This is a genomic window from Terrimonas sp., assembly GCF_003075435.1.
Taxonomy (GTDB): domain Bacteria; phylum Bacteroidota; class Bacteroidia; order Chitinophagales; family Chitinophagaceae; genus Agriterribacter.
In genome coordinates, this window is the sequence record NZ_QCZJ01000006.1 from 57672 (window position 1) to 253050 (window position 195379).

Below are 195379 nucleotides of genomic sequence, written 5' to 3' on the forward strand. Positions count from 1 at the left end.
CATTAACCAAACCAAACAAAGTTATGCATTTCAAGGCTCTTTGTAATGCCGGGGGCTTGCCTGTCCGGATCCCGAAACAAACGCTGTTGTCAATGAAATTAACAGTATTATTAATCGTAGCCGGCTTTTGTGCCAATGCAGAAGGCCTTGCTCAAAAAGTAACACTTTCTCTTAAAAATGCTTCATTGGAGCAGGTGTTTAACCAGGTGAAGCTGCAAACCGGGTTTTCATTTATATGGGATGAAGCCATACTAAAACGAAGCCAGCCGGTTGATATCGATGTTAAAGATGCTGTTGTGTCCGAAGTAATGGATCAGTGTCTTAAAGGGCAGCCTCTGGTATACCAGATTGTTGGGAAAATAATTGTTATTAAACAGCTTTCCGGAGCGGCTTATAATGCGCTTAACGCCATACCGCCTCCGGTTGATATTCGCGGCCGTATAGTGGGCGATAAACAAGAGCCTCTTGCCGGTGTGAGTATAGTAATAAAAGGAACACAGCGAGGCACTACTACGGATGCCGATGGTAATTACACATTAGCAGGCGTTGACAATAATGCCATCCTTGTTATTTCTATTGTAGGGTATCAAACCCGGGAGGTTTCGGTTAGCGGCAGATCCGTTATACAGGTAACAATGCAACCTCTTGAAACCGGTTTGACTGATATCGTAGTAGTTGGTTATGGGCGCAATTCAAAAAAGACATTATCAAGCGCTATCGCTTCCGTAAGGCCAGAGGATTTAAACCGTACCGTAACAGGTGATATTGGTCAGCTATTGCAGGGCAAAGTGCCGGGGCTTAATATTACTTCAAGCGGCGACCCAAATGCTTCTGCCGCTGTGGTGTTGCGCGGCACTTCTACCATCAATAGTCCGCAAGGTCCCTTTTATGTAATTGATGGTATACCCGGTGCAGATATTTCCACTATTGCTCCTGCCGATATAGCTTCTATTGATGTATTGAAAGATGCTGCCGCAACGGCTATCTATGGTAATAAAGCATCTAACGGCGTTATTATTGTTACAACCAAGAAAGGAAAAGCCGGAAGACCCCAGGCTTCTTATGACGGATATATAGGACTTGAAAATGTTTCAGGATCGCTGGAAGTGATGAACGCAGACCAGATAAAAGATTATGTAATCAAGAATGGCAATTCCATATTACCGGCTGATGACCTTGGCGCCAACACTAACTGGATGAAAGCTATACAGCGATCTCAGGCAGTATCTCAAAATCATAATCTTTCCTTTAGCGGGGGAAATGAAAAGAGCACCTACAGTGCCAGTCTTAACTATCTTGATAAAGAAGGTATTTTACTGAAAAGTAATCTTAAAAGGGTTATTGCCCGGTTAAGCCTTGAGCAGAAAGCATTGAAAGATAAAGTGAAGCTTGGGCTTAACGTTATGAACTCAAACAGCAAAGCTACCAATACTCCCCTGCGAAATGTAGTGCTGCAACAGGCTGCTAAACACATGCCTGTTTCCCCGGTATATAATAGTGATGGAACGTATTTCGAGAACTTCAATACTACCGGTTACTTCAACCCTGTTTCTTTAATTAATAACGCACAGGATGATACCAAATACAATACGCTGCTGGGAAATTTTACCATTGAAGCCACTCTGCCCTGGGGCTTTAAATACAATCTGAATGCTGCGTATCAAAAAAACACATCCCTGCATGGTGAATATTATAACAGCTATTATTCCGACAATTATAAATCAGGCTTCTATAGTAATCCTGATCCCGGGTTCACCAATAAGGGCCTGATTACTTTTGGTGAGAATGGCGCCGCTTACAGAAGCTCTTATGAAAATAATTCCACCACCATTGAGTCATATCTCACCTGGAACAGGGATATTAAAAAACATTCCATCAACGCTGTGCTGGGCTATTCATGGCAGGAAAATAATTCGGGAGATGGATTGCAGGCAAGCAACACCAATTTTGTGTCTGATTATACAGGGTATTACAATCTCGGCTTAGGCAACTACCAGGCTGTAAATGGCTATACGGTAAACTTTGGCGGCACAGTGTATCAAACCACAAGGTTTATTTCAGACTTCTTCAGGGTGAATTATAACTACGACAGCAAATACATGCTGCAGGCATCTGTAAGAAGGGACGGCAGCTCGGTATTCGGCACCAATAATCAATGGGGTTATTTTCCCGCGGTTGGTTTGGCCTGGAGAATAGACCAGGAAAACTTCATGCAGCATGCTTCCTTTATTAATGATTTGAAACTAAGAGTGAGTTACGGACAAACCGGTAATGCTTTTGGATTTGGCGCCTATACTGCCAAACAGTTATTCAGCAGTTACGGCACGTATTATAACAACGGCGTGTATGAAACAGCTATAGGCGTAACACAGGGTTCTAACCCCGATTTAAAATGGGAAGTAACTTCTACCGCCAACCTGGGACTTGATTTTGGTTTGTTTAACGGTAAGGTATCAGGCTCGCTGGATCTGTATGAAAGGATGACCACTAACATGATCTTTGCATATACCGTCAGCAGCACCATAGTACCGGGAGGATTTGTGTGGGGTAATGGCGGAAAAGTGCGGAACCGCGGGGTTGAATTGAGCTTATCTGCAACACCGGTAAAGTCTAAAAACTTTTCGTGGAATACTGCTGTAAATCTTGCAACCAATAAGAACCTGATATTAGATATGAACGGACCTGCTAAATACGGCGTGAATTCTGATTCCATCCGTTATACGCAGCCCGATGGTCCCGGACAAACAAACAGTACTTTACAAATTCTTAAAACAGGGCATTCCATCGGAGAATTTTTCACCCTTAATTACCAGGGTAAAGATGCAAGCGGCAACTCGCAGTTTTTAGCAGGCGACAAAACATTAACCACGTCTCCTGCTATTGGTACAGATTATATTTACGCGGGTAGCCCCTATCCTAAATTATTGCTGGGATGGAACAATACGATCAGCTATAAAAACTTTGATCTCAACTTCTTTTTCAGGGGTTCGTTCGGTGGTAAAATATTTAATGTAACAAGGGCAGATCTTTCCTATACGGTAAACGCTGCCGTAAATAATATCAGCGCACATGCCGCTGATGATTTAATGACGGATGCAAAAAACAATGCCTATTCTAACCGCTATATTGAAAGCGGCTCATACGTAAGGTTAGACAATGCCACTCTCAGTTACCGTGTGCCAGTCAAGAAGGATGGTTACGTTAGCGGTCTCAGGTTCTATCTTACCTCTAATAATATTTTTGTTATTACCAAATACACGGGTATTGACCCGGAAATTAACCAGGGCGGTGTTGGACTTGGCGTGGATGGGAACAACTTCTATCCCAAAACACGCACAGTAGTATTTGGCGTAAACATAGGGTTCTGATAAAAGCAAATGAATTTTTAATTACCAAAAAGAGTAAGCATGAAAAAGTTTTTTAAATATATATCACTCGTCTTATTTATTGTGACGATGGGCGCCTGCCATAAAATAGATGTAACACCAAAGTCTTTATATACAGAAGATGTTTTCCCGCAAACAGAAGAACAGTTCCAGGCGCTGATAGGACCGGTATACACCAGCCTGCGCGGGCATTTTGCACTAACCTATTTCTTTATGACGGAGTGCTCAACAGATGAGGCAATACTCCCTGCATTTGGCGGTAACTGGTATGATGGCGCCAGCTACGAAGCCTTGCACAGGCATGCCTGGACGCCAGACCATAACTGGGTAACTACAGCATGGAATGATGTTACGGGGCTGATAGGCACCTGCAATCAAACCCTGTATATTTTAAACAATGCTCCTGAAGGCGATGCTAAAAATACCAGTATGGCAGAAGTGAGAATGATAAGGGCTTATGCTTATTGGGAGCTGATGGACTTTTACGGAGGTGTGCCCTTAGATACCGTTTATCCAAGCCCAGGGCTCCAGGCGAGAGCAAGCCGTGCAGATATATTTAATTTTGTAGAATCAGAACTTAAGACGATAATTCCATACTTAAAAACTGAGGTCGATGCTTCAACGTATGGCAAGCCTACCCAATATTTTGCATATTCGCTTTTGGCCAAATTGTATCTTAACGCAGAAGTATATACCGGCAGCGCCAAAAACGATGAGTGCATCGCGGCATGTGATGTTATTATTAGTTCCGGTAAGTATTCGGTACAGTCCCGGGATAGCTATTTGAAAATGTTTTATCCCGATAATGGACCAACAACACAGTCGGAATTTATTTTCGCAATACCTTACGATCCTTCTACCTCAAGCGGGTATTTGTTTTATGGGCGCTATGATTTAAACAGGAATTTGGGAATGAAGTACAAATATTCAGGCGCAACTGTAGGAACCAATGTTGACCCTGTTGTTAATCAAACTACAGGGAACGGGCTGGTAAACAGCAAGCCCAGCGGGCCAAGAGCTACGCTGTCAACTTTTTTAAACTATTTCTTAGCTGATGAGAATGATATCAGGCTTAAACAATGGCTTTATGGTCCGCAATACTGGGATAATGGCAACCCTATTATGGTAAAAACAACCAACCTGGGTTATAACCAGTTTTATTCCGGATCAGATGGAGGCAGCAGCTATGTTTATCATTTAAACATAGATACTTCTATTAAGTTGAGACAAAATCCTGCATTGTTTGATTGCGGTAATGATGAAATAGCCTGGAACCAGGGCGCCCGGAATATTAAATTTTTCCCGGATGCAGGTTCAACCACCAGGAACCAAAACAATGATGCCCCTGTGTCGCGCTATTCGGATGTTTTATTGATGAAGGCAGAAGCCATTCTTCGTGGCGGCGCTGCTACCTCAGGACAAACAGCCTTGTCGCTTGTAAATATGGTTCGTGCAGAAAGAACAACATCTCCCGGGTGGGCTTCTGTTGACCTGGAAGATCTTTACGAAGAAAGATGCCGTGAATTTGCATGGGAATGTTTGCACAGAAACGATATGATACGATTTGGAAAATATGAAAATGTATATGGCTTTAAAACCAATACAGATACTTATCGCAGATTATTCCCCATACCAACAACTGCAATTACAGCAAATGGTAAGCTGGAGCAGAATACAGGATATTGATTACAGTAGTAATTAATTGCCGGATAACCTGGTATTATTCCCCGGGATACAATAGCCCTCCGCATTGCAGGAGGGCTATTGTATTTTATAATGCTTGCCGCAGAAGGTTTTTTTCACCTGCTTTTACCAGGGATTTACATTATTTTTCCATACACTTTATTATAAAGAAAAAAACCGGTTGCCATGCATTCTGTCAAACAGCTTCTTTTTTGCTTCATGCTTATATCTGTTAATTTATCTGCGCAGGTAAAGCCTGATTTTAATGTAGCGGCATTTGGAAAAATCCGTTATTGGAATGCTGCGAATAATACGGTTGGTATTCCTGTTACCTATGCCGTTTTCAATAATCTTGCAGACCAGGATACCTTTAACATTGGTATGATGTGGTGGGAGCCAAGAGACATACAGCGTGTGGAAATACAATATGCACAAAAACCATCGCCCAAAACTTTAGAGGCTCAATTACAGTACTGGCAGGAAACCTGGCCGCAGGAGCCGCCACACATGCCAACCATTGACGACCTGGATGATGATCCGTGGAAAGGTAAATGGATAACCGCGGCAACTGCGGTAGAGGTAAATGGCAATAAGATAGTGTATTATTTTAAGCCGATGACTGAAGATGAAAACAAAAACGCAAACTTTTTACCTGAGCCGGTTACTTACAGGCGTGCTGTTAAGCTAAGGTTGATATACCCTCAAAAGCCAACAGCAATAACTGCTATGAATGTATTCTCGATGTCGCAACTGATTAATAAATCTGTACGCATTGAAATGGGCGTTGATAAAAAACTGAAAGAAAACAGAGACATTAGTATAGAAGTATTCAATGGGCATGTGAAAAATATCAAAGGCTGGAATACCGGCAGCGGAGATAAAAAAACAGGCAGCAATAGCTTCAGGATAAATTTTAATAACAACAGCAAGGGGATTATTGCAGATATATCAGCCACAAAAGAATTGCTGCCTGGCTCTAATGATGAAACCATTGTTACTGTGAGAAGCCTGTCTGGCACATATTCTTTTTCGATAGATGACCTGGAAAAAGAGCCGGTATATATTCCATATTACAATGTATATATTTCAAAAGCAGATAATCCTGCTCATTTTTCTCCCGGAATTGTAAAAGGCAAAACCATACGGGAACGTATACCCGAAGTTCCGGAACAATCGTACGACAGGGCAAGGAATGAGATACCTCATCTTGATCCATGGAAAAACCAGTATGGCAACAAAATTTATTTACCGCTGGCTACAGATGGTAACTGGCAGAAATTCGCGGTGGAATGGGGTGGAGATATTTTTTTAAATAAAAGAGAAACAAAAGCACAGGGCAAAGAGCTGGCACGTTGCAACTGGAATGGCACAATACTCTCATGGAAATTCGGCGCAGGCAATACTCCTGACTTTGAACGTAATCAACAGGATTGCCAGATGTCTTTTTCAGATGACTATATTCCTGTTATACGATCTGTATGGAGAAAAGACGGTCTTATATACAACCAGGAGTTTGTAGCTACAATGCTCTCCGGGCCTTTATCGCCGTTTGATGCTGCAAGAGATGAACAAACACCCGCAGTGCTGCTGGTAAAATTTGTTGTTTCTAATCCAACAAATATAGCAAAGCAGGCTAATATTTGGTTAAAAGCTAATGACGCAGTAACCGGGTTAAGCAACCAGCATAATTTTTTAATGGATGATATAGGCGGACAAAAATTTGTTCGCTGTTTCATACAATCATCAAACGGAAATACCAGTATTGATGAAGCTTCCGGTAACAGAACAGTAAAACAATCATTATCGCTCGCGCCAAATTCTTCTGCTGAAGTATTTTTTTATTTTCCTTTTGTGGGCGATTTAACCGAAAAAGACCAGCCCGCTTTTGCCTCGTTTAATTATGAGAAAGAAAGGAATAAAGTAGTGGCATATTGGAGAGAGGTGGTAAATAAAAATTTACTATTCAATGTGCCTGAAAGAAAATTCAATGAAATGGCGAAGGCGGTTATTCCGCATATCCGGATGAGTGCCACTAAAGATCCGAAAAGCGGTTTGTTTATGGTACCTGCATCTTCGCTGGGTTATGGCGTATATGCCAATGAAGCCTGTTACCAAACTTTTTTACTCGACAGGATGGGCGACTTTAATACGTCCGCGGCTTATTTAAACACATTTGTGCAATTGCAGGGAACCCGCAGTTTGCCAGGTGATTTTACAGGTAGTCAGCAGGATGTATACTACGGTGTGCGGGTAGATAGTGTGTATGACCAAACATTTAACGGGTATAATATGCACCATGGCGTGACGCTATGGGCTTTATCACGCCATTACCTGAATGCGAAAAATAATGACTGGCTGAAAGCGAACGCATCGAGCATGAAACGCGCTGCCGACTGGCTGATAAAGCAACGCAGCTATAGTATGACCAGGGATGAAAACAATGAGCCTGTGCGTCACTACGGTTTATTGCCTGCCGGCGTGCTGGAAGACCCCGAAGACTGGCAGCATTGGTATACCACCAACGCTTACGGGTATATAGCCATTAAAACAATGGCAAAAGCATTTGAACAGGCAGGGTTACCCGAAGCAGCACATTATAAAAATGAAGCAGCAGCATTTTATAAAGATATCAGGCGGAGTGTGGAAATTGCAAGTGAGCATTGTCCCGTTATACGATTGCGCAATGGTACATATGTACCTTATGTGCCCATCAGGCCATACCAAAGATTCAGGTACTTTGGTGTAAAGAAAAGGGCATATTATGAGCGTTACAAAAAAAATATTTATCCTACGCTCCGTTTATCTGCTACACGGGAAGTATTATACGGGCCAATCGTATTAATTAAGAATGGTATTATTTCGGCGGATGAGCCAATGGCGGACTGGATACTGAACGATTGGGAAGATAATATCACCATGTCAACATCTCTTAATTTAAATGCGCATGGCTGGGTTGATGATGAATACTGGTTCAGCAGGGGCGGGATGGTTTTCCAGGCAAATTTGCAAAACCCGGTACCGGTATATTTAAGTAAACAGGATATTCCTGCGGCAATAAGAGGTGTGTACAACAATTTTGTGTCGTGCCTGTATCCCGAGGTAAATGTGTTTACGGAAGAATACCGGAAATGGGTAAACGCAAGCGGGCCTTTTTATAAAATCCCTGATGAATCAAGAGCCATACAGGTGATATCAGAAATGCTGGTGCTTGAAAAAGAAAAGGAACTGTTGTTAGCCGCAGGCACGCCCCGGAGATGGCTGGAGCCAGGTCAACGTATAGAGCTAATCAATGCTTTTACAGAATACGGGCAATTGCATTATACTATACAGCCGGGTAAAATAGCTGAAACTATTGAAGCTGATATTGATCTGACAAAAGTAGATTGCCCTTCAGTGCAATTGTTTATAAGAGCCCCTTTTCAAAAACCAATAAAATCCGTGGCTTTAAATGGAGAACAGTGGCAGCATTGGGATGCTGCGAAAGAAAGCATTACTGTTCCTGCTGGCAAAAGAAACCGATTGGTTATTTCATATTAATGTTATTAATAGGTGTTCACAGCAGTTAATGCTGTGGCATAATGCTCATAACAGTACTACAGTATGCGATGTCTGCTTGCCGGGCAGCTACCCTGCACTCACGAATAGATATTTTTAATATTCAGTGCTGTTCAGGTGCAGGGCACCTAAATACAAATATTTGTAGCCGGCAAAATGACATAGTGTGAGCCGCAGAGCGTCGCAAGATTAATTTGGTGCGTTTGTATTGTATTATTACGGTGCGCTGCACCTGAAAATGCCACACCTATATTGAATTACAAATATTATTGCTGCGCTGCAGCTATTAAACATCCCGCATACAGCACAGCCTGAATAAATGAAGATGTGTGTACAGGGTAGCTGTCCGGCAGGCAAGAGTCCACTGATGGTAGCTCTGCAGTTGATTCATAATTAAACATATCAGCTAAAGCAGTAACGATTATCATTTATCGCCGCCTCTGTACGTCTCAAACATTTTCTCAGTTCGCTTCTTTAATTTTCTAACCAAATTATTTGGAGCAACTACTCTTAGTCCTTCTCCAAAACCAAGCAGCTCACGTTCCATTTCAAGGTTGGGGATTACCTTTATGCTGAATAGTATTCCCTCTTTTGTTGTTTCAACTATCTGCTGGCTTTCATGCAAGGGCTTGGTTTTAATATAGGGCGCCTGGTGATGATCGGCCCAAAACATTACAGTAACCGGCGGTTGATTATTGCGCGATACACCAATGATGTCTTTAAAATAGTCAGTGCCATTAAAATCACGTTGCTCTTTATATCGTTCTACAGGCAGCGGCTCAATATTTTGTATCCTGTCAAGCGCCAGCGTAAGCAATTGCTTATCTTTTTTATGCATGCCCAATACAAACCAGCGGTTGCGGTATTCTTTTAACAGGTAAGGATAAAATACTATCTCGCCCGCCTGCCGCGCCTTAAATGATTGATAAGTAATAGCCGTAGTAGTTTTTTCAATAATACACCTGTATATAGTATCCAGCCATTCCAGCCCGGTAAGCAATTCATTTTTTTCAAAATCAATTACAGGCGACTGGTGATGCTGCTCACTATAAATCTTATCTTCCAGCTTATTGATCATTTCACTCACTTCATTAAAATGATTAAAGCCTTTAAACTGGCGGAGCAGGTGAGATACTTCCTGCAATATGCCCAGGTCTTGTGTAGTTAAAGGAATATTGGTGATGGAATAGTCTGCATCTTCATACGTATAATATTTTTTATCTACTACAATAATAGGCGCATTATAACCCAGTTGTTCACTGCGCATGGCGTTCAGATCGAGCCGTATGGTGCGCATACTTATTGGTTTGTCAATGCCTTCATATTCATATAATGCCTCTGAGCAGGCATTAATCAAATCTTCAATAGTCCATTTGCGGCGGCGGTTTTGCAGGCATTTATCAATAGTACGGTAACGTATAAGCGCATTTCGGTTAACAGGCATTTTTTATTTTGAAAGATAGAAAAGATTGGCAACAGTGCAAACGCTTTGCATTATAGGTTTGCAACCGTTTAAAGGTTGCGGGCTTTGCCCGGAAAATATTTTTATTGGGTGTTGACTGATTTCTTTCATAAAATCCGGGGACGCTGTTATCTATATTGCCTAATTGCAGCAGCATTTAACCGGTTGATTAATCTTTGAACACTCTGTTTAAATCAATTAATTTAGCTTTTCATCAATAACAGTATCAATATTCACTGTATGATAAGAAAACTGGTTCTCCCCTTTTATTTAAAGTTGCTGAGTGTATTACTAATTCTTATTTGCCTGGGATATATTGCTGTTATAGGGCAAACAGTATTGGAACCGCTATTGTTTGCACTGCTTGTTTCAACTATTTTGCTGCCACTATCAAAATTCTTTGAAAACAGGTTAAATTTTCCGCGTTCTTTAGCCTGCATTATCGCTATTCTTTTGTTTTTACTTTCTATTATTTTCCTGTTCATTATACTTGGTTCCCAGTTATCAAAGCTAAGTGAGGATTGGCCGGCTTTTCAGCAACAACTGCAGGATTCCATACACGATTTGCAAAAATGGATATCTGCCAATTATGGTATTAAGTATAAGCAGCAGGTAACGTATATCAATAAAGCAATGTCGGATTCTCTTGGAGCAGGAACAAGCGTATTGGGACAAACCATTTTATCCATCTCATCTACACTTCTGTTATTTGTATTTACTTTATTATATACTTTTTTTCTGCTCTATTACAGAACCCATATTTCTATTTTCTTTGTTCGCCTTTTTCACGAAAATTACAAGCCTGTGGTACTGGAAGTATTCAGGCAGATACAGTTTATCGTAAAAAAATATATGCTCGGTTTGTTTATACAGATTGTGCTGGTATCTGGTATGGCATTTACTGCGTATAGTTTAATCGGGATAAAATATGCTATAATGCTTGCGCTTATCACCGGCATTTTTAATATTATTCCCTATATCGGCATAGCTTCATCGGCTATACTTACCTGTCTTATTACATTTGCTACAGCTCCGGGTTCTCATGTATTGCTTGTAATAATGGCAATTATTATTATACATCTCATAGACAGCAATTTTATTATGCCTAAAGTTGTGGGTTCAAAAGTGCAGATCAATTCATTAATAGCACTTTTGGGACTGGTAATTGGGGAATTGCTTTGGGGTATTTCAGGTATGTTTTTATCCATACCTGTTATTGCCATTATTAAAATTGTATTCGACAGGGTACAGGAACTGAATGTTTGGGGCTATTTGTTAGGGGAAGAAGATGGATCAACCAAACCAAAGAAGCTAAAGATCAGGCTTGCCAATGCGAAAAAGAATAAACCTCAGCAGGACAGCAATGAAAATAGTACAATAAAATAAAGCGGATGAATCTCACCCGCTTAAAAATAAAATTATATATACGAACTACTTTTCCAAAGCTTTCCTTACAACCGGTGCAACCTTTGTTCCAAACAATTCAACAGACTTCATCATCTGTTCGTGCGTAGGTGCGCCAACATCCATATGCGCGATAAAACGGGTAATGCCAAACAACTCATGCATGTATAGTATTTTATCAGCCACTTCATTAGGGTCGCCGATAAACAATGCTCCTTCTTTTGACCTGCCGCCATTATATTGTTCTTTTGAATACGGACCCCAGCCTCTTTCCCTGCCTATACGATTCATCTGCGCGGCATAGTTAAAGTAATAACCATCCGTTACAGCGGCATCGTCACTTACAAAAGTATGGGAGTGTATACCCAGTTGCACTTGTTTGGGATCATGTCCATATCGTACCCATTCCTGTTTGTAAAAATCCATCAATTGCTGAAACTGGATCGGCATGCCTCCAATAATAGCCACCATCAGCGGCAAGCCAAGCTTTGCTGCGCGAACCACAGATTGAGGAGTGCCGCCAACCGCAATCCATATTGGTAATCTGCCATTGTTTGTTGCACGTGGATAAACCGTTTGATTAATCACCGGTGCTCTTAATGTTCCTTTCCAGTTTACTATCTCATTGTTGTTGATATTGAGCAAAAGATCAAGTTTCTCTTCAAACAATTTATCATAGTCTTTTAAATCATAACCAAATAAAGGAAAGGATTCAATAAAGCTTCCGCGCCCCACACCTATTTCCGCGCGTCCGTTTGAAATTAAATCTATGGTAGAAAAATCCTGGTATACTTTCACGGGCTCAGCCGAGCTTAGTACCGTAACTGTGCTTGTTAGCTTTATATTTTTAGTAATGCTGGCAGCGGCGGCCAATACAATTTCCGGGCTTGATATGGCATAATCAGGTCGATGATGCTCGCCCAGTCCAAACACATCCAGTCCAACTTCATCAGCCAGCTTTATTTCTTCCAGAATCTCCTGCAATTTTTTGCCTGCATTCTCCGGCCTCCTTGTCTGCGGATCAAACGCCAGGTCGCCAAACATACCTATTCCTAATTCCATACTATAATGTTTTAATAATGCAAAGTTAGCGGGCAGGTTTTTACGGGCACTTAATCTATGACAAGAATAGTAAAACAAAACTCATAAAAAATATCGCCGGCTATATAGTGTCATGTCGCCTAAAGAATGTCGGTATATTGTCGGTAAACGTGAGATGTGAGATAAGCTTTTACGCCTCACATTTTGCGTTTGACATAATACTGGTTGAGTGAATCTGTTCCCTTTGTAGTTCTTTGTGCAAATCTTCGTGCATCTTTGTGTCAATCTTGCTTAACTGCAACAAATTGAAATGATTTTAATAAAAATATGATTTGATGCAATACATTGATGTGCACACGCATATTTATAAACCCGAAGAGAATATTATAAGCATTGAAAACACCTGTAATAATTTCTCAAACATTCCGGCAGGTCATCCTGTAAGTATTGGATTACACCCCTGGTATTTAGATAATACAGATAATGACATCAATGTATTGATAGCTTTGGCGCAACAGCCTGATGTAGTGGCAATAGGAGAATGTGGATTGGATAAACTGGTAAAAACAGATTGGAATAAGCAGGTAAAATTTTTTGATCAACAATTACAGCTTGCAACAGACCTCTGTAAACCTGTGATCATACATTGCGTTAGGGCATTTGCAGAAATATTATTCCTGTTAAAAGGCATTAAAGTTCCGGTTATTTTCCATGGCATAAACAATAAACTATCTCTTGTGCAGCCGGTGATAGCGCAAGGTTATTATCTTTCTTTCGGAAAAGCATTATTAAATCCGGGCGCGTCAATTATGCATACGTTAAAAGCCGTTCCTGCTGATCAATTGTTTTTGGAAACAGATGACACCGGAGTTTCTATAAGAGAAATATATAAATCCGCGGCTGAAATCAGGAATATTACTGAAAATGAAATTGCTTTGCAGCTACAAAAAAATTACGATTCCGTTTTTAATTATGCAGAATATTAGCTGGCTTTCGCGAACAACTTTATTGATTGGAGAAGAAAAATTACTGACACTCACCCGGGCGCATGTATTAATCATTGGCTTGGGCGGGGTAGGTTCTTTTGCTGCGGAGTTTATTTGCAGGAGCGGCATTGGTACTATGACGATCGTTGATGGCGATGTGGTTGACCCATCCAACCGGAACAGGCAATTACCTGCACTTGCCACCAACCACGGGCAAAACAAGGCGGATATTATGGCGGAGCGGCTAAAAGCGATCAATCCTGAGTTGACTCTGCATATTATCAAATCTTTTGTTACGCCTGATGCGGTAGAAGCCATTCTTGATGCCGCGCAATACAATTATATTATTGACGCTATTGACAGCGTTACACCCAAAGTTACTTTTCTAACAGGTGCGCATAAACGAAATGTTCCCATAGTAAGTTCTATGGGGGCGGGAGGAAAGCTTGATCCCACTTTGCTAAAAGTAGCGGATATTTCAAAAACGATCATTTGCCCTTTTGCGCAGCAGGTACGCAAAAACCTGAAGAAGGAAGGTGTATATAAAGGTATTAAAGCAGTGTATTCTCCGGAAGCTCCTGATAAAGATTCGCTGATTTATACCGATGGAAGCAATTATAAAAAATCTGCTTATGGCACTATCTCCTACCTGCCCGCAACTTTTGGCGCGGTTTGCGCTTCGGTGGTTATAAGAGATTTGATAGAGGGATAAGCTTCTTTAGGAATTTTTACAAATAAATTTTACTGTGCAAAAAGAGTGCACAGAGTAATATCAGCTTTGTGTTGTCAAGCAATTATATCACTCCTTAGCATAAAAGGAAGTGCTGCGGCAAAAGTTAACGAAGCCGTCAAGTGACCGGACAATGCCATTCAGACCATGCGTTTGGATGGGCAGCGTTTGCAGAAGCACTGAAATTTTATATAAAAAGCAGGGAAGCGCATTTGCAACCGGTCTGTTGCAGCAATGCAAAGTATGGGTTCGAATCCCATGGGAGTGACAACAAATTGATGCCCAATGTGCTGAACGATGAACGGAGCGTCGCAAGAAAAGCTCCACAGTTATTCAGTAGCCGGCTTAAACATATTTTCCAAATGGAATAAACGACTTGCTTAACGGCAAGATGGAGATTATCATGTTAACAGCAAACCGGATGCGTGCTTTACAGGCGCCATAGTGCAGCGGTAGTAACCAGCTGTATGCTGTTGCGGTAATATGAAGTTTCCACCATAATCTGTGGGACAGGGGTTCGAGTCCTCTTCCTGTCGTTGACGGGATAGCTCAGTGGGTAGAGCAACAGAAAAGTGCGGGTTCGAGTCCCGCTCACGCTGAAAAGCGCGATGGCGAAACTGGTAGACGCTCAGGATTTAAGCTCCTGCTTGATGCAAGGAAGTACGCCGCTTCTTAAAATGGCGAACATATAAAATGCTTCCGCGCTGCCCGTGATTTTATACATCAATGTATTTATAAAATACACAACCGGATTATTACCAGCATGTGATGCATTTGAGATGAGGTAACAATACACTTTTTTAATGGCAGTATAATGATATGGTTATACTAAGGTTGACAAAACTGTATTGCTGAAACACATCAACCATTACATCCGTAATAGCAGGTGGCAGGCGGAAGGATTTTATAACTAATGAACAATTAAACAAGAAGAGATGAAAAATGTAAAAGTGAACGCTTATCAGCGTGGATTGGTTTTTAAGAATGAAGCATACCAACGTATGCTTACCGAAGGCAGCTATTGGTTTTGGGGTAATGAAGTGGTAAAACTGTATGACATTACCCAGGCTTTTAATGCCCCTGTTGAGCTGAATATACTTTTACAGGATGCAGCTCTGGCAGACGCGTTGAGTGTGCTGGAAGTAAAGGACAATGAAATTGCACTGCAATATAAAAACGGCTTGCTTGAAGCGGTGTTTACTGCCGGACGTTACGCGTTCTGGAAAGGAGCAGTTAATTATGCATTTGTAAAGGCAGATACCGGCAAGCTGGAAATAACTGAACCGATTGAACGAAATGTATTATTGCATCGCCTGGTGGCACCATTTGTGCGCAGCGCAGGTGTTGAAAGCTTTGAAAAAGCGGTATTGTTTATCGACGGAAAATTTGTGCAGGTATTGCAGCCGGGCGTATACTACTGGTGAAAGAATGCTATTGCCGTGCATGTTGGTAAAATTGACACCCGGCAGCAGCAATTGGAAATAAACGGACAGGAGATATTAACACGTGATAAAGCGGCATTGCGTATTAACGCGTGGGCGCAGTATAAAGTGGCTGATATTGAAAAGGCTTTGTTGCAAAATAAAGAATACGAAAAACAATTGTATGTGACTTTTCAACTGGTATTGCGTGAGTATATAGCAGGTTTTGGTTTTGATGAATTGCTGGAAAAGAAAGATACCCTTGTGCCTTTTGTGTTGCAGCAGGTGAAAGCAAAAGCTGACGTGTTGGGTGTGGAAGTAACAGGTTTTGGTATCCGCGATATCATACTGCCTGGAGATGTGAAAGAGATCATGAACCAGGTATTGGTAGCGGAGAAAAAAGCACAGGCAAATACCATTATGCGCCGTGAAGAAACCGCAAGCACAAGAAGCTTACTGAACACAGCCAAATTGATGGAAGAAAACGCGATGTTATGGAAGCTGAAGGAAATGGAGTATGTGGAAAAGATCGCAGATAAAATCATCAATATCAGCGTAAGCGGCAACGGTGTGTTGATTGAACAGTTGAAGGAGATATTTGTGCCGAAGAAGTAGCAATGTGGTTGCGGTATAAGTGAAATGGGTGAGATGTTAAAATATCTCACCCATTTTTTATGACTACCGGGTATCACTAAAAGAAATAATATTATATCACCACATTGATCATCCTGTTTTTTACATAAATGATTTTTTTGGGTGGTTTACCCTCCAGCCATTTTTGCACGATATCATTTGCCATTACAATTGCTTCTACCTGTTGCTGGGTAGCTTCAAGATCAATACTGATCTCCGTACGGGTTTTGCCATTTATGGCTACCGGGTAGGATTTGGAAGATTCCGTTACATGCTTTTGTTCAAATACAGGATACGGCGCGTTTAATACACTGCCGCTGTTGCCGAGCTTATGCCATAATTCTTCCGCGATATGCGGCGCATAAGGGGTAAGCAATACCAGTATATGCTCCAGCACAGCTTTTTTGCTGCATTTCAAATCGGTGAGTTCATTTACCGCAATCATAAATGCACTTACTGCTGTATTGAAAGAAAAGCGTTCGGTATCTTCTTCTATTTTTTTAATGGTGCGGTGCAGTACTTTCAGTTCTTCCGGGTTGGGTGATTCATCTGTCCATACCTGGCCTTTTTGTTCATCGTAAAACAAACGCCATAATTTTTTTAAGAAGCGGTGAACGCCTTCAATGCCTTTTGTATCCCAGGGTTTGCTTTGCTCCACCGGTCCAAGGAACATTTCATACATGCGGAAAGTGTCGGCGCCGTATTTGTCAACAAGATTATCCGGATTAACCGTATTGAATTTGGATTTGGACATTTTTTCTACTTCCGAGCCGCAGATGTATTTCAATTCCTGATTGCCAAGGCTGCAACTGAATGAAGCAGTTCCATCTTCAAAAACAAACTCAGCGTCTGCATATTCAGGCTTCCATTTCTTAAATGCTTCAATGTCTAATTCATATCCGTCCACAATATTTACATCCACATGTAATGGTTGTACATTATATCCTTCTTTTTGACCTGCGGATACAAACTGGTTGGTTGTTCCTGCAATGCGATATACAAACCTGCTGCTTCCCTGAATCATTCCCTGGTTCACCAATCTTTTGAACGGTTCATTAAAACCAACATAGCCTAAGTCGTACAGCACTTTCGTCCACATACGGCTGTATAACAAATGCCCTACGGCATGCTCTGTTCCGCCAATATATAGATCCACCTGGTTCCAGTAATCAGATACTTTGCGGTCGCAGAAAGCCTTGTCATTATGAGGGTCCATATAGCGAAGGAAATACCAGCTGCTGCCGGCATAACCGGGCATGGTGTTGGTTTCCCTCACCCCCCGCCCCCTCTCCACGAGGGTCCACTCCGGTATATTCGCCAACGGTCCCTCACCTTCAGGTCCCGGCTTATATGAATCTACATGCGGTAGTTCCAATGGTAACTCACTTTCTTTCATTGGGTAGGCAATACCATCTTTCCATATTATCGGAAACGGTTCACCCCAATAACGCTGACGGCTAAACGCAGCGTCGCGCATTTTGTAATTCACTTTTCTTTCGCCATCGCCATTGTCTTCCAGCCATTCAATTACTTTTTCAGCGGCTTCTTTTGCTTTTAAACCCGTTATGAAATCACTGTTGTATAGGGTAACATTTTTGTCGGCAATAGCTTCTTCACCGGTATACAGATCGCCGAATATATTGGTGATGGGTATATTAAAATGTTGGGCGAATTTATGGTCTCTCTCATCTCCTGCCGGAACCGCCATAATAGCGCCGGTACCATAACCTGCCAGCACATATTCACTAATCCAGATGGGCACTTCTTTCCCGGTTAAAGGATTAATGGCATAAGCGCCGGTAAAGCAACCTGATATTTTCTTTTCGGCCATGCGTTCCCGTTCGCTGCGGCTTTTTACATAGGCTACATATTCATCCACCGCGGCTTTTTGTGCTGCTGTGGTAATTTGCTCAACCAGTTCATGCTCAGGTGCAAGCACCATAAAGTCAACGCCGAAGATGGTGTCGGGGCGGGTGGTGTAAACCCTCACCCCCGGAGTCGCCTCATCCCCTAACCCCTTCTCCTCGCGGAGAAGGGGAACACCGGCGTTTGTATTACTATCTTGCTTTTGTTCTACTATAGCAGTTTTTATTCTTTCAATTACACCACTAACATTATCCATCACTTCCTCATTCTTAAACCTGATAAGCCTTAAACCAAATTCATTTAAAAATTTTGTCCTGGCATCATCATAAATTTTTTGTTGTTCTTCATTATGATATGCTCCATCTAATTCAATGATCAACCGCGCCTCCAGTAAAGCGAAATCAACGATATACCCTTTTATTGCATGTTGTCTTCTGGCTTTAATACCAAACTTGTTATTCCGGATGTTTTGCCATAATAAATTTTCCGCAGGGGTAGGATTTTTCCTGTTATGCCTGCCGTATTCTTTTAAAATATGCCAACTGTTATCCGCTGTTTTATAAAATTGCTCAGAATTCTGGAAGGCTTTTACCCCCCTCTCCCTCGGGAGAGGGGCCGGGGGTGAGGCTAATTTAAACACCACTTCAGCGCCTGAAGATTTTCCAATCCAGTTCGTCTGCATTTCCTTCATGGCGTCGCTCCACTCAAGGTTATCAAGATCACCCTGCAGGCGATCGGCATATGCTGTGATGCGCAGGTACCACTGGCGCAATTTCTTTTTCACTACAGGAAATCCGCCACGCTCGCTTACTCCGTTTATTACTTCATCATTTGCCAGTACTGTTCCCAGCGCTTCGCACCAGTTCACTTCGCCATAGCCACAATATGCCAGGCGGTATTCCATTAAAACAGATTGTTGCGTAAACTCATCAAACAACAGCCAATCGGCAGCAGTGAATATCGGAGATTTGAAACTGGAGATTTGAAATTTGGTATTGGGTACGGGGTGATTGATATTTCCCTCTTTTTCAAAAACTTCAATCAACCCTTCTATGCTTTCCGCTTTATTTGTTTTGCGGTTATACCAGCTTTTGAATAATTGCAGGAATATCCATTGTGTCCATTTGTAATATGAAGGGTCGCTGGTGCGTATCTCGCGGCTCCAGTCGTAGCAAAAGCCGATATTATCCAATTGCTTTCTGAAGGTATTGATATTGTTATCTGTTGAAACAGCAGGGTGAATGCCATGATCAATAGCGTATTGTTCAGCAGGCAGGCCAAATGCATCATAGCCCATAGGATGCAATACATTAAAACCCTTCAACCTTTTGTACCGTGCAAAAATATCGCTGGCTATATATCCTAACGGGTGCCCCACATGCAGACCTGCCCCGCTCGGATAGGGAAACATATCCAGCACATAATATTTTGGTTTGGGAGAATTGTTTTCTACCTTATACGCTTCTGTATCTTTCCATTCTTTTTGCCAATGCTTTTCTATCTCCCTGAAATTATATTCCATATTGTTAAATGTATCTTATAGTCTGAAGAAAATATCTCAACGAAAAATATTCAAACTGAAACTACCGTTAAGAGGGCAGCAAAATTACGGAAAGCACTTATAAAAGCGTTATTTTTGCGCACGCCAGATAAGAGGTGGAAGGTGAAGGGTATAGGGGTTAAGGCTCGTCTGTCTTACTGCTTACACATATCACTTGCCATTTATTGTTTCATGTTATACAGTTTTAAACGAATTAAACCGGTTTTACTACATGAATGAAGTCAGCAAAAGTTCTATGAGAAGAAGCAAGCCTTCTTATTTTTTCAGCATACTGGGCGTAGCTTCTTTATTGATATTGGTGGGTATATTGGGTTGGTTTGTAATAAACGGCAGCAAGCTGGAAAAATATTTCCGCGGCAGTGTGCAGGTGCAGGTATACCTGCGCGAAAATGCGCCTGAAAAAGATATTGACTCATTAATGACCTATCTGCAGGCAAAGCCATACGCTGACTCTGCAAGGCATATTACCAAAGAGATGGCGAAGGAAAGGTTTTTGAATGATGGCAACGAAGACTGGGATAAGGTGCTGAATTATAACCCGCTTCCCGCAAGCATTGACTTCAATCTTAAGTCGGACTATGTAAATAAAGATACACTTACCAATATAGTAGCCGACCTCTCCCAAAATATAATAGTAAGTGAAGTAAAATATCCTGATGCCGTAGTGGGCAACCTGAATACCGTTGTTCGTAAAGTGGGGCTGGTATTACTGGTGGCTGCCGCAATCCTGGGTATTATTGTATTGATTTTGATAGATAATACCATAAAGCTGGCTATGTTCAGCAACCGGTTTTTAATTAAAACCATGCAGATGGTGGGAGCTACCCGCTGGTTTATATCAAAGCCTTTTGATGTAAAAGCCGTAGTAAACGGGTTGGTAAGCGCCATGATTGCCATTATCGTATTGGTGATATTTATTATCGGGGTTGAAAAATGGCTGCCTGAAATTAAGGCGCTCCGCGATTATACCCTGCTAACATTGTTGTTTTTAGCCATTATTATCATTGGTATTGTTATCACCTTTATCAGCACACACCGCAGCGTAACCAAATACCTCAAGATGAAGCTGGATGATCTGTATTAACAGTTTTCCTTTCATATCTTCGCGACATGGATCAATTGTTACAACAGCTTGAAGCATACCGCAAGGAAATAGAAGCGTATAATGCTCCCGGTGCTGACGGCGCTGAGCAGTTTCGTATAACTTATTTAGGCACAAAGGGTTTGGTAAAAAACCTGATGGGCGAAATGAAAAACGTACCTGCTGACCGCAAGAAAGAATTCGGGCAGATACTCAACGATTTTAAGCAGTTTACCGAAGCAAAATATAACAGTCTGAAAGCATCAGCTGATGCTTTGTCCGGTTCATCAGCCACCCTGGATATAGACCTTAGCTTGCCGGCGGATGAACTTCCGCTTGGCAGCCGTCACCCCATCAGCATGATGCGCAGCCGCATTGTTTCCATCTTTCAGCGTTTGGGCTTTTCCGTGGCCGAGGGCCCGGAAATTGAAGATGACTGGCACAACTTCACAGCATTAAATCTCCCTGAGCATCACCCTGCAAGGGATATGCAGGATACATTTTATATTTCCACCGACCCTGCCTGGTTGCTGCGAACACATACCAGCAATATTCAGATAAGGGAAATGGAGAAAGGCAAGCTGCCTTTGCGTATAATTTGCCCGGGCAGGGTATATCGTAATGAAACCATCAGTGCAAGAAGTCATTGCTTTTTTCACCAGGTGGAGGGATTATATATTGATAAGAATGTTTCCTTTGCCGATCTCAAACAAACCCTATACTTTTTTGTGCAGGAAATGTATGGTGATGATGTGAAAGTGCGCTTTCGCCCCAGCTATTTCCCTTTTACAGAACCAAGCGCTGAAATGGATATAAGCTGCCAGCTTTGCAAAGGAGCAGGCTGTAATGTATGTAAGTATACCGGCTGGCTTGAAATACTGGGCTGTGGCATGGTGCATCCAAAAGTATTGCAGGCATGTAATATCGATCCTGAAGTATACACCGGTTTCGCGTTTGGTATGGGCGTTGAGCGCCCTGCTTTGCTGAAATATGGCATTAATGATATCCGCCTCTTCAGTGAAAATGATGTGAGGTTTTTGAAGCAGTTCGGGGGGGCGGTGTAGAAATTTGAAAATTGGGGAATTTCCTGCCTGTCGGCAGACAGGGAAGATTTGAAAATGTGAAAATGTGGGAATTAATGTGAAAATGTGAAAATGAGGGAACGTTTGATTGGATATATTCTATGGATGATGTGAAAGATATGATGTTTAGCATTGTTCTGCAGCACCGCCCCTCTCTGTGAGCCTGCCTGTCCGGTAGGCAGGGAGGGGAACAAGAGAGTGAGGTGCTTTTTTAATCGCAATCTTCAATATGATATTCGTAACGGGCGGCACAGGTTTATTAGGCAGTTATCTTCTACGCGATCTTGCAGCCCGTGGGCAGGAAGTATGCGCATTGTACCGCAGCAATATTCCTGATGAACCTTACGCGAAAGCCGTACACTGGATACAGGGAGATATCCTTGATATTGTTTTGCTGGAAGAGATCATGCAAAAAGTAAAGCAGGTGTACCACTGCGCTGCTGTTGTATCGTTTAATCCTGCAAAAAAATACGAGATGCTGAAGATTAATGCAGAGGGCACGGCAAATGTGGTAAATGCTGCGCTTGCAGGCGGCGTAGAAAAATTAGTGCATGTAAGCTCTGTATCGGCACTTGGCAGAAATGAAACAGGCACGCCGATAAGCGAAGAAGATAAATGGGATGAGGAAAAAAGCAAATCTGCCTATGGCAAAAGCAAATATTTTGCTGAGCTGGAAGTTTGGCGTGCTGTAAGTGAAGGGTTGAATGCCGTAATTGTTAACCCGTCTACCATACTCGGTGTAGGCAAGTGGGAAAAAGATGGTTCAGCCGCTATTTTTAAAAAAGCCTATGAAGAATTTCCCTGGTATACAGATGGCATTACAGGGTTTGTTGATGTTGCTGATGTTGCCAAAGCCATGATACAATTAATGGAAAGCGATATTAGCGGTCAGCGATTTATAGTAAGTGCGGAGAATGTTGCTTTTAAAGATGTTTTTACCAGTATGGCCGGCGCTTTTAACAGGAAGCCGCCCTATAAAAAAGCGCCTGCATTTATGATAAAACTATTATGGCGCCTGGAAAAATTGCGAAGCTTTTTTTCATCAAAAGATCCGTTGATTACAAAAGAAACAGCAGGCAGTGCTCAACGGAAAACATACTATAATAATAGCAAACTGCTCAAATCTTTACCCGGCTTTCAATACAAAGCTTTGCAAAAAACAATTAAAGAATACTGTGAAGCGTATATGCACTTGCAGCGCTAAACCCGCGTTAATATTTTATATAGTCCCATCAAAAAGTTAAAATGGCAGGCGTTTTGACATTTGCTAATGGCATGAGACAGAATTTACCAGTCATTTCAAAAAATAATTTTCATATTTACCCTTTGTAATAAAACAATATTTCATGCAGAAAGTATTTAAATTATTACCGCTGTTATTTTTACCCGCTATGTTATTTGCGCAGGGCAGTTTTAGTGTTGCCGGTAAAATTGTTGATGCTGTTACCAAACAGCCCTTGCAGGGAGCATCGGTATTTTGTCAAAATACTACTGTTGGCACAGTGAGTAACGCGGAGGGAGATTTCAGTCTTAATTTAAGCAATGGGGGATATGATCTTGTTGTTTCATTTATGGGATTGGAAACACAATCCGTACGCATAAGTAACACCATGCCTGAAATTACAAACCTTGTAATAGAATTAAAGCAGAAAGAGAAAAACCTTGAAGAAGTAGCGATTGTTGCTACCACGGAAGTAAAAAATGGCTGGGAAAAATATGGGCAGTTCATGTCTGAGAATTTTATTGGTAAAACAGGTAATGCCGGGCAATGCGTACTGGAAAACCCCGAAGTGTTGCGTTTTTTTTACAGCAAAAAGAAAAACCGTCTGAAGGTAATTACAGATTCTGTTCTTGTTATCCAGAATAAAGCATTAGGTTATATTATCAAATACCAGCTTGATTCTTTTATACATGAGTATAATGGAAGCAAAACCTTATATGCCGGTTACCCGTTTTATGAACAGATGGAGGGAACCGATGAAGAAATGGCGGTATGGAAAGTCAACAGGAAGAAAGCATATGAAGGGTCTGTATTGCAATTTATGCGTGCATATAAAGACAGTACATTAAATGGCGATGGTTATAAAATAGAAATTATTGATGATAAAACAGGTAAGGCATCCCCTGTTTTGGATCCATACGATACTACCTATTATAATATTGATTCCGGTAAGGTGGAACTTTTTTTCCCGGGAAAACTGCGTATAGTATACTCAAAAGAAAAACCTGATCCTGTTTATCTCTCCATTAATAAATTACCCGCCTCAACTCCTTTGCAGATATCTATTTTAGATATTGATGACGGAATAATTATAGAAGAGAACGGTTTTTATTACGACCAGAAAGACGTATTAACACTGGGCTATTGGGCCTGGGAAAAAATGGCTGATTTTCTGCCGTATGATTATTACCCGGATGCGGAGGAACAAACCGCTGCCAATAGTGAAGAATAGCAAAAGGCCAGCGGCATAGCATATATGCTATACCCTACTTTTTAAAGTCTCCTATCCGTATTATTTCTTTGCAAAAAGAATATTCCACTTGATCGTTGCTGCTTACTATAACCAACCGGTTTTGACAATAGTTATTAACCAGCTGGTGATATAAAGAAATGCCATCTGCATCTAAATTAGTGCAGGGCTCATCAAGCAATAAAACAGGGGTATCTGAAAAAAAAGCCTGTGCGAGCTTAACCCTTTGCTTCATGCCGCTGCTGAAATACCTGATCTGCTTATTTGTTGCGGCTTCAAGTGTAAGGATTTGTATTATATTATCAATAGTCATTGAAGGCAGTAATGGTTTGAAGCGACTGTGAAACTGTAAAAATTCCTTAAGGGTCATTTCCTCCACCAATTCAAGATACGGAGCCGCGATACTTATATACCGGTAATTCTCATCCCCAATATTGCCGGTAGCTCCCCGCTGACCGCCGGTAGCTCCCCGCTGACCGCCGGTAGCTCCCCGCTGACCGCCGATAGCCGATAGCTGATAGCTGATAGCTGATAGCTCATACCCCACTGCCCCCTCGCTCGCAGCAATAGCGCCGCTGATAACCTGCAATAAAGTTGACTTACCGGAGCCATTCGACCCTGTAATAGCATAATGCATGCCTGGAACAAACTGGAAATTAATATGGCGGAATATCCAATCCCTGTTGAAACGTTTACCAGTATTAGTCAGCGATATCTTCATCCACACTGTTTTTGGTGTAGCGTTTAATGATACCCCTTCCGCTTTCACGAATAAATGTTACGATTTCATCTCTTTCATCAGTTGCAGGAAATTCTTCTTCGAGTATTTCAACTGCCTGGGATGTATTTAATCCTTTATTATAGATGGTTCTGTAAATGTCGAGTATATGATTGATCTTATCAACAGTAAATCCTCTCCTTTTTAATCCTATGGAATTTACACCTGCATAGCTTAGTGGCTGGCGTGCTGCTTTTATATAGGGAGGAACGTCTTTGCCTACCAGCGATCCGCCGCCGATATAGGCGTGAGCGCCTATTTTTACAAACTGGTGTACGGCGCACATACCGCCGAGTATTGCCCAGTCGCCCATAATTACATGCCCTGCCATTTGAGTATTATTGGTGATGATGCAATTATCGCCAATACTGCAATCATGCGCTATATGACTGTAAGCCTGGAGTAAACAATTTTTACCTACTGTGGTTTTGCCGCGCTCATGTGTGCCGCGGTTTACGGTTACAAACTCTCGGATAGTGGTATTATCTCCTATTTCTACAAGAGATTCTTCTCCTTCAAACTTCAGATCCTGCGGGATAGCGGAAATAACCGCGCCGGGAAAAATACGGCAATTGCGGCCGATGCGTGCACCCTCCATAATGGTTACATTACTGCCTATCCAGGTGCCGTCTCCAATTTCTACATTATGGTGAATAACCGTAAACGGATCAACTTTTACATTGGTAGCCAGTTTGGCATTTGGATGAATGTAAGTATGAGGATGAATCATTGAAGTGTTACTTATCTTGTTTTAAATGCCGGACGTATTGTTTTATACAAAAACGTCAGGCATTATCTCCTGACGAACGCAAAAGTAAGGAAAAGATAATATACAATGTTCAGGTTTGGCTATCAGCTATCAGGTTTCGGCTATCAGCGGTGAAAGCTGATAGATGATGACTGACTGCTGACCGCTATCATCTCTTCACCAACTGCGCCATCAGTGTGGCTTCGGTAACTACTTTATTACCTACATATATGGTTCCTCTCATTTCACACATACCCCTGCGTATGGGAGCCTGCAGTTCCATTTTAAGTATCATGGTATCGCCGGGCACTACTTTCTGTCGGAATCTCGCATCATCCATTTTTACAAAATAGGTATCATAATCACCGGGAGGCAGGGAATTAATGGCTAAAATGCCGCCTGTTTGAGCAAGCGCCTCCATCTGCAATACCCCCGGCATAATAGGATTTCCGGGAAAATGGCCTACAAAAAAAGGCTCATTAAAGGTTACATTTTTAATACCTACTATATGCTTATCGGTTAGCTCAATAATTTTATCTACCAGCAAAAAAGGGTAGCGGTGCGGAAGTGTTTTTTCAATCTGCTGGGTAGTATAGATAGGCACCTGGTTAGGATCATATACCGGCACATTCATGGCCTGCTTATTCTTCCTGATATGTTGCTTCAGCTTTTTGGCAAAGCTCACATTGGTGGCATGCCCCGGGCGGTTGGCAATAATATGCGCTTTGATGGGTGTTCCTATCAACGCCAGATCTCCCACTATATCCAGCAGCTTATGCCTTGCAGGTTCATTGGGAAAACGGAGCTCCAGGTTATTAAGGTAACCACCGCTTTTTACCTCCATTTTTTGCCTGCCGAAAGCTTTTGCCAGGCGTTCCATTTCGCCTTCCGTAACGGGTTTATCCACCACCACTATAGCATTATTAATATCGCCGCCTTTAATCAGGTTATTATCCAGCAACATTTCCAGCTCGTGCAAAAAACAAAATGTACGGCAGGGCGCTATTTCATTTTTAAATTCGCTCATGTTTTTTAACCCCGCATGCTGGGTACCAAGCACCGGGCTGTTAAAATCAATAAGCGTAGTGATCTTATATTCTATAGCAGGCATGGCTACCATGTCCACTCTTTTTTCTTCGTCGTAAAAAGAAATATTGGTATCAAGGGTATACCAGAGCTTGGCTGCCTCTTGCTCCAGCACGCCGGCTTCTTCAATTATTTCTACAAAAGGAGCAGAGCTGCCATCAATAATAGGAATTTCAGGTCCATTGATCTCAACCAGGCAGTTATCAATGCCCATGCCTACAAGCGCTGCCAGGATATGTTCAACAGTACTTACTTTGGCGCCATTATCTTCGAGTGTTGTACCTCTTGATGTGTCTGTCACCAGGTCGCAATCTGCTTTAATGATAGGTTGTCCGGGAAGATCAATCCGCTGGAATTGTATGCCAAATCCGGCATTAGCGGGCTTCAGTTCCATATCTACCTTTATGCCGGTGTGCAGGCCTGTGCCGGAAATAGCAACAGCCGATTTAAGCGTATGTTGTTTATCCGGGTTAAATTTAGCGTCCATATCCCTTTTTTGATGAGCGGCAAAGATAGGGAATAAGCGATAGTTGGTGGAGAACGGACTTCAAATTAGCCGGGCAGGTTTAGAGAAGATGCAGTTTCACGCTGCGAACGCTAAGGAGCAAGGGCGCAACGTGAGATAAAATTCGCTACGTCTCCGCACCGCTGCGGGCGCCGCGTGAAAAAATCACGCTGCGAATGCAGGTGTAGCCGCTCAATGGTTCCGAATTTTTTTAGAGTTCCGGAACGCTGATATCTAATCATTATTAGTATTACACCTTTTCCGCCATTAACTGTTTAATCATTGCTTCCAGTTCCTTAATTCGCTTTTCCATCTCCGGCAATTTTCGGGTAATAGCCTGGCTGCGCAATGTGCTGGTATAATCATGGGCGGGCGAACCGGTTACCGCTGAGTTAGGTTGTTTGATGGATTTGCTTACGCCGCTTTGCGCATTGATCTTTGCGCCGTCTGCAATAGCAATATGCCCAACAATACCAGCCTGTCCGCCAATCATTACGTTTTTGCCAATCTTTGTGCTGCCGCTCACGCCTGCCTGTGCCGCAATAACGGTATTATTGCCTACTTCAACATTATGTGCTACCTGTATAAGGTTATCAAGTTTTGCACCGGCTCTTATAATAGTTGAACCGATAGTAGCACGGTCAATGGTAGCGTTTGCACCTATTTCCACATTGTCTTCAATTTCTACATTGCCTATCTGCGGCACTTTTGCAAAACTGCCATCCGGTTGAGGGGCAAAACCAAAACCATCACCGCCAATAACACTACCTGCATGTATAGTTACTCTTTTACCAACCCTGCATTGGTGGTATATGGTAACTGAAGGATGTATAACCGTATTGTCTCCTATACTTACATTGTTGCCAATATAGGCATTGGGGTAAATTTTTGCACCATTACCAATAACTGCATTATCGCCTATATAAGCAAATGCTCCTATAAAAACATTTTCACCAATTTTTGCCGTGGGCGCTATGTAAGATGGTTGCTGAATGCCTGTTAATTGCTGTGCCATCATTTCCTGGTATTTTGCCAGTAAAGACGCAAAGGCTGTATATGCATCAGGCACACGCAATAATGTGCCCTTTACTTTTTCTTTCAGTTCAAGCGACTCATTTATTATTATGATGGAAGCGCCGGTGGAGTAAAGATATTCCTCGTATTTGGGATTGGCCAAAAAAGCGAGTTGTCCTTCTTTGGCCTCTTCAATTTTACTAAAAGAACCTACACTGGCTTCCGCATCGCCTTCAATTTTTGCATTGATAAGCATAGCAATCTGAGCAGCTGTGAACATCATATGATATTTCTATTTAAGATAACAAATGTAGAATTTTTTAACAGGCGTGGAAAGGTTGGTTTGTATCAAAGCATTATCTACCTCCGATATATTCCTCACCGCTCCGTCTTTAAACAGGATATTGATTTTCTCATCATACGGATTATATGTCCGGTTTTCAGCCTCGCCGGTAAAGCCAAAAAAGGCAGCGTCTGCCTCACTGATACCAAGTTTTTCCATTGCGTTTTTACGGGCTGCCTGTAAATCAGCCAACGCGATGGGCTCATTCTGAATTTTTACTTTAAACAGCTTTCTGTCCATCACTCCTGTGCATAATGTTGATAATACTTTGTCTTTATGATTGCTCCATTGTTTTATAGCATAGCTCACGTCTGTATCATCTAAACTGCAAAAGGCATCAAGATTAGCGGAGATATTACCGGTATATTGATTGAGCAGGAATTTTTTCAGTACGCTGTCTTCAATATTATTTTCATCCTGTAAGCCAAGTTGCCTCGCTCTTTCCAATATTTTCACCAGTATCATTTCAGCGCCAAGCACGGTTTTATGAAGATATACCTGCCAGTACATCAGCCGGCGGGCCACTAAAAATTTTTCTATAGAATAGATCGCTTTTTCCTCTACCATCAGCTCACCATTATATACGGCAAGCATTTTTATGATACGGTCATAGCCAATAACGCCTTCGTTCACACCGGTAAAAAAACTATCGCGGGTTAGGTAGTCCATCCTGTCCACATCCAGCTGCCCGCTCACCAACTGGTGCAGAAACTTTTTGGGATAAGCATTGGTAAAAATATCAATCGCTGTTTCCAACTGACCACGAAACTGCTCATTTAGCTGCTTCATCAGCAAAAGCGACAATTCCTCGTGGTGCATATCCTTCATGATCACACTCTCCAGCGCATGCGAAAAAGGCCCATGCCCTATATCATGCAGCAGTATAGCTATTTTGGCTCCGGTTTCTTCCTCTTCGTTTATTTCAATGCCTTTACTCTTCAGTTCAGTGAGGGCATTACCCATGAGATGGTATGCACCCAATGAGTGATGCAGCCTCGTATGCACGGCGCCCGGATATACCAAATGTGCCAGCGCCATTTGCTTTATACGGCGTAAACGCTGATACCAGGGATGTGAAATAATTTCAAATATGAGAGGTTTGTCTATAGTGATAAAACCGTATACAGGATCGTTGATGATCTTTCTGAACCGCATGCACTAAAATGTTAAATAAATAAAGGATCAGCGGCAAAGGTAAAAAGCCATGAATGAATAAGTACATTTGAACTGATAAACAAAAATATAAAATTCATGGCGCTGGCTAAAATACTTTGGGTTGACGATGAAATGGAGAGCCTGCAATCGCAGAAGCTTTTTCTGGAGAATAAAGGATATGAGGTAAAAACACTTACCAACGGGTTTGATGCACTGGATTTTGTGAAAGATAATATTGTAGACGTAGTGTTGCTTGATGAAACCATGCCAGGGATAACCGGGCTGGAAACCTTATCAAAAATAAAAGAGATAAACCAGCAGTTGCCGGTAGTGCTTATCACTAAAAATGAAACTGAAAACCTGATGGATGATGCCATCGGCTCGCAGATCAGCGATTATCTTATAAAGCCTGTTAATCCTAACCAGGTATTGCTGAGTCTTAAAAAGATCATTGATAACCGCAGGCTGGTTGCAGAAAAAACTACCAGCGCCTACCAGCAGGAGTTCCGCAATCTTTTTATGGCGCTGAACAGCAATCTCAATTATAATGAGTGGATGGATCTGTATAAAAAAATTGTATACTGGGAACTGGAAATGGAGAAAAGCGATAGTCCTGAAATGCGGGAGGTTTTTCAAACGCAGAAAAACGAAGCTAACACAGAGTTTTTTAAATTCATCAGCCGCAATTATGCCTCATGGGTTAACCCCAAAAGTATGGATGCACCTATCATGAGCCATACACTTTTCAGGTATAAAGTGTTGCCGCATGTAGAAAAAGGCAAGCCGCTTTTTGTAACGCTGATTGATAACCTTCGGTTTGATCAATGGAAAAGCATTCAGCCGATTTTTGCTGAGAGTTTTCGTATACAGGAAGAAGAAACTTTTTATTCTATTTTACCTACAGCAACACAGTATTGCCGCAATGCACTTTTTGCAGGTATGATGCCGCTGGAAATTGAAAAGCATTTTCCGGCGCAGTGGAAAAATGATGATGAAGAGGGCGGAAAGAACCTGCATGAAGAAGAATTTTTGAAAGCGCAGCTGAAAAGACTATATAAAGGAGATATCAGGTATTCATATACTAAAGTGGTCAATCACCAGGATGGGCAAAGGCTGGTGGATAATATTCATAACCTGCTGCAGAACGATATCAATATTATCGTGTATAATTTTGTTGATATGCTGAGCCATGCCCGCACGGAGATGGAAGTATTGAAGGAACTGGCAAGCGATGAATCAAGCTACAGGAGCATTACCGCAAGTTGGTTTGAGCATTCTCCTTTGCACCAGGCGTTGAAAAAAATAGCGGACAAAAACCTCACGGTTATACTGGCTACCGATCATGGCAGTGTAAGGGTGAAAACGCCATATAAAGTAATAGGTGATAAGCAAACCACTACCAACCTGCGCTATAAGCATGGCAGAAATCTGAATTATGAGCCAAAGGATGTGTTAGCCTTCCGCGATCCCAAGGAAGCGGGATTACCTGTGCCGAATGTAAATTCTTCTTTCATATTTGCTAAAGAAGACGGGTATCTCTGCTATCCCAATAATTACAGTTATTATTCTAACTATTATAAAAATACTTTTCAGCACGGCGGTGTTAGTATTGAGGAGATGATAGTACCGGTGGTGAGAATGACGAATAAGTAGGAAAATGCGAATGCGCAATAGGGTAATTGCGCAATATGAAAATATATTACAGCGATATTTATGACATAGACCGCGAATAAATTTCTGAATAAGATTTTATTCAGGGTTAATTAGAAAGATGCATACAGCTAATATCAATTTCCAGGTGTTTACCACTAAAAGGCAAACCTTATGACCTTAATAACAGGTATAACCCGCAGAAACAACCTTATTACCTTCTCATGCGTAAATAATGTAATAAGGTTGAGGTTAACAATCCGGATTTATTACTAAGGTTATAAGGTTGGGATAACTCTTTTAATACCCCGTGATAAATAGTGAGCGATTTGCATATTGGCAGAAATAATTATAAGCGCTTTATAACCAATAGATGCTGATCATTTTTTAACTTTATTACCAAATAAGTATTAAAAGATAAACATAGTTCGTAATTAATATTTGCCCGGATATGATTACAACTTTAAAAAGAACGTTTTACCCAAAACCCGGATGCTTACTGATCCTGTTTCTTTTTTTCAGTGCTGTTGCAGGCGCTCAGAATCTCGACACCCTGTATGTGCAGTTTGATTTTGATAAGTCTGTCTTAACCGAAAGGGGAAAACAATCTATTGATAGTTTTTTTTCTGCAATAATGCAGGCCGGCTTTATTAAGAATATTCATCTTACAGGACATACAGACAGCGTGGGTAATTTGGGTTACAACGATACGCTTTCTGTAATGCGGGTTTTTGCTATAAAAGATTATCTGTACACGAAAGGTGCAACCGATAAATTAATAACCCAGCAAATCGGCTGGGGAAAAAGAAAACCTTTATTTGATAACAGTACCGAAGAAAACCGCTGGCTTAACCGACGGGTTGAAATTGTAATAACCAGCATTCCTAAAGTAAGGCCAACGCCTGTGGTAACTACCGCGCCGCCTGCAAAACAAGCCGACACAAAAAAAACGCCAAAAACGATTGCTCCAAAACCACCCCCCAAGCCAAAAGAATTTGCGACTATATACGATTTTGTGAAAGACACTGACACAAAAACAGGCGATAATATTGTACTTAAAAATCTAAACTTTATAGGCGGCCGCCATTTTCCTATAAACGCTTCTTTTAAAGCTTTGGAAGAATTATTGCAGGTAATGCGTGATGTGCCCACCCTGAATATAGAAATACAGGGGCATATCTGCTGCGAAGTAAATGGAGGGGATGGTATTGATGCAGATACCGGCACCCGCGACCTCTCTGTGCAAAGGGCCAAGTTTGTATATGAATATTTAAAAGGTAATGGAGTAAATGCCGAAAGAATGCATTACACCGGTTTTGGATCAAGCAAAAAATTATTTGTAGAAGAACTCAATGAAGCGCAGCAACTGGCAAACAGGAGAGTGGAGATAAAGATATTGAGTAAATAAGAATGCATTTCACAACATAGTAGTATAGAAGCATGGGTTCACAATAGAGAATTAATATAATGCTATGCTTGCCTATAATTCTACTGTGCCTATGTGGTAAAAATTCAACTATCCACAACTGTGGAAAAAGATAAAATGTTTAGCATCAGTTATCCAGTAATTTTACAACTGAATTATTTTCAATGAAATTCACACAGCCAGTATTAAATAAAATTGAAGCGATTCTTGAAGAGGCAGGATATGTTGTTCGATACGAGCGGGGCACTTTTCAAAGCGGCTATTGTATTCTGCAGCAAAAAAAGGTTGTTGTATTGAATAAATTTTTAAACCTTGAAGGCCGCATCAATACCCTGGCAGACCTGATGCCCCAGTTGGAAATTTCATTTGACGCACTCACCCATGAGTCACAAAAGTTATACGAAGAAATCATGTCGAAACCTGCACATGAATAATATTTGCAATCCGTACATTATATTTTAACGCTTTCTATTTTACGATTGCTCGTTTTATATTTTCTTTTAGCTTTGGCGCGTGAGTTATCCTGATATAAAAATTACTTTTCTCGGTACCGGCACAAGCAGCGGCGTTCCAATGATCGGGTGCGATTGTGCTGTTTGCACATCTGCTGATAAAAAAGACAAACGGCTTCGTTCAAGCATACTTGTTCAATCAGCTACTACTACCATTGCTGTAGATGCCGGTCCTGATTTCAGGTACCAGATGCTGCGCACCAATACAAAAAAGCTGGATGGTATTGTTTTTACCCATCCGCATAAAGATCATGTGGCCGGGCTTGATGATGTACGGGGTTTTAACTACTTCATGCAAAAACCCATGCAGATATATGCCAACGACATGACGCTTGAAGTGATCATACGCGAATTCCCTTATGCTTTTACTGAGAAAAAATATCCCGGGGCTCCGGATATTAATATCAATACCATCGGTAATGAGCCCTTTCAGATTGGTGATATATCTGTAATACCCGTTCCGGTTTGGCATATGCACATGCCGGTACTGGGTTTTCGGTTTGGAAAATTTACCTATATAACAGATGCAAACCGGATTGATGAAGAGAGCAGGAAATTAATCAGGGGAAGCGAAGTGCTCGTATTAAACGCACTTCGGAAAGAAAAGCATATCTCACATTTCAGCCTTGATGAAGCAATAAATATCACACACGAAATGAACATTCCGCAGGCCTATCTCACACACCTCAGCCACCAGATGGGAAAGCATGAAGATGTCAGCAAAATGCTTCCGCCTGGTATTTCGCTGGCTTGTGATAAACTGGTACTTGAAATACAGGGTTAGGTTTTGCAGATATTCGCTGTTATCATTAACTTTCATACCTCATTATTGCAGTATGAAAGCTAACCAATGGAAGGAGTATTTTATCTTCACTAAAAAGGAACGTATTGGTATTATTACCATGCTGATCATTTTAACCGGCATTTGGTTTTTGCCCGCGGCATTCTCTCCCAACGATCAAACCGATATTCAAAACCTCGAAGCATTTAAAGCACGGATAGCAGCTTTACAAGTAAAAGATACTGTAGCCGAATTGAACGCCAATGATGCTTATGTTGAAAGAGGTAACACTATCGCAGTATCATTGTTTTATTTTGATCCTAATACACTTCCTGCTTCCGGGTGGAAAAAGCTTGGACTGCAAGAGAAAACGATCGCCACAATAACAAATTACCTGGATAAAGGTGGTAAGTTCAGAAAGCCCGAAGAGCTTTCAAAAATATATGGATTAAGAAAAACAGATTATGAGAGGCTGGCGCCCTATGTAAAGATTGAAGGTATTTATCACAGAGAAGGAAAACTACCTGTTGAAATGCCGGTGCAGCACGAACAGAAGCACATTAAAGCAATTGATATTAATAAGGCCGATACAATTATGTTTATTGCTTTGCCGGGTATTGGCAGTAAGCTTGCTAACCGTATTATAAACTTCAGGCAAAAACTTGGCGGTTTTTATTCAGTTGACCAGGTAGCGGAAGTGTATGGTTTGCCTGATTCCACTTTTCAGAAAATACGCACTAAGCTGGTATGCGATTCAAAAGATATACATAGGATAAATATCAATGCCGCTACTCTTGATGAATTGAAAGTGCATCCCTATATAAAATATCAGGTAGCTAATGCCGTTATCCAGTATCGCAACCAGCATGGAAACTATACATCGGTTGAAGCTATAAAACAGGTACAGGCGGTAACAGATGAGATATTTAAAAAGATAGAACCGTATATAACCGTTCACTAACGTTTGTTAGTATGATTAAAACAACTTATTTTACATTGTTCAAACAAGATTATGGATTTTGAAATAGATGAAATCACCAGGCAGATAGGAGAAACAACCCGCGATTTTGCTTTACAGCATATTAAGCCATATGTAATGCAATGGGATGAAACACAGGAGTTTCCGGTAGATGTTTTTAAGAAGATGGGGGCGCTGGGTTTAATGGGTGTATTAGTTCCTGAAAAATATGGTGGCGCCGGGTTAGGCTACCATGAATATTCAACGATAATACAGGAGGTGGCAAAGGTTTGTGGTTCGGTGGGGTTGAGCCTTGCTGCGCATAATTCGTTATGCACTGGTCATATACTGGCATTTGGTAATGAGGAACAGAAACAAAAATATCTCCCCAAACTTACTGCTGCAGAATATATAGGCGCCTGGGGGCTAACAGAACCCGGTACGGGCAGCGATGCCGGTAATATGAAAACAACCGCAGTAAAAGATGGCAATGACTGGGTGTTGAATGGAACAAAATGCTGGATCACCCATGGCATATCAGGCAATATAGCGGTAGTAATTGCAAGAACAGGAGAACCCAGGGCAAAGAACAATGCCACAGCTTTTATAGTAGAAAGAGGAACGCCGGGATTCAGCGGTGGCAAAAAAGAAAACAAGCTCGGTATGCGAGCCAGCGAAACCGCTGAAATGATATTTGATAATTGCCGGATTCCGGACGCAAACAGGATGGGTAATGTGGGTGAAGGTTTTAAGCAATCACTGAAAGTATTGGATGGCGGAAGAATATCTATAGCGGCACTTGCATTAGGCATTGCCAAAGGCGCTTATGAAGCCGCATTAAAGTATTCAAAAGAACGTGAACAGTTTGATCAGCCTATTGCAAACTTTCAGGCCATATCATTTAAATTAGCAGATATGGCAACAGAAATTATGGCCGCAGAATTATTGATTTCACAGGCGGCAGATAAAAAAAATAAAGGATTGCCCATGACGAAAGAAGCCGCGATGGCAAAATATTATGCGAGTGAAGTAGCAGTGAAGGTATCAAACGACGCGGTTCAGATTTTTGGCGGCTATGGATACACAAAAGACTTTCCTGTAGAAAAGTTTTACAGGGATAGTAAGTTGTGTACCATTGGCGAGGGCACGAGTGAAATACAAAAGATAGTTATAGCGAGAGAAGTGCTGAATGCATAAAAATATTGCTTGCAAAACATGAGAGAACAAGAAAGGCAGTCTGAAAAGGCTGCCTTTAATTTTTACACCTGTTACTTAAAAACTATGCAAGAAAATCATCCTCATCTTTTTTATAAGAATACTTGGTAAATACTTTTTCAATAGCGCCGGAAAGCAATGGAAATTTTTCCTTTGCAAAATCTTTCATCATGGTTACTGCTTTTATAGCTTGCTCTTCGGTAAGCCCAACTTCAGAAGTTAAACGATCAATCAATTCTTTCATACTGCGTAGGTTATTTAAAATGAAGGTATAATAAATAAATATCCTTTCGCGCCAATCATGCCTTTGTTTTTGCCGGCAGGAAATGATTATATTTATTATCAATTGTAAAAATTAAGACCCTCTTTGTAAACATGAAAAAGCGAAACCTTCTGCTTGCTTTGGTTTTATTGTTTTCCCTGACCCAAAGTTCAGCTCAAAAAATTACCGGTTGCGGATTTAAAGTTCCTCCCCGTTCTTTGATCACCTCAAAATTTCAATCGGTATATGAAGCAAGAGATATTTTAAAAAATATGCTCGATACCATACAATGGAAAGAGAATTTTAATATCCGCGAACAGAATGGTATACGCAATGCTTACGCTACTATCATTAATAATGCACGCTGGATAGTATATGACAATGATTTCCTGGAAGACCTTGACGCATATACATCTACCAAATGGGCTTCTGTAAGTGTGCTGGCGCACGAAATGGGTCATCATTATTACAATCATGTTGTAAGCAGTAGTGGGAGTACTCCGCCTAAAGAAATTGAAGCGGATGCTTTTTCCGGTTATGTAATGGCAAAACTCGGCGCAACGCTTGAGCAGTCTATTGCTGCCATGAAAGCCATTGCAACAGACCAGGGCAGCTCTTCTCATCCGGGCAAAACAGACAGGGTGAACGCAATAACAAAAGGGTGGAATGCAGCTAAAGCAACGGTTACTAACACACCCGATAAATTTCCTGGAAATACAAACCCCTCCCCTGCACCGGCGCCAACACCACAGCCTAATTATCCGGCGCCTGTGCCGCCTACAAATTCAGGCAACACAAGCACTCCTCAAAATGACCCAAGCTGGATTGCGCTTACTATTCAAAGCAATAAAACAGAAACCATATTACTGAGTGATGATGGCAGAAATTTTCAACAGGTGCAGATACCTGCCGGGCAGGCATTCGTATTCAAGTTCGATATATACAACTACGGCTGGCTACGGCTTAAATACTTTAACGGATACAGAACGTTTAAACTCAAACACGGTAAAGATTATTCTGTTTTGTGGAACAGGAGAAGCAATAACTGGACGGTGGTGGAAGTGCCTGAATAAGCCTTGTTACAAACCTGCCTTATGCACATTGAAAAATTTTGGTACATCCTCATTTTTGCATTTTTTGCCGGGTGTAGCAACGGAACAGGAGACAGCGTTCATCAAAAGGACGACAGCCTTGCAAATGTTGACATTGACAGCATGGAAGCAGATACCGTAACACTTCTTAAACAAGGTGCTAACGATGATGATATTCCGGCGAATGATTTTTTGAGAGATACATTAAAACCCGTAAGGGAAAATCTCAAACGCATAAGCACCATTGCAAGCTGGAGTACTATTGATACAAAAGACATAGATGCCGGCGAAGGCGGTGAGGCAAAATTTTATTACAAAGACGGGAAGCTGGAAAAAATTGTTGTGCGCCAATTAGGCGAAACTTTTCAGCAGTTAGCGGAATATTATCTCCAGGATAATAAACTATCCTTTGTATTTGAAAAGACATTCCGGTATAACAGGCCAATATTTTACGACTCAACTGTTATGAAGGAAAACAATGATACGGAAGCGTTTGATTTTAAAAAATCAACCATAACAGAAGACAGGAGTTATTTTATCAATAATAAACTAATTCACCAGGTAAATAATGAAGATTGCGGTGCCCCTTTTGCGGGGGATCACCTGCAGGATGAACAAAAGCGGATTGAAACTGAATTTGAGAAGCTGAAGAGGCTGTCAAAAGAAAAATAAACAACCTGTCTGCCTGTTTGCAATAAATTTTACCTGTTTTCCTACCTTTAGTTCTATCAATTGCATTTTGTGTATGCATAACTTCAGCATCGCTGCCACAAGTTTTAAATTTTATAAAGCTCAATTCATAAGTTCCTCGAAAATGAAAAAGTATATCGTTTGTTTTGCAGTATTATTTTCCTGTGCCCATTTGTATGCCCAGCAGCATGATCTTAAAGAGCAGCCTGAATCTCAAACCAGGGGTAAGGTTGACCGTGAATATACGTTTGAAGCAAAAATGACCGGCTATATGTCAAATGATGGAACACGCAATCCCATAGTGAGAGCTAAAAAAGGAGAGCGGGTTCGTATCACTATTGTAAACGGGGAGTTAATGACCCATGATATTGCCATTGAGAAATTAAATATCAAAACCAAAACCATTATAGAAAAAGGAGCAAAAACAGCTATTGTTTTTACAGCAACTCAAAATGATACCTACTTCTGCTCTATCCCGGGACATAGGGTAGCCGGCATGGTTGGTAAAATTGTAATAACCAGTAATATTACCGTTGCAGCGGCAACACCCAAAGGCAGGCTTCCTGTAAAAGACGGCAAACCGCTTAACCTGAATTTTGAGAAAGGAACATTACAGGACTGGACAGCAGAAGGAGATGCGTTTACAAATGGCATTATTGCCGTAGACTCTTCGCAAATCCAGGCTAAATACCTGCCTGTAAATAAAGAAGGAAAGTATTTTGTAAGCAGTGGCGGTATGACGGGACATGCCAAAACCGGCACATTAACTTCTGTAGCTTTTAAAGTAACACAACCTTACGCGGCATTTAAAGTTTCAGGCGGCGCTTTGCAGGATACAAGAGTGGAGCTGGTACGCAAAAATGACGACAGTGTTTTCTTCCAGATACCTGGCACCGGAAGGGCAACCCTTCGCCCGGTTGTGGTTGATCTGCGTAAGCTATTGAATAAAGAAATATATATACGGCTTGTTGATAACGAAACCGGCATTTCTCCTATACCTTATATTGGAAAAGATATATGGTCGCATATCAACTTTGATGATTTTGAATTTTATACAACAAGGCCAAAATTTGATAATGAGCTCAAACCGAGTGATATCGTTGTACTACCACCGCTTGATCCAATCAAATATGCCGGATTGTCGGGCGAAAAAGCTGCAGAGGCAATAGAGCTTCCTGAAGGATTTTCTGTAACACTCGCCGCCTCAGAACCACAGGTAATAAAGCCCATTGCTTTTACCATTGACTGGAAGGGCCGCTTATGGGTGGTGGAATCTCGCACCTATCCTGTTCGTGCACCACAGGGGCAGGGAAAAGATATTATTTCGATTTTTGAAGATACCGATGGTGACGGTAAGCTGGACAGCAAGAAGATATTTTTAGATACGATGAACCTGGTGAGCGGTATTGAAGTGGGCATGGGCGGTGTGTGGGTTGGTGCCGCGCCAAATTTATTATTCATTCCTTTTGATATTGATACCGATAGACCAACTGGTCCTACTGAAATTGTGCTTGATGGCTGGGGATACGAAGACACCCATGAAACACTTAATAGTTTGCAATGGGGCCCTGATGGCTGGCTGTACGGAACGCATGGTGTGTTTACACATTCAAATGTGGGTAAGCCCGGCACGCCTGCAAATGAACGCGTAAAAGTCGATGCGTGTGTCTGGCGTTTACATCCCATCACTAAAAAATTTGAAGTATTTGCCGAAGGCACCAGCAACCCCTGGGGCGTTGACTTTAATGATTATGGACACGCATTTATTACAGCCTGCGTGGTGCCGCATTTATACCACATGATACAGGGAGGAAGATATATACGCCAGGGAGGGAAACATCCTGAATATACCTATGGTGATCTGCAAAACACCGCCGATCACGTGCACTGGGTTGGCGACAAGGGGCCACATGCGGGCAATGGCAGATCAGCAAGTAAAGGTGGCGGGCACGCGCATGCCGGTGCTATGTTTTATTTGGGTGGAGATAATTGGCCTGCTCAATACCGTAACGATATTTTCATGAACAGCATACACGGCAGCAGGGTAGATATTGATGAGATCGTAAGAAAAGGTTCCGGGTATGTTGGGCATCACGGCAAAGACTTTTTATTGACAAATGATGCCTGGTCGCAATGGTTGAATTTCAGGTACGATGCATCAGGCTCAATATATGCTATTGACTGGTATGACAAAAATCAATGTCACAGCCCTAATCCTGATGTGCATGATAAAAGCCTGGGCCGCATTTTTAAAATCAGTAACGCTAAAGACAAATTTGTAAAAGTTGATTTATCAAAAGCAACAGACCTGGAGCTTGTAGAAAATCAGCTCAACAGGAATGACTGGTATGTTCGTCAGTCAAGGCTGCTGTTAGAGCAGCGCGGTCCAAGCGAACAGGTGCATATAGCGCTGAAAAAAATATTGAGTGAGTATCCTGATGTAACGAGAAAGCTTCGCGCCTTATGGGCATTGTATGTAACCAAAGGTTTGAAAGAAGAAGATTTAATACAATTGCTTAATCATGAAAGCGAATACCTGAGAAGCTGGGCAATACAATTATTGGTTGAAGACAGTGACCCATCAGATGCAGCTTTGGCAAGATTTGCAACAATGGCAAAATTTGATACTTCAGCAATGGTAAGATTATATCTTGCTTCAGCAATGCAGCGCACGCCGCCTGAAAAGCGCTGGTCTGTTGTAGCATCGCTTTACCAGCATAGCGAAGATAAGGATGACAGTAACCTTCCGTTGATGATATGGTATGCATTTGAACCCCTAGTTCCAACAAATGCTGCCAAAGCGCTGGAGATAGCTAAACAAACTGCCCTGCCAAATACACTTAAGTTTACCGCTATGAGAATTAAAGCTATGAATACGGACGAATCAAAAGCCATTATTCAGCAGCTAATAACTGAATTGAGCAAGGACAAAGGCAAAGAAACCAATCACGATATTTTGATGGCAATAAGCGATACGCCTATGAAGCATTAAGAATAAAATAATCATTAACACACCAGGCAATAATTTCCTGGTTCAGTTTAACTGAAATAAAAAGCCATGCTGGGCAAGCATGGCTTAATTATGTTGAAATCGTATCAGGAGTATAATGTCTTTGGTTTAATAAGATACTGACGATTTCCGGTTCACAGGTTAGTGGTTATAAGGTTTGAGGTTGTGCTTTTCCCTGGTATTGGTTTAACGTGTTTTCAAGGTTTTTGCTGGTTGTTTCAGGATTGGATTAAGATTGGTGATCTGAAGGATTGGGAATCTTGCTTTTCGCCGGATCTGGATTTTCAGTTTTTCTTAGGTGTTGCAAGGTTTTCGGTAGATATGGATTGCTATGGCTGTTTTTCCCGGTTTTTTGTTTTTCAGTGGATTTGGATATTGTCATCGTCATTGACAACACAAAGATGCTAAACAGCCAGGGGTTCTGAAACTTAATTCGATAAAGAAAGAAAAGGCTTCGATTTCCGGAAGAATAATATCGATAAGCAGTGTTTCATATCTATGGTTTTCTCCTGCGCTATCCAGGTAAAATCAATTTTATGATAGCGCTATAACTTCTTCTTTGCGAGAAATTTAGCATTTCCTATTTTCGTTGATTTTTGATAATGATTACCGCAAATATTGCCGAACGTTTACAGCAGAATCCGCTTTTTGTTTTTGCGCTTCCTTCAGAAGCTGCACATGAGTTTGATGATCACAACGTATTAATATGTGGCATTGGAAAAGTGAATGCTGCATATCAGCTTTCTAAAAGTATCTTTCAACACAAACCTTCATTAATAATTAATCTTGGTTCTGCAGGAAGTAAAAAGTTTAACAAAGGAAGCGTAGTGTGCTGCACCGGCTTTATTCAACGAGATATGGATGTGAGGGGACTTGGATTTCAACTTTATGAAACCCCTCTTTCCGGGCAACTGCCTTTGCTGGAATATGGCCTGGCGCTGGAGGGTTTAAGCCAGGCTGTTTGCGGAACGGGAGACAGTTTTGAAATGGCACACGCAAACGATGATTATGATGTGGTAGATATGGAGGCATATCCGTTGGCATATATAGCAATGAAAGAAGAAATACCATTTCTGTGCCTTAAATATATTTCAGATGGTGCTGATGGAATGGCTGCCGGCGACTGGATGGTGGAAGTGCACAATGCCGCATCTGCATTTAAAAAAATTTTATCGCTATAAGGTTGCAGCAACTGATTTTAATAATGTTAAAGATACATTACAACGCATCACCTTAAAACCCGATAATGTAAGTTGCATTGCAAATGTGTGGTTGTAATTTTGCATAGACATTATAATACACAATCTGATTTTTCATCATTAAAACAATAATATGGCAAAAAAAATTTTAATGCTGGCTGGCGATTTTGTGGAAGACTATGAAGTTATGGTCCCGTTTCAGGCTTTACAGGCTGTGGGCTTTGAGGTACATGCGGTATGCCCTGATAAGAAATCAGGTGAAAATGTGGCTACTGCAATTCATGATTTTATTGGTTTTCAAACCTATGCCGAATTAAGGGGACATAACTTTACCCTGAATGCAAGTTTCGACAAGATTAATCCTGAAGATTATGATGGTTTATACATTTGCGGAGGCAGGGCGCCGGAGTACATCCGTCTTAATGCTAAAGTAATATCATATACACAGCACTTTTTTGAAAAAAATAAACCCGTTGCAGCTATTTGTCATGGTATTCAAATTTTAACGGCAGCGGATGTGGTAAAAGGCAGAACATTAACTGCATACCCGGCAGTAGGTCCTGATATTGTTCGTGCCGGCGGCACATGGAAAGATATTCCTGTTACAGATGCGATTACCGAAGGAAACCTTACCACTTCACCGGCATGGCCGGGGCACCCTGCTATTTTAAAGGAGTTCTTTAAATTACTGGGAGTAAGCATTGCCGGTATTTAAAAAGTTGGTGTTATAATTGAAAAGCGTTGCCGGATTTCCGGCAACGCTTTTTTATAAAACCACTATTATATATACAATAGCCCTTTCCGTTGTTGATTAATCTCAATTAATTAAAACTGCCCTGCTAAACACTTAATTATTGCTAAGTGTTTATACTATTTTCATAAAGTTTGGCGTTTATTTAGTCGTAAGAGTATACACCTATCATTTTGCTACTTACTATCATGCGCCAGACCTGGCTTAGGCCAGGTCTGTTTTAAAAACCTTATACCCTTTTTTATGCGTATTTCTTTTAACGGTGTATCTGCCAGTTTCCTGACCGTCATCTTTTGCCTGATTTTTTCAACAGGTTGGTCTCAAACCGTAGGTAACTGGAACTTTAATAATACACTCAGCGGTACTGCTGCCGCAAATACTACCGTTAGTGCAGCTTCGCTCAGCTCTTCTGTTCCTTCAGGAGCGTATAATGGCGGCACTGTTTATTATGGCGAAAATGGATGGCCAACAGGTGCAATAAATACAAGCATGTATCTGCAATTTACCATTACCCCTAATGCAGGATATACTTTAAACCTTACATCCGTGGAACTGAATATACGCAGGAGCACAACCGGTTCTCCTTCAGGAGCGGGCCCGCGTCAGTGGTCATTACGTTCAAGTGTGGATGGTTATGCTGCAAATTTGGGCAGCGGCTCTATTGCACTTAATTCTACTCCAACTATAAGTGTAAGCCTGGGGTTAGCATTTCAAAATCTTACGACCCCTGTAACCTTCCGCTTATATGGATATGATGTTTTTAACAACCCGGGAGGATTAAACCGTTTTGTTTATGATAACATCGCAATAAAAGGATTGATGTTGTTACCTATCCATTTTACTGCTTTAACAGGAAAATCAAATGCAGAGAATAATACTTCATTATATTGGTCGGTTGACCAATACAGCACTATAAATTATTTTGAAGTTGAACGTTCTGATAATGGTACAGGCTTTTTTACAGTAGATAAAGTTTACAGGCATGAAGCTGCTGATTATACATTCACCGATACAAGAACCACAACAGGATCTTTTGTATGGTATCGTATAAAGTCTACAGAATTGAATGGTACCATCACTTATTCTGATATACTTAAATTACAGGTACAGTATAACGGAGGATTTACTATAAATAACATAACCACAACAGGTGGGCAGGTCATTGCCCGGGTAAATACAACTTCAAATGGTAATGCAAAGATTATGTTGCTTACCATGGATGGTAAAATAATTACTCAGCAAAACAGTAACCTGGTAAAAGGTGTGCAAACCATTCAGGTTAACCGTAACAATACGCCAGGCATACAAATTTTAACGATAGTACAGAATGGTGAAATAATCAGCCGCCAATTTGCAAACTAACCCGGAGACAGGTAATCAGCCTATTAAAGGAACTTGTCTCCTTTGCTTCTTTTTATTTCGGCAACATATTCTTTTATTTCCTGCTCTTTAGTACGGCTGCAGATCAACAGTACATCACCTGTATCAATTATAATATGATTATCTATTCCCTGTAGTACAATCAATTTCTCCTGTTCTACATGGATCATATTGTTTGAAGAATCTATAAGCATTGTGTTTTTACCTGAAACTGCATTGCCTGCATTATCCTTGTCTATATTTTCATAGGCGGAATTCCATGTTCCCAGGTCGCTCCATCCAAAGCTTGAAGGAATGATGTAAACATTATCTGCCTTTTCCATAATACCATAGTCAATGGAAATACTGGAGCAAAGCGGATATATCTTCTCTATAGCCTGCTTTTCATTTGCTGTGTTCAGTTTGCTTTCTTCTGCAACAAAAAGCTCATTCATTTCAGGAAGATATTTTTCAAAGGCCTGCAAAATATTTTTCACTTTCCAAACAAATATGCCGGCATTCCATAAAAAATCTCCGCTTGCGAGGAATGTTTTAGCTATTTCAAGGTTGGGTTTTTCGGTAAACGTTTTAACCTGGTATACATTATCACTTACCTCATATTGCTCATGCTGAATATAACCATAACCTGTATTGGGATGTGTAGGCTTAATACCAAGCGTAACCAATGCGTTATTTACACGAACAAAATTCAACGCTTCAATACATACTTTTTTAAAGGCAATTTGCTCCAGCACCAGATGGTCAGCAGGTGCGCAAATCAGGCAACCTTCAGGATTTATTTTATTGAGCTTATGCGCAATATATGCTATACAGGGTGCAGTATTTTTGCGTGAAGGCTCTCCTATAATGTTATTTTCAGGTACCCCAGGCAGCTGTTTTTTTACAATTGGTATATATTCTTCTGAGGTAACTATATATATATTCTCTGCAGGAATAAAATCCGCAAAACGATCAAAGGTTTGTTGTATAAGCGTTTTGCCCGTTCCCAGTATATCTAAAAACTGTTTGGGATAAGATGTTCTGCTCATCGGCCAAAACCTGCTCCCAATCCCTCCGGCCATAATTGCCACGTAATGATTCTTATTCATAATCTGCTAACGATAATTTCTGATTTATATGATGCCCTCTCTTACAAGATCATGCAAATGTAAGACACCAATGTATACTTTATTTCTTGTAACCAATAACTGACTTACATCATTTTTCCGCATTAAATCCAGCGCTGATACCGCCAGTTGATCTTCCTCTATGCATTTAGGGTTTCCGCTCATAATATCTGCTGCTTTTACAGCGGCAAGATTTTCCCCTTTTTGCAGCATCCGTCGCAAATCTCCATCTGTAATTATTCCGCAGATAGCATTATCCTTTATTACAGCAGTTGCGCCCATGCGGAATTTGGTAATGGTTATAATAATGTCTTTCAGATCGGCGTCCATTTCTACCCGGGGTAAAACATTACGCGCAAGCAAATCGCTTACTTTAAGATAAAGCCTTTTGCCTAATGTGCCGCCGGGATGGAATTTTGCAAAGTCGTCACTCGTAAATCCATTATTTTCAATCAGGCATACTGCTAGAGCATCACCCATAGCCAGTTGGGCAGTAGTGCTGGTAGTTGGTGCAAGATTATTAGGACAGGCTTCCTGTGCTACACTTGTATTTAATATATGATCCGAATGTGTTGCAAGAAAAGATTGCAGATTGCCTGTCATTGCAATTACCGTGTTGCCAAAATTGCGGATTAACGGGAGTAATAATTTTATTTCCGGGCTTTCACCGCTTTTGCTGATCATCAATACAATATCGCCCGGCTGTACAATACCAAGGTCACCATGGATAGCTTCTGCAGCATGTAAAAAAGCGGATGGCGTGCCGGTTGAATTTAAAGTAGCCACTATTTTTTGCGCAATCAATGCGCTTTTACCGATGCCGCTTATAACTATTTTGCCCTTGCATGCAGCCATCAGTCTTACAATTTCCTCAAATTGATCATCAATATATTGAGTAAGATGCTCAACCGACTTCGCTTCAAGTAGAATAGTGCGCTTCGCTATTGTTTGAATATCAATCAGGCTCATGTAAAAAGTTCCGCAAACCTACTTGAAAAATAATGGTTCACAAAACATGAGGGTATATCCAGGATGCATTCCAAATTGCCGCATCGCTTTTCCTGCTGCGCGGAGAGGGAAGGGTGAGGGTAATTAAAATTGCAGCGACAATTTGGAATGCATCCTATATATCAGGAATGCTTATCAGATGATTTTTTTTTCATATCTTAATAGTGGAATGCTATATATCTGATTAACAGTTAATGTATTGCAATAAAGCCTTGTTAGCCTTCGCAAAAAGCATATATTATAGTAACTTCGCCTACTTTTTAAAAATGCATGAACAGTCGTGCAAAGTGCGGAAAATAGAAATGACATGTCAACAGGAACAAAAAAAACAACTCCAAAAACAAAAGCACCTGCCAAAACCAACGGAACTATAAAAGCAGATTCTGCTAAAAAAAGCAAAATTGATTTAGAAGCCGGACTACAGGAATATTTTGGGTTTAAATCTTTTAAGGGTAATCAAAAAGCCGTAATAGAAAGCCTGCTTGCAGGCAATGATACTTTTGTAATAAAACCAACAGGTGGTGGTAAAAGTTTATGTTACCAGTTGCCTGCATTGTTAAGCCCTGGTTGTGCAATAATTGTTTCTCCGCTTATTGCGCTTATGAAGAACCAGGTTGACCTGGTTCGCGGCTATAGCAGTAATGATGATGTGGCGCATTTTTTAAATTCTACGCTGAATAAAAAAGAAATAAAAGAGGTGCAGGATGATTTGCTGAGTGGAAAAACAAAACTTTTATATGTTGCGCCTGAAACATTAACCAAACAGGAGAATCTGGATTTTTTCCGCAATCTTAATATTTCCTTTTTTGCTGTTGACGAAGCACATTGCATTTCAGAATGGGGGCATGATTTTCGTCCTGAGTACCGCCGCCTGCGTGAAATGATGACGGAAATAAACCCGGATATACCTGTAATTGCACTCACGGCAACGGCTACCCCAAAAGTACAAAGCGATATTATTAAAAATCTTGACCTGCGTAATCCAAAGGTTTTTATTTCTTCTTTTAACCGCAGCAACCTTTACTACGAGATACAGCCCAAGATTAAAAAAGAGCAAACCATAAAAAGCATTGTAAAGTTTATTGTGGGAATGAAGGGCAAGAGCGGGATCATTTACACCCTTAACCGCAAAACAACAGAAGAGTTGGCCGACATCCTGGTTGCAAATGGTATTAAGGCTGTTCCTTATCATGCTGGTTTTGATGGTAAGCTGAGAGCCGAGCGACAGGACTTATTTTTGAATGAAGATGTACAGGTAATTGTAGCCACCATCGCATTTGGTATGGGTATTGATAAGCCGGATATCCGGTTTGTGATACACTTTAATATTCCTAAGTCTATTGAAAATTATTACCAGGAAACCGGCCGTGCGGGCCGCGACGGACTGGAAGGGAAATGTATTCTATACTACTCACATAAAGATGTAGCCAAGCTGGAGCACCTGATGCGTGATAAGCCATTAAGCGAAAGAGAAGTTGGCGCGCAGCTGATCAGCGAAACGGTGGCTTTTGCAGAGGCAGGTGTTTGTCGCAGAAAAGTATTGATGAGTTATTTTGGTGAAGAGTATACAGAAGAAAATTGCGGACAATGTGATAATTGTCTTCACCCTAAAGAAAAAATAGAAGCAAAAGATGATGTAGTGAAAGTAATAAAAGTGGTGAAGAAATTAGATGAGCGTTTTGCAACAGATTATGTGGTGAACATAATTACAGGAAGATTAACGCCGCAGATCAATATGTATCGCCATGGCGGCCTGCCTGAATTTGCAACAGGCAATGACCAGCCTGATCATTACTGGAATTCATTAATTCGCCAGATGCTGCTGGAAGGATTATTGGAAAAAGACATAGAAGAATACGGGGTTTTAAAAATAAGTGTAAGGGGAGAAAAGTTCTTCAAAAAGCCGGTTTCTTTCAAGATAGTATTGAACAACCAGTTTGAAGACGCGAATGAAGACGATGAGGAAGGTGCATCTGAAGCGAATGCAGGCGGCGGCACCGACGATAAATTATTTGAAATGCTGAAAGAGCTCCGCCAGAAGGAAGCTAAGAAAAAAGGGTTGCCTCCTTTTGTAATTTTCCTGGAAACTTCTTTACAGGATATGGCCATAATGTATCCAACTACAATAACTGAACTGGAAAAATGCCAGGGTGTTAGTAAGGGTAAAGCGCTGCGCTATGGTAAGCCATTTGTTGAGCTGATAGCCAGTTATGTGGAAGAAAATAATATAGAACGCCCGGATGATTTTGTAATGAAAAGCGTGGTGAATAAGAGCGGGTTAAAAGTATATATCATTCAGCAAACAGATAAAAAAATCCCGCTGGAATCAATTGCAAAAAATAAAGATCTCCGCCTCGATGCCTTGCTGGAAGAAATGGAAACCATAGCTGCAAGTGGTACAAAGCTGAACCTGGATTATGCCATTGATGAAATGGTAGATGAATACGACCAGGATGATATTCTCGATTATTTTAAAAGCTGTGAAACATCTTCATTGCAGGTAGCACAGCAGGAACTCAGCGATGGCAATTATACCTGGGAGCAGTTGAAAATTATGCGCATCAAATTTTTGAATGAGTACGGGATGTAATCTGTAACTTGTACAGGTAATTCTACTTTCTAACCATTTAAATTTAATAACGATGGCTAAAGCAAGACGTACTACACATCGCAGCTCTGCAGGCAAAAAGTTATATGCTGTAAGAGACGCAAGTGGAAGATTTAAAGACATCCAAACCTTTGAAAGAGCCCATAGGGCAGATTTAAAGAAAAAAAGCGCCACAGAAAAGACTGCTGCCAAAAAAGCGGCAGCAAAGAAAAAAGCAGCGCCAAAGAAAAAGGCTGCTAAAAAAGCTGTACCAAAAAAGAAAGCAGTTAAGAAAGCAGCGCCAAAGAAAAAAGTAGCGAAGAAAATTGCAAAAAAAACAGCACTCAAAAAGAAGAAATAGTTCTTTAAAACTTTCTCAATAAAGTTAAAACCCCTATTTTTGCTGCCCGCTTGAAAAAGTGGGCAGGATGGTGCGGTAGCTCAGTCGGTAGAGCAAAGGACTGAAAATCCTTGTGTCGGCGGTTCGATCCCGCCCCACACCACCAACACAAAAGCCTCAAATGCAGTACAAGTACACATTTGAGGCTTTTTTTATGCTTTGATTTTTAATTTTGAGAGCCGGGGTAAGAAATGATTTTTTAAGTTAAGATTTAACTGTTACCTCCCTTATTTTATTGACTGAGATTATCTTTCCGTTAATCATCTATCCTCAAAAAAGTTCCGTTTTTGTCAAATACGAGCGACAATCCATTGGATAATTTTACTTCCTGCGTGGTTTTATCAAGTTCCCATTCCTTAATATGTAATATGGGGTAATTTGTTGTTACATACGCCTGGATAGAAGATGGTATTACGCTGGATGGCAACGCGTCATTACTTTCAATATCAAAAACTTCGCCATTACGGTTAAACTCAAGTTTGGTTCCGCTGCTGAGGTAAACTTTATACGTTGTTTTCAAATCATCTACTTCTTTAACGGCCTGAAGTATTTGCTGCCCTGCAAAATGAGTATGTATATAGCTGGTGCTTGTAGCAGGAAGATCATTAGATGATACTACTTTTTCTTTGTCGCATGAAGTCAGTACCAAAACAAAAGCCGTCATTAACAGGAAGATTCTTTTCATGATTATTCTTTTTGTTCAATAAATAGATTTGCTGAAGCTATGACAATCACAAATGATTATACCCTTACTGGCATTTGTGAAAATTTGTTAAAGAATAATGACCATCACAATGTAGAAAGGATCAGAATAAATTAATTCCGGCATTCCATCCTATCCATCCGCTGAGCCTGTTATTATTGAACATATTTCTTTTGGCAGCACTATGTATAGCGGGGTTTTTATAGCCATCAACAGCTGCTGTTTGATTACTGTAGTATAATGTAAAAGCCGGACCGGCAAAAAGTGATATCTTTTTCCCTATACTTGCACTAAACTGGAGATTAAACCGGTTTAAAAGGTTGGTGTATTCCCATTCGCCAAGATATGCCAGCGAAGTGCTTAGTTCCGGGTTTACAGATAACCAGGGCAGCAATTTTATGTCAGTGCCTAGTCCATATCCTGCGGTATACAGTTTCCCGTTTTTGTTACCTGCATTTGTTCCTGCCTGCAGAATGCTATATAATTTGCTGCTGCCTGTTTTAAAAGCAATATTCATATTGGTAGTTTCATTGGTATATATGGAAAGTTTGTGATAGCCTTTAAGCACAATATTGATCAATCCTATGGTATATCCATCAGAGCTGTCTGTAATATTTATCAACCCAATCTGAACACCGTTTAACTTTCTTGTATAATTTACTATACCGCTTAACTGGATACCATCCACTTCTTTTTTGTTGAAATTGCCGACGCCTGATAACTGCATGCCTTTTAACCTGCCTTTATTATGATTGCTTACTCCGGCCAGTTGAAGACCGTTTACATCATGGCCTGTAATGTTTGATACCCCGGCTATCTGTGCTCCGGTAACATTACTTTTAACATGATTGGATACTCCGCCAACCTGTATGCCATTCATTTGCTGCAATACGGTATTGTGCACACCTGCCACCTGCACTCCTTTTGCGTTGCCACCGGTAAGGTTAAATACACCGGCTGCCTGCACAAACTGTGTATTCTTCCTGTTTATATTGAATATGCCTCCAAGCTCTGCTACTTCCACGCCGCCGGTATATCCCCCCAAAACGTTGAAAGAAAATTTGCTGATCACCTGGCTGCTCATATTTCCATTAGTGCTTAATCCCGGCACTATTGACACTTGTATCGATTTCTCCGTAAAAAAATCCCTGATATTCAGACTTTGGGCTTTTTGCTTTGCTGTTAAAAAAAGCCTGGCCAATCGTGTTTGTTCAACAGCCCGCTGCCTTTCAATATCGGGTATATTACCGGTATCCAGCCTTGGAATTTCCAGTCCGTCGCCTGTAGTTTGGTAAATGCTGGAAGTGGATTGAATGTTAGCGTTTACAACAGGTATCAGCGCTATTTCAAGCTGCATATTATATGCCGGACGGATGGTTACCGTAGTATCCTCAAAAAAATCTTTGCTTACAGATAATGAAGCAGAACGGTGCCTGCTTTTAAGTTTAATAGAAAACTTTCCCTGCGCATCGCTAAGTGAAGACACAAGGTGCAGTGGTTCATAGATGCTGGCGTTGCTTATCTTTTCTCCTGTTTCTCCGTTAACAATATAGCCGGTAATAACAATATTGTTATCTGTGCCAGGGCTTTGCTGCACAATTGATGTAAGCTTTATTGCTACAAGCCTGAGTATAATATAGTTCCCGCTTTCCTTGTATTCATAACCGCTGCCCAGCAATTGCGTCAGCGCTTCCCTGATGGTATAATACCCTGCTGTAAGATTAACAAGGCTGTCTCTTTTAATAATATTACTGCTATAGGAAAAATTAAACTCAGCGCTGTTGCTGATGATAGCTAAAGCATCATCCAGTCGCTGTTGCCTGATGTTAGCGTATATTTCCCTGTTCAATATATTTTGTGAGAAACTATTGAATGCAATGAAGCATAACATACACCATAACAGGTGTCGCCTGTTTCTTTTAATATTCATATCCCGTCTTTAAAATTATTGTAAAATAATATCGTCTCCTTTTTTTATAACCTTTAGCAGCAGGGTTTGAGAAAGCACTTCAAAAATGGTATCCAGTGATTCATTTTTGAAAGTAACATTCAGCGGCATATTTCTTAACGCCTTCCGTTCTATAATGATATTAGTGCTGTATGCTTCATTCAGTTTATCAACCAGTTTCCACAGCGGTGTATTATCGCAAACAAAAGTGTTACTTACATAGTAATTAAAAAGCTGGTCGGTGCTATTGTTTTTTTCCATTGGGGCAGCGTTTCCAGCTATGGTTGTTTGTTCTCCTTTTTTTAACGCTATTATTTCCTCGCCACGAATAACCTTTACTATACCTGAACGAACGATCACCTCCACTGTTGAATCGCCGGCTTTAATATTAAATGAAGTACCCACTACCTTAACTTTTACATTGCCGGCATCTATAATAAAAGGTTTGTTTTTGTCTGCGCGTATATCAAAAAAGGCTTCACCTTTTAACCTGACATTCCTTTGTTTTTTGTTAAAGACTGCCGGGTATGAAAGCTCCGCTTGTTTATTAAGCGTTATTACCGATTTGTCCGGCAGGGTATCTGTAATTACCTGGTTAAAAGCATTCACTACAATTTCTTCTCCACTCCTGCTTTTTGCATTATTAATTAAGTATACTATTGAAGCTCCGGCGATTATTATGATCATGGCCGCAACCAGCTTCCACCAATGGAACCTTATAATGTGGACCGGAGCAGAGGACTGAATGCTGTGCAGGAATTTATCCCATGCTGCATTTTCATTAACTGCTATGCTGTTATATCCGGCAACATTGCTTTCGTTCCATATAACAGAGAGTTGTTCAAAAGAGTTGCGGTTCTCTTCGCTGCTGTCTATCCATAAAAGCATTTCAGTAACCTCGGCAGGAGAAGCTTCTCCTGCAAGATATTTTGCCATCAGCTCATTCATTTTATCGTTTTCGGCCTGCTTCAATTTTTACGTTTGTATGGTATATAAACTAAATACTATCATGCAAATAATGATGGAAACTATCCGGTAAGCATAACTATCCCAATTGTTATTGACAGGTATTCTGCAAGCCTTGCCCGCATCAGGCGCAAAGCTTTGCCCATCTGCACCTCTATGGTTTTAACGGAAAGCCCAAGTTTATCAGCTATTTCCTGGTATTTCAGTCCTTCAAATCTGCTCATCCTGAAAACAATGCCGCACTGCTCAGGCAACGCATTCAATGCTTCATGTATGTGCGATCTTAATTCTTCGCCAAGCACTTTGGCTTCGGCATTATCTGCATGAGCAGGCAGTTGTTTTGCAATATATTTTTCGTGTACCGATCTCACCTGCTGATGCTTCAGGTAATTAAGACAGTAATTATAAATCGATTTATACAGGTATGCTTTTATGGAAATATCTATTACCAGCGTATCTCTGTTGCCCCACAGATTTAAAAACACCTGTTGCACTATTCCTTCTGCAGCCGGCTCATGTTTAATAAGTGTGCACGCATAACCAAACAATTCTTTGTAAAGAGTTTTAAAGATTGTTTCAAAAGAAGATGCTGTTACTGCAGACTTAGTATCCTTACTCCCGGTTTGTGCTTGTTTCACCGTTGCTTTCTTATATCCTGTATCAAAGATAGTCGCTTCCAGTTAATACCTTTTATTATATGACAAGCGAAGGAATAGATACCCTTATCCTGGTTTAAAAATTAATGATGAGGAAATAATTGCTAAAACTGATCTGAGCCAGCCTCCCTGCATTTCAAGTACTTGCTATTTGTTAAAACCTGTTAAAGCGCTTACCTGTTTGCCGCAGAAATTCCGTGGTTAATCGCAATTAATTTTCCTGCATAATTTTTCTTGCAATTTTTGTTGCTCAAAGCGGATGATTTTAATAGTTGCCGCATCACTATTTTTTAAATACCCTTTATATGCAATTCAAAAACATGCTATCATTAAAGTTTATTTGCGCCTGTGCAATTGCAGGCATGATGTTTACAGGTTTATACAGTTGCTCAAAAAATGATGTAACGGGCGATGATGATACAGACGGCGGCTCCGGTACCGTTACCATTGATGAAACGGCTTATACTTCCGGCACGGCTGAAGGCTCAACAGAAACCGGCGCGGATGAAGATGACCTCGTAGAGAACAGCACATTTAGCAGTACTGTATCTATTGATTTTGGAACTTCGATAACCATAACCAACCCGCTCTCTGCTTCAGGGGTTACTGTTACGCAAACAGGATCTGATGTAGTGATCACTTCTACCGTTAAAGAAGTGGAATATGTGTTGAGCGGAACTACAACCGACGGTTCAGTAAAAATCTATAGTGATAATAAATTTAAGCTTACATTGAATGGCGTTTCTATTACAAACGCAGATGGCCCTGCGATAAACATTCAATCATCAAAAAGAGCATTTATTGTGCTTGCGGACAATAGCACCAGCTCGCTTACCGATGGTGCAACATATGCTACGGCTACAGGTGAGGAGGATATGAAAGGTACACTGTTCAGCGAAGGGCAGATCATATTCAGTGGAGCGGGCAGTCTTACTGTGAAAGGAAACTACAAGCATGCCATCTGCAGTGATGATTATGTGCGTGTGCGTTCTGGTAATATTACCATCAGCGGCGCTGCAACAGATGGCATACATACGAATGACGCCTTTATTGCAGATGGCGGAACCTTATCTATTAAGGCTTCAAGCGATGGCATAGAAGCAGAAGAAGGGTTTATTATTATCAACGACGGCACATTTACATTGGATGTTGCTGATGATGGTATTGCTGCTTCTTATGAAGAAAGCGATGCGTCCATAACACCTTATGTAACGATAAATGGCGGCACTATTACAGTTACAACCAGCGAAGGAGAGGGCATTGAAAGTAAAAGCGTGTTGACCATAAATGACGGCAATATAGCTGTGCAAACGGCAGACGACGGATTAAATGCAGGCGATGCGATTTATATTAACGGAGGCACAGTGTATGCATACAGCACAGGTAATGACGCGATGGATTCCAACGGCACATTCACGGTAACAGGCGGTAAGGTAATTGCCATTGGCGCCAGGTCTCCCGAAGCCGGTATTGATTGTGATGCAAGAACAGTTAAAATTACCGGAGGCCTTGTAATTGGTACCGGAGGCGCAACCAGTGCGCCAAGCGCAAGCGTATCAACAACATATTCGGTAATAATGGGTGGTGGCAATGCCAGCCAGATCATACACATAGAAGATGCATCTGGCAAAGAAGTGCTTACGTTTTTAAGCCCTACCACATATACTACCATGCTTTTTGCAAGCACTAAGTTAAGTGCAGGCACTACATACAAGGTATATACCGGTGGAAGCGTAGCATCCGGCGAAGAAACACACGGTGTGTATACCAGCGGAACATATACGAAGGGAACATCTTCTGCAAGCTTTACTACCAACAGTGTTGTTACGCAAATTGGCGGAACGATCAGCAGAGGATAATATAGCTATATATAAGGTGTATTTGTTTGGTTGTGTCTGAATGTGCAGTCTTTATGGCTGCACATGTTTTTTTAGATCATTATTGCCGGGTCGTTGGGTATTGTTGTGCCTGTGGCCAGCTCTTTTATATTCTGTAACGTTTTAACCGCTATCTGGCTAAGCGCTTCTTCCGTAAAGAAGGCCTGGTGAGCTGTTACCAATACATTAGGGAAGCTCATCAGTCGCTGTATAATATCGTCTTCAATAATGCTTGCGCTCAGGTCCTTAAAAAACAATTTCTCTTCCTGTTCATATACATCTATACCGAGATAACCAATGTGCCTTGATTTAAGCGCATCTATCGCATCTTCTGTATTGATCAGTTTACCTCTGCTGGTATTAATGATCATAACGCCCTTTTTCATGCTGCTGATGGAAGCAGCGTTTATGAGGTGTTTGGTTTTATCATTAAGCGGGCAATGCAATGAAATAATGTCAGACTGCTGTAAAACTTCTTCCAGCGGCAAATAAGTAACACCTGCTTTAATAAGCGTTTCATCCTGCGCAATATCAAAAGCCAGCGCCTTACAACCCAGTCCCTGCATAATATTGCAAAACGCTTTACCTATATTGCCTGTGCCAACAACGCCAACTGTTTTACCGTGAAGATTAAAACCCAGCAGCCCATTCAGCGAAAAATTCTGTTCTCTTACCCTGTTATAGGCTTTATGTGTTTTCCTGTTCAGTGTAAGGATCATAGCAAGGGCATGTTCAGCTACCGCTTCGGGTGAGTATGCCGGAACACGGCAAACCCTCAGCCCATATTGTTTTGCGGCTTCCAGGTCTACATTATTAAAGCCGGCGCAGCGCAGGGCTATGATCTTAACACCCTTTTCAGCCAATACCTTTATCACTTCAGGAATCACCCTGTCGTTTACAAAAACGCACACCGCACCTGCTTTATCAACAGCATTTACAATATGCGGGCCGAGATGCGTTTCGAAAAACTCCAGCTCAAAGCCATGATCAGCATTATATTTATTGAAAAAGATCTTATCGTATGGTTGGGTGGAAAAGAATGTAATTTTCATAAAACAAAAATAGGGAAGAAAAAATGATGAGGAAAAGCAACACTCCTGCAATTTCTTGTGTCAGCGCCGTAATACATCAACTATAGTTTCGCTCTTGTATATGAAATGCACATCCCTGTTCCTTTTCTTTTTCATTATCTCCTGCGAGGTTAAAGCCCAGTATGCGACTGATGAAAAACCCTTGATCCTGAAGCTGGATATGCTTACCCTGGTCAATGATCTTACATTTCCTCTCGCCCAGCTTTCATTAGAAAAAAGATTATCAAAACACTTTTCCCTCTCTCCCGAAGCAGGCATTCAGCCTTATGCGCCAAGGCTGTCAAAGCTGGACACAAGTATGGTAAAATGGAATGGCTTCCGTGTTGGTATTGAGGGGAGATATTACGGACTGTTCAGGAATTACAGGAATTACAATAAGCCGAACAGGGCATGGGCAGAAAAATATCTTTCATTGAATATTTTTTACAGGCAAAACAGGTATAATTCTTCGGCTCAGTATTATAAACCCAACGATGCTGTTTTATATAATGATTCTTTTGCAGCATACAAAAAAGCCTGGGGCATTAATGCCATTTTTGGTATCCAGGTAACAAAGAAAAGGTTTGTGGCTAACTTTTATGGCGGCATCGGACTCTTAAGCAGAACAATTAAAAACAGGTTCCGGGAATATGATTATATCACAGATGAGTTAGAACAGCCTTCAGATATTACAATAAGCGGAATTAAACAAGGCGCATCATTTCAGGAGAATAGCGGAACAATTGGCAATATAGTTTTAGGCATCAGGCTTGGATTAAGATTGTAGTTGATAATTCGTGTAATTGAATCATCTTTATCAACTAATAGCTGCTTATGAAATATTTAATTGTTACGCTAACAATAATATGGCTTTCACCATTTGGAACTAAAGCACAAGGATTTCCAAGGGTAATGCCAGTCGGCATAGAAAATGATACTTTAATTAACAGCAGCGCAATTTTGCGTAAAGCCGGCATAAAAGAAATACAAACTGTAAATTCAAATTCGAGGATTGTTAAAACTTTTGATACTCAGAATCGTACTATAAATACCAATGGGAAAGTAAATAAAACAGTTACCTGCTTTTGGAAAGAAAACTCCACCCAGGTTGCATTTTGTGATAGTGATACGGTGATATACAATGCCGATGGTAGAATAATATTTAGGAAACATACTTTTAAAAATGCTTTTATAGTGTATAAAGGAACGCCGATGAATGAATATGAATGGGAGTACATTACGTTGAGCCAAATTGAATCTAATGCGCCTGATTCCATAATTGAACATGAAAAATATAATGAGAAAGGACAAATAATTTATTTTAAAAGCGAAAATTCTGACAGGGTGCTTTTTAATAACAGATACTATTATGATGCTGATGGTTTTTTAGATAGTATCTCGGAAGGGGATAATCAAGGGTATGTATTTAAAAAAATAATAAAAGGCAATCGGAAAATTATTGAAACAGGAAAGCCCGATGGCGATAGATATAGTTGGGAGTATAATACGCTAGGGCAATGTATACAATTCAAATATCTTGTAAAACACAAGCCCAGCATACAGTTCGTAAATAGGCATAAAAAGGATATTAAACGCATTACGCAATATTACTATAACGAGGATGGCACGATAGCGAAAATAGTTCACAGTGGTAATGATATTAAGGAATACACCATCAGTTATACTTATATAAAATAATTGCCGAAGCCCATAGCAACGGTTCGGAACCCGGCATTATATTGCTCCGGATTAATATTACGCCGCTCTGCGGCTTTCTAATATATTGTTTTTGGCTTACTGCAAATATCAAGGTGTGCTGCACCTGAATTGCGCTGAGATATAATTCAATATTAAAAAGTAGTTATTTGTGTATACAGGTAGACACCGGGCGGCTTCTTGTAAAGCAGAATAGCAGCGCTGTAGAATAATGCTAAACTATATTAATTACCACATCGGCTTTCAATAAAGTCAGGCTCACATTTCCACACTTCCACATTATTTCTCCCATTTTCAAATTTTCAAATTCCCTCATTTTCAAATTCCCCTTCCATATACTTCAGCAACGTCTTTCTTGCATTATTCTGCACAGCTCTTTTCATAAAGCCTGTCCAGCCAAATAAAGCGCCTTTCCAGCCCAGCGCCTGGCTAATCCATGTGCTTAAACGGAAAGCATCGCTGTGCTCAACGATTTTACCATCTTTCAGTTTCATGTAGGCTTTAACGTTATTAACCACTTTTCTGCCGGTTTTGGAAAAGATATAGCTTGCCTGCCATTTGCAGGTGGCATATTCTTCATCCAGCAATGCTATATCCGAAAAGGTTAAAGAAAACCCCTTCGCGTTTTTACAAAGCATCTCCCACATGCATTTTACCTGGTCACCTTTCAGCAACATAAATACAGGATCGCTGAATACAATATCATCACTATAGCAGGCATTCATGTCGGCGAAATCTTTTTGTTGAAATGCTGTATAAAACCGTTCAATTATTAGTTTGTTATCCTGCATAAAAAAGAAAAATTATAAAAACAAAAGGGGTGATATTTGTCTTCAAATCTACACATTACATGAGAAGTATTGTTGTTTACCTGCTTGTTTTGTTTTTGCCTGTTTACCTCTTTGGCCAGAAAGATGCGGATTCTGCATGGATAAGAGAAAATTACGTGAAGACCGAGCATTATATAACGATGCGTGATGGTATAAGGCTATATACTGCAGTGTATACGCCAACAGATACCACACAAACCTACCCGGTGCTTATGCAGCGCACGCCATACTCCTGCCGCCCCTATGGTAAAGACAATTACAGGAGAAGGCTTGGTCCAAATGTGTATCTCATGAAGGAGAAATATATTTTCGTGTACCAGGATGCAAGAGGCAGGTACAAGAGTGAAGGTAATTTCAGGGAGATGACACCGTACATTGAAAACAAGCAGTCAAACAAAGATGTAGATGAATCAAGCGATACCTATGATACAATAGAATGGCTGTTGAAGCATACCGGCAATAACGGGCGTGTTGGTATATATGGCATTTCATTTCCCGGGTTTTATTCTTCCGCTGCGTTGCCGGCCGCACATTCTGCATTAAAAGCGGTTTCTCCACAGGCGCCTATGTCTGATGAGTTTATCGGTGATGACTGCAATCACAACGGCGCATTTTTTTTACTGGATAATTTTGGGTTTTACTCCCGCTTTGATGGACCCAGGATCAATAATGGAGAAAGCTATAAGCCATTCTTTGAAACAGATTATAAAGATGCTTATAAATTTTTTCTTGAGCTTGGCCCGTTGAAGAACGCCAATACTTCAAAATATTTTTATGACAGCAACAGCACATGGAGACAAACAGTGAAGCATGACACTTATGACGGGTACTGGCAATCGAGAAATATACGCAGGCACCTGAAAAATATCAAGCCTGCTGTGTTGGTAGTGGGTGGGTGGTTTGATGCGGAAGATCTATTTGGTGCATTAAAAACCTATGCTGCAATTGAAAAACAATCTCCGGGAAACGATGCAAGATTGGTAATGGGCCCATGGACGCACGGCGGCTGGGCTGCTCCCTCATGGAAATCTTTTGCGGATTATCATTTTGGCTCAGACCTGAATGTGTTTTACCAGCAGCAGGTAGAAACGCCTTTTTTTAATTATTATTTAAAAGATAAAGGCAATTTTCAACAGCCGGAAGTAATGGTTTTTGAAACAGGTGCTAATGAATGGAAAACTTATAATACCTGGCCACCTAAACAAAGCAACCTTGTTGTATATTATTTCAATAGTAACAAACAAATTACAAATGATAAACCTGTAAATGGAGAAGGCGTAACATCGTATGTGAGCGATCCCAATAATCCTGTGCCATATACTGATGGTATCTGGGAAGACAGGAATAATAAATATATGGCAGAAGATCAACGCTTTGCTGCCAGGCGTGCTGATGTAGTTTATTTTGAAACAGCAGCTTTGCAGGATGATATAACATTAACCGGTGAAATTGGTGTTAACCTGTTTGTATCAACCACCGGCAGCGATGCGGATTTTATTGTAAAACTTATTGATGTATGGCCGGATGGTGCTTATTTATCAAAACCTGATTCGGCAACAGACCCTGTATCAATGAGCGGCTACCAGCAAATGGTAAGGGCTGATGTGTTCAGGGGAAAATTCAGGGAAAGTTTTGAGCGCCCCGTTCCTTTTAAAAAAGGCACAGTTGAAAAAGTTTCTTTTAACTTAAATGAAGCAGCGCATACTTTTAAGAAAGGACACCGGATTATGGTGCAGGTACAAAGCAGCTGGTTTCCGCTGGTTGACAGAAATCCGCAAACATTTGGCTATATACCAGGCATGGATAAGAAAGATTTTAAAAAAGCAACTATCAGTATTTATCACAATGCAGCATACAGCAGTAATATTGTTTTGCCGGTGATGAAAAAGTAGTGTATCCTTGATATATTTCCTGCGACGAACTCCGGTGTTCGCCGCGGCAGAGCAGGATTTGCTACACAAAGAGCCACAAAGTTACACAGAGCGTTTTATAATTCTTTGTGACCCTTTGTGTATCCTTCGTGTACCTCTGTGAAATAACCAGGTTGCTACACCGGAATTATTCGTGATAATGAGTGTGATTCGTGGCTAAAAGTGTACGCAATCATTATATCAAAGAATCCCCGCAATCGTTTTTAAACAGCTTCTTAATTTCTCGCGGCGGACGCAGCGATAAAGTCTTTTCTTTACGCTCACTGTATGAAATTTTCTTTTCAACTTGCCTCAATAGAAGATATAATGATAGTACAGGCTTTTTCAATCTCTTCATTACTGATGTTCAGTGGTGGCGCGATCCGTAAACAATTGGCAGCAAATAAAAACCAGTCTGTAAGTACACCGTTGACAATGCAGGTATCAATGATTTTCTTATTGGTTTCATAACTATCAAACTCAACAGCAATTAATAAACCGGCAGACTTTATTGATTTTATTTTAGGATGCTTTAAAAGTGATAGAAATAATTGCTCCTTTGCTTTTACCGGTGGAATAATATTTTCTTCTGCTAATACTTTCATAGCAGCTAACCCTGCTGCGCAGCAAACGGGGTGACCACCAAAGGTAGTGATGTGGCCAAGCACAGGATTACTGGTCAAACTCCACATGATGTTTTTATCTGCAGTGAAAGCGCCGAGCGGCATGCCGCCGCCTAAAGCTTTGCCAAGCAATACAATATCCGGCACAATCTCAAATTGTTCAAAACCCCACAGCGATCCGGTTCTGCCGAAGCCGGTTTGTATTTCGTCGAGGATAAGCAGCGTGCCTGTTTCGGTACATTTTTGCCGCAATGCCTGCATCCATTTTTTTCCGGGCGCTATTACACCTGCTTCAGCCTGTACGGTTTCTGCAATTACGCATGCCGTATTTTCTGTAATGAATGTAAGATCATCGAAAACATTATAATCAAGATGCAAAACATCCGGCAACAAAGGGCGATAGGCGTTACGCCAGTATTCATCACCCATGATACTTAATGCGCCCTGGGTAGAACCGTGATAGGAATTTTTAAAAGCGATAATTTGCGTACGGTTAGTATACCGCTTGGCTAACTTCATAGCACCTTCAACTGCTTCAGCACCTGAGTTAGTAAAGTATACTGAATTAAGCGATGCAGGAAGATGTTGTGTCAGATAATGCGCATATTGCACTTCTGGTGTTTCAACCAGTTCTCCATATACCAGTAAATGCAGGTATTGATCTGCCTGATGTTTTATGGCTTCCACCACTTTCGTGTGACGGTGACCAATATTGCATACGCTGATGCCTGCAATTAAATCAATGAGCTGTTTACCTTCGGCATCCCATAATATGCTCCCTTCTGCTTTTACTATTTCAAGCGCTAATGGTGCAGGAGAAGTTTGTGCTACGTGTTGAAGAAAAAGTTGTCGTTGGTTCATGCAGCGCAAATATCGGTACTAATCGAATAAGTAATGGGTCTTAACATTTACCGGTTGTTTTCCAAATTTTCGCATAGTTATGATTGCAGGCAAAGTTTTCGTACGCATTAGTCTTACTCATAGGTAATCAGGACCCCTCCTTAGGTCGGGGTGACAAGCTGTAGTACAATATTCAGCATCAGGATAAATGTTCAACAATCATACTATGGCTCAGCATAAATCCCAAAGCTTGTCACCCCGACCTAAGGAGGGGCTAAGGCATATTTTATCATACGAAAAATTGAAACTCCCTTCCACAGCGTACAACATTTCTATACCAGTATCCACAACGGCATGAGGCGAAAAGCCAGGAATTAAACGAATTTTATAATGTATTAGCCTACTAGTTAAATTTTCTCGCCAGTGTAACCGCCTGCTTAAATTTCTTCGTCTTTCCCTGCAGATTATATACTTCAACCAATACTACATAAATACCCATCCCTAACCTTTGATTTTTTTCATCCAGCCCATCCCACTTAAAAAAGCCGCTTATGCCGCATAGTCCATTGCGCACTATGTATTTAACCGCTCTTCCGGCACCATCAAACACGGTAATATTGCATATATAGCCGGGAGATGGAAATGCATAATTGATCACCAGGAAATCATTATACCCGTCACCATCCGGAGAAAAAACAGGCGGGTCAATTTTGATATCTCCTTTTACTGTTGCCGCCGGCATCAACTGTGAATTTTGGTAACCCGGTGTACCATGACCCGCACTTGCCGCGGCAGAATGCCAGTTGTTTTTATTTTGGGTTAATACTTTATTGTCTATTCTTTCCAATGCCACGCCACCATAATTACTGATGAGTGGAAAATGCCAGTCTTCTGCATATACCAGTTCATCAATGATATCTCCCTGCACATTTAACACAACAATATCACCACTGCTGTTGGGCAATGCAGGCATAGAAGCAACCTGCAACAATGCGTTTTCATCTTTTATTATATAGTTTTTCTTTACAGCTTCAATATCGCCACTCAATACTTTGTATGCTCCCGGAAAGAATATCATATCTTCTTCGCTTAGCCTTTTCAGTGCGTTAAGGTTGCCTGCGCTGTTTCTTGTAGCGATAAACAGTTCCTTTATATTAATGGCATTAGGACTGTGGTTATATAGCTCAACATATTCCGCACCGTCATCCGGCGCATTAAACAATACTTCATTAATAATAATATCATTAGTACCGGCAATTGTAGTTAACGCAAGATTTGCGGTGCCAGTTGCTGTAAGATTTTGCCTGCAATCAGTAATATTTTTTACTGTCAGGCTATATGTTTTTTGTGGAGATAGCTTGTTCAACAGTGTAAGCAACACGGTATTAAACAGCGGAGCCTGCGGTTCAGCTTTAACTATAGTATTACCATCTAACTGGTAGTTATTGATATTGGATGAAATCGTACTATCAACCGGTTCGGAAAAGCTAATGGAAACATGCAGGCTATCAGTAGTGAATACACGCAGTATAGCGGGACTGTCTGTATCGGGATTATTGCCTGCAATCGAGTTTCGTAATCCCGGCGTTCCGCCTTTACTATCGATACTCGCCTTCCAGTTGCTTTTTCCACTGCATGGGTTTTTTGCATCAATCATTTCAAGCGACCATCCTTTGTCAGCTTTAACTTCATTGCCATACCAGCTTCTCTCGTATCCCACGGCATGTATCAGTTCTGCTGAAGCAGATCGTAAAATAAGCATATCTCCATTTATACGCAGCGCTGGAAAATTGGTAACGCTTATAACGTTTGCAATAGTTGAGAGTAGGGTTTTGCCTGAGGAAGGGCTTATTACAATAAAACTATCCGGCTGCAGCATAAAATCCGTATTGATTTTTGCTGTGCTGCTGTTGTCGCTGATTGTGCAGTTACGAAGATTAAATGCCGTGGACGAAGCATTGTGGAGTTCAATATATTTTGCCTCCGGCAACCCTGGCGAAGAAGAGGGGTTAGCCATTATTTCGCTAATCACGATATCGTATCGTTGTTGTGCAAACGTTTGTATTGTGCAAATCATGCACATCAATAGTACAGCGGTGCTTTTCATAGTATTGAAGGTAATAAAATTGCTCTTATTTATCTATCTTCAACGCTTATTACCCGGGAACACTATTCGTTCTTATAATGAACCATTAAGGAATTAAGAAAATTAAGTAAAACACCTTAATATGCCTTAACTTCTTAATGGTTTTCAAAACAGACATTATTTTTTACGAACTAAATGTTGTTCCTGTTAATAACTCATTTAATGTCTTCAGGAGAACCAAAAACTAACGCGCATTTATCCAGGACACTCGGCCCGCTTATGTTATGGGGGCTTGGAGTGGGGTATGTAATATCCGGCATGTACTTTGGCTGGAACCTTGGTCTTGCAGAAGGCGGAACCTATGGTTTGGGATTAGCTACCATCTTCATTATTATTTTATACATCACCTTTACATTTTCTTATACCGAGCTGGCCTGTGCCATTCCAAAAGCGGGTGGTGTATTTGACTATGCAACAAGGGCGTTAGGAAAAGATGCCGGCTTTATCGCGGGTATGGCACAGATCATTGAATTTGTTTTTGCCCCGCCTGCCATTGCCGCTGCTATCGGGGCATATTTTCATATTTTCTTTCCGCAGGTACCGGTTACCGTTATTGCAATAGTGGCATATATTATTTTTACCAGCCTGAATATATACGGCGTAAAAGCAGCAGCCACATTCGAGTTGGTCATTACCATTCTTGCTGTTGTTGAGCTGCTCATTTTTGCAGGCGCTACGCTTCCGCATTTTGAATGGAAAAATGTAACAGAAAATGCATTTCCCAATGGTATTAAAGGCGCGTGGGCTGCCATACCATTTGCCATCTGGTTTTTTCTTGCTATTGAAGGTGTAGCTAATGTAGCGGAAGAAGCGGTGAATCCACAAAGGAATATCTTGATCGGTTTTGGTTCGGCTCTGCTGACGCTTATCATCCTTTGTATATTAACTTTTCTATCATCTGTAGGCGTTGCAGGCTGGGAAGCTATCGTGTATCCGTCACCGGGAGCTGAGCCATCAGACTCACCTCTGCCGCTTGCCTTAGCAAAAATTACCGGCAACAGCGGATGGCTGTATCATTTATTAATTACAATTGGATTAATGGGACTGGTAGCGTCCTTTCACGGCATTATACTCGCTGCAGGCAGAGCAACATTTGAATTTGGAAGAGTTGGGTATATTCCCCTGGCTATTGGCAAGGTGCACCGCAAATTCAAAACACCGGCCAATGCTTTGCTTATTAATATGGTGGTAGGCATCATTGCTTTGCTTACCGGCAAAACATCTGAAATTATAACCATTGCCTGCTTTGGTGCGCTTACATTATATATTTTTTCGATGATAACAGTATTGGTATTGCGGAAGAAAGAACCGGATATTGAGCGCCCTTTTAAAGTGCCTTTTTTCCCATACTTCCCTTACATTGCTTTGATAATTGCCATAATTTCGCTGATTGCAATGACTACCTTAAACCTTACCGTTGCAATGATCTATTTTGGTATCCTGCTTGCTGGTTATATATGGTTTCATTTTTTTGTAAAAAAATAAAATATGCCTTCGGTTACATCAACTTCAGCATTGCTTAAACAGCTTGCCGATAAAAAAATGCAGAAAGTAAAATTAGCTGTAACAGATATTGACGGCGTGCTGCGCGGTAAAGTCATCAGCTTTGAAAAATTTAAATCTATCGCGGAAAGCGGTTTTGGTTTTTGTGATGTGGTATTTGGCTGGGATGCGGGTGATGTGGCTTATGATAATGCCGCTATTACCGGCTGGCATACAGGCTACCCGGATGCTATGGCTGTGATTGATATTAAAACCTGCCGCTATATCCCCTGGGATAATGATATCGCTTTTTTTCTTGCAGATTTTGATACGAAAGAAGCTGCTTCTGAAATCTGCCCCAGGAATTTATTAAAGAAAGTTAATGCGCAGGTGAAGAAAGCTGGTTATCACGCTTATTGCTCACAGGAATTTGAATGGTTTAACCTGGTTGATAATTCCGATGAATTATATGCAGGAAAATTCCGCGACCTGAAACCAATGACCAACGGCATGTTTGGTTATTCAGTGTTAAGAGCATCCCAACGCAATGCGTTTTTTAATGACCTGTTTGATCTGCTGAAAAAATTTGACGTGCCGCTTGAAGGAATACATACAGAAACAGGACCGGGCGTGTATGAAGCTGCTATTACTTATTCGGATTCGCTGGAGGCTGCAGACAGGGCTGTATTGTTTAAAAGCAGCGTGAAGGAAATTGGTTACCGCCACGGTGTGCTGCCTACATTCATGGCAAAGTTTAATGAAAACCTGCCGGGTTGCAGCGGGCATGTGCACCAGAGCCTCTGGTCTGCTGACCTGAAACAGAACCTGTTTTACGACAAAAAGAAAAAACATAATATCAGCGCGCTAATGGAAAGTTATATAGCAGGGCAATTATATTGTCTTCCCTATATATTGCCCATGTTTGCGCCTACGGTTAACAGTTATAAAAGGCTGGTGGAAGGCGCCTGGGCGCCCACAACGCTGACCTGGGCGGTAGATAACCGCACAACAGCTTTGCGTGCACTGCCGGCTGGTGAAAAATCTGCGAGACTGGAAACAAGAGTGGTGGGTTCTGATTCTAATCCTTATCTCGCCATTGCTGCCTGTCTTGCTTCGGGATTATATGGTGTGAAGAAAAAACTGAAACTGGAAACACCTGTTACTATCGGCAATGGCTATGCGAATAAAACCAACGGTGTGTTGCCATCCAATTTATGGCAGGCTACACAGGCTATGAAAAACTCCGACCTGGCTAAAGAGCTTTTTGGTGAAACTTTTGTAGCACATTTTACAGCCACAAGAGAATGGGAATGGCGCCAGTTTTCAAAAGTAGTGACGGATTGGGAGCTGAAGCGGTATCTGGAGATTATTTAAGGTGATAGCTTTCGGCTTTCAGCTATCAGCCGTCAGCTATCAGGTGAAAGGTTTATAATTTATCGGTTCAGGCTGATAGCTGACAACTTATTTCAAATTTCAAATTCGATATATGTCATTCGAAAAAATTCATCAGTTTAATTTTCCTACCACTATACGTTTTGGTGCGAATGTAGTAAAAGAATTACCTGCCTATTTAAAAGCAAATAATTTAAAAGCACCGTTAATTGTTACCGATCCTAATGTAGCGCAACTGCCGTTTTTTAAAGAAATTGTAGCTGACCTGCGGAAGAACAATATCAGCGTAGAAGTGTTTTCAGATATCCACAAAAATCCTGTGAAATCAGATGTGTATAAAGGCGTTGATCTGTGGGATGCCACCAACCGCGACAGCGTGGTTGGTATTGGTGGCGGCGCCGGGCTGGATGTTGCCCGTGCCATACTCCTGCGCATCAACCACCGGGAAGATCTGTTTAAGTATGATGATCTTATAGGCGGAGACATATATGTTACCAATGATGTTCCGCATTTCATTACTATACCTACCACTTCCGGTACAGGCAGTGAAGTTGGCCGCAGTGCTATAATAGCTGATGATGAAACACATCAGAAAAAAATATTGTTCTCTCCCAAGTTATTGGCGCAAACTGTATTTGCGGATCCTGTGCTTACCATGAATATTCCCGCGCCTATAACCGCGGCTACAGGCATGGATGCGCTTACACATAATATGGAAGCATTTCTTGCAAAAAATTATCATCCTATATGTGATGGCATTGCTTTGCAGGGTATGAAACTGATACACGAATCGCTTGAGACCGCTACCAATAAACCTGATCTTGAATCAAGGAGTAAAATGCTGCTGGGCTCAATAATGGGAGCAATTGCGTTTCAGAAAGGATTGGGTGTAGTGCATTCTTTAGCACACCCACTTTCTTCATTACTCGATACACATCATGGTTTGGCAAACGCAGTTAATATTCCGTACGGGATGGAATTTAATATTGCAGGTTTTGAAGATAAGTTCAGAACAATTGCCAGAACGCTGGAACTGGAAAAAGACAATGGAGAGGCAGTAGTTCAGTATTTGTTCGATCTCAACAGTAAAATAAATATACCGCACCATTTGCGTGATATAGGCGTAAAAATGGAACATGTTGAAACACTCGCCGACCTGGCATTCGCGGATTTTGCACATCCTAATAATCCCAAGCCGGTATCAAGAGAAGACTTTAAACAACTTTATTTAAAAGCTTTGTAATGCGGCAAAAGATTGTAATTGGTGTTACCGACTGCAGCAAATATTTAAAATACAGCAACTGGATTTTGGGGCATAGTGAGGCTGTTGAAGTGATACAGCTAAGCCATTGGGCAAATAACTTTGAAGATATAGAAAAGTGCCAGGGTATATTACTGACCGGTGGCGAAGATGTGCACCCTAAATTTTATAACAAACCCGAATTATATAAGTATTGCTATGAAACAGATATTAATGAAGCCCGGGATGAATTTGAATTGAAAGTGCTGCAATATACGGAGGCGAATAACATACCGGTGCTGGGCATCTGCCGCGGGCTGCAGATAGCAAATGTTTTTTTTGGCGGAACACTGATCCCGGATATACCCATTTGGGGAAAATTCAATCATTCAAAGTTACCTGATGATTCAGATCGCTATCATAAAATAACAGTTGATCCCTCTTCCTGGTTGTATACTATTATTTATAAACAGGAAGGAACTGTAAATAGTAATCACCACCAGAGCGCAGATATCATTGGAGAAGGGTTGGTCGTTTCTGCCCTTTCACCAGATGGCGTAGTAGAAGCACTGGAAAGAAGATATCCCAAAGGCAAATCCTTTTTATGCCTCGTGCAATGGCACCCTGAGCGATTGAACGATCCGGAAAGTAACTTTGTAAAAAATATCAGGGCGGCTTTCGTTGAAGCAGCAGCAGGATAGTTACAAGTTGCGGGTTACAGGTTTCAGGTATTTAAACTAAAAGCCTGTAGCGAATTTTCAACCGGTAACCAACAACCTGAAACTTGTAACCTGTAACAAACTTAAGCCTTACACCTTAAACCTTTTACTTTAAAATAACTCACATGCAAATTATAAACCCGGCAACAGAAGAAGTAATACAGGAAGTAGCAGAAGACACCCCTGAAACCATACAGGAGAAGTACCAGTTTTTAAAAGAAGGCCAGAAGCAATGGGCGGCGGTGCCGCTGGTTCAACGCATCAGCGCGATTGAAAAATTTTATGCTTTGCTTGATGAGCGTAAAGATGAGCTGGCAGAAACACTGACCAAAGAGGTTGGAAAACCCGTTCAGCAATCATACAATGAAATAAATGGTGCAAGAAAACGCATTGAATATTTTATAAAAAATTCTGCCAAATGGCTGGCGGAAGAATGGATAACCGAAGAAGATGCAACGCGGGAAAAAATTGTGTATGAGCCGCTAGGTATAATCGCTAATATTTCTGCATGGAATTATCCTTATCTCGTAGGGGTAAACGTTTTTATTCCGGCATTGATCGGCGGCAATGGCGTGCTGTATAAACCTTCTGAATATTCTACATTAACAGGACTGCATATACAACGTTTATTATACCTGTCAGGCATACCCGAAAATGTATTCAGTATTGTTATAGGCAAGGGCGCTGCCGGTCAGGCATTACTCGATCTTCCGCTGGATGGATATTTCTTTACCGGAAGCTACCGCACCGGTAAATACATAGCAGAACAAACTGCCGGAAAGCTGGTGCCTGTTCAGTTAGAGCTGGGTGGTAAAGATCCTTTATATGTGATGGATGATGTAGAAGATGTGAAAGCGGTTGCTGAAGCTGCTCTTGAAGGTGCGGTATATAATACAGGGCAGAGCTGTTGCGCGGTGGAGCGTATATACGTACAGGAGAAAATATACGATGCATTTGTTGATACTTTTGTTACAGAAGCAAAAAAATTAATTACAGGCAATCCGCTTAACAGGGAAACAAGTATAGGTCCGGTAAGCCGCAAAGAGCAACTTCCGTTTTTAAAAGAGCAGGTAGAAGATGCGCGGACCAGGGGCGGAAAAATTCTTTCAGGAGGCAATTCATTGCCGGGTAAAGGCTACTTTTTTGAGCCCACGGTAGTGGTAGATGCAAATCATAGTATGAAGCTGATGACGGAAGAATCATTTGGTCCGGTAATAGGTATACAAAAAGTAAAAGATGATAATGAAGCGGTTGAATTAATGAAGGATACGCCGTACGGATTAACTGCCGCTGTATATTCAAAAAGCCTTGAACGTGCTGAGAAAGTAATGAAGCAGATGGATACGGGTACCGTATACTGGAACTGTTGCGACAGGGTGAGTGCGGCGTTGCCGTGGTCTGGTCGTAAAAACTCCGGTCTGGGTGCCACATTATCTTATCATGGCATAAGAGCATTTGTGCAGCCGAAGGCATATCATTTGAGAGGGTAGTAATATGTCGCCCGAGGCGACAGGACAATTGTACAAGGCGAAGACGCCTCGTACAACGGTGGTTCCCGGCGAACCTGCCTGACGGCAGTCAGGGATACCGCGAACAGTAGTAAATTAGTTTTTAAAGCCTATTCTTTGCCGCTCATCCCATTTTGCGTTGAGCGGCTTTTTCATCCAGCAGGTTTTCAATGCTGTTATAAATCTGGCTGAGTTGTACATCGTGTTCGCTAATGCGCTCTTGTATTAAACGTAATTGTTCCTTTATATCAGTTTGCTGTAATAATATTTTTCTGATTTCTACAAATGCCCGCATAATGGCGATATTCATTTTGATCGCTCTGTCGCTATTCAGTACACCGCTTAACATGGCACACCCTGTTCTGTAAAGGCGAAGGGTAAGGCTGTTTTTGAGCGATGTCTTTGCGAACCGGTCAATTTGTGACCGGTTGTTTATAATAGATTGTATTTCAGTGTCTTGAGAATTTGTCGAGATCTTCAGTCCATTCCATTCTGTCCGGGTGAGCTGAAACATAAAGTCTTTTGGGAAACGTTTTATATTGCGCTTCACGGCCTGATTAAAATCTTTGTTTCTACTTCATATAATCCGGCAAGGTCATAGTCAGGTATTACACGCTCACCTCTTATTTCGTAAATCCTGTTTTGAATGGATTGAATAATCTGCATATAGTGTTTTTTAGGTTTTATGATAGCTAATATATTTAAAAGAATTATAGCTCCGCATGGTATGCCTGCTTTAAGTTTTAGGGAAAAACCTATTCATTCTATTCCGTACTTTTCTCCATCAATTCCCAGCCCGCCTTCTTTCTTCCTGCCCACCCATATCAATATTTTTTGCCTGCATTTTTTTACCTGAGCTGAATTGATAGGTAAAGGAAATCCTTATTGAGCGTGTTGGTCGTTTGCGGTAAAATGCAATACTGTAGTTTTTTTCTGCTGTCCATTCTTTTTCGCGGGAAGTGTTGAATATATCAGTAAAGCCTAAACGCAGTTTTGCTTTTGCTTTCAATATTTTTTTAGAAAAACCTATGTCCATATTAAAATTGCCATAAGTATATAAGTTAGTATAAATATATGGCGACCGGTAATCAGCCATAACATCAATATCTGTAATATTTGTAAACGTGAGTGTGTGTATCGAACTGGCGTAGAAAGAAGTCAGGCGGTAAGGCTTTTCATTAAAGCTGTATACAGAACGGTAAGCAGACAGGCTGGTGTTTATAGTCCAGGATTTTACAGGAAAGATAGTGCTGCTGTATTCAATGCCATACTCCTTTGTAGTTCCGGTATTTTCGGTGTGATAGTCAATAGAATTGTTAGCCCCTGTATTGGCAGATAAGGCAATAAAATTATTGGTGTGCACAAAATATGCTTCCAGCGAATGGTTTTTGATGAACTGGTATGCAAGCGAAAAATGATTGCTGTACTGTGGTTGTAAATTTGGATTTCCCGAAACAGAGGTATAGCTGCCAAATTCTATACGGGCGGGATTTAGTTCGTTCAAAGCCGGTCTTGTAAGACGTCGGGAATATGATGCAGTGATTGTTGTTCCTTTTTCTGCATTTAGTGATTGCATTAAAAATACCGATGGAAACAAACCAAGATATTTTCGTGAGAATGTAATAGATGAGCTTATTTCATTCCCTTTGCTAAAAGTTTGTTCGGCTCTTAATCCTGCATTAACAGTTGTGTTCCTCCATTTTTGTTCTGCAGATACGTAGAGCATCAGGATATTTTCGGCATACAGAAAATGATTGTTTTGGCCAGGGGTTAATGTCCATGAAGCATTTTCAAGATCTTCTGTCACCATTTTGTTATCCCTGGATATGGATGCATATTTTATTCCTGATTTTAAAAGCGTTTTTGGAGTAAATATTTTGGTGTAATCTGATTGTAGACTGAATATTCTTGTGTTAACCGGTATCTGTGCTCTCCATTGTCTTTGTTTATACTGATCCTCATTGATCTTGTTATATTCACTGTTATCATCCCTGGTGTTGTTCGAAAAGTCTGCAATAACTTTCAGTATAGTGCCCAATGTATCCGGCCTGTATGAATAATTCAGTGTAGCGCCTGTAAAATTAAGTATGCGTTGTTTGGCGGATGTTGCTTTTCCGTAAGACAATTGATATGCTTTATATATTTCATCACTAAAAAATTGCTGCCTCCAGTTTGTTTTAGAAAATGAAGATTGTAAACTGAGTGATTGCGATTTGCTGAGATCATATACAGCAGCAAAACGGTATTGCTGTCTTTGCACTTTTTCACCACGATGTGTGAAATTAGAAAATGAAGACAGGTGCGGATAAGTTATGGTAGTTTTTTCAGTAATGCTCCGGGTATCTCTTACAAAAGTGATACTGCCGGATATATAAAGCTTGTTAAGTTGATGATTGAGCATAGCGCCTGTGGTATAATAAGGCTTATCTGCCTGCTGCCGGTATTCTGTATTGAACGATCCTGTCCAGCCATTCTTGTTCCTTTTTTTTAGAATGATATGGATAATACCACCTGAGCCACCAGCTTCAAATTCTGATGGCGGATTGGGTATGAGCTCAATCCGGCTGATTTCATCTGATTTAAGAGCGCGTAGATAATCAACAAGTTCCTCTGTGTCTAAACGCTGAACAACGTCATTCACCATTATTGTAACAGACTGGTTTCCTTTTAAGCGTATATTGCCCATATTGTCAACCCACAGGCCGGGCAAACGCTGTAATACTTCACTGGCAGAAAAGCCATTGGCAAGTTCGCTGTTTTCGATGTTGATGATAGTACGATCACTTTTTCGCATCAATAACGGCTGTTTGCCGGTAACAGTTACCTCAGCTAATATAGTTTTGCTTTCTTCTAATACCAACTGATGGAGCACACTGGTATCAGGGTATATAAATGAAACTTCTTTTGAATAATAACCGATCAGGGAAAGCCGGAGTATATATGTTTGATGATGCACTAATGAAACATAAAAACGAAACAGGCCTTCTTTATCCGTGATGGTTGTTGCAATGGTAGTGTTTTCTTTTTGCAATACAACTGAAACCAGCGGAAGCGGTTCTTTATTTATTGATCCGGATACATGACCTCCTACCGTTTGGGCAAGTGCGATATTATTGATAACGAGAAGTGGAATAAGAATTCTCAGCGATAGCATCATTTTGCAAACATAACTAAATAATTAGTTTTTAAACTAATTATTTAGTTATGCCCTTTATAAAGCCAGCGCACCGTATGTGAATGCTGCCTATCTCCGGCAACCAGAATATATAATTCTTTAGAAGACCGCTTCATATTAAAATAAATAACGAATAATGCCTGCTGTGGAAATTATATTGGAGTAAGCGTGTAAGGATAGAGGAAGGCTGATAATCTTCTTATGTAACCGGCGATGGAGTTGGGTAATTGATTAGTATATACTACTAAACCTTTCTACTTCACCAGTAATCCCCTCGAAGTGCCGATAAAAATATTGTTATCTGTTACATCCACAGTATAAATATAACCCTTGTTTTCGCTGGTATTTACCTGCTGCCATTCGTTGTTTGTAAAATGGTACAGCGATGTTGGCCCCTGGGAAGAGTTGCTGTTATTTCTCGTTTGCCAAACGATTCCTTTTTGATCCCTGCCGATAATATATCCATCATAATCAGAAGGTAGCATTTTCCAGCTACTGCCATCGTATTTAACAATCTTTGGAGAGGTGAATGCGTAGGTGCTGAACCATATATTACCGGCATCATCGGCAACCGGGTTAGTAAGATAGTTGTCAGGTGAGAGACCGGGTATGCTGGTGATGGGCACAATGCTCCGGTTGCCGTTATCAATCTTCAAAACACCCTTGCCCGCATAATCCAAAGGTGCCCATACAATATTATTGGCATCCACGGTTATGCCATGTATAATATCAGTAGGCAGACCGGCAGTTGAACTGTTATATACCTCCAAACGGCTGCCATCCCAATAGCCAATACCTGTTGTGCCCCATATCCATATATGATTATTATTGTCGAAAACAAAATCGTTGACCGTCAAATCGCCTGTTTCCACAATGAGTGAATAATCATTAACATCATTGATCTTATAAATGCCTTTATAGTCAATTCCTTTTGCGTATAAATGATTATTCCTGTCTCTAACTGGCTTCCCAACGCGGGTTTTTTCATCTACTTTATAGCTATTGCCTGTTATTTTGGTAAGTTGATAATTAAGTGGAACAGAACTTACATAGCCAGGCACAGGGCAGGTATTACACACGGTTGAAGACAATAGCCACACTTCGTTACCGGCAGCGGTAATGCTCAGTATCTGCTTTTCATCGAGGTATTCAAGATACGATCCCGGCAGCTTTACCGCGCTTTGCTTTTTGCAGGAAGTAAATATGCCAATCAACAGCAGGATAATGTATATATTGGTTTTCATTGCAAGTGTTAAATCAATGGAGAAAAGTCAGATGGTAAACATAAGGCCCGCATGTCTTGTGTTTATCATCATACAAAATTCAACACATCATTTTACTGGTAGTGAGCGGTAGTAATCATTTTTCGTTGCATGCCAGGATAATTCTTCGATTGAAAAATTTTGTAAAACGTGGAATGTGAAGCATGGGGAGTGTTTTCATGTTTAACAGTAATATACTGAACAGATTTGATAGACATAAGATTCGTTTTTCGCAGTAGAAAAATCTCATCTTTTCCCTAAATTGTGCAGTTTGAAGCTGATAGCTGAAAGCCCATAGCCCACAGCTCACAGCCTGCCGCTAAAATCATCTACATGAATAATAACGATTACACTGCCGTTTGTTTTGGAGAAGTTTTATGGGATTTTTTGCCTGATGGCAGCAAACAACCCGGTGGCGCGCCAATGAATGCGGCATACCATCTCAACCAATTGGGCATACCCACGGCAATGATTAGCCGCATTGGCAACGACGAGCTCGGTAAGGAGTTATTTGACTATTTCACTTCTAAAAAAGTTTCAGGAGACTTTATACAAAAAGATAATGAGCACGAAACCAGCCGCGTGCTGGCAAAAGTAGATGGCAACCACGTTACTTATGATATTGTAAAGCCTGTAGCATGGGACTTTATAGAATATAATATGTCGCTTGAAAAACTGGTTTCAGGCGCTGCGTATTTCATTTTTGGCAGCCTGGGTGCCAGGGCTGAAGCTTCAAGGAGAACTTTGTTTGAACTGCTGGAAATTGCTCCTTTTAAAATATTGGATATAAATCTCCGGGCGCCTCATTACGAAAGGAAAACCCTTGATTACCTGCTTCAGCATGCTGATATATTAAAATTAAATAATGATGAACTGCAGTTGTTGGGTGATTGGTATGGTTTAAAGGGAAGTGAAAAAGAATTTATTGCCGCATTACAGGATAAGTTTCATTTGAATACGATCCTTACCACCCGCGGCGATAAAGGAGCCATTGTGCTGGAGGATGGCAAATTTTATGAGCATCCGGGTTATATAGTTAAAGTTGCTGACACCATTGGCAGCGGAGACTCTTTTCTGGCGGCTTTTCTTTCAAAGTATATTGAATGCGCTTCTCCGGATAATGCTGTATCCTTTGCCGCAGGTATGGGAGCTTTTATAGCCACAAAGCCGGGTGCCTGCCCACCTTACACTGTTCCTGAAGTTTTGGCAGCGATTGGGGGATTTAAGACCAACAACTGAAAAGTTATCAACAAGTTATTAATAAGCAGTTATTGAATAAAAAAACTTGTTCAGAACGCTATATTCTTTACCTTTGCACTCCTTAAATTGGGCCTGATACAATTTGACTTTTCAATTGAATTTATAAATGACTGATTTGCAATGTGTTTTGTTTTTTGGAGAACAAGGCATGTTGGCATTTTGTCATTAAACAATAAAAGCGCTTTTAAACTATGTCTTCAACAAAGGTTGCTACAAACAGCAGGATCGACTTCGGAAAGATCAAGCACCTGGCGGAAACGCCGGATTTATTGGAAATCCAGATCCAGTCTTTCAAGGAATTTTTCCAGTTGGAAACTACTCCTGACAAAAGAAATATTGAAGGTCTCTTTAAAGTGTTTAAAGAGAATTTCCCTATTACAGATACCCGCAACATATTTGTACTTGAATTTTTGGATTATTTTATTGATCCGCCCCGCTACAGTATTGAGGAGTGTATGGAGCGTGGATTAACATACGCTGTTCCATTAAAAGCCAAGCTTCGCTTAAGCTGTAATGATGAAGAGCACGTAGATTTCCAGACTATCGTTCAGGATGTGTTTTTGGGTAATATCCCTTACATGACGCCCCGCGGTACTTTCGTTATCAACGGCGCTGAGCGTGTGGTAGTATCCCAGTTGCATCGTTCTCCGGGCGTATTCTTCGGTCAGTCGCTCCACCCCAACGGAACTAAAATATACTCTGCAAGGGTTATTCCTTTCAAGGGTGCATGGATGGAGTTTGCCACAGACATCAATAACGTGATGTATGCTTACATTGACCGTAAGAAAAAATTCCCTGTAACTACCCTGTTGCGTTCTATTGGTTATGAAACGGATAAGGACATCCTGGAGTTATTCGGAATGGCTGATGAAGTAAAGACTGATAAAAAAACGCTTGAAAAATATATTGGTAAGAGATTGGCAGCCCGTGTATTAAGAACATGGGTGGAAGATTTTGTGGATGAAGATACCGGTGAGGTTGTATCAATTGAAAGAAATGAAGTGGTGTTGGAGCGTGATACCGTTCTTGATCAGGAAGCAGTTGACCTGATCGTTGATATGGACGTAAAGGGTGTATTTATCCAGAAAGAAGAAGTGAGCGGTGACTACGCTATTATATATAATACACTTAACAAGGATAGCGCTAACTCAGAACTGGAAGCGGTTCAGCATATCTATCGCCAGTTGCGTGGTGCTGATGCTCCTGATAATGAAACAGCCCGTGGTATTATCGACAAGTTGTTCTTCTCTGATAAACGTTATGATTTAGGAGAAGTAGGTCGTTATAAAATCAACCGCAAGCTGAACCTGAACCAGCCGCTTGATCAAAAAACATTAACCAAGCAGGATATTATTGAGATCATTAAATACCTCGTTCGCCTGACAAACGCGAAAGCGGAAATTGATGATATTGATCACCTGAGCAACCGCCGTGTACGTACAGTGGGTGAGCAGTTGTTTGCACAGTTTGGTGTTGGTTTAGCGCGTATGGCGCGTACCATCCGCGAAAGAATGAACGTACGTGATAACGAGGTGTTTACGCCGGTTGATTTGATCAATGCAAGAACATTGTCTTCTGTGATCAACTCTTTCTTTGGAACATCACAGTTGTCTCAGTTCCTTGACCAGACAAATCCATTGAGTGAAATCACGCACAAGCGTCGTATTTCCGCACTCGGACCCGGTGGTTTAAGCCGTGAGCGTGCAGGTTTCGAGGTTCGTGACGTACACTATTCTCACTATGGTCGTTTGTGTACTATTGAAACACCTGAAGGTCCAAACATCGGTTTGATCTCTACATTGTGCGTTCACGCCAAGATCAACGAAATGGGCTTTATTGAAACACCTTACAGGAAAGTGGATGATGGTAAGGTGGATATGAAAAAGCTATCTTACCTGAGCGCAGAGGAAGAAGATGAAGCGAAAATTGCACAGGCAAACGCGCCACTTGATGAAAAAGGTGCATTTGTGGAAGAGCAGGTAAGGTCACGTCAAACAGGCGATTTCCCTATATTAGAAAGAACAGAAGTAGAATATATGGACGTTGCGCCAAACCAGATTGTTGGTTTGAGTGCTTCGCTTATCCCCTTTCTTGAGCATGATGATGCCAACCGGGCGCTGATGGGATCAAACATGCAACGCCAGGCAGTTCCTTTGATCGTTCCACAAGCTCCGTTTGTAGGAACCGGACTTGAAGGAAAAGCAGCCCGTGATGCAAGAATCCAGATTCATGCTGATGGAAATGGTGTGGTAGAGTTTGTGGATGCAAACGAGATACATGTTCGTTACGAAAGAGATGAAGCGCAGAAGTTGGTAAGTTTTGAAGATGACTTAAAAATATACAGGCTTACCAAGTTCATGAAAACGAACCAGGAAACCTGTATCAATCTCCGCCCTGCTGTTAAAAAAGGTCAGCGCGTTAAAAACGGTGATTTCTTAACAGAAGGATATGCTACCAAAGATGGTGAACTGGCATTGGGTCGTAACCTTAAAGTGGCGTTCATGCCATGGAAAGGGTACAACTTTGAGGATGCGATCGTGATCAGTGAGAAAGTTGCCCGCGAAGATTTGTTTACTTCTATTCATATTTCTGAATATGAACTGGAAGTAAGAGATACTAAGTTGGGTGAAGAAGAATTAACACCTGATATTCCTAACGTATCTGAAGATGCTACCAAAGATCTTGATCAGAATGGTATTATCCGTATAGGTGCGCAGGTTAAAGAAGGTGATATCATCATCGGTAAGATCACTCCAAAAGGAGAAAGTGATCCTACTCCTGAAGAAAAATTATTACGTGCCATCTTTGGTGATAAAGCGGGTGATGCAAAAGATGCTTCTTTGAAAGCACCAAGCGGAACCGAAGGTGTGGTAATTGATAAAAAACTTTTCCAGCGTGCCAAGAAAGATAAGAACGCTAAGGTTCGTGAGAAAGCAGCGATAGATAAACTGGAAAAAGTGCATGAGCAGAATGAAAAAGATCTGCTGGATGTATTGATCAGCAAACTGCAGGTATTGTTGAAAGATAAATCATCTGCTGGTGTAACCAACAACTTTGGTGAAATGCAGATTGGTAAGAGTGCAAAATTCAATGCAAAGAATCTTGCTACTTTAGATTATCAAAACATCAATCCTTTGGGTTGGACAGGTGATGACCAGATAGACAACCAGATCAACATCCTGTTGCACAACTATAATATCAAATTCAACGAAGAGCTCGGAAGATATAAGAGAGAGAAATTCAATATTTCTATTGGTGATGAATTACCTGCAGGTGTATTGAAGCTCGCCAAAGTTTACCTTGCTGTAAAACGTAAGTTGAAAGTGGGTGATAAAATGGCGGGTCGTCACGGAAATAAAGGTATTGTGGCAAGAATTGTACGTGCAGAAGACATGCCTTTCCTTGAAGATGGAACACCTGTTGATATTGTGTTGAACCCGCTGGGGGTACCAAGCCGTATGAACCTGGGACAGATTTACGAAACTGTATTAGGCTGGGCTGCTGAAAAATTGGGTGTTAAGTTCGCTACACCAATTTTTGATGGTGCATCTACTGAAGAAATAGCTGATTATATTACTAAAGCAGGGTTGCCTTCATTCGGTCACACCTATTTGCATGATGGTGAAACCGGCGAGCGCTTTGACCAGAAAGCAACAGTTGGTATCATTTATATGATTAAGCTGCACCACATGGTTGATGACAAGATGCACGCACGTTCTATCGGGCCGTACAGTTTGATCACGCAACAGCCATTGGGTGGTAAAGCACAGTTTGGTGGTCAGCGTTTTGGTGAAATGGAAGTTTGGGCGCTGGAAGCGTATGGCGCGTCAAACATTCTGCAGGAGTTGTTAACGCTTAAATCAGATGATATCATTGGTCGTGCCAAGACTTATGAATCAATTGTTAAAGGCGATAATATTCCAAGGGCCGGATTACCGGAATCATTCAACGTATTGGTGCATGAGTTAAGAGGCTTGGGATTAGAGTTGAAGTTTGAATAAAGTAGTGAATGGTGAATAGTGAATGGGCAATATTCACCATTCACTATTGCCCATTGTCTATTCACATAATATCTGTTATAATAAATTAAGAAATTAATATGGCTATCAAAAAAGACAATCGTCCAAGGTCAAATTTTTCTAAGATCACTATCAGCCTGGCTTCTCCGGATGCTATTTTGGAGAGATCTTATGGTGAAGTTTTGAAGCCTGAAACCATCAACTATCGTACATACAAACCTGAAAGAGATGGTTTGTTTTGCGAGAGGATCTTTGGTCCGGTAAAAGATTATGAATGCGCCTGCGGTAAGTACAAACGTATCCGTTATAAGGGTATTGTTTGCGACCGTTGCGGTGTGGAAGTAACAGAAAAGAAAGTGCGTCGTGAGCGCATGGGACATATAAAACTGGTGGTGCCGGTTGTGCATATCTGGTATTTCAAAAGTCTTCCTAATAAAATTGGTTACCTGCTTGGTATAAGCTCCAAGAAAATGGAGACGATTGTATACTACGAAAGATACGTGGTGATACAGGCAGGCGTACGTGAAGATCGTAACCTGAAAATGGGCGACCTGCTTACTGAAGAAGAATACCTTGAAATACTGGAAAATCTTCCGAAAGATAACCAGTACCTGCCTGATGATGATCCGCAAAAGTTCATCGCTAAGATGGGTGCTGAAGCTATACAGGCAATGTTGGCAAGAATTGATCTTGACCAGTTGAGCTACGATTTAAGAAATGCTGCGGCAACTGAAACCTCACAGCAACGTAAGGCAGACGCTTTAAAACGTTTGAGTGTGGTGGAATCTTTCCGAGATGCTAATCACAGGATCGAAAACCGTCCTGAGTGGATGGTTATGCAATATATACCTGTAATTCCACCGGAATTACGTCCGCTGGTTCCATTGGATGGCGGTCGTTTCGCGTCTTCAGATCTGAACGATCTGTATCGTCGCGTAATTATCCGCAACAACCGTTTAAAACGTTTGCTGGAAATTAAAGCGCCTGAAGTGATCTTACGTAACGAAAAACGTATGCTGCAGGAAGCGATAGATTCACTCTTTGATAACTCACGTAAATCAAATGCGGTTAAAGCAGAAGGTGGACGTGCATTGAAATCACTGAGTGATGTGTTGAAAGGTAAACAGGGACGTTTCCGTCAGAACCTGTTGGGTAAACGTGTTGACTATTCCGGTCGTTCTGTAATTGTGGTTGGACCTGAGTTGAAATTGCACGAGTGCGGATTACCGAAAGATATGGCTGCGGAATTGTTTAAACCGTTTATCATCCGCAAGCTTATTGAAAGAGGTATTGTAAAAACAGTGAAGAGTGCAAGAAAGCTGGTTGACCGTAAAGAAGCTATTGTTTGGGATATTCTTGAAAATATATTGAAAGGACATCCTGTAATGTTAAACCGTGCCCCAACGCTGCACCGTTTGTCAATCCAGGCCTTCCAGCCAAGATTGGTAGAAGGTAAAGCGATTCAGCTGCACCCGCTCGTATGTTCTGCGTTCAACGCCGACTTTGATGGTGACCAGATGGCGGTTCACGTGCCATTGAGCAGCGCAGCTATTCTTGAAGCGCAGTTGCTCATGCTTTCTTCACACAATATTCTTAACCCGCAGAATGGTACGCCGATCACCCTTCCTTCACAGGACATGGTATTGGGCCTGTACTATATTTCTAAAGGAAAGAAAACAACTGAAACAGAGAAGATCAAGGGAGAAGGCAAAGCTTTCTATAATGCAGAGGAAGTGATCATTGCTTACAATGAAGGCAAGGTTGATTTACATGCGCATATAAAAGTTAAAGCCAATGTTCGTAAGGACAATGGCGAGTTGGTGAATAAACTAATTGAAACAACTGTAGGTCGTGTAATATTCAACCAGTTTGTTCCTGAAGAAGTGGGTTTTGTAAATGCACTGCTTACTAAAAAATCATTGAGAGAGATCATTGGTGATATTATTAAAATTACCAACGTTCCGAAAACCGCTAAGTTTTTGGACGATATCAAACAATTAGGTTTCCGCACAGCGTTCAGGGGTGGCTTATCATTTAATATTAATGACCTTGTTATTCCGCAAATGAAACAGGAGTTGGTTGAATCAGCTTCTGAAGAAGTGAAAGAAGTGTGGGAAAACTATAACATGGGTTTAATCACCAATAACGAGCGTTATAACCAGATCATTGATATATGGTCACGCGTTGACACCCGTGTAACTGAAACGCTGATCCGGGAAATGGCAACAGATAAACAAGGGTTTAACTCCGTTTATATGATGCTTGATTCCGGAGCCCGTGGTAGTAAGCAGCAGGTAAAACAGCTGGCTGGTATCAGGGGATTGATGGCTAAGCCTCGTAAGAGTGGTTCTACAGGTTCAGAAATTATCGAAAACCCGATCCTTTCTAATTTTAAAGATGGATTGAACGTATTGGAATACTTCATTTCTACACACGGTGCCCGTAAGGGTCTTGCAGATACTGCGTTGAAAACAGCGGATGCAGGTTACTTAACACGTCGTTTGGTTGACGTAGCACAGGATGTGGTAATTAACGATGAGGATTGCGGAACACTACGTGGTATTGCAATCAGTGCATTGAAAGATAATGAAGATATAGTTGAGCCTTTATACGATCGTATACTCGGACGTACATCTGTACATGATGTATACCATCCGCAAACAGATAAACTGATCATCGCTGCAGGCGAATTGATCACAGAAGATATTGCAAGAGAGATAGAAGAAAGCGGTATTGAAACAGTAGAGATACGTTCAGTATTGACCTGCGAAAGTAAACGTGGTGTTTGTGTAAAATGTTACGGGCTTAACCTTGCAACCGGTTATATAGCACAGAAAGGTGATGCTGTAGGTATTATCGCTGCACAGTCAATTGGTGAGCCTGGTACACAGTTAACACTGCGTACGTTCCACGTGGGTGGTGTTGCGGGTTCTGCAACTGTTGACTCCCAGTTAACCGCTAAGTTTGATGGTACTATTCAGTTTGACGGTTTACGTTCAGTAACTGCTGAAAACAACCAGGGAGAAAAAACACAGATCGTAATTGGTCGTACAGGTGAGGTAAGAATTATTGATGTAAAGAATGATCGCCTGCTGATCACAAACAATATTCCTTATGGTGCAACATTGCTTGTAAAAGACGGGCAAACCATCAGTAAAGGTGATGTGATCTGTACATGGGATCCGTTCAACAACGTAATCGTTTCTGAGCAGGCTGGTAGCATCAAATTTGAAAGTGTTATTGAAGGTTTTACTTATCGCGAAGAAGCGGATGAGCAAACAGGTCACCGTGAGAAAGTGGTAATTGAAACAAAAGATAAGACCAAGATACCAATGTTGTTGGTAGAAGGAAAAGAAATCAAAACATATAACTTACCTGTAGGCTCTCACATTGTGGTAGATGAAGCAGAAGAAGTACGCGCAGGTCAGGTGTTGGTGAAAATTCCCCGTGTGTTGGGTAAATTAAGAGATATCACGGGTGGTCTTCCACGTGTAACTGAATTGTTTGAAGCGCGTAACCCGGGTAACCCTGCTGTTGTTTCAGAAATTGATGGTGTAGTAACCTTTGGCGCTGTAAAACGCGGTAACCGTGAGATCATCATCGAAGCAAAAGACGGTGTAGTTAAGAAATACCTCGTGCCATTGACAAGACAAATTCTTGTGCAGGATGGTGACTTTGTAAGAGCCGGAACATCATTGTCTGACGGTCAAACTGCTCCTGCTGACATCCTCAATATTAAAGGACCTTATGCGGTACAGGAATATGTGGTGAATGAAATCCAGGAAGTATATCGTTTACAGGGTGTGCGCATCAATGATAAGCACATTGAAGTAATCGTAAGGCAGATGATGAAGAAGGTTGAAATTGTTGAACCGGGTGATACCAAATTCCTTGAAGAGGATCTGGAAGACAGGTTTGAATTTATTGAAGAGAATGACTGGATCTTTGATAAGAAAGTAGTAACAGATCCGGGTGAGTCAGCTAAACTTCGTGCAGGCCAGATTGTTAGTTTGCGTGAATTGCGTGAAGAAAATTCCATTCTTCGCCGTGCTGATAAAAAACTGGCTGAATACCGCGATGCAAATCCTGCTACCTCTAAACCGGTGTTGCTGGGTATCACAAAAGCATCATTAGGTACGCATAGCTGGATATCTGCTGCATCATTCCAGGAAACTACAAAAGTGTTGAGTTCTGCGGCTATACAGGGTAAAACAGATGATATGCTCGGTTTGAAAGAGAATGTTATCACCGGTCACCCGATACCTGCAGGTACTGGTTTGCGTGAGTTTGAGAATATTGTAGTGGGTAGTAAAGAAGAATACGAATTGCTTCAAACAACCCGTGAAGCAATGAGCTTTGATGATGAAGAATAGTTTGATTATATAAGTTTGAAGGAGTAGGAGTTTTATATTCCTGCTCCTTTTTTTTAAAAGCAAATACATGAAATATCTTTCCGTTGTTCTTAGTTCAGCCGCCCTTATTCTTGCCGGCATCGCTTTGTATAAAGTGAGTACCGGAAATACTGCTGCTAAAACCCCTGTGGTAAAATCTTCATCAGCTGAAGATTCTTTAAAAAGTGCTTCTTCGCTTAAGGTGGGCTACGTGGATCTTGATTCTATTGATGCCAAATTTGATTTTTACCGGTCGAAAACAGAAGCCTTTGAAAAAAAGAAGGAAGGATTAGACAGGCAGCTTAACAGCGCATATCAGCAACTTGACAACAGAAGGATTGATTTTTTAAAGAAAGGTAATGCCATTACGCAGGCAGAAGCGGAATCTTTCAGACGTGAGTATGATCAGCAATTGCAGGAACTGGAGAACAGAAGAAGAAAGATAGAGCAGGAAGTGCAGCAGGAAGCCATGATCATGCGTGATGATATCTTCAAAAAGATCAATGATTACCTGACAGGCTACAGCAAAGAACGTGGGTATAATTATATATTTTCTTATTCACGCAACGCTAATATTTTCCTTTACCAGGATGCGGCTTTTGATGTAACCAATGAAGTAATTATTGGTTTAAATGCGGCTTACCCCAAAACTGAAACAAAGAAATAAGTTTCAAAATATTTGAGGTAAAGTTTTTCAATCAAAAATTCCTTCTTTACTTTATTGCTTTAATCAACAGGCATGAAGGATATACACGCATTATTTAAATCATTTGATGATATCAAGGTTGGTATTATTGGAGATGTAATGCTGGATTCATACATGTGGGGAAGGGTAGACAGGATATCTCCGGAAGCTCCTGTTCCTGTTGTTGCCATCAATAAAAAAGAATTACGAATTGGTGGCGCCGGAAATGTTGCACTGAATATTTGTGCGCTTGGCGCCAAAGCATCTATCATTGCTGTTGCCGGTAATGACGATGATGGCATGGCATTGAAAAAAATGTTTGATGAAAATGCCATTGACACTTCTTTCCTTTTGCAAAGCTCAAAACGTATCACTACAAATAAAATACGTGTTATAGCCCGTAACCAGCAGATGATGCGGCTTGATAATGAACTTACCACAGACCTGGGATATGAAGATGAAAACAGGCTGATATTGGCTGTTCAGCATTATATAGCGCAGGAAAAACCACAGGTTATAATACTGGAGGATTATAATAAAGGAGTACTGACTGAATTGGTAATTCAAAAAGTAATTGACCTATGCCGCCATAATAATATTATTGTTGCGGTTGATCCAAAGCGAAAGAACTTTTTTAATTACAGGAATGTAGATATTTTCAAACCAAATTTTAAAGAGGCGGTAGAGGGATTAAACCTGATATCTACAGAAATAAATGAAGGTTTGCTGAAAGAAATCCATCAACAGCTTCACGAAAAACTACAACATGATATTTCTTTCATCACGCTTTCCGAAAAAGGTGTGTTTTATCAGCAATATACAAATGCTGCTATTATCCCCTCGCATATACGCAATGTTGCTGATGTAAGTGGTGCGGGAGATACTGTTATTGCTGTTGCTTCACTGGTATATGCCGCTACAAAGGATGTAAAATTAATGGCCGAAATTGCCAATATTGCGGGAGGGCTTGTTTGTGAAGAAGTCGGAACTGCAGCTATAGATAAAGGAAAATTATTAAAGGAGTGCGGTGCGCTTCTTGTATCGTGATCCACAAAACAGTATCAATCAGTATATCAATATACCAGAGCCCTATTGTAGGGCTCTTTTAATTTTTATATATCGCTAAAATATTTGTAGGCGAAAAAATAAAGTTGATATAGAAAGATAAATGAGTAAGCCATAATAACAATATCCTAACAGCCTTACTGAATATTATTGCTTCGTAAAATTGAATTAATATGAAGCAGGCGCTAAAACTTACTGCAATTATCGCATTGATTTTTTTTTCTTTTCAAACCCTTCAGGCACAAAACTGGCAATACGGTGTAAAAGTAGATCTTAATTATGCTACAGTACAAGGCAATGGCTTAAAAAATAAATTGACGCTTGGATATGGCGGAGGAATTTGGGCTAATTATGCCATTACAAAAAAAATCAGATTTCAACCTGAATTATCGTTGGCGCAATACAATTATACAAAGAGTGGTGATTTTGATAAATATTATAAGAATGATGTAGGGAGGGTAGGAGCGAATGAAAAGATAAGACTGGCAAATATAAATATGCCGCTTTTACTACGTTATGATATAATTCCCTGGGTTAGTGTGTTAGCAGGTCCGCAAATAGGAGTTGCGGTTTTTAAAGATGAGAATTTAAGAAAAGACGGGGTAAGCGGTTTTAAAAGCACAGATATTGGAATCGTAGGCGGCGTACAGGCAAATCTTGGAAGTGTAGGGATTTTCGGCAGATTTACGCAGGGGCTTTCCGACATTAACAATGTGAGCACGAAGTATAAATGGAACTCGCAGCGTGTTGAATTTGGATTGTTATTAAGGGTTAAATAGTTGTTTGCTATTTCTTCCATTTTCTCAATTGCTGCAACAATGCTCTCATGTCTTTTGGCTGAGGGGCTTCAAGTATATATTCTTTTTTTTGTTCGTCAGTAAACTCCAGTTTTTCGGCGTGAAGCGCTAAACGATTGAAAAGAGGACGCTCTTCTTCTTCATATTTGGAGAGATTGAATTTCTTTTTGATAGATGAGAGCAGCACAGGATCAGCAGTGCCGTAAATAACATCGCATACAATTGGATGTCCGATATGTTTCATATGCACACGTATCTGGTGTGTTCTGCCGGTATGTATGCGAAATTGCAGTAAGGAATAGTTTCCAAAGGTTTCGAGTACTTTATAGTCTGTAAACGCAGGTTTGCCTTTTTTATTGGTAACCATTACTCCCTTTTTGCCGGGGTGTTCCATTATGCCTGCGTCTATTGAACCGCTCGTATGTGAAGGAATACCATGTACAAGGCCTGTATAATATTTCTTTGTTTCACGATTTTCAAAAAGCCCGGAAAGGTATTTATGTGTCTGTTCATCTTTTGCAAAAACAATTATACCACTGGTGTCTTTATCAAGCCGGTGTACGGTGAATATATCTCCGTACTTTTCTTTTAAAATAGTTTTTAAAGAAATTTCTTTTCCTTCCCTGTCGGGAATGGATAGTAATCCGGAGGGCTTATTAACTGCTACAAAGTGATCATTATCAAAAATTACTTCAGGCTTTAATTTATTCACAATCACTGGTGCTGAGATTTCTTGTTGGAAAATGAAGTGTTCAAATGTTTTAGCAATCTTATTTCTTTTTCAGTAAGAAAGCGCCACTTACCACGGTCCACATTTTTCTTGGTAAATATGCCATACATAACCCTGTCAAGATTCTTTACATCAAAGCCAAGGTGTTCAAAAATGCGTCTCACGATCCTGTTTTTACCACTATGTATTTCAATGCCAATAACACTTCTGTCTTTTGTATCTGCATAAGCTACGCTGTCGGGCTGAATAAATCCATCTTCAAGCGTTATGCCGCTGGCAATAGTATCTAACTGCTGTTTGGTAACAGGCTTGTCTAACCGAACTTCATATATCTTTTTCACTTCGTACTTAGGATGCGTTAAACGTTGCGCAACTTCGCCGTCATTTGTTAGGAGTAATACACCGGTAGTGTTTCTATCTAATCGACCAACAGGAAAAACTCTTTCTGTTGTGGCGCCTTTCACAAGGTCCATTACTGTTTTTCTTCCTTCGGGGTCATCTGTTGTGGTAATATAATCTTTAGGTTTGTTCAGCAATATATACACCAGGTTTTTTTGCAATGAAATTTTTTTGCCATTTACTTTGATAGTATCTGCCTGGCTGACCCTGAAAGGCGGTTCCGTAACTAACTTTCCATTCACGGTTACTTTTCCTGCCTTTACTATATCTGCCGCTTCTCTTCTTGCACAAACTCCGCTCCATGCGATAAATTTGTTGAGCGGCATTTCATCATTGGAGATTTTAGATTTCTGACCTTGCCTGCCGGCAGGCAGGTTTGAGATTTGAGATTTGGAAGCTGCCTCAGTTGTTGCTCTTTGATTTTTAAAAGCCGGACTTTTATCATTGGCTTTTAACTGTTTTTCCACTTGTTTTTGCTTTCCGGCTCCCGGCCGTTGATCGCTGGCTCCTGATTGATGTTTACCTTTTGCTGATGGCTGACCGCTGACCGCTGGCTGCTGATAGCTGATAGCTGACTGCTGTTTCCTCCGCTCTTTTGCCAATCTTTTCTGTGCTTCAAAATAAGCGTTCTTTTCAGCCCTTACCTGTTTTTTTTCCTGGCGGATGCGTTCTTTTTTCTTAGCGCCGCTTTCGGCTTTATTAATGAATTTATCAAATGCTTTTTTGCTCATAGATAATTTGCTGTTTTACAACAGTAGTATTAAAGTAAAAGATTTATTGAAAGTTGTCTTTATTCGCTAACTGCCCGCAGGCGGCATCAATATCTTTACCCCTGCTTCTCCTCAACCGTGCATTCACTTTATTTTTCTCCAGGTATTGCATGAAGTTTTCTGTAACAGCTTCATCTGGTTTTGAAAATGTGGCAAGGTCTATAGGGTTGTACTCAATAATATTCACGAGGTCCGCAGGAACCTGCCTGTATATTTTTACCAACTCATCAGCATCCTGCAACGAATCATTAAAGTCTTTAAAGAGAATATATTCAAATGTTATTTCGTTGCCAGTTTGCCTGTAAAAATAATTGAGTGCTTCTATCAGCGATTTAATATTGTTGGTATCGTTGATAGGCATAATCTCATGGCGTTTTTTATCATTAGCAGCATGCAGCGACAGAGCCAGTTTGAACTTCACCTGGTCATCTCCCAGTTGCCTGATCATTTTTGCTACTCCGGCAGTGGATACGGTTATTCTTCTCGGGCTCATCCCTAATCCATCAGGAGATGATATACGCTCTATTGCTTTCAATACATTTTTATAATTAAGCAATGGTTCACCCATACCCATAAAAACAATATTGCTTAATTTCTTCTGGTATATGTTTTCTGCCTGCTGATTAATGAACACCACTTCATCATATATCTCATCGTAATTGAGGTTACGTTTTCTATCCATATATCCGGTGGCGCAAAACTTGCAACTCAGGCTGCATCCAATTTGTGAAGAAACACAGGCTGTTTGACGGGATTCTGTTGGTATCAATACACCTTCCACTAAATGTCCGTCAATTGTTCTGAAGCGGCTTTTAACCGTGCCATCTGCCGAATATTGTGAAGCATCAAGAGATAGTGCAGGCAAGTCAAAATTTTCGGAGAGTTTCTGTCTGAGCTCTTTGCTAAGATTGGTCATGGCGTCAAAAGCATGTGCATGTTTTTGCCAGATCCATTCGTACACTTGTTTGGCTCTGAACCTCTTATCTCCATTTTTTTCAAAATATTCCTGCAGTTCCTCCAAACTCAAATGACGGATATTTTGCTTTTTTGCCGCTTGCATATCTGCAAAGATATGCAAAGGCTTTCCTGGTAAGAAATCTTATGTAATAAATGGAATGCTGTTTTTGGCATTTTTAAAGTCGCCAGAGGCGACACCAGATTGGTGCGTGGCGAAGACGCCACGCACAGCCTCAACGCAACATCAAACAACATTAGGTGTGGCAGCCCCTATTGTCATATCTTCCTTTCTATGCTTAACCACAAAGCACGCTGTAACAATAGCCGATACAATAAAGTAGGCGATCATTACCTGGGCAATATCCTGAAAGAGCTTGCTTGCTCCAAACCAATCCTGCTGTTTGTAAATAATGCCGATGGCATATATGTCTTTTATAAGCTCCCAAACAATTGCAGAAGCGTTTCTGTCTGCCAGATCGGTAAAGGCATATACATGCAGGAAAACAAAAAGTCCGTATAAAAACATGCCAGGGCTGCCAATGTAGGAAATATTGGCAAACAGATACGAAACAAAGAGAAGTAAAGCGATTAACTGTACCCAGTTCCAAGCCATTAACGCTTTTGAATTGGCCGGATTATATTTTGTAAAATGATACACATCTTCAATTTTATACACGGGATATTTTTCTTCCACATCGTTTGGCCGCCAGCCGGTAGGCATGAGCCATATGCGCAATTTATCTTTCCAGCTCTTTGTTCTCCATGCATCTTTGATTAATAGCCATAGGTGTTGAAAATTTATTTTAATGGGGTTCCAGGTCTGAGCGGGTCTTGTAATACCATATACGGGTTTCACCTCTTTTAGTTCTTCCTGATAAGTACCAAACCATTTATCCCACCAGATAAATATCTGGCTGTAATTTTTATCAAGGTATTCTTTATTGATGGCGTGATGTACCCGGTGATGTGATGGTGTAACAATTATTTTTTCAAGAAAGCCCATTTTGTTGATATGCTGCGTATGATACCAGAATTGCGCAAACAAATGCAAAGGCGCAACTATGGCAATTACCTTTTCGGGCACTCCGAGTATGGCTGCAGGCAATAGAAAAACGACGAATAATTTTACAAAGCCTGCTACACTTTGTCTTAAAGCACAGGCAAGATTAAACTCTTCACTGCTATGGTGAATGATATGATTGTTCCAAAAGAAGTTGTATTCATGCTGTATGCGGTGTATCCAATAGCCGGAAAAATCGAGTGCGAGGAAAGCGATCACATAAGTAAGCCATATATTGTTAACCTGTATAATGGCTACCTGTTTTACCAGCCAGCCGTAAGAAATAATAGCAAGGCTTAATCCCAATACATCTTTTGTAACGTTGGTAACACCGCTGCTCAGGCTGCTGATCATATCCATATTACGGACTGTATCTTCCCCTTTTTTCCACCCCCACCATTTTTCAAACAATACAAGCGCCAGGAAAACGGGCATGGCAACCAATAGTATTTTACCGTATGTTTCCATATTGAGGGTTGTTACATATTTCTCCTGTATTGTCCGCCGGCTTCATATAATGCATGTGTTATTTGCCCAAGGCTGCAATACTTAACGGTTTCCATCAGCTCCATAAATATATTTCCTTTATTGGCAGCAACCTCTTTAAGCCTGCTCAGTTTTTTTGCTGCAATTGCCTCGTTTCGTTTATGGAAGGCTATTATATTGTTTACCTGTTCTTCTTTTTCTTCAATAGTGCTCCTGATCACTTCCCCTGGAATAATAGTAGGGCTACCACTTTTTGCCAGGAATGTATTTACGCCAACCACAGGCAACTCACCGCTATGTTTAAGGCTTTCGTAATGCAGGCTCTCTTCCTGTATTTTATTACGCTGGTACATCCTTTCCATTGCACCTAATACTCCGCCCCTGTCATTCAATCGGTCAAATTCCATCAGTACCGCTTCTTCAACCAGGTCAGTCAATGCTTCTATGGCAAAACTTCCCTGTATAAAATTTTCTGTTTTGGCGGTGCCTAATTCGCGGTTGATGATCAATTGTATTGCCATTGCACGCCTTACACTTTCTTCGGTAGGCGTGGTAATAGCTTCATCATATGCGTTGGTATGAAGCGAATTGCAATTATCATATATGGCATACAATGCCTGTAATGTTGTTCTGATGTCATTGAAATCAATTTCCTGTGCATGCAGGCTGCGGCCGCTGGTTTGAATATGGTATTTGAGCTTTTGTGATCTTTCATTGCCCTTGTATTTATGCTTGATGGCCTTCGCCCATATTCTTCTCGCTACCCTGCCAATCACCGCGTATTCAGGGTCCATTCCATTGCTAAAAAAGAAAGAAAAATTTGGGGCAAAATCATCAATATGCATGCCGCGGCTTAAATAATATTCCACATAAGTAAAGCCATTGGCTAATGTAAACGCAAGCTGCGTAATAGGATTGGCGCCGGCCTCGGCTATATGATAGCCGCTGATACTTACACTGTAAAAATTGCGGATATTATTGTTAATAAAATATTCCTGCACATCTCCCATTAATTTTAAAGCAAACTCCGTCGAAAAAATGCAGGTGTTCTGTGCCTGGTCTTCTTTTAATATATCTGCCTGAACGGTACCTCGCACCTGCTGTAAAACATTTGCTTTAATGGTTGTATAGATGTCAGGAGGTAAAACTTCATCGCCACTTAATCCTAACAAGCGTAACCCTAATCCATTATTACCGGCAGGTAATGCCCCATTGTATATCGGTGCAGGTTGTTGTGTATATTTTTGAGCTTTTATATTGTCCACTTTTTCCCATAGCGATTGATCGTTTTCAGCTATCCATTTTTCACATTGCTGATCAATAGCTGCATTTAAGAAGAATGCGAGAATAATGGGAGCTGGGCCATTAATGGTCATGCTTACAGATGTGGCAGGATCGCAAAGATTAAAACCACAGTATAATTTTTTTGCATCATCAACAGTGGCGATACTTACGCCTGCATTACCAATCTTTCCATATATGTCCGGCCGGCGATCCGGATCCTCACCATATAATGTTACACTGTCAAACGCAGTAGAAAGTCTTTTAGCAGGTTGATCTGCAGATACATAATGAAAGCGTTTGTTGGTTCTTTCAGGGCTGCCTTCCCCCGCAAACATCCTCGTAGGGTCCTCATTTTGCCGTTTCATTTCAAATACACCGGCCGTGTACGGAAACGAGCCCGGTATATTTTCCTGTAGCTGCCATTTTACGATATCGCCCCAGTCTTTATATTGGGGTAAAAGCACTTTGGGGATTTTTGTGCCGCTTAATGAAATGCCTGTAAGTTCCTGCCTTACTGTTTTGCCTCTCACACTATATTCAAAAGATTGAGCTGCATATTTTTCCTGCAATGCTTTCCATTGCTGCAATAAATGCAGAATATCCGGATGCAACTTTTGTTGAAGTTCTAGGTATTTATCTTTTAAAGTCTCAATATTCACGTTGAATATTTATTGTTTGATTCGCTTGTTTACTATTTTCTTTACTTCGTCTTTTAATTGTTTTGGAGTTGGCAACTTTTCTTTCAATAAAGCAGGTAACGATTTAATATATTGATATTCACTTACCCCTATCGGATGGTTGATGTTTTGTAATGCATAATCAACGTCAATATTATCTTTTGCTCCGCAAAGAATTATTCCAATTGTAGGGTTGTCTGTAGATTGTCTGAATTTTTTATTAATCACATTCAGGTAGCCATTCATTTGTCCCGTATCTTCCCATTCAAATTCGTCCATCTTTAAATCAATTACAATAAAACTGTGAAGGAGGAGATGGTAAAACAGTAAATCAATCTTCCTGTTTTTTCTTCCAACTCTAAGCGCAACCTGCCTGCCAACAAAAGCAAAGCCAGCACCTAACTCAATAAGAAACTCTTCGATGTGACGAATAATTTGTAGCTCCAGTTCGAATTCGGTAATTTCCTCTCCCAATTGTAAGAAGCCAAATTTGTATGGATCTTTTAAAATTTGGTTGGCTAAGTCACTTTGGGTTTTTGGTAGCGTAAGATGAAAGTTTGTGCTTTTTTTTGCTTTTACCTGCCGCTGGTATAAATCAGTATCTATCTGGTATCGTAATACCGCCCTGCTCCAGTTGTTTTCAATGGTTTTATGTATATACCAACTGCGTTCGGTAACATCTGTAATTTTATCAAGAAGATATATATGATGACCCCATGGAATGCTGGCCAGCTCTTCATTTGAGAAGAACCATTGTATATTATTAAATTGCGCAGCAGCTTGTTGCGTAATTAGGTTTTCTGTGCTTATGGTAGAAACTGAGTTATTGTTTTTGCTTACTTTTACTTTATTTGCAACCTGCTTTTTTTCTGCCTTTTTATTACTTTGTTTTAATTGCGCAGCAAGTTGCTGCGTAATTAAAAATTCAGGATAGGCTTCAGCAAATTGCTTCATATACAACAGGTTTCTCATAGAGAAACCCAGTAAGTCAGGAAATCCTTTTTGTAAATCGATTGATAGTTGTGTAATTATTTTCGCACCCCATTTTTCTTTATCAATTTTTTGTACTATTTGCCTGCCTATATACCAATATAAAACAAGCATATTTTGGTTAACCTTTAATGAGGTTTGCAGTGTTGACTGATTGATATTCTTTTTTAATTCTACCAGCCATTGGCGATATTCTTTTGGTGTGTTTTTCATTTTTCAGGTGTTTTATTCAGAATGGTTATACTACCGTTTAGTTGATATAATTGAGTGGCAATGGTGCTTTGCTCATTCACCCAATTATTATAATTACGGATGGTTTCGCTAATCTCACTTAAATACCGGATCCTGCTATCAGGAATAATACTGCTCTTTTTAATAGCTTCTTTCTTAACGGACCCAGCAATTTTTGATGGGCATGCTATTTGCAGTTTATCATTTATTTTGTTTGATAATAAATCAAATAAATGATTAATCCCCTCATCATTAAATTTGTTGGCACATACACCCAATACCGGCAGGTCTTCATCTTTTGCTGTAAACAATTGATGATTTCTTTTGTATTGCTTTCTTACATCCATTAATGCATCTTCAGCACCGGGCTTATCAAACTTGTTTATGACTATGATATCAGCATAGTCCAGCATATTTATTTTTTCCAGTTGAGAGGCTGCACCATATTCAGGCGTCATCACATATATACTAACATCACAATGATCAACTATGCTAACATCACTTTGACCAACTCCGGCACTTTCAAGAATGATGCAATCATATCCTTCATTCTTACAAAGTGCAATAGCTTGTTGTGCCACACTGCTTAAGGCGGTATTATCTTCACGCGTGGCAAGCGAACGCATATAAGCCCGTGGATGGGAAATGGCATTCATCCGTATCCGGTCTCCCAGTAATGCACCTCCTGTTTTTTTCTTGCTCGGATCAACAGAAATAACAGCAATTGTTTTATCTGAAAATGCGGCAAGATAACGGCGTACAATTTCATCGGTAACGGACGATTTACCTGCGCCTCCTGTGCCTGTTATGCCTATAACAACAGACTTATTACCGGCAGTATTTAATGGAATGTCATCTGTAGTATTCGATTTCCCTTCTGCTGATGTTATAGCCTGCGCTAAATGTTTTATATTATGGGCTTCACCGAGCGGGTATTTTCCTTTTGCGGGTTCCTTAATCTTTCCATTGTGGGTATGTCCATTTGCGCAAAGCATTATTACATCCTCAATCATTCCTTCAAGCCCCATTTTTCTTCCATCATCAGGACTGTATATTCTTGTAATACCATATTTATGCAATTCCTCAATTTCCTTCGGTAATATGGTACCTCCACCGCCACCAAAAATTTTGATATGGCTGGCTCCGTTTTTGTCCAGCAGCTCTTTAATGTATTTGAAAAACTCAATATGCCCGCCCTGGTAACTGGTAATAGCAACGGCTGTAGCATCTTCTTCTATAGCGCATTCCACAATTTCATGTGCGGAACGGTTATGGCCGAGATGAATTACCTCCACACCTTTGCTTTGCAAAATGCGCCGCATAATATTGATTGCAGCGTCATGCCCATCAAATAAACTGGTGGCTGTAACTATGCGGATTTTCTGCGACATGCACTCAATTGTATAAGCAGAATAAAGTTAATATAAAAAACTAACAGATATTAGTTGTCTCTCCCGGCAAACCTTTACCATATGGTTAATGTTAGTGCAAACGTATTCGCAAAATAGGTTTGGCCTACAGCAAAAATGGGAGTAGTTTAGTCCACTCAAAAAGGAAAATCAACATGAAACTGATTCGATTCGGAAAAGCAGGCAAAGAAAAACCCGGCATTCAATTGGAGAATGGACAGCGTATTGATATATCTTCATTTGGTGAAGATTATACTGAAGATTTTTTTGCTACAGATGGCATAAACAGGCTTGCGGCATGGCTAAAAAATAATCAGCAATCAGCACCTGTGGTTGATGGTGCAGAAAGACTGGGTGCTCCGATCCTTCGCCCATCGAAGCTTATTTGTATAGGCCTCAATTATTCCGATCATGCCGCTGAAAGTAATATGCAGCTTCCGGTTGAGCCAATCATATTTTTTAAATCTACTACCGCCATTACCGGTCCGAATGATGATATTGTTATTCCTAAACACAGTACGAAAACAGACTGGGAAGTAGAGCTGGCCGTGGTAATAGGTAAAAAAGCATCTTATATTGAAGAAAAAGACGCAAACAATTATATAGCCGGTTATATGCTGCATAATGATTACAGCGAAAGAGCTTTTCAACTGGAAAGAAGCGGGCAATGGGTGAAAGGAAAAAGCTGTGATACATTTGCGCCTATAGGTCCATGGCTTGCAACACCGGATGAAATTAAAGATGTGAATAATCTTCGTTTATGGCTTACCGTTAATGGTAAAACTTACCAGGACGGCAATAGTAAAAATCTCATCTTTAAAATACCTTTTATCATCTCCTATTTAAGCCAGTTTATGACCCTGCTTCCAGGCGATATTATTACTACAGGAACCCCAGCTGGTGTGGGATTAGGCCAAAAACCTGCCCCCATTTATTTAAAGGCAGGAGATGTTGTGGAGTTAGGTATTGATGGATTGGGACAAGCTAAGCAAACCCTGGTAAGCTGGACTGGTAACTGATGATAACTCATTTAATGCTTTTTTAATGAAACGATTTTGCCTTGCATGCGATCTTAAAGATGACCCTGAGCTTATTGCTGAGTATAAAAAAATACATACCAATATTTGGCCGGAGATAGCCCAACGAATAAAAGATGACGGCATTACTGTAATGGATATTTTTCTTACAGGAAATCGTATGTTCATGATTATGGAAACGGCCGATGACTTTTCTTTTGATGCGAAGGGAGATTCAGATGCCAGTAACCCCCGCGTGCAGGAATGGGAAAATTTTATGTGGAAATTTCAACAGGCATTACCCTGGGCTAAGCCGGGCGAAAAGTGGGTGTTGATGGAAAAGATTTTTGAACTTAAATAAGCTTGAAATAATGAAACAGGTACTTCTATTTTTTTCTTTAGTAATTATACTTACTGTTATATCTGCTTTTTCATTCCAGCAAAAAAAGAAAGTTATTTTCTTTGGTGATTCTATTACGCAGGCAGGCGTTGGACCCACAGGCTATATCACTGTATTGCAGCAATTGCTTGCAGCCAATGGAAGAGATAAAAGTTTTGAGCTGATTGGTGCAGGTATCGGGGGAAATAAGGTATATGATCTTTACCTGCGCCTGGAAGATGATGTGTTGTCGAAAAAGCCTGACCTTGTATTTATTTATGTTGGCATAAATGATGTATGGCATAAAAGATCACATGGCACCGGCACTGATGCTGACAAGTTTGAGAAGTTCTATAATAAACTGATTGATAAAATTCAGGCAGCGGGAGCAAAAGTGGTGATTTGCACACCAACAGTTGTAGGTGAGAAAAAAGATTATGTGAATGAGTTAGATGGAGACCTGAATAAATACGCAGAAATTATAAGAGGCATTGCAAAAAACAAGAATGTTGAATTAATCGATTTGCGCAAGGCAACTGTAGCTTATATCTACACCCATAATCCTGAAGATAAAGCAAAAGATATTTTAACTACAGATGGTGTGCATATGAATGAAACAGGAAATAAGTTTTTAGCAGATCAGTTTTTACCGTTTATAAAGTGAGTTGATTTGGAGATTTGTGAATTTGGAAATTTGAAAAGGGTAAACCAGGAGGCGTTTTGATGAAAGATTAAACGTCTAGATTTACTTATCACTTACCACTTATTACTTACCACTTATGACTATCGACACTCATGTTCATTTCTGGAAATATGACCGTAAGCGTGACGGCTGGATGGATGATATGAAGATACTGCAGCAGGATTATCTTCCGGAAACAATTGCTTCTACTTTAAAAAGAAATGGTATAGATGGATGTGTGGCGGTGCAGGCAGATCCGTCGGAGGTGGAAACAAGGTTCCTGGTAGAACTGGCAAAAACACACGATATTATTAAGGGTGTGGTTGGCTGGATTGATTTCCAGGCAAATGACGTTGCCGAGCGCCTGCAGCATTTTGCTGTAAATCCCTCCATTAAAGGGTATCGCCATATTGTGCAAAGCGAACCTCATGAGTTTTTGTTAGGTAAAAAATTTCAAAGTGGTGTAGCTGCATTAAAAGAATATGGTTATACCTATGATGTGTTGATATATCATCACCAGTTAAAACCGGCAGTGGAATTTGTGTCAAAGTTTCCGGAGCAAAAACTGGTACTTGACCATTGCGGCAAACCCAGTATCAGGAATAAAGACATAAAGGAATGGAGTATATTGATTAGAGAAATGGCTCTTCATCCCAATGTATATTGCAAACTGAGCGGATTATTTACCGAAGCCAACTGGAAGGATTGGAGTGCGGCAGATTTCTACCCCTATCTTGATGTGGTGTTTGATGCGTTTGGTGTAGACAGGCTGATGTTTGGTAGTGACTGGCCGGTAATATTGGTTGCCGGAATGTATGTGCAATGGAAAAGCCTGTTGGAGAAATATATGGAAAATTATAGCGAAGAAGACCGTGAAAAAGTATTCGGGGCTAACGCCGTTCAATTTTATAATCTCTGATCATAATAAATTTTAAATTGAAAATATGGATCTGAATCTTGCGAATAAGGTATATATAGTTACAGGTGGTGCAAAGGGTATTGGGGCGGCTATCAGTAAAGGCATTGCCGCCGAAGGTGGCATTGTGGTGGTAGTGGGACGTGGTAAAGATGATAATATTAAAATAGTAGATGAAATTGTAAAGGCGAAAGGTAAAGCGAGTTATGTAACGGCTGAGTTGTCTCAGGCACAGGCTTGCAAAGAAGTAATAGATTTTACAGCAGAAAAATATGGACAGATTGACGGCTTGATAAATAATGCGGGTATTAATGACGGTATTGGATTAGAAAATGGATCGCCCGAAAAGCTTTTTGAATCGCTGCACAAAAATTTAAGCCACTATTATAACCTTGCACATTATGCTTTGCCTTATTTAAAGAAAAGCAAAGGGAATATTGTGAACATCGGTTCTAAAGTGGCAACAACCGGACAGGGGAATACTTCTGGTTATGCTGCCTCAAAAGGAGCGATTAACGCACTTACAAGAGAATGGGCAGTTGAACTGTTACCCTATTCCATTCGTGTTAATACTGTATTACCAGCTGAAGTATGGACACCACTATATGAAAACTGGATCAATAGCTTGCCAAATCCAAAAGAAAAATTAGAACAGATTGTTTCTAAAATTCCTTTTGAAAAAAGAATGACAACCGCCGAAGAGATTGCTGACATGGCGATATTCCTGCTGAGCAGTAAATCGAGCCATACTACCGGGCAGATCATCTATGTAGATGGTGGATATACGCATCTCGACAGATCACTGTAAATATTACTCAACCTCAATAACTGATTGCATGGCATTAACTCCCTCTTCAACTACAGCATCCGTAAGTTCGAAAGACTCAAACAATTATACCTTTCCCTTAATACTGGTAACCAGCTTGTTTTTATTGTGGGGGCTGGCTTATGGATTATTGGATGTGCTGAACAAGCATTTCCAGGAAGCATTGAATATTACCAAGTCAAGATCAACATTGTTACAGGCAGCATATTTTGGTGCGTACTTTTTAATAGCCTTGCCAGCCGGTTTGTTTATGAATAAGTTTGGATATAAAAAAGGAATACTGCTCGGGCTTTTGTTATATGCATTTGGTGCATTTCTTTTTTATCCATCCGCTCAAACGGCGAGTTTTAATTTTTTTCTTGTAGCGCTTTTTATATTGGCATCAGGATTAACCTGTTTGGAAACCGCCGCCAATCCTTATGTTACGGTTTTAGGCAAGCCGGAAACTTCAGAATTCAGGTTGAATTTGTCGCAATGCTTTAATGGCGTCGGTTCGTTTATAGGCCCCATTATTGCAGCGCATGTTTTTTTTGGAGAGAGCTCTGCCAACGACCCGACCAATCTTGATTCAGTAAAGATGGTGTATATAATTATTGCTATCGTGGTTTTGTTTGTGGCATTTTTATTCTGGAGAACATATTTACCTGAAATTAAAGAGGAAAAGACGGGCGATAGTCTGTTAAACAGTTTGCCGGGTGCTGCTACCGGTACTCAGAAGTCATTATTCCAGCACAGTCATTTTGTATATGGCGTAATTGCCCAATTTTTTTATGTGGCTGCCCAGGTAGGGGTAGCAGCGCTTTTTATTAATTATTGTACGGAGGCAAAAAGCGAAATTGATAATGCCAAGGCGGCATATCTCCTTTCTATAAGTCTTGCATTATTTACGGCAGGTCGTTTTGTGGGCACCGCATTAATGAGGAAGATCGCTCCCAATATATTGCTAACTATTTTCGCTTTGGTTAATATTGTACTTTGTGCTGTAGTGGTATGGGGCAGCGACTGGCTTTCTGTATATTCCCTTATGGCTGTTTTCTTTTTTGAATCCATTATGTTCCCCACCATTTTTGCATTAGGCGTTAAAGACCTTGGGCATCATACAAAAAGAGGATCTTCTTTTCAGATCATGTCGATAGTTGGTGGCGCTTTAATGCCTTTTGTAATGGGTTTATTAGCTGACAAGGGTACAGCACATTCCTATATCGTTCCTTTGCTTTGTTTTGTGGTGGTTGCCTGGTATGGATGGCGGGGGTACAGGGTAAAGTGATAAAAAAGCAAATATATTTATAGCTTAAAGTAGAAAATAAACGAAGCCCAGCATAATGGCTACAGTTTGTTTTTCCTGTAGATATGTAAAGCAAAGAAGAAGAAAATATATATTATTTGATATAAAGCCTCCGGCAAGAATATTTTATTCCATCGCGCACCTCAACTATATAGCAATGCGTTCAAAGGTTGTTGTTTATAAATAAAACACTTCAGTTACAATACTTATTGCGGGGACGCCGTTATTCAAGTCTGATACTGGATATACCGTATTAATTTTTCATAATTATTATATATCAAATTAGAATTTCTGTTTGATACCAACCTTCGCTCTAAAATATCACTGCAGTCCTGATTCATAGGATCGTCAGTTTTCTAGAGTCAGCATATATGATGATAAATGCATTGCTTTATGCCTTTAATTCCACCCTTTAAGAGCTTTGTACTTGTGTTTTTTTTAATTTTTGGCTGCAACACCTTCCTAAGTGGTCAGATGCGCCAAATATATCTCGATGATAGTAGACCGGAAAATGAGGTATACAAGATCAGCTTTTACACTCCGTCTTCGGGGTATGTCGCTTTCAAAAACTGGATTGGGTATTCAATAGATAGCGGCCACACTTTTGTAAAGAAATATATAACTGTTTCAAATGTGGATTTTAATGGCTATGGAGTAAATCTCACTTTAGGTTTTGGTATAGCTGGTGTAAAAGCCTTTAATCAAAATAATATTATTGTATGGGGAGATTACGGATATGTTCCTGCAATACTTCGGTCGACAGATGGTGGAAATAGTTTTAAGCTGGTATACCATTCTCAATATAATCCGCTACAAATATCCGGCGGAGTTACAGATATGATATTTCCCCAAAACGATAATATAGGATTTGCGATAGATGCAGATAGGATATTGAAGACAACCGATCAGGGAATAAGTTGGCAAACAGTAAAAATAACAGAAGGTGCCGGATGGCAGTTTCTTGAGGCTGTTGATAACAATAATGTATATGCGGGAAGTACTCGTTATCAAACTAATCAGCTCATTAAAACTAGTAATGGAGGTAACAGTTGGCAAAATATTGCATATCCCAAGACCGGAGTTAAAATGTCATATGCATATTTTATCAACCCGTATAAGGGCTGGCTAAACTGTAATGAAGAAAACTCCAGATTCTATACTTATATAACCGAGAATGGAGGTACAACCTGGAACCTGCTAAATGACCCTGACGCAACACCGATGTATGCTGCCAAAATAAAATTTATTGATGATAATACAGGTTATGCATTGACCGGGCAGAATAATGTGGCTAAATCTGTAGATGGCGGTAAAATATGGGAGATGTTGCCGAGGGATAATTCATTTGCTTACCTTGGTTACACACATAATGATCTTTACATTATTAACAGTAACCAGTTATGGGCAGGCGGAAGGCTTGGCTTTTTTGAACTGGGTATAAACGGTGGAGGAACTCCCCTGCCCAAGGCTTATTTAAAAACAGATACAACAAGCTTTGGTGCCACCGGTTTAGTTAGCCTGAAAAACTTTTCGAGGGCTGGCTACAGCTATACATGGATAGTTAATGGTAAACCTATTAGTAATGCTTATGAGTCAACATATACTGCAACATTCAATGAGCATATGGACACTATTCAATTAGTGGTATCAAACGGAAGCGTTATCGATACTGCTACAAAATATATTTATCTCCCTTCAAGGGCCTCTATCACTGCGTTCAATCCAACACAAGGTAAAACAGGAACTGAGATCACTATTACCGGAACAAATTTTTACAATGTTAAGTCAGTAACTATTGGCGGTGCTGCTGCATCATTCACCGTTGAATCACCTACTGTCATCAAAGCATTTGTTGGCTCTGGGGCGTCAGGTGATGTTACTGTTAGCACTACATCGGGCTCAAGTACATTACCCGGATTTATTTATTTTCCTCCACCAACTATTGTATCATTTTCGCCAGCCACAGGAACTGCCGGAACGCTCATTACTATAACCGGAACAAATTTTACAGATGTGACCAAAGTTACTTTTGGTGGTGAAACGGCTATGTTTACGGTAGTTTCTCCAACATTGATTACTGCCACAGCCCCTTCTTCCGGACCGGGAACAGTTAGTGTAACGGCTTCCGGCGGCAATACGTCATTGCAAGGATTTATTTCTATTCCAACCATTACATCATTTACTCCTTTAAAAGGAACGCAGGGTACGATTATGACTATAACAGGAACTTCATTTACAGGTACTACTGCGGTTGCTGTGGGCGGTGAGCAGGTGTTATCATTCGTTGTTGTTTCATCAACCCAGATCAAAGCTACAATTGGTGCCGGAGCTTCGGGATCAGTAAATGTATCAGCGCCGGGTGGTAGTTCAACTATGGGGCAATTTAATTGGTTCTTACCTCCTGCGATATCTTCATTTAGTCCCACAAACGGACCAACTGGCACAACTGTCACAATCAGCGGTTCCAATTTTCATATTACCCCATCAGAAAATATTGTGTATTTCGGTGCTGTGCGTGCTACCGTAATGTCAGGAACCAGCAGTTCATTGACCGTAAAAGTACCGGCTGGCGCAACCTTTGAAGCTATTAGTGTGGTTAGTAATAATCTGATTGGCTATTCAGCAAAACCGTTCCTTGTTACATTTATGAATGGAGGTAGTATTACTCCCAGTTCATTTGCCCCTCCGGTTGGCGTCTATGTAGGTCCCAATAACGGACTTTCAGATATAAAAATAGGTGACATCGATAATGACGGAAAGCCAGATATTATCGCAAAAGTGCAAGGGCTAACTGACAATAGCGGTCTGTTTGTATATAGAAATATCAGCACATTGCCATCAGTAGCTTTCGATACTCCTGTTTACATACGTTCTGATTATTTTCCAGTAAGCTTAGAATTGGGTGATCTTGACGGAGATGGGAAGCTGGATATTGTAGTTGGTGGTGAAACAACTATTTCTGCATTCAGGAACATTTCAACGCCGGGAAATATATTGATTGTGCCATCAGTTGTAACGAGTGTTCAAAGGTCGCCTGTGAGCTTAGCAATAGGCGATATAGATGGTGATGGGAAATCCGATATTGCTGCATCTTTTTATCCTGCTGAATCAGCTATCATATTACGCAATACAAGTGAACCAGGATCTTTTTCTTTTGCTGAAGCTATAGCTATACCCAGTACTCCGGGAGGTAGAAACATGCTATTAGCAGATATTGACAGAGACGCAAAACCAGACCTTATTATCCCCAATGCTACATCACATGAATTTTTAGTGCTTAATAATACATCATCTAAAGGCAATATTATATTCAAGCCACCGGTAAAGTACCCAGGCTATTCCCATTCATACATGGCGGCAGGCGATATAGATGGTGATGGAATTACCGATTTGGTATCAGGTGATTACAGAGGATCTAGAATGACGGTTTTAAGAAATAACGGATACGGAGAGTTTGAGGATCCTGTGCAGTTTGATGCGACAGGAAATCCCGGAGGTTTGTCATTGGGCGATATTGACGGGGATGGTAAAATAGATATAGCTACTTGCCTTGTGAATGTAAATCTTGGCGTCTTTAAGAATCTAAGCACCATCGGCATAATTAGTCTGGCACCAAAATCAGACTATTCGCCAATCCAGGTTACAGGCCAATATCTTACAGCAATCGCTGACTTTAATGGGGATGGCAAAAACGATGTTTTGGTTACGTCGCCATCAGATACGGCTTTAAAAATTTATATTAACAAAATAGAGCCTGAACCTTTTATACAATCATTTTCTCCTACTACAGGAGAAATGGGAACTATAGTTAATATTACCGGCGTAAATTTTAGCGGAGCTACAGCTGTTTCGTTTGGAGGAATACCTGCCCAATCCTTTACAATAAATTCTTCCACAAGCATCACTGCTGTTGTTGGTCCGGGGTCTTCCGGAGAAGTGGCTGTTACCAATGATTATGGTACGGCAACAAAAACCGGATTTTTATTAGGCACGCCCCCGGTTATAACATCTTTTGCGCCATCGTCAGCTCGGGTTGGTGCAAGTGTTGTGATTAACGGATATAATTTTAATGAGATAACTTCTGGAAATATAGTATACTTTGGGGGAGTGAGAGCAACTGTAACCTCTGCCTCCACAACATCATTGTCGGTTATAGTACCGGCTGGTGCATCGTATAGTCCAATAACTGTTTCAACCCGCGGCTTAACTGCATATTCAGCTAAACCATTCAGCATTAGCTTCCCGGGAAGTACAGGATCAATGCTTCAATCTTTCTCTGGCACAAGGCTGCAAAGATCTGCAGGACGCTTTGCTTCATTTTGTGATATAGATGGCGACGGAAAGCTTGATATGGTTACAGGTAACCAGGATATTATAATTGCACGAAACATGAGTACTCCGGGAAATATTCAGTTTGCAGAAGACCGGGGCTTTTCAACAACAATGCCTTTATTTAAACCTTTAACAGGTGATTTAGACGGTGATGGAAAACCGGATATTGTTTCTGTTAGCTATGATGGTAGTGGTATAGCTGTTTTCAGAAATACAAGCACTGTTGGCGATATTTCAATTACGCATGTCACAAATTTCTTTACTGGTGTATCTACCAGTTGGCCGTCAGATGGGCTGATCCATGATCTCGACGGAGATGGAAAACCAGATATCGTAATCGCTAATTACTCTTCGCAAACTATAACAATATTCCGAAATCTGAGTGAACCCGGAAATATTGTGTTTGACACCAGGATAGATTACAATATGTTCAGCTACTCAACCAAAATCACTGCAAGAGATATTGATGGAGATAACAAACCGGATTTACTGGCCATGTCGATTCCTAATGGCGGTTCTGTTTTTTTGAATACCAGTATTCCCGGAAAAATTAGTTTTTCCAATAAAATAGATTACGGCAGGCAGCCTCAGCCCAATAGCATTTACGCAGTTGACATGGACGGAGATGAAAAACCAGATATGCTAATGGGATCATCTAATGAAAAAGGTGTTTTAGCCTACCGGAATATTAGTATGCCAGGTGCTATTACTTTTGAACAGAAAAAAGACATTTTTACAGGGACAGGTATAAGTATTACTGATGTTGGAGATCTAGACGGAGACGGGAAACCAGATTTATTGCAACTAAGTACATTCGACATCAACAATATATCTATACAAAGGAATATGAGTGAGCCGGCCTCTATTAACCTGGATGAAAAGATTGATATAGCATTCAACGATAGAATATACAGTGCTTCAATTGCCGATATTGACGGGGATGGCATGCCCGACATTTCAGTCTTTACCTATAATACCGTAAGTTTTTTGCTTAATACAACGGGCAAAGCTACTCCTGTAAAAGTTTGCCCTAAAGGGACCACAAGCTTTACCTCTGCTGTAAAAGGCAATAGTTATCAATGGCAGCAATATAGCGGCAGCACTTTTGTCAACATTTCAGAAAACGCTTATTTCTCAGGAACACAAACTGCTACTTTACAAATTATTAATGTGCCTGCATCCTGGAATAATTACCAGTACCGGTGTATTATTAATGCCAATCAATTTAGCGAAGTTTACGGACTTTCAATTACTGATACATTAGTAACACCAGTAGTTAATATAACTTCAAACACCGATGCAATTTGCCCGGGAAACGAAGTTTTGTTTACAGCATATCCTGTTAACGGTGGAGAAATTCCATCCTTCCAATGGCAGGTGAATGGTGTGAATGCCGGCACTAACACCCATACTTTTTCGTCAGAAACGTTCGCCAATGATGCGGAGGTAAATGTAATTATGACAAGCAGTGCTTTATGCCCATTACCCCAAACAGTTAAAAGTAATACTATTAAAGTAAAGGTCAATCTGGTATTGGCGCCATCTGTAAAAATAGAGCAGGAGCCCGGCGTAATTTGTCCTAATACCCATGTTACCTTTAACGCAATACCGGTGAATGGAGGGCAATTCCCATCGTATGAGTGGAGAAAAAATGGCGTCATTACCGGAAACAATAGCCCGTCTTATACGCCTTCAGAAATACAAGCTGGCGACAGTATATATGTTATGATGACCAGTGATATAGCATGCCCTATGTATACTAATGTAAGAAGCAGTACCATACATGTAGTAATTAATCCGAAGCTTACTCCCGCAGTATCAATATCCTGCAATGCAAATTTGATACAGGGACAAGCAACATCAATAATCGCATCTCCGGAAAATGAGGGTAACATGCCTTTATATATGTGGCAGGATAGCACGCAGGCGTATAGCTGGAAAAATATCCCTTCTGCTGCATCAGAGATACTCAATTATCAACCAAAGCAAACGGGTGATAAAATTCGTTTGGTAATGACCAGTAATGCTGATTGCGGCGATCCTGCCACCGTTACCAGCAATACAATTAGCTTTTTTCTGACACCGGGTACACCAGGCTCCGGACGTATTGCACCTAACCCTGTTGTTGGAAACCTTCTTGTGCTTGACAGTTTGAATATTTCAGACAACTGGCGGACACTTGATATATTTGACATGGGCGGAAATGTAAGGCTTCACATGAATTTGGCAACTCTGCATCAGATCAAGATATCTGTCCCGGTTACAACATTACAAACAGGCTCCTATTTCATTATATTAAGAAATAATAATGGAGCCGTGAAGAGAATGTCTTTTGTGAAACTATGACCATATAAACGCTATATTTAGCGATGCAAGCGAATTATCCGTGTCTGCCTGTCAGAATCAGCTATTTGTTATTATTTCCTTTATTCTTTTCTACCTTAAAATTTGGACGGTTAGTATTACCGCTTCCACCGCGGGGATTATTATTTCTCGGTCCGCGTTGTTGTTGCGGTTGCTGAGGTTGGCTTAGTCCCTTTTGTTCGCGTTGGTCTTTGTGATGATCCCTGCTTTTATTAAATTTCTTTTTTCTGTCAGCTTTTTCGAGGCTGCGCAGGCTTATCTGCCCAACCACATCCACAAATTCAGGTTCAATTTCTTTTGGTTTGTTTGAGGTAACTTCTTCTGTTTCGAGCGTTTCAGGTTTAACGCCCTTGGCATTCATGCTTTTTATTTTCCGAACAGTATCTATGGATAGCGGGTATTGCTTGCTGCTTTCAGGCAAAGTATACCACATCAGGTTCCGGAAAATATCTTTCTTGATAAGCAGTGCATTACCTTTTGTGGTCTCAAGCATATCCGCATTTTCAGGAAAACCCTGCAAAGCATCAAGGTAGGTGTCTAACTCATAGTTGAGACAGCATTTCAGTCTGCCACATTGCCCGCTTAATTTGGTTTGATTGATACTGAGGTTTTGATAACGGGCTGCAATGGTAGTTACGCTCTTAAAGCTGGTGAGCCAGGTGCTGCAGCATAGTTCACGGCCGCAACTTCCTATACCGCCCACTTTGGCCGCTTCCTGGCGGGAGCCGATCTGCTTCATTTCCACCTTAACCTTAAATTCAGAAGCATAGGCTTTGATCAGTTCACGGAAGTCAACACGACCATCAGCTGTATAGAAAAAAGTTGCTTTTCTGCCATCCGCCTGGAATTCTACCTCGCTTAATTTCATTTCCAGTTTTAGTTGCCGGGCAATTGAGCGAGCTCTCATCAGTGCTTTAGGTTCCCGTTCTTTATTCTGGCGCATCTGCTCCAGATCGCGGTCGCCGGCGCGGCGCAGCACTTTCTTTATGTCAGGATTATTTTCTTCAACGCCTTTTTTCTTCAATTGCAACCTTACTAGCTCTCCGGTCATACTTACTTCCCCTACATCAAAACCGCTTACACCTTCAAGCGTCACCAGTTCACCTTTTTCAAAAAGATGTACAGTACTGTTACGGTAAAATTCTTTCCTGCTCCCTTTATTAAAAGAGACCTCAATAACGCGGCATATGGATTCTGCATCGGATATAGGCAAATTGGTTAACCAATCATGTACATTCATCCGGTTACATCCGCCGGTGCTGCATCCTCCATTACTCTTACAACCATTAGGTTTTCCGCCGGTATTTGTGCCACAGCTACTACAACCCATATATGAGTTTCGTTAAATAGTTAATAAACGTCCGGTAGGAAACTATGCTATTGTTACAGAAATGGCAAAGCACACTATTATCCTGTGAAGCATATCCGCCTGATGGCGGACAGTATATCTATAAAGCCGTAGGGCAAAAATGATAACGGCTGAAATCAGAATAACCTATATTGAATTAAACTAAACTGCTGTTCATTGCACACAAAATTCAACCCACAAAACCTGTAACAATATATAATAGCATCCTTTTCAGGACAATTGTTTCCAAAAATAGCGAAATATTGCCAGATTATGTGAGCGAATGATAAATTGTTGTATGGGCTATAGGGCATATCTATGCCAATACTTCCTTTAAAACCGGCAACGATCTCATGGTGCCGAAATCATTTACATGCAGGATATAAAATTGCATTAAGGCATCAAGTACCTGCCGCCTGGTAATATTATTTAATATGATATCTCCGGCTTCGTGCGGTTGCAAGGCTTTCAGTAACAGGGAAACAGCATGTGCCGTTTCTCCCGCCGAATAAAAATAATGCGCAGGAGTTTCTTGTATAAAGCGACCCTCCTGTAAATCAAGTATCGGGGTTATCGCCGTATAGTTATCCTGTATTCTTGAGCCAAGGAACTCGGTGAGGTGTAACGCGAAGAAAGCAGGATAGTTAGATGTTGTTTTAGCGTCTGCCTGGTCGAGCTGTATGTAAGCGTCTTCTATAAAATTATACAGGTCTGCATTGGTTTCCGGTTGCTTCAGCACTTTTTGCAGTAGTTCCGTCATGAATACAGCAACCGCGTTTTTATATATATTAAAGAAAACCTGCTGATACAGGTAATGCCATTTAGCTTCCTTAATACGCTGCAGGTTTTTCAGTTCATTATGATATACTTCCATATCCAGCAGCGCAGCCGGCTGAAAAAGATTGCCTTTTACGGCAGATTTTTTATTGGTACGAACGCCGTTAATAAGATACGACTGTATCCCGAAAAGCTCTGTATAGATTAGCGCAATGATGGAGGTTTCACCATATGGTACAGTGCGTAAAACAACTCCTTTACTGTGAAAAACCATCTTAGTGCTATATTAAACGAGAAACGACAGACAAGAAATATAAGAATCTGATGTCTGTCGCTTCTGCCTGCAGGCTTCTCCTTTTACGAAGAAATGCAATGAATTATTGTTAATACAACATGCTTACCTGATCCTGGTATTTACGCCACCTTCAGCATGCTCATCTTACTGTTGCTGAATTTATGCTCCGCATAATCCAGTGTAAGATGAAACTCTTTGTTTCCGGATGTAGGCATTTCGAACATAGCATCGGTAAGAATATTTTCACAAATGCTGCGCAAACCTCTTGCACCTAATTTATATTCAAGCGCTTTGGAAACAAGAAAATCTAAAACGGCATCATCAATCTTTAATTTGATACCCTCCATTTCGAAAAGGCGTATATATTGTTTGATAAGCGCATTTTTGGGTTCGGTAAGAATAGATCTCAATGTTGTTGCATCTAAGGGATTGAGATATGTGATTACCGGTAAACGGCCCAACAGTTCGGGAATCAACCCAAATGACTTCATATCCTGTGCATTCACATACTGCAACAGGTTTTTCTTCATGGCTTCCTGTTGGTCTTTATTTACATTAAAGCCAATAGCATTGGTATTAACCCTGCGGGCAATTACCTTATCAATGCCATCAAATGCCCCGCCGCATATAAATAAAATATTCTGTGTATTTACTTTTACCAGCTTTTGCTCAGGATGCTTTCTGCCCCCTTGCGGAGGAACAAGTACTTCTGTTCCTTCAAGCAATTTTAATAATCCCTGTTGCACACCTTCGCCGCTTACATCACGGGTTATAGAAGGATTATCGCCTTTACGGGCAATTTTATCAATCTCATCTATATATACTATACCTTTTTCTGCAGCGGCAACATCATAATTGCAAACCTGCAACAGACGGGTTAGTATACTTTCCACATCTTCACCCACATAACCCGATTCGGTGAATACGGTAGCATCAACAATAGCAAAAGGCACATTCAGCATGCGGGCAATGGTTTTTGCCAGCAGGGTTTTACCCGTGCCTGTTTCACCCACCATTATAATATTGCTCTTGTCTATCTCTACATCATTATCACCAATTTTCTGCTGTAAGCGTTTGTAATGATTATATACTGCAACCGCCAGCACTTTCTTCGCCTCATCCTGCCCGATCACATATTCATCAATAAACTTCTTTATTTCTATTGGTTTTTTTACAGTTAGTTTAAACTGTGGATGAGATGATTCATGCTTTAAAACCAATTCCTGTTCAATGATATCTCTTGCGTGATCAACGCAGTTTTCACAAATATGTCCTTCCTGTCCGGCAATGAGTATTTTAACCTCATCGCGGCTTCGTCCGCAAAACGAGCAATGTAATATTGATTTAGCCATTATACGTTTGTGTTCAATTAATAATCAGCTAACAGAGGATATGGAGGATGTTGGTGTTTTTATACGAATTAGAGCGGAGAACAAAAGTCCGAAACTTTTTTGTAAATATCCAGTTTATAAGGCAGACATATGTCAAATTCCGCTGCATGAAAAAAGCCGCTCATCGAAAGCGGCTTTCAATAAGCTGATTTTAAAATGCTTATATCTTTTCAATAACTTTATCTACTATACCGTAAGCCACAGATTGTTTAGCGTCCATCCAATAATCCCTGTCAAAATCCGCCATAACCTTTTCAAAGGTTTGTCCGCAGTTTTCCGCAAGTATTCTGGCGCTCATCTCTTTTACCTTTATGGTTTGAGCTGCCATTATTTCTAAATCTGCAGAAGTACCCTGTCCACCACCACTCGGCTGGTGGATCATTACTTCACCATGAGGAAATATATAACGTTTCCCCTTTTTACCACCGCTCAATAATATTGATCCCATAGATGCAGCCATTCCCATGCAAACAGTTGCCACCGGGGATTTTATCATCTGCATAGTATCATAAATAACCATGCCACTTGTTACGATGCCGCCGGGGCTGTTTATATAAAATGTTATTTCTTTGCCCGGGTCTATTGCATCAAGGTATAAAAGCCTGCTTGTAATGTCTTTTGCACTTTTGTCATCTACTCCGCCCCACAGGAAAACTTTACGCTGTTCAATAAATTTTTTGTCAAACTGCCATCCGCTCATCATCTTTTCCATTGATGGCATTTCCGGGGTTTCCGGTACATCTTCATCGTCTAAAACAAATTTCTTCTTGTTATTTATATACATGGATTGTGTGAATTAGAATTGATAAATTTATTTGTCTTTTTGTTTTTTAGGATTGATAAGAAGCACTTCATCCACCAATCCGTATTCTTTAGCTTCAGGCGCAGTCATCCAGTAATCACGATCAAAATCTTTGGCAATTTTTTCAACATCCTGGCCGCTGTGGTAAGCTACTACTTCATACAATTCCTTCTTCAGTTTCTTTACTTCATTAACGGTGATCAGTATATCGCTTGCCTGTCCGCCTGCACCTGCGCTTGGCTGGTGCATCATTATTCTTGAGTGTTTCAACGCCGTACGTTTGCCTTTAGCACCTGCACACATCAGCACAGCACCCATGCTGGCAGCCATACCTGTGCAAATGGTAGATATATCCGGGTTGATGTATTGCATGGTGTCGTATACTCCCATACCGGCATATACAGAACCACCAGGGCTGTTGATATACATTTGAATATCACGGGTACGGTCAGTACTTTCCAGGAATAACAGCTGGGCGGTCACAATATTTCCAACTTCATCAGAAATAGGATAACCCATAAAGATGATACGATCCATCATTAAACGGCTGTAAACATCCATTACAGCAATGTTCATGGGCCTTTCTTCAATAATGTTGGGTGTGAGGTTGGTTACTACATGCTTTGTGTAACTGTCTAATGTATTGCTTGAAATACCTTTATGCCTGACTGCGTATTTTTCAAATTCTTTTCCAATGTTCATGATATGATATTTGATTTCATGTGAATATTAATTATTGTTCTTAGCAACATGTAATTCCACATAAGAAAATCTTCAATTATAAATTAACAAGATGAACATTTTCTTATGCTTCATTTCATTATGTTAGAAACGGCAATTTATGGCATTTCTATACCCAAATATCATGCAAGACAAAAAAAACGACAAAATGCCATGTTGATGATCAGGGATTTATCATGTTTCAATGATTTAATCGCCAACAATGCACTTTGCCGTTATTATAATTGAACCGTCCTGTTTCTAATGGTGGTGATGCTGATGTTCCTCCTGCATCTTTCTGAATTCGTCAAGAGATACTATTTTTTCTGCAGGAGTAGTCTTGCTTTCAGTTGTTTCAAATACCTTTTGGGAAAGTATTTTCCGGTAGGTGTTTTCAACCTGTTGTTTATCTTTTAAAAGGCTATCAACATAAGTGCCGATCCACGACATATCTCCCTGCATGCCGGAGGCGCCAAAATAGTTTAATACTTCATTGGCCACACTATCCCGGATTTCGTCAGGCGCTACCTCTATATTATTGTCTATTACAATTTTGTCAGAGATCAGCGTCCATTTCAGCTGATCTTTGAATGAAGGGAATTCTTCTTCGATCTGCTCAGGGGTTTTTGCCTGCTCTCCGCCATTCTCCATCCATTTTTTAAGGAAACCTTCTGGAAACTCAACACTGGTGTTATCAATTAACGCATGGTAGATCTGGTGATGAAGGTGATTGCGTGTTTGCGCCTCAAAACCCTTGCTTATTTCATTTTTAATTTCATTACGAAAATCAGCTTCGGTAGTAATATTTTCCTTGTTGGGATAAACTTCTTTAAAGAACTCCTCATTCAATTCGCGTTTTTCTACCAGCCCTACTTTAATAATAGTGAGTTTAAAGTATTTGTCGAGAGCAGTTTCGTCTTCTTTATTCAACCCCAGATCGCTGATGAGCCATTCTCTTTCTTTATCGTCAAAAGCAGATTTTAGCTGTAATACAACGGTATCATTTTGCTTTTTGCCCAGCAGGTTTTGTTTAAAATCAGCGCTGAAATATTTAAGCAAAAGCGAGTTGTCTTTGCTTATTCCGCCTTCAATTACATTTCCGTCAGCATCCGACTCCTCAAACTTTACATTCAGTACATTTTCATCAGTAGTAATAGTCTCAGGATCTGTCATTTTACCATGTCTCAGCTTTAAACGCTCCACTTCGTCATCTATCATTTTATCATCTACCTCAATACTGTATCGTGTAAGATTTGCTTTTGAAAGATCAGCGAGTTCAAAAGATGGTTTTAATCCTACTTCAAAATTAAAGGAGTAATCTGTAGGATTATTCATATCCAGGTTACGGGCATCATTTTCGCCGGAAGGAAGGGGCTGGGCAAATATATCTAGCTTTTCCTGCTGCAGATAATCTACCAGGTTCTTTTCAATGCTTTTCAGCACTTCTTCAGTATATACTGCCGGACCGTGCATTTTCTTAATAATACCCGCAGGCACCATTCCTTTGCGGAAGCCGGGTATATTAGCTGATTTTGCATATTGTTTAAGCGCCCTTTCGAAAGGAGGAAAATAGTCGTCTTTGTTTACTGTAACTGTTATTTTATCGTTTAGTAAACCGATATTTTCTCTTGTAACCGTAGCCATAAATTTATTTTACCTGTGTTATTGTTTGAAGTAAGGCTAAATTCCGGTGAACCGCTAACAGGTTTCCCTCGCTGCTTAGCCTATGTAGTGTGCGGGTGGAGGGACTCGAACCCCCATGCCTCGCGGCGCCAGATCCTAAGTCTGGTACGTCTGCCAATTTCGCCACACCCGCAAATATCCCCTGAAATCAGCTGCTGATTTTTTGGGGACGGCAAAGGTAATAGATTTTACTTAAATTTGGATTTATATGGCAGCTGATGTTAAAACGCCGGTATATAACCTAAGCGAAGAAGAAGAAAAAAAGGAAATCGTACGGCAGTACAGGGCTTTATTAAAGCTATTAAAGCCCAAGCTTAAACAGGGAGATAAAGAATTGGTGCGCATGGCATTTGAAATGGCAGCCGATGCTCATAAAACCATGCGCCGTAAAAGCGGTGAACCATACATCCTGCACCCTATAGCTGTAGCAAGGATTTGTGTTGAAGAAATAGGGCTGGGTGTTCGCTCCACTATTTGTGCCTTACTACATGATACTGTGGAAGATACAGATCTTACCCTGGAGGATGTCGAAAGGGCTTTTGGTGCCGAAATTGCCAGGATCATTGATGGACTGACCAAGATATCCAATGTAGTTGATACCAATACTACCCAGCAGGCTGAAAATTTCAAAAAAATACTCCTTACACTCACAGATGATCCCCGGGTTATATTGATTAAACTGGCAGACCGGTTGCATAATATGCGCACGCTGGATAGCATGAAGCGTGAAAAACAGCTGAAAATTTCCAGCGAAACGGTTTATGTATATGCCCCGCTGGCACATAGAATGGGATTGTACTCCATTAAAACGGAAATGGAAGACCTTTCCATGAAATACCTGGAGCCGGATACATACAGGGAAATAGCCCGGAAACTGGCGGAAACGAGGCGTGAAAGAACACGTTATATTAATGACTTCATACGGCCAATTAAGGAAGGGTTAGAAAAATCGGGATTGAATGTAGAAGTGTATGGCCGGCCAAAATCAATCCACTCTATCTGGAATAAAATGAAGAAGAAGGGAGTGGCTTTTGAAGAAGTATATGATTTGTTTGCCATCAGGGTAATACTTGATTCTCCTCCTGAAAGTGAAAAGCAGGATTGCTGGAAAGCTTATTCGATGATAACGGATATGTATATACCATTACCTGAGCGATTAAGAGACTGGCTGAGTAATCCAAAATCAAATGGTTATGAAGCGTTGCATACAACGGTTATGGGTTCGCAGGGTAGATGGGTTGAAGTGCAGATACGTACGAAAAGAATGAATGAAATTGCAGAAAAGGGATTAGCAGCACACTGGAAGTATAAGGAAGGAAGTTCTGATGAGAGCAGGTTTGACAAGTGGTTTATGCAAATACGTGAGGCGTTGACGCATGATGTAAACTCCATTGACTTTTTACAGGATTTTAAAACATCTTTTCTTGCTGAAGAAATATATGTTTATACTCCAAAAGGGGATGTAAAGATGCTGCCGGTTGGAGCCACAGCCCTGGATTTTGCCTTTTCAGTACATAGCGCCGTGGGTTCTAAATGTATAGGGGCTAAAGTGAATCATAAATTAGTACCACTGGGCCACAAGCTCCGCAGTGGCGACCAAATTGAAATTATTACCAGTAACAAGCAAAAGCCTAATGAAGACTGGTTGGGTTTTGTGGTAACCACCAAAGCCAAAACCAAAATAAAGGATGCCCTCAAAGAGGAAAAGCGTAAAATAGCAGATGATGGCAAATATGTATTGCAGAAAAAACTGGAGGGTATAGGAGCGGCGGTAAGCCAGGCTAATATTGATGAAGTAACAGCATTTTATAAACAGCTGTCTCCGCTTGATCTATACTATCAGATTGCTATTAAAAATATTGACCTTAAGGAGTTGAAAGAGGAGTTCCAGGTTTTGGGAGACAAGCTTGTTTTGATTAAACAGGCTAAGCCGGAGCCGGAGACGAAGCATACAGAAGCCGATCATTCCAAACCAGGGCAAAAAAAGGATAATGAGCTTATCATTTTTGGAGAAAGCAGCGATAAAATTGTGTATACGCTTGCAAACTGCTGTAAACCAATTCCTGGCGATGATGTATTTGGCTTTGTAAGCACCGGAAAAGGGCTGATCATCCACCGCACTAACTGTCCCAATGCAGCCAGGCTGATGTCGAATTTCGGGCACAGGGTAGTAAAAACAAAATGGGCTAAAAACAAAGAGATATCATTTTTAACCGGTTTAAAAATATTAGGGCTTGATGATGTGGGTGTTATCCATAAAATAACTAATCTTATTTCCGGCGAAATGAAAGTGAATATAGCTGCGCTTACGGTTGAAGCCAGGGAAGGACTTTTTGAAGGAAATGTGAAGCTTTTTGTGCATGATAAAGAAGAATTAGACGAGTTAGTGAATCGCCTTAAAAAACTGCCGGGCATTGAAGCTGTTGAGCGTTATGATATGGAATTAGTGTAATTGCACTTAAGTTAAAAATTTCGCTTTGTAAAAATTTATAATGCATATTCTAACACTATTGAATAAAATTTAATGTATGCTAATTATTGTTTGAAAATTTCTCTTTTTCCCACTGAAAAGTATATCTTTGCCTTTCCCAACTACCTTGGATGAGAGGAAAACATATTTAGTCGATTCCTATAAAAATCCGGTTTAATTCCAGTATTTCTTGCCAGACTTTGTACAATTTTAGATTGTTTTCGACCAGTGTAATTGATGATTTTTCAAGAAGAGGTTGATTGAACTACACGATTGGGTTTATCAAAACAAAACATGGTAATATTTAAGTATGGATAAAATTTTAAAGGATTTGTTTCTACAACTCCGTTTTTATATACTGTTACTGTTTATTGCATTTTCAACTGCATGTGTAAATACAAAGAACGCTGCATATTTTTACGGTATTAATGATACCACTATCCGGTCGGCATATGCTAAAGTACCGGAACCTGTTATATATCAGAATGATATTTTAACTATTACAGTAAGCAGCCCTAATCCTGAGGCAGATCTAATTTTTAATGCGCCAAATTTATTGGGAACTGCTTCCGGGTCTAGCGGCGGCGGAACGATAGGGTCACAAACCAGTGGGTATCTTGTTAATCCTGAAGGAAATATACAGTTCCCGATTTTAGGTAATATTAAAGTGTCAGGATTGACAAAAAATCAATTGAAAGACCGTATAAGGGAAGAACTGATCAATAAAAAACTATTAGTAGACCCTGTAATCAGTATACGTATCATCAACTTTAGGGTAACCGTAATGGGAGAGGTAAAAAATCCAACAGTTGTAAGTGTGCCGAGTGAAAAGCTTTCTTTACTTGAAGCTTTGGGAATGGCCGGCGACCTTACTCCATTTGCCAGGAGGGAAAATATATTACTGATAAGGGAAGAAAATGATCAGAAAATTATCAGACGGATTAATTTGAATTCAATGGATCTTTTGAATTCACAGTATTATTATCTGAAATCAAATGATGTGGTATATGTTGAACCTAATGCGGCAAGGCTTGGCAGTGCTGAAAGATCAATGCAGTTGTGGCCAATGGTATTAAGCAGCATATCGGTGGTGGCCATAGTTGTAGGTTTAATTTTAAGATAATACAGTTTTTTAAAAACAAATATGCAGCAACAGATAGATTTGAGCCCGGATAAATATAGTACTGAAAAGGATGGTAACATTCTTCAGGATATCCTAAGCAAATATTTGCCATGGTGGCCGCTTTTTGTAATATTAGTTGCAATTGCATGGGCTTCTGCATGGGTATATTTGAGGTATGCCACACCCATTTACGAGTCAAAAGCAACTCTATTAATTAAAGATCAGAAAAAGGGCTTAGATGATTCCAACCTGATGGAGTCTTTAAATCTTTTTGGTTCAAAAAAGATAATTGAAAATGAAATTGAAGTAATCAAATCCAGGTCAATAGCAAAAGAGGTAGTTAAAAAGCTTTATTTGTATGCTCCTATTATACAGGAGGGGAGAGTGCGTAATAATTCAGGATATGTAGTATGTCCTGTTTGGGTTGAAGTAAAAAACCCTGATTCTTTAATTGCTGTTTCCCATGTACCATTCTCTTATAATGATGAAACAGACACCATAACGTTTAATAAAAAAGGGTATGCTCTATTTGAATGGATAGAAACCCGCTATGGAACACTGAGGTTTATACCCAACCCGGTTTTCAGGCAGGGAGATGCGAAAAAGCCATTTTATTTTTCATTAATCAGTCTCCGTTCCGCAGCTTCCCAACTGATAAACAGGTTGCAGGTTTCGGCCAGCAGTAAACAATCTACAGTTATAAACATTAAGTACAGAGATGATGAGCCAAAAAGAGCGGAGAATATTATTGACGGAGTTATTGCAGAATATAACAGGGCTTCTGTTTATGATAAAAATCAGCTTGCATCAAATACCCTGGCATTCATTGAAGAAAGGTTGAAAAATGTATTCAATGAATTAGATTCTGTAGAACATAGCCTTACACGGTTCAAAACAAAAAACCGCCTTGTAGATATAGGTGAACAAGGCAGGCAGTTTTTAACAAATGTAAGTGTGAATGATCAGAAGGTTGGAGAATTAAGTATGCAATTGGCGGTATTAAAAGAGGTTGATAAATATATTAGGAACAAAGACCGGAAAAGTGCAATAGTCCCTTCTACATTAGGAATTACAGACCCAACCCTTTCAAGTTTGCTGGACCAATTGTACCAGTTGGAAACCCAGCTCGAAAAAATGAAAAAAACCACTGCTGAGAACAATCCGTTGCTTATTTCAGTTATAGATCAGATAAACAATATCAAGCCAAAAATACTCGAAAGTATAAACAGCCAGGTTCGCAGTCTTGAAGCGGGGAGAAATGATGTAGTGAATACGAACAATCAATATGGCTCTCTTTTACGTACGCTTCCGGCCAAGGAACGTGAATTACTTGATATCAGCAGGCAGCAATCTATAAAAAACAGTATATATACTTTTCTCTTACAAAAGAAAGAGGAAACAGCGTTGTCATACTTTTCTACTGTTGCTGATAGCAGGGTAATTGATGTTGCTGAAACAAGTTATTCCCCTGTAAGTCCGAAAGTACTTTATGTATTTGGAATGGCTATAGCTGTTGCGCTGGCCCTGGGCATAGCGTTTGTTGAGATAAGAGAGATCCTTAACAGAAATATAATGTTCCGTTCCGAAATTGAAAAATATACAAAAGTGCCGATTTTAGGCGAGGTAGCTCACGATCAATCAGAAAAAGCATTGGTTATTGCGGAGGGAAAAAGAAGTTTTATTGCAGAGCAATTCAGGCAGTTACGTACTTCACTTGGATATTTAGGAATTAATAATCGTAAGAAAAAAATTATGATTACTTCCTCTATTTCGGGAGAAGGCAAAAGTTTTATTACTGCTAATCTTGGAGTAAGCCTGGCGTTAATTGGAAAAAAAGTTGTGATAATTGAGTTGGACCTCAGGAAGCCAAAATTAAGTGATGCTTTTAGTGTAAGCAGAACGCGGGGAATTTCAAATTATTTTATAGGAGATGCAGAGGCCGAAGAGATAATAAAAAAGACAGATACAAATAACTTATTTGTAATTCCATCGGGGCCAATACCTCCCAATCCTTCTGAATTGATCCTGAATGGCAGAATGCAGGAATTGCTTGCATACCTGGAATTACATTTTGATTATATAATAGTAGATACAGCTCCTGTTAATCCTGTAACAGATGCTTTTATTATGTCACCTATGTGTGATGCCACACTTTTTGTTATACGTCATGGCTATACCCCACGTATATATATACAAAAGCTTGACGAACAAAACAGGATTCGTGAACTTAAGAATATGGCAATTGTGTTTAATGGCGTTAAAAACAGGGCATACGGAAATTACGGGTATGGTTACGGGTACGGTTATGGGTATACAGAAGATAAAGAACCTAAAAGGAAGAAGCTGAAACTTAAATAAAGCTGTAAGATCTGTTATTGTTTAATAATGGGTTGGCTAAACAGGTAAAATATCATTATTCAGATCCAATGAAAGCTTACAAATCCAGGTAATCGGTGTTATTGGGAATAGCGAAGCTCTGCCTTGAAAAGATAAATATTCGATTAAACTTGTAAATCTGGACATCTGATGAACAATGAATTAAAAACACTTTGGTATGTTTTATATACCAAGCCAAGATGGGAAAAAAAGGTTGCGGAATCGTTAACAAAAAAAGGATTTGAACAATATTGCCCCCTTAATAAAGTTCAAAAGCAATGGCATGATCGGAAAAAGATTGTTCTTGAGCCTTTATTTAGTTCATATGTATTTGTTAAAACCAATCCTCAATCATTGAGTTATATAAAGTCAATTTCCGGAGTGGTGAATTTTGTTCACTGGCTTGGTAAACCGGCTATTGTAAGGAATGAGGAAATTGAAGCAATAGAATCATTTCTCGGGAAATATGAAAATGTGCATCTGGAGAAAACGGTAGTTAATGTTAATGACGCTGTTAAGATTACACAAGGCCCCCTTATTCACCGGGAAGGAAGAATTGTACAGGTAAATAATAATTCTGTAAAAATAGAATTGCCTTCTATAGGGTATGCTTTGGTGGCCCAAATAAGTAAATTTCATATTGAGATTACTTCGTCTTCAATCAGCAATGGCAGGTTTGCAGATTATTCAAAAACAGTATTCAGGTCATAGATGGAGTGAGCGGTTTAATTTCTTTGAGGTGAAAGAAGTTGTGATTCGCTTCCCTCACCTCACGAGAGTACCTTTCATAAATAATAGAATAATTAGTGATGCAATTAAATGACAAAATTTATATAGCAGGCCATCGGGGAATGGTGGGTGGAGCTATCAAACGAAAGTTAGAAAAAGATGGATTTTCCAATCTCATTTACCATAATTCCTCATCGCTTGATTTACGCAATCAGCAACAGGTAGATAGTTTTTTTGAAGAAGAAAGACCTGCCTATGTATTTTTAGCTGCCGCTAAAGTGGGTGGTATCGTTGCAAACAATACATTCAGAGCAGATTTTATTTATGAGAATCTAATGATAGAGGCGAATATTATTCATGCTGCATATAAGCATAATGTAAGCAAGTTAATGTTTTTAGGCAGTAGCTGTATTTATCCTAAAATGGCGCCGCAACCCTTAAAGGAAGAATATTTATTAACAGGCACGCTTGAATATACAAATGAACCATATGCCATAGCTAAAATTGCAGGTATAAAGCTTTGCGAAGCATATCGCGATCAATATGGCTGTAATTTTATTAGTGTAATGCCTACCAATCTTTATGGTATTGGCGATAATTATCATCCGCAAAATTCACATGTTTTACCGGCACTTATCCGCAGAATTCATGAGGCTAAGGAGAATAATATCCCGGAAGTTACTATATGGGGCACCGGAACTCCGCGCAGGGAGTTTCTCTATTCTGAAGACCTGGCTGATGCCTGTGTTTTTTTGATGCAGACATATAATGAAAAAGCACTTATTAACGTTGGTGTAGGTGAAGATGTAAGTATTAAAGAACTGGCACATATGGTGAAAGCTGTTGTGGGTTATAACGGGGGGTTTGTATTTGATTCATCCAAACCCGATGGAACTCCAAGAAAATTGATGGATGTTAATAAGTTAAGCTCCCTGGGATGGAAGCATGTAACTTCTTTAAACAGAGGGATTGAGCTGGCATACGAGGACTTTTTAAAAAAAGAATTGATTCGGCAGTAAAATATAACCTCACTATAAAATCTTTTAGTAAAAGCCATTCGTGGCAGTAAAAAAAAATTATGAAAACAGCTTTGATTACAGGCATTACCGGGCAGGACGGATCCTATTTGGCTGAATTGTTATTGGAAAAAGGATATAATGTACACGGTATAAAGAGAAGATCATCTTCATTTAATACCCAACGAATTGATCATTTGTATGTTGATCAGCATGAAGCACATGTTAACTTTAAATTACATTATGGAGATTTGACTGATTCTACTAACCTGATCAGGATTATACAAGAAATACAACCAGATGAAATATACAACCTGGGAGCTATGTCTCATGTAAAAGTTTCATTTGATTCTCCTGAATATGTGGCTAACGTAGACGGTATCGGCACATTAAGAATATTGGAAGCAGTAAGAATACTCGGGCTAAATGATAAGACCCGAATATACCAGGCATCAACTTCCGAGCTTTATGGAGGCATGGAAGAGAATAAGAATGCGAAAGGGTTTTATGATGAAAACTCACCTTTTTACCCGCGCTCACCTTACGGAGTAGCAAAAATTTATGGCTTCTGGATCACAAAAAATTACCGCGAGGCTTATGGAATGTTTGCATGCAACGGAATTTTGTTTAATCATGAATCTCCAAGAAGAGGAGAGACTTTTGTTACAAGAAAGATAACAATGGCCACTGCTGCCATTGCATTAGGAAGGCAGGAATGTTTGTATCTGGGCAACCTCAACTCACAGAGAGACTGGGGCCATGCCAAGGATTACGTGGAAGCCATGTGGAGGATATTGCAACAAAACGAGCCGGAAGATTATGTTATAGCAACCGGCATAACAACCCGTATACGGGATTTTGTAAAAATGTGTTTTGAGGAATTAGGTATAGAGCTATTATTTGAGGGTGAAGGAGAAAATGAAATAGCACGGGTGATAGCATGCCATAACCCGGAATACCAAATTGAGATTGGTAAAATTATTTTGCGAATAGACCCTAAATATTATCGTCCAACTGAAGTAGACTTATTAATAGGAGACCCTACCAAATCCAAAACCAAATTGGGATGGGAACCTAAGTACGATTTGAAAGGTCTGGTTAAAGATATGATTACTTCCGATGTAGAATTAGTCAAGCATCATTTCAATTCGCAATGGGAGCATTTGGTTGGCTAAATCTTTCTATACAGGGTTGGTAATATTTATTGTTTAAATTTTTCCATACTTGTATACTCTCTCTACAATTAGGTATAAAATAAATTTAATGTATTTTATAACGTACTATTTTAAGAACTCCTGCAGCTGTAAAAATACTGGGCTGGATATAAGCATTCTGATCTAAATCTAACTATGAGTACGGCTAAAAGAGTGATTAAAAATACCGGATTCCTGTATGCGAAAATGGGAATCACCATGTTCATCTCGCTATATACTACACGGTTGGTATTAAATGCCCTGGGCGCCTCCGATTTTGGTATTTTTAATATAGTAGGAGGTGCCATTGCCATGTTGGGTTTTTTAAATGCTTCAATGGCTTCTGCCACGCAGCGTTTTATGAGCTATTCAGAGGGCGAAGGAAATAAAGAAAAACAAAAAAAAATATTCAACATCAGCATTGTATTGCATTTTTTAATAGGCTGTGTATTGGGTTTGGTATTATTGGTAATAGGTTATTTTTTTTTTAACGGTATTCTGAATATTGAGAGTAGTCGTATGTATGCTGCTAAAGTGGTTTATAGCAGCCTGATTCTCAGTACTATTTTCACGGTAATGACTGTGCCATATGACGCAGTGATCAATGCCCGTGAAAATATGTTTTATTATGCTATTGTAGGTATTATAGAGTCAATGTTAAAGTTGTCGGCAGCCTTAGCTATAGTTTATTTTGGAGGTGATAAATTGATATTGTACGGTATATTGATGGCATGTATTCCGTTAATTATAATGACCATTATGCGGGTGTATTGCCATAGAAAATATGAAGAGTGTGTACTGTCCCCCCGTAAATATTGGGATAAAGGATTAATGAAAGAGATGACAAGTTTTGCCGGATGGGGATTTTTAACGTCCAGCAGTGGTATTGTGGCAAACTATGGACAAGGCTTAATCGTAAATATGTTTTTCGGCTCAATAGTAAACGCCGCAATGGGTGTAGCGAATCAGATTAATGGACAACTAAGTGTATTTTCCGCGAATTTGATCAAAGCTATAAATCCTGTTATTTACAAAAGCGAAGGGGCTGGTAATAGGGAAGGCTTACTTAGAGTATCCATTATCGGAAGCAAACTTTCTTTTTTTTTACTGGCATTATTGGCTATCCCTTTTATAATTGAAATGCCTGCTGTATTAAAATTCTGGTTAAAAAACGTACCGGATTATGCTGTTGTTTTTTGTCAATGTCAATTATTATTAAGTTTATTATTACAGCTGTTTTTTTTATTAAGCACTACATTGGCAGCTCAGGGCAAAATTGCAAAAGCAAGTATGATAAAATCTATTATTATTATTTCCCCGATTCCATTAATATATTTATTTTTTAAAATGAACGCTGCTCCTTATTGGATGTATTTAATAGTTGCCATTGTTCAAATATTAAGAGAAATGGTAAATTTGTACTTTGTAAATAAATACTGCGGGCTTAGTTACAAAACTTTTATTTTCTCAGTTTTGGTGAGATGTATGCTCGTTTTTATTTTGGTTTTTGGTTTCACTTTTTTTATTCATCTTTTTATTGAAGACAGTTTAGCCCGCTTTATAATTGTTGCATTATCCAGCACTATCTTATTGTTTTTTTCAATTTATTTTATAGGGTTGAACCCGGAAGAGCGTTATTTATTTCGGAATATTATTAATAAGAAATTATTAAAAAGGAACTGAATGAAAAAGATTGGTATAATAACTATCCTGCCAAGGAATAATAATTACGGAGGTATTTTACAGGGCTTAGCATTACAAACTTTTTTGAAGGATAATGGGTATAATGCTTTTTTGATACAAAGGGTGGCAAACAGACCATCTATTTTATTTAAAGTGAGGCAAGCCGTACAAAAATTATTGGGAAATAAACCCTCCAGTTACAATGATAGGGAGAGAGTTAGCCTTCACCTGGATGCATTTGTAGATAAATTTTTTAATCCGGTTACCAATATCATTGACAACCCGAATCAGATGAAAAAAATTGCAGCACAGTATGGATTGGATGCTGTTGTGGTAGGCAGTGACCAGGTTTGGAGAAAATTATATAACGATGATCGCAAGTCTAATTTTTTTCTTGACTTTGTTCCGGATAATACAATAAAATTATCTTATGCCGCATCATTTGGAGTTGATACCTGGGATTATACTATTCAGGAAACGCAGGAATATAAAAATTTGTTGAAAAGGTTTAAGGCTGTTTCCGTAAGAGAGGAAAGTGGTGTAGAGTTATGTAAAAAACATTTAGATACAGATGCTATTGCAGTAATTGATCCAACTTTATTAATGAGCCGTAAGTTCTATGAAGATATTATTGATAAAGAGAAAGCAAAGCGCCATAACGGCAATTTGTTAATATATATGATCAGCAAATCGGAAAGTGCAGGCTCTGTTCGGAATAAAATTGTTCAGGATCTTAATTGTATTCCCTTTAATGTAGGCCGAACAGAAGTTAACCAGGTATTTCCACCTGTAGGTGAATGGTTAAGAGGATTTAAAGATGCGGAATATATATTTACAGATTCTTTTCACGGTTGTGCATTTTCAATAATTTTTAATAAACCGTTTTTGATTTGGGGAAATAAAAAGACGGGTGTTACCAGGTACCAATCACTGCTTAATAAGCTTGGGTTAATTGATCGGTTGATATTAGACGAAAAGGATTACAATCCTGATATATGGAGCAGGCCTATTGATTGGGAACACGTAAATAATATTATTGGTCTGGAGAAAGAGAAATCAATTAAATTTTTTCAAGCTAATATTAGCTGACGGCAAAAGTTTTCAAAAACGGCATTTAAATGTTTTCAGTTGTTATACCATTATATAATAAAGCGCATACTATTGTATGTACATTACAAGCGGTATTAAATCAAACTTATACAGAATTTGAGGTCGTTATTATTGATGACGGCTCTTCAGATAATGGTGTAGAATTGATACAAAAATTTACAAAAGACAGGCGGGTTCGTATTATTAATCAGCAAAATCAAGGTGTAAGTGCAGCCAGGAACCGGGGGATTACAGAATCTAAAAACGAATGGATAGCTTTTTTGGATGCGGATGATGAATGGGATAAGAAATATTTGGAGAGTACAAAAGATGCAATAGAGCAATTTTCAGAAGCCGGTATGATTATTAACGGCAGGTGTTCTAAAAATTTTCAAACTAAAATTATCAACAACCAGGTGCCTAAGAGATATGTTGAGTATGTTGGATTTATTGACTTCTTTCATAACCCTCATGTATTTGCACATATTAGTGCAACTGTTGTAAAAAAGAGCCTGGTTTTGCTAAATTTTAAAACCTGGGGAAGTTTTATTGCAGGGCAAAAGTCGAATGAAGATTTTGTGTTTTTATTTAGAACAGCCCTGCATACAAAAGTTGTATACAACGGGTTTCCTCTCGCTTTTTATAATGGAGCTGTAGAAGGTCAGGCAACCAGCTCCTTAAGCAAAAGTGTTAAGCTGAATGATTCGATTTTTTTTCATAATAAAGTAATGGAGGAGTGGTTAAATACAGGAAAAGAAAATAAGTCGTTTAAAATTTTTATGAAATATGAAATCAGGCATATCTGGAGTATTCAAATAAAAAATAAGGATTATGATTCATTAAACAAGTTTATAACAAATTTACATACTGGGTATGATCAACTTTTTAGTGTGATAGAAAAAAAGGCTATGAGGATACGGAAGTTAAATACCTTAATGAAAGGATATATATTGATTACTAAATTAAGATGGATCATCAGAGGCTATCCCAGGGTTTCTTAGGGTAATGTATGAATACTATAGATAAAATAAAAGGGAAATTGCGGCATCGTCTTGTAAGAATAATGAGATATACATTTTTATATCCTTACATTTATCGTTCATACTGGCATTCATTGTTTTTTAAAGGTGACAGTACTTCAGATAACCAATATTTTTATTTTTCAGCAAAGCCAAATATTGGAGCAGGCATCGGGCATCAATTGGCAAACTGGATTGCAGGTTATTGGTTTGCGCGTCAGTTCGGTTTAAAATTTGCCCATCTTCCGTTTTCTTCTGATAAATGGGAGGCTTTTTTGGGATTTGGAGAAAATGAAACAGATGCCGCTACCTTGTTTCAAAGTGGGTATCAAAGCGTACGACTTCCTTTGTTTCATGAGTTTAATGAGAAGGAAGTAGGCGGCATTAAAAAAATTATACAATCTTACAGTAATAAAAAAGTAGTATTTGTTGCCGAACAGGATCAATTTTATAAAGCGCAGTTTGGTGTTATAAAAGAAATACAAAATAAATTTTATTCAGCAACCGCGAGGCAGCATGATAAACTAAGCTTTAAGCCTGGAGATTATAATATAGCTATTCATGTAAGACGGGGAGATATTGTTACAGAAAGCATTAACAGAATTCCTAATAAATCATTGCGTTTTCAGGGGAATGATTATTTCGTAAAAGTCCTGGAAAACACAATTCAAAATATCAAAACCTCTAAACCTATTTCGGTTTATTTGTTTTCGCAGGGTACTGTCAAAGACTTTTCAGATTTCAACCAGTTCTCTAATATCCGGTTCTGTTTGGAAATGAATGCAATAGACTCCTTTAATCATATGGTGCATGCAGATGCACTGATTACAAGTAAAAGTTCATTTTCATATAAAGCTGCTTTACTGAACAGGGGATTGAAAATATGCCCGGAAAATTTTTGGCATGGATACCCGCAAAGCGAAGAGTGGATTTTAACAGATGACGATGGAAATATTTTAAGCATATAAACGAGTTTAAATGTTGTAATGACTATGGCAAAAGACAGACTTGATTTTATCGACCGAATGAAGGGCATAGCTATCTTGTTGGTGATAGTAGGACACATCTTACAGTTCAACAAAATAGATGGAGGTACAAACAATAAATTGTTTGGAATAATTTACTCTTTCCATATGCCATTGTTTTTTATACTAAGCGGGTATGTTGCTACGTTTGGACGGGACAGAATTACCGGGTTGTCGTCCTTTTTTAAATCAATTTGGCGGAAAGCATACACGCTTTTGCTTCCTCTTTTTGCATGGTCATTGATAGCGAGGAAATATTTTTTTGCATCCGATTTTCAGATAATTGGTGTATCGGATATCTTTAATACAATCCTCAACCCGGATTTGTGGTTTTTGAAAGTACTTTTTGAGATTCATGTGCTTTTTGCTATTTTTTGTTTATTAAACTATTACCTGAGCAGAAAAGGGAATATTTATATAGATCTCTTAACTTTTTTCGTTATTCTGTTGCTCCCAATCGCCGGTTATTTTTGGATTGATACAATATTTTTTCAGTCTTTGCTTTTATATATTTTATTTTTCTTTTTCGGCAGTTTTCTTTCGAGGTATCAATTCCTGGAAAATTTTTTACTGAATAATTATGTATATGCGCTTTCTCTGTTTGTGTTTTTGGTCTTTTCTGCTCATTGGAAGTTTGCCGGAAATTTGTTTGATGATGTGTTGAAAGTTGTACTCTCAATAGCAGCCTTTACTGTTTTACTGGGTATTACGCAAAAGTCAAATTTACCTGAATGGGCAGATGCTCAAATGCAACAGATGGGCAGGGAATCATTATCTATCTATGTCATGCAATTCTATTTGACCAACCGGATAAGTTTTTTCTCATGGAGCACTGGATTGAATCAGTATATTCTTTTTGTTTTGGTTTTAACCCTTTCGGTCCTGATTGCTTATATCTGCATATTTGTGCATAAGATATTTGAAAAGTCAGCAATTCTGAATTTATTATTTTACGGCAAACGATTATGAATACATTCTCATTTTATACATTAAAAGGCTCCCGAAAGGCGTATGAAAAAATTTTTGGAAAGAGAATACTGCCTAAGCCTGATTGCGAACAGAACCCGGATATGTGTGCAGAAATAATTTTCAATACACTTACAAGTGATACTCCTGCAATGATAGCGAGACTTGGAAGTACCGAAATGATTTGCATATCTAATTATTTGGGAGTACATAATAAAAAAAACCTTTTAGGTTATATTAAAGGAACCGCGCAACCCTGGTGGTGGGAGGAAGGAAGAATTGAACAAATGCAGAACTGGAGTGGTTTTTTCCCACCGACAAAAGAAAAGATTGAAAAATTTTGTGAGCTGATGCTGAATGACATTACCTGCGTTGATGTTTTAGGCTCCTGGCTTCCGGAAGAACGGCTACTTGAACAGGAATTACAGAATGCAGAAAAAATCCGGTTTATTTATCTGGATCCATTTTGGTCGAAGCTTCCATGGACGAGGGCTTTAAAAGATAAGAAAGTGTTGGTTGTTCATCCTTTTGCAGAAACAATTCAAGCTCAGTTTAAAAAGAGAACATTAATTTTTAAAGATGATTTATTGCCTTCTTTTGAGCTTAAAACTATAAAAGCAGTACAGAGCATTGCTGGCAATAGAACCGGCTTTTCAGACTGGTTTGAAGCGCTGGATTATATGAAAGGAGAAATAGATAAGCAGGATTATGATATATGTTTGATAGGCGCAGGCGCATATGGATTACCATTGGCTGCACATGTCAAGCGTATGGGTAAAAAAGGGTTTCATATAGGTGGAAGCTTGCAGTTATTGTTTGGGATAAAAGGCAAACGCTGGGAAAAGCCGGAATATGCATCAGGTGCAAAGCTCAATTATCCAGGCTTATTTAATGAGCACTGGACGCGGGCAAATGAAAAAGAAAAGCCACAAAACTCTGAAAAAGTGGAAGATAATTGCTATTGGTGATTTTTAAAAGGTATAAACATTCGGTATTAAAATAAGATGAGATACATAAACCTAAAATGGGCAAAAAGTGAAGATGATGGGAAATTTAATTTTGGCGATGATTTAGGCCCATATATCATTAATAAATTATCCGGAAAAGAGGTTAGATATTTTCACTTTGCTAATAGCAGAATGAATATTATCAAACAATTTTTGCATGGCGTATTTAATGGCAGGTTAAGCAAAAAATATGCAGGTGATTTTCTTAGGTGTTTTTTTGCGAAGGATTACTTGATCTCAATAGGAAGTATTCTGCAGTGGTATGGCTCATCAAGGTGTATTGTATGGGGATCCGGAATTATTAACCAGCAGGATAACATACAAAATTCTAGTTTTCTTGCTGTGAGGGGAAAATATACACAGGCAAGAATAAAAGAATTAGGCTATACAGCGCCAGAGGTTATTGGCGACCCGGCATTAATAATGCCATTGATATATAACCCTGACGTAAAAAAGAAATATAAACTTGGCATTATTCCTCATATTACGCATTATGAAATAATCGGGAGTAAAATTTCATCGCCCGAAATAAATATTATAAAACTTGATGATCACGATTTAGAAAAAGTGATAGATGAAATAGTATCGTGTGATTATACGATTTCCACTTCCCTTCATGGCGTTATTGTTTCACATGCATATAATGTAAGATCACTTTGGTTTTCTTATAATAGCAAGCCTATTCCGGGTAATAATGTAAAATTCCTTGATTATTTTTCATCAGTAGGCATTCCGGAGTATAAGCCTTTTACATTTGAGTTAGAAAAGACTATCAATTTGCATGAAATAGAAGATCTGATCCTGGCTAATAATGATATTAATCATGCAAAGGTCGATATAAGAAAAATTCAGGAACAATTAATAAGCGTAGCTCCGTTCCCGGTTTTGGAAAAGTTTCAGGTGCAGCGGCGGTAATATGTTAGTAAGTTGGTTTAATATCTAAGTGAACATGAAGAAAATATTATGGTTAAGTAATTGCCACTTAAGCAATACCGGGATGTCGTCAACCGGCACATGGCTGTTTGCCATGATGGAAGCTTTGTTGAAAACGGGGCAGGTAAAACTATATAATGTTACACAGGGTGGAGTAAAAGAATTTACAAAACAAGACTGGGGCGATGTGGGGCAATGGGTAATTCCACGCCAGAAAATTAATAATAAAGGATTGCCTGCGTCGGAGACAATCAACTTTTTTAAGAAAATTGAAGAGGATGTTAATCCTGACCTCATTCATATCTGGGGAACAGAAAGCCTCTGGGGAATGCTGGGCGCCAAAAAAGTCTTTAACGCTCCTGTTTTGCTGGATATGCAGGGCATTTTATATGCATATGCAAAAGTTTTTTTTGGCGGGTTAACAACAAAGGAATTATTACAAACAACAGGATTAAAAGAATTGTTATTACCTGTAAGACATTTGTATTTCCGGAAAAAAGAATTTGAAAGAAGAGGCATTCATGAAAAATTTGTGATACATAACACCTCCTTTATTTCTGTGCAATCAGCGTGGGTAGAAGCACATATTCTTTCTGAAAACCCAGGTTGCCGGCTTTTTCATACAGGAATAATTTTAAGAAAAGAATTTTACAATGCCAGTCCATGGCAGCATACAGAAACAAAAAATCCTGTGATCTTTACCTCAAGTTCCGGTTCCACATCGTATAAAGGGCTTCATGTTTTATTCAGGGCTTTGGCTGTAATAAAGCAGAAATTCCCTTCGGTAAAGCTTAAAATAGCAGGAACCATTATCCAGCAAAAAAAAATACAGGATGGGTACACGCTCTGGCTTATAAGGCTCGCAAAGAAGCTTGGAGTTTATGAGTCTGTGGAATGGCTGGGCCCGCTAAATGCTGCCCAGATAGTGCAGCAGTTTCAACAGGCGTCGGTAGTAGTAATACCTTCGGTAGTAGAAACATATTGTCTTGCATTGGCAGAAGCAATGATTGTAGGAGTGCCATCTGTTGTATCCTATTCCGGCGCAATGCCGGAGCTGGCTGATCACAACAAATCTGCCTTATATTTTCCGACAGGTGATTTTATGAGTTGCGCATGGCAGGTAGAAAAAATTTTAACCGACAAAACACTGTGCGAAAAGCTTTCTGTTGCGGCACGGGCTACAGGAATAAAAAGAAATGACCCTGATGATATAGTAAATAACCAACTTCGCATATATAATGAAATAATTGGAAAATAAAATATGCAGAAATCAGTTTCATTGTTTTTTAAAGGGCTTCGCAGGATATTCCTGGCCATTACCAGTTGGTTTGACTGGCTATATTGCCGGTTCTTGTTTTATACACAAAACGTGCAATGCAAAAGTTTTGTAACCAAAGGCATACCTTACGTAAGTGTTGCATTAGGAGGAAGATGTGTTATAGGTAGCAGGCTGGCTATGAATAATGGATTAAAAGGTAATCCGATAGGAAGACCACAGCCATGCATTTTTTTTGTTGACAGCCATGCAGAGATCGTAATAGGGAACAATGTTGGAATGAGTTCTACTGCAATTGTTGCACATACCTCAATAACTATTGGGAATAATGTAAAGATTGGGGGAGGCGTTTGTATTTATGATACAGACTTTCATGCGTTGGATGCTGAAAAAAGGGCAATGAGGGGTACAGATAAAGCACAGGCAAATAAGCAGCCGGTGGTTATTGAAGATAATGTTTTTATAGGCGCTCATTCAACAATTTTGAAAGGAGTAATAATAGGTAAGAACGCTATTATCGGAGCTTGTTCCGTTGTTACACGCAGTGTGCCGCCCAATGAGATTTGGGGAGGGAATCCCGCTAAATTTATAAAAGCATTGCCATGAATAGCAGGCAAAACCGGTTAGCGGCTACGTCTTTCCTGACAATATTAATATCGGATATACTTGATTATATAGCCGGCGGCGGTTTTTTACCTTTTAATCCAGCCACTTTCACGGCAATATTAAGATTTGTATCTGTATTTTGTTTGATTATTTATGTAAGAAATACGAATTGGAAAGGGCAGGTTCCAAAATATGCTGCCAGGCTGCTTACCTTTTTGATTGCCTGGAATATTATAACGATTATCCGCGGAGCTTTTAATGCGAAAATATATTATGACTGGAGATTTCTTTTTCTGTCATCTCTGTTTTTCTTTTTAATTCCGCTGGCTGTAATAATTGGGATTACCATAGTTTTTAACGGACCATTTTTAAAAATGATAATTAAGAAAGTCTACCTGTATGCATTATTCCTGTTTCCCTTGGGTGTTCTCCTGCTATTTGCATATGCCCGTGCTGTAATTTCCGTATGGTTTTTTGTGATGCTTAGTATTTATTTTAAAAATAAGTGGCGGATATTAATTTTTATTACTGCTTTTTTAAGTATGATTACAGCCTTTGAAATTCGGGCAAATTTTTTGAGGGTAGCTATAGGCGTTGTGCTGTTTGGAGTGTATCTGTTTAAAGGTGTAATAAAGCAGGGATGGTTAAAGATCGTGAGCTTCCTGCTTTTTCTGGCCCCATTTATATTGCTGTATCTGGGCATAGCAGGCACTTTTAACGTATTTCAGCCGTTTGATGAAGAAGATGTATTTGTTGTAGATCAAGGCGGAAAAGAAAGCAGCAATTTAATGGCAGACACAAGAACCGGGTTATATGTGGAAGTATTAAACTCAGTTGTGGCTGATAATATTTTACTATTTGGAGGAGGTGCAACTGCAAAATATAAATCTGATACCTTTGTTTTAGCAGATAATATGACTGAGCGATATGGTGCTGAAGTGGGTTTCTTAAATACTTTATTATATTCCGGGTTGACAGGAGTGTTTTTGTATTTTTTTGTGCTTGCTTATGCGGCTTACCTGGGGCTGAATAAATCGAATAATTTTTTCTGTAAGACAATAGCAGTATTTCTTGCGTTCAGGTGGATACTTTTTTTTATTGAGGATATTACAAAATATGATATGAATTTTTATTTTTTATGGGTAGCAGTAGGCGTATGTTTTTCAAACCAGTTCCGCAACCTGAGTGATGAACAAATCAAGATTTGGACAGCTAAATATATTTTTGCATAATACCTGATAACAAGTGACAGATAACACTCCACATATTGCCGTTATAATGACATGCTTCAACCGCAGGGATAAAACAGTTCAGTGTCTTAAAAACCTGTTTTGCCAGGAGGAAATGAATACAGGGTATGCTGTTAAGGTTTTCCTGGTTGATGATGCTTCTACTGACGGTACCCCGGAGGCTGTTTCTGAACTTTTTCCTGGTGTGCAGATAATTAAAGGTAATGGACATTTATATTGGAACAGAGGTATGCATACGGCATGGGAGGCGGCTAAAAATGAGTGTGATTTTGATTACTACCTGTGGCTGAATGATGATACGGATATTAAAATCAATGCCATCATCGAAATGCTGGAGTGCGCTGCTGCAACTAAAAACAATGCCATAATATGTGGAGCAATTTGTTCCAGGTTAAATCAAACATTTACCTACGGAGGCAGAAAAGCTAATGGCGAAGAAATTCATCCTGATGGAGCGTTGCAGGAGTGCTATACTATTAACGGTAATTGCGTATTAGTAAGCAAATTAATTTGCGACAACACGGGAATATTAGATCCGCTTTATCCTCATGCAATAGGCGATTATGAATACGGGCTCAGGGCAATAAAAAAAGGATTTAGAATTGTAACTACCCGTCAATATATAGGATATTGCGAGAGAAATGCTAAACTACCTGCATGGTGTTATAGCAATGTCCCGCTTAAAGAAAGATTTGAAGCATTATACTCTCCTTTAGGCAACAGTCACCCTTACTACTTTTTTATTTTTGAAAGGAAGTATTATGGGTGGTTAACAGCCATCAAGCATTATTTTACGATACATTTACGCGTTTTAATACCAGCATTATGGAAATAAAACCACCTTTTGTTTTTCAGGCTGATGCTGAAATTGTAAATGATGTTTACGAAAATCATCCAAATTATCTTATTGAATATAATGAAAATGCTGTAAAGGAATATTGTATTGTATATTTTGCCAGTAATGATCTTTATTATCCTAATAATGAAATAGCTTTTTCTGAAAGTGTGATAAAAAAAAACAGGTTTGAATGGTATGGCAACAGAATTAACTACGGGTATAAACACATTTTTCTACGTGATATAAAGAAGCAATGGTACCTCACCGGAATTAATGCAACGCTCAACTGCCCTGCGGCACTTTTTGATTTTCTAAGGGAAGAAACTATGGGCTATAAAACTATTTTCCTGGGGAGTTCGGCAGGAGGTTTTATTTCTGTCATACTTGGCCAGTTAATAAATGCTGAAAGGATTTATACTTTTAACGGACAATTTGAAATACTTTCTTTATTGAATGAAAGTAATGCAGAAATGATAGATCCAATACTTTTTCGGAACAAGAATAATGAGATACTGTTGCCATACTATAACGCTGCAAACTTTATTACCAATCCATCAACTGTATATTATTTTCATTCAAATAAAAGTACCTGGGATATTGAGCAAAACGAATTAGTTAAACAAATTCCTGTTAACAGGATCAGTTTTATTACAAACAATCATGGCGTACCATTTTTGAAATCGAATCTTCCTGTAGTATTAAACCTTTCTTTGGGTCAGTTAAAAGAGTTGTCGGGAAAAACAATACATCCTTTGTTTTTTTCGCTGAAGATGGTTGGGCTTTTAAAAACACTTGAAGGTCTGAAGTCAATAGTTCAATTCGCTTTAAATAAAGTTTATATAAAGACTATACAGAAGTGGAAGAAAAAGAATCAATAGATAAAATGAGAAGGCTTTTACTATCTGCTTTTGCTTGTGATCCTACCAAAGGGTCGGAGCCGGGAAATGGTTGGAACTGGGCAATTGGGTTAGCTAATAAAGGTTTTGAGGTGCATTGCATAACCAGGGAAGTTTCACGTAAAGGCATTGAATCAAAACAGAAACCTGTAAATCTTCACTTTCATTACCTACAATTGCCAATAGGGCTGGAGAAACTGTATTCTGCATCACAACCTACCATGTATCTCTATTACATTATATGGCAATGGTATGCTTACAAGATGGCGCTTCGTTTGCATAAGCAGATTAAGTTTGAGATAGCGCATCATGTTACCTGGGGTAGTTTACAAATGGGCTCTTTTATGTACAAATTGAATGTGCCGTTTATTTTTGGACCTGCAGGTGGCGGGCAGGTGGCGCCTGCAGCATTTAAAAAATATTTTAGAGAACATTGGAATGCAGAAGAGAAAAGAGAAACTGTTACCAGGTTTATGCTTAAATATAACCCTGCCTGCAAAAAAATGCTCCAAAAGGCTTCAGTTGTACTGGTTTCCAATAGGGATACGCTTGAAATGGCCGAAGAAAATGGGGCGCGGAATGTTAGGTTCACATTAGATGCCGCGTTACCAACATCTTTTTTCCCTGAACAACAAACTATAAAACGAACTGAAAATGAACAACTTAAATTACTATGGGTGGGACGCTTCATGCCCCGGAAAGGGATTTTACTCTTGTTGGACGTAATGAAAGAATTGGAAAGCTATGCCGGCATTACACTTACCGTAATTGGTGATGGGGAGATGAAAGAAGTTTTTCTTGACAAATTAAAGGAATACAAGCTTGAAAGCAAGGTTTTCTGGAAAGGTAAAGTGCCTTTTGAAGGGGTAAGGCAATATTATGCTGACCATGATGTTTTTTTCTATACATCGCTAAGGGATTCATGTCCTGCTCAATTAATTGAGGCAATGGCATTTGGTATGCCGGTTGTTACACTTAACCTGCATGGCCAAGCGTTAATAGTTGACGATAGCCGTGGGTTCAGGGTTTTATGCGAAACTCCGGAGGCAGCAATTAGAAACCTGAAAGAAGCCATCCTGACATTATATACATATCCTGCATTATTAAGGTCGATGAGCATTGCTGCCTATAATTTTGCGGGGCAACAAAAATGGGAAAAGAAAATAAATAATATAGTTGAACAATACTATCCGATAAAATGAATATAGCTCCAATACTTTTGTTTACATATAAAAGGTTAGATACGCTTAAACAAACAGTTGCCGCGCTGCAAAAAAATTCGCTTTCTGCGCAAAGTGATTTGTATGTGTTCTCTGACGCGGCTAAAAAAGAGCCGGATCAGCAGGCTGTAAGTGATGTACGGGATTTTTTAAAAACCATCAATGGGTTTAAATCAATCAGAATAATAGCACGTGAACAAAACTTCGGGTTAGCAAAATCCATAATTTCGGGCACATCAATGGTGCTGGAAACTCATGATAGTGTAATAGTTATGGAAGATGACCTCCTTACCACAAGTAATTTCCTCGCTTTTATGAACGAGGCTTTAATACGGTATAAGGACGATAAAAAAGTTTTCAGTATTTCCGGTTATTCATTTGATCTTAGGGCAGACTGTAGTAATTATTCATTGGATGCTTATTTTTTGAATAGAGGATGGTCGTGGGGTTGGGCGACATGGAGAGACAGATGGATTAATGTGGATTGGAATGTTAGCACGTATGCTGAATTCACTGCGGATAAAAAGGCTCAACAGGCTTTTGCCCGGGGAGGGTCTGATCTGAACAAAATGTTGCGGGAGCAAATGGAGGGACGGCTTGATTCGTGGGCTATCCGTTGGTTTTATCATCAATTCAAAACAGGTGGCGTAACACTTTATCCTGTTTATTCAAAAGTATATAATTCCGGATTTGACGAATTTGCAACACATACAACAGGTTCAGAAAAAAGATATGTACCTGCATTAGATAAAGATGGGAAAACTTCTTTTGTGTTTCCTGATGCTATTGAAGCAACACACTATTTTCAAAAGATGTTTTTACAGAAAATGGGCATAACAGCCCGGGTACGCTCCAAATTACATACAATCTTTTTAAATATGTTTAAAAGAACAACGTGATTAGGATCTTAAAAAATATCAGGGATATCTATCTCGTTAAAATAAAGTGGCGGAAGTATGATATAGGTGAAGGGTTTCATGCCGGAGCCAGGGTGAGATTATGGGCAAAAAATAAAATTAAAATCGGTAAAGATTTTTATATCGGAAGAGATTCGCAGATTGAATCGGACTGTGTTATAGGTGATTACGTAATATTTGGCAATAAAGTAGCAATAGTAGGTAAATATGATCATAATTTTCAGCAGGTAGGTGTTCCGGTAAGGCATGCCATGCAAATAAGGGATAAATCCTATAACTGGAAAGGGGCAGAAACCAAACCTGCAATAATAGGTAATGATGTTTGGGTTGGGTATGGTGTAATAATTATGAGCGGTGTTAGAATTGGTGACGGAGCGATTATAGCAGCAGGTTCGATAGTCGTTAAGGACGTGGAACCTTACACTATATATGGAGGCATACCTGCAAAAAAAATCAGGGATCGCTTTGAAGATACGGCAGCATTGGATAACCATATACAGTTACTAAAACAATATACTCGTACTTAAAGTAGTGCTTAAGTTTAATTACAAATTGACTGATCATTATGCTTACTAAAAATAATTATACGCCTTTATATGTAGGAGTATTATTATTTGTACCTTTTCTTTCCGTTTACATTTTTACCACAGGCCTTACAAATGGGCTTGACCCCATTTTTTCAATTGACGAGCCCACTCATCATTATCCTACTATCCTTGCATTCGCAAAGCAAATGCCCTTTCTTTATTTAAAAGATTATAGCTCTGCAACCACTCCCCTTTTTCATATTTTGGTTGCAGCCATAAGCAAAGTAATTGGAACGGATATTGAAACCTTAAGGCTTGTCAATTTTTTCATAACCTATGCTTCTGTTGTCTTGCTTTTTAATATACTTATTCGGCGCTTTAGATTATCCGTTCAAAGCTCATTTCTGTTTGCCCTGCTTTTCGCATTGTCTCCGTATTATTTCAGAGAAGCTTTTGTGCTGCTTACTGATAATTTACCTGTTTTATGGTTATTGTGTTTCTTTAATTTTTACCTGAGATACAAACAGGAGGGCAAAGAAAGGCTGTTTTTAATTTCGCTGCTGTTTGTTATGCTGATGGGGCTTACAAGGCAAACATACCTGTTTGTATGTCTGCCCATTTTAGCAGACATATTAAAGGAAGATGTACCAGTTAAGCAGAAAGCACTACATTGTTTTTTTCTTTTTTTAGCGGCTGCTCCAACCTTGTATTTCTTTGTATTATGGCAAGGGTTAACACCTCCCTCTTTTACTGAATGGCATACACGTAAAACATCACTAAGTCCTAAGGCAATATTATACGGATTAAGTACGGTAGGGTTCTATAGCATTTTTATTCCGGGCATAAACATTTTTGCTTCCCTTTGCCGGAAAGAGAATGCTTTAATTATTTTTAGCGGGCTTTTACTGGTGTGGGGCGTTACTTTTTTCTTTCCCCTGATAAAAGGCCCTAAGGATTTTGGATTCCTGTGGTACATGGCAGAACCTTTTTCAAAAGTTGCCGACTCTGCAATATTATTTTATATACTTGGAGGATTAGGAATAATTTACTTGCTGGGTATCGGGCAAAAAAAAGGTTCCCGATTTTACATCTTGTTTCTCCTTGGATTGTTTCTTTCAGAAATCCCTAACGATGCTATTTTTCAGCGGTATTATGATAATAGTATATTACTTGCGCTTATATTTTTGAGTGCTGAATATTATGTATCTGATAAAATAGATACTTGCCGGCGCATAGCCTTAATTGCTTTTTTTGTTATGTATTTTATTGTTTACACAGTTGCATAATATATGTGAGACAATATCAAATTGATTTATCTTCTTTAATAATAAGAAATCAGTCACGAAATGGAAGTTCTAGGATTATCTGTAACAACAGGAAGATATAGGGATTTTATTGACGAAATAAAACATTTAGCACTTTCAAATAAATCTTCTTATGTATGTGTTGCTAATGTACATATGCTTGTAGAGGCACATAATAACAAATCTTTTGCTGATATAGTAAATAGTGCAGATATAGTTACACCAGATGGGACGCCGTTGGTTTGGGCATTGCGCTTATTACACAAACATACCCAGGATAGGGTTGCCGGAATGGATCTGCTGCCCGACCTTTTAAAGCAATCAGAGCAGGATAACATTCCGGTATATTTTTTTGGAGGTACAGAAGAAATGATTAAAAAAACAGTGCAGTTTTTGAAAGTAAAATATCCTCAGTTAACTGTTGCCGGATATTATAGCCCACCTTTCAGACCTCTGACTGATACCGAAAAAACAGAAATAGAAAGAAATATTAACAGAAGTAACGCAAAAATTGTTTTTGCTGTTCTGGGGTGCCCCAAACAGGAAAAATGGATGGCTTCTATGAAGGGTAAGATCAATGCATGTATGGTGGGGATAGGAGGAGCGTTACCTGTACTTATCGGGGAACAAAAAAGAGCCCCGAAATGGATGCAAAAATGTGGATTGGAATGGTTATATAGATTTATGCAGGAACCTCGTCGTTTGGCAAAAAGATATTTTGTGACCAACAGTATTTTTATCTGGTTGTTATTAAAAGCCATGCTTAAACAGTGGGTTGCCCCCAGGACAAATCGCTGCTAACTGTAAATAATATTAAAATAATATTAATAATCTTTTATGAACCAGCATCTTTCAAACCTTATTCGTATAGGTTTTTTATTACTGGACTTACTGGCTCTTAATACAGTTTATTATGGGTGCAGATTTTTCTTTTCGAATTATATACCTGCAGAACTGAATAATCAATATTCATATTTATGGATATGGTGCAACTTTGCATGGATAATAGTAAGTTGGGGAAACAACACCTACCGTAACAGCGATATTTTTTCGTTCGAAAAATTTTCGCGTAATACCATGCATGCTTATGGATATTTTCTCGCATTGGTAACGCTCTACCTCTTTCTGAATAAGCAGAGTGATGTGTCAAGATTGTTTTTCCTCAGTATGCTCATTTCGTTTGCATTCGGGCTTATAGTAGACAGGATCATTCATTTGGGACTCTACCATTATTTCAGGAACAAGGCATATATAACCAGGAAAGTGGTTATAATAGGATATAATACACGGGCAAAGAAACTGGCGGAATACCTGGAACAGCAGCCGATATATACCGAAATTCTTGGGTTTTGTGAAGATGAAACCAACATTCATGAGCTTACACATTATCCGATTATTTCTGACAGGCGAAATATTATTAACTATTCCCTGAAAGAACAGGTTACGGAAATATTCTCTACCATTTCCCCGGAAGAAGATAAATACATATACACCCTTATGAACCAGGCAGACCACGCTTGTATTAAATTCAGGATATTGCCTGATCTTGATCATTTTATCAGAAGGCCGGTACATATTGAATATATAGATGATATGCCTGTATTATCTCCAAGACATGAACCTTTGGATGATGTAGGGAACAGAATTAAAAAGCGGTTTTTTGATATAGTGGTGAGCAGTATAGCTATAATATTTATTTTATCGTGGCTTGTTCCTATCCTTGCGATACTTATCAAGCTTGAATCCAGGGGTCCTGTATTTTTTGTTCAAAAGCGAAATGGTAAAGACGGCAGGCCATTTAATTGCCTGAAGTTTAGAAGTATGACGGTTAATAGGGACTCAGACAGCAGGCAGGCCACAAAAAATGACAGCAGGATTACAAAAATGGGAGCCTTTATGCGAAAAACGAGCCTTGATGAATTGCCCCAGTTTTTTAATGTATTAATGAGTGATATGAGCGTAGTAGGGCCGCGCCCCCATATGCTAAAGCACACAGAAGAATATTCAAGATTGATTAACCAGTTTATGATCCGCCATTTTTTAAAACCAGGGATAACCGGGTGGGCACAGGTAAACGGCTTGAGAGGAGAAACAAAAACTACAGAAGATATGGCAAACCGGGTAAAATATGATATCTGGTATCTTGAAAACTGGAGCCTTTGGCTTGATACCCGTATTGTATTTATGACCGTTTTTAATGTGATGAAGGGGGAGAAAAATGCTTATTAGTAAAAATTTGCATACTTCCGGAGAGTTAATTTATTTTCCTTTTTAAAAATCATTTTTTGAAGTTTGTTAATTCTGTTTTATTTTTTTGTTATTTTTAAATATCGGATATCATTGACTAAACCACAAATTGGAGATTCATGACCACGCAGGGAGTAGAAAATGCACTTGAAGTATATTTCATGGATGTATTTAAACGCCATGAATACAGGCTATATACATTAGTATTACATCTTACCAAATCTGATGAATATGCAAAGGATGTAATTCATGAGGTGTTTATGAAGCTCTGGCTACAACGTTCAGGCATTTATTCAATTGTAAATGTTGAGTCATGGCTGTATAAATTAACAGAAAGTAAAGTAATAGATTTTTTGCATAAAACTTCTGCTGAAAGAAAATTAAGGGATGCGTTGTGGATTAGTATGCGCAATATGACGATAGAAGCCATTGAAGAAAAAATTTCTGAAAAAGAGTATACAAGTATTATTGATAAAGCAATTGACCAACTTCCTCCACAAAGAAAGCGCATATACAGGCTTTCAAATGCTGATAGCTTAAATTACCAGGAATTTATTCAATATCTTAAAATTTCAAAAGGCACTTTAAAAAATCAATTTACTAAGGTTATATATTCCATTAGAAATATATTTCAATAAATTTCTTTTTGAAATATTACTGTGTTAACTACTGCTATTAAAAATTGACAGCATAGCGTGTTTGCCAATGGAAGAGAGAATAGAATATCTGCTTCGACAATATGAAAAAAATAATTGTTCCAGGGAGGAATTAGAAGAGTTGTTTTCATATATTAATGGATTAAGGGCAGGAGACCAATCTCTGAAACAAGCCGTAAGGAACATTTATGATGATATAAAAAAAAATCACCCATCCTTTACTTATGTTGATGAAAATGGAAAGCTGGTACTGACCGGGCCTGACGATCAATCTGCTTTCTCCGACAAAACATTGGTTTCAGGGAAGCCCAAATGGAAATTACTGGTTGTAGTAACAGTCTCCTGTATAATAGGATTTTGTACGCTTATCTGGATTGTAAGAAAAAATTTTTCTGTTGTAAATTATATTCAAAAACCGACTACCAGCAACCCTTCAAAAAAAATCAGCACAAAGGTGCAGCAGGGAAGGTTATCTCTTTCAGACAGCACAGAGGTTTGGTTAAATGCTAACAGTGTAATAGAAATTCCTGATAAATTCTCTGACGACAAGCGCGAAATAACCTTGAATGGTGAAGCCTTCTTCAGCTCAAGATCGTCTTCATCTGCCCCACTTGTTATACATTGCGGTAGAATAACAATAACAGCGCATTCCAGTGCTTTTAACATAAAAGCTTATCCTAAAGACAAACAATTGTCTGTAAGCTCTGTTTCCGGAAAAATTAGGGTGACCCAGGGATCAGACTTATTGGGTGTGTTAGCCGGAGGACAATCACTTAAGGTGAACAAAGATGACGATAATATTAGCCGCAAAGCAGTTTCTTCAGAAAATGTAGCTTCCTGGCGTGAGGGAAATATGAAATATGAAGAGGAGTTTCTGATCGATATAATTGCAGATATAGAAAGAGTATATGGTATAAATGTGACGCTGTCTGATGCTGCATTTGAACGCATGAGGGTGTCTTTTTCTTTTACTAAAGACACTCCTGTTGCCCGGGTTTTGGAAAACCTGTGTGCCATAACCAACACACAACTGGATGGAGAAAATGATGAGTTTATAATACTATAAATAGCCCTTTCTCAACTATTTTTTAAGGACTTGCCACAAGCAAGTCCTTTTTTATTATAAATTTTATCTCTTCTTAGGGGTAAAGACTGTGTGCTATTGTCTTAATACTATCCAAACGACGGCTTGCTTATGACAGTTGACAGAATATGGTATATATTAGGCAAAAAACTTAATGGCGAAGCCAGCCATGACGAGCTTAAAGAACTTTCTCAAATTTTAGCCCAGCATCCGGAGTTATATTACCCCATTCAGAACATTACCGATATATGGAAGCTTGACAAACCATATGATAAGCAGGAAGCATTTGATGCATTACAGCATCATTTAATGCGTCTTGCAGATAACAGGGGCGAGATCATTATGGAAGAAAGCTCTGCGCAGGATCGGTCTGCTCAATCCCTGTCGTCCCAAAAACGTAAGTACATTTTTTATGCTTTTACTGCGGCTTCTGTTATAGCTATATTTTCTTACTTACTTTTTTTTAATTCACCAGCCAGCTCTAAAACCAAAAGCATAACCGCGAAAGTACAGGAGCATACAATCAATGAAATTTCAACAAAAACAGGTGCGCATTCAAAAATTATTTTGCCAGACGGGTCGCTGGTATGGCTAAACGGTGGCAGCAGGCTAACCTATGATAAAGCATTTAATAAGGGAGAAACACGTGAAGTTGAATTAAAGGGCGAAGCTTATTTTGATGTTGCTAAAAATGCCTTGAAGCCGTTTATTATCCATACGCATCAAATGGACATTAAAGTGCTGGGCACGACCTTTAATGTAAAGTCTTATCCCGAAGATAAAAGTTCTGAAACCAGCCTGATACATGGATCAATTGAAGTGACTGTGCGCCAGGGAACCGGTGAAAAAATTATTTTGAAGCCGAAAGATAAGCTGATTGTAACAGGATATACAGCCAGGCTGGCTGAACCTGAAAAAACCGGCAATACAGCGGCAACTTCAACCAGCAGTAAAATAAGCAGTATAAGTTATTTACCCTCTGACAGTACAATAATAGAAACTTCTTGGATGGATGACAGGCTTATTTTCCGGGATAAATCATTTGTAGAGCTGAGCGCAGATATGGAAAGAAAATATGGTATTGCTTTCAGCTTTCAAAATGAGAAAGTCAAACAGCTGATGTTTAGTGCCAATTTTAAGAACGAGAATATAGAGCAGGCGCTTAAAGCACTGCAACTAGCCAATAGATTTTCATATACACTTATGAAAGACACTGTAATAATTTCTCACTAACCCAATTCTGCTATGGCAATGCTTAATACATCATGAGAAAACATTGAACATAAAAACGGGAAATGTTCCAGCATTTCCCGCCAGGTGTAAAACTTGCCTGAAACGTAATATTAAATGCAAGTTTTGTTTAATTAACCCTTAATGATAAATATATGAAAAAAAAACGGCTATGGTATTATCACCATTTACCGACTGCTTATTTTAAAGTATTAACAGTTATGAAGCTTACTGTTTTATTGCTGGTGCTTAGCGTTTGCCAGGTAATGGCAAAAGCAAAGGCCCAGGAAAAAATTACCCTGAACCTTAGCAAGGCATCCATCAGCCAGGTGCTGAGCGCTATTGAAAAGCAAGGCTATTACCGTTTTGTATACAATAGCAGTTTGATTGATCTGAAACAAAAAACATCCATTGATGCGAAAGATGCCAGCATTGATGAGGTACTTAAAAATCTCTTTACACGTACTGTTCTTTCTTACAACAGGCTTGATGATAACCTGATAGTGGTTATGGAAAATGAAGCTTTAAGAAAAGATATTACCATTACAGGTAAGGTAAATGATGCATCAGGCAATCCTTTAGCCGGGGCTTCAGTAACCATAAAAGGAACTTCAAAAGGTGTAACTACAGATGCCAATGGTGATTACACTATTTCTGCTCCGGAAAACGGAACATTGGTTATCTCTTCCGTTGGTTATAAAACACAGGAGATTGCCATAAACGATCAAACAAAAATTGACGTATACCTTGAGCCATCAGTTTCACAACAACTCAATGAAGTAGTGGTAATTGGGTATGGTACAGCAAAGAAAGGCGATTTAACCAGTTCGATTGCGACAATTAAGCCGGAGGATCTGAAGAAAACCCCGAGCGGCGCATTGCTTAATGCTGTACAGGGCAACGTAACCGGTGTCCAAATCAGTAGCCTGGGCGGCCCTGGTGATGCACCCGAAATTAATATCCGCGGGATCAAATCCTTATACGGGGGAAGTGTTTTATATGTAGTGGATGGAGTATTTGTTGACAATATTGATTTCTTAACACCCAATGATATCCAGGATTTCCAGGTGTTAAAAGATGCTTCGTCTGCTGCTATCTATGGTTATAAGGCTTCTAACGGGGTAGTATTAATTACCACCAGGGGTGGCAAATATAACAAAGATGCTACCGTTACTTATTCCGGTTATTATGGCACACAAAGAGCTGCTAATGTAGTAAAAATGGCTAATGCAGAGCAATTTGTAAACTTTGCCAACGAATCAGGTTCCAGCGTTGAAATAGCGAGTGTGCAGGCAGCTATTGCCAGGTATGGAAGGAGCCGGGTTAACCCGAACCTGCCTAATGCAAATACCGATTGGTATAAGGAGGCCCTGCGCAACGCCCCCATTATGAATCATGATATTTCTGTTGATGGAGGTTCTCAAAAAATATCCTATTCTGTAGGAGCTAGTTATTTTACCCAGGATGGGATATTAGATATAAAAAGCAGTAGTTATCAACGGTACAATTTAAGGGCAAAATTAGAAGCAAAAGCCAAAGATTGGTTAACTGTCGGAGCCGGTATGGTGTACAGTAAAAGTGAGCAATACGGCTACGGCAATATTAACCCATGGGCAGAGATATATTATGCTGTACCTATATTACCTGTGCTGGATGCCAACTATGCCGGACAAACGGTATATTCCCAGCCATATTCTTCAGCAAAGGATGTAGGATACAGGGATCATCAGAACCCATTCCCCAATATGAATAATGTAGATAACCTGGGAGAAAGAAGAAGGATCACTGCCAATGTGTTTGGCGATTTTCATATTCTACCAAAAACCTTAAACTTCAGAACGAGCCTTTCTTATAATAACAGAAATGATAATAACAGGCTGATGAATTTGCCTTATTATATAGCCGATGCTTATCAAAGAAGTTTAGTACAATCATCCATTACAAGGTCTAATGCACTGGAGGAAAATTACACTTTTGATAATACGTTAACTTATACTAAGGCATTTGGAGATCACGATATTACCGCAATGGGGGGATTTTCTTTCAGGGACGAGAGGTATACCTTCTTTTCAACTACAGGAAATTTTTATGAAGGACCTTTTTCAAGAGATGTAAAGCAATCCTGGTATATTGAAAACACCTCTGCAAGCTCAAGGGTGTCATCAGATGATGGAACCAGGGTATATAGCCGTTCCTATTTCGGGCGGTTGCAATACAAATACAAAAACAAGTACATAGCCTATGCTACAGTGAGAAATGAAGCTGCTAACAAGTACAACCAGGAAAAGAGTATTACTTTGCCTTCCGTAGGGTTGGCGTGGATCGTATCCAGTGAAGATTTCATGGAAAATCTGTCTTCCATTAATTATTTGAAACTCAGGGCAGGTTGGGGCCGTTTGGCCAATGGCAATGTGCCAACTGCAAGGGCGCAAAGCGCCAATGCTGTGTGGAGTGTATTTAACGATACAAAAGTAGACGGCTTTAATTTTTCAACTTACCAGGATAACTTAAGCTGGGAATTTAACGAAGAACTGAACGTGGGTGCAGACCTGGAATTATTGGACAGAAGGTTAAGCATTACCGCAGATTACTTTGTAAAAAATACCAAAAACCTTGCTATCCCTGTATTGCCCCAGGTAGGTAACGAAACGAGTTATCAAAACGTGGGAGCTATGCGTAATAAGGGTATAGAAATTTCGGCCACCTGGAGAGGAAAGATTGCTAAAGATTGGGGGTATACGATAGGCGCTAATTTTAGTACCATTAAAAATGAAGTTACCAACCTGTTTGGCCAGGCTTTTATAACCAGGGGACCACTGGCTGAGTTTCCGCAGAGATTAACAGTAGGGCAGCCCTTTGATGTATTTTATGGATACGAGATCACAGGCGTTTATCAAACCCAGGCTGAAGTAGATGCAGATCCGGTAGCTGCTGCTGCAAATGCAGCCGGTGCAGGAACGGTAAAACCGGGGTATTTTAAATTCAGGGATGTAAACGGAGATAAAGTATTAGATGCCAACGACAGGGTATATTTAGGCTCCCCGGCCCCTACTTATTATTATGGTGGTAACATTGGGGTAGACTATAAAAACTTTGATTTATCGGTACGCATTTACGGGCAGGGCGGCAATATAATTTTTAACAGTAGCCGTGCAGAAGTTTTCAGGAACCAGGGAAGAAATATAGACGCCCAGTTAGCTGATAACCGCTGGCATGGAGAAGGAACATCCAACAGCTACCCCTCATCTGAAGGGTACAGAACGGCATGGAACCAAAAGGCTTCAAGGTTTTGGTTAGAAGACGGGAAGTTCTTCAGGATTCAAAATATCCAGTTAGGATACTCCATAGAGAAGCGTAACAAGGTACCTGAAATGCGTTTTACCCTTACTGCTGACAGGCCTTACGTGTGGTCTAAAAGTAAATCAACCAATGTGGAAGTGGGTTTTGATGGCATTGATTCGGGTACTTATCCTACCCCTTCCGTGTTTACCGTTGGTTGGAGCGTTAAATTTTAATATCAGCATTTTAAAATGAATAAAATGAAAAGTAAAAAATATTTATGGGCGTCTTTATTAATTGTTACAACGTTTTTATTAACGGATTGTAATAAGCAATTAGATGAGCCAAGAGAATTGGAAACCCAGGCTGGAAGCGTGGATTATACCAATGCCAGTGCAGCAAAAGCAGCGTTGGTAGGGGCGTATCAATCATTCTATGATTTTTGGTGGGAGCATGTTCCCTGCCTGTCAGTTCGCGGAGACGATGTAAATTCCGGGGGCGGCAGGAATGGCGTATTCGATCAACCTCCTTTTCACGATGAGGATATGTTTGTGTATGATGCTAATTTTTGGATGATAAATAATGCCTGGGATGGATTGTTTCAACATGTGCTGCAAATCACAGCACAAATTGAACAATTGGAAAAATTCAGGAAAGCTGGCGTAAATGCTGCATTGATAGATCAATACATTGCCGAATGCCAGGTATTAAGAGGCTGGCTTACATTAACGTTGTCAAGAACATTTGGTGGAGTGTTTAAAGTAACCACTACAGACCCGACAGTGCTTTCAATGCAGACCAAGGACGAGATCATGAGCTGGATTAAAGAAGAAATGCAGGATGCGTCAACGAAGTTATTGGATATGCATCCTAATCAAAGAACTGATTTAAGAGGAGGGGTCACAAAATATACTGCTTTGGCAGTAAAGGCAATGGCCGAGCAGGAATTAAAAGATTACAATGCGGTTGCAACAACTACTGGTGAGATTATTTCTTCCGGGAAGTTTAGCCTGTATGGGGATTTTAATAAAGAATTTAAAACCGCAGGTAAATTATCAAGTGAGAATATTCTGGAAGTCCAATATTCGGATTTTAATTCAGGCTCGGGAGATAGCCGGAATTATTTAAATGATTTTTTTGGTCCTACAAACTGGACGCCTGCAGTTAGTGGCGCCGGGGGCGGCTGGGGATTTTTTGAGCCAAGTGAGAAATACATTAAGTTTATGTTGAACAGAGGTGAGAAGACCCGCCTCCAGACAAGTGTAATTTTTACACCCGATGGTATTGATAAAATTAAATCAGACCCTGCATTCTCAACGTTGCCGGCATGGGTTTCTAACACCACCCCTGAAGGTGATGTTTTCCTGAATTCCCCCAGGGTTTATTTCTATAGCGGCAAGCATTACCTTCCTACAACAGAATTAATTCCGGGAAGGACAGGTTATGCCAGTAATAAAAACATGAATATTATCAGGTATGCGGAAATATTATTAATGTATGCGGAAGCTGTAACCCGTGGCGGTAATGCATCTGCCGGAAGCGCAGATGCTGCTGTAAACCTGGTAAGGGCCAGGGCAGGTCTGGCGCCTTTATCCGGTGTAACCAGCCAGCAGGTAATAGATGAGAAATATGCAGAACTGGCTATGGAATGGGGTAACAGGTTTTATGATATGATACGTTTGGAAAATACTGCCGAATTGAGTTATGACGGCAGGACATTTACCATGGACAAAAAATACCTCCCTTATCCTTTGCCGCAATTGGATAAGAGTGCTATTTTAAAAGAATATGCAGATACGCATCCTGATCATTAATTTATTAAGTATTAATATTATGAAAAGTATTTTGAAATGTATTATTACAGGGATAGTGTTATCATTATCCTTTGCAGCCTGTAAGAAAGGCTACATAGACCCGATTTCAAAAGTAGACCCGGGGCCTGATGAACTGGCGCCAATAGTAGAGATAATCAGCCCGTCATCTGATATCCAGATTCCACCTACTACTGATGTTACAAATTTTGATTTTAAATTTAAGGTTACAGATGATATTGAGCTAAGCAAAGTTGATATTTCCTTAAATGGTACTTTATTAAAGTCATATGCCAGTACTGATCTTATAGATTACAGGGGAATATCAGGTACTTATACTTATGCTGATTTGGGTTTAGGTGCTCATACTTTTGAAGTTGTTGCAACTGACCTGTCCGGAAAAAGCACTACTAAATCATTTGCGTTTAACATCAGTAATAAGTATATTCCACTTTTATCAAGCGAAGTTTTATATGTTCCTTTTGATGCAGATTTTAAGGATTTGATAAATACTGTTTCACCGGTTGTTACGGGTACTCCCGCTATTGCTACAGGAGGGCATAATAGTGCAGCTTACCAGGGAGCAACTGATGCATATCTGACGTTTCCAATTGCAGGCTTGTATAGTTCGGAAGGGATCAGTTTTTCTTTTTGGTACAAGCTGAATGCTTCCCCTGATCGTTCAGGAATTATTACTATTAATGATAATGACAATAATTCGGATGAAAATAGAAGCCAGGGGTTGAGATTATTTAGAGAGGTAGCTGCAGGTTCCCAAACAATGAAAATTAATGTAGGAACGGGTTCCGGAGAATCATGGAATGATGGCGGGGCAATTCCTGGTTCAGGTGCTTGGGTGCATGTTGCAGTTACTGTTTCCCCAACAGAATCTAAAATTTATTTCAATGGTGTTCTTCAAAGAACAGCGACATATACTACTGCGTTCGACTTTTCAACAAGTACGACTATGACGATTGGTTCAGGCGCACCATCATTTACTTATTGGAGCCATTTATCTGATTTAAGTTTATATGATGAGTTCAGGGTATTCAATAAAGTATTAACACCTGAAGATATTGAACTTTTAATGCAGTAATAGCTTGAATTAAATCAGCAGGTTAAAAACGCCTTACGGTACGGCAAAACCGTAAGGCGTTTTTAATATAAGATTAAGAGCCCGGAAGTATAGTGCTGACACATATTGTTAACGCCTTTACTTTTTTAAAACATGCAGGCCTGAGAAATGAGAAAAATATTATTTTCAGTTTTGTTATTTCATGCTGTTTTTATCAGCGCATGTAAGAAAGGAAGTGACCCTGCACCACCATCCCCGGCTCCTGATTTTTCTATCAACAGTTGGGAGGTAGACGGAGTTACTAATCAGAATGACAATAAAGGAACAGCCGTAAACCCGGATATCCGGCTTTATTTTCCGGTAGCAATTGACAAGGCTTCGGTTGCTTCGGCTATTGAGCTGCCCACAGCTAATTATAATGTAAATTATCAGAATGGCGACAGCATATTAGTAATACAGCCAAAATCTACCTTATCATATCTTTCAAACTATAAGCTTACTGTTAATAATACCCTGAAATCAAAGGGTGGGGGGAAGTTGATTTTTCCTGTTGAAATAAAGTTGCAGACCAGGTATGACACTTTATATAAATTTCCCCTAATAAGTGACAGCGCCCTGCTTGATAAAGTACAGCAACAAACATTTAAATACTTCTGGGACTTTGGACACCCGGTAAGCGGCCTGGCAAGAGAAAGAAGCAACGGCAATAATGATGTGGTTACTTCCGGCGGTTCAGGATTTGGTATAATGGCTATACCGGTGGCGGTTAGCCGGAATTTTATTACCAGGGCTGATGGGCTTGCCCGTATGCAAAAGATAGTTGGCTTTTTAAAGCATACTGCGGTTAAAGTAAAAGGCGCATTTCCGCACTGGTTAAATGGGTCTACCGGTGCTATCATTCCTTTTAGCACCAATGATGATGGCGCAGACCTGGTGGAAACATCTTATTTAATGGCGGGGTTGCTTACTGCCAGGCAATATTTTAATGGAACAGATGCTGATGAAACTGCTTTAAGGAACGATATCAATGTGCTGTGGAATGGAGTGGAATGGGATTGGTTCAGAAATGGCGGACAGAACGTTTTGTACTGGCACTACAGCGATGCAAAACAATGGATCATGAACCTCCCGGTACAGGGCTGGAATGAATGTCTCATCACTTATATACTGGCGGCATCTTCTGCTACTCATGGTATTCCTCAATCGGTTTATGCAAATGGCTGGGCCTCCGGTTCATCATTTTTAAATGGCAATGCTTATTACAGCTACCAGTTGCCGTTAGGTCCGTCGCTGGGAGGTCCGCTGTTCTTTTCACACTACTCATTTTTAGGGGTGAATCCTAATGGGCTGAGTGACGCTTACGCAAACTACAGCACACAAACCACTAATCATTCACTCATTAATTATGAATATTGTAAAGCAAACCCCAGGAGATGGTATGGCTATAGCGATAGCTGCTGGGGGCTAACGGCAAGCGATATACAAAATGGTTATACAGCCAGCTCACCCACAAATGATATTGGAGTGATTGCACCAACAGCTGCTATATCTTCTTTGCCGTATACTCCTGTTGAGTCAATGAAAGCTTTAAAATTTTTTTACTATACACTTGGTGATAAAATATGGAAGGATTATGGTTTTGTTGACGCGTTTTCACTGCATGATCTCTGGTTTGCCAACTCTTTTTTAGCAATAGACCAGGGCACGCAAATTATAATGATTGAAAATTACCGGAGCGGGTTATTATGGAACCTATTTATGAGTTGCCCGGAAATAAAAGCAGGGTTGCAATCATTGGGGTTTAATGCGCCGGGGTTATAGGTATTAACCATTCTTTAAGCGATATCTTGATAATATGAAACATATATTTCTATTTACTTTTCTCTTTTTCAGCCTGTGTGCTGATGCACAGCAGAAGAAACCCATTCAACCGGTATTTGATGCTGCCAAACGGCCTAAAAATCTTTCTGATTCAGCATTGCTTGACCTTGTTCAAAAACAAACTTTTCGCTACTTCTGGGATTTTGCACACCCAGTAAGCGGAATGGCGAGAGAAAGAAGCAATACAGCATACTATGGGCATGAAGTGGTAACAACCGGGGGAACGGGCTTTGGTATTATGTCGATAATTGTTGCAACGGAAAGGGGTTGGATATCCAGGGACACTGCCGCGGGATTTATGCGTAAAATGGTCAATTTTTTATTGAAAGCAAATTCCTATCATGGCGTATTTCCACACTGGCTTGATGGCGCTACCGGTAAAACCATTCCTTTCAGCAGGAAGGATGATGGAGCAGATCTTGTAGAGACATCATTTTTGTTCCAGGGCTTGCTTTGTGCGCGGCAGTATTTTAACCAGGATAATCCGGTAGAAAACGAATTCAGGAATAAACTCAACTGGCTATGGACAGGTATTGAATGGAACTGGTTTACACGCGATGGGCAGGATGTTTTATACTGGCACTGGAGTCCCAACAATGGATGGGCAATGAATTTTCCGGTGAGGGGGTTTAATGAATGCCTGATCATGTATATACTTGCTGCAAGTGATGAGAAACATTATCCTGTCAGCGCTTCCGTATACCACCGGGGTTGGGTGGAAAGCAATTTTTTTAAAAATGGCAAACAATTTTACGGTCATACTTTACCCTTAGGGTTTGACTATGGCGGGCCATTATTTTTTTCACATTATTCCTTTCTGGGATTAAACCCTAAGGGACTGAAAGACCGCTATGCAGACTACTGGCAGCAAAATGTAAATCATACTTTAATCAATCACGACTACTGTGTAGAGAATCCTAAAAAATTTAAAGGCTATAATGATAGCTGCTGGGGACTGACTGCGAGTGATACCTATAATGGTTATGATGCGCATTCTCCCACTAATGATCATGGAACTATTACGCCAACAGCAGCGCTGTCTTCTTTTCCATATACGCCCGAATTATCTATGAAAGCACTCAAACATTTTTACTATAACCTTGGAGATAAGATATGGGGTGAATATGGATTTACAGATGCATTCAATGAAACGCAAAACTGGTATTCAAAAAATTACCTGGCAATAGATCAGGGACCTATTATTGTGATGATAGAAAATTACAGAAGCGGGTTATTATGGAACTTATTTATGAGCTGCCCGGAGATTAAATATGGATTGAAGAAGCTGGGGTTTGAAAGTAAGGGCAAGTAAGTTAGTCGCCAGAGGTGACAGGGGAGCTGTGCGTGGCGAACCTGCCTGACGGCAGTCAGGGACGCCACGCACAGCTCCCAATGGCCGCCAGAGATGCCATGTGCAGCACCATATAGCAGTAGTTGATGGTTTTAAATCATATACAATGAAAAGAATATTTTCTCCTGATTCCTGTATGATGCAAGAAGGATTAACCTTTATCAGGATCATCATTGGATTGTTAATGGTCTACCATGGTTGGGAGGTATTTGACAAAGCAAAGATGGTGGAGTACGCTAAATGGGAACGTTTTAATAGCTATGCTGCTCCTGCCGTAATGGTATATATAGGCAAAGGTGCAGAATTAATTTCGGGGGTATTGCTTGCGTTTGGGTTATTTACCCGTATTGCTGCGGTTATATTAATAATTACCATGCTGTACATATGTTTTAAAGTAGGAAACGGCAGGTTTTGGTATGAAGACCAACACCCGTTTTTATTTGCACTGCTGGGGTTGATATATTTCTTTGCTGGCGGAGGAAAGTATAGTATTGATAATATATTGTTTAAAAAGAAATAATGATATAAGTGTTGTGTGAGGTTTGTGAACGCTGCGTGAGGCGTCCTCGCCTCACACATATCTCTTGTCGCCTCTGGCGACTAAAACATATAAATATGAGACAATTATTTTTTACAATGCTGTTACTGCTTGTTATACAAGCTCCATTTGCCCAGCAACGCACCTATTGCAACCCCGTCAATATCGATTATGGCTATACACCCATTCCCAACTTTAGCGAATGGGGCAGGCACAGGGCAACGGCTGACCCGGTAATTGTAAATTATAAAGGCGATTACTTTTTGTTCAGCACCAACCAATGGGGCTACTGGTGGAGCAGTGATATGCTCAACTGGAAGTTCATCAGCAAGAAGTTTTTGCGTCCATGGAATGGAGGGGTATACGATGAGCTTTGTGCGCCTGCTGTAGGCATTATCGGGGATACAATGCTGGTTTTCGGGTCAACTTATACTTCAACTTTTACCATCTGGATGAGCACCAATCCCAAAGCCAATGAATGGAAACCATTGATAGATTCATTTTCGTTGGGCGGCTGGGACCCATCTTTCTTTACAGATGATGATGGCAGGCTTTATATGTACAATGGCAGCAGCAACAAATTCCCGATGTATGGCATAGAGTTGAATAGAAAAACGATGTCGCCTATAGGATACAGAAAGGAAATGTATCTCTTAGAGCCATGGCGCTACGGCTGGCAACGGTTTGGTGAGGATATGGACAACACCTTTCTTGATCCGTTTATTGAAGGCTCACATATGACGAAACATGACGGTAAATACTATCTTCAATATGGTGCGCCCGGCACAGAGTTCAGTGGTTATGCGGATGGTGTAATTGTAGGTGAACATCCACTGGGCCCTTTCGCGCCGCAATCTGATCCCTTAAGTTTTAAGCTGGGTGGTTTTGTAAGAGGCGCAGGGCATGGCGCTACTTTTGAGGACAATGATAAAAAATTCTGGCATGTAAGTACGGTTGTACTATCTGTAAAAAATAATTTTGAAAGAAGGCTGGGCATTTGGCCGACAGGCTTTGATAAAGATGGAGTGATGTGGTGTAATACCGCATTCGGCGATTACCCCACCTATTTACCGGGAACAGCTAATGCTGGTGGTTTTACCGGGTGGATGTTGCTGAATTACAAAACACCTGTACAGGTTTCGTCTACTCTTGGTGGTTACCATGCTAACAACGCGGTAGATGAAGTGATGAAAACATACTGGAGCGCGGCTACAGGCAATAAGGGTGAGTGGATACAAGCGGATCTGGAAAATATATCCACAGTAAATGCAATACAGATCAACTATGCTGACCAGGATGTGGATGATGATCGTTTAGGAAAAAGAACCGACCAGTTTCACCAGTATAAAGTATATTATTCTGCAGATGGTAAAAAGTGGAGTGTATTAACGGATAAGAGTAATAATAAAACAGATGTGCCTCACGACTATATAGAACTAAACCAACCGGTAAAAGCCCGGTATATCAAACTGGAAAATATACACATGCCCACCGGTAAATTTGCAATAAGTGGATTAAGAGTATTTGGCAATGGCGGCGGAGCAAAACCGGATAAAGTAAAACAGTTTATTGTTTTGCGAACTGAAAAGGATAAACGAAGCGCATATATGAAATGGAGCCCGGTTAATAATGCATATGCCTATAACATTTACTATGGCACCGATCCGGAAAAATTATACAACTGTATAATGGTACATGATGTAAACGAGTATTGGTTTAAAGGAATGGATAGCCAAAAAACTTACTATTACACTATTGAAGCTATTAACGAAAACGGTATATCTGAAAAGCTACCGGTGATGAAAGTAGAATAATCATTAAAACAAATATCGAAGATGAAAAAATTATCTCTTATCGTTTTTTTTCTTGTATGTTCAGTTAGCCTGTTTGCACAAAATCCTCCATTCTATAACGATATCCGGAAATTTAAACAACAGGATAGCCTGAATTTTCCGGCCAGGAAAGCTGTTTTATTTATCGGCAGCTCCTCATTTACAAAATGGACGGATGTGCAGGATTATTTTCCCGGGTATAAGATCATTAACCGCGGATTTGGCGGCTCCACATTACCCGATCTTATCCGTTATGTAAATGATATTGTAGTGCCGTACAAACCCAGGCAAATTGTGATATACTGCGGGGAGAATGATATTGCTTCGTCTGATACGACAACTGCGGAAACAGTTGCGCAAAGATTTGTTACATTGTTTGAAGCTATCAGGAAAGTATACCCGAAAGTAACAATAGACTTTATATCCATGAAACCAAGCCCAAGCAGGGAGCGGTTTCTGCCAAAACTGCAAGCTGCCAATCAGCAGGTCAAAGATTATATAGCTACTCAAAAAAATGCTGCATATATCGACATCTATCCCTATATGATGCACGAAAACGGAAGCCCAAGAAAGGCTTTATTTATTGAGGATATGCTGCACATGAATAAGCATGGGTATGCTATATGGCAATATGCCATCTTACCTTACCTTAAAAAATAGATGTATATAACACTAACACCTGCAATATGAAAAGGATATTAACCATACTGTTGCTCCTGTATATAACTGTTCCTCTTACTGCGCAAAAGGCATCTGACGCCAGAATGAATGCTTTTATCAGCAGCTTAATGCAGAAAATGACTATTGATGAAAAAATAGGACAGTTGAATTTGCTTACCGGCGGAGAAGCAACAACAGGCTCTGTGGTAAGTTCAGGCGTAGAGAACAAAATTAAGAAGGGACAGGTTGGGGGCATTTTCAGTATGTCTTCACCTGCACGTATCCGTAAAGCACAGGAGATTGCGGTTACACAAACCCGTTTGAAGATTCCCATAATTTTTGGAATGGATGTAATACATGGTTACAAAACGATGTTTCCTATACCACTTGGTTTATCATGCACCTGGGATATGAATTTAGTTGAACGCAGTGCAAGGATCGCTGCTACCGAAGCTAGTGCAGACGGATTAAACTGGACATTTTCGCCAATGGTTGATATAGCCCGGGATCCACGCTGGGGACGTATATCCGAAGGTAATGGGGAGGATCCTTACCTGGGTTCACAAATTGCAAAAGCAATGGTAAAAGGTTACCAGGGAGATGATCTTTGGAAGAACAATACCATTATGGCCTGTGTGAAACATTTTGCATTATACGGTGCAGGTGAGGCCGGCCGAGATTATAATACGGTTGACATGAGCCGCGTGAGAATGTATAATGAATTCCTGCCTCCTTACAAGGCTGCGGTAGATGCAGGTGTCGGCACGGTAATGACTTCTTTCAACGAAATTGACGGCATTCCCGCAACCGCCAATAAATGGCTGTTTACTGATCTGCTTCGCAGGCAATGGGGATTTAAAGGAATGATAGTTACAGATTATACTGCGGTGAATGAGATGATAGATCACGGCATGGGTGACCTGCAGCAGGTATCTGCACTGGCACTAAAAGCAGGAGTGGATATGGATATGGTAGGCGAAGGATTTCTTACCACATTAAAAAAATCGCTGCAGCAGGGAAAAGTTACACAAAAACAAATTGATGATGCATGTAGAAGGGTTTTAGAGACAAAGTATAAACTTGGTTTGTTTGATGATCCTTACCGTTATTGTAATGAAGAACGTGCAGCAAAAGAAATATATAGTGAAGCCAACCGTAAGGAAGCAAGAGCAATTTCAGCGGAGAGTTTTGTATTGCTTAAGAATGCAGATTATACATTGCCGGTAAAAAAATCCGGCACTATTGCATTGATTGGCCCACTGGCGGATAACCGCTCAAATATGCCCGGAATATGGAGTGTATCTACTGATTTTACAAAACCTGTATCTGTGCTGGAAGGACTAAAAGAAGTAGCAGGCAGTAATGCAAAAATTCTTTATGCCAAAGGTTCTAACCTTACAGAAGATAGCCTGCTGGAGCAAAGGGCTACTATGTTTGGTAAAACATTGGGAAGGGATAACCGCAGTGATGAAGCATTACTGAAAGAAGCATTGGATATAGCAGTGCAATCAGACGTAATAGTAGCTGCATTAGGCGAAGCCGCAGAGATGACAGGTGAAAGTGCCAGCAGAACGGATATTGGAATACCGGACGTGCAGCGAAAATTACTTGAGGCCTTACTGAAAACCGGCAAACCTGTAGTATTGGTTTTATTTGCCGGAAGGCCGATGACACTGGTTTGGGAACAGCAAAATGTTCCTGCCATATTAAATGTTTGGTTTCCTGGTTCTGAGGCCGGAACAGCTATAGCAGATGTGTTGTTTGGTGATGTAAATCCTTCAGGTAAATTGTCTGCTACTTTTCCTCAGAACGTAGGACAAATACCATTATACTATAATCATAAGAATACCGGTCGCCCTTTACCCGATGGGCAATGGTTTCAGAAATTCCGTTCTAATTATTTAGATGTATCCAATGATCCGTTGTATCCCTTTGGTTTTGGATTGAGCTATACAACTTTCAGTTATAGTGATATTACATTAAGCAGCAATACTTTTAAGCCCAACGAAAAAATCACCGCGACGGTAACGGTAACGAATTCCGGCAATATAACAGGTAAAGAAGTTGTTCAATTATACATTCGTGATATGGCAGGGAGCATTACCCGGCCGGTGAAGGAATTAAAAGGGTTTCAAAAAATTGAACTAAAAGCAGGAGAATCGAAAACTGTTTCATTTACTATTTCGGCAGAAGATCTGAAGTTTTATAACAGTGATTTGAAATTTGTAGCTGAACCCGGCGACTTTAAATTATTTATCGGTACAAACAGCAGAGATGTTAAGGAGGTGGATTTTAAATTATTATAGAGGGGATGTTACGTGAGGCGGCAGTGGGAGCTGGGTTAAATCTCTCTGCATTACAGGTAAAACCATCATCACAGCAAGGGAAAGTATAAAAAGATAATCATGCCATTAGCGAAAATTGTTATAACCATATTGTTCAGCAGCCTGATTTGTCCGGCAATTAATGCGCAAAATAATTTTGATATTATTCCCAAACCAGTGAGCGTTAGCACAGGATCTGGCAATTTTACTTTTCAGCCAGATATTGATATAATAACAACAGTAGCTTTTAAAGATGCTGCAGTTTTATTAAACGAACATCCTGCCATAAAAAATGCAAGGATAAAGACTGTGAAGAAAAATGATGCGGCCAATAAACATGCGATCTATATGCTTAACGCAACTGAAGCGGATAAGCTACCTGAAAATGCTTATTCCCTTGCTGTTAATGAAGAAAACATCATTATTAAGGCGTGGGATAAACCGCAAATGATTAATGCTGTTTATACGCTGGTACAGTTAGGGTATTTGCAGCAGGATCCGAAAACGTTAACCACGGCAGTTATCATTGATGAACCAAGATTTTCATACCGGGGATTGCATTTAGATGTATCGCGCCATTTCATGCCCTTATCTTTTGTAAAAAAATATATTGATGTAATGGCCATCTATAAATTCAACAACCTGCACTGGCATTTAACCGATGGCGCCGGGTGGCGTTTGGAAATAAAAAAATATCCCCAATTAACCCGGCTTGCCGCCTGGCGTACGCATGCAGGCTGGAAGGAATGGTGGAACAATGGCAGGCGCTATATTGAAAAAGGCGCACCTAATGCAAGCGGTGGTTTTTATACGCAACAGCAGGCAAAAGAATTAGTGGACTATGCGGCTAAAAAAGGCATTAATGTTATTCCTGAAATTGAAATGCCGGGCCACTCTGAAGAAGTGCTGGCAGTGTTTCCGGAACTATCCTGCACCGGTAAGCCATATACGCAAAGTGAATTTTGTATTGGTAATCCTGAAACTTTTACGTTTTTAAAGAATGTGTTGGATGAAGTACTAACCATTTTTCCATCCCGGTATATTCACATAGGCGGGGATGAAGCCGATAAAAAACATTGGGAAACCTGCCCTAAGGACCAGGCATTGATGCAAAAAGAAGGGTTACGCTCGGTAGATGAATTGCAGAGTTATGCAATTAAGCAAATGGATATTTACTTGCAATCCAAAGGACGGCGAATAATTGGTTGGGATGAAATTTTAGAAGGAGGTTTAAGTGGTGGTGCTACGGTAATGAGTTGGCGCGGAGAAGCAGGAGGGATTAGATCAGCCAATGCAGGGCATGATGTAATAATGACGCCCGGCTCTCATTTGTATTTTGATTCATATCAAACGGATCCCAGAACACAACCCGAAGCAATAGGTGGTTTTCTTACTTTAGAAAAAGTATATTCCTATGATCCTGTTCCTGCAGCAATTGCCCCTGATAAGGTAAATCATATTTTAGGTGCGCAGGCCAATTTGTGGACGGAATACATACCTACAACTGAGCAGGCGGAATATATGGTGTTTCCAAGAGCCCTGGCACTGGCAGAGCTGGACTGGACCGCAAAGGAAAAGAAAAACTGGAAGGATTTTCAACAACGCCTGCAATCGCATTACAAACTATTACAGGATTTGAATGTGAACTATTATCGCCCGTCTTATAATGTTGGGCATGAATCGATATATAATCCCGATAAAAAATCAAATTTAATTACATTGACTACTGAACAGCTGAATGCAAAGAATATTCATTACACAGTCAACGGAACGGCGCCTCAAATTAGCTCGACATATTACGTGGCTCCTTTTGAACTAAATCATTCCGCAGTAGTTAATGCCGCATATTTTCAGGATTCTATACAAATAGGACCAACATTAACCTTTATTACCGATATACATAAGGCAATAGGCAAACCGGTAATGTACAATAGCAAATGGGATGGGTATCCTGCGCAAAATGAAGCTACCATGACCAATGGCATTATGGGCGGGCTAACTTATCACGATGGCCAGTGGCAGGGTTTTACAAGACCTGTTGATTTGATTGTTGATATGCAGGAAACAACTATCATTAACAGTGTTGCCATGAATTTTATGCAGCTTATTGGCCCGGGCGTTTATATGCCGGGCGAAATGCAGGTCTTACTTTCCGGTGACGGAAAAAATTTTCAACTGGCAGGTGTAGCATATAATGATATTTCCGATAAAGACAGCAGGCTGCTCTTTAAAAGGTTTGATGTGAAATTAGAAAAGCCACAGCAGGCAAGATATGTGCAGGTGAAGGCCACTAATCCTAAGAGGGGGTATTTATTTACTGATGAAATTATTGTATACTAAGCCGTTGACGATAGATTAAAAATCAAATAGAATAAAAAGTCACGGGAATACGTCTGTTCCGTTATATTGTACTGTTGTTATTCCCTGCTGGCTATGCTTTTTTTGCGTAGTATAATAGAATAGCTTTGTTGCCTCCGGCGACTTAACAAATTCCTGCTTATTTTTGCGCTATGCAACATATAGATAATATCATTTTTGATCTTGGTGGTGTAATTCTTACTTTAGATATGCCCGCAGCAGAACAAAAATTTACTGCCTTAGGCGTAAAAAATTACAATGAACTTTTTCGCAGCGGCAATGTTTCTTCTTTCTTTAAGGATTATGAAATAGGTGCTATTGATAATATTACTTTTCTGAATGCTTTAAGGGATTTGGCTGGACTGCCACTCACCGATGATCAGTTGACGGATGCGTGGAATGCTATGCTGGGTGTTTTTCCCAAAGAAAGAATTGACTTGCTTCATAATTTAAAATCAAAATACAGGTTGTTTTTGTTCAGCAATACCAATGCTATTCACCTTGATAAATTCCGTAAAATATACTCGGATACTTTTACCAATACTAATTTTGATGATCATTTTGAAAAAGCATATTACTCACAGGTATTGGGAATGCGCAAGCCTGATATTAACTCCTATAAATATATTATTGAAGAACAGGGGCTAAATGCCTCACGTACACTTTTTGTTGATGATTCGGCTATGAATATCGAGGGTGCTGTTTCGGCCGGTTTGCAAGGAGTGCATATTAAACCAGGCACTACTATATTGGATATTGGTTGGTGAGTAAATATCGTTATGATTTAACAATTAAAAGAAAACCACTCCCTCGCTTCCACCCACAGGCAACGAATGATCAAACCTTCCCCTCGTAATCTTGGCGGAAGGTAAGGTTGCTTCAAAAACTCCCGAAAGCTGGTTACTTATGCCTGCTGCATTGCCGGGCATTAATATTGCCCTCAGAAAATAGATACTACCGGTTCCTTTTTCTAAGCGATTGCTGTTCACCATAAAATAACCGTTAGTGCCATCCACCGATAAACGGGTATTATTAAAAGCATTAAAATCACTATAAGAAAACCCTTTTTTTACCCCTAATACCAAACTTACAGAATAGGGATTGGAAGAAGAATATATATCGCTTTGCCAGTTAATAATAAGGGTATCACTGTCTGTTGCAGTGTCATCCTTAAATAATTCAATTTCAGGAGAAAGAACACTGCCGCTAAATCTTCCATAAGACATTCTGTTTCTTGTGCGAAAAGGATATCCATTAATATAGCACGACATTACATTATTACCCATATCTGAAAACACAGATAAATCTTCCGCATCATCGTCTTCATAAAATACCGTATAGTTTTTATCACACGAAACAAATGCTATTGAAATGAAAGCAAATATTATCCATTGTAAAGACTGCATTGTTTTCATTTGTTTCTATTTTTAAATTCAACTACATAACCAATATTTATAGACAATGGCACGGGTAACTTATAACTGTAATTATTAACACTATCTACCAATGGAGAAGACAATACCTCCACCTGGAGAAAAACAGCCCCAGTTCCCAGGTTTCGTTTATACTGAATACCTCCTCCTATACATAAACCAATTTTTTTCAGATCCCGGTGAGGGTTCAGCACAGTATATTGCTCCATATTATAGTTATCGTAAGCCGTATTTATTTTTTGATATGCAATGCCCGCATTAACAAAGGGAGAGATGGAGTTTTTATACCATGCTATCAGTTTGAATCTGTTGCCAATTATAAATGCGGCAGAATACCATTTAGCCTTATATGCTGCTGTAATGTTTAACGGTAACAAAGGATTGGAGGTATATGCTGCATCAATCCCCGAATGGTTACTTAACGGAAGTGCGCCCTGGACCCTGATCAGCATCTGGTATACCCGGTGATTGATAACAGGATACTGCAACCCGATATTTGCCTGGCCAAAAGACGGTTTGTTAACCAGATCAATACTGTAACCCACATAGGATTCTATAGTATTTTGCGCATATGATAACACAGGAAGAACAAACAATAAAGCAAGGAGTCTGGGCTTAAGTGTATTCATTTGGTTTGTTAACATTTATACTGTGACAACAAAAATAGTTAAAACGTTGTCTTGATCTTCTTTCTGATATAAAACCTGTATTACCTTTTATTGTGTATGCGGGTATTGAGCATTGTTTCTTAGCTAATATTTCTTCAACTTAAAGCGGCAAACCGGCTTTCGATCGAGGTTAACCACTTTTCGCGCTTTTTATCTGACACAAATTTTACGAGGCATAAGTTTATCCATTTTCTTTTAGGAAACCCAATTTTCCAGAATGTACCACGCAATAAGGCATATTTAACAGCATTTCCAAAAACAAGGCGATACAATAATGCCGGTGTGTTTTGGGTTGTTATTATTGTTGTACGCTTTAGCTTTTTTAATCTGCTGATCATTTTTAAGCCACTTTTCGCATAATCGTAACTAATACCCGGAAAAATTACTTTGTCAATAAATCCTTTTGTCATAGCGGGCATAAGTTCCCACCATATAGGAAAAATGAAAATAAGATGTTCCGCTTGTTCTAAACGTTCTTTATAATTCAGTACCAGCGGATCAATATTCTCATATATATTTTCTCCATCCGCTTTTGCGCAGGCAAAGGCGTATAAGTCTTTTGCGCGCATAACAGGATCAAACTCATCCCGGTCAAGGTGCATAAGATCTACTTCGTGCCCGGCCTTTTGAAGCCCGTTGATTACAGCAATCAAAATAGCATTACAGTAACTCTTTTCATAGGGGTGATTAAATACAATTGCTACTCTCATAATTAAAACTGTTTTGTTTATACAAAGTTGAGGTAGCCATAAGGCTTGAAACGATAACAATTGTTAAGAAACAGATCTGCGCCTGTTTCTTATCCTGCTTAACGAAACGGGTGTAATGCCGAGGTAGGAAGCGATATAATGTTGTGGTACACGCTGCAATATTTCAGGACGTTGCTGCAATAGTTCCTGATACCGTTTCTGCGGACTGTCTTTAATACGGGAAAGAAAGAGCCGTTGATAAAAAATTAAACGCTGAAAGGTTTGTTCTTCAAATTCATTTTTTATTTCAGCAGAATGATTTAATATGAATTGGAAATCTTTTTTTGTAATGCTGTGCAGGATACAAGGTTCAATGGTTTCGATAGTAAACATACTTGGTTGATTTATTCTGAAACTTTCTACGGATGAAACGCCTTCCCCTTCAAAGAAAAACTGGAAAGTAATATCCTTCCCGCTATTATTAAACCATATCCGCAGGCAGCCTTTTTCAATAAAGTAACCTTTTCTTGAAACTTGCCCTTCGCGCAGCAGTATAGTTCGTGCCGGAACTTGCTGTTTTTTAAAAAGATCGCTGAATGGTGACCATTTACTGTCGGGAAGAATAGTTTGTTGCCTGCCCATGCAGTTTATTTTATACGTAAAGTTAGGTATGAAAGTGAATAGCTTATTTCTTAAATGATAAGCCCGAATTTATGAAAGCGGTTATTTTATTATACGCTGCTATATGATATGAAGTTCCCGGCTTTGTATGGCCTATGTTCCCCGGAGATCCTGTCTCCGCAAAAAAATTGAAATAAAGAAGATGTTACAGCATTTACTCCATTACTGGTCTCAGCCACCGCTCCATATCATTCCTGCTCATTTCTTTACGTTGCAGGTAATCTTCAAACTGATCCTGCTGTATTTTACCTACGCCAAAATACTGGCTTTGGGGGTGACTGAAATACCAGCCGCAAACAGACGCGGCAGGATACATAGCCAATGATTCTGTAAGATGAATACCTGTCGCTGCTTCTCCGCCTAACAATTCAAACAGTTTATATTTTTCTGTATGATCCGGGCAGGCTGGGTAACCGGGAGCCGGGCGGATGCCCTGATATTTTTCTTTGATAAGATCTTCGTTGCTTAAATGTTCATCTTTTACATAACTCCAAAACTCTTTACGCACTCTTTCATGAAGGCATTCCGCAAATGCCTCAGCAAAGCGGTCGCACAAAGACTGGAGCATTATCTTATTGTAATCATCATGATCCTTTATAAATCTTTCCAGGTGTGGTTCTATACCCTTTATGGTTACGGAAAAGGCGCCGATCTGGTCTTGTTTACCGGTAGTTAAGGGAGCAATAAAATCAGTTAAAGAAAGGTTGGGCTGGCCCGGTGCTTTCTTTATTTGTTGCCTTAAAGATTCAAGATGTATTTCCTCCCCATCATTATTTATAACGATAGTATCCTTTCCATCGCTATTGGCCTGCCAAAAACCAATAACGCCCTGAGCTGTAAGCCATTTCTCATTGATGATGGTATCTAACAGTTTGTTTGCATCATTATACAATTTGGTTGCTTCCACGCCTACTTTTTCATCAGTGAGTATAGCAGGAAAATTTCCATGCAATTCCCATGAAATAAAAAATGGCTTCCAGTCAATATAATCACGGAGTTCAGCTAAACTGTAATCTTCAAAAATTTTTGTACCTGTAAATGTAGGAACAGGAGGAGTATAGTTATCCCAGTCAATAGCAGTTTTATTTGCCTGTGCTTCTGCGAAAGGCAAATATTGTTTAACCGGTTTTTTATTCTCAAAATCTTCTTTTAGTTTTTTATATTCCGTACGGGTTTTATTTAAAAATTCTCCTTTCTGATCCGAACTCAGCAATGAGCCTGCTACCGTTACACTGCGGCTCGCATCTAATACATGCACTACGCCATTATCATATTGCGGCGCAATTTTTACAGCCGTATGCATACGTGATGTGGTTGCACCGCCAATCAATAACGGCTTATCCATACCGCGCCTCTTCATTTCATGCGCCACATTTACCATTTCGTCTAATGAAGGGGTAATCAACCCGCTTAACCCAATAATATCTGCTTTTTCTTTTTCCGCTGTATCTAATATTTTGTCTGTAGGAACCATTACGCCCATATCTATAATGTCATAACCATTACATCCCAGCACAACACCAACAATATTTTTGCCTATATCATGAACGTCACCTTTTACCGTTGCCAGCAAAATTTTTGGAGCGTTGCCATTGGCTGCTAAAGGATTATTCTTTTTTTCTTCTTCAATAAATGGTGTAAGCCATGCTACTGATTTTTTCATTACCCTTGCGGATTTTACCACCTGCGGTAAAAACATTTTACCGGCACCAAACAAATCTCCCACTACACCCATACCATCCATTAACGGACCTTCAATTACATCAAGTGGTTTGGGATATTTCAATCTTGCTTCTTCGGTATCTGTATCTATATAATCAGTAATGCCGTTTATAAGCGAGTGCTTTAATCTTTCTTCAACACTCTCCTTACGCCAGCCTTCATCTTTAACTTCTGTTTTCCCTTTTGCTTTTACGGTTTCCGCAAATGCTATCAGCTTTTCGGTTGCTTCATTATTTTCATTGTTGCGGTTCAGTATAACATCTTCACACAGGTTGCGCAGTGCCGGTTCTATCTCGTCATATACTACTAATTGCCCTGCATTCACAATGCCCATGTTCATGCCGGCTTTTATAGCATACAGTAAGAACACAGAATGCATTGCTTCACGCACCGGCTCATTACCGCGAAATGAGAAGGAGAGATTACTGACGCCTCCGCTTACGCCTGTTAAAGGCATCAGGCGTTTAATTTCCCGGGTAGCTTCAATAAAATCAACGCCATAATTATTGTGCTCTTCAAGCCCTGTGGCAATAGCGAAAATATTAGGGTCGAAAATAATATCCTGCGGATCAAAACCAACCTGCTCTGTTAATATTTTATATGCTCTGTGGCAAATATTAATCTTACGTTCTTTAGTGTCGGCCTGTCCTGTTTCATCAAATGCCATTACTATTACGGCCGCGCCATAACTCTGGCAAATGATCGCCTGCTGAATAAATTTTTCTTCTCCTTCTTTCATGGAGATAGAATTTACTATACACTTTCCCTGCACGCATTTTAATCCGGCTTCAATAATCTCAAATTTTGAGCTGTCAATCATGATCGGGATCTTCGCAATATCCGGCTCACTCTGCACCAGGTTGATAAATGTTGTCATGGCATGCACACCATCCAGCAACGCGTCATCCATATTAATATCCAGCACCTGCGCACCATTTTCTACCTGCTGGCGTGCAACACTTAATGCCTCTTCATACTTATTTTCCCTGATTAAACGAGCGAATTTTTTTGAACCGGTTACATTGGTGCGCTCACCTATATTAATAAAGTTTGTTTCCGGACGAACCACCAGCGGTTCAAGCCCGGATAAACGGAGATATGGTTTTATAATTACGGGTTCTGACATAATATTTTTTAAGCTATGGGCTTTGGGCGATCAGCTTTGAGCGGTCAGCAGTCAGCTATCGGCTGTCAGCTTTAAGCCACGGTTTTTATTCTCAACCTGAGGTCGTAAATTGTGACCTCAGGTTATTCCTCATCTTCCTGTCCCTTATATTTTTCAAATTATCTATTCTTACCGCGAATTTTGAATCCTATTGGTTCCCTTGGCTTTTCTTCTTTCATCAGTAAGCTTTTCAACACTTTAAAAATCGCCTGTACTTCTTCATATTTCATCGTCAATGCCTGTTCTATCTTTTCAATTTTTAACCAAAGGTCTTTATTGTCAACTATCAACTGCCGCATCTTAGTATATACCCTCACAATCTGTATATTCATTTGTATTGCTCTTTCAGACCGCAGAACCGAAGAAAGCATGGCAACTCCCTGCTCAGTAAATGCAAAAGGCATTTTCCTGGTGCCACCTCCACTTGATATCGCAAATTGCGACATCAGGTAGGAGAACTCTCCGCTTGTAATTTGAAACATAAAATTCTCCGGAAACCGGGAAATGTTTCTTTTTACAGCCTCATTTAACCGAGAAGTTAACACTCCATACATTTCTGCCAGATCTTTATCCAACATTACTTTAATACCCCGCACTATATAAATCTTTTGCACAAGCCTCACCCTCCTTCTCCCTCTCCTCGCAACGGAGAGGGGGCGGTGCTATAGAATAAACCCAACTTATATACCTGCCACATCATCTATAGAATACATCCAGACAAAACGTTCAGGTATTCTCACCATTTTTATATATTCACGAACTTCCCTCACTATATCTCATCAACCTGATTTGAATTTGGGCACCCCTCTCCGCTGCAGCGGAGAGGGGCTGGGGGTGAGGGCTTTTCAAATTAACTCCTTCTCTACCACCGGCAATTCCCTTGGCTTTATATTTTTTACATTATCTGCTATATGCTTTATATGATCCGGCGTTGTGCCACAGCAACCGCCTACTATATTCACAAAACCTTCTTTTGCCCAGTCTTCCAAAAAGTGTGCTGTTTGATGTGGTTCTTCATCATATTCCCCCATGGCGTTGGGGAGGCCCGCATTAGGATATGCCGATACATAACAGGAAGCGATATGCGCTAATTCAGCAATATGCGGCCGCATTTCGCTTGCGCCTAAAGCACAGTTTAACCCTACGCTTAATGGTTTTGCATGAGCTACAGAAGTATAAAACGCTTCCAGCGTTTGCCCGCTTAATGTTCTGCCTGATGCATCGGTAATGGTGCCGCTGATCATGATCTCTTTTTTAGGCGCGCCCGGGTTTTCGCGGTAGAATTTTTTGATGGCGAAAATGGCTGCTTTAGCGTTCAGCGTGTCAAAAATGGTTTCTACCAGGAATATATCAACGCCGCCATCTACCAGCCCGCGTATCTGCTCATAATAAGCCGCAACCACTTCATCAAAAGTTACAGCACGGTAACCAGGGTTATTTACATCAGGAGAAAGCGACAGCGTTTTATTCAACGGGCCAATGGCGCCAGCCACCCAGGCCGGTTTGCCGGTTTGCTTAATAGCTTCTCCTGCACATTCAGCAGATGCCACATTCAGTTCATAGGCAAGCGACTGCATATCATAATCCGTCATAGCAATGCTGGTGCTGCTGAAGGTATTGGTTTCAATAATATCAGCGCCGGCAGCAAGGTATTGCTTATGTATATCAATAATGATTTGTGGCTGTGTAATGCTCAGCAGGTCATTATTACCTTTTACATCGGTATGCCAGTCTTTAAAGCGCTCACCGCGGTAATCGGCCTCGGCAAGTTTATAACGCTGAATCATGGTGCCCATAGCGCCATCTATTACCAGTATGCGTTGTTGTAATGCGTTTCTTATATCACTCATAATTTTCCCTCCTGTATCATTTAGTAGCACTGTTGCATTATACTCATCAGCATTACTGACGTTGACAAGTGCGACGCCTGCCTGCCGGTAGGCAGGCAAGTAATGTATTATAGTAGTAATGCCGCCGGCATCAAAAAAAGTAAACTAAACTTTAAAACGTTGGGAAACTTTGAGAAGGTTTCTTATCGTTTATTAGTTCAGTTTTTAAACAGGCTGAACAATAAACAAATCCGCCTGTAATTGGGTGCAAAGGTAGGGAAGGGAATTGAAAGTGCAAAAGGGGCAGCTGTCAGCCATCAGCTATAGGCTGTGGGCAATGAGATAAACGGCGCGGAGCTAATAGCTGATGGCTGACAGCTCATAACCCATACCCCACAGCCCAAAGCTGCCCGCTCTAATGCGACACATACTTCTCCACCGGCATGCGGTTTTGCAGGCTCCGGCCTAAAGTAAGTTCGTCAGCATACTCCAGCTCACCGCCAAATGATATGCCGCGGGCTATAGTAGTGATTACCACATTATACGGCTGTAGTTTTTTTTGAATGTAATAGATGGTAGTATCTCCCTGTATATTAGGGCTTAACGCAAAAATGATTTCGTGTATGCTTCCCTGCTGTACGCGGTTTACCAGCGTTTCTATATTTAACTGATCCGGACCTACGCCATCAAGCGGGGAAATAATACCGCCAAGCACATGATACAATCCGCTGAACTGCTGCGTGCTTTCAATGGCAATAACATCGCGTATATTTTCTACCACGCAAATGGTTTCTTTTTTGCGGGATGGGTTACTGCAGATATTGCAAACAGCACTATCGGATATATTATGACAAACCGTGCAGAATGCAATCTCCTTTTTCATTTTGTCTATTGTTTCGCTGAAACGTTGTACTTCTTCAGGGTTTTGTTTGATGAGATGAAGTACCAGCCGGAGCGCTGTTTTTTTTCCTATGCCCGGCAGCCGGGCAAATTCATTCACCGCGTTTTCTAACAGAGAGGAAGATATTTGCATTGGGCAAAGATATTGAGGTATTTTTATTGAATTACCTCAATCTGGTATAAATTAGCTGCTCTTAAACCTTTGATATGAAGTTTTTAATCCCTGGAATAACACTCATTATAGCTATTGGTATTTCTCCGGCTGCCATTGCACAAAAAGCTAAAAAGAAAGGATACATTGTATTAAACACTGGTGATACAACCTATGGTTGGATTGATTATTTTAATTGGGAAAGAAACCCCAACTCAATAAGTTTAAGAAAAGACGCTTTACTACAGGATATTACCAGCTATTCAAAATACGAAATACAAACTGTAGAAATATCGGGATTGGACCTTTACATAAAAGCCGTTGTTGAGAAGGATGCCCGGCCTGTAACAATCGGCTCTCTTTTGCCGCCAGATGATGACTCGCTGATTGTTGATACAGCTTTACTTCGCGTATTGGTAAAAGGAAGCCAGTTTAATCTATATGAATTATTTGACGGCAAATATCATTTCTTTATACAAAAACCCGGAGGCGATATTAAAGAACTGAAATACCGGGTTGTTAGCAATGATAATAATAACACTTACAGCACTCAAAGATTATTTATAAACCAGTTAACATCGTACCTGGTAAATCAGTCAAGGACTGAAGGTTTAGTAAAGAAGATATATGCGGCTAATTATACTGAAAAAGATTTGACACGGATAGTGACGGAAATGAATAATCTTTCAGGAAATGTGCAATATGTAGCGCCTGTAGAAAGTAAAAAGGTTGGAGTGTCCTTTTTTGCAGGAGCGGGAGGCGGTTATAGTAATCTAAAGTTTGGAGGAAACAATTCAACACTTGGAGATATGCAATATAAAGGTTCCTTTGTGCCGTATGTTACAGTTGGAGTTGATATTTCTTCTCCAAGAAATTTACATGCGTTTACACTGAGAGCTGAGGTTAGTTATTACAGCACTGACTATAGTGGAGAAGGCACAAAAGATGTTCCTGTCAGCACATCGGATAAGTATATTACGAGCTATGCTCTTTTGCAGAAAAATATTTCCCCAACGGTTTCTTTATTATACGGCTTTGTCAGGAAAGAGTCTCGCCAAATATATGTTGGTGCAGGAGTTGCATGGAATTTAGCTTCTTATAGCAAAAATATATATACTGAAACAAGTGATACCTGGGGAAACAGAGCATTTAAAGATTATCTTATTTTTCCTAAAAGCTGGATATCTCCCTTACTGAAGTTGGGCATAAAATTAAACCACAGGATTTCTGCTGAATTAGATGGGCGCTTTATAAGTTCTATGACCGATTATAGCGCATGGTCGTTAACGCCGCGGACATTTACAGGACAGATCAGGTATCATTTTTAACAGATAGCTACTTCATCACATCTTCCGGTGGTGTTAGCGGCAGCTCAATGGTGATCTCATTATCCCAATTGGCCCTGATGGTATATTTCTTACTATCTGAAATGATTTTTTCGGGCTGCAGTTTTTTCATATAACTGCCCGGATCCCATTTGAGGTTATTGTTTTTGTCGTACAGAATGCGTATCTGGTAATCTCCTGTATGGAATAAAGGAAAGTTTAATTCCTTGCTGTGTGCCGGTTGAGCCTGCTCCAGCTTATCTGCCTTAAAAAATAAGAACACCACATGCTGGGCTGTGTCGAGATTTCTTATGCGTAATTTTAACGTACCATAATCTGCTTTTTTTCTTGTTATGATCTTTATGGTATCGGCTTTTCCTAATTCAAGTTCCGAAGAATCTCTGGCAATATCTTTTTCAAGTATCAGCCGGAAATGTTGTTCTTCTTTCCAGGGATATTTAAGCGTGATTATTTTTCCTGTAGTGTCATGCGCAACAGTATATCCCGTTACAGGCTGAAACAATGTATCCGTAAAGTGCAGTTTGTTTTCATCAAACGCAACAAGAGAGTCGTTGAAAGTGAGTATGAAATCAGACAACAGGTCCTGCTGCCCCTCTGCTAAATTGGTACTATACGAAAGCTTTTTATCTTTTTTGGGCGTTGTGGTTTTACGTTGTGTAGATGGTGCAGAGGATGGTCTGCCCGGTTTTTTTTCTTCCGGCTCCTCAGTAAAAGCATATAGCACAGGGTGAATATCGCTTTGGCCAACGTTTATAACGCTATCGTAAAAAGCAAAGACATCACTATTGCGCAAATACATTTTTTGCCCACTCGGATCTTTTAACGCAAACAGGTTATATTGCCCGGGCGCTATATTGTTAAATGTAAATAAACCGGAACTATCCAGTCTCGTAAAATAGCGGGGCTTTTCTTTCATTACCACGGAATCATCAAAATTGCGGTGAAGCATTACGATCAATGTGCTGTCCGGCTTTCCTGTTTCTGCAATAATTACTTTTCCGGACAGCCGTCCGCTATCAATATAGCTGCCGGTAGAAAACAGGTAAGTAAAATTTTTATAAGGATTGCCCTCATTTAAATCCTTTAACGACTTACCAAAGTTGATGCTGTACGTTGTATTTTCTTCCAGTGTATCTTTTATTCGTATGGTTACCTCCTTTAACCTCGCTTCAACAACAGGGTTTGTTTTGGGTACAGGTGAAACAATCAGTTGCTCTTCTGTCCGTTCAAGCTGAATGTATTCATCAAAGGCGAGCACAATTTTATTTCCTTTAAAATTGAGTGTTGAATCTTTAGGCACAGCGCTTAACATAACGGGAGGAAGAGAATCTCTTGGTCCGCCGGTGGGTGGAATGATCTGCGCACAACCCGAAGTAAATACAACAAGTTTATAAGTAAGGAAAACTACCGCAACAAAAAACGACATTCTTTTCATGCTATACTGATAATCCGCATTTCAAATAAGAAGTGGCAAACTTAATGGCTTTCAGGTAATCCGCCTTCATTCATTTGTCAATAATCTGGTAAATATCATGCCTCATCTTCTTCCGCCGGGTGTAGTGCCACGGAAAGATGATTGCTTTTTATGAAATTACACCAGTCACAGTCGGCTTTTCCGCAGCCGGTTTTAAATTCCCGGTTTTGTATTTTTTGCCAGGTGGTAATGATCTGTTGTGTTACAGTAGTAATATCTGCATCTGTTACTTCTACCAGTTCAGTTTTATATTCTTTGCCCACAGGCTCTATAAAATCAAATTCGGTGCTTACCACCTGCCAGTCATTGGTCCTGTCATTATCCAGTAATATTTTATAGAATACTGCCTGGCGCCAGTAGTCGCCTCCATTGGGTTCATTATCATTAGGGCGAACCAGTTTCTTTTTAGCATTCTCATATTTGCCGGTTTTGTAATCAACCACATTTACCTGCCTGCCATTGAATTCAAGCTTATCGAGCTTGCCGTTGATAGGCACATGCTGAACGGTAACATTCCTGATATTCTTTTCAGCTAAAATTATTTTATTCCACTTGTCAATATAGTTATTATAATAGTCAGGTAAGATTTTTTCTCCATATGCTTTTTTCAGTTTAAATGCCTCCGGTGTAAATGCTTCGCGGTTATTTTTCATATACCAGTTAAAGTCTGCCAGCAGGTCTTCTTTAGGAAGAAAAACATTCCCGTTCTCTTTCATTTTTATAAAAAGCCGTTCAATGCTCCAGTGTATAGCGCTGCCAAAAGCCATGCTTTCATTTTTAGCAGCAGGTACGCGGATTAGATTTTGATAATAAAATTTTAAAGGGCAGCTCAGGTAATTATTGAGGTGGGTAACGCTCATGGTATAGCGCTTCAGTATATCATCAATATATTCCGCTTCTACCAGCTCAATTTCAGGTTTTGCTTTTTCTGTAAACCGCTGCTGCAGGTAACCGGCAAGCAATTCATCAGGCACTGTTTTATTGGTGAGCTGAAGCGATCCGCCTTCAATCAGTTCCGTAACAAAAGTGCTGGGCGTTTGTTCCTTATCTTTTTCATCTTTTACAGCATAAGATATATGCAGGTGTGTTTTAGCCCGGGTAAGCGCCACATAAAACAACCGCCTGTTCTCTTCAATGCCGGGCGGCGTTGTGCTGTTGCTTTTCAGGTTATCGGGCAATTTATAGGAGCGGTTTGCCCCCCTGCTGTTTTCATCCCATATTTTTTGTGTGCAGCCTGTTACAAACACATGAGCATATTCCGAGCCTTTAGCACCATGCGCGGTTACCATGTTTACGCCTTCGTCGTTCGAGGTTATCTTATACAGCGATACCGGCAACCGGCTGGACTTCATCATGGCTATATTATCCAGCCATTCCTTTAATGTTATATCAGGGTTGCGGTGACTTTCTTCTTTCAAATGATCAAATAATGCGTTCAGCACCTGCATCAGCCAGGGCTTTTCAGCACTTTGCATAATGTATGAAAGCACACCTGCTTTCTGAATAACCTGCTCCAGCAATTGCTGCACGGTGGTATTTACAGAAGCTTTGAGCAAATGCTCAAGCGTATCGCTTATTTCTTTTACTGACTTGCCGTCAGGCTCGTTAAACAGGTCGGCTTTGGGAGCGACAGATTCCGCTATTATGCGGCGCAGGGAGAATGCATCTTCTTTTGCGGCTTTGTTTTTTGCATTAACCGCAATGGTTAGTTTAGCAATCTGCAGCGGATGAAGATTAAAGAAGTCACTATGCAGCAGCAGGAATAAAATATCATCGCCGCTATAGGGAATATATTTTTCCCGTTCTATCCATTGTAATATCAGCAGCAGGTTTTGAATAAAAGGCAATCCAAGTATATCCACTTTCTTTTTGGCATTTACCGGTATCTTTTTGCCTTCCAGCATCGAGATGATCGTTTCTGCCTGTGCGTGATTTCGGTATATTACTGCTATTTCCTTACCGCTGATACCCTGCTGAATAAGATTTTCAATCTGCATGGCAATATCAATAGCTTCCTGGCCGGCGTTGGCATATTCAACAATTACAGGTGCGGTATCAATACCTTTAAATAGAGGATTGGATGATATAAGGGGATGGTTGTTCTCCGGCTTAATTACGCGTCCGGTATTATGAGCTATGAGTTGGTATGCTGCATTTAAAACAGGAGTAGTAGAACGGTAATTGTTGATAAGATCAATGGTAGTTAATGCATGTTCGTATTTTTTTTCAAAAGCTTTAATGTTCTCAACATTCGCATCCTGGAAAGAAAAAATACTTTGATCCGCATCTCCTACTACAAAAAGATTAGGCACATCCCAATAGCCGGTAAGTTTTTGCAGCAATAAATTTTGTGAGCGGCTGGTATCCTGGAACTCGTCCACCAGAAAATACATAAACCGTTCCTGGTAGTCCAGCAGCAGGTTATTATTTTCTTCAAAAGCTTTCAGCACCCACAGTATCATATCATCAAAATTATAACGACCTGCGGCAGCCATCATGGTATTGTATTGCGGGTAAAGATTTACCGCGGCACTAAGCGTTTCCATTTTTTCCTTTTCATCGTCAATGGCTGCTTTTTTAGGAGCACCCGCTTCAAAGCCTTTGTATTTTCTTTTATATTGGAATTCTTCCCGGTTTTCCAAATTGTCTGCATAATCCTTTATCCTTTCGTTCAAATATTCCGGCGTCCATGCTTCTTTCTTCATTAAACTGAACAGTGCTTTCAGCCTGTCTTTTTCGTAATATACTTCGCCGCGAAAACGCTTGAGCTTATTATCTGGCGGAATGGAATCTATCAGCTTATGAAAGAGATCAATTTCCTCCAGGTCGCCTATGGGAGAAAGGTTAAGCTTGCCAAAGTAGGTTAGGTTATCCTGGATGACTTCATTACAAAAAGAGTGAAATGTGTGTATGCGCACGTTATAGGCTGGCGTACCGATAATCTTAAGCAAACGATTGCGCATTTCTATAGCGCCATTATCGGTATAGGTTAAACAAAGAATATTATTAGGATTAATGTCCGTTTGCCGCAGAATATTTGCGATACGCAAAGCAAGCACCTGCGTTTTGCCTGTGCCGGGACCCGCATTAACCAAAACAGGACCTTCTATAGTATCAACGGCATTTTTTTGCTGCTCATTCAGTTTGTTGTAATATTCCAGGAATTCCAGCTCTTTAGTATTCATTTTCAGGGTTATTGTAGTCAGCTAAAATATTTAAATTGTTTATTACCCGTTTTAATTATTGTAGTGCTTTAAACCGGTTAACAAGTGGTATGTAGTAATATACAAAACTGGTAGAGTATCAACGTCGCCGCCTTGTTGTAACACAGGGTATTTATTATGCTAATTATATTTTTCTCAGGTAACTAACGTTATAACATTAATAAATATAACCACTTTGTAGTATTGGCTGCTTTAAAATGCTTCAATACTTTTACACCAGTAATTGATACACTACAGCCGTTGAAACCAATTGATGAGCACGACACTTAATTCACTAAAAGTACATTTACTTGTTTAAAAAAAAGCCGCAACAATTTTGTTAGCGGCTTTTTAAATATTTCCTGTACTCAGCTAACCGGGTATGCGGCTTATATACTTTTCAATCTGCTTAATCTGGTCAACCACCTGTGGTGTAGTAGGCTTTTGTTCTTTTGCTCTTCTGAAATAATCCTTAGCTGCCCTGAACTCTCTTTTATTAATAAATATCTGGCACATTTGAAGATATGCCGCCGCGGTATTTTCTTTATCAGGCAAACCGGCACGGATGGCTTTGCGGATATATTCTTCCGCCTGCTTCATATTGCTTTTTTGCATGGCAATGCTGCCTAGCTGAAAATATGCGGCGCCTTCGGTCTCTTTCATTGGCATGCCCAGGCTCAGGCTTTTTTTCATCATCACTTCGGCGCTATCAAAATCCTGTTTGAACAAAGCCAGGTTTGATTTCAAAAAATAGTAAACACTGCGCACAGGCTTTATCAGCAGCCCGGGAAATTTAATAGAATCCAATACCTTTTGCGCGCCTTCAATATCACCATCTTCCATATAACCCTGTATCAGGCGCATGGGGCCAAACAGGAAATGGCTTACAATACCAATAAGCGCTATAAAGTAAAGCGCAAATGCCGGCCAAAAGCCTGAATATATATTAACGATTATCGCCAGGGCCAACGCTACAAAACTGAGCGGCAAACGGTATTTTATCAATAATGTATAAAACTTCATATCCTGTTTTTAGGGCTGCAAAGATAGGAAAACCCCACTGTATAGTAAGGTGTGTTTTGAAGGGGGAAGGCGAAGGGTGGAAGGTGGAAAGTATAACATAGCAGATTTAGGGTAAACGCTTATAGCTGACGGCTAACCGCTGACACCTGATAGCTGATTGCTGACAGCTACTTACTCCTTTGCGTCATTCACCTCAATCCAGTACCCATCAGGGTCTTTAAGCCATATTTGTTTTACGCCATCAACCCGCGAAGATATACTGCCTTTTTTGCCGTTAATATCTTCCCATTCTATTGATCTTTGTTTTAATACATTGGTAAATGCCGGCACTGATGCCACACTGAAGCAGGTATGATTATTCTTATAATACTCCTTCTTAATATCAGCACCCTGTATAATATGCATAGCTGCGCCCGGGCCTATTTTGAGCCAGATATGCTTACCGTCATGAAAAGGCTCGGGTATGGTGTCGAGCCCTAATACATTGATATAGAAGTCGCCGGATTTTTGTACATCCACCACATAGATAGCCACATGATTTATACGGGCTTTAGGCGCCTGGGCAAATGTTTTGCCGCAAAAAACAAGCAATGCCAGGGTAATAACGGAAAACCTGATTTTCATATTAATATTTAAGATGCTGAAAGTACTGAAAATTAGCAGTTGAAAATCTTATGAAACCACTATTTTTGCAGCCCGTTATTACTTGTGTAATAATTTGGTCCCGTAGTTCAATGGATAGAATAGAAGTTTCCTAAACTTTAGATACAAGTTCGATTCTTGTCGGGACTACTTCACCGGAAAGGTGCAATTTCTTGCTACTTTTCCGGTTTTTTATTTCGCTCAAACCCCCTCCCAGTGTAAATATCAGCCGAACGGCTTCGTTTAATCGGGTGGTTCGATATTGAAAACCGTCAAAAACAAGTTTTTCCGGATATATCGAACCAATGATTTGACGTTTCTGCGTAACTGTTCCCTCATCATACAAAATATCTAACCTGGAAAGATTGCTGACTGCTTGATTTAATAGCCCGTCAATACTCTTTTCTACCTGGGAAGAGCCTGCCAGGTTTGCTTCCAGTATGGTAATTTTGTTGGTACAGTCTAGCTTTAATTCCCGGTAATCTTCCGGGTCAAGTTTTTGATCGGCGACTAATTCTCTGGCATTTTTTAACCGTATATTCAGATCATCTATTTGCGAAATGATTTGCTTTCTGTTGCTCTGCTGGCTCCGGGTTTGTTCGTAGTAAGATTCTTTTAGTGTGACAACATATATGTCACTCATGCCCGGCTTGGGTACATATTTTCTCAGCTCCCGCACAAAAAGACTATTGGCATTTTCTGTTCTAAACCTACTCCCGCAGGAAGAAACACAGTGATAATAATAGTAATGATTGTAGCGACCTTTTGATGCACTACCGGTTAACATGCGACCACATTTGGGACAAATAAGAAAACCACGCAAAGGCATTTGTTCATCCACTGTGATCTGTGTAGCGGGTCTTTCTTTTCTTTTTCTTCCCAACAAAAGATCCTGCACTTCATAAAAAAGTGCTTCGGATATAATGGCTTCGTGTTGGCCTTGTACTGCAGTTGATTCTTCGTCTTTGTGGTTAAGTTTAATGCGATTTTCGGTTTTTAATTTTATTCATTTGATAGGCAAGCTTAATCAGGCAATAGAGGTGCTGATAAAATAATACCAGGTTTCCATTATATATTTTTTTATTGCCATCGTATGTAACAACAGCATCCAGCATATCCAGTATCTCTGCCTTTGCATAACCAGAAGGGAAGGTCTTGCAAAAAGCTTTAATAGCTAAAGCAGGCTTGCGCATTTCTTCATCGTTTAACAAAACGGGAATATTCATCTCCCTTAACATCCGCTGTATTTGTCTTGATAGCCCCTTTCCCGGCATATTCTTTTTTGAATAATTACTTTTTTTGTGCAGGATATAAAGCGCTTCAATAAGCTTATGTAGTTCCGCTATGAAGTCAATCAGATCTTCTCTTGTGTTGCCTTCATCATAAGCACTCTGGTCGTTAGATAGAGCAATATGTAACCATAGTTTGAGTTCACGCCTGAAATCGTCAAGATGAAAGTTTTTAAATACTTCAGAGAGGCAATGAACGCCCTGCTTTTCCAACTTGGTTAAAAAGTGGTAGGGCTTTTGAAATCGCTTTGTTGCTGTGCTTTCTCCGTTCATAATGCTGTTGGTGACATTGTATGCTTTACCGGGTGTTTTCCGGTCTGCTCTAGTATTTCATGAATGTGACTTATCTTTTCCGTAAGCTTTAAGAGATCGGCATTACTAATTTTATAATCCTCTTTATACCGGGTGTCTATATATGCTTTTTGCAGAAGGTTGAAAAGCCGTTTTTCCTCTTCGGTTTTTTGAGGAAAAATATCAGGTAGTTGATAGGATACCAGCCCTGCATAACGCAATAGCCTGTCAATACTGTGGGTGTTGGCATGGTAGCCAGTACCCGCCTTCAACAAAGTACGCAAAGCCTGCTCTGCCGATTGATGTAACATGAAAGCTGCCATAGCATGTTGCTTTCTGATTCTATACAGTTCCGATCCGGCAAGAAACTCTTTCGCCTTTGTTAGCCCTTCTGCAAGATTTTTTTCGGCTGCTACATCATGATTTGCAGTCTGTGAAACAGGTAATTGGCAACTTCCGGAATTATAGATGACTACCGCCGATTGCTGTACGTTTATTGCAAATGAATTCCCTACTCTCAGCCATTCTTCAAAAGCGCTTTTTTGTAATACGATGGTAGTTACTGGTATAAATGCTTTGCAATGGGTTTCTATCTTATCCTGCCATTCGTGTGCCTCTTTATTGTTGAGGTCTTCCATTAAAATCAAGAGAATATAATCTGCCATGTGCTGGGAAGTAGGAGCCGTTTGCTGAAATATGCTTTCGCTTCTTCGCCGGAGCAAAGAAGCACCCAGCAGAAAGATCATTGTAGGGTTCGCTGCGTTTACTATCAAGTCAACCAAACGTTGCTGATTTGAGAAATGGGCATCCTTGCCAAAATGGTATATCGTAAACGGCTTCATATCTCCTCCTTTTTTGATAGTTTACGCCTTGGCTTTCTAAACCATTTCTTGAAAAAGTAGGTATGATGTTTATCCCGCCATTTGGCATATAGGTCTATCAAATTCATTTTACCATTGCTTTCGCGCGGAAATAGCATTCCAATGGCATCCATTTCCTTAAATATCTGGCGGATATCTTCTTCGCTGTAATGATGCTGACCATATCCATGAGCAATAAAATAATTGATGAGATGTTCTTTCGCAGCATCCCTGCCTTCCCGGTTCGAACTGGCGCAGGCCAGATTATCAGTAAAATCCCAGATGATTTCCCTGGGTGTTTTATCAACCAGCCGGCAAAGCAGCAGGAATTGATAAGGAAGAACGAATTTAAAGTTAGCATCACGGTCGTAAGCGCCGGTTTGCCATTTTAATACTGGACGAGGTTTCTGTTGCATGCCCTTTTTGGTTGAAGTCTTTTTCATTCAGGTGTTTTTGAAGTGAGAAAATTTGTTGAAAAGACCAACCGGCAGCCAAAAAAATAGACGTGGGTTAGTCCTTAATGATTCTGAGGGTTACGACACCCTGATCTCAAATAAGAACGCCCACGCCTGAACCTTAAAAATAAGGAAAACGCGAGCGATTTACCTTATCCTCCCGAGATCAATGATATGTCGTAATTTCAGAATCGGGAATAAAGCAAATACGCTTTTATATGTTATAGTATAATTTCTAAGTCATAAAATGAATTAATAAAATTGTTATGCAATATAACACAATTGTTATACAATAACAATATTATTTTCCACAAGATCTCTTTCTCTTGAAAATCAATTTTTTACAATCTTGTAAATTGTGTTCTATAAGCACAATTTATTTGCCCGATGAGTAAAATAATGAACTCCAAAAGAAAACCCACCCATCTGGTTATAAACAGGCTGGCAGTTGTTTTAAAAGAAGAACGGGTCTCTAATAAGCAGCTAGCAGAAACATTAGGTTATGAACCTGCAACTGTTTCGAAATGGGCTACCAATACAATACAACCTCCGCTTTCTACTTTCTTTCGCATTGCACTCACCATCAATCGTGATCTGAAGGATTTTTTTATTTCGTCTAAAGACATTGATGGAGGAGAGGTGAAAAAAATACTCAAGGAGTTGGCGGTAATTGCGGAGAAAGGGAAAAGAACAGGGAAGAAGTGAGAGATAGGTTCCTATATTTAGGGATAATGGTTCATCGTTTCTTTTATCGGAGGGGAGGGTGGAAAACACTCATCCATAAGAAGAAATTTTTCAGTCTTTTCGGAAAATCAGTTCCTTATAGCTCAACCTAAAATTCATCCGTTTATTTCCTGATTTTTACTATCGTTCAACAAGGCTATTAAAAATTTCTTCAATTACTCTACCCTCCCTCATCTCATTTCGCTCATCTACATCTCGAGTTCTATCTTCAATATAGCTTTCCGCTTCGGAATCAAGATAAGCGGCATATTCTTTTTCATGTTTCTCCAATTCTTCCAATTCATCAGTTAATGATAGATTGTATAGAGATTCAATACCCTGAATCTGATTTTTAAGTGAGTCTAAATCTGAATTGTCAACAGATGACATTTCCTCTGCAACTATTTCACCAACTCTGTCTACAAACACTTGATTCGTAGTAATCTTCTCATAAGTATCAGGAAATATATCTTCGAGTTTCGAGAATAACTCCAAATTATCAAGCCAGCTTATTTTTTCTAATTGGAATTCCAATAGCTTTTCTTCCTCAAATGTAAGCTTGTTTCTATCTAAATTTTGGAGTAGATCAATATAAAATTTGTGTTCAGAATAGGAAAAGTTATCAATATAAAGGTATTTCTGAAATTGGCTATGAACTAAATCAGAAATCTGCTTACTATGGCTTCCAATTTCTGTATAAACCGTTCTTAAGAACTCATACTTATAGTATGAATCAGCAACCCACGAAAGGGTTGCATTATATTGCTTGAGGGATCTGAAGCGATTTGATAATATATATACTTAACCCAACCAAATTCATACTAATTTTAATGTTTCAGATTTGCATCCTTAATTCAATCAATAATTTTAATTATGAAATTTGCATTTTTTACGGCGTTTTTAGCTATTCTAGTGAAAACAGGGCCAGCCCAAAGTTTTACCATTCCTGAACTTATTGATTTAGAAAATAACGATATCGATTTTTTTGATTCAAAAGTTATCCAAAAAGGATATCTGCTCTCAAAAAGTAACAACGATGAAGTGAGGTATACTCTTAAAGATAATCTTGCCATGCTGAATTCTATAGCCATAGCTTACTACCCGAACGTCGTTGACAGCTCCCTAAGAGATCGATGTATTTGGTGGATATTTAATTCTGAAAGTAATTATATAAAAATTAAGAGTGAACTTAAAAGCGAGGGCTTTGCAATTGTGAATGACTTAGCTGAAAAGGATGGAAAGGGGCATAGATTTATATATGCAAGAAAAGAGAATGAGAAGGTTGTTAGTATTCATCTAGTCATTAGAAACTCGGAAATCTATAAATATCCCATTTACAATTTATTGGTTTACAATAAATAGAAACAGCAACTTTACTAAGTCACATAGAAGTAGTTCGACCTAGGATCTGTATTACCCTAACATAAAGGTGAAACGATTTCATGGATGCAGTATAAGCTGCTTTAGCTTTCAGTCTCGACGTTCAAGGAAATTGAATTTTGCTCTTTTCTCTACTGGCATGTGTCTTCACATACCAACATAAATGTCCTTTGCTTGCTTTTTTCGGTGGGTAAGAGACACCCACCGATAGAGAAAGTGCTCTTTGCTGCCATGAAAAAATGCAGATGAAGTGATTGCGACGCAAGGGACGATGCCATGAAAAACAAAAGCTGGTATCTGAAAATAAAATAACGCGAGTTCGATAAGATTATGAGTTCAAATTTTTCCCTACTGGTATGTGTCTTCACATACCAGCACAATTTTAGGTGGCAGATAAAGTATAGAGGTAAGTACTGCAACTTCTCTTGGGTTATTTTATCAGAAGGGGGAAACACCCACCGATAAGGAGAATATAATTCCTCTTACGTAAAACAGGAAAAACATGGGATGATGTTATAGAGCCTTCTGCATCTATTAATGACATAGATAAAAAGTCGGTTGACGACTATTTAATGGCTGCACAAAAAAGTGGTCGTCTGCCTGATATGGGTGCAGCCACATTGCCGGAGCTTTTGGAAAAGCTTCGCCTTTCAGAAGCTGGGAAAATAAAACGTGGAGCAATTGTTCTTTTTGGCAAAGATCCTGGTAGATTTTACCCCAATATATTAGTGAAGATCGGCCGGTTTGGTACTTCAGATGATGATCTGAAGTTTCAGGAAACAGCAGAAGGGAATCTTATTCATCTTTTGCAGGAAGTGCCGGAGCTGCTCAACAGGAAATTTTTCACTAAAGCAGTCAGCTTTGAGGGGTTGCTAAGAGTTGAGAAAGGCGAATACCCGGTAGCGGCTTTAAGAGAAATGCTGCTGAATGCGTTGGTTCATAGAGATTATATGGGTAGCGCTGTGCAGATCAGGATGTATGATAACCGATTCAGTAGCTGGAATGAGGGATTGCTGCCACAAGGACTATCTCTTGAATCATTAAAGCGGCAACATCCATCACGTCCCCGGAATCCTCTAATCGCAGATGTGTGCTTTAAAGGCGGTTATATTGACGCCTGGGGACGGGGTACGCTTAAAATTATTAACTCCTGCCGGGAAGCCGGGTTACCAGAGCCGGAAATTATTGAACAGGACGGAGGTATTTTAGTTACGTTGTTTAAGGATCGCTATATTGAGGCTGGGCTGAGGAAAATGGGTTTGAATGAGCGGCAGTTAAAGGCGGTGAAATATGTAACAGAAAACGGAAAGATTACCAATAAGCAGTACCAGGAAATTTTAGGAGTGGCAAGGATTACTGCAACCAGAGATTTACAGTCATTGGTGAAAAAGGGTGTTTCGAGATATTCAGAGTCAAAAGGTGCCGGTTCCTACTATGAGTTGGGAATTGCACCATAATTGCACCATAATTGCACCAATTGCATCATAATTGCACCATAATTGCATCAAAGGGTTCCTGAAATGAGCAAATAACAACGAACCAGGTGAAACTGGGAAGGATTCAAATTTTTGCCAGTACAATGGGTTTACTGTTCATTTTTTGATTCCTGTTTCGCAGATTTTGTTCGGTATCAAATGACCGCATTGGCCGTAAATTGGCCGGGAAATGACCGGAATGGGTAATGATAATGCACCAAACTTAGTTACCAACCTGTAACCAGGTATAACTAAGTTGGTGAAAATAAAAACTTATGCAATTGCCGAAGCAAAATTATCATTTAGGATATAGTAGCTTAGTTAGATGAGAATAACTAGGCTTATCGAAGTAAGCGGTTAGTAAGCAAAAGGGTTATGTCTGAACTGAATTATTGGGAAAAGGAATTACTTATTAACTTGTGTACCAGCGAGTGTGTAAGCAGTGTACAAGTAAAAATTGGTATGAATACGGAACGAATCAAACGCCTGTTAAAACAAAAAGAAAATATTCACCTTGAGTTCAAGGAGGCAATCACTGCGTTGCCGGATAATTTGTTTGAAACCATCTGTGCCATGCTTAATCGTGATGGTGGTGATATCCTTCTGGGTGTTGATGATAATGGAAGTGTTTTGGGAGTTGATGAAAATGTGGTCTCAAAGATGGTAACCGATCTGGTAAACCTTTCTAATAATCCGCAAAAGCTCGATCCACCTTTTATTCTTTTTCCGCAGGTATATGATATCAACGGCCGGAAGGTCATTCACATACAGGTACCGGCAAGCTCACAGGTGCATAAAACGGGGAAGATCATTTACGACCGTAGCAATGACGGTGATTTTAAAGTAGAGCAGCCACACCGGATTGCAGAAATTGCCAACCGTAAGCGCAATCATTATACGGAAGGTATTATTTATCCTGCGTTGCGAATGGAGGACTTTAAACAGGAGCTTTTTCCTAAAGTCCGCAATCTTATCCGCAGCAACAATCCGGCTCACCCCTGGCTGGCATTGGATGACAGGCAGATGATGGAAATTTCTGGCCTGTGGAAAAAAGATTACCTGAGTGGACAGGAGGGTTTTACGCTCGCTGCGGCTTTGCTACTGGGTAAGGATGAAGTTATTCAGCAGATAATACCCCACTATAAAATTGATGCGCTGGTAAGAATAAACAATACAGATCGGTATGATGACCGGTTATACATCCAGACCAATCTTATTGAAGCGTATGAACTATTGATGGATTTTGTAAACCGCCATCTGCCCGATAAATTTTACCTGCAAGGTGACCAACGGATAAGTCTCCGTACCACCATATTCCGGGAAATTGCTGCCAATCTTATCATTCATCGTGAATACACTAATGCGGCACCCGCCACTTTTGTTATTTATGCTGACCGGGTGGAAACAGAAAACGCCAACAACCCTCATGGCGAAGGCCCTATTGACCCAACTAATTTTGTTCCTTTTCCCAAAAATCCGCTGATAGCCAAATTCTTTATTCAGTTGGGCCGGGTGGAGGAGCTGGGTTCTGGCATATTAACCACTACCCGGTTAATGAAAGAATATGCAGGTAAGGGAAAAGCTGTGTTTATAGAAGGCGGAACTTTTAAAACGATTATTCCATTGCCCGACGGGAAAGCTATAGTGATAGATGATACAGTAAGTGATACAGTAAGTGATACAGTAAGTGATACAGTAAGTGATACAGTAAAGCAAAGGATGGTAAAGGTTATACAGGAATTGGTTAAGCAGCCCGGCCTCAAATCGAAAGACCTGGCGAAACTCACAGGAGTATCAGAAGTTTCAGTACGCAGAGATATGCAAAAACTTACGCAACTGGTAGAGTTCAAGGGGGCTCCTAAAACGGGAGGATATTTTTTAACCGATTATATGCTTTTAAAACTGGATAAAAAATAATAGGATGATTAATTATTCCATGAAATATGGCGTTTCGGAAACTGCACGCTTATTTGACATGGATAGAGATACAATAAAAAAATGGGCATACATTTTCTCTGATTATTTGAGCGCTGGGGCTAATCCGGCAAAAGGAACACCTCGCCAATTCTTGATAGATGATGTAAGAGTTTTTGCTTACATTCTTATGTATTGGGAAGATGATCCTGATATTGAATATATCAAATTAGGATTAAACTCCCGTAGTCAATTTGAATATGATTCCATTGATAATCTTATAACTTCTATTACACCCTTATTCAGGGCAATGCCCGGGGATATTGACGAAACATGGAGAGGTGTAGTCTTCGGCGGCGAATTTGAACTGGGAGATATTTTTTCGACTGCGGATTCATTCAAAATGGCTGGTGACAAGCTGGTAGAGATAGCACATAAAAATCACGAAGAACGAGAACTATTTCAACCAGCTATATACAATTATCGGCACGCAACAGAATTGTATATCAAATCCATTACCGGAGAGGAGATTAATCACAATCTACATGATCTGTTATTGAAGCTAAAAGCTGTTTTAAAGAATGAATTTAATACAAGCCCTCCGGAATGGTTTGAAAATATCATCAAAGCCTTTCATTACTCAGACCCAAAGGGTGTAGCATTTAGATATGGAATTACCGAGCCTAAAGAGGAGTTGTATGCAGATATGCATCAGGTCAAGAGGTTAATGAATTGGCTTTCGGCTTCTTTTAAAAGAATTAAAATAGAAAGGTTAAAAGTAGATTACTGATTTGTCAGAACTTAGCATTGATAAAAAATTGCAACTATACCGTTCCCTTTTCAAAGGTCGGGAGGATGTATTTGCAACCCGTTGGGAAATACCTGCCAAATCTCCAGGAGGGGAAGGAAAGAGTGGTTATATGCCTGCATATTTGTATGATCCTTACAGATATAAGGCGCATAAAATGAAAGGAGGGACTTTCCAATCATACACTGACAAAAAGTATTTGCCGTTTACAGACGACCAACTTACAAAACATTTTAACGGTGAGCAGCTTATAGGAGTATATCCTTTACTACAAAACAATACATCATGGTTTATTGTTGCCGATTTTGATGAACTGAACTGGATAGCTGATAGCAAAAAACTTTTGGAATGTTGCAAATCCAAAAATATACCTGCATATCTTGAGCGTTCACGTTCGGGTAAAGGCGGACATGTATGGGTATTTTTCAGCCAGGCATATGCTGCTTTAAAAAGTAGACGGATATTCCTATCACTCCTAACTGAATCTGGAGTGATTTCGGTATTTGATAAGAATTCAAGCTTTGACAGGTTATTTCCCAATCAGGATACGCTTTCGGGAAAGGGGCTTGGCAATCTCATAGCATTGCCATTACATAAACTTGCGTTGGATGAAGGAAATAGTTGCTTCATTGATCCGGAAACACTCATACCATTTCCAGAACAATGGAATGTTCTTTCAGAGATTGAAAGAACTGACATAAAACTACTGGATGAAATTTATAACAAAGTTGCTGTTGACGGCAACAGCACAACAAAAAACGTTGCACCTTTAAGCAGCGGCGAACTAATTGTATCATTAGACAATGCTTTACGATTCACCCGATCAGCAATACCACTTACGCTTATCACTTTCCTTAAAGAAGAGTTGAATTTTACTAACTCAGCCTTTATCATAAAAAAGAAGGCCGGGAGAAATACATTTGGAACAGAACGTTATTTCCGTTTTATAGAAGAAACCGAAGACGAAGTTATTTTACCAAGAGGTTTTGCAGGTAAAGCACTAAGGTTTTGTAAGGATGCCGGTATTGCCTACAGCTTTAAGGATGGCAGGCAAAAGAAGGCCTCAGTTTCATTTAAGTTTAAGGCATTGTTAAGAGACTACCAGGTGCCTGCCCTTGAAGCAACGAGCAAAAAAGAGATGGGAGTGATTGTTGCGCCACCAGGTTCAGGGAAAACAGTAATCGGGTTAAAGATTATTGCCGATAAGCAACAACCGGCATTAATAGTGGTTCACCGGAAACAGTTGATGGAACAATGGATCGAAAGAATCGAAGCTTTCTTGGGCATTCCGCAACATGAAATAGGGAAAATAGGAAAAGGAAAATTAAAGATAGGTAAACACATCACCGTTGCTACTATTCAAAGCCTTACTAAAGAAATTGAAAAAGATGAAGCATTAAAAAATGCATTCGGAACAATACTGATTGATGAATGTCACCACATTCCTGCTGAAAGCTACAGTAAAACAATCCACCAGTGCAATAGCTATTATTTATACGGATTGACAGCTACTCCCTTCCGGAAATACAATGATGGCAAACTGATTTTTATTCACCTCGGGGAAATAATTGCTGAAATTACAGCACAGCAAACCGGCAGACATAAGCAGGCGTCTGTTGTTATAAGAAACACGGAGCTGGATGTTCCATTCAACCCCAAAACAGACAGGTTTGAAACTTTATCGAAGATATTGGTACATGATTCTTCCAGAAATAAATTGATTTTGAATGACATCATCAACGAGCTGAATAGCGGTAAAAAGGTAGTAATCCTTACAGAACGGAAAGAACATATTGATTCGCTGCACCAATATCTCAAACAATCATATGAGGTCATAACATTAAATGGTGATGATTCCGAAGCAAGCCGAACTGCTAAATGGAAAATACTGAATGCAGGAAATTATCAGGCAGTTATTACAACAGGGCAGTTTTTTGGAGAAGGAACCGACCTCCAAAATGCTTCTTGTCTGTTTCTCGTATATCCTTTTTCGTTTGAAGGGAAATTAATACAGTATATAGGGAGAGTACAACGATCAGAGATAGCACCGGTTATATACGACTATCGTGATAGTAAGATCGATTATCTCAATAAAATGTTTTTAAAAAGAAACGTTTATTACAGAAAGCTGGAAAAGCAGGCGAGTTTGTTTGATGATCCTGTTGAAGAGAGTAATACCCCTTCTGAAAAAAATACTGCTGTAACTATTGACCGGAACGTAAATGTTGCGATAGAGTCATTAGAGTTTAGGTATGGCAGCATTGCTTTTACATACCAAGCCTCGGAATTAAATTTTCAAATTGAATTTGAAATAGGGCATGATGACATCCGTCCTGAATTCGAAGTGCTAAAACCATATTTTATCAAGGCGTTGAAATCAAAACATATTAATGCAAGTATATATGCAGAAACAGAAAATGGACAATTGATATCTCAATTAGCAACCTCGGACGATATTAAAAGGATAGATAAACAAATTATTGAAGGTGTTCGTTTTCAATTTGTCACCAAACCTTTGTTTGTCCGGGCAAATCAGGATAAGATAAATGATATAGATCAGCAGCTTCAGATAAATCATCCTTTATACGAATCAGGAGAAGAACTCCTAGAAGACATGCTTAAACATTCCCAATTCAAACATCATAGGCATTTGCGATACCTTGCCGATAATCATGCAGGTCACTTAGTAAAAATTCGGTTTGTGTTACAGCCGTTTTCTTTTGTATTCTTATTAGAAGGAATGGAGCAATTTCACATCATCCTGGAAACGCTTGACACGGAAGAAGCCAGCTATCTATGGCATTTCCCAAAAAGGATTTCCGATTTACCACTAAGGCTCAAAGAAATAGACCATTACCTGGATATAATCCGAAAGAAAGGACGACAGGAATTTCTAACGGCTCCGCCGGAAAATTTTAGCCGCATTGTCCATGATTATTGCGATAAGCAGAAGGGATTTGTTGTTTGGAAAGACCTTCTAAGCGAAAGATTGATTTGAAAATCAGTTAGGCTGAGATTCTCACCCAGCCTATTAATTAATCCTGCCCTTATTCCTCCCGGCTGCTTTTTCCAGACTTTTAGCCTCCGTTTTCAGCCGCTCTGCTTTTTGCAGGCGTTCAAAATTGAGCCGGTATTCCTCTTCCGTTTCAAGAACTTTTTTCCTAAAATCGGGATGCGCCTTGTATGCACTGTCCAACTGGTCAAGGTAAAGCTGAAGACCTTTATGAGCAGTATCCAACCGCAAGTGTCGGTACTTCGTATCGCTGGCCACGAATCCCTCTAATTTAGTGCCGGCAATATACCAGCCAGAACATACCAGACATAATGCCATAAATAACCCGACAGAAATCCATATCAATTTTGGTATGTGATGATGATGTACGACCTTATTTATCGGCGGTTGTTTCAATAGGTCTTTCACCAATTCAAGCCGGTTTGAAAACTGAATCAATTGATCTGGCACCAAAGAGGCTTCCTTTATATCAGAGCGTAGCCCATCAACACCTCTCAGTACTTTATGCAACAGTTCAGTATTGGCAGGTATATCTTTTATTTTTTCTTCAATAGCAGTAATCTTTTTATCCTGCCCTTCCACTTTTCGGGTAGTCACTTCCATAAATGCTGCATTGGTATTATTATTTTGTTCATTCATATTTTTTCATTTTAGGTTTAGAAATATATCTACCGGTTAAGTTGTTGGGATTGCTTCTTTCTCTTTTTACGCAGTGCTTCCTGCGTTAATTCGTAAGGTGTTTGTGACTGACTTTGCTCACTCTGCATCAAAATCTGAATAGCCTTTTCCATGTCCTTAGCAATATCCTGGATAATATCCTTGCCACTTTCTTGTATTGAATTGGACTTTTCAGTTTGATTTAAAAGCGGTTTTTCACCAGAGGAATACACTTTGGAATCCAACCTGTTGTCAACATTGTGTCGTTGTTCCAATTCCTGTTTTTGCTGTAAAGCCAATGTCTTTTCCAATCCCAGAAGAGAATATTTTCTGTCGACCTGACTTCCTTTGAAAGAAATATTCTCCAGTTTAAAACTCACTCCTTGCTTCTCCTGTGTTTGGCCTTTGTATTTATATTGTGTTTCGATACCCTGTTTCAGCAGGCGCAATTCCAGTTCTTCCATCGTTCGGCAGTGTGGGAGACTTTCCGAAATAACAATATAGATTTTGTATTTGTTGGCTTCGGAATGGTTAAGCGCTTCCAGGTTAGTAAGCCGGATATTTTTTTCGATAGCGGGAACAAGTTTATACTCCTGCGTGAGACATTGCGCAATTTTCTTTCCCCTTAACCCTACCCAGCTATCACTGATAGCCTTTCCTTCATTGCTGACCATATTGGCTACAATATGCAGATGCAGGTGTGCTTTATCCGTATGCTTGCTAATGGCATATTGGGTATTTACAATACCTAATTCCTTTAAATACTTCGTTGCGATCTCCTTCATTATTTCATCTGACGGTTTTTCGCCCGGGTAAAAACTAAGGATGGAGTGAAAACAAGCCTGTTTTTTATCTGGTCTTAATTGTTGCTGGGTCAGGAAATCTTCCGCCATCAATTTGTAGTCATGACCTCTTACTCCTTCGGCAGCCAACAATTCAGCGCCGGGTTTATTGCTGATATAGCGACAGGTATGATAAAAAGAATTGGCAGGAACAGGTTTACTGATCATGGCTTTAATTTTTTAAGCAGTCCATCAAACAGGTTCCTATAATGTTCGAAGTACTGCATAGCTTCATATAAACCTTCCCTGTGACAAATTTTTGCCACCTGGTTAATATTTACCGACATACCGATCAACTGCCTAATAGTTTGCATTTCGTCGGCGGTAAGCCTGGAATTTATTTTTCCCTGAATGGCCATGTGCCGGATATAAACTGAAGCATTTACGCCAGCCTGCACAGCTTTTTCCCGGATGATAAAATACTCATGACGGGTAAATCGCACACATGCTCTTATTTCCATTTTAATAGCTTTAGCCGGTCTTCCGGCTTTTTTCTGTTTCTTTTTCACGGTTTCCATACATCTTCATTTTTAATTTGTTTTCTGTATTTCCTTTTGCGACCAACGGGAGTAAAAGGCGAGCGTTGTTGGCGAACCGGGTTTTTGTTCGACAACAACACCGCTCGCCTTAAAAACCTTTGAAAAGTCTTTATATCTCCGGGCAGTTTTCAAACTGACCGTCCCGTTGTATTCTCATCTAACTTCAGCCTATAGTGTCTGTACATTAGGCCTCTTGTATTAAACGATATGCACATATGTTAATAATTAAAAATAGAAAAGGTATAAGAGTTGATGAGCATATTGCATGTTATGGAAAAAGATACCACAAAACCTTTCCGGCAGTCAATTTCA

147 protein-coding genes, 4 tRNA genes and 2 pseudogenes are annotated in these 195379 nt (G+C 39.9%); 96 read left to right on the forward strand and 57 right to left on the reverse strand.

What is annotated here, in order from left to right:
- Positions 1–92: 92 nt before the first annotated feature.
- The 3 genes from DC498_RS08590 (at position 93) to DC498_RS08605 (ending at position 8606) form a co-directional block, all read left to right on the forward strand.
- Positions 93–3368, forward strand: coding sequence for a TonB-dependent receptor (locus DC498_RS08590; RefSeq protein ID WP_116873742.1), 3276 nt, complete (start codon positions 93–95; stop codon positions 3366–3368).
- A gap of 39 nt (positions 3369–3407) precedes the next feature.
- A complete protein-coding gene (locus tag DC498_RS08595) occupies positions 3408–5072 on the forward strand; it encodes a RagB/SusD family nutrient uptake outer membrane protein (RefSeq protein ID WP_116873743.1) in 1665 nt (554 codons plus the stop codon).
- Positions 5073–5288: 216 nt separating this feature from the next.
- Positions 5289–8606, forward strand: coding sequence for a hypothetical protein (locus tag DC498_RS08605; protein WP_116873745.1), 3318 nt, complete (start codon positions 5289–5291; stop codon positions 8604–8606).
- Between the two features lie 442 nt (positions 8607–9048).
- Here the strand turns inward: DC498_RS08605 and DC498_RS08610 are convergent, their stop codons facing one another.
- Positions 9049–10068 (reverse strand): helix-turn-helix transcriptional regulator, encoded by a 1020-nt coding sequence (locus tag DC498_RS08610; RefSeq protein ID WP_116873746.1) that lies wholly within the window; start codon positions 10066–10068, stop codon positions 9049–9051.
- A 258-nt stretch (positions 10069–10326) separates the two neighbouring features.
- Here DC498_RS08610 and DC498_RS08620 point away from each other — a divergent pair, with 258 nt between their 5' ends.
- Positions 10327–11472 (forward strand): AI-2E family transporter, encoded by a 1146-nt coding sequence (locus tag DC498_RS08620; RefSeq protein WP_116873748.1) that lies wholly within the window; start codon positions 10327–10329, stop codon positions 11470–11472.
- A 45-nt stretch (positions 11473–11517) separates the two neighbouring features.
- Here the strand turns inward: DC498_RS08620 and DC498_RS08625 are convergent, their stop codons facing one another.
- Positions 11518–12552 carry an LLM class flavin-dependent oxidoreductase gene (locus DC498_RS08625; protein WP_116873749.1) on the reverse strand — a complete coding sequence of 345 codons (1035 nt, stop codon included), beginning with the start codon at positions 12550–12552 and terminating at the stop codon, positions 11518–11520.
- A gap of 314 nt (positions 12553–12866) precedes the next feature.
- Between DC498_RS08625 and DC498_RS08630 the strand changes: the two genes are divergently transcribed.
- The 5 genes from DC498_RS08630 (at position 12867) to DC498_RS26385 (ending at position 16283) form a co-directional block, all read left to right on the forward strand.
- Complete coding sequence (locus tag DC498_RS08630; protein ID WP_116873750.1) at positions 12867–13517, forward strand: TatD family hydrolase; 651 nt, start codon at positions 12867–12869, stop codon at positions 13515–13517.
- Positions 13504–14229, forward strand: a complete 726-nt coding sequence (locus DC498_RS08635) for a tRNA threonylcarbamoyladenosine dehydratase (protein WP_116873751.1) — start codon at positions 13504–13506, stop codon at positions 14227–14229. Before DC498_RS08630 ends, DC498_RS08635 begins: the two co-directional genes overlap by 14 nt.
- 558 nt (positions 14230–14787) lie before the next feature.
- Positions 14788–14847 (forward strand) — tRNA-Ser (locus tag DC498_RS08645).
- Positions 14848–15182: 335 nt separating this feature from the next.
- Complete coding sequence (locus tag DC498_RS26380; RefSeq protein ID WP_206197561.1) at positions 15183–15671, forward strand: hypothetical protein; 489 nt, start codon at positions 15183–15185, stop codon at positions 15669–15671.
- A 15-nt stretch (positions 15672–15686) separates the two neighbouring features.
- Positions 15687–16283, forward strand: coding sequence for a slipin family protein (locus DC498_RS26385; RefSeq protein ID WP_206197562.1), 597 nt, complete (start codon positions 15687–15689; stop codon positions 16281–16283).
- 91 nt (positions 16284–16374) lie between these two features.
- Here DC498_RS26385 and leuS read toward each other — a convergent pair whose 3' ends face one another.
- Positions 16375–19689: a leucine--tRNA ligase gene (gene leuS / locus DC498_RS26390; RefSeq protein WP_116873753.1), complete on the reverse strand. Its 3315-nt coding sequence runs from the start codon at positions 19687–19689 to the stop codon at positions 16375–16377.
- A 250-nt stretch (positions 19690–19939) separates the two neighbouring features.
- On the opposite strand from leuS, the gene DC498_RS08660 reads away from it, so the two are divergent.
- The 4 genes from DC498_RS08660 to DC498_RS08675 all read left to right on the forward strand — a co-directional run bounded on the left by DC498_RS08660 (position 19940) and on the right by DC498_RS08675 (position 24344).
- Entirely contained in the window at positions 19940–20812 is an 873-nt protein-coding gene (locus DC498_RS08660) for a cell division protein FtsX (protein WP_116873754.1), read from the forward strand.
- A 26-nt stretch (positions 20813–20838) separates the two neighbouring features.
- A complete protein-coding gene (gene pheS / locus DC498_RS08665) occupies positions 20839–21873 on the forward strand; it encodes a phenylalanine--tRNA ligase subunit alpha (protein ID WP_116873755.1) in 1035 nt (344 codons plus the stop codon).
- Between the two features lie 247 nt (positions 21874–22120).
- Positions 22121–23095: an NAD-dependent epimerase/dehydratase family protein gene (locus DC498_RS08670; RefSeq protein WP_116873756.1), complete on the forward strand. Its 975-nt coding sequence runs from the start codon at positions 22121–22123 to the stop codon at positions 23093–23095.
- Positions 23096–23237: 142 nt separating this feature from the next.
- Entirely contained in the window at positions 23238–24344 is a 1107-nt protein-coding gene (locus tag DC498_RS08675) for a carboxypeptidase-like regulatory domain-containing protein (RefSeq protein WP_116873757.1), read from the forward strand.
- A 34-nt stretch (positions 24345–24378) separates the two neighbouring features.
- On the opposite strand, the gene DC498_RS08680 is transcribed toward DC498_RS08675, so the two are convergent.
- The 5 genes from DC498_RS08680 to DC498_RS08700 all read right to left on the reverse strand — a co-directional run bounded on the left by DC498_RS08680 (position 24379) and on the right by DC498_RS08700 (position 29991).
- A complete protein-coding gene (locus tag DC498_RS08680) occupies positions 24379–25083 on the reverse strand; it encodes an ABC transporter ATP-binding protein (protein WP_116873758.1) in 705 nt (234 codons plus the stop codon).
- Positions 25064–25870 carry an acyl-ACP--UDP-N-acetylglucosamine O-acyltransferase gene (gene lpxA, locus DC498_RS08685; protein WP_116873759.1) on the reverse strand — a complete coding sequence of 269 codons (807 nt, stop codon included), beginning with the start codon at positions 25868–25870 and terminating at the stop codon, positions 25064–25066. The genes DC498_RS08680 and lpxA overlap by 20 nt, the downstream gene beginning before the upstream one ends.
- Positions 25871–26057: 187 nt before the next feature.
- Complete coding sequence (locus DC498_RS08690) at positions 26058–27461, reverse strand: bifunctional UDP-3-O-[3-hydroxymyristoyl] N-acetylglucosamine deacetylase/3-hydroxyacyl-ACP dehydratase (RefSeq protein WP_116873760.1); 1404 nt, start codon at positions 27459–27461, stop codon at positions 26058–26060.
- A gap of 268 nt (positions 27462–27729) precedes the next feature.
- Positions 27730–28776: a UDP-3-O-(3-hydroxymyristoyl)glucosamine N-acyltransferase gene (gene lpxD, locus DC498_RS08695; RefSeq protein ID WP_116873761.1), complete on the reverse strand. Its 1047-nt coding sequence runs from the start codon at positions 28774–28776 to the stop codon at positions 27730–27732.
- A gap of 9 nt (positions 28777–28785) precedes the next feature.
- On the reverse strand, positions 28786–29991 hold the full coding sequence (locus tag DC498_RS08700; protein WP_116873762.1) for an HD domain-containing protein: 1206 nt from the start codon (positions 29989–29991) through the stop codon (positions 28786–28788).
- A gap of 96 nt (positions 29992–30087) precedes the next feature.
- Between DC498_RS08700 and DC498_RS08705 the strand changes: the two genes are divergently transcribed.
- The 6 genes from DC498_RS08705 (at position 30088) to DC498_RS08730 (ending at position 36515) form a co-directional block, all read left to right on the forward strand.
- Positions 30088–31644 carry a response regulator gene (locus DC498_RS08705; protein WP_116873763.1) on the forward strand — a complete coding sequence of 519 codons (1557 nt, stop codon included), beginning with the start codon at positions 30088–30090 and terminating at the stop codon, positions 31642–31644.
- Positions 31645–32092: 448 nt separating this feature from the next.
- The gene (locus tag DC498_RS08710; RefSeq protein ID WP_116873764.1) at positions 32093–33049 is read left to right on the forward strand and encodes an OmpA family protein; all 957 of its coding nucleotides are present in this window, start codon (positions 32093–32095) and stop codon (positions 33047–33049) included.
- A 182-nt stretch (positions 33050–33231) separates the two neighbouring features.
- Positions 33232–33501 carry a hypothetical protein gene (locus tag DC498_RS08715; protein WP_116873765.1) on the forward strand — a complete coding sequence of 90 codons (270 nt, stop codon included), beginning with the start codon at positions 33232–33234 and terminating at the stop codon, positions 33499–33501.
- A gap of 79 nt (positions 33502–33580) precedes the next feature.
- Positions 33581–34363 (forward strand): MBL fold metallo-hydrolase, encoded by a 783-nt coding sequence (locus DC498_RS08720; protein WP_116873766.1) that lies wholly within the window; start codon positions 33581–33583, stop codon positions 34361–34363.
- A 52-nt stretch (positions 34364–34415) separates the two neighbouring features.
- A complete protein-coding gene (locus DC498_RS08725) occupies positions 34416–35321 on the forward strand; it encodes a helix-hairpin-helix domain-containing protein (protein WP_165813798.1) in 906 nt (301 codons plus the stop codon).
- Between the two features lie 51 nt (positions 35322–35372).
- Positions 35373–36515, forward strand: a complete 1143-nt coding sequence (locus DC498_RS08730) for an acyl-CoA dehydrogenase family protein (RefSeq protein ID WP_116873768.1) — start codon at positions 35373–35375, stop codon at positions 36513–36515.
- 82 nt (positions 36516–36597) lie between these two features.
- On the opposite strand, the gene DC498_RS08735 is transcribed toward DC498_RS08730, so the two are convergent.
- Complete coding sequence (locus tag DC498_RS08735; RefSeq protein WP_116873880.1) at positions 36598–36777, reverse strand: hypothetical protein; 180 nt, start codon at positions 36775–36777, stop codon at positions 36598–36600.
- A 131-nt stretch (positions 36778–36908) separates the two neighbouring features.
- Between DC498_RS08735 and DC498_RS08740 the strand changes: the two genes are divergently transcribed.
- The 6 genes from DC498_RS08740 to DC498_RS08765 all read left to right on the forward strand — a co-directional run bounded on the left by DC498_RS08740 (position 36909) and on the right by DC498_RS08765 (position 44898).
- Positions 36909–37868, forward strand: a complete 960-nt coding sequence (locus DC498_RS08740; RefSeq protein ID WP_116873769.1) for a hypothetical protein — start codon at positions 36909–36911, stop codon at positions 37866–37868.
- 21 nt (positions 37869–37889) lie between these two features.
- Positions 37890–38558, forward strand: a complete 669-nt coding sequence (locus DC498_RS08745; RefSeq protein ID WP_116873770.1) for a hypothetical protein — start codon at positions 37890–37892, stop codon at positions 38556–38558.
- A 142-nt stretch (positions 38559–38700) separates the two neighbouring features.
- Entirely contained in the window at positions 38701–41568 is a 2868-nt protein-coding gene (locus DC498_RS08750; protein ID WP_116873881.1) for a PVC-type heme-binding CxxCH protein, read from the forward strand.
- Positions 41569–42188: 620 nt separating this feature from the next.
- Positions 42189–42767 (forward strand): 5'-methylthioadenosine/S-adenosylhomocysteine nucleosidase family protein, encoded by a 579-nt coding sequence (locus DC498_RS08755; RefSeq protein WP_116873771.1) that lies wholly within the window; start codon positions 42189–42191, stop codon positions 42765–42767.
- Positions 42768–42918: 151 nt separating this feature from the next.
- Positions 42919–43500 carry a DJ-1/PfpI family protein gene (locus tag DC498_RS08760; protein ID WP_116873772.1) on the forward strand — a complete coding sequence of 194 codons (582 nt, stop codon included), beginning with the start codon at positions 42919–42921 and terminating at the stop codon, positions 43498–43500.
- A 279-nt stretch (positions 43501–43779) separates the two neighbouring features.
- Positions 43780–44898 carry a hypothetical protein gene (locus tag DC498_RS08765; protein ID WP_116873773.1) on the forward strand — a complete coding sequence of 373 codons (1119 nt, stop codon included), beginning with the start codon at positions 43780–43782 and terminating at the stop codon, positions 44896–44898.
- 23 nt (positions 44899–44921) lie between these two features.
- Here DC498_RS08765 and DC498_RS08770 read toward each other — a convergent pair whose 3' ends face one another.
- Complete coding sequence (locus DC498_RS08770) at positions 44922–46004, reverse strand: mannose-1-phosphate guanylyltransferase (protein ID WP_116873774.1); 1083 nt, start codon at positions 46002–46004, stop codon at positions 44922–44924.
- 24 nt (positions 46005–46028) lie between these two features.
- Positions 46029–46991, reverse strand: coding sequence for a KpsF/GutQ family sugar-phosphate isomerase (locus tag DC498_RS08775; RefSeq protein ID WP_116873775.1), 963 nt, complete (start codon positions 46989–46991; stop codon positions 46029–46031).
- A gap of 346 nt (positions 46992–47337) precedes the next feature.
- On the opposite strand from DC498_RS08775, the gene recQ reads away from it, so the two are divergent.
- The 3 genes from recQ (at position 47338) to DC498_RS08790 (ending at position 50123) form a co-directional block, all read left to right on the forward strand.
- Positions 47338–49620 (forward strand): DNA helicase RecQ, encoded by a 2283-nt coding sequence (gene recQ, locus DC498_RS08780; RefSeq protein ID WP_116873776.1) that lies wholly within the window; start codon positions 47338–47340, stop codon positions 49618–49620.
- A gap of 52 nt (positions 49621–49672) precedes the next feature.
- On the forward strand, positions 49673–49978 hold the full coding sequence (locus DC498_RS08785) for a hypothetical protein (protein ID WP_206197563.1): 306 nt from the start codon (positions 49673–49675) through the stop codon (positions 49976–49978).
- Positions 49979–50047: 69 nt separating this feature from the next.
- Positions 50048–50123: transfer RNA gene (locus DC498_RS08790), tRNA-Phe, on the forward strand.
- Positions 50124–50273: 150 nt separating this feature from the next.
- On the opposite strand, the gene DC498_RS08795 is transcribed toward DC498_RS08790, so the two are convergent.
- The 4 genes from DC498_RS08795 to DC498_RS08810 all read right to left on the reverse strand — a co-directional run bounded on the left by DC498_RS08795 (position 50274) and on the right by DC498_RS08810 (position 54272).
- A complete protein-coding gene (locus tag DC498_RS08795; RefSeq protein WP_116873777.1) occupies positions 50274–50702 on the reverse strand; it encodes a PepSY-like domain-containing protein in 429 nt (142 codons plus the stop codon).
- Between the two features lie 121 nt (positions 50703–50823).
- Entirely contained in the window at positions 50824–52650 is a 1827-nt protein-coding gene (locus DC498_RS08800; protein WP_133176802.1) for an STN domain-containing protein, read from the reverse strand.
- 15 nt (positions 52651–52665) lie between these two features.
- Positions 52666–53640 carry a FecR family protein gene (locus DC498_RS08805; protein WP_133176803.1) on the reverse strand — a complete coding sequence of 325 codons (975 nt, stop codon included), beginning with the start codon at positions 53638–53640 and terminating at the stop codon, positions 52666–52668.
- Between the two features lie 56 nt (positions 53641–53696).
- Positions 53697–54272 carry an RNA polymerase sigma-70 factor gene (locus DC498_RS08810; RefSeq protein WP_116873780.1) on the reverse strand — a complete coding sequence of 192 codons (576 nt, stop codon included), beginning with the start codon at positions 54270–54272 and terminating at the stop codon, positions 53697–53699.
- Positions 54273–54595: 323 nt separating this feature from the next.
- Here DC498_RS08810 and DC498_RS08815 point away from each other — a divergent pair, with 323 nt between their 5' ends.
- Positions 54596–56149 (forward strand): carbohydrate-binding domain-containing protein, encoded by a 1554-nt coding sequence (locus DC498_RS08815; protein WP_116873781.1) that lies wholly within the window; start codon positions 54596–54598, stop codon positions 56147–56149.
- Positions 56150–56220: 71 nt separating this feature from the next.
- Here the strand turns inward: DC498_RS08815 and DC498_RS08820 are convergent, their stop codons facing one another.
- Positions 56221–57219: a 2-hydroxyacid dehydrogenase gene (locus DC498_RS08820; protein ID WP_116873782.1), complete on the reverse strand. Its 999-nt coding sequence runs from the start codon at positions 57217–57219 to the stop codon at positions 56221–56223.
- 100 nt (positions 57220–57319) lie between these two features.
- Here DC498_RS08820 and DC498_RS08825 point away from each other — a divergent pair, with 100 nt between their 5' ends.
- Together DC498_RS08825 and DC498_RS08830 are read left to right on the forward strand one after the other, a co-directional pair.
- Complete coding sequence (locus tag DC498_RS08825; RefSeq protein WP_116873783.1) at positions 57320–58024, forward strand: hypothetical protein; 705 nt, start codon at positions 57320–57322, stop codon at positions 58022–58024.
- Positions 58025–58071: 47 nt separating this feature from the next.
- Positions 58072–58935, forward strand: coding sequence for a hypothetical protein (locus DC498_RS08830; protein WP_116873784.1), 864 nt, complete (start codon positions 58072–58074; stop codon positions 58933–58935).
- 320 nt (positions 58936–59255) lie between these two features.
- Here DC498_RS08830 and DC498_RS08835 read toward each other — a convergent pair whose 3' ends face one another.
- Positions 59256–59744, reverse strand: a complete 489-nt coding sequence (locus DC498_RS08835) for a nuclear transport factor 2 family protein (protein WP_116873785.1) — start codon at positions 59742–59744, stop codon at positions 59256–59258.
- 59 nt (positions 59745–59803) lie between these two features.
- Here DC498_RS08835 and DC498_RS08840 point away from each other — a divergent pair, with 59 nt between their 5' ends.
- Positions 59804–61675: a CocE/NonD family hydrolase gene (locus DC498_RS08840; protein WP_116873786.1), complete on the forward strand. Its 1872-nt coding sequence runs from the start codon at positions 59804–59806 to the stop codon at positions 61673–61675.
- A gap of 320 nt (positions 61676–61995) precedes the next feature.
- Here DC498_RS08840 and DC498_RS08845 read toward each other — a convergent pair whose 3' ends face one another.
- Both DC498_RS08845 and DC498_RS08850 read right to left on the reverse strand, forming a co-directional pair.
- Complete coding sequence (locus DC498_RS08845; protein ID WP_116873787.1) at positions 61996–63177, reverse strand: aspartate aminotransferase family protein; 1182 nt, start codon at positions 63175–63177, stop codon at positions 61996–61998.
- Positions 63178–63559: 382 nt separating this feature from the next.
- A complete protein-coding gene (locus DC498_RS08850; protein ID WP_165813799.1) occupies positions 63560–65233 on the reverse strand; it encodes a lamin tail domain-containing protein in 1674 nt (557 codons plus the stop codon).
- A 231-nt stretch (positions 65234–65464) separates the two neighbouring features.
- On the opposite strand from DC498_RS08850, the gene eat reads away from it, so the two are divergent.
- From eat to DC498_RS08875, 5 genes are all read left to right on the forward strand, one after another.
- Positions 65465–66787, forward strand: a complete 1323-nt coding sequence (gene eat, locus DC498_RS08855; protein ID WP_116873789.1) for an ethanolamine permease — start codon at positions 65465–65467, stop codon at positions 66785–66787.
- A gap of 3 nt (positions 66788–66790) precedes the next feature.
- Positions 66791–68158: a glutamine synthetase family protein gene (locus DC498_RS08860; RefSeq protein WP_206197564.1), complete on the forward strand. Its 1368-nt coding sequence runs from the start codon at positions 66791–66793 to the stop codon at positions 68156–68158.
- 112 nt (positions 68159–68270) lie between these two features.
- On the forward strand, positions 68271–69419 hold the full coding sequence (locus DC498_RS08865; RefSeq protein ID WP_116873790.1) for an iron-containing alcohol dehydrogenase: 1149 nt from the start codon (positions 68271–68273) through the stop codon (positions 69417–69419).
- The gene (locus tag DC498_RS08870) at positions 69419–70117 is read left to right on the forward strand and encodes a gamma-glutamyl-gamma-aminobutyrate hydrolase family protein (RefSeq protein ID WP_116873791.1); all 699 of its coding nucleotides are present in this window, start codon (positions 69419–69421) and stop codon (positions 70115–70117) included. Before DC498_RS08865 ends, DC498_RS08870 begins: the two co-directional genes overlap by 1 nt.
- Positions 70118–70260: 143 nt before the next feature.
- Entirely contained in the window at positions 70261–71625 is a 1365-nt protein-coding gene (locus DC498_RS08875; RefSeq protein ID WP_116873792.1) for an aldehyde dehydrogenase family protein, read from the forward strand.
- Positions 71626–71767: 142 nt separating this feature from the next.
- Here DC498_RS08875 and DC498_RS08880 read toward each other — a convergent pair.
- The 4 genes and pseudogenes from DC498_RS08880 to DC498_RS26150 form a co-directional block, all read right to left on the reverse strand.
- Positions 71768–72309: pseudogene (locus DC498_RS08880) on the reverse strand (ORF6N domain-containing protein).
- Positions 72310–72427: 118 nt separating this feature from the next.
- Entirely contained in the window at positions 72428–74800 is a 2373-nt protein-coding gene (locus DC498_RS08885; RefSeq protein ID WP_116873793.1) for an outer membrane beta-barrel family protein, read from the reverse strand.
- Positions 74801–75072: 272 nt separating this feature from the next.
- The gene (locus DC498_RS08890) at positions 75073–76062 is read right to left on the reverse strand and encodes a hypothetical protein (protein WP_116873794.1); all 990 of its coding nucleotides are present in this window, start codon (positions 76060–76062) and stop codon (positions 75073–75075) included.
- Positions 76063–76154: 92 nt separating this feature from the next.
- On the reverse strand, positions 76155–76298 hold the full coding sequence (locus DC498_RS26150) for a hypothetical protein (RefSeq protein WP_165813800.1): 144 nt from the start codon (positions 76296–76298) through the stop codon (positions 76155–76157).
- A 115-nt stretch (positions 76299–76413) separates the two neighbouring features.
- On the opposite strand from DC498_RS26150, the gene DC498_RS08895 reads away from it, so the two are divergent.
- The 6 genes from DC498_RS08895 to DC498_RS08920 all read left to right on the forward strand — a co-directional run bounded on the left by DC498_RS08895 (position 76414) and on the right by DC498_RS08920 (position 88279).
- Positions 76414–77319 carry a carbohydrate kinase family protein gene (locus tag DC498_RS08895; protein ID WP_116873795.1) on the forward strand — a complete coding sequence of 302 codons (906 nt, stop codon included), beginning with the start codon at positions 76414–76416 and terminating at the stop codon, positions 77317–77319.
- Positions 77320–77531: 212 nt separating this feature from the next.
- Positions 77532–81341, forward strand: coding sequence for a DNA-directed RNA polymerase subunit beta (gene rpoB, locus DC498_RS08900; protein ID WP_116873796.1), 3810 nt, complete (start codon positions 77532–77534; stop codon positions 81339–81341).
- 98 nt (positions 81342–81439) lie between these two features.
- Positions 81440–85732, forward strand: coding sequence for a DNA-directed RNA polymerase subunit beta' (gene rpoC, locus DC498_RS08905; protein WP_116873797.1), 4293 nt, complete (start codon positions 81440–81442; stop codon positions 85730–85732).
- Between the two features lie 67 nt (positions 85733–85799).
- Positions 85800–86417 carry an OmpH family outer membrane protein gene (locus tag DC498_RS08910; protein ID WP_116873798.1) on the forward strand — a complete coding sequence of 206 codons (618 nt, stop codon included), beginning with the start codon at positions 85800–85802 and terminating at the stop codon, positions 86415–86417.
- Between the two features lie 72 nt (positions 86418–86489).
- Positions 86490–87482, forward strand: a complete 993-nt coding sequence (locus tag DC498_RS08915) for a bifunctional heptose 7-phosphate kinase/heptose 1-phosphate adenyltransferase (RefSeq protein WP_116873799.1) — start codon at positions 86490–86492, stop codon at positions 87480–87482.
- A 191-nt stretch (positions 87483–87673) separates the two neighbouring features.
- Complete coding sequence (locus DC498_RS08920; RefSeq protein ID WP_116873800.1) at positions 87674–88279, forward strand: porin family protein; 606 nt, start codon at positions 87674–87676, stop codon at positions 88277–88279.
- A gap of 7 nt (positions 88280–88286) precedes the next feature.
- Here the strand turns inward: DC498_RS08920 and DC498_RS08925 are convergent, their stop codons facing one another.
- The 7 genes and pseudogenes from DC498_RS08925 to DC498_RS08955 form a co-directional block, all read right to left on the reverse strand.
- Positions 88287–89009, reverse strand: coding sequence for an RluA family pseudouridine synthase (locus tag DC498_RS08925; protein WP_240627937.1), 723 nt, complete (start codon positions 89007–89009; stop codon positions 88287–88289).
- Between the two features lie 2 nt (positions 89010–89011).
- On the reverse strand, positions 89012–90157 hold the full coding sequence (locus DC498_RS08930; RefSeq protein ID WP_116873802.1) for a pseudouridine synthase: 1146 nt from the start codon (positions 90155–90157) through the stop codon (positions 89012–89014).
- Positions 90158–90200: 43 nt separating this feature from the next.
- Positions 90201–91256 (reverse strand): 23S rRNA (adenine(2503)-C(2))-methyltransferase RlmN, encoded by a 1056-nt coding sequence (gene rlmN / locus DC498_RS08935; RefSeq protein WP_116873803.1) that lies wholly within the window; start codon positions 91254–91256, stop codon positions 90201–90203.
- Between the two features lie 141 nt (positions 91257–91397).
- The gene (locus DC498_RS08940; protein ID WP_116873804.1) at positions 91398–92681 is read right to left on the reverse strand and encodes a sterol desaturase family protein; all 1284 of its coding nucleotides are present in this window, start codon (positions 92679–92681) and stop codon (positions 91398–91400) included.
- Between the two features lie 11 nt (positions 92682–92692).
- Positions 92693–94543: pseudogene (locus DC498_RS08945) on the reverse strand (methylmalonyl-CoA mutase family protein); the annotation flags it as partial.
- A 108-nt stretch (positions 94544–94651) separates the two neighbouring features.
- Positions 94652–95863, reverse strand: a complete 1212-nt coding sequence (locus DC498_RS08950) for a PDDEXK nuclease domain-containing protein (RefSeq protein ID WP_116873806.1) — start codon at positions 95861–95863, stop codon at positions 94652–94654.
- Positions 95860–97272 carry a cobalamin-dependent protein gene (locus tag DC498_RS08955; RefSeq protein ID WP_116873807.1) on the reverse strand — a complete coding sequence of 471 codons (1413 nt, stop codon included), beginning with the start codon at positions 97270–97272 and terminating at the stop codon, positions 95860–95862. Before DC498_RS08955 ends, DC498_RS08950 begins: the two co-directional genes overlap by 4 nt.
- Positions 97273–97445: 173 nt before the next feature.
- Between DC498_RS08955 and DC498_RS08960 the strand changes: the two genes are divergently transcribed.
- The 7 genes from DC498_RS08960 to DC498_RS08990 all read left to right on the forward strand — a co-directional run bounded on the left by DC498_RS08960 (position 97446) and on the right by DC498_RS08990 (position 109072).
- The gene (locus tag DC498_RS08960; protein ID WP_116873808.1) at positions 97446–98309 is read left to right on the forward strand and encodes a fumarylacetoacetate hydrolase family protein; all 864 of its coding nucleotides are present in this window, start codon (positions 97446–97448) and stop codon (positions 98307–98309) included.
- A 25-nt stretch (positions 98310–98334) separates the two neighbouring features.
- Complete coding sequence (locus DC498_RS08965; RefSeq protein ID WP_116873809.1) at positions 98335–98667, forward strand: L-rhamnose mutarotase; 333 nt, start codon at positions 98335–98337, stop codon at positions 98665–98667.
- Positions 98668–98677: 10 nt separating this feature from the next.
- The gene (locus tag DC498_RS08970) at positions 98678–99349 is read left to right on the forward strand and encodes an SGNH/GDSL hydrolase family protein (protein ID WP_116873884.1); all 672 of its coding nucleotides are present in this window, start codon (positions 98678–98680) and stop codon (positions 99347–99349) included.
- 115 nt (positions 99350–99464) lie between these two features.
- Positions 99465–100286 carry an amidohydrolase family protein gene (locus DC498_RS08975; RefSeq protein WP_116873810.1) on the forward strand — a complete coding sequence of 274 codons (822 nt, stop codon included), beginning with the start codon at positions 99465–99467 and terminating at the stop codon, positions 100284–100286.
- A 25-nt stretch (positions 100287–100311) separates the two neighbouring features.
- On the forward strand, positions 100312–101091 hold the full coding sequence (locus DC498_RS08980) for an SDR family oxidoreductase (protein WP_116873811.1): 780 nt from the start codon (positions 100312–100314) through the stop codon (positions 101089–101091).
- A 28-nt stretch (positions 101092–101119) separates the two neighbouring features.
- Positions 101120–102376, forward strand: a complete 1257-nt coding sequence (gene fucP, locus DC498_RS08985) for an L-fucose:H+ symporter permease (protein WP_116873812.1) — start codon at positions 101120–101122, stop codon at positions 102374–102376.
- Positions 102377–102868: 492 nt separating this feature from the next.
- Positions 102869–109072 carry an FG-GAP-like repeat-containing protein gene (locus DC498_RS08990; RefSeq protein ID WP_165813801.1) on the forward strand — a complete coding sequence of 2068 codons (6204 nt, stop codon included), beginning with the start codon at positions 102869–102871 and terminating at the stop codon, positions 109070–109072.
- 61 nt (positions 109073–109133) lie between these two features.
- Here DC498_RS08990 and DC498_RS08995 read toward each other — a convergent pair whose 3' ends face one another.
- The 7 genes from DC498_RS08995 to DC498_RS09025 all read right to left on the reverse strand — a co-directional run bounded on the left by DC498_RS08995 (position 109134) and on the right by DC498_RS09025 (position 116239).
- Positions 109134–110420: a PSP1 domain-containing protein gene (locus tag DC498_RS08995; protein ID WP_116873814.1), complete on the reverse strand. Its 1287-nt coding sequence runs from the start codon at positions 110418–110420 to the stop codon at positions 109134–109136.
- A 334-nt stretch (positions 110421–110754) separates the two neighbouring features.
- A complete protein-coding gene (gene recO / locus DC498_RS09000) occupies positions 110755–111489 on the reverse strand; it encodes a DNA repair protein RecO (protein WP_116873815.1) in 735 nt (244 codons plus the stop codon).
- A gap of 140 nt (positions 111490–111629) precedes the next feature.
- On the reverse strand, positions 111630–112862 hold the full coding sequence (clpX, locus tag DC498_RS09005) for an ATP-dependent Clp protease ATP-binding subunit ClpX (RefSeq protein WP_116873816.1): 1233 nt from the start codon (positions 112860–112862) through the stop codon (positions 111630–111632).
- Positions 112863–113061: 199 nt separating this feature from the next.
- Complete coding sequence (locus DC498_RS09010; RefSeq protein WP_206197565.1) at positions 113062–113685, reverse strand: ClpP family protease; 624 nt, start codon at positions 113683–113685, stop codon at positions 113062–113064.
- A gap of 27 nt (positions 113686–113712) precedes the next feature.
- Entirely contained in the window at positions 113713–114405 is a 693-nt protein-coding gene (locus DC498_RS09015) for a ClpP family protease (RefSeq protein WP_116873817.1), read from the reverse strand.
- Between the two features lie 279 nt (positions 114406–114684).
- On the reverse strand, positions 114685–116067 hold the full coding sequence (tig, locus tag DC498_RS09020; protein ID WP_116873818.1) for a trigger factor: 1383 nt from the start codon (positions 116065–116067) through the stop codon (positions 114685–114687).
- Positions 116068–116157: 90 nt separating this feature from the next.
- A tRNA-Leu gene (locus DC498_RS09025) sits at positions 116158–116239 on the reverse strand.
- A gap of 75 nt (positions 116240–116314) precedes the next feature.
- On the opposite strand from DC498_RS09025, the gene DC498_RS09030 reads away from it, so the two are divergent.
- The 38 genes from DC498_RS09030 to DC498_RS09215 all read left to right on the forward strand — a co-directional run bounded on the left by DC498_RS09030 (position 116315) and on the right by DC498_RS09215 (position 164662).
- Positions 116315–118558: a RelA/SpoT family protein gene (locus DC498_RS09030; protein WP_116873819.1), complete on the forward strand. Its 2244-nt coding sequence runs from the start codon at positions 116315–116317 to the stop codon at positions 118556–118558.
- Between the two features lie 328 nt (positions 118559–118886).
- Complete coding sequence (locus DC498_RS09035) at positions 118887–119699, forward strand: polysaccharide biosynthesis/export family protein (RefSeq protein WP_116873820.1); 813 nt, start codon at positions 118887–118889, stop codon at positions 119697–119699.
- A gap of 21 nt (positions 119700–119720) precedes the next feature.
- Positions 119721–122057 carry a GumC family protein gene (locus DC498_RS09040; RefSeq protein ID WP_116873821.1) on the forward strand — a complete coding sequence of 779 codons (2337 nt, stop codon included), beginning with the start codon at positions 119721–119723 and terminating at the stop codon, positions 122055–122057.
- Positions 122058–122225: 168 nt separating this feature from the next.
- A complete protein-coding gene (locus DC498_RS09045) occupies positions 122226–122786 on the forward strand; it encodes a UpxY family transcription antiterminator (RefSeq protein ID WP_116873822.1) in 561 nt (186 codons plus the stop codon).
- A 98-nt stretch (positions 122787–122884) separates the two neighbouring features.
- Positions 122885–123823, forward strand: a complete 939-nt coding sequence (fcl, locus tag DC498_RS09050) for a GDP-L-fucose synthase (RefSeq protein WP_116873823.1) — start codon at positions 122885–122887, stop codon at positions 123821–123823.
- Positions 123824–123882: 59 nt separating this feature from the next.
- Positions 123883–124995: a GDP-mannose 4,6-dehydratase gene (gmd, locus tag DC498_RS09055; RefSeq protein ID WP_116873824.1), complete on the forward strand. Its 1113-nt coding sequence runs from the start codon at positions 123883–123885 to the stop codon at positions 124993–124995.
- A gap of 468 nt (positions 124996–125463) precedes the next feature.
- Positions 125464–126696 (forward strand): hypothetical protein, encoded by a 1233-nt coding sequence (locus DC498_RS09060; RefSeq protein WP_206197566.1) that lies wholly within the window; start codon positions 125464–125466, stop codon positions 126694–126696.
- Positions 126697–127785 carry a polysaccharide pyruvyl transferase family protein gene (locus DC498_RS09065; RefSeq protein WP_116873826.1) on the forward strand — a complete coding sequence of 363 codons (1089 nt, stop codon included), beginning with the start codon at positions 126697–126699 and terminating at the stop codon, positions 127783–127785.
- Positions 127786–127814: 29 nt separating this feature from the next.
- Positions 127815–128786 (forward strand): glycosyltransferase family 2 protein, encoded by a 972-nt coding sequence (locus DC498_RS09070; protein WP_116873827.1) that lies wholly within the window; start codon positions 127815–127817, stop codon positions 128784–128786.
- A gap of 8 nt (positions 128787–128794) precedes the next feature.
- Positions 128795–129772 carry a hypothetical protein gene (locus DC498_RS09075; RefSeq protein ID WP_116873828.1) on the forward strand — a complete coding sequence of 326 codons (978 nt, stop codon included), beginning with the start codon at positions 128795–128797 and terminating at the stop codon, positions 129770–129772.
- A gap of 24 nt (positions 129773–129796) precedes the next feature.
- Positions 129797–130798, forward strand: a complete 1002-nt coding sequence (locus tag DC498_RS09080; protein ID WP_165813802.1) for an acyltransferase family protein — start codon at positions 129797–129799, stop codon at positions 130796–130798.
- Positions 130795–131763, forward strand: a complete 969-nt coding sequence (locus DC498_RS09085) for a hypothetical protein (protein ID WP_116873830.1) — start codon at positions 130795–130797, stop codon at positions 131761–131763. Before DC498_RS09080 ends, DC498_RS09085 begins: the two co-directional genes overlap by 4 nt.
- Before the next feature lie 36 nt (positions 131764–131799).
- A complete protein-coding gene (locus tag DC498_RS09090; RefSeq protein WP_116873831.1) occupies positions 131800–132717 on the forward strand; it encodes a polysaccharide pyruvyl transferase family protein in 918 nt (305 codons plus the stop codon).
- A gap of 34 nt (positions 132718–132751) precedes the next feature.
- Positions 132752–133993, forward strand: a complete 1242-nt coding sequence (locus DC498_RS09095) for a glycosyltransferase family 4 protein (protein WP_133176804.1) — start codon at positions 132752–132754, stop codon at positions 133991–133993.
- A gap of 3 nt (positions 133994–133996) precedes the next feature.
- Entirely contained in the window at positions 133997–134617 is a 621-nt protein-coding gene (locus DC498_RS09100; protein ID WP_116873833.1) for an acyltransferase, read from the forward strand.
- Positions 134614–135849 (forward strand): hypothetical protein, encoded by a 1236-nt coding sequence (locus DC498_RS09105; protein ID WP_116873834.1) that lies wholly within the window; start codon positions 134614–134616, stop codon positions 135847–135849. Before DC498_RS09100 ends, DC498_RS09105 begins: the two co-directional genes overlap by 4 nt.
- A gap of 46 nt (positions 135850–135895) precedes the next feature.
- Complete coding sequence (locus DC498_RS09110; RefSeq protein WP_116873835.1) at positions 135896–136702, forward strand: glycosyltransferase family 2 protein; 807 nt, start codon at positions 135896–135898, stop codon at positions 136700–136702.
- Entirely contained in the window at positions 136693–137583 is an 891-nt protein-coding gene (locus DC498_RS09115; protein ID WP_206197567.1) for a hypothetical protein, read from the forward strand. The genes DC498_RS09110 and DC498_RS09115 overlap by 10 nt, the downstream gene beginning before the upstream one ends.
- Before the next feature lie 5 nt (positions 137584–137588).
- Positions 137589–138803, forward strand: coding sequence for a glycosyltransferase (locus DC498_RS09120; RefSeq protein ID WP_133176805.1), 1215 nt, complete (start codon positions 137589–137591; stop codon positions 138801–138803).
- Positions 138800–139720 carry a glycosyltransferase gene (locus tag DC498_RS09125; protein ID WP_116873837.1) on the forward strand — a complete coding sequence of 307 codons (921 nt, stop codon included), beginning with the start codon at positions 138800–138802 and terminating at the stop codon, positions 139718–139720. Before DC498_RS09120 ends, DC498_RS09125 begins: the two co-directional genes overlap by 4 nt.
- Positions 139717–140265, forward strand: a complete 549-nt coding sequence (locus DC498_RS26755; protein WP_116873838.1) for an acyltransferase — start codon at positions 139717–139719, stop codon at positions 140263–140265. The genes DC498_RS09125 and DC498_RS26755 overlap by 4 nt, the downstream gene beginning before the upstream one ends.
- A 38-nt stretch (positions 140266–140303) precedes the next feature.
- Positions 140304–141551: a hypothetical protein gene (locus DC498_RS09135; RefSeq protein WP_116873839.1), complete on the forward strand. Its 1248-nt coding sequence runs from the start codon at positions 140304–140306 to the stop codon at positions 141549–141551.
- 60 nt (positions 141552–141611) lie between these two features.
- A complete protein-coding gene (locus DC498_RS09140; protein WP_116873840.1) occupies positions 141612–142370 on the forward strand; it encodes a WecB/TagA/CpsF family glycosyltransferase in 759 nt (252 codons plus the stop codon).
- A gap of 36 nt (positions 142371–142406) precedes the next feature.
- Positions 142407–143798, forward strand: a complete 1392-nt coding sequence (locus DC498_RS09145; protein ID WP_116873841.1) for an undecaprenyl-phosphate glucose phosphotransferase — start codon at positions 142407–142409, stop codon at positions 143796–143798.
- A gap of 137 nt (positions 143799–143935) precedes the next feature.
- Positions 143936–144454 (forward strand): RNA polymerase sigma factor, encoded by a 519-nt coding sequence (locus tag DC498_RS09150; RefSeq protein WP_116873842.1) that lies wholly within the window; start codon positions 143936–143938, stop codon positions 144452–144454.
- Positions 144455–144521: 67 nt separating this feature from the next.
- Positions 144522–145538, forward strand: a complete 1017-nt coding sequence (locus tag DC498_RS09155; protein ID WP_116873843.1) for a FecR family protein — start codon at positions 144522–144524, stop codon at positions 145536–145538.
- A 129-nt stretch (positions 145539–145667) separates the two neighbouring features.
- On the forward strand, positions 145668–146789 hold the full coding sequence (locus DC498_RS09160; protein WP_116873844.1) for a FecR family protein: 1122 nt from the start codon (positions 145668–145670) through the stop codon (positions 146787–146789).
- A gap of 152 nt (positions 146790–146941) precedes the next feature.
- The gene (locus tag DC498_RS09165; RefSeq protein ID WP_116873845.1) at positions 146942–150301 is read left to right on the forward strand and encodes a TonB-dependent receptor; all 3360 of its coding nucleotides are present in this window, start codon (positions 146942–146944) and stop codon (positions 150299–150301) included.
- Between the two features lie 24 nt (positions 150302–150325).
- Positions 150326–151879 (forward strand): RagB/SusD family nutrient uptake outer membrane protein, encoded by a 1554-nt coding sequence (locus DC498_RS09170; protein ID WP_116873886.1) that lies wholly within the window; start codon positions 150326–150328, stop codon positions 151877–151879.
- A 19-nt stretch (positions 151880–151898) separates the two neighbouring features.
- A complete protein-coding gene (locus tag DC498_RS09175) occupies positions 151899–152972 on the forward strand; it encodes a LamG-like jellyroll fold domain-containing protein (RefSeq protein ID WP_165813803.1) in 1074 nt (357 codons plus the stop codon).
- A 147-nt stretch (positions 152973–153119) separates the two neighbouring features.
- Complete coding sequence (locus tag DC498_RS09180) at positions 153120–154772, forward strand: glucoamylase family protein (protein ID WP_116873847.1); 1653 nt, start codon at positions 153120–153122, stop codon at positions 154770–154772.
- Positions 154773–154806: 34 nt separating this feature from the next.
- A complete protein-coding gene (locus DC498_RS09185; protein WP_116873848.1) occupies positions 154807–156144 on the forward strand; it encodes a glucoamylase family protein in 1338 nt (445 codons plus the stop codon).
- A gap of 145 nt (positions 156145–156289) precedes the next feature.
- The gene (locus tag DC498_RS09190; protein WP_116873849.1) at positions 156290–156703 is read left to right on the forward strand and encodes a DoxX family protein; all 414 of its coding nucleotides are present in this window, start codon (positions 156290–156292) and stop codon (positions 156701–156703) included.
- Between the two features lie 95 nt (positions 156704–156798).
- Complete coding sequence (locus DC498_RS09195; RefSeq protein WP_116873850.1) at positions 156799–158535, forward strand: family 43 glycosylhydrolase; 1737 nt, start codon at positions 156799–156801, stop codon at positions 158533–158535.
- Positions 158536–158556: 21 nt separating this feature from the next.
- On the forward strand, positions 158557–159213 hold the full coding sequence (locus DC498_RS09200) for a GDSL-type esterase/lipase family protein (protein WP_116873851.1): 657 nt from the start codon (positions 158557–158559) through the stop codon (positions 159211–159213).
- Positions 159214–159239: 26 nt separating this feature from the next.
- Entirely contained in the window at positions 159240–161519 is a 2280-nt protein-coding gene (gene bglX, locus DC498_RS09205; RefSeq protein WP_116873852.1) for a beta-glucosidase BglX, read from the forward strand.
- A 99-nt stretch (positions 161520–161618) separates the two neighbouring features.
- Positions 161619–163877, forward strand: coding sequence for a beta-N-acetylhexosaminidase (locus DC498_RS09210; protein ID WP_116873853.1), 2259 nt, complete (start codon positions 161619–161621; stop codon positions 163875–163877).
- A gap of 170 nt (positions 163878–164047) precedes the next feature.
- On the forward strand, positions 164048–164662 hold the full coding sequence (locus DC498_RS09215) for an HAD family hydrolase (RefSeq protein WP_116873854.1): 615 nt from the start codon (positions 164048–164050) through the stop codon (positions 164660–164662).
- Positions 164663–164686: 24 nt separating this feature from the next.
- Here DC498_RS09215 and DC498_RS09220 read toward each other — a convergent pair whose 3' ends face one another.
- From DC498_RS09220 to recR, 8 genes are all read right to left on the reverse strand, one after another.
- A complete protein-coding gene (locus DC498_RS09220; protein WP_116873855.1) occupies positions 164687–165310 on the reverse strand; it encodes a hypothetical protein in 624 nt (207 codons plus the stop codon).
- Complete coding sequence (locus tag DC498_RS09225) at positions 165307–165957, reverse strand: hypothetical protein (RefSeq protein WP_116873856.1); 651 nt, start codon at positions 165955–165957, stop codon at positions 165307–165309. Before DC498_RS09225 ends, DC498_RS09220 begins: the two co-directional genes overlap by 4 nt.
- 134 nt (positions 165958–166091) lie before the next feature.
- Positions 166092–166706, reverse strand: a complete 615-nt coding sequence (locus DC498_RS09230) for an NAD(P)H-dependent oxidoreductase (RefSeq protein ID WP_116873857.1) — start codon at positions 166704–166706, stop codon at positions 166092–166094.
- Between the two features lie 63 nt (positions 166707–166769).
- A complete protein-coding gene (locus DC498_RS09235) occupies positions 166770–167327 on the reverse strand; it encodes a Crp/Fnr family transcriptional regulator (protein ID WP_116873858.1) in 558 nt (185 codons plus the stop codon).
- A gap of 193 nt (positions 167328–167520) precedes the next feature.
- Complete coding sequence (metH, locus tag DC498_RS09240; RefSeq protein ID WP_116873859.1) at positions 167521–170214, reverse strand: methionine synthase; 2694 nt, start codon at positions 170212–170214, stop codon at positions 167521–167523.
- Between the two features lie 158 nt (positions 170215–170372).
- On the reverse strand, positions 170373–170849 hold the full coding sequence (locus DC498_RS09245) for an ORF6N domain-containing protein (RefSeq protein WP_240627941.1): 477 nt from the start codon (positions 170847–170849) through the stop codon (positions 170373–170375).
- A 249-nt stretch (positions 170850–171098) separates the two neighbouring features.
- Entirely contained in the window at positions 171099–172103 is a 1005-nt protein-coding gene (locus DC498_RS09250; RefSeq protein WP_116873888.1) for a homocysteine S-methyltransferase family protein, read from the reverse strand.
- 394 nt (positions 172104–172497) lie between these two features.
- Positions 172498–173115, reverse strand: a complete 618-nt coding sequence (gene recR, locus DC498_RS09255) for a recombination mediator RecR (RefSeq protein WP_116873860.1) — start codon at positions 173113–173115, stop codon at positions 172498–172500.
- Between the two features lie 74 nt (positions 173116–173189).
- Here recR and DC498_RS09260 point away from each other — a divergent pair, with 74 nt between their 5' ends.
- The gene (locus tag DC498_RS09260) at positions 173190–174461 is read left to right on the forward strand and encodes a hypothetical protein (RefSeq protein ID WP_116873861.1); all 1272 of its coding nucleotides are present in this window, start codon (positions 173190–173192) and stop codon (positions 174459–174461) included.
- A gap of 7 nt (positions 174462–174468) precedes the next feature.
- Here DC498_RS09260 and DC498_RS09265 read toward each other — a convergent pair whose 3' ends face one another.
- The 4 genes from DC498_RS09265 to DC498_RS09280 form a co-directional block, all read right to left on the reverse strand.
- The gene (locus DC498_RS09265; protein WP_116873862.1) at positions 174469–175914 is read right to left on the reverse strand and encodes an Ig-like domain-containing domain; all 1446 of its coding nucleotides are present in this window, start codon (positions 175912–175914) and stop codon (positions 174469–174471) included.
- A gap of 95 nt (positions 175915–176009) precedes the next feature.
- Positions 176010–179138, reverse strand: coding sequence for an ATP-dependent helicase (locus DC498_RS09270; RefSeq protein WP_116873863.1), 3129 nt, complete (start codon positions 179136–179138; stop codon positions 176010–176012).
- 390 nt (positions 179139–179528) lie between these two features.
- Complete coding sequence (locus tag DC498_RS09275) at positions 179529–180179, reverse strand: tetratricopeptide repeat protein (protein ID WP_116873864.1); 651 nt, start codon at positions 180177–180179, stop codon at positions 179529–179531.
- 171 nt (positions 180180–180350) lie between these two features.
- On the reverse strand, positions 180351–180803 hold the full coding sequence (locus DC498_RS09280) for a VOC family protein (protein ID WP_116873865.1): 453 nt from the start codon (positions 180801–180803) through the stop codon (positions 180351–180353).
- A 96-nt stretch (positions 180804–180899) separates the two neighbouring features.
- Between DC498_RS09280 and DC498_RS09285 the strand changes: the two genes are divergently transcribed.
- Positions 180900–180971: transfer RNA gene (locus DC498_RS09285), tRNA-Arg, on the forward strand.
- Here the strand turns inward: DC498_RS09285 and DC498_RS26760 are convergent.
- Genes DC498_RS26760 through DC498_RS09300 form a run of 4 tightly spaced genes read right to left on the reverse strand, consistent with a single transcriptional unit; the run spans position 180934 to position 183704 of the window.
- Entirely contained in the window at positions 180934–181827 is an 894-nt protein-coding gene (locus tag DC498_RS26760) for a recombinase family protein (RefSeq protein WP_370443898.1), read from the reverse strand. The genes DC498_RS09285 and DC498_RS26760 overlap by 38 nt on opposite strands.
- Positions 181799–182383, reverse strand: coding sequence for a hypothetical protein (locus DC498_RS09290; RefSeq protein ID WP_116873866.1), 585 nt, complete (start codon positions 182381–182383; stop codon positions 181799–181801). The genes DC498_RS26760 and DC498_RS09290 overlap by 29 nt, the downstream gene beginning before the upstream one ends.
- Entirely contained in the window at positions 182380–183243 is an 864-nt protein-coding gene (locus tag DC498_RS09295; RefSeq protein ID WP_116873867.1) for a HEPN domain-containing protein, read from the reverse strand. Before DC498_RS09295 ends, DC498_RS09290 begins: the two co-directional genes overlap by 4 nt.
- Positions 183240–183704 carry a hypothetical protein gene (locus tag DC498_RS09300; protein WP_116873868.1) on the reverse strand — a complete coding sequence of 155 codons (465 nt, stop codon included), beginning with the start codon at positions 183702–183704 and terminating at the stop codon, positions 183240–183242. The genes DC498_RS09295 and DC498_RS09300 overlap by 4 nt, the downstream gene beginning before the upstream one ends.
- A gap of 411 nt (positions 183705–184115) precedes the next feature.
- On the opposite strand from DC498_RS09300, the gene DC498_RS09305 reads away from it, so the two are divergent.
- Positions 184116–184421, forward strand: a complete 306-nt coding sequence (locus DC498_RS09305) for a helix-turn-helix domain-containing protein (protein ID WP_116873889.1) — start codon at positions 184116–184118, stop codon at positions 184419–184421.
- Positions 184422–184580: 159 nt separating this feature from the next.
- Here the strand turns inward: DC498_RS09305 and DC498_RS09310 are convergent, their stop codons facing one another.
- On the reverse strand, positions 184581–184973 hold the full coding sequence (locus tag DC498_RS09310) for a hypothetical protein (protein WP_116873869.1): 393 nt from the start codon (positions 184971–184973) through the stop codon (positions 184581–184583).
- A 339-nt stretch (positions 184974–185312) separates the two neighbouring features.
- Here DC498_RS09310 and DC498_RS09315 point away from each other — a divergent pair, with 339 nt between their 5' ends.
- The 5 genes from DC498_RS09315 (at position 185313) to DC498_RS09335 (ending at position 193014) form a co-directional block, all read left to right on the forward strand.
- Complete coding sequence (locus DC498_RS09315; protein ID WP_116873870.1) at positions 185313–185801, forward strand: hypothetical protein; 489 nt, start codon at positions 185313–185315, stop codon at positions 185799–185801.
- Positions 185802–186391: 590 nt separating this feature from the next.
- The gene (locus DC498_RS09320) at positions 186392–187276 is read left to right on the forward strand and encodes an ATP-binding protein (RefSeq protein ID WP_206197568.1); all 885 of its coding nucleotides are present in this window, start codon (positions 186392–186394) and stop codon (positions 187274–187276) included.
- Positions 187277–187756: 480 nt separating this feature from the next.
- The gene (locus tag DC498_RS09325) at positions 187757–189211 is read left to right on the forward strand and encodes an RNA-binding domain-containing protein (protein WP_165813804.1); all 1455 of its coding nucleotides are present in this window, start codon (positions 187757–187759) and stop codon (positions 189209–189211) included.
- A 19-nt stretch (positions 189212–189230) separates the two neighbouring features.
- Positions 189231–189998 (forward strand): hypothetical protein, encoded by a 768-nt coding sequence (locus DC498_RS09330; RefSeq protein ID WP_133176806.1) that lies wholly within the window; start codon positions 189231–189233, stop codon positions 189996–189998.
- Position 189999: 1 nt separating this feature from the next.
- A complete protein-coding gene (locus DC498_RS09335; protein WP_206197569.1) occupies positions 190000–193014 on the forward strand; it encodes a DEAD/DEAH box helicase in 3015 nt (1004 codons plus the stop codon).
- A gap of 33 nt (positions 193015–193047) precedes the next feature.
- Here DC498_RS09335 and DC498_RS09340 read toward each other — a convergent pair whose 3' ends face one another.
- Genes DC498_RS09340 through DC498_RS09350 form a run of 3 tightly spaced genes read right to left on the reverse strand, consistent with a single transcriptional unit; the run spans position 193048 to position 195046 of the window.
- Positions 193048–193668, reverse strand: a complete 621-nt coding sequence (locus tag DC498_RS09340; RefSeq protein ID WP_116873873.1) for a hypothetical protein — start codon at positions 193666–193668, stop codon at positions 193048–193050.
- Positions 193669–193697: 29 nt separating this feature from the next.
- On the reverse strand, positions 193698–194696 hold the full coding sequence (locus tag DC498_RS09345) for a relaxase/mobilization nuclease domain-containing protein (RefSeq protein ID WP_116873874.1): 999 nt from the start codon (positions 194694–194696) through the stop codon (positions 193698–193700).
- Positions 194693–195046 (reverse strand): plasmid mobilization protein, encoded by a 354-nt coding sequence (locus DC498_RS09350; protein ID WP_116873875.1) that lies wholly within the window; start codon positions 195044–195046, stop codon positions 194693–194695. Before DC498_RS09350 ends, DC498_RS09345 begins: the two co-directional genes overlap by 4 nt.
- Positions 195047–195379 lie beyond the last annotated feature (333 nt).

What these genes read in the sequence shown, in the direction of transcription:
- DC498_RS08590 (WP_116873742.1), top strand. Translation starts at nt 93, where the DNA reads ATGAAATTAACAGTATTATTAATCGTAGCCGGCTTTTGTGCCAATGCA.
- DC498_RS08595 (WP_116873743.1), top strand. Translation starts at nt 3,408, where the DNA reads ATGAAAAAGTTTTTTAAATATATATCACTCGTCTTATTTATTGTGACG.
- DC498_RS08605 (WP_116873745.1), top strand. Translation starts at nt 5,289, where the DNA reads ATGCTTATATCTGTTAATTTATCTGCGCAGGTAAAGCCTGATTTTAAT.
- DC498_RS08610 (WP_116873746.1), bottom strand. Translation starts at nt 10,068, where the DNA reads ATGCCTGTTAACCGAAATGCGCTTATACGTTACCGTACTATTGATAAA.
- DC498_RS08620 (WP_116873748.1), top strand. Translation starts at nt 10,327, where the DNA reads ATGATAAGAAAACTGGTTCTCCCCTTTTATTTAAAGTTGCTGAGTGTA.
- DC498_RS08625 (WP_116873749.1), bottom strand. Translation starts at nt 12,552, where the DNA reads ATGGAATTAGGAATAGGTATGTTTGGCGACCTGGCGTTTGATCCGCAG.
- DC498_RS08630 (WP_116873750.1), top strand. Translation starts at nt 12,867, where the DNA reads ATGCAATACATTGATGTGCACACGCATATTTATAAACCCGAAGAGAAT.
- DC498_RS08635 (WP_116873751.1), top strand. Translation starts at nt 13,504, where the DNA reads ATGCAGAATATTAGCTGGCTTTCGCGAACAACTTTATTGATTGGAGAA.
- DC498_RS26380 (WP_206197561.1), top strand. Translation starts at nt 15,183, where the DNA reads ATGAAAAATGTAAAAGTGAACGCTTATCAGCGTGGATTGGTTTTTAAG.
- leuS (WP_116873753.1), bottom strand. Translation starts at nt 19,689, where the DNA reads ATGGAATATAATTTCAGGGAGATAGAAAAGCATTGGCAAAAAGAATGG.
- DC498_RS08660 (WP_116873754.1), top strand. Translation starts at nt 19,940, where the DNA reads ATGAATGAAGTCAGCAAAAGTTCTATGAGAAGAAGCAAGCCTTCTTAT.
- pheS (WP_116873755.1), top strand. Translation starts at nt 20,839, where the DNA reads ATGGATCAATTGTTACAACAGCTTGAAGCATACCGCAAGGAAATAGAA.
- DC498_RS08670 (WP_116873756.1), top strand. Translation starts at nt 22,121, where the DNA reads ATGATATTCGTAACGGGCGGCACAGGTTTATTAGGCAGTTATCTTCTA.
- DC498_RS08675 (WP_116873757.1), top strand. Translation starts at nt 23,238, where the DNA reads ATGCAGAAAGTATTTAAATTATTACCGCTGTTATTTTTACCCGCTATG.
- DC498_RS08680 (WP_116873758.1), bottom strand. Translation starts at nt 25,083, where the DNA reads ATGAAGATATCGCTGACTAATACTGGTAAACGTTTCAACAGGGATTGG.
- lpxA (WP_116873759.1), bottom strand. Translation starts at nt 25,870, where the DNA reads ATGATTCATCCTCATACTTACATTCATCCAAATGCCAAACTGGCTACC.
- DC498_RS08690 (WP_116873760.1), bottom strand. Translation starts at nt 27,461, where the DNA reads ATGGACGCTAAATTTAACCCGGATAAACAACATACGCTTAAATCGGCT.
- lpxD (WP_116873761.1), bottom strand. Translation starts at nt 28,776, where the DNA reads ATGATGTTCACAGCTGCTCAGATTGCTATGCTTATCAATGCAAAAATT.
- DC498_RS08700 (WP_116873762.1), bottom strand. Translation starts at nt 29,991, where the DNA reads ATGCGGTTCAGAAAGATCATCAACGATCCTGTATACGGTTTTATCACT.
- DC498_RS08705 (WP_116873763.1), top strand. Translation starts at nt 30,088, where the DNA reads ATGGCGCTGGCTAAAATACTTTGGGTTGACGATGAAATGGAGAGCCTG.
- DC498_RS08710 (WP_116873764.1), top strand. Translation starts at nt 32,093, where the DNA reads ATGATTACAACTTTAAAAAGAACGTTTTACCCAAAACCCGGATGCTTA.
- DC498_RS08715 (WP_116873765.1), top strand. Translation starts at nt 33,232, where the DNA reads ATGAAATTCACACAGCCAGTATTAAATAAAATTGAAGCGATTCTTGAA.
- DC498_RS08725 (WP_165813798.1), top strand. Translation starts at nt 34,416, where the DNA reads ATGAAAGCTAACCAATGGAAGGAGTATTTTATCTTCACTAAAAAGGAA.
- DC498_RS08730 (WP_116873768.1), top strand. Translation starts at nt 35,373, where the DNA reads ATGGATTTTGAAATAGATGAAATCACCAGGCAGATAGGAGAAACAACC.
- DC498_RS08735 (WP_116873880.1), bottom strand. Translation starts at nt 36,777, where the DNA reads ATGAAAGAATTGATTGATCGTTTAACTTCTGAAGTTGGGCTTACCGAA.
- DC498_RS08740 (WP_116873769.1), top strand. Translation starts at nt 36,909, where the DNA reads ATGAAAAAGCGAAACCTTCTGCTTGCTTTGGTTTTATTGTTTTCCCTG.
- DC498_RS08745 (WP_116873770.1), top strand. Translation starts at nt 37,890, where the DNA reads ATGCACATTGAAAAATTTTGGTACATCCTCATTTTTGCATTTTTTGCC.
- DC498_RS08750 (WP_116873881.1), top strand. Translation starts at nt 38,701, where the DNA reads ATGAAAAAGTATATCGTTTGTTTTGCAGTATTATTTTCCTGTGCCCAT.
- DC498_RS08755 (WP_116873771.1), top strand. Translation starts at nt 42,189, where the DNA reads ATGATTACCGCAAATATTGCCGAACGTTTACAGCAGAATCCGCTTTTT.
- DC498_RS08760 (WP_116873772.1), top strand. Translation starts at nt 42,919, where the DNA reads ATGGCAAAAAAAATTTTAATGCTGGCTGGCGATTTTGTGGAAGACTAT.
- DC498_RS08765 (WP_116873773.1), top strand. Translation starts at nt 43,780, where the DNA reads ATGCGTATTTCTTTTAACGGTGTATCTGCCAGTTTCCTGACCGTCATC.
- DC498_RS08770 (WP_116873774.1), bottom strand. Translation starts at nt 46,004, where the DNA reads ATGAATAAGAATCATTACGTGGCAATTATGGCCGGAGGGATTGGGAGC.
- DC498_RS08775 (WP_116873775.1), bottom strand. Translation starts at nt 46,991, where the DNA reads ATGAGCCTGATTGATATTCAAACAATAGCGAAGCGCACTATTCTACTT.
- recQ (WP_116873776.1), top strand. Translation starts at nt 47,338, where the DNA reads ATGTCAACAGGAACAAAAAAAACAACTCCAAAAACAAAAGCACCTGCC.
- DC498_RS08785 (WP_206197563.1), top strand. Translation starts at nt 49,673, where the DNA reads ATGGCTAAAGCAAGACGTACTACACATCGCAGCTCTGCAGGCAAAAAG.
- DC498_RS08795 (WP_116873777.1), bottom strand. Translation starts at nt 50,702, where the DNA reads ATGAAAAGAATCTTCCTGTTAATGACGGCTTTTGTTTTGGTACTGACT.
- DC498_RS08800 (WP_133176802.1), bottom strand. Translation starts at nt 52,650, where the DNA reads ATGAATATTAAAAGAAACAGGCGACACCTGTTATGGTGTATGTTATGC.
- DC498_RS08815 (WP_116873781.1), top strand. Translation starts at nt 54,596, where the DNA reads ATGCAATTCAAAAACATGCTATCATTAAAGTTTATTTGCGCCTGTGCA.
- DC498_RS08820 (WP_116873782.1), bottom strand. Translation starts at nt 57,219, where the DNA reads ATGAAAATTACATTCTTTTCCACCCAACCATACGATAAGATCTTTTTC.
- DC498_RS08825 (WP_116873783.1), top strand. Translation starts at nt 57,320, where the DNA reads ATGAAATGCACATCCCTGTTCCTTTTCTTTTTCATTATCTCCTGCGAG.
- DC498_RS08830 (WP_116873784.1), top strand. Translation starts at nt 58,072, where the DNA reads ATGAAATATTTAATTGTTACGCTAACAATAATATGGCTTTCACCATTT.
- DC498_RS08835 (WP_116873785.1), bottom strand. Translation starts at nt 59,744, where the DNA reads ATGCAGGATAACAAACTAATAATTGAACGGTTTTATACAGCATTTCAA.
- DC498_RS08840 (WP_116873786.1), top strand. Translation starts at nt 59,804, where the DNA reads ATGAGAAGTATTGTTGTTTACCTGCTTGTTTTGTTTTTGCCTGTTTAC.
- DC498_RS08845 (WP_116873787.1), bottom strand. Translation starts at nt 63,177, where the DNA reads ATGAACCAACGACAACTTTTTCTTCAACACGTAGCACAAACTTCTCCT.
- DC498_RS08850 (WP_165813799.1), bottom strand. Translation starts at nt 65,233, where the DNA reads ATGATTTGCACAATACAAACGTTTGCACAACAACGATACGATATCGTG.
- eat (WP_116873789.1), top strand. Translation starts at nt 65,465, where the DNA reads ATGTCTTCAGGAGAACCAAAAACTAACGCGCATTTATCCAGGACACTC.
- DC498_RS08860 (WP_206197564.1), top strand. Translation starts at nt 66,791, where the DNA reads ATGCCTTCGGTTACATCAACTTCAGCATTGCTTAAACAGCTTGCCGAT.
- DC498_RS08865 (WP_116873790.1), top strand. Translation starts at nt 68,271, where the DNA reads ATGTCATTCGAAAAAATTCATCAGTTTAATTTTCCTACCACTATACGT.
- DC498_RS08870 (WP_116873791.1), top strand. Translation starts at nt 69,419, where the DNA reads ATGCGGCAAAAGATTGTAATTGGTGTTACCGACTGCAGCAAATATTTA.
- DC498_RS08875 (WP_116873792.1), top strand. Translation starts at nt 70,261, where the DNA reads ATGCAAATTATAAACCCGGCAACAGAAGAAGTAATACAGGAAGTAGCA.
- DC498_RS08885 (WP_116873793.1), bottom strand. Translation starts at nt 74,800, where the DNA reads ATGATGCTATCGCTGAGAATTCTTATTCCACTTCTCGTTATCAATAAT.
- DC498_RS08890 (WP_116873794.1), bottom strand. Translation starts at nt 76,062, where the DNA reads ATGAAAACCAATATATACATTATCCTGCTGTTGATTGGCATATTTACT.
- DC498_RS26150 (WP_165813800.1), bottom strand. Translation starts at nt 76,298, where the DNA reads ATGTCTATCAAATCTGTTCAGTATATTACTGTTAAACATGAAAACACT.
- DC498_RS08895 (WP_116873795.1), top strand. Translation starts at nt 76,414, where the DNA reads ATGAATAATAACGATTACACTGCCGTTTGTTTTGGAGAAGTTTTATGG.
- rpoB (WP_116873796.1), top strand. Translation starts at nt 77,532, where the DNA reads ATGTCTTCAACAAAGGTTGCTACAAACAGCAGGATCGACTTCGGAAAG.
- rpoC (WP_116873797.1), top strand. Translation starts at nt 81,440, where the DNA reads ATGGCTATCAAAAAAGACAATCGTCCAAGGTCAAATTTTTCTAAGATC.
- DC498_RS08910 (WP_116873798.1), top strand. Translation starts at nt 85,800, where the DNA reads ATGAAATATCTTTCCGTTGTTCTTAGTTCAGCCGCCCTTATTCTTGCC.
- DC498_RS08915 (WP_116873799.1), top strand. Translation starts at nt 86,490, where the DNA reads ATGAAGGATATACACGCATTATTTAAATCATTTGATGATATCAAGGTT.
- DC498_RS08920 (WP_116873800.1), top strand. Translation starts at nt 87,674, where the DNA reads ATGAAGCAGGCGCTAAAACTTACTGCAATTATCGCATTGATTTTTTTT.
- DC498_RS08930 (WP_116873802.1), bottom strand. Translation starts at nt 90,157, where the DNA reads ATGAGCAAAAAAGCATTTGATAAATTCATTAATAAAGCCGAAAGCGGC.
- rlmN (WP_116873803.1), bottom strand. Translation starts at nt 91,256, where the DNA reads ATGCAAGCGGCAAAAAAGCAAAATATCCGTCATTTGAGTTTGGAGGAA.
- DC498_RS08940 (WP_116873804.1), bottom strand. Translation starts at nt 92,681, where the DNA reads ATGGAAACATACGGTAAAATACTATTGGTTGCCATGCCCGTTTTCCTG.
- DC498_RS08950 (WP_116873806.1), bottom strand. Translation starts at nt 95,863, where the DNA reads ATGAAAAACACACCAAAAGAATATCGCCAATGGCTGGTAGAATTAAAA.
- DC498_RS08955 (WP_116873807.1), bottom strand. Translation starts at nt 97,272, where the DNA reads ATGTCGCAGAAAATCCGCATAGTTACAGCCACCAGTTTATTTGATGGG.
- DC498_RS08960 (WP_116873808.1), top strand. Translation starts at nt 97,446, where the DNA reads ATGAAACTGATTCGATTCGGAAAAGCAGGCAAAGAAAAACCCGGCATT.
- DC498_RS08965 (WP_116873809.1), top strand. Translation starts at nt 98,335, where the DNA reads ATGAAACGATTTTGCCTTGCATGCGATCTTAAAGATGACCCTGAGCTT.
- DC498_RS08970 (WP_116873884.1), top strand. Translation starts at nt 98,678, where the DNA reads ATGAAACAGGTACTTCTATTTTTTTCTTTAGTAATTATACTTACTGTT.
- DC498_RS08975 (WP_116873810.1), top strand. Translation starts at nt 99,465, where the DNA reads ATGACTATCGACACTCATGTTCATTTCTGGAAATATGACCGTAAGCGT.
- DC498_RS08980 (WP_116873811.1), top strand. Translation starts at nt 100,312, where the DNA reads ATGGATCTGAATCTTGCGAATAAGGTATATATAGTTACAGGTGGTGCA.
- fucP (WP_116873812.1), top strand. Translation starts at nt 101,120, where the DNA reads ATGGCATTAACTCCCTCTTCAACTACAGCATCCGTAAGTTCGAAAGAC.
- DC498_RS08990 (WP_165813801.1), top strand. Translation starts at nt 102,869, where the DNA reads ATGCGCCAAATATATCTCGATGATAGTAGACCGGAAAATGAGGTATAC.
- DC498_RS08995 (WP_116873814.1), bottom strand. Translation starts at nt 110,420, where the DNA reads ATGGGTTGTAGTAGCTGTGGCACAAATACCGGCGGAAAACCTAATGGT.
- recO (WP_116873815.1), bottom strand. Translation starts at nt 111,489, where the DNA reads ATGGTTTTTCACAGTAAAGGAGTTGTTTTACGCACTGTACCATATGGT.
- clpX (WP_116873816.1), bottom strand. Translation starts at nt 112,862, where the DNA reads ATGGCTAAATCAATATTACATTGCTCGTTTTGCGGACGAAGCCGCGAT.
- DC498_RS09010 (WP_206197565.1), bottom strand. Translation starts at nt 113,685, where the DNA reads ATGTATATAAATAACAAGAAGAAATTTGTTTTAGACGATGAAGATGTA.
- DC498_RS09015 (WP_116873817.1), bottom strand. Translation starts at nt 114,405, where the DNA reads ATGAACATTGGAAAAGAATTTGAAAAATACGCAGTCAGGCATAAAGGT.
- tig (WP_116873818.1), bottom strand. Translation starts at nt 116,067, where the DNA reads ATGGCTACGGTTACAAGAGAAAATATCGGTTTACTAAACGATAAAATA.
- DC498_RS09030 (WP_116873819.1), top strand. Translation starts at nt 116,315, where the DNA reads ATGGCAGCTGATGTTAAAACGCCGGTATATAACCTAAGCGAAGAAGAA.
- DC498_RS09035 (WP_116873820.1), top strand. Translation starts at nt 118,887, where the DNA reads ATGGATAAAATTTTAAAGGATTTGTTTCTACAACTCCGTTTTTATATA.
- DC498_RS09040 (WP_116873821.1), top strand. Translation starts at nt 119,721, where the DNA reads ATGCAGCAACAGATAGATTTGAGCCCGGATAAATATAGTACTGAAAAG.
- DC498_RS09045 (WP_116873822.1), top strand. Translation starts at nt 122,226, where the DNA reads ATGAACAATGAATTAAAAACACTTTGGTATGTTTTATATACCAAGCCA.
- fcl (WP_116873823.1), top strand. Translation starts at nt 122,885, where the DNA reads ATGCAATTAAATGACAAAATTTATATAGCAGGCCATCGGGGAATGGTG.
- gmd (WP_116873824.1), top strand. Translation starts at nt 123,883, where the DNA reads ATGAAAACAGCTTTGATTACAGGCATTACCGGGCAGGACGGATCCTAT.
- DC498_RS09065 (WP_116873826.1), top strand. Translation starts at nt 126,697, where the DNA reads ATGAAAAAGATTGGTATAATAACTATCCTGCCAAGGAATAATAATTAC.
- DC498_RS09070 (WP_116873827.1), top strand. Translation starts at nt 127,815, where the DNA reads ATGTTTTCAGTTGTTATACCATTATATAATAAAGCGCATACTATTGTA.
- DC498_RS09075 (WP_116873828.1), top strand. Translation starts at nt 128,795, where the DNA reads ATGAATACTATAGATAAAATAAAAGGGAAATTGCGGCATCGTCTTGTA.
- DC498_RS09080 (WP_165813802.1), top strand. Translation starts at nt 129,797, where the DNA reads ATGGCAAAAGACAGACTTGATTTTATCGACCGAATGAAGGGCATAGCT.
- DC498_RS09085 (WP_116873830.1), top strand. Translation starts at nt 130,795, where the DNA reads ATGAATACATTCTCATTTTATACATTAAAAGGCTCCCGAAAGGCGTAT.
- DC498_RS09090 (WP_116873831.1), top strand. Translation starts at nt 131,800, where the DNA reads ATGAGATACATAAACCTAAAATGGGCAAAAAGTGAAGATGATGGGAAA.
- DC498_RS09095 (WP_133176804.1), top strand. Translation starts at nt 132,752, where the DNA reads ATGAAGAAAATATTATGGTTAAGTAATTGCCACTTAAGCAATACCGGG.
- DC498_RS09100 (WP_116873833.1), top strand. Translation starts at nt 133,997, where the DNA reads ATGCAGAAATCAGTTTCATTGTTTTTTAAAGGGCTTCGCAGGATATTC.
- DC498_RS09105 (WP_116873834.1), top strand. Translation starts at nt 134,614, where the DNA reads ATGAATAGCAGGCAAAACCGGTTAGCGGCTACGTCTTTCCTGACAATA.
- DC498_RS09110 (WP_116873835.1), top strand. Translation starts at nt 135,896, where the DNA reads ATGACATGCTTCAACCGCAGGGATAAAACAGTTCAGTGTCTTAAAAAC.
- DC498_RS09115 (WP_206197567.1), top strand. Translation starts at nt 136,693, where the DNA reads ATGGAAATAAAACCACCTTTTGTTTTTCAGGCTGATGCTGAAATTGTA.
- DC498_RS09120 (WP_133176805.1), top strand. Translation starts at nt 137,589, where the DNA reads ATGAGAAGGCTTTTACTATCTGCTTTTGCTTGTGATCCTACCAAAGGG.
- DC498_RS09125 (WP_116873837.1), top strand. Translation starts at nt 138,800, where the DNA reads ATGAATATAGCTCCAATACTTTTGTTTACATATAAAAGGTTAGATACG.
- DC498_RS09135 (WP_116873839.1), top strand. Translation starts at nt 140,304, where the DNA reads ATGCTTACTAAAAATAATTATACGCCTTTATATGTAGGAGTATTATTA.
- DC498_RS09140 (WP_116873840.1), top strand. Translation starts at nt 141,612, where the DNA reads ATGGAAGTTCTAGGATTATCTGTAACAACAGGAAGATATAGGGATTTT.
- DC498_RS09145 (WP_116873841.1), top strand. Translation starts at nt 142,407, where the DNA reads ATGAACCAGCATCTTTCAAACCTTATTCGTATAGGTTTTTTATTACTG.
- DC498_RS09150 (WP_116873842.1), top strand. Translation starts at nt 143,936, where the DNA reads ATGACCACGCAGGGAGTAGAAAATGCACTTGAAGTATATTTCATGGAT.
- DC498_RS09155 (WP_116873843.1), top strand. Translation starts at nt 144,522, where the DNA reads ATGGAAGAGAGAATAGAATATCTGCTTCGACAATATGAAAAAAATAAT.
- DC498_RS09160 (WP_116873844.1), top strand. Translation starts at nt 145,668, where the DNA reads ATGACAGTTGACAGAATATGGTATATATTAGGCAAAAAACTTAATGGC.
- DC498_RS09165 (WP_116873845.1), top strand. Translation starts at nt 146,942, where the DNA reads ATGAAAAAAAAACGGCTATGGTATTATCACCATTTACCGACTGCTTAT.
- DC498_RS09170 (WP_116873886.1), top strand. Translation starts at nt 150,326, where the DNA reads ATGAAAAGTAAAAAATATTTATGGGCGTCTTTATTAATTGTTACAACG.
- DC498_RS09175 (WP_165813803.1), top strand. Translation starts at nt 151,899, where the DNA reads ATGAAAAGTATTTTGAAATGTATTATTACAGGGATAGTGTTATCATTA.
- DC498_RS09180 (WP_116873847.1), top strand. Translation starts at nt 153,120, where the DNA reads ATGAGAAAAATATTATTTTCAGTTTTGTTATTTCATGCTGTTTTTATC.
- DC498_RS09185 (WP_116873848.1), top strand. Translation starts at nt 154,807, where the DNA reads ATGAAACATATATTTCTATTTACTTTTCTCTTTTTCAGCCTGTGTGCT.
- DC498_RS09190 (WP_116873849.1), top strand. Translation starts at nt 156,290, where the DNA reads ATGAAAAGAATATTTTCTCCTGATTCCTGTATGATGCAAGAAGGATTA.
- DC498_RS09195 (WP_116873850.1), top strand. Translation starts at nt 156,799, where the DNA reads ATGAGACAATTATTTTTTACAATGCTGTTACTGCTTGTTATACAAGCT.
- DC498_RS09200 (WP_116873851.1), top strand. Translation starts at nt 158,557, where the DNA reads ATGAAAAAATTATCTCTTATCGTTTTTTTTCTTGTATGTTCAGTTAGC.
- bglX (WP_116873852.1), top strand. Translation starts at nt 159,240, where the DNA reads ATGAAAAGGATATTAACCATACTGTTGCTCCTGTATATAACTGTTCCT.
- DC498_RS09210 (WP_116873853.1), top strand. Translation starts at nt 161,619, where the DNA reads ATGCCATTAGCGAAAATTGTTATAACCATATTGTTCAGCAGCCTGATT.
- DC498_RS09215 (WP_116873854.1), top strand. Translation starts at nt 164,048, where the DNA reads ATGCAACATATAGATAATATCATTTTTGATCTTGGTGGTGTAATTCTT.
- DC498_RS09220 (WP_116873855.1), bottom strand. Translation starts at nt 165,310, where the DNA reads ATGAAAACAATGCAGTCTTTACAATGGATAATATTTGCTTTCATTTCA.
- DC498_RS09225 (WP_116873856.1), bottom strand. Translation starts at nt 165,957, where the DNA reads ATGAATACACTTAAGCCCAGACTCCTTGCTTTATTGTTTGTTCTTCCT.
- DC498_RS09230 (WP_116873857.1), bottom strand. Translation starts at nt 166,706, where the DNA reads ATGAGAGTAGCAATTGTATTTAATCACCCCTATGAAAAGAGTTACTGT.
- DC498_RS09235 (WP_116873858.1), bottom strand. Translation starts at nt 167,327, where the DNA reads ATGGGCAGGCAACAAACTATTCTTCCCGACAGTAAATGGTCACCATTC.
- metH (WP_116873859.1), bottom strand. Translation starts at nt 170,214, where the DNA reads ATGTCAGAACCCGTAATTATAAAACCATATCTCCGTTTATCCGGGCTT.
- DC498_RS09250 (WP_116873888.1), bottom strand. Translation starts at nt 172,103, where the DNA reads ATGAGTGATATAAGAAACGCATTACAACAACGCATACTGGTAATAGAT.
- recR (WP_116873860.1), bottom strand. Translation starts at nt 173,115, where the DNA reads ATGCAAATATCTTCCTCTCTGTTAGAAAACGCGGTGAATGAATTTGCC.
- DC498_RS09260 (WP_116873861.1), top strand. Translation starts at nt 173,190, where the DNA reads ATGAAGTTTTTAATCCCTGGAATAACACTCATTATAGCTATTGGTATT.
- DC498_RS09265 (WP_116873862.1), bottom strand. Translation starts at nt 175,914, where the DNA reads ATGAAAAGAATGTCGTTTTTTGTTGCGGTAGTTTTCCTTACTTATAAA.
- DC498_RS09270 (WP_116873863.1), bottom strand. Translation starts at nt 179,138, where the DNA reads ATGAATACTAAAGAGCTGGAATTCCTGGAATATTACAACAAACTGAAT.
- DC498_RS09275 (WP_116873864.1), bottom strand. Translation starts at nt 180,179, where the DNA reads ATGAAGTTTTATACATTATTGATAAAATACCGTTTGCCGCTCAGTTTT.
- DC498_RS09280 (WP_116873865.1), bottom strand. Translation starts at nt 180,803, where the DNA reads ATGAAAATCAGGTTTTCCGTTATTACCCTGGCATTGCTTGTTTTTTGC.
- DC498_RS09290 (WP_116873866.1), bottom strand. Translation starts at nt 182,383, where the DNA reads ATGAACGGAGAAAGCACAGCAACAAAGCGATTTCAAAAGCCCTACCAC.
- DC498_RS09295 (WP_116873867.1), bottom strand. Translation starts at nt 183,243, where the DNA reads ATGAAGCCGTTTACGATATACCATTTTGGCAAGGATGCCCATTTCTCA.
- DC498_RS09300 (WP_116873868.1), bottom strand. Translation starts at nt 183,704, where the DNA reads ATGAAAAAGACTTCAACCAAAAAGGGCATGCAACAGAAACCTCGTCCA.
- DC498_RS09305 (WP_116873889.1), top strand. Translation starts at nt 184,116, where the DNA reads ATGAACTCCAAAAGAAAACCCACCCATCTGGTTATAAACAGGCTGGCA.
- DC498_RS09315 (WP_116873870.1), top strand. Translation starts at nt 185,313, where the DNA reads ATGAAATTTGCATTTTTTACGGCGTTTTTAGCTATTCTAGTGAAAACA.
- DC498_RS09320 (WP_206197568.1), top strand. Translation starts at nt 186,392, where the DNA reads ATGGCTGCACAAAAAAGTGGTCGTCTGCCTGATATGGGTGCAGCCACA.
- DC498_RS09325 (WP_165813804.1), top strand. Translation starts at nt 187,757, where the DNA reads ATGAATACGGAACGAATCAAACGCCTGTTAAAACAAAAAGAAAATATT.
- DC498_RS09330 (WP_133176806.1), top strand. Translation starts at nt 189,231, where the DNA reads ATGAAATATGGCGTTTCGGAAACTGCACGCTTATTTGACATGGATAGA.
- DC498_RS09340 (WP_116873873.1), bottom strand. Translation starts at nt 193,668, where the DNA reads ATGAATGAACAAAATAATAATACCAATGCAGCATTTATGGAAGTGACT.
- DC498_RS09345 (WP_116873874.1), bottom strand. Translation starts at nt 194,696, where the DNA reads ATGATCAGTAAACCTGTTCCTGCCAATTCTTTTTATCATACCTGTCGC.
- DC498_RS09350 (WP_116873875.1), bottom strand. Translation starts at nt 195,046, where the DNA reads ATGGAAACCGTGAAAAAGAAACAGAAAAAAGCCGGAAGACCGGCTAAA.